Source organism: Paenibacillus polysaccharolyticus (assembly GCF_023714295.1).
GTDB classification, from domain to species: domain Bacteria; phylum Bacillota; class Bacilli; order Paenibacillales; family Paenibacillaceae; genus Paenibacillus; species Paenibacillus polysaccharolyticus_A.
In genome coordinates, this window is the sequence record NZ_JAMAUN010000006.1 from 1 (window position 1) to 230,686 (window position 230,686).

Below are 230,686 nucleotides of genomic sequence, written 5' to 3' on the forward strand. Positions count from 1 at the left end.
TGAGTTCTATTACAACCGCAAGCGAATGCATGGTGCGCTAGGTTATCTTTCCCCTGCTCGTTTTGCGAAGAAGTTTACGGACAAATCCGTCGCGTAAGTGTCTACTTTCTTGACATAGGTCCACCAGGAATCTTATTTTAGTAAAAACACTCTATTTTCATCAAAAATGACCCTCTACTCCGAAAATAACGTCTCTCCTGATCGTTAGATTTAAAAAGATCCGAAAAACACCGAAATAGCGTCGCTGGTGATCGTTAGAACTTTGGAGCACGGTTAAAGACCTATTATTTCTAGTTTACTCCATCGTTCGTCCTTAACCCAAAACGTTCGTTCCCTAACCCAAAACTTATCTAATTCACGTATCCCGCGTGACCTTTGTCCATCAAATAATCCATTTCCGCATCCAAAATACTTTCGACAGTCAGCTCGTCAAGCTTCACATCTTTGCGGCTTAGAATGTAGTCAGACAGATCGTCGCCGTCAATATCGACGTCTTTACCTTTCGCATTCTCATGTGCCTTGTTGATGTAAGCTTGCTCATGCTTCAATACAAGTTCGATATTTGCTTTACTGGCCTTTGTTTTGTCCGCGATATATTGCATCATTTCCTGCTCATTAATTGCGTTGTTGTCTGCCACGTATGTTCATCTCCTTGGTTATCCTTCTTGCTGTCATTGTAGCATAGGTTATCCCATTACGGGCAGAACTTATGCCCGGCCTTTTGTGGCGGCCTTTATGACAATGTGCTCATTTTCGCCAGTTGCCACCTTAGCATCCGCACCTACGATAACCGCACATAAAATGTAGCCCCCTCGCCCACTACACTTTTGGCGTAAATCTCTCCCCTATGTTGCTCCACAATAGACTTTGCAATGGCCAGACCCAGACCATGTCCTCCGTGTTTGCGTGCTCGGGATGCATCCGTGCGATAGAAACGGTCAAAAATCCGATCCAGATGCTCTGGCGCAATCCCCTCCCCCGTATTGGATATGGTCAGCATGACATCATGGTTCTGTTTCTGGAGTGTAATGTTCACGGCTCCTTTGGGTCCGGAATATTTCACGGCGTTATCGAGCAAGATCAGAATAACCTGTTTGATCTGCTCCGGGTTTCCGTGAACCATCTGATCAGGATCGATGCTGTAATCCAGGGTAATATCTTTTTCAAAAATCACAGCTTCCATCGGTAAAATAATACTTTCCACCGCTTCACTCATATTAAACCTGGTATGGATGAGGGTGGAACGTGAGTCCTCCATCTGAGTCAGATACAACAGATCATTCGTTAGTCCAGACATTCGCTCGGTCTCCGATTTGATATAGTGAAGCCATTTGGCCTGGCTTTCAATGGTCTCCTCCTGATTCGCCAGCAAGACATCCGTGTTCGTATTGATGATTGCCAGAGGTGTTTTCAATTCATGGGAGGCGTCGGCGATAAACTGCTTCTGTTTCTCAAACGCTTCACGCACAGGCGCAATGGAGCGGTTGGCAAAATAACGGCTCAGGAAGTAGATGACGATCAACATAATCAGTCCAACCACGGTAAAAGTGTAGATCAGATTGGTCAGGATACCCTGTTGCGCAGTCACATCCATGAATACGATCATGTGCCCGTCCCCGCTTGGATCAACCACATAGGCCCAGTCCGTGCCGTCCAGTGCAAATTGTCCAGTCCACCGACTACTGTCACCTTGACCGGTTTTCTCCTGATCTACTTTTTGCAGAGCCTGTGTGTAAAACGAGTCCTCCATATCAAACCGCGAATGGGTATCGGTAATCTTCCACTGCTTATCGGTCTGAATCATAAAAGAAACCGACCGGGCAGGAGGTGCGCCGAAATCTCCACCCGGTCCTCGATACCCACCGAAGTTCCCACCGCTCATGCCATTACTGTTATTGCCCCCACCCCTACTCGGAGAAGAGGGTACAGTTGCCGATCCGGAATTCGTTCCCGTTCCTGTCCCTACTCCTGCTCCCCCGTTTTGCCCTTCACCTCGTGACTGCTGAGCACCCAAACCAAACGGGCTATGGTAGAAATCAGATACCTTATACAGCTCCATATTCGTCTCGCGTTGCACATTCTGGTACGTAATGGTGTAGATCGTTACAAAAGCCACCAGCATCATAATCGAGATCGACACCAGATTGACAATCAGGAACCGATTACGGAGTTTCTTGAACATTAGCTCATCACCTCAAGTACATACCCCACGCCCCGAATCGTATTAATGCGGACAGCCGAATTCAGGAAGGTTAGTTTTTTGCGTAAAAAAGAGATGTAAACCTCCACGTTGTTATATTCCACATCCGAGTCGAATCCCCATAACTTCTCAATGATCTGCTCTTTGGAGGTGATCGCCTGTTTGCGGGTAATCAGCAGCTCCAGCAGCTCGTTCTCCTTTAGATTTAATTTGATCTCTTTACCCTGTGCACTCAGCTTCAACTGAGTGGTATTCAGTTCGATATCACCAAACTTCACCCCATCCTCGGGGATCACTTCTCCTTTACGTCTTAAGGCCGCCCGAATCCGGGCAAGCAATTCTTCCGTGGCAAAAGGCTTCGCAATATAGTCATCGGCACCGTAATCGAGGCCAGATACTTTGTCCGATAGTTCTCCTTTGGCTGTGAGTAAAATAACCGGAGTATGGTTTCCTTCACTGCGGAGCGTTTTAAGCACCGTTATGCCGTCCATCTCCGGCATCATAATGTCCAGCAGTAACAGGTCGTAGATGCCGCTCTGTGCATAATCCAGTCCTGACCTGCCGTCGTGGACCATGTCCACGGAGTAATTATTTTTTTTCAAAATCTGAGATACGGCCTCTGCCAAATGAACCTCATCTTCCGCAATTAAAATTCTCATCCTCTATTCATCCTCTGCTCACGATGGTTTGTATGTTCTTATTCTATCAATTAAACCTTGAATCAACCTTAATAATTGGAACACCGACACGGTATAGATGAAGCAAAAGAAATGTTAACGCAATGTAAAACGATTTAAGATTCATTCAAGGTTGCTTCGCTAAGATACAGACATGACAGCAACACACCACACATCCAACATAATCAAAACATACACCAACTTATCCATACCCGAAAGGACTGAACCGTCGTGGCGATTGAAGTATTCAACCGATATGAGAGCAAGTACCTGCTGACCGATGAGCAATACCAGCATTTCTACAACGATCTGCTCCACTACATGGAACTGGACGCCTACAACAAAAAACATGAGTTTTACTCCATCAGTAATCTGTACTTCGATACACCGCAGGATTCACTGATTCGAGCGAGTTTGTCCAAACCGAAATACAAGGAAAAGCTGCGTTTGCGAGCTTATGGTGTACCTGAAGAGAATGCGAAAGTATATCTGGAGATCAAAAAGAAAGTGTTCGGCCTCGTCAACAAACGCAGAACAGCGCTGAAGCTGGATGAAGCTTACGATTTTGTCCGCTCGGGACAAGCGCCAGAGCTGGCCGACTACATGAACCCGCAGGTGCTGGAAGAGATCAAATATTTCCTCCGGCTCTACGATCTTGAACCTAAAGTGTATCTGGCCTACGAACGCAAGGCGTTGTTTGACAAGAACAGCCGCGACCTTCGCATTACGTTTGACACCAACATCCGCAGCCGTAGATATGATCTGAAGCTGGAACAAGGAGATTACGGCGAACCGCTCGTGAAAGACGGGCGCTGGCTGATGGAAGTCAAAGCCGAGAAAACCGTTCCGATGTGGCTATCCCAACTACTGTCGGAGCACGGCTTGTACCGGACCGGATTTTCCAAATACGGCAATGAATACAGACATCTGGTGAGAACCACCAATCTGAATTATCAGAACGAACGAGAGCTTATCCCGGGTACTGATTTCAATCCTAACGATGCGGCCCCGGCTACTCCACAAGAAGAATTAATTAGAGAAAGAGAGCGTGTACTCTATGCTTGATGCCCTTTTCAGTTCCGCCCTAGAAGATTCAACCTTGAGTTTCAGCAGTGCTGTTATCACGATTGGACTTGCCATTATTCTGGGACTTATCATCAGCCTTACCTATATGAAAACCAATCAGGCCACCTATTCACAGAGTTTTACGCTGACTATGGTTGTGCTTCCCGTGATCGTTGCCATTATCATTCTGCTGATCGGTAGCAATATCGCCCGGGCCTTCAGCTTGGCGGGAGCCTTCTCCATCATTCGTTTCCGCAGCGCTCCTGGTGATCCGAAAGACATTGCTTACGTTTTGTTCACGATGGCATCCGGTCTGGCTTGTGGTGTAGGGGCTTTTGGTTACGCTGTTCTGTTCACCGTTATCCTGTGTGTGCTGATGTTTGTACTGAACCGATTTAACTTTGGCGGGAAAAAGAGTCAACAGAAGACGCTCAAGGTTACCATTCCCGAGAATTTGAGTTATGAAGAGGCTCTGAACGAAGTATTCCATACTTTTAATATCCCATTTGATCTGAAAAAAATCAGAACGACCGAACTCGGTAGCCTGTACGAACTGGTCTATAACGTCACGATTCACGAAAGCGTGAATCAGAAGCAATTTCTCGATGCCATCCGTACCCGGAACGGCAATCTGGATATCTCGTTAACGATGAGTCCAACGACAGAATATTAAAATTTGGAAGAATAGTTCGCTCGCTTGTTCGATTACCCACCATTATGATTTGGAGAGGAACGATATATATGAAGAAAAATACTCAGAAACGTAAAAACATCATTACAGGCAGCAAACTGTGGTCCATCGCCATGATTACCAGCTTGCTCGCGGCATGCAGTACTCCGGCAACGACAAGCAACACAGCCAATGCAGCCGTCTCCACAACAGGAACAACCAAAATCGTATCCGTCAGCGAGTCTACGTCCGTGAAGTATGCCGATCTGGTCTCCCTGGATGCCGATGATACGAATGTCAGCTGGACTGAAGCGGATTCAACCATGATCAAGCTGAACAGTACGTCAGCAACAATTACAGGTTCGGGTGCAAAGGCAGCGAGCGGTTCAGTTACCATCTCGGAAGCAGGCACTTATGTGCTGAGCGGTGAGCTAACCGACGGCCAGATCGTGGTCAATGTTGCCGATAAAGGTGTGGTACATCTCGTGTTGAACGGCGCAACCATTCATGATAATGACAGTGCAGGAATCTACATTCAAAAGGCAGGCAAAGCGGTGATTACGCTTGAAAAAGGAACCAAAAACGCCGTTTCCGATGGTAAAACATACGTATATGCAGACAGCAGCACCGATGAGCCGGATGCGGCCATCTTTAGCAAAGCCGATCTTACGTTTAACGGTGCAGGTCAGTTGACCGTCACAGGCAACTATAATGAAGGGATTACAAGCAAAGATGATCTGAAAATCATCAGCGGCTCCATTAACGTCAAGGCAGCCGACGACGGCATCAAAGGCAAAGACATGGTTGCCATTCAGGCGGGTACCATTACTGTTGATGCAACAGGTGACGGCATTAAATCGACCAATGACACCGATACCAGCAAAGGGTTTGTCGCGATTGCAGACGGTACCTTTAACATTCAGAGCGGCAGCGACGGCATTCAGGCGGAAACCGCACTTGTCACCGATGGCGGTACGTATAACATCGTGACGGCTGGCGGCAGTGCGAATGCACCTGCCAAGGTCGAAGAAGGCCCCGGCGGAGGCATGGGCTTTGGCGGAGGGCGAGGCGGGTTTGGTGGTGATGGTGCTATGAATGGTGGCACGCCTCCAACCGATATGGGCACACCACCGGATGGTGAACCACCTGCCGATATGCCGGCGATGCCGGGTAGCAGCAGTTCAAACACAGGCACACAGACAGGCAATAACACCACAGCGAATGTCGGAACCAAAGCTACAACCAGCAGTAGCGGGACATCAGCCACTTCAACCAATTCTGCTGCACCTACTTCTTCCAGCGCTGCTGCAGCAAAAGCCGATTCCAATGCTGATGCAGACAACGCTACGACTACAACAGAGGAGGAATCAACAAGTGCTAAAGCACTTAAAGCTGGCGCAGACCTCACCGTGAATGGTGGAACATACACAATTGATTCAATGGATGATTCCCTTCACAGCAACAGCAATGTCACTGTAAATGACGGGACCTTCACCATTCAATCCGGAGATGACGGCATTCATGCGGACCAGGCACTGACGATTAACGGTGGAACGGTCAAAATCACCAAAAGTTATGAAGGACTTGAAGGTGCAATCATCACCTTGAATGACGGGGATGTTGATGTAACGGCTTCAGATGATGGTGTAAATGCAGCTGGTGACCTGGCAACGAGTGACCAAGCAGCTGGCACAACGGATAAAGCCGCAAGTGACGGTATTTCTGCTACAGATGCAAGCAAAGCAACCACGGGAACAACAGCTGCCACTTCGACAACCGGTACAAATGCCAAAGCAACAGATGCTAATCAGCAAAACCGCGGCCCTGGCGGCATGCCGGGCGAATCATCAGGCAATAACGAACTTCACATCAACGGTGGCTCCCTCACCGTAAATGCAGGCGGTGATGGGCTGGATGCCAATGGTTCCATTACAATGACGGGCGGAACGGTTATCGTGAATGGCCCAACGAATAACGGTAACGGGGCACTGGATTATGACGGCACATTTGTAATCAGTGGCGGATATCTGGTGGCTGCGGGAAGCTCTGGTATGGCGCAAGGCACTTCCGATGCGTCAACGCAAAATACAATTGTGATGACCTTCCCTGAGACACAAAAAGCTGGAACACTCGTTCATGTTCAGGACAGCAAAGGCAACAATATCCTGACGTTTGCACCAGCAAAAGACTACCAAAACGTAGTCGTTAGCTCACCGGATCTCGCAAAAGATGGATCATACGTCATTTTCTCTGGCGGAACATCGACAGGCAAAGCGGTGAACGGTCTCTACACTGGCGGTACCTATAGCGGTGGAACTCAAATCGTTGCTTTCCAATCCACAAGTAATGTGACCTGGGTAAACGAATCAGGCGTAACGACAGCACGCTCCGGCATGGGTGGTTTCGGTGGAGGTGGACAAGGCGGATTCGGCGGTGGGAGAAATCGTTCGCAATCCGGTACATCTACGGACACAACGGGTACGACAAGCACAACTGGAACTACAGGAACTACGGATTCGGCAAAGTAACTAAATTTAATAAGCTGATTGAATAGAGGGCAGTTGCCACTGCCTGACCCAAGTAAATTAAAAGTCATGCTCTGATTTCACAATCAAAGTGAAATTGGAGCATGACTTTGCTTGTTTTTCCCCAGAGGAAAATAAGTCATCTAACAGGAACCTGTCTGCCTAACGCAAATATCGATATATATTCTAAAGGTTTTCTAACGATCGCCACAGAGCTTATTTTGCAGTAAAACGTCCTTTTCGGATTCTAACGGTCACCACAGAGCTTATTTCCAGGAAACAGGCCAAAAAACGGCCAAAATATAGCTTTTCTACCGAAATAGCGTCACTGGGGATCGTTAAATTTTTAGAATGGTTAAATCCAGCCAAATAACGCCTCTGGTGATCGTTAGAAGTTAGCTGAGACGAAATCAAGGATAAGGAGGGAACCATTTTACAGCTATAGAAAATTCCAACCTTCCCTACTCTCAAAAAGCGTACACATACACCTTGGTTCGCAACGCATCGCGGCAGGTGATGGTACGTAGCGGCTCTTTGCCCGGCAGTGCAAAACAGACGCTAATGACCTTTGCACCCGTCGGCAGCTCGCGTTGGAACTTGTCCACGAGCCGAGTCATCGCACCCGGAAACAGATAACAGATCACACCATCGGCATGCGCATAGGAGCAGGTGTAAATGTTGCCACGAATGAACCGCAGACGTCCCTTGAACGAATGCTGTTGTCCTCCAGCGCGGCGGAGCCAGATACTCAGCCATATCAGCCATTGAGAAATCCACAGTGGGATGAGTGAGTTTTCAATGCCAGTCAACCTTTTGCCAGGACAATGCTTCACTACATCCATGCCAAGTGTTCCCCATCCCGAACCCACTTCCATAATATCTGCATAACCCGTTATACGATTGACCTCCTGTATCACTACCTGCCTGACCGGGCGGGATGTCGGCATGGGCGAGATTCCATTTTTCCAGCTTACGATTACGATCCATACAACGGCGACAAGCGTTAACACAGCGATGAGCCATGGAAATAATTGAATAATCATCATGAACTCATCATAACAAAGGGAAGCTTTGGAGGTCTATGACCGTGCACAAGCTTCCCTTTCCTATGTTTATATTCCTTTCAAAGGCATGATCATTATTACTTGGCAGTACTGTTTAGAGGATGGGATGCAATTATTCACCCGTTTCCCCGACATGAGATTTCATGTATACCCCTTTTTTGTACACCGATTTAATCGTAAAATGAATGCCCAGCTTGCGATTCGTGCGGTAAATCAACGAGTTAATCTCGTCGATGCCCACCGGATCACTCTCCAGCATTCCTCGTTCCGGCCACACCTGCGCAATAATTTGCTCCCTCGTAACAAAGTGGTCCAGCTCGCTGTACAGCAGCTTGAATAATTGGTATTCCTTCTTGGATAAAGGAATTTCATCCTCGTTTACCTGAACGGTCTGCAGATGATCCTGTAGACGCACACCCTCACCGAGCAAGTCCGATATACGATATTCTCTCGTCTCCCCGAGATCACCTTCCACCCGAAGGTGAATCAAACCGTTGACCAATGTCAGGCTGTCCCCTTCACCAAACGGATATTTCTCATATGGGACGAGGCGTTGCCCGTTCAATTCGGTTCCATTTTTGCTATCCAGATCCTCGATCCAGAGCTGTTCTTTCGTGTCATAATGAATGCGGCAATGCCGCTTCGATATCATCTGATTATAGATGGACAAGTCCAGTTCACTGACACCTGTGTAACGCCCCACCGTAATCGAGCGGCCCTGGCTCACATAGGCGAATGAACCATCGCTCTCCTGTCCCGGCGTACGAATGACGATTTTTGCCGTCTCTCGCATGTTATTCCCCACCTTTAATGTCACTCGATCTCTATCTTTTCAATGAATATAAGTTGAACTAGAAATATATACACAAACACTCCGATGACAGAACTACCTTCCTATCGCTGTTATCCCCAGATTTATTTGATTCCCTTTCTATAGGGAAAATCCGGTGATAAAGGCGACCGCTCCGCTTTTCCAGGTTTTTTCTGTCCTCTCCGTTAAAGTGTAAATGACTAGTTCAACTCATATAGTACTGATAAATTCATCAGATTTGTTCCATTGTTTGCGTGCCTGCCATTTCATATAGTGATATACAGGAACACCATAGACTTAAACAGGCTTAAACATTCTTTACTCATTCTATAACTATACCAGACGTTGTGCATTTTTTCTCATAACGCCCTGACGGACGCTTTAGCTTATTCAACAAGAGAGGTATTTCCCATGAAGAAAAAAACCATTTTGATATACGTACTGCTTGCCTTCGCTCTATCTATGACCGTAACCGTATTATCTCGCGTGAGCGGCGATGGCGGTGTATCACCAGAGGGGACATCGGCCTCCGAAATTTCGTGGCTTCGGATGAACAATCAACCTTAAATGTGGCAGCTACTCTATTATAAACGCGACTCCTGTGCAAAACGTTTCACGAATGTCATTTTAGCTGTGGCAGATGATAGTTCAAGCAGTAATATGTTAGTAGATTATTATGAATTTTTCAGTAAAAATCCCTTGAATAAAAAAGACCTTGAAAGGCAAAGCCGATCAAGGTCGAATTGAAATAAGGTCAGTGGATGTTCTTACTAATATGTTAACTTGTTATTATCTACTTGTATTAGCCGATTTTGGCTATACAAACGAAAGAACTAATCTTTAAAATTATAACCTCCTTTTCGCGGTAGCAAGTCTTCGAAATCGCAAGAAGCTATCGCTTCAAAATCATTATCCCATAACTTTGTCAGTAAATTAGATATTTCTAATATAAAACTATGATCATCTGCATCTTCTGTTGGTTCAATTTCAAGGTAGTACCTGTAATATAGAAAGCCACCATTCCCTTGATCTCTTTTTTCTTCGTCAAAATCACCGTTATTAAAAATAAATATTTCAGACTGCTCTGTCAAAATACTTGACCCACTAATGGTACTCATGAAAATGGTTGAGACCGTATTTAGTAACATCTCTTTATCAAGATCGCTATCCACAAAAATTTTGGTGAATAAATCAAACTCCTTTTCCAATGAAACCACCTCAGATCATTTGATTCGTATAAATGGAGGATTATCGAAAGGTCCACCTTTTTTAATAATTGAAATATCGACATCCATACCTAGCTCTTGTTGGAGTATTTCTCTAAACTTGCTCAGTTTTGCTTCTCCTGATTGAATTTTCCCTGTTTCAATAGCATGAAACATCGTTTTTTCCTTAGCAGACCCTGGATTAGGCGGTCTAACCTTACTAAAAGAACTTTGTATTAACTCATCAAATTGCTCTCCCGAAACTCTAATAGCTATATCGATATCTGAAGTAGGTTTTGCTGTTCCTTTAGCCCTGCTACCTTGAATAACTATATCATCACTTATATGTCCTACTTTTTCCCGGATCATCGATGATACTTTATCAAATTGTGCTTGCGTGAGTCCTTGCGGTACTTTGAGTCCTTGTCCTATCCCCTTACCATTTGCAGAACCAGCAGCCTTAGCTCCTGAGCTTCTTTGAACTGCGGTACGTTCGGCCTGGGTCAGTGAGGTGGAGTAGGCAGTTTTCTGGTTGCCAACCCTAGAACCTCCTCCTGGCATCATCACCACGCTGAAGAAAGCCATATCTAAGTTGGGATTTATCACCTCATCCCGATACATCCGTTCTGCTTCAGCCGCGGTCATATTTTTCTTACTGAAATTATACACGGCTTGCAAGCTATCTACATTGTTTCCGAGACCACCATGGTATGGTATTCCCGCACGCTTCAGAATATCTTTGGTCAGTTTCCCTTTGTTTTGATCAATCAGTTTGTTCAGCACCAGCGTCTTCTCAAGCGTAATCTCTTTGGCCCCTGCCGAAATAGCAAACTTGAATTGATTGGATGTTACGTTATACGAAAACCCTAAACTCGCTCCCGACTTTTTCGTTTCTTGACTGTTGTAGGAGATAACAGTCATATTGGTCATGCCGATCGTCGTAGTCGTTTTTGTCTGGTTCCCCGTTTCTTTTGCTGGCAAATACGGTCCTGAGTTACTCTTGGTAGTTATCCCGGCAATATTTGTGGCCTTGTTCCATTCACTTGCCGTTACATACCCTCTTTGCGATACCGCTTTATTAACAATGCTGTTTATCGTATTGATATTGAATTGAAGCGGTGTTACTACTGTTTCCTTCGACTTAGGATTATTACGGATAGCTTCGGCTGCTTTGCTAATAGCCGCCTTTTCATACTTATTTGTTGCATTGTAGTATGCAGAGGTCAACGCAATGATGCTACCTTTTGCCTGGACATTCAGCTTGCTGTCAGATTGCTTCCAATGTCCCGTCGGGTCTGAGTACATGATTGGATCGTTGTGTACATAGGTGTACAGGTTGAGCGAAAGTGGATCATTGTCCTGTCCTCTATACGTGTCCTCTGTCAGGAAGCGTGCAATCTTCGGATCATAATACCGTGCGTTAAGATAGTACAGTCCACTCTCTTCGTCATACTGGTATCCGCTATAACCAATCGGACTCTTAACCCCTCCAGTATTAGAGATGATATTACCAAATGGATCATAATCGTATGAAGCTTGAACTGTACCATTATTGTCGACCAGTGCGGTAACGTCTGCATGACCGTTGTACAGATAGGTGTAGCTTCCTGCTGTACCCACTGTCCGCATGATCAGATTCAATCCATATAAATTACGCGCTGTCTGTACTCCGTTTCCATCTGCTTCAAGTACCACTTTGTCATACTCGTAGAGGTATTGCATCACTCCCGTAGCTGTCGTTTTCTTCACGCGTAGCCCGTCACCGTTGTACTGGAATGTGGACAGTCCACCTCCAGAGGTTGTGGAGATCAGCTGATTCCAACCGTCGTACGTCATTTGTGCAGTGCCAGCCTGAATTTGCGCCGTTTTCGGATTATCCGCTGGCTGTCCATCGATGAACATGCCAAAGGACGGGGTCACTGGATTTTGTGGATCAACCTGCTTAATGATCTCCTTGGCAGAGTGAATCATATTGCCATTGTTATCATAAGAGTAACGTGTCGTTGCCTTTGTCCCCGAAACATCCACAACAGTCGTGGTGTTGAGACGATTTTGCTCGTTGTAGACGTAGGCAGTCAGTGTAACACTACCACCACTCGTCACCTTCTCACTGATACGGTTGCCGGAGGCATCGTATTCATAATCCGTTCGTTTGGAACTCGGCTCCGTTACACGACTCAAACGGTTCAAAGCGTCATAGACAAACGTAGTCATACCTTTGTCCACACCCTGAAGAAGCTCCGTCTTAGAGGTTTGGTTACCTGCTGCATCATAAGTATAGTTATACGTATCGAGCAGCTTCGCTCCCTGATAGTTGTTCAGTGTACGTAGCAGATTATTGCTGTAATAGCTGTAATCCACTTTGGTTCCATTTGGATAGGTCAGGCTCTTTCGATTACCATTTTCATCATAGGTATACGTCGTAGCCGCTCCGTTTTTCGACCCGATGACCTGATAAAGACGCCCTGTCTTATCATGGATTCGGCGGGTATAGTTTCCTTTCGGATCTGTCGTGTCTTCCGCAACAAAACCTGCTGTCAGCCCCGTTGTCTGATCCATCAGGAACGTAGAGCTTCCAAAGCCGGGAACCGACTTGGTCACAACCCTGTTCAACTCATCATACGTTCTGCTAGTCGTGCCGCTACCATCCGTCATCGTTAACGGATTGTTGTTGCTGTCATACGTATAGCGGATAACGTTGTCCTTAGCCGCAGTCTCCAGATCAGAGCCGGTGACTGTCTTGGACAACAGTCGATCATGAATATCATAAACATAGCGGGTTACATGACCGCTACGGTCCTGCTTGGCTGCCATCTGCCCACTTGGCGTATACGTGTAACTCTCTGTTTTACCTTCATTGTACTCATATTTGCCTGCTGTCCCGCTACGGCCACCAGGGTCCATTTTACGAATCAACAGATTGGCAACATTGTACTCGAAGGTGGTTGTCAGATCACGTGGATCCGTCTGACTCAGCTTATTGCCAGCCAAATCGTAAGTATACGAGGTCTTCTCGCCCAGTGCATTCGTGACTGAAATCAGACGCCCTAACATGTCATAGGTGTAGCGAGTCACTTGGTCATTGCCATCTGTCTTGCTGTCCATGTAGCCAAAGCTGTTATAAGACTGCAACACCATGTTCCCTTCCGGGTCTGTCGTACTCAGTAGCCGGTTGTTGCGATCGTAACCATATTCGGTCAGTCCCCAAAGCCCGTCGAAGGATCGAATCTGCTTATCGCTGGCATTGTACTCCACCTTCTCGGTAGATACTCCAGAAGCATCCACTGTCTCAACCAGGCGGTTCTTCGCATCATAGATGAACTGCGTCTTGTTTCCGAGCCAATCCGTCTCGCTTGTCTTGTTGCCATTCTTGTCGTAAATGAATGTTGTCTTTTGCAATCTGGCCTTTCCACCTGCGTCTGTCACTGTAATGATGGACTGGTTCAGGCGGTTCAGTTTATCATAGACCTTCTCGGTCGTTACACCATTGCCGTCCGTGACAAACCGCGGATTGCCATTGGCATCATAACTCGTCTTGGTTGTAATGGCATCACTACCATCTACAGCCTGCTCGGTATGACTCAGTACAAGTCCATCTTTATTATAGGTGTAGCTACCTACAGTACCCGTCGAATCAACACTTCTAATTAGATCGCCGCGTAAGTCGTATTGATTTATTACCTTGTTCTCGGCAATGGTATCATCGCCCGGAGAAACCGTTGATCTGGCTTTTCCAAAGGCATTGTACACGGTTCGAACCGTATTACCGTTTCCGTCCGTTACCGCAACAAGACGTCCAGCCAGGTCATAGGTATTCGTCTTAACCGTGACTTCCGGCTGAGTGTAGGATGGACTGACCGTTATGGCAATCTCACGACCGGCATCGTCATAGGTCGTTCCGTTGTACACCCCGTCAGCATCGATTTCCGCAATATTGCGACCGGCTCCATCGTAACTGTATTTTTTGGTGAACTTCAGATTTCGATCTTTAGACACCGCATCCAGTTCAGTAACAACCAGGTTCGCAGCGTTATACGTACGAATCAAACCGTATCCGGAAGCTGCCCTTCCTGTAATGTTTGTACCTGTTCCGGCTTTGTAGCCTTCTCCATCCAGTTCTTTAATTACATTACCGTTCTCATCGTAGACGTAAGCCCGGCTTACAGCCTCCGTCCACTGGCTTGTTCTTTTTTTATTCGACGGATCGAACTTTTGCTCGGTGAACTTCTCTGTGACTACCAAAACCCGATCCATTTTGTCATATGTGTACTCCGTGCGGCTCATCTGTGCCAGAGGCTTCGCAGGATCGTAAGCGTTTGGCGAAATAATGTAAATCTGCCGCCCAGCCAGGTCATAACCATTTAATGTTGTGTTACCTAACCCATCAATCGTTTTTACTAGACGATTACGCTCATCATACTCATACGTTGTCACTGTGCCTCGGGGGTCAGTTGTCGACAGCACATTTCCCGCCCAATCGTATGTTTTGGATGATTTCATTAGTACAGGCTTGCCCGTCTCGTCCACATTCTGTTCCTGTTCACTCAATTGACGATTCATCAAATCATAAGTATACACCGTCTGTTCCCCATCGGGTGTACGGAGGGACAACAGGTTGCCCTCGGCATCATACTCATAACTTGTCTCCAGAATGGTGCCCCTCACATCGTCGACTGGCTTGCCAACGAGATCCCTATTTTGAACATGCAGTTGTTTAGCCGTTACCTTGTTCAACTCGTTATATGCATATTCAGTGATGATTGCCTCGTCCTTACTAGTGTAGACATCCTCCCGAATCTGACGTCCATCGTCATCATATCGGTACAGCGTCTTGGCTCCCGAGCTGTCGGTTACGGACTTCACATTTCCATCCGCCTCATAGGTGTAGGAAGTCCACATGGTCCGATCGCCAAGCGGAATCCGATACAATCCGACCGCTTCCTTACTCGTAATTTCGGACAACTTCCGGCCATTGCGGTCGTACGTCAATCCCTGATACTTGAATTGATTACCTTCGAGAGGTAACCATGTACCCGTTAAACGGCTAAGCCCGTCATAGCGATAGTATACGGTGTTGCCTCTCGCATCCGTCTGGGAACTCACTGTTCCACTCAGGTTGTACTCCGTTGAACGTGTGTTGCCGTCTGGGAACTTGACTACCACTTCCCGGTTGGCATAATCATATGTCCAGTTTGTAACTGCACGCTCACTGTCATTCAGATACTCCGTCTCCGTCTTCTGCCATTGTCCTTTGGACAAAATTGTATAAGCGTATTCCTTTAACACCAACGGTGCAGAAGCAGGATCAGATTTGAAGGACTGTCTAATCAGGCGGTTCAAGATATCGTATTGGTACAAATTGATGCTCTGATTCGGTAGCGTCTCCGATACTTGGTTACCGTAAAAATCATAGGTATAGCGGGTTATGTTTCCAAGCGGATCGGTCTTTGTTTTCAGATTTCCGTTTGGCTCATATGTGTAGCGGTAGCCCACTGCATTGTTACGATAGTCAAAGCTTGGTGGTGAATCAGAAGTCCCGTCATCCGAAGTGCTGTACTGATTCGGAGAGACTTCCTGGATCTTGAAGCCTTGGGCATCGTACTTCGTAAAGGACGTCTGTCCCTGATCTTGGACCGTTTTCACCACTTGTCCATTCTTGTTGTACGTCACATCTGTGCGATAGCCTTCCGGCGTGATCGTCGCTGTCTGCCAGGAGATATTGTTATATTCCCATGAGGCAGTATTACCGTCCGGATCGGTCTTAGACTTGAGATTGCCCTGACCATCGTAGGTATAACTTGTGACGCCCCCTTCAGGGTCCTTCATCGTCTTCGGTTGGCCGTTAGCATAATACGTATAGGTTGTAATCGCAAAAGGCGCCGGGTCAGCTGTCACCGAATAGGCATCCGTTCCGTTAAGTGGCTCAACCTTTTTCAACAAGTTAGTCTTGGAGGTATCATAAATATAGTATGTTTTGTTCCCATTCTCGTCCGTCTCCGAGGTCAGGTTGTTCCTGTCATCGAACGTATTCGTGAATATACTGCCGTCGGGATTGGTCGTTACCGTCAGATTACCGCTAGCATCGCGAGCATATAGAGTCACATTCCCGTGTCGGTTAGTAATCTTTTTCTCTTCGCCGTATTTATTGTAATTGTTAGCATCGAGATAATATTCAACCGTCGCCGTTTTCCCTTCCGGGTCCTGGGATTTAATCACATAGAAGGCCGAGTCGTACCACTTCACCAACACTCGACCGGACGAATCCTTGATCGTCGTTCTACTGTTGCCCGTATCATAGGTAAAAGTCTGTGCATTACCATTGGTATCGGTATATTGAGTTGCCCGATCTAACGTTGCACTACCTGATGCATGGTTATAAACAACGGATTCCAGTACATTACCGGCGCCATCTTTCACTGAATTCAAGAAGCCGGAAGTATCGTACTCATATCGCGCTATCACATTTCCCATTGGATCGGTAACCGTCTGAAGACGGTTATTCGCATCATAACCGTATCCTACTTTTCTTCCAGCCGGGTCCGTAACCGATGTGATCAGGCTGCCCGTATACGTGATGCTGTATTTACGGCCCACAGAGTCGGTCAATCCATTCACTTTGCCACTTGTATCCACAGCAATCGTGATGGTGTTCTGATTCCGATCCTTCATCCAGATCAAGTATCCATTGCTATTGAAGCCGTAAGTATACTGATCTTTAGTCGTCAACACATGTGTGTTGTCTCCAAGCTTGACGAGTGTGCTCCTGGAGTCGTTCGCGGTATAGGTCCCGTCAGCATTCTTAACAAAAACCATCGACTTGCCATCTGGCATCTTGGCTATCTTGAGTTGGTTGTTCGCCGTATCGTCTTTCAGGCTCCCTTCGAATCCGAAGGTCCAGCCACGTCCCATCGTACTTGTGGAACGGGTATCCTTCGAGTTATAGGAACGAGTAATTCCTACACTGAATCCGGGAGATGCAACGCTCATATCCGTCACTTGTTTGCTATAGTTACCCGTGGCTACGTTAACCCCCTCTTCCCCATAATGGATTTCCTCCATCAGAGCAGGGGAGACGGTTACTGCTTGCGTTTCAATAACACTGTTGTTAGAAGGTACTTTCGTCCCTGGCTTAGGCGTAGTCACTGGGGAAGGTTCACTCTCGACTGTCCCCTCCAAAGCTCCTTGCGCATTAAGCAGACCACCGCTGCTGACCTTACCTTTAAGACCCTGTAGCGGCGTTACAGTGGATTGCATACGTGCAGCAAGTCCATTGGCATTGAGGTCGGGGAACCGACTTTGCAATAACGCAGCAACACCGGTTGCATACGGAGCGGCCATAGAAGTACCGCTCATGTATGCATAATCCCCACCTGGAGCTGTGCTGAGGATACCCTCACCTGGAGCAGCGAAGCCTACTTCAGAGCCATAATTAGAGAAGCTAGATAATGCCCCTTTATTGTCAACTGCAGCAACAGAGATGACATTGGGCAGGTCAAAGGCCGCAGGATATATCGGATTGGCCGACAGATCCTGACCTTTGTTGCCAGCACTGGCGAGGAAAAGCATGCCACTGTCAGCCATTGCTGAACGCAACGCTTCATTGTCATCGGCGCCACCAAAGCTCACATTCATGATTTTGACGCCCATTTGTTTGGCGTATTCGATGGCCTCTATAGCATCGCTTGTATAACCCGTGGTACCGCTGAAGATTTTTAGCGGCAAGATCTTCACGCGAGGAGCCACACCGATAATTCCGACGTTGTCCGCTTTAGCGGCAATGATGCCAGCGACATGCGTGCCGTGCTTGTCCTCTGTCGCACTGTCATAGACACTGTTGTCACCATGGCTGAAATCCCAGCCTTGAACATCGTCCACATACCCGTTCCCATCATCGTCAACGCCGTTACCGGCAATTTCTTTAGGATTAGTATAGATCTGTTCAGCCAAATCGGGATGTGACGTATCGATGCCGCTATCCAGCACACCCACTACTACAGATGGGTCACCTTGAGTTACACTCCAGGCACTAACTGCCTTGATGTCCACACCAGCTATCCCTTGGGAGAAGCCAACCGTCTGTCCGCTGTTCTTCAGTCCCCATTCGTCCTCAAACCGCTCATCAGTCGGAGTAGCAAGAATAGATAGCTTGTAATTGGGCTGCACGGATTCAACATTTGGATCACTCTGCAAGGTGGAGATTACGGCACTAAGTTTGTCGGTATCCCCAATCTCCAGAACCTCTGCGTTGTCATGGAGATGCTTCTTTCGTTTCAGCTTGCCTACCTTCCCCTTGGTCTTGGCTTGCTTATCAGTAATAACGTCAGTAGTCACTACATTTTTCTTATATTTTACAATCAGTTCGACCTTATCTCGGTCCCGAGCAGAAGATGCAGGTACATTGGATGATGCAGCGACGGCTACACCACTGCTGGACAACCCGTTTAGAATCAGCGCAACGCTCAGCCAGATCGCTAGCCATTTTGAATAATGCTTCATAAGTTCCTCCTAATAGTTCCACATGAACTTCCCTGATTATTGCTTGTCAAAAACGCTATACGTAATGGAGGAACCTCCGCCGGCTTTCGCGCTGAAGCGAATGCTGTTCAATACGCCTGTCCAGGACTCGGCCTTGTTGACCGCTTTATCACTAGTAAACGTAATGCTACCCGGTTTGAAGCTAACAACCGTAATATCTGTCCCTTCAATTCTTCCGGGACCTAATTCTGCCTTGCCCGTCAAGCGTGAAAGATCCTTGACTTCCATAACATTCGGATCATAAGCAACCGTCATGCTATAACGCGTAAAATCCGTTACGTCGCTGGCAGTCAGGCTAAGATCAAATGGCTTACCTTTGGTCATGCGTGCAGTCATCGTATTATTGACGATAAGAGGACTCCAATCTCCGTTGCCTGCAGCATTAATTGTACGAATCCGGTACCGATGCTCCATTCCTTTAGCCGCGCGTCGGTGAACAAAGCTGGCATCGGTCACGGGAGTCTGTACCTGCCCGTCTACCTCTACCTCGTAGTTCCATGCACTTGGCTCTTTGCTCCATGTGAGCGTCACCAGCGAGCCATTGGAACGAACGGCAATGTCGGCAGGTGCTTTGGAGATATCAGGCAAGGTGCGAATCGTGATCAACTCGCTCCAATCCCCTTCAACGGCGTCGGTCTTAGCCCGTACCCGGTAAGTGTGGTTACTATAAGGATCTAGCAACAGATCGGCATATCCGTTAACACCGAATGTACTAACGATGCCACCACCGGCCATCTCTACCTCATAGTCAAGAGAAGCACTCGAACTTGCAGTATTCCAAGACAAGGTAACTGCATCTTTCCCGGCTATAGCCTGAATGCCATCCGGCACAGCTGGTTTGACCGGAAGAGTAGTCACTGTAATCACCTTGGACCAATTGCTGTTCCCTCCCCCACCATTAGCCCGTACCTGCAAAGTATGCGCACTCTCCGCTGTAAGCCCACTCTTTGTAAAAGACAACTCGGTCACAGTAGAGGATTGCCCATCCACCATCACTTCATAATTCACTGCACCTGCTACTGCTTCCCAAGTCAGCGTCATAGCAGTATCTTGCAGACGATATTGGACATTGCCAGGTGAAGGCAATAGATAGGTAGTCTGTGTCATTGGCTCACTCCATGGACCAGTTCCCATCTCATTGACTGCCCGAACCCGATAGGTATGTGTGGTTTGGGGTGCCAGTCCACTAATGCCTGCTGTTGTGGTGTCTCCCGCATTGCTGATGACGCCATCAGCTTCTACCTCGAATCCGGTAGCATCATCCATCGGTTGCCACGATAAGGTCACGGAGTTGTTGGTGCTATCACCTGTAAGTCCAGCTGGAATACCTGGCACATTAGTTGAAGTCATGACCGTAGCACGCACAGACCAACCACTATTTCCCCCGCCGTTGATCGCTCGCAGCCGATACGTATGTTGACTTCCTGGCTGGAGATCCACAGCCTTATATTGTGTCTGCTTGCCAAGCGAAACGATCTGTCCGTCCCATTCCAACTCGTAGCCCACAGCCTCTGCGACATCCTCCCATTGCAACGTGACCGTCCTGGCGGTTGCCTCGCTAGTTATGCCTTTCGGTACTGCTGGAACAGGAAGCAGCGTCCGAATCGTCATTGGCTCACTCCATGAACTAAAGATACCGTTCTCCCCCGCAGCACGAACTCGGTATATATGTACACTGTTAGGGAGCAATCCATTTTGCTGATGAATCAAGCCGTTGACGGATTCTGTGGCTCCAGTTATTCCGTCAGCCTCCACCTCATAGCCAATCGCGCCATTTACAGCATCCCAGGTCAATGTCACACTGTTCGGGGCTGCACTCAATCGCAGTCCGGTCGGAACAGAGAGGCTCTTCTGCACTGGACCGATGCTGGCTCTATTGGAAAGTTCCGTTTCTACACCTTCGGTGTTACGTGCTTTAATTTGAAAAACATATCCCTTGCCACTGGTAAGACCCGAGACTCGTATTTTCTTCAAGCTTGGAAGCGTCATCCATATAGATTGAGCCGTTAATCGACCATCCGTGCCTAGTGTCTTGCCACCTGACAGCACCTGATATTGTGTCTCAGAAGGGTTATCATCGGTTACTACCAAAACAGCCGTTGTGGAAGTAGATGTTGTAGCACCCAGAGATGGCGTTGAGGCTTTTGTATACACATCTATAGGTTGTGCACTAGGTAACCCCGAATTGGTGCTGTCCTTAAAATCGGCGAATACTGTGTATTTCCGGTTCGGTTGCAGATTACGATAGGTATAGCTGGCCGGGCTAGGCAGCCAAGCCGTAATAAAGTTTCCCAAAGTAAATCGAAGCGTATCCGCCGTGTTGCTAGTCGTTCCATTCATCGTAATTGTCGTATTCGTAGAGTCGGCCTGAATATTGGTACGAGACTCCTGATTGAACACTTGAAACGATACCGTTGTTTTTACTGTTTGAGTGCTGTTATTAGCTGTAAAGGTTAATGTATGTGCACCGTTACTCAGGCCAGCCAGTTTCGCCGTCTCAAAGGAAATCAGGTTGTCCCCTGAGCTAAGTACCACCGATTTCCTTTCTCTCGCTGTGGTCTCACTGTCTATTGCGTATTCTACTAAAACAGGCGTTCCAGATGAGCCGGATAGATGGACTTTGGGTGTCATATATTCACTATTAGTCACAAAAATAGGCTTGCTGGACATACTAATCGATTCTGAGCCAAGTTGACTGTTAGTGTTTGAACCCCACGCTTTCACCGTTTCGTCGTCCATTAACGCTAGGACAGAATCTCCCTTTTCTGCAAGTTGCATTACTCCATTTAATCCTTGAACCAGGATCGGATTCTGCTCTGAGGTCATATTTCCGATGCCCAGTTGTCCAGCATTATTACTCCCCCACGCTTTCACGGTACCATCGTTCATTAAGGCCAACGTATAAAAACCACCCGCTACTAGTTGCTTCACTCCTCTTAAACCTTGTACAGAGACTGGACTCGCTTGCTGAGTCGTATATCCGATGCCCAGTTGTCCAGCATTATTACTCCCCCACGCTTTCACGGTACCGTCGTTCATTAAGGCCAGTGTATGATTGCTACCCACTACTAGTTGACTTACTCTTCTTAAGTCCGATACAGGTAATGGACTCTGCTGCTGAGTCGTACTTCCGATGCCCAGTTGTCCATAGACATTATTACCCCACGCTTTCACGGTACCATCGCTCATTAAGGCCAGCATATAACTACCGCCCGCTACTAATTGGCTCACTCCTCTTAAGCCTTGTACAGGTAATGGACTCGGCTGCTGCGCCGTATGTCCGATGCCCAGTTGTCCATAGTAATTATTCCCCCACGCTTTCACGGTACCATCGTTCATTATGGCAAACGTATGATTACTATCCGCTACTAATTGGCTCACTCCACTTAAGCCTTGTACAGGTACTGGACTCGACTGCTGCGTCGTATTTCCGATGCCCAGTTGTCCATAGTAATTATAGCCCCATGCTTTCACGGTACCATCATTCATTAAGGCCAGCGTATGATTACTACCCGCTACTATTTGCTTCACTCCACTTAAGCCTTGTACAGGTACTGGACTCGACTGCTGCGTTGTATTTCCGTTGCCCAGTTGTCCATAGTTATTAGAGCCCCACGCTTTCACGGTACCATCGTTCATTAAGGCCAGCATATGATAACTACCCGCTATTAATTGCTTCACTCCACTTAAGCCTTGTACAGGTACTGGACTCGGCTGCTGCGTCGTATTTCCGTTGCCCAGTTGTCCATAGTTATTAGAACCCCACGCTTTCACGGTACCATCGTTCATTAAGGCCAGCATATGACTACCGCCCGCTACTAATTGGCTCACTCCTCTTAAGTCCGGTATAGGTACTGGACTCGGCTGCTGCTTCGCACTTCCAATGCCCAGTTGTCCATCGACATTATTACCCCAGGCTTTCACGGTACCATCGTTCATTAAGGACAGCGTATGGCTACTACCCGCTACTAATTGGTTCACTCCTCTCAAGTCCGGTACAGGTACTGGACTCGGCTGCTGCGTCGTATTTCCGTTGCCCAGTTGTCCATAGTTATTAGAGCCCCACGCTTTCACGGTGCCATCGTTCATTAAGGCCAGCGTATGATTACTACCCGCTACTAATTGCTTCACTCCACTTAAGCCTTGTACAGAAACCGGACTCGGCTGCTGCGTCGTATTTCCGTTGCCCAGTTGTCCATAATCATTATTACCCCATGCTTTCACAGTTCCATCGTTCATTAAGACCAGCGTATGATTACTACCCGCTACTAATTGCTTCACTCCACTTAAGCCTTGTACAGAAACCGGACTCGGCTGCTGCGTCGTATTTCCGATGCCTAGTTGTCCATAGACATTATTACCCCATGCTTTTACGGTACCATCGTTCATTAAGGCCAGCGTATGGTTACTACCCGCTACTAATTGCCTCACTCCACTTAAGTCCTGTACAGGTACTGGACTCGGTTGCCGAGTCGTATTTCCGATGCCCAATTGTCCAGCATTATTATTACCCCACGCTTTCACGGTACCATCGTTCATTAAGGCCAGCATATGACTACCGCCCGCTACTAATTGGCTCACTCCGCTTAAGTCTGGTACAGGTACAGGACTCAGTTGCTGAGTCGCACTTCCGATGCCCAATTGTCCATAGTAATTATTACCCCACGCTTTCACGGTTCCGTCGTTCATTAAGGCCAGCGTATAACTACCGCCTGCTACTATTTGCTTCACGTCAGCTAAACTCGATACGAAAACAGGATTGGACTGCTGCGTCGTATTTCCGATTCCCAGTTGTCCATTTGAATTTCCTCCCCACGCCTTGACTATTCCATCACTTGTTATGATGAAGGAAGAGTTCGAAGTACTCCCTGAAAAGACAGCAGCCATTCCTTGCATCTCTGCAAGATTCGCAGTCATAGTCATTGGAGTATCAGCCCAGGCTACCGAGCCGTAAGAATTCATTCCAAGAAGCAAACATAATATCATTAAAATAGAGCTAACCTTCCGCATCACGCCACCCCGAATTTACCAAAATTTATAGTTTCCCATGTTATTACATACTCACGTTAGCAATCAAAATTCGGCTGCTCCCCATGTTCCTTCCATCACCCGCCCATATCAGAATAAATCCGAAAAAATAAACCTTACCAGGAACATGGCACCAATTGTTGTTATCCCCTACCCTTCGACATGAATAGGCACATAGTACCAAAAACATATAGTCGAATACTGTCGATTTTTGTAAGTGAATTATATTTATTAAATAAGGTTTCTAAAACATCCAAAACATTGAATTTCCTCCTATATCCCTTAGATATCCAAGCCCTTTTTAGGGAAATACTTGAAGTACTATTTGCTATGATTTCTATCCGTAAAAAAAAGAAATGGCACGGGACTTTGTTCCCATACCATTCCAGATTCCAATTTTAATTATAGAAGTTAAATAACCTACCATTTAGTAGAGCAAACAACCATACAATAGACTATTAATTTAGATCAAATCGTTACCATCAACCCTTTTCATCATCTGAATCATTAGATTCACCTGATGTACTTATATCGAATTCCTTCGAGTCTTTACTCCCCTCAACCTTCGCCTGAATCTCCTCCATCCGGCTGGATACCTTCTGATACAGATACGAAATACCCAGTAGCAACAGACCAAAGCTGAAATACGCGATGATTTTACTGCCCGCCGTCAACAGACTGACATCGTAGAACACCATCTTGCCTGTGGCGAACAGCGTCAAACCCAGACCGAGACGGCGGATCATGACATATTTTCGACGGAACCCGTACGCGATATAGAGAATAGCCAGCACCAGGTAGATCAAGCTGAACATCAGTCCTACGTCGCCCCACTGGAACTGAATGGTCAGGAACACGGTGATGACGCCGAGCAGGTAGATTCCCGCAATAACGGGATACCACTCGACACTTTTGAACTGACCACGAATACCCGCAATGAGCAGGTCTCGGCCCGCGAAGAATACACCCACGTTGAAAATAATAAGCACAATCAGTCCGACAATCTCGGCTACCGTATGTTGCTCTACACCTGGCTGCAATGCAGGCATTGTTAAGGTAACAGCCAGTGCAATACAGCATCCGATGCCATGCAAGAAGAGTGTATATCCCCGCAGGAATGGATCACGAAGCAGCTTCACTTTGCCCAGTCCATACGCCAATGCAATCGTCAGCGCAGCAAACATAAGCAGCTTGTAAAACATGTATAACAGGAAGGTTTCATCCACGGCTCTGACATACAGTTCGTTGGATTCGTAGAGTACGTATAACCATACGTTCACGAGGGTTACGTACCTGAATGCATCCAGGAAACCGCGCTCCCATGGAGCATAGTTGAATCGCCTTCCCATTCCTTCGGAGGCGTTTCCGCGCAGTGCCCAAGCATAATACAGCGTAATGAGCAGGGTACCTAGCGTAATACTGGAGTATTTTAACATGAAATACGATTGTTCCCCTACAAAGAATAAGGACAGTAGATCATACTGCACAAAGATTACAATACACAGTAGCACGATGCCCCAGCCCGCACGCTCCACTGCCTTGAATTTTCTGAAATGTCCAAACGTAACAAGCAAGACACCTTCAATCAGCCAGCCCATCGACAGCCATTTCGAACCAAACTGGAACGGAACAAACAGAATGGTAAAGGTGAGTGACGTAAGATAAAAAAGTAGAATGGTCTGCTTCTCCTGCGCCATATGTCGCTGAACCAACCTCGCAAGCCCGAGATAGACGAGTGCAAAAATAACTGCAAGCAAGCCCTGTGCATCATTCCAGCCCGCCGCATCAAGCAATACATATAAAACAAGACAACTCAGGCTCGTATTCATCGCTAATAAGGCAAAATCCCACCAAGTCAGCTTCACCCGATGTTTAAACGGATACGCAAGCGTAATACCCAGATACAGAGCAAACGTCACCACAGAATACAGCATACCTACCTGCTCACTTGGCGATAGCCACAGCAGAATGAGCATAGATGGCGCGTGGAACAGGAAGCTGATGTAATGCACCACCGGCCAGCGCTGCCAAAAGGAAATCAACACAATGATGCCATTCAACAATAACAGATAGATCATAGCGATATAGACCGCTGTGCCTTCCAGTCCAAACGTAAACAGGTACGAGAAGAAAGGCAGATACCCGCCTACCAGACCAAAGGAGCAGATCGTCTTCGACTGATATCGCAAGGACAGCAGGACGGACACCGACGACACCAGCACGGATAAACCCAGACCTGTATACAGCCCGATAATATGCAGCAGGAAATAACTGTAGAATATCGAACCAAACAGCACAGATATACCTCCGCCGAGCAGTCCCATTGCAAATGTTTTCTGTTTCCGGCGGAACAGCCACTCACCGCCCACAAGCATCAATATGCCAAGCAGGAAAAAGCCCGCGCCCTTCATCTCATCGCTAAACCACGTTGAATACGAGTACCGGAAGGCTGCGCCAACCCCCAGAATCAGGAGCAGGATCGCCACCTTGTTAATCCAGCTCAGCCCGATCCGCATCTCCATCCGGTTTTGCTTGATCCGCCGCTGGATCGTCTCTTCGCTCAGCTCCTCCTCCGCCATCTGCTCATAACCATGCTGCAGCTGCTCCCGCACAGCCTCGGCTCTCTCCCATACCGCCTGTTTGTGTGATTCGATACGTGCATTGACCTCGGTTGCCAGATAGGCAATCCGCTCCTTCATCTCAGCCGCATCCTCTTGCAGATGCTGGGAAGCCTGATTGAAGAGAGTATTCAGATTAGACTTGGTTCGGTGTTCCAAATCACTGATCTGGTCATTATGTACTGCTGTTTTCCCTTGAAAATATGTCTCCATCTTCTCCCGGGATACCCGGATCAGATTCAGCTTCTCGTCCAGCATCTGCTCGGACAGTGCCATGCGAAGACGCGCATTCTCCTCTTCCATCTGGCGTGCACGCAGTTCAAGCTGCTGCAGCTTAAGCTTCTGGGCTTCGGTCTGCTCCAGCAGCTGTTCATTACGTACAATGAGATCATCCGACTGGTATTCTTGCAGCAGCGCCTGATATTCCTTCGCCAGCTGTTTCTGCTGCGCCTGAACCTGCTCAAGCCGATCCTTAAATTCCTTCATGGACTTCCTCCATTGGTTGTCATAAGATGTTTCCCTAAATTTTACTATACTTATGTCAAAAATAGAGGTTTTCATGATAATTTTCCATCCGTTGCACTTCTGAGCTTGCGATATAAAAAAAACACCAGCACTCCAGATCTGCGATATTACAGATGCCAGAAGATGCTGATGCTTATTTATTGAAGCTGTATACGTTGAATAAAAGATTTTACACAACCCGCTTCGATGACAGACCAACCTTTCTCTACTATAGAAGGCAGTAAGAAAGTAATTTTCCTTCTAGCCGTCTTAGGGAGTCGGTTTAGGGATTGGTTTTTTCAAAAATACACCGTAGGATAAAGCCCCCAGCAGCAACAGCCCTGCGCCCAGCAAAAATACGTTATTAAAGCTGCCTGTCGTGTCCAAAATGTATCCGGTTACAACAGGAGCAAGCGCAGCACCCAGAAATCCGCCAAAGTTCTGTATCGCACCCAAGGAGGCTACTTGTTCACCCGGAGCAATGTCTGCAGCCAGTGTCCATATGACACCTGATGGCAGCTGCGAAGCAAAGTAACCTACAGACAATAAAACGATGCTTACCACCGTACTGTCGATAAACGGGATAGGCGCTACCGACGCTGCGGCCAGAATCGCTCCACCAACGATAGGAACCTTACGTGAGGTCACTACATTTACACCTTTTCGAATGAAAAAGTCCGAGATTAACCCGCCCAGCAGTACGCCGATTATGCCGGCTACGAACGGAATCGATGCAATCCAGCCCGTCTCCTTCAGCGTAAAGCCCTGCTCCTTCTCCAGATAGCTCGGCAGCCATGTCAGGTATACCCAGATCGTAAACATAATGCCGAAGTTTCCGATGATCATAAACCAGGTGCTTTTGTGTTTGAACAAAGAACCCCAGTTTGCTTTGGGAGCATCAGCGGCTTTTGCTTTTTCCGTACCTGTGCTCTGTTCAGCTGCAGCCTCCGGCCCTTTGATCAGCTGCTTTTCGGCAAATGTCGGATCACGATACACCTTAAGCCAGATCAGCATAATAATCAGACCAATGACGCCGACAAAAATAAACATCCCTCTCCACGTCATCGTCAACATTAGAACCGTCAAAAGCGGCGGTGCGATCGCATTCGCGATCTGTGATCCCGTGTTAATTATCGAGGTTGGCAGTCCACGCTCACTCTTGGCAAACCAGCGCTCGGTTACCTTCAGACCGGAGGTGAAGAAAGGAGATTCGGATACACCCAGCAGCATACGCATCGCGTATAACAGGGAGTATGTATTGGTGAACGCACTCAATATGGTTGCCGCAGACCACAGCCCAGAAGCCCAGGCAAACATCTTTTTGGGTCCAAACTTGTCCACGAGCCAGCCCGCTGGCAGATTAGCCAATGCATATGGCCATAAAAAGGCGGATAACAGCAATCCCATTTGCGTGGAAGACAGTCCGAATTCTGCTGCTATCGTTGTATTTGCAATGCTTAGATTAGATCTGTCCAGATAGTTTACAACGGCACCCAGGAGCAATAATAAAATGATGCCCCATCTCAAACCTACTTTTGGTGCCTGAGGTACCGAAGCAGGGGATGGCGATGTTTTTAACGTTGCCATGGAAGTCACTCTCCTTAACATTTATAAATACTAAATTACTCAAATTATATAAAATGAATAAATATGGAAGTGAAAGATTCGAACAAGCCCTGCTACTCCCGCGGTAAAGGGAAGGTTCCACTGAAGTATACGTTTTCATAACTGGGTAAAACCTCTTTATCCTGCTGTCCCAACAAACTCCAGACTCTCGTCCCCCTGCTTGCTCACAACGACCAGCTTGGCGCAGCCCCTGATCGCTGTGAACTTCGTTTACACGTGCACGGGTTATCTGATCTGCTTGGAGCCGATTAGCGCGCAGCAGCTACAGCTTGCAGAAAATCTTCCGCAGCCTTCGTTACTCGTCCGTAATCACCGGAATCCTTGGCCGCTTTGGTGATATAACTGCCGACACCAACGCCAACACAGCCAGCCGCAAGCCACTCATGCACATTTTGCGGTGTAACTCCACCCGTAGGCGCAATCGCAGCTTGAGGCAGAGGCGCAGACATCGCTTTAACATACTGGGGCCCTACCGCTTCTGCCGGGAACAGCTTTACGATATCCGCTCCTGCTTCAAGCGTCTCTACGATCTCCTTGGCAGTGAACGCCCCACTAACGGTTACCGCCTGGTAACGGTTAGCCACCTTGATCATATCCGGGTTGAGTTGAGGACTTACCAGCATCTCTGCTCCAGCCAGTATAGCAGCTCGCGCCGTCTCCCCATCGAGAATTGTACCTGCACCGATCAGAATACCTTGGGAAGCATATTTACGTGATAAAATCTTGATAACATCGAGTGCTCCCGGTACACTCATCGTAATTTCGAGTGCCCGGATTCCTCCTGCAATTGCTGCTTCTGCAACGGATAGTGCCTCTTCTTCACTTTCTGACCGAATAATGAGTACAATGCCGGTTTCGGCAATGGTATTCAAGTTCTCCAGCTTACGCCACATATCTGTATCCCCCTTAACTCATATGTCTATATACGTTAGACTACAGCTTTTACACCATCCACTCCGATGACAGAATAACCTGGAGAGTAGCGGTTATCCCCAGATTTTTACGATTCCCTTTCCAAAGGGGAAAATCCGGTGAACAGCGTATGCTTCCGATGTAGCTTTCTTGCAGAAAGCTTTCAGGCGACCGCTTCGCTTTTTCAGGTTTTTCCTGTCCTCTCCGTTCACGTGTAAATAAATAGTTCAACTTATATAGTTTCTATTAATCTGCACTTCCATAAGCCTACTCTTGTCTTTGCGGATACAAGCGATCACCGCTGTATCCCAGCTGACCGGAGAGCTTCCACGCGGCTTCTTTAACCAGCTTTACAATGCTGGCCTCACGTTCCGGGGTCATGCCGGAATACATGCTAGCCACACTGATTGCAGCCACAGGCTCGTCCCACTGATCGTAGACAGCAGACCCGATGCAGTACATCTCCAGATGATCCTCACGGTCATCAATCGAATAACCGCGCTCACGAATCTCCTGCATATCCTGCAAAATATCGGGAACCGTCACTTTAGAGTAGGATGTGCGCGAAGGAATCTCGCCGTCTCCCAAAATCTCCAGCACCTTGCTGGTCGGAAGAGCTGCAAGCAACGCCTTACCCAGCCCGGTAGTATGCATATAACGGCGGGAGCCCAGCTTGGCTGTTGGACGCATCACCGAATAACTCTCCGCTTTGTCCAGATATACGATCCGTCCCTTGTCCTCAATGCCAAGAAAGGCCGTGCTGCCTGTCTGGCGATTCAATTCCTGAAGCAAAGGCCGGGCCATATGGGGAACACCCATATTGGACAAATAAGCCATACCTGTCTCAAACACCGCAATTCCCAGGCGATATGTCTTGAGACGTGCATCGTCCATTTCAATAAAACCTTTGTGCAGCAAGGTCTGAACGAGTTCAAAACCGCTGCTCTTAGGCATATTCATTTGTTTGCATATTTCATTCAGTGTTAACGGAGCACCACTCTTGGCAAATAAAACGAGTAAATCTGCTACACGCTCCGCAGATTTATTCATGCGAATATTGTCCATGTTATCTCCTTCAAATTCTTCGACGTCGAAGTTCGCATATGTGAACTTATTTCACATCACCGAACGATGCCCTCATTATAGATCAGCCATTCCGAAAATATCAACCGCTTTCCTAAAATTTTTTTTCTGATTTCTTTTTCCCAAAAAGGGATTGTTTTTCTGAGAGAAACCGTTTACTCTAGAAGCAAATGTTCACCAACACGAATCTGGTTCGTATATGCGAACTATTTAGAGAGTAAAATTCATTTACGATCGATTATGATCCTGATATTCTGTAGGGGGAATTGCGCATGAAACCTGTACTGATTTTCCTAATCGGCTCCGCTGGCTCGGGTAAATCAACCATTGGCAAGAAGCTGGCTACCGAGCATCACTTTTGTTACTTGGATAAAGATGTTTTGTGTAACACGTTTACGGGCAAACTTCTGGAAACGCAAGGATATTCACCTCATGATCGTGACGGCAACACCTATTACCGCGATATCGTGATGGATCTGGAGTACGAAACGTTACTCAACGTGGCCAACGACAATCTGCAACTGGGCAGATCGGTTATTCTGGACGCGCCTTTTGTTGGTTATTTTCATAAAAGCGATTACATTGACGGGTTGGTTTCCAAATACGGATGGGAACAGGTCACTCCTGTTGTGCTTCGGGTCGATGTAAAGATGGACGTGCTTGAACAGCGCTTGCGAAATCGAGGGTTGGAGAGGGATAGATGGAAGCTGGAGCACTGGAATTCTTTTGTTCAAGGATTGAAATCCAACGTCTGTACGTGGGACAATATACAGCTGATCTCTGTAGATAACAGTTCAGAGGAGCTGGATCTGGAACAGCTGACTTCACAGCTGCCTTTAGCTGTAACCTCTCTTGGTTCTTAGCGTCTTAATCTAAGCAAAAAAATATAGACCTGGCACCGGGTTTAATACCCATAACCATACCTGTACGGTAAAAAAAGAAAAGTACACAGAGAGCAAGCGCCCTGCTGTGTACTTTGGTGTTTTTTATCTTATCATCAGCAAGGCGCGAAGCCCCACTGCTCCACACCGCTGCCAATCTAGCTTTTATCTGCTGCATCGCTTTTCTTTGCTGTGCCACTTTCATCCGTCGATTCCGGCTCAATCAATTGCGTTGTATTCGGATCTAACCAGCTCTTAATCATACCGCGCACATAAGTCAGATCTTCATCAGACAGATCATAATACCACGTACCGCTGCGCATCTTCCCATCGCCTTTCAGCATGTAATTGCTGATAGTTGGAATGCTGTCCTTCATATATAGAGACTCGGCAAAATTCACAATAAAGTCCGATTTCATATTTGTTGTAAAATTCGATCCGGCAATCTTGATGATGTCCGGGATTTTGGTCAGATTTTTGACCTCCATCGCACGATTCATGAAGCTACTTAGGAAAATCCGGTGACGCATCGTACGGTTGAAATCGGAATCTTCCCGATAACGCACATATCCCAGCGCCTCTTCGCCGTTATAGATCGGTTTGTTAGCTTGCACGAACAGCTTCTCATGCGCTTTACTTTTGTTCTCAATGTCTTTCTTAATTGGCAACTCCACGCCGCCCACCGCATCAACAATATCCTTCAAACCGTGAAAGTTAATCGCAGCATAGAAATCCACTTTGTTTTCCAGCAGCTTCTCCACCGTATCCATCGCCATTTTGGCTTCGCCGTGGGCATAAGCCGAGTTGATCTTGGACTTCACATCACGACCCACAATTTCGGTATAGGAGTCACGCGGAATGGATAACAATAACACTTTATTATCCTCTGGACGCACGACAGAATAGATGATCGTGTCCGAACGGCTTGGCTCATTATCCCGCTGGTCAATGCCCAGCAACAACAATGAAAAAGGATCGGTATGTTGAACAACAGGCGCATCCTTATCCCCTGCGGCTTTATACGAATCATCCAAAGCTTCCTTCACCGTACCTGAGGCGAACAGGTTAAATGCCAGCACAACGAGCTGTTTCTGATAGATGAATCCGATGCCTCCGAGCACAATCAATAAGCTCAGTATGATGATAAGGGGCTTCTTCCATTTTTTCTTCGGTTTCTTCGGCTTCCGTCTAGTTAAATGTGCAGCACTGTTTTCCATCATATCTCCTTTAGTTGCGGTTTCTTCATTCATTTAACTATATTAATAACACGTTTTCAATAGATTACGTTATAATCGGCTATACAAATACTGGACACCAAAGGAGCGATGAGAGATGGAGTATCGACGTTTAGGCAACAGCGGTCTGCGCGTATCTGCACTCGGTCTGGGCACAAATGCATTTGGCAAAAGAGCCGATCAAGCCGCTTCAACCCGTATTCTTCATGCAGCACTGGACCGTGGCATCAACTTTATCGACACCGCCAACATCTATGCTGGCACAGAATCAGAACGAATTATCGGACAGGCACTGGCCGGTCGGCGGGAAAACGCTGTGCTTGCAACCAAAGCCGGTTTGCCCCGGCATGATGGTCCCCATGGGCGCGGTTCCTCGCGCTACCATCTACAGCAAGAGCTGGAACATAGCCTGCGGCGTCTGCAGACGGATTATGTTGATCTGTACCAGATCCATACCTTTGACCCGCATACCCCGCTGGATGAAACCCTGCGCACGCTCGACGACATGATTACGTCCGGCAAAGTGCGCTACATCGGCGCCTCCAATTACGCCGCCTGGGAGCTAATGAAAGCCCTCGGCATTAGCGAGATGCGCGGATATGCGCGGTATATCTCCACGCAAACCAGTTACTCGCTCGCCGATCGAACACCTGAGAACGAACTCGTTCCGCTGTGTCTCGATCAAGGTGTAGGCATTATCCCGTATTTCCCTCTGGCTGGCGGTATCCTGACGGGAAAATACAATGGACAAGCCAGTATTCCGTCTGGCTCCAGAGCAGATACCGACCCGTCGTTCAACCGCTTCTTGCTGGAACACAATATTCGGCTAAGCGAGCAGGTAAGTGCCAAGGCAGAGGCCGCCGGTTGCTCTCCAAGTACACTATCCCTCGCCTGGCTATTAACTCGTCCGGCCGTATCCACCGTAATTGTAGGAGCCACGCAGACGGAGCAGCTGGAGCACAATCTGGCCAGCCTCGATCTCAAGCTTTCGGGTGAATTGCTGACTGAACTGGATCAGCTGAGCGAGGATTTCCGTTATGGCCAGCCATTCGCATCCTACAGACTGGATTAGATTTTAATGACAAATAAACCTTCCAACCTTACATGGTTAGGGAGGTTTATCCATTTTTCGTCATTTTTCGCGCAAGATATATCATGAATCCACTTCATGCAAACGAAAGCATGATAAGTAAAAGTAGTATTTCGTATTATTGTTCTGCTCTGTGCCTGATGAATTCTTGCATGATTTCCATATAACCCTCTTTACGATCCGCGAGAAGTTCGAAGAAGTTTTTATCCGATTCCTCCACGAGATTCATGCCTTCAATCGCCAGCCTTGTGCCTTCCGGTGTTGTCGTAATGATATTCGCCCGTGTATCCGTCTGATGACGCTCACGCTTAACGTAACCTCTTTTTTCGAGGGCTCGTAACACTTGGGAGGTAACATTAACGTCTACATTGGCAAAATGAGCAATCTGTACCTGGGTAACTCCCTTGCCTTCCAAGTCACGCTCATTAAGCCATAAACAAGTATGCAATAAAATAAATTGGGGCTGTGTCAGATCAAGGGGCTCTAATACCCTGCGCACTTCCTTCTGCCACATCGTTGTTACCTGCCATAACAGATATCCGGGACTATCTTGCGGATTCGTGTATCGTGAGCTTTTCATTGTTCTACCTCCGTGATGTACGATCTTGTGCAACAGAGATGTATGTATATATCATACATGGTATAACGAATCTGTTATAATAACGCTTCGAAATACACTTCCGTTGCATCTCTATTCATTCATCTATGAAATAATATAACGATTTATCGTGTAGGAATAAACTGTTTTATCCATTGACCAAATCCCTGCGGATTTCGACTCTGAATCAAGATGGTGCCCTCTCCTCGAAAACGGCAAACCAACCCTTCCCCACTCGTCACACTGGACAACCAGCCTTGGGATGCTTTTTCGATGCGATAATCAACGTAATGAGGCCAAGCCACCAAGTGAGCATTATCGACAATAATCTCTTCGCCAGCAGCCAATTGTATAGGATGTATCGCACCATATGAGGACAGAAACACAGTGCCTCGTCCACTGATTTCAATTATAAAGAAGCCTTCTCCGGAAAAAAGACCTTTTTTCAGATTCTGCATTTTGGTATTCACCTGAATGCCTTCTGTTCCTGCCAGAAATCCGTCTTTCTGTACATAGAGAGAGTACGAGCCATCCAGTTCTACAGCCTCCACACTGCCCAGAGTTGATGGAGATAACAAAATCTCCGCGCTTCCCCCGGCGGCCGTCAATTCCTGAAAGAAAAATTTCTCTCCACTCAGCATACGGCCAAATCCGGCGAGCATACCGCCTTCTGCTGATCCTTTGAGTTCAACGGTAGGCGACATGGACACCATGGCTCCACTTTCAGCCTTGAAACGCTCTCCACGCTGTAAATCTACCTTAAGCATAGCAAATGCGCCGTCGTATAGAATTTCGTATTTCACGGTTTCATCAGCTCCCTGTCATTGTCGGTAGTAAAGTCATTGAGTCCATTATCCTCCAGCACGGCTGCTTTGTCGCCATATTCCTTGATGATATGCTGGTCACCCCAATTACATAGTGCGGTCAGAATGGGCTCTAAACTCCGGCCGTATTCACTCAATTCATACTCTACCTTGGGTGGCACCTGATTGTACACGATTCTTTTTACAATACCGTCATTCTCCAGCTCCCGTAGTTGCTGCGTTAACATCTTTTGGGTGATTGCGGGCATGATACGCTTCAGATCACTGGTTCGTTTCTTTCCATGTGTCAGGTGACAGAGAATAACACATTTCCATTTGCCGCCAATAACCTCCAGCGTTGCTTCGACCGAGATATTATATTTTTTGCGCTCCATCGTTGTCTTCCTCCCTGATGCATCTATGATTTGCTTCCGTTCATGCTAATGTACAGGCACCAAAAAGTACGTAGGGTACTAAAAAGTACGTACTGTTCATGTCATACCGAATAATTCATAATAGCATTTGCCGGTAAGCAAATCTACATTCTAGGAGTTGAACAGGACATGCATCATGAGACAAAACACAGCACTTGGGCGCTACTGGCATTAGCAATCAGCGCTTTCGCAATCGGTACGACGGAGTTTATCAGTGTAGGACTCTTGCCACTGATCGCAAATGATCTTCATATTAGTGTATCTTCAGCAGGGCTGACCGTTACCATATATGCTCTGGGTGTGATGTTCGGTGCACCGATTCTAACATCACTTACATCGGCTATATCACGCAAAACGTTGCTGCTCGCGATCATGTTGGTTTTTATTGCCGGTAACACCCTGGCATCATTATCCACCGGGATTACTGTACTTCTTATCGCACGGGTGATATCTGCTCTCGCACATGGCTTGTTCATGTCGATTGGCTCCACCATAGCAGCTGATCTGGTACCAGAAGGCCGCAGAGCAAGTGCTATTGCCACGATGTTCTCGGGACTGACCATTGCAACGGTAACCGGTGTGCCTATCGGTACATTCGTAGGCCAAAATCTTGGCTGGCGGGCAGCCTTTATCCTGATTGCAGCTGTTGGCATCCTTGCCCTGATCGCTAACCTCTTGCTTGTGCCCTCAACGTTACAACGTGGTACACGTACACCCTTTCGGGATCAGGTGAGACTCGTAACACGCGGTCGTCTGATGCTTGCTTTTATCATCACGGCTGTAGGCTATGGAGGCACATTTGTCGTGTTCACATACTTGTCTCCGCTATTGCATGACATCAGCGGTTATTCGGATCAAACGATCGCTATCATTCTGCTGTTGTACGGTGTGGCCATTGCCATTGGTAATATGATTGGCGGTAAAGCAGCCAACCGCAAGCCATTGAAGTCACTTCTTGTCATGTTCATTGTACAAACGATCATCCTTGGCATCCTGTATTTCACCGTTCCATTCAAATGGGCTGCACTGGTGACCATTATGGGCATGGGCTTGCTTGCTTTCATGAATGTACCTGGCCTTCAAGTCGTTGTGGTTACACTCGCAGAAAAGTTTGCACCGCAAGCTAAAGATGTCGCGTCAGCTTTTAATATTGCTGCGTTTAACGGGGGGATTGCTATAGGTGCCTATCTGGGCGGAGTCGTGAATGACTCCATCGGTTTGATCCATACCACATGGGTCGGTGCATTAATGGTGCTCATTGCGGCAATCCTGACAATATGGGCGCAACATCTTGAACAGCAGGTTACGACAAACTCAGACAGGTTGGAACCAAACCCTGTTAAGGTCTGATCTAGAAGAAAAGCACCTTTCTCGTTATAGATCAGAGACCGCTCGAATCCGTATCCAGCCTCATATTATATATCGACAGACTATATACGTTACTATATAGGTTGGGCGTTATTTGATCTAGTATGATTTAATTTTGTATCATGAATTGTTGGCAATATCACTTTAAATGGAAATATAAACAGATTTCAAGGAGGATTTCTCATGACAATAGCAAAAAATCTACAATCGACTACAACATTGCATAACGGTGTTCACATGCCTTGGTTTGGCCTAGGCGTATTCAAGGTCGAAGAGGGATCAGAACTGATTGAGGCGGTGAAAAGTGCAATCAAACACGGTTACCGCAGTATCGACACAGCAGCGATCTACGGCAATGAAGCAGGAGTTGGACAGGCCATCGCTGAGGCATTGCAAGAAAACGGGTTAAAGCGCGAAGACCTCTTTATTACCTCTAAGGTATGGAATGCTGATCTTGGATATACGGAAACACTTGCCGCATTTGATACCACGATGAACAAGCTGGGACTGGAAGTTCTCGATCTATACCTGATTCACTGGCCCAAAGCCGGCAAATACAAGGGTGCTTGGAAAGCCATGGAGGAATTGTACGCAGCAGGCCGAATCCGTGCAATTGGCGTAAGTAATTTTCAAATTCATCACCTGCAAGATCTGATGCAGGATGCACAAGTGAAACCGATGGTCAACCAAGTGGAGTACCACCCGCGTCTAACGCAGGAGGATTTAAAATCATTTTGTAAGCAGCATGGCATTCAGCTTGAAGCCTGGTCACCGTTAATGCAAGGCGAATTGCTGGACAACGCGGTACTCACGGAGATTGCTACATCCAAGAACAAGTCTGTCGCTCAAGTCATCCTACGCTGGGATCTGCAAAATGGCGTCGTGACCATCCCGAAATCCACGAAAGAGCATCGGATTATCGAAAATGCTGACATATTCGACTTTGAGCTGTCCACTAAGGAGATGGAACGGATCAACTCGTTGAACGAGAATGTGCGCGTAGGTCCGGACCCGGATAACTTTGATTTTTAAAACTTAAAAACTACATCTCTAAACCGTCAAGCAAAGTCGATTGTTCATCCATCGGCTTTGTTTTTTGTTTCATCCTCTTCGTTAAACTGGTTAATCAGTTTATCCAGGATCACGGACTGCCTGATTACCTCAGGGTGTAGAAATCCGTTATGTTCCTTCGCCAGTTCATGCAGCCGTCTTCTAGCCCGCTCTATTCTCAACTGTATAAGCATGCTTCTTTTCATCAAATTCAGCCCCTCTGAACTATTTTAGAATTTGATGTCAGATAATAGAATATTACTTTAAAGGCACAAAAAATATTTAGAAATAAAAAAAGCGTTTCCTCAAATTAGAGAAACGCTTCCCTTATTCTAATGAACCTACATTATACAGTCCCAACGATCTCTCAAGTAGGTTTTAAGTACCCCACCCGTGCCCCATTGTATTTACAATAATAGGGATAGACTCAATAATAGCAAAACTACATAGCACCAAGCAGTATAACATTTTTTTTAGCATTGAGTTGATACACCTCTCTTGATAGTTTTTTAAATATTTCCTTTGCTGCAGCATCTGCGAAATCTCTATACTGCTCAAAAAGGGACATACAAGTAATTATATTCTTTCCACTATTTATTATAATTGATAACTTCAAAGCTTCTAATGTAAGATTTACCGCAGAAGTAAAATCTTTGTTTTCGTTGAATCGATATATGGCTAGATCAGTTAAGAAATGCACATAGCTCTCTTTCAAAATTACAGATTGATATTCACCAAACTCCGTTTTCTCCGATTGATAGGGTATATATGCTGAAAAACGATTCAAAATCCTGTCGATATTGAAATGATACAAGTTCGCCGCCTTAGTAATGTGCAGTACAGCAATGAATATTTCATCTTCGTGTAATGCTATATAATCCGTGTACTCTTGTAGAACATCCACTTCTCCAGACATCAATCGATACATGAGTGTGTTGGCATCAGCCCACTCTGTAAATTGTCCAATTATCCGTGCGGCTTCTTCGTCTTTCTCTTGTATCCAACTCTCACCGTGTGCATATAAAGCCACAAATTCTAAAGCTCTCTTATAGTCTCCACATTCCTCACTAGCCGTGGCTCGAGCCAGATAGGCATATAAAATATAATAATATATAGGTCGCCCTGTCAGTCTTTTTACCTCCGATGGCCGCACTGAGCGGCATTGTAAATCATATTGTATCGTTGCGATCCGGTGCATTTCTTTAGCTAATGTATCCACTTTCCCCCACTTATGAACCATTCCAAAAACATGCATTAGCTGCTTTAACGCTTCAAGCTGATTGGTTTCATCGAGACGATTAACATATGTCTCAAATTGGGTAGCTACTCGGACATTTTCCTCAATGTCTTCTCCTAGTTCAATTAAAAACAAACGGTACTGACACATTGCAAGACGTTCAGAATGCTGGTACTTTTCTGCCTCACACACACCTCTATATAAAATTGCCGCAGCCAAATGTTTGTTATTCTCGAATAATTCTTCAGCTATATCAAATAATATTGGAACATAAGAAAGATCTTCTAGAATACGAATCGTGACTTGCCGGATACAATCTACCCGATTAAAATCTGCACACCGAAATATAAATGGTCGAATACGTCTGATGGAAACTAGAAACGAAAAACATTCCTCTATGTAATCATTAAAAAAATAATCTTCTGGTAATCCCATTCCATATGTAATTGCTGTAAGTTGATTCATAGATATAGGTCTATTTCCTTGTAATATGCGGCTGAGCGTCCCTGAATTTATACCTGATGTCAAAGCAAAGTGAGAGTGTTTAATATGATTATCCTCTATGTGTTGCATCAGTTTCTCGCGAATTGAATTTGTCCACCCCATCATACTCACCTCCACAAAATACAAAAAATAGGTTAAAAAACCATATATATCTATACTAATTAAGAATCAACCATTGGTCAACAACAAATGTATCATCTAACAACTTCTTTTCAAAAGGGAGCTGCCTCAGTCCATTGTCCATTGAAACGCCTGGCGAGGTTCTTGGAGTGAACAAGCACCAAAGAGACTGTGTATAAATTCCTGATCGAATTTAGACACAGTCTCTGCTTTTTTTCAAACCACAGACAGATAGAAGGATCGTACATCCTTCTATTTAGTTGAATGGCTTCCAGCCATCCTCCCCTGACAGAACGAGGGACAACGCATACTCGGCTGCTTCTTCCTCCGTCAGTATGTGAGACCAGGGCACGCGCACATCTGCATGTCCGGCTCCTGGCCCGGCACTTTTATATTCGGCGTAATTAACCGTGGTTTCCGCTTCGACCTTGTTCCAGTTATGCCAGCCTTCCCGTTTCACATGTGCACCCAGCCAGCAGTTCAGGAAACAGACTTTGGAATGATTACGCCACGGCCTGCCCAGATACACCGATTGCGGAGGGGCATTACTGGTCAGATCACATTCGACAAACACATATCCGTAACGAACATCCTCTGGTGTAGAAGCCGCTGTAATCCAGCCATTCACATGTCCTTCTGCAACCTCCGCTTCCGTCAAGCGACTCTTCGTGAAGATCTCACAACCCTTGAACACAACCGTAGCCGAGCCAAAAATAAAGTCGATATCCCCTTCGATATAACAATCCTCGAAGTACTGTCTTAACTTCCTGCGCTCGGCACCGTCACGAGGCCCACCGAAATAACTGCGGTCCAGCGGTTGCTCAGGCAATGGTCCAGTAAAGATCGTATCCTGATGACCGATAAAACGGCATCCGCGGAACACAGCACGATCCCCATCCACATAGACTGCTAGCGCCTGTCCTACCTCGCTACCTGGCCCAGCCGAGTTCACGAAAGAGATGCCTTCCGCCTTGAAATCATCAGCCCCGATAAACGCTGTGTACGAATGGAATGTATGATACTGTGAACCGTCGGGAAATCGCTTGAGTGCATGGTCATCATAGGTGATAATCGTCTGCTCGGCGCCCTCACCAATCAGATGGATGCCCGGCTTATCCATGTGCAGCTTCTCAACATACACGCCTGCCTTCACTCGGATCGGAAGGCCTTGAGTACCATGATCTGGATGAGCATCCACTGCCGCCTGAATGGTTGTATAATCTCCTGATCCGTCAGAAGCAACCGTAATACAGGGAGTAGATGACTCCAACACGAGATCCGCTGCCGAGCGTTGCTCCGTCATGGCAAACGCTCCATTTCCAGTGCGGCCAGCAACAACGGAGCAACTCCCATAAAGGAATCGCTTACAATAGCCTCGCTAACATAGTAACTGTACGAGCCATCACGATCCAGACTCAATCCCGCTCCGTGGCAGATGCCGTTCAACCGAACGCCTTCAGTGGTCTCCTCCATTAACTTGGACGTAAGCCCTTGCCACCCTTTTTCCGCCGCAGTTCTGAAGTGAGGTTCCAGATAACGCAAACGTACACCTTTCGCAATTGCATATACAAACATGCTTGAGCCTGAAGCTTCCAGGTAGTTTCCTTTGCGGAATCCTTGATCCAGCACCTGGAACCATAGTCCGCTCTCCTGCTCTTGTACTCGTACCAAGGCGTTACACATCCGCTCAAAGATACCAATAATCGTACCCCGTTTAGGATGATTCAGCGGGAAATGTTCGACACTATCCACGATGGCCATGGCATACCAGCCCATAGCTCGGCTCCAGAAGTGCGGGGAACATCCAGTCAGGGAATCTGCCCAGATCTGCTCCTTCGATTCATCCCAGCCATGGTATAACAATCCGGTACGTGGATCACGTGTCTGGCGCTCGACCAGCAGAATCTGATGAGCTACTTCGTCAAATAACTCTGGCCGCTGAAACGTCTTCGCATATTGGGAGAGAAAAGGAGAAGACATGTACAGTCCATCCAGCCACATCTGGAACGGATAGATTTTTTTGTGCCAGAAGCCACCCTCGGATGTACGAGGCTGCCCTGCGAGCTGCGCTGCGAGCAGATGAGCAGCTTCTGCGTAGCGCCCATCCTCGGCATCATCAAGTAATGCAAACAGGTTCTTCCCTTGATTAATCTGATCCAGATTATATTCTTCCAGGGAGTAGGTTCCGATAGATCCATCTGGCTGTACATACAGATCCATATGTCTTTTCATAAAATCGATATATTCCTGCTTGCCGTATTCTTCTCCTGTTCGTGCCATAGCCATTAACGTCATGCCTTCCACGTATGCCCATCGTCCTGAAGGGAATGCATGGAAACCATCCTCGTTACATTGCTGCATAATCGTTGCTGCAATTCGCTCAGACCAGGATAACTGCGTCTGTACCTGCATCGCGTTACCTCCTAGTAGTTTGTATTGGTTCGAATACAATAACGTGCATCGAATCTGTTACTAGCCACTGCTCTCATTCTACTCATTCGTTCTAAGCTATAATTTGAACTAAAGATGTTTACACGCTTACTCCAATGACAGAACAACCTTCCAATCGATGTTATCACCAGATTTTTTTCGATTCCCTTTTATTAAAGGGAAAATCCGGTGATAAGCGTAGGCTTTCGATGTAGCTTTCTTGCAGAAAGCTTTTAGGCGAACGCTTCACTTTTTCAGGTTTTTTCTGTCCTCTTCGTTGGTGTGTAAAATAATAACCCAACATGGGATAGTTCTTCATTCAATTATACATTCACTTACTACTTTTAGAGCTGAACTAGCTTTCTATAAAAGCCGGCATTACTGCCGGCACGTTGCTGTTGAATTACGCAGATTCAGCTTCGGCTGGATGACAACCGGTACATCCACCCGCTCGTCACGAATCAGGGATACGATGAGCTCTGCCGCCTGAGCGGCCAGTTCATCCAGTGGTGGACCAATGGTGGTCAATGCCACTTCGGCATACTGCATATCCGGCAGATCGTCGTAACCGATAATCGAGATATCACGCGGCACGCTGTAGCCGGCTTCGAGCAACGCCCGAAGTGCTCCCCGTGTCACAAGGTTGTTCAAGCCGATAAATGCCGTGGGAGACTCCGCTCCAAACGTATAGTTCCGGATCGCGAAATACCCGTCCTCCCACGAAGAATGCGCAGGCAACACATCTTCCTCATTAAAAGCCAGCCCTGTGCGTTGCAAGGCTTCCCGATAACCTTCCAGCTTCACATGCTGCGAGTTACCGATGAATCCAATTCGGCTGTGACCGAGTGACTTCAGATGCTCCACGGCCTTGTACAGCCCCTCCTTACGATCAATCTTGATGTAAGGAGAATTCGGGGCTTCATCTGTACCGAGTACAAAACACGGCATGTTCAGGGTCGCAAACTTTTTCCAAAATGCATCCCGATTGTCCAGCGCATAGTCCCACAAAATACAACCATCGACACGCAGCTGGCTGAACACGTCCACCCCGTCATCGGCCACAACCAGAATCATCTGATATCCTCGCTTCTTCAGTTCGGTATGCAGGCTACCCGAAATGTTGGAGAACAATGGATTGCTCAGTTCGTCCAGCACAAAACCGATGATATTGCTTCTGCCGGTGGAAAGCTGCCGGGCCAGCATATTTTTCCGGTATTGGTGTTTCTCCGCTACCGCGAGCACCTTCTGCTTGGTCGCCGGTTTGATCCGGGGATCATCATTCAGCGCTTTCGATACCGTGCTGTAGCTCACCCCCGCCAGTTTGGCAATATCTTTAATGGTAATCAAATTGAATCAACACCTCTCATATGCCTGAAACCTGTTTCTTATTTCTGTGCAGCTTTATAGCGATCGTATTGTGCTTGTCTGCCTGCGATCACCTGTTCAACATTCATGCTTTTGAGTGTCTCGATGTACTTGTCGAACTGATCGAGGCTTGCATCACCACTAATAAACTTGAAGTTCATCTCTTCTACATATGTGGTAATGTCAGGCATGGACATGCTCTCTACGCTCGCTTCATCCGGTAAAGCATACACAAACGGGAACGGCTCACGCACATATTTCTCTAATTCTTTGTCCAGCTTCGCATGCCAAGGTGCAACGATAGAATCCGCTGAATCCGTGGACTGGATGTTTGGCAGGTTGACTGGGCCAATTCCGAGCTTTTGGATATATTCATTGTCTTTACCTTTATCCGTGAATTTCTTCACGCCATTCTCTTCTGTATACGTATCATCCTTGATGCCCCAAGTGTAATATGTCTGTGCTTCATCACTGACCGCATAATCCAGGAAGCGGAAAGCCAGTTCCGGATTTTTGCTATCTTTACTGATGCCGAAGATACCACTAACCGGTGTACGTCCGATGTAGAACTGATCTCCATGTGGCCCTTTTAATGGTAGAATACCTTTGATGATCGGCTCTTCGGGCTTGTAATCCTTGAAGAGCGGGCTGTAAACCATCGACATATACCAGCTGAAATTAAACGTCGCTCCCGTTACGTCTTGCGAGATCCGTGAAGTAACCTGGTCGCTTGTGGTACTGGCGTAGTCCACCCCGAGCAGACCTTCTTTGTACAGACCATTCAAGTAAGTCAGGTATTCCTTGTAAGCAGGCTCATAATAGCTGAAGTGCACTTTGCCTTGATCGTCTGCATAGAAATTGTTCGATAGATCAAGTCCAAAGGCTGGACCGAAGGCCATAGGGATAAACTTCGATTCCATGGACAATGGAATCTCATCGGCTTTGCCGTTGCCGTTCGGGTCTTCTGTTTTAAATTTGCGCAGCATCGCTGTGAACTCATCAAGCGTAGTTGGCTCAGATAATCCCAGCTTTTTGAGCCAACGCTCATTCACCATGAACACAGGCATGTAGTTACGCGTCAGCGTTTGTTGTGGAACATAATACATTTTACCATCTGGCGTGGTTAAACTGGCTTTCACGGATGGCGACTTTTCATATATTTTTTTGAGATTAACGCCATACTTCTCTACCAGGTCATTAATCGGGATGAACAGACCGCTGTTAATGTACTTCATTAATTGATCCTGATCCGGCAGGTACACGATATCCGGGAGCCCTGTGCCGGCAGCCAGCCTTGGATTAACCGCATCCGCATAGTTTTGAGGAGGGATCAGATCCCAATCTACTTTCACACCCGCATTGCTCTCAATTTTCTTAACGATGGCTGCGGTGGACAGATCCACGTTGGTTGTCCATGCGTTCGTTGCCAGGACTGACAGCTTCGCATCCGGTTGATCCGTTACCGGCCCAGCACCGGTATAATTGAAGGCTTTTTCTGTACTCTCAGGTGTTTTCCCCGCATCGGTCCCTGCACCCGTTCCCCCGCTACAACCCGCCAAACTGATCGCAAGTATCGCCGCAATTACACTTTTTCTTCCTGCCCCTTTGACTTTCATCCATCATTCCTCCTTGGTATGAACCCTTTTGAACTCCCTTGAATGACTTGCTTGAATGACTTGCTTGAATGGCTGTGGTGCTTGGTAATGCACTCTATCCTTTCACGGCTCCGAGGGTAATGCCCTTAACGAAGTACCGTTGGATAAACGGGTAGATCATCACGATCGGCAGAATGCTGACCACGATAGATACATAACGAACCTGCAGCGATGAAACCGCCAGTGCACCGGATGTCATCGTACCGCCCATCTTCTGCATAACTTCTGGCGAAGCCATGATCAGCACCCTTCGCAGGAACATCTGGAGCGGTTGCATATCCTGTTTGCCTAGATACAGTAAGGCTGAGAAAAAATTGTTCCAGTGGAATACGGCGTAGTACAGCGTCAGCACGGCTAGTGTAGGCTTGATAATTGGAACGGCCAGACGATACAACATCGTCATCTCATTCGCTCCATCAATGCTTGCGCTTTCAAAAATTTCATTCGGAATGCCTTCAAAGGCCGAGCGGCAGATCATTACGTTAAACGTAATCACCAGTACAGGTAGCACCATGACCCAGCGAGTATTATACAGACCAAGCGATGTGATCAGCATGTAGACCGGAATGAGTCCACCTGAGAAATACATGGTGAAAGCGATAAAAAAGTTCAGCTTGCGCCGTAGAAAAAACTGCTGTCTCGACAAAGGAAATGCAGCCAGGCAAGTTGCTACAATGTTCAGCAACGTGCCCACAACGGTATACCAGACCGTGTTATAGAAGGAAACCCATAGTTCCTTGTACTGCAGTACCATCTTATATCCTGAGAGAGTGAACCCCACAGGCCAGAGCACCACTTTTTGTTTATCGATGGCATCAACCGAGCTGAAGGAAATGCTGACCACGTACAGGAATGGATATAAGGTGACTACAACCGCCAGAATGGTCAGCAGGTAGACGAAGACATAGAATAATCGGTCACTTCTCGATTTTTGCATACAGGCTCTCCTTTGGATCAGTGTTTGTCTTACCAGAGTGACATTTTGGTCAGGCGGCGAGTCAGGGTATTAGCTGCAAAAACAAGGATAAAGGTGATAATGGAGTTGAATAGTCCAATAGCTGTGGCGAAGCCATAGTTCTGACCCTCAATCCCCATACGGTACACATAAGTGGACAGTACATCTGCCGTTTCATATGTGGCTCCGTTATAGAGCAGGTATACTTTCTCGAAACCTACGCTCATAATACCGCCGAGCGACAGTAGTAGCAGAATAACAATGGTTGGTTTGATGCTTGGCAGGGTAAGATGCCATAACTCCTGGAACTTGTTCACGCCATCAATTTTGCCGGAGTCATACATCTCGGGGTCAATGCCCATAATGGCTGCGATGTAGATGATGGAGCTGAAACCAAAGCTCTGCCAGATGTCTGAACTTGTGAAGATGGTACGGAACCAGCTGGCATCCATCATGAAGTTTATTTTTTCCATACCGAGTCTTGCGATTAGAGTGTTGATGATACCGTCTGTTGGTGATAGGAAGTTGATAATAATGCCGGCCACCACAACGGTGGAGATAAAGTGAGGAAGATAAGTTACGGTTTGCGCGAAGCGTTTAAAGGTTCGATTCTTAATCTCTACGATGCAGACTGCAAATAGAATGGGGATGGAGAAACCGAACAAGAGTGGCAGAAAGGCCAGTAAAAAGGTATTTCGCAATAGCCGCCAGAAGTATATCGAGTTGACGAACTGCTCAAACCAGCGCAGCCCCACCCATTCGCCACTGAACATGCCTTGACCCGGTATAAAGTTGCGAAAGGCAAGCAATACACCCGGCATGGGCAGATACATGAAGATGAGATAATACAAAAAGATTGGTGAGAACATCAGCAACAAATACTTATCCCGCCGGATCAGACTGAACAGCGTGGACATGCGTTTTTTCAACGTAAACACTCCCCTTCGTTCCAAAATTACAACGTTTGAATTTTTTGATAAAAAAAATCTGTTCCCCTGTAATACATCTGATATTAGGCTAACTCCAATTTTGTAACGACCTATACTATACCGCATAATCACAAGAAAAATTGCATTTATTCAGTCTCGTTCATGCCTCAACTATGCCTTTTCAAATCTTACATCCCCCATAATTACAACGTTGTAATTTTAATTTAAATGTATACGCTTTCATAAACTTTTTCTCATCTTAGCAGAGTCTTGAATGTTTAGCAACAACAAAATCAGGAATACCCTTTAATTTTTATAACGCCATGCCCCGAGGAGCAAACGTGAATATTGCATGGTACCCGCATTGGAAAAAGAAAAAAGGGCAGAAATAGCGTTGCTATTCCGCCCCAACATGTATTACAACGACGTATCATAACTGATTGCGAAATTGCATCGGTGTTACACCCTTAACGCGCTGAAACGCTCTGTAGAACTGACTGACGTGTGAGAATCCCAATGCAAAGCTTATTTCCGTCACTGATTCGGTTGTATTGCGCAGACAACGAACGGCTTCCTCCACACGTAAATTCAGTAGATACTGGTACGGCGTTGAACCTGTCAGCATTTTGAACGAGCGCATAAAATGATACCTGCTCTGATGTGCTACCGCTGCCATGGAGTCAATGTCCATCGGGTTTGTGAAGTCACTGTGAATATACTCTAATACACGCTGCATATGAGGATCTATGCCCAAATTACTCCCGTTAACTCCAAGGAAATGTGGACGATTATTGCCAGAAAGCAATAGCCCCTCTGGGCTCCCGGACCATATGGAACCAGCTTCTCTTGCTGCTCTATGCGAATGCTCGGGTCCAGACAATATGCGTTCAAGATACTGCTCTACAGACAGCTCGGTTTCCTGAATGAGCAACGGGTCCGATTCATCCTCCAGCCCAGTCACATGCCATCCTCGGAACAGTCTGCTGATCTCTGCAGGATCAAAAGCTTGGGTGATCTGTAATTCAGAATGAACTGATCTTGAACCGCGGTCTACTAATCCTCTTGGTAGATTACGAAACTTGATGACAATGACGGCTGCGTCCGAACCGATCTCAAAAAAGTGCTCCGTTCGGGGATGGGCGATAATTCCGAATCCAGCCTGTAATGTATACGTCTGTTGTTCCTGCACCAGCAAGCATTGACCTCTAATGGGCAGGGTTACCTGATACCAGTCATCATGCATATGAGGTTCATTGGCGAACCCGCCAGAAGCTTTCCATAACTCCAAACCATTGAATGTCATATTTAATTCCATCGTTTCTCACCTGCTGACATTATAGCAAATCGTGCTTAGATTCCAAGCACTTTTCACAAAGACAAGCTCTCTAGCTATCTTTTATTATGAATAAAAATATTCGAGGTGATCTATGATGGCTCAAGCCGCTCTAAACAAAATTCAACTAAACCACGCAGCGAACTGGGCCCTTGCAGGGGTGAGTTTCGCCCATCTGCTGAATGATGCCATGCAAACGGTTGTTACGTCAGCCTTCCCGCTGTTCCAACAGGCCATGCATCTCAGCTTTGCACAGATGGGCTGGATTGCCTTTGCACTAAACATTACTGCTTCGGTGCTGCAACCACTGATCGGATATATATCCGATCGCAAACCCATGCCTATTCTGCTGCCCGGCGGCATGATATTTTCCCTGTTCGGGATTCTGGGCTTTGCCTTTTCGTCATCGTTATGGATGCTACTCGTATCCGCGTCGCTGATTGGTATCGGCTCATCCATTCTTCATCCCGAATCCTCACGTGTTGCCCATCTGGCAGCCGGTCGAGGCCGTGGCATGGCACAGTCCATCTTTCAGGTTGGCGGGAATACCGGACAAGCTATTGCCCCCCTACTGGTTGCTTTTGTACTGCTTCCGCATGGTCAGTTACAATTTCTGTGGCTAATGGCCTTTGCACTTATCGGCATCCTTATCCAAGCTTCCGTCAGCCGTTGGTATAAGCACAAGCTAAACGCCGAACGTACCCGACTTACGCAACCCAAACATATTACACCACTTGAAGCTGAATCAACGTTTCAGCCCGTGAGTCGAAAACGAATCGTTATATCCATGAGCGTTCTCATCCTGCTGCTATTCTCCAAGTTTGTTTATATTGCGGCTATGACAGGATACTACGCCTTCTATTACACGGATGTGCATCGTCTTCCACTCTCCAAGGCGCAAGTCTGCTTGTTTATCCTTCAATTTGCAGGCATGATTGGAACCCTACTTGGCGGGCCACTCGCAGATCGTTACGGGCGAAAACCGATGATCTGGTTTTCCATTGCTGGTACCGCTCCGTTCTCACTACTGCTTCCTTATGCAGGCCCTGTCCTGTCTATGGTGCTATGCGGTATCATCGGATTAATCCTGATGTCGGGCTTCAGTGTTATTATTGTCTACGCTCAGGAATTGCTGCCGCGTCACATTGGTACAGTATCTGGACTGTTCTTCGGCCTGTCATTTGGTATGGCTGGACTGGGTTCGGTTGTCATCGGTTCTCTGATCGATGTGACCAGCATTTCATTCGTCATCCGGCTGTGCTCCTTTTTGCCCCTGATCGGCGTGTGTGCTGTATTCTTGCGCAATGATCGATCCGCTAAAGCTTAGCAAGCTATTGATAATTCCATAACAGTTCCAATACAATAAGTTGAGAAGCGGAAGCGCGATATTGAACAGAGAGGAGGAATCGTTAGATGATCATTGATGTACAGCATGTGACTTGGAAAAGAGGAGATCTCACTCTGCTGCACGATGTCAGCTGGCGTGTAAACAGAGGCGAACACTGGGCGCTGCTTGGCCTGAACGGCTCTGGCAAAACAACGCTCCTCAATATGATTACCGGCTACCTGTGGCCTACGGAAGGCAACATCTCGGTACTCGGTCATGAATATGGCAGTGTAGACCTGAGGGAGCTTCGGAAGTCGATCGGTTGGGTGAGCTCCTCCTTGCAAGAGAAACTATACGCTTCTGACCGCACGCAATATGTCGTGATTAGTGGGAAACACGCTACGATCGGTCTGTATGACAAACTGGCAGACGAAGATTTGAATCAGGCAATGCACTGGATGCAAACACTGGGTTGCCAGCATCTGTGGGATCGTGAGTATCGCACTTGCTCGCAGGGGGAGAAGCAGAAATTGCTCATTGCCCGTGCCCTGATGGCGAATCCACAGCTGCTCATTTTGGATGAGCCTTGTAATGGGCTTGATCTATTTTCCAGAGAGCGTCTACTGGATAGCATCAGTGAACTGACAGCACGTTCAGACTCACCTTCGCTGATCTATGTAACGCATCATACCGAGGAAATTTTGCCCGTCTTCAGGCACAGCCTTTTGCTCCGTCGGGGTGAAGTTTTTGGGTGTGGATTAACCGCTGATCTCATGACACAGGACGTATTAAGTGATTTCTTTGAAGCCCCAGTAGAAGTAGATCAGCATGGCGAACGAGTTTATGTACGGGCAGCAGCATCTAAAGGTTAGAATTATCTGTATCCAAAAGGAACAGAGTGAGGCGGAATAAACAGTAAAACCCAAAGACTTATCCACATGTGGATAGTTTTTGGGTTTTCTACTCCTATATATTGTGTTATCCACGGTTTTCTGTGTAAAACTTTCTTCAATCTGAGTATAACTTCGATTCTATGTTTGCCTCTTCCTTAGCCTACTTCCGTGCGGAGAGAAACAAAAAAAGCGGAATACGCCGTCTGCGCTGATACGTCTCTTCATCGACGAATTCTGCACGCTTAGGTGCTGATTCACGCAATTGCTCCACTCGGAATCCAGCTTCTTGCAGGGCCATGTAATACGATTCAATGGTACGGTGCATTTTTTGGACGGAACCCCCAAGCCACTGCTGCTCCCGATACCCCTCGACGAAGTATTGATCTACGATCCAATTGGTTCGTGTTCCGGAGGGTTGCAGCGTTGAAGTAATCACCGGGTGCTCTACCGAGAAAACAAAGGTTCCATCTTTTTTAAGTGCCCCATACACTTTACGAAAGAGGCTTTCAACATCCTCGATGTAGTGGATCGCCAGTCTTGAAATGGCAAGGTCATATGAATGTACAGGATACGTCCACTCTTCGAGATAAGATTGCTCGATCCGGGCATTCAATCCCTGAACGGACTTGCGGGCAGCCCGAACCATATTCGTTGAACCTTCAATACCTGTATAAGACAAGCCATTATACCTCTCGCCAAGTAGTTCTACCGCAAATTTTGCGTCTCCACAGCCGAGATCAAGAATATGTTTACCCGTAACATCCCCGACCAACTCCAGCATAACCGGTCTCTCCAACGTATCATTGGCGTTATCCCGGCCTTGCCGACGTTCCATATACGTCTCAAATACCTCATTATTATCGTAAAAATCAGAACCTCTTTCACTCATATCTGCACTGACCCCCATTCTATGAGTTATACACTAGTGTGGTTCACCCTGCTGCGGGCTATAATCTGTAAAAGTATACCGGATTAAAGCATCTCTCACCATAAAAAAAGCTGCTTGCCGGAGCCCACTCCGCAAACAGCCTTCTACTTTGGTTTGAGGTGTTTAATTCCTAGCCAAATCGCTCAGTTTTGTACCACTTGCTCTCGCGTTTACGAATCTTGTCCATCAGCAGATTGTAGAAGGCCCGGATCGAAATCAGAATAAAGAGCTGAGCATATGTGAAATAGGATACACATGCGTAGATGAAATTCCGGGTGTTGCTCTGCCCGATATCCGCTGCCAGTGCCAGATTGATCTGTAGAACATAGATAAAATACATCAGTGCCCAACCAATGACCAGGTAGACGTATGCGTCCCCGGCAAACTGGAATGGAGAACTGACCTCCGGTTTGAATATTGCGATAACCTGATAAACAAGGTTCACCACAAAGATAATGTCCGACACAATAATAGCCAACATAAACCAGAAGTAACTGACCGCATAGTAGAGAACAAGCAATTTATTGCGCCAGCTGGAACGATTGAACAGATTATGAATGTTATCCAGGACCACCTGGTAGTTCCCCTTGGCCCAGCGTTCACGCTGTTTCATGTATACACCAAGCTGCTCTGGCTCCTGCTGATATGCTTCCGCTTGCGGCGCTAGGGCAACCAACTGGCCCCGGTTCATAATTTCAAACGACAACGCCGTATCTTCCGTAATGGCGGTCACATCCCAGCCGCCGATTTCCCGGATCAGGCTTGTCTTAATAATATAATTCGTGCCCGGAATGGTCCCCAGCTTGAACAGCTCCCAAAGCCCGGTGTGGTAGACACGCTGAGACGTTATAATTTCGAGATTAATACATTTGGAGAGGAAGTTCTGCCCACGGTTACGCGCTTTGTTTCGGCCAAATACAACCCCGTACTGTTCAGGATTCTCCAGTGATTTTTGTGCGAGAAACATCAGTGAATTTCGTTCTGGAGCAGCGTCTGCGTCAAATATACAGATCCAATCGCCGGTGGCCAGTTCCAGTCCGTCGTTCAGCGCACCGGATTTCCCCCCCGTACCTTTGCGTTCAAGTACCGTGACGTTACGGTGCACATAACTGGTCTGTCCAAGGAACGATTTTAACCGATCGGCTGTGTCATCTGTGCAATTATCTGCAATGACAATCACCTGCACCTTATCCTCAGGATAGTTCAGTCGCAAAATATGCTCCACTGTTGACACGATGACCAGACCTTCGTTATGAGCAGGTACCATAACCGTGACGTTCGGATAATGATCCATTTTTTCCGGAATCTGAATGCCCTTCTTCTCCTGCTTGTGGATAAAACGAATAGCCCCGGCCATAATGACGATCGATTCGAACACAGCGATCCAAATACTGAATATCGACAAGATCAGAATGAAATCAGCCATCCGTTTTCCTCCGATCATACCTTCGAATTACCCTAGAGCGAAATCGGAGCGTGGCGATCGTTAATCCGATGGTAAACACCACAAAAATACAACTGACGGCAATACAGATCGGGATAAACCAGGACATATAATCCATAAGCCTCGCTCCTTTCGGTTAAATATATTCCCCGATTAAATCCGTCTCCGTGTTTCGTTCCAACGCGGCAAGGACAGCGTCCAGATTGTCATACTTGCTGAATTGTTCCTTCTGAAAAACCAGTGCGCCTGATTTGATAATGGTCTGGAGCTGGTTCCCCTTTTTATCGAGCACATCCATATCCATAATATTTTTTTTAATCCTGCGGGTTAACATCGGTAAGTAATCCACATTGACCATCGGACACAAAATGACAAATCGTCCGCGGTCCACAAAAAATTTGTGATCCTCGTATCGAATTTGCTTCTGAATCGACTGTGAGATCTCAAGCAGGAATTGGGAATACCGAACTGAACCAAGTGACTCCTGCACAAGCGGCAGAAATTCAATCTTAAACATGGCGATGCTGAATCCATAGCAGTCTGAATAACGTCTGGCAAGGTTGCTCTGTTTAACCAATGTATCTCCAAGCGCTTCCTTATTGCCCAGCGTTGTATCCAGATCGATCTCTGGATTGTGATCCTTCATCTGCTCCAGACGTTCAATCACCCGTGCACTACGCACAAGTCTTCTTTTGATATAAGCAGCAATTGCCGTGTTCGCCGGAATAAGTAGCCACCAGGAGAACACGAGCGCATTGGGTTCTGCAAAAGTCACGAGCCACACAAAATAAGTGACCAAGTATATAAATATCAGTACGACGGATACACCAACAGGAAGCAAAAGCCCCGCGGCTAGAACCCCTAGTGACGCTACGCTAAATACAACATCCAGCTTGGTGTAGCTTTGATTCATGTACAAGTGGAGATATACAAAGAACTGCTGTACGATGGCGAGACTAATCAAGATGGCGTAACCCCAGGCCAGACGCTGGGTAGGTGCGTTATTTCTCATAGTCCTCCTTCTCTGCATCGAATTTCAGAACGACTCGGTGCCAACACCTCTTTTTTTATAACCTAAACTTCAACAAAAATCGACAATTAAAGACAATAATATAGTAACATATAATCTTGGATTATATAAATAAAAATTTACTTTTTAAGAAAATTATATAAATAAGTTTCACCAAGCAACGGAAACAAGTTATCAAACAGGTGGGTGTTTCCATCAAATACGTAACCGCCCGGATATCGTGTGTCTTGCCCTCGCAGTGTGATCATATGTTGATACAACTGCTTTGCCCAATTTGGATCACCTGAGCGAACAGCAAGCAGGATGGATAAACCATATACCGATGCCGATTCATAATCTACGGCTGGTTTCTGTGTTTTACGATCATACTGTCCAGGGAGCTTGCCCCGAGTGCCGAACTCTTTTTTTAGAAAAGCAATCAGCTTGTCGGGTTTGTGCCCCATCTCCATCACATGATTGGCAACGATGAGCTGATCAATCAGATTGACTTTCTCATCGTAGATGTAAGCCTTGGACTTTACATTCATGCTCTTCGGATAGAATAATCCATCGTCAGGCATTTTATGCAGTATATCCTCGTACCTGCTGTAAACGTCAGGACCCAGCATCTGATGGTCTCTCATCGCTTCCAAGGCGAGCAAATCCACATAGACCAGACTTAAGGTGTCCGTGGAATGTCCACTTTTGAAATCATAAAAATCAACCAGGTACCCCTGTTGCTCGGTTCGCTGCGTTAATGTTCGGGAAAGGGCCGATGCGGTCGCCAGTTTGTCTGCTCTGCCTTGATTCCACCTGTCTGCCGCTTGCAACAGAGCCCCCATAATCCGCAGATCGTCACCCAACGCGTTGGTTGCCACATGGGATTTCCCTTGAGGATCAAGCTTCCAGGCGATATATACGTCGGGCCTGATCACATAGTATGTCTGGAGCTGCTTGTAGGCCTGCTCGAACATAACTTCGTTATCACTTGCCAATGCATACTGCATCCACAATCCAAGTGACTCCGATAATGCCTCTCGGCCAGCAACGATGTCTGCTCTCTCCGACGCCGCTTCCTGCAAATAGGTTGCAAGTGTGCCATTCGGATTCGTCATATGTTCCTTAACAAAGGCGACTGTAGGGGACACCTTCTCCATCACAAACCGCTCCCTCCATAGCACTACAATCGCTACAGTTACAACAATCGCAAGTAATATGTACCATGAACGCTTTTTTCGGAAAATAAACTTCACACCATTCCTCCTGACGGGAATATATGACGGAGCAACTGAGCCACTTCTTACATTTTTGGAAGTAGGCCTTATCCACAGTGTGCGCTTAATCATGGATATCCATGTATGAGCGGCGTCCGCCCTTTTTAACAAATTTCCAATCGACCTCGATGTTATGTCTCATCTTCCGCAGCAACTGGATTGCTGTCTCAATCTCTTCCTGTGTCAGACCATCCAACGTTACCTGATCCGAATGCACGCCTTCTTTGCGAATAAACTGCCACGCTTCAAGCCCAGCCTCGGTTGGATAAAGCACCTTATTCTTCTTATTACCCAATGCCGGCTGTTTGACAATAAAACCGTCCGATTCCAGTTTGCTAATCGCTCTTGCTGCCGTTGTACGATCCACCTTGATCAGTTCAGCCAGCTGATTCGGAATAATACCGGGGTTCTCGCAAATACGGTACAAATACAAATACTGCCCTCGGGACAAGTTCAGATGCTGAAATTCCACATTACTGATGGAATCCAGACAGCGGGCGATCATGCCAATCTCGCGCAACACTTCCCTCGGCTCGGTCGGTTCTTGCGATTTCTGTGATTCGTCGTTCGGCTGATTCAGTTCTTTGGCTACGTTAGGTTCTTTCGGTTCAGTCACAGAGCTCACACCCCTATAAAATTGTTGCATTCGCAACATAATTAATGATATAACTACACTAGTTCAGTGTATCACTTTCAATTCCATTCCGATATCACATTACAGACAAGCAGAGGAGAACGATCCATGAATATAACTATTGTTGAAGCAAACACAATGGAACTACTCGAGGCCTGCTTAGCCATTCGTATGGCCATTTTCGTGGAAGAGCAAGGCGTACCTGCCTCCGATGAATTCGATGCATTTGATGCGCTAGGTACCGAAGCACGCCATATCCTGCTCTATGTGGATGGTGTACCTGCCGCCTCCTCCAGACTACGCATCGTAGAGCAAGTGGCCAAGCTGGAACGCATCTGCGTGATGCTGGATTACCGCAAGCATGGTCTGGGCCGTGTATTAATTAACAAGCTGGAGGAGATGGCCAGAAAGGACGGATTAGAGAAAGCCAAGTTGCACGCACAGGTTCAAGCCTCCGGCTTCTATGAACGTCTTGGCTATGCTCCGGCTTCCGATGTTTTCATGGAGGATGGCATTCCCCATCTGCTGATGACAAAAAAGCTGAACTAAGAGACATCATCTCTCCGTTCGAAATTAGCTTGCAACTCAAAGAAAACGCCTCTATCTTCACTTCGTCAGTGAGTACATAGAGGCGTTTGTTGTGTTTTTTATCCCATAGCCAGACGGCCGGCATCTGATTTTGCAGCTGTTTTTACATCTGCTTTAGCTTCCGCATTTTTCATCTGCTTGCTACGTAGCTGTCCGCAAGCCGCATCAATGTCTGTACCATGCTCCATACGTACCGTAGAGTTGATGTTGTTCTTCTTCAGCGTATCATAGAATCCCAGAATACTCTCCTCCGTACTGCGCTGGTACTGGCTATGCTCATCCACCGGATTGTACGGAATCAGATTCACGCTGACCATGCTCTTACGACTGGACAGCAGTTCTGCGAGTTCAGCCGCATGTTCGCGCTGATCATTCACATCCCGAAGCAAGATGTATTCAAACATGATGCGTTTGTTTGTTTTCTCCAAATAATAATCCACCGCATCCATCAATTGTTCAATCGGGAATGCCCGGTTGATCTTCATGATGTGTGTACGCAGCTCGTTATTCGGTGCATGCAGTGAGATCGCAAGGTTGACCTGCAGACTGCTATCTGCAAACTCCTTGATTTTATCCGGCAATCCGCTTGTAGACACCGTGATGCGCTTTGCTGCGAGAGCTAAACCTTTGCGATCCTTGATCACTTCGATGAAGTTGCTCATATGTTCAAAGTTATCAAATGGTTCGCCAATGCCCATGACCACAACGTTCGTAACGCGCTCGCCTTGACCCGCTGCATCCAGATGCCGCTGTACATGCATGATCTGCTCTACAATCTCTCCAGCGGAGAGGTCACGGCTTTTCTTGATTAGGCCACTGGCGCAGAAGCTGCATCCGATATTACATCCGACCTGTGTCGTGACACAGACAGTCAAGCCATATTTTTGCCGCATGAGCACTGTTTCGATCAGATTTCCGTCCTGCAAACGGAGCAGGAATTTCACCGTACCGTCTGCCGACTCCTGCTTCACATGTTCACTTAGTGAACTCATCGTGAAATGTTCCGTGAGCACATCCAAACATTCTTGACGCACATCGGACATGCCGTTAAAATCATGAACCCGCTCCTGGTATAACCACTCCCAGATGCGGGACGCGCGGGATTTCTTCTGCCCATGCTCGGGCAGCCAAGTACGTAATTGCTCTAATGTTAATCCATATATGGATGATTTAATCATGGTATAAACCTCTTTTCGCAAAAAGCATATGGTTCATCGGTCGTCTTACCCAAAAAACCTCTACTCTGTATTGTCCCAAAATTAACAAGGGAACACAAGGGCTTTTGCATTTCTTCCAAGAGGTTTTATGCTTGGTAAATCTGCGCAGACGGCCTAGAAGTGAATAATGCCAGACGTATGCAACAGAACGAGCAGGACCAGAATAGGTGCAACATAACGAAGCATGAAGAGCCAGATGCGGAACCAGCCGGAGCTCAGACCAGCTGCTTCAGCAGCCGTTTTCCAAAAGTATCCCGCAAAGATCGTAACCAACAATCCACCTACAGGTAACAGAATGTTGGATGCCATAAAGTCCATCCAGTCGAACACACTCTTCGATCCGATCTTCCACTCCGGGAACAGTCCGAGTGACAACACGGAAGGTAGACCTACGATGAATACAGCGAGAGCGATGCTCCATACGGCACGATTACGGCTCCACGCAAAACGCTCCATGAAATATTTAACGGGAACCTCCAGCAGTGATACTGACGATGTTAACGCTGCGATTGCCAGAATAATAAAGAATAATCCAGCAAACAGAAAACCCAGCGGCATTGCAGAAAACGCTGCAGGTAGTGCGATGAAAATCAGGGAAGGTCCCTGGTCGGGCGCAATGTTAAACGAGAAGGTTGTCGGGAAGATGATCAGACCGGCAATAAAAGCATAAAGCAAGTCTCCCGCACCGACGGCAACCGTTGCTGCACCGAGGGATTGGCTTTTATCTACATACGAACCATAGGTGATGAGAATACCCATACCAAGCGAAAGCGAGAAGAAGGCATGTCCAAGCGCAACCAGTGCCGACTCCGTTGTGAGCTGGGAGAAATCCGGATTCAGGAAAAAGGAGACCCCGGCACCTGATCCTGGCAGTGTAACTGCACGGATCATTAGAATGATTAGCAGGACCAGCATAGCTGGAATCAGAATTTTGTTAAACTTCTCAATTCCGTTCGATACACCCTTTGCTACAATCCAGCCTGTAATCAGAACGGCAACCAACTGCCATACAATCGGCATATAACCGCCTACAAAACTGTTAAATTGTCCGGCATAATCCGAATTGTTAAACAACGTGCCGCTGAACGAAGTTACGGCATATTGCAATGTCCAGCCTGCGATGATGACGTAGAAGGACAGAATGATAAACGGTGTTAATACTTGCAACAGGCCAGCCGCCAGCCAGCCTTTGTGCCCTCCTGCTTTAATGAAAGCCGTCGCTGCGCTACCCCGTCCACTGCGTCCAATAGCCAGCTCGGCAAGCAGCACAGGCAGACCGATCAGCAAAAGACAGACAATAAAAAGCAGGAAAAAAGCCGCTCCCCCATTTTCGCCCGTGATATAAGGAAATTTCCACATGTTACCGAGACCGACGGAACTACCGATGGCCGCCAAAATAAAACCGGCACGCGAGAAACGTTCCCCTTTGCCAGCGTTGTTTGGGTCTAAATCAGACTTACTCAAATTCATTGTATCTACTCCATCACTTTAAAGTTTTCCCGTAATTATATACTAGTCCGCGTGTCAGGTCATGCAAAAATCAGTATTTGTCGAAAATTCACCAAATTGGAGATGATTTCAGGATGAATTCAGTATGGGAAAATAACCTGGAACTTAACCATTTGACCATTTGAATATCAACAAATTAACCCTGAGTTTAAGCTGGGAAACACAAAAAAGAGATGTTCCAGACAGCTCTTCGCATAGCCACTGAAACATCTCCTCTTTTTAATCGGTGATCTATACATCGCAGTGTATTGTCCCGCACATGTGTATCGTTTTCGCTTGATGCTGTCTAGATTTTGATCTCTAGCAACTCATATTTGATTACACCCATCGGAGCATTTACATGAATCACACTGCCCACTTCTTTGCCCATCAGCTCTTTGCCAAGTGGACTCTCATACGAAATTTTATTGTTCGATACATCGGCTTCTGCTGGACCAACGAGCTGATATTCGATCTTCTCAGCAAATTCAAGATCGTTCAACAGTACTGTTGAACCAATGCTTACTTGACTGGAGTCTATATTGTCTGAACTGATTACTCTGGCTTTGGTCAACATTTTCTCCAGAATCAGAATGCGGGTCTCCATAAATGCCTGATCATCTTTGGCTGAATGATACTCACTGTTCTCCTTCAGGTCCCCGTAACTGATCGCAAGCTTCAAACGTTCTGCCAGTTCCTTGCGTTTCACCGTTTTCAGTTCCTTCAGTTCTTCCTCCAGCTTTTCCAAGCCTTCCTGTGTCAAAATCACTTCATCATTAGCCATATTTTCCATCTCCTAATCCTGCTATCTATCTCTATTCTAACCTATATCCACTCCTAACGGTTAACATACCCCGGAAAAACAAACCAAACTCCCATTTGTCGAAATAAAACCGCACTTGAAATAGGATATCCACACCCTTAAATCGCTGTATTTCCGATCACCTGAACTGTACCGGTACAATTAGTGTAAACACGTGTGTGAATTTCAGACGTTCACTTATACAATGAATTCAGGGCCGCACTTTTCACGTCTTTTTACTTGCAGCCCATGATATGAATTGAGGTGATCGAGATGAATGTTACTTTGACTCCATCTGAAATAAACGCTTATCTGAACCGGATAGGTATCGATTCGATCAAGAAACCCACTTTAGAATTCCTTGCCGAACTGCAACAGGCACATATCCACCATCTATCTTGGCAAACGATCGATATTTTTGCAGGAAGACCTGCTGGAATCGATCTGCAACAATCCGTGCAACTTATCCTGCAAGGACGCAGCGGTTACTGTTTCCATTTGAATGGTGCATTCAGTGTTTTACTTCACTCCCTTGGATATCAAGTTCATTGGCACCGCGCGGGCGTTCAGCCGCATGGAGAACAGCCCCGTGTGAACTCGTTCCATCTCGGTCTGTCCGTCTCTTTGCCAGATGTGGACCCAAACGTGGAACGTTGGATTGTAGATGTCGGTCTGGGAGGTATGCCCTTTGAACCGCTCCCTCTTCGTTACGGAACCTATGGACCGGCACCGTTTACTTATACATTAATGCCCTCTGCCGTTGTTCCCGATGGATGGCGGCTTGAATACGAGCCTAACGGACCAAGTAAGGGAGTCGATTATGATCCCGAGGAGCTTACCCGCCTGGAAGAGTTTATTCCCAAGCATGAATTCTACAGCCAATCCGTGGAATCGCCCTGGCATAACACATTTTTGCTCCGTCAGAGAGATACAGGCCACAGCTACGAGCTCAGGGGATGCATGCTTCGCACGCATGGAATCGAAGGCATTAGCAAGACGGAAATTCAAACCTACAATGAGTGGAAAGACGTACTAACCAAGCTTTTCTATGAGCCGTTGGTGAATTATACGAAACAAGAATGCCGGGAGATGTGGGATCGAATACAGATTGCGCATGAAGAATGGAAAAAAAAACAACTAGCCTGATCCATTGGGGAAAAACGCGAGATAAGGATAAATATAGAGGAAAGCCTGTCATCCATGCCGAATACAACGTTTAGGTGATAAATGATGATAACTATACAAGTACTGCTAGTACCCTCTGTGATACCCGAAGTATACTGGGATCTTTTTCTGTCATCCGTCTCTGAGGAGCGGCGGGCACAAGCTTCTCGTTTTATACATCAAGCGGATGCCTACCGGTCAGTGCTAGGTGAAGTGCTGACTCGTGTAACTTTAAGCGAAATAACTGGAATAGAGGCAGAAAAGCTTTCCTTTTCCCGCAACATCTATGGTAAACCTTGCCTCGCTCAACACTCTGACAGGCCATTTAATGTCTCCCATTCCGGGGACTGGGTTGCTCTAATCTCCGGAGGGACAGATGAACTCGGTGTAGATGTGGAAAAAATAAGTCCGATCGACCTGCGGATCGCAGAGCGTTTCTTCTCTCCACAAGAGAATACGTATCTGGCAGCGCAGCCTATCGATCAACAGTTAAATACCTTTTATAGCCTGTGGACGCTAAAGGAGAGTTACATTAAAGCTATAGGCACAGGTCTGTCGCTACCGCTGGATTCTTTTGCTATTCTCCCAAGCCAGTGTGTACAAGGGCAACAGGTTGGCGATCTCAGTTGGCGTTGCATGCAAGCTGGGCACGCAGAGTTAACAGGAATGCTGCAGCAAAAAGGGGAGCAACTGAGCAGCGATGCAGAAGGTAATCAAAACATACGCATCATGCCCCATCGTTTCTACACCCAACCTCTAGATGCAAAACATATGCTGGCTGCCTGCACCGCCGATGGTGAACTGCCAATGAGAACGGAAGTTGTGACGTTGGATCAGATGTATACCAAGCTAGTGAAAAACGCTAACGCTGGGAGATGATGTGTTTATGTGTATGTCAGACCGGTTGGCAGAGGAGGTTGAAGCAAAAAACAGGGCCTCCCCCAAGAAACTTTGCAGTAACGTAACTGACGTGCGGGCGGTGTCTTCTTAGTCATTACTCGTCCTTCTGCTTCAACTTGAACCGTTAAGCCCCCATAGAACGTGACCCTTTAGTCGTCCCAAAGAACCGAGAACACATAAAGAAAAGGACAGCGATAAAAATGAGAACGAAAACTAGAAATTCAATCTTGTAGCCAAAGCGATAAAAAAACGTGCCTGCCATGGGCCCAATTGTCATCCAGACATAGCGGAAAAAGTTGTAAACTCCCGTTGCACTTGCCCGATGATTTGGCATTTCATCGGCCAATATCGTGATCTGGACGGGGAGCGATAATCCAAGAGTCAAACCAAATATGGCTAAACTTATCGCCAGTGTGGAAATCGACAGTGACGCTGTTACTACGAACAACAGTATGGACATCATATTAAGTGCCGCTAACAACAACAGCAACTTTTTAGCTTTGAAATACTCCTGCAGACGTCCGCCAATCATGCTTCCGATGACGATACAGACCGATATAGGCATAAACAGCCACCCGATGCCGCTTGGCGTCAGGTCATATCCCTCGATCAAAATATTCGGAAGCAGCACAAGTAACGTATAGAAGACTGCATACTGTACAGAACCTAGTACAACAATCGCCAGTCCGATGCGGTGAGTTAGTACCGCGGTCATCTGCTGAAGCCGAAATTGTCCCCCATTAACACGGAGCGTCCATGTCTCTGGCAAACCCAAAAACAAAATGAGCCAAAACGATAAACTCACAGCAAACAGAAGCCAAAATAAATGATCCACGCCGTAATGTTGTCCTACAATACCACCCACGACTGGCCCCAGACCAGGCCCGAGTGCTACCAACATTTGATAGATCCCCATAGATCGTCCCCGTTTCTGCCCTTCAAACAAATCTCCGATGATGGTAATGGCTGCTACCGAACCAACGGCAACTCCCATAGCCTGCAGCGCCCGAAATATAATTAATTGTGTGACCGTATCAGATAGCGCTACACCAATCGTGGCACATACATAGAACATAAATCCGATCAATAACATTTTACGCCTTCCATATCGATCCAGTAACGGACCGTAAACGAGCTGCATACAAGCAAAAAATATCGGATAAATGGAGATTGATAAGTTAACAGCGTCTTGAGAGGCTTGAAGCTTCTTTGCCAATTCCGGTAACAACGGCGAGTAGAGGGTTTGAGTGAATGGACCAAAAAACGCTGCCAGAGAAACCAAATAAACCAATAACGTTCTGCGCATCTTTCCACCTCCATAATCTCTATTTACAACGCTAATCATACAAAATATACTTACAAAAGATAAGTACACACTTTTTAGTGCAAAACTTACCGGAAGGGAAGTGTCGTTAGAGAATGTCTGCTATTCAATATGAATTCAATGGCAAGCAGTACCAGTGTCCAATCGAGCTTTCAGTCTCTCTCTTCTCTGGAAAATGGAAAACAACTATTATATGCAAATTAATGGATGGCACAAAGCGATACGGGGAATTGAAGAAGCTCATCGACGGGATTAACCACAAGATGCTTGCTGAACAACTTCGTGAGCTTGAACAGGCAGGAATTGTTAACCGCAAGGTCTATCCTGTCGTGCCGCCCAAAGTAGAATATGCTTTAACGGAACTGGGTGAACAATTAACGCCAGCCATCCGTCTTTTACAGCAGTGGGGCAGTCAGTTCGCAACAGAGCTCCCTCAGGAGTCCCCTGTTCAAATCTCCGTTCCTTTATCGGCGGATAGCTAGACCATCCCTAGTCTCCCCCGCAAGCGTACATCCAAAAAGGCAGCCTTGTGCATGATGAACATGCGGGGCTGCCTTTTTCAGCTTACTTTCTACTTTGTAAGTATTGAACTAAAAAGTGCGTACTTACTTTTATAAAGTCGATTGACTATGATGTAAGGGTAAACACACCTTCCGCAGAATGGAGAGAAAAATATGAAAACGTTGATTATTGTCGCTCATCCCGATCTGGCCTCATCACGGATTAATCAGGCTTGGGTACAAGAATTACAGCAGCATGATCATATTACCGTGCACGACTTATACCGCCAGTACCCCAAAGGAACGATCAATGAAAGCCATGAACAGTTGCTACTGGAGCAGCATGAACGCATCATCTTCCAATTCCCGTTGTATTGGTATAGTAGCCCGCCACTTCTGAAGTGGTGGTTCGACACCGTGCTTCAAGCCGGATTTGCCTATGGGCCTGACGGGGGCAAGCTGCAAGGAAAACAGATAGGCGCAGCCGTTTCGACTTTTGGTACAGCTGAATCTTATCAGTCAGCCGGAACCAACCGCTTCACGATTGAAGAGCTATTAAGGCCTCTGGAGGCACTGGCACGTTATGTTGGAGCAGACTACCTACCTCCATATTCACTTCATGATGTATCTCATGTAACCGATGAGCAGTTGGAGCATAGCCAATCACAGTATCTCCTATATGTAAACGCTCCTGCGGAGCAAACCAAAGTTCAACAATTGGGCTCTTGATGTCCTCTTCGGTCCAGCTTTCTCCACGGTAGGTAATAACCGCCCGCAAGCCGAACAACTCAAAGAGGGCTGCTCAGGTCTATTGTATTGACCTGACGCAGCCCTTTAAGTTACCAACACAACACAATCAAACCAGATACAATCTTATAGCTCGGCTCACTGCTGAGCAGTGCTTCTAGTCCCGGCTCCGCAGTTTGCTGAGCAGACGAAGGATTTCAATGTACAACCATACCAACGTGACCATCAATCCGAAAGCACCGTACCACTCCATATATTTTGGTGCCCCATGCTCCGCACCACCTTCAATAAAATCGAAATCCAGCACCAGATTAAGCGCAGCAACAATGACAATCACAACCGAGATGCCAATACCAATCAGACTATTTTCATGCAGATATGGAACCGTGATACCGAACAGACCGAGTATAAAGCTAAGCAAATACATGATCATGATGCCACCCGTTGCAGCCACCACGCCTAGCTTAAAGTTCTCTGTTGCTTTGATTAACCGCGTTTTATAAGCCATTAACAGTGCAACAAACAACGCCATAGTCAGCAAGGCCGCTTGCAACGTAATTCCGTTGTACAAAGACTCATAACTTGCCGAAAGTGCACCCAAGAACATCCCCTCTGCTACCGCATAGATCGGTACAAGATAAGGAGATACCACCGGTTTAAACGAAATAATGAGCGCCAAAATGAAACCCACAATTAATCCACCGTAGGCAAGCGGCATCACTTCTTGTCCCTTAAAAAACATCATCCAGGTTGCAAATGCACTGCCCAGTAAGATGATCAACGTGATGAACGCTTTGTTCACCGTTCCATTAATCGTCATGTAATTCTGGTATCGATCCTCTCCATATCCTCTGTTCTCAAATGTGCTGTCCTTCAGTGTGGGGTTACCGCTACGACCGATCAACACAATCACCTCTTCTTATGTATTGGGTACATCTGTAGAACCTATGCCTAGTGCCACTTCCTTGAAAAGTGAACTTTTCAGCTTCTATACTTGCTACGTAGAACTATATTTATAAAGGGAATGGGGATGCAATCCATCGATCACATCCCGTCCACCTTTCACAAAAAACCAGGACATATGTCCTGTATGAATTTGAAGCTTACTTACTCCTGCAACTTAAATCATTTTCCTACTTATTTATACAGCACCTTGTCTACATTATACTTCGCCCGCATCGTGTTGATGATATAAGTCTCGTAAATTTCACGATCCATCGGATCTTCTACCAAGCAAACTTCAATCTTCGTGACTTCCTCACGGTGATTCTTCATTGGGGATACCGTATCTTCAAAATGCTTTTTGATTCGCGGTCTTAATTTTCGTGCTTTCCCGACAAATAACAACTCGTCAGCAGCATTATAAAACATGAAAATCCCACCTTGTTCCCGTGTAATCAGGTGGAAATCAGTGAATCCGTAAATATGGCTTAACTGCGGATTTTCCTGTTTAGTAATGGTCACATCTGGTGTTGGAACGGTAATCTGAATCATCCATTTCACTTCCTCTATATTCTATAGAAATACATCCTAACACATATCATAATCCGACACCATTTCGAGTTATAAGAAGTACAATTCACGGAATTTTCGCTTTTGCGACAAATATTTCAAAAAAAAGGTTAACTTCCCTGATTCAAAGTGGTACTATAGGGGTATGAGGAAGAATTTGGGCACTAAGACATATGTCTTTGTATCCACGCTCGTCTTATAGGGCCTAACATGTTTTATCTTTTTCATACTGAATTCGGTAACGTGTACACGAGAAGAGGACAGTTAGTAAGAACCGTAGCTTTGTAGTAGATTGTAGATTCACCGTCTATACGAAAACCAATTGCAGCAAGCAATGAATGGCAATAATTAGCCTTTAAAGACTTCTTTTTATTACAGCAACAAGTTTATCATCTAGAATTAGAATGATATAGATCGCATAAAGCATAGATGGTAGATTCACGTAGAATTATACAAACAAGTATTTCTAGAGACTAGTCAGAACATGTAGATGTAGCCAGTACAGGATAGTATCGAACTCTTAGAATTGAACAGGCTTCACCCCCAGCCCGGCAGATGAGCCAGGGCTTTTTCACGTTGTGCGTACAACTCAGGCCACCTTAGCTACGAAACAGAGGTATCGTGGTTCTTTCTGCTGGGTTTATAATATGGCAAGATACCAATAGAGGGAGTGATGGGATGTATTCCGATCTGCAATTGACAGAGGACCGCCCTGTATATATACAAGTCAAAGATTATTTGAAGCGGCTAATGTTAAAAGGCGGTTTGCAACCCAATCAGAAGCTACCTTCCACCCGTGAGCTGAGCTCGCTGATGAAGGTAAGCCGTAGCACCATTCTGCTCGCCTACGCAGAGCTTGAAGAGGAAGGGTTGATCTATGCGCTCAAAGGTAAGGGTAATTACGTCAGCACACTTATTGAAACGCAGCACACCCATGCATTACATTGGCAACTAGACTGGACGGCAGAGGTAAGCGATTATGCGATTCAGGCTGAGCAATATGATCTGATGAAACATGGCTCAGGAGCCGAGCGCGGTGAAATCTCGTTTACCAGTATTGCGCCGGATGAGAAATTATTTGATCTTCAAAACGTGAAACGGGCCTTCCTGGATCGCATGTCACTTGAAGGTGAAGTTCTGCTCAATTACGGCTACGCGCAAGGATACAAACCGCTTATGAATTATTTGCTGCACTATATGGAAAACAAAGGGGTCGACCTTAAGGGTAAGGATATTTTGATTACGAACGGGTTTACGGAGGGATTTGACCTGGTGCTTGGGGCTTTGCGCAAGAAGAGCGGCAAAGCGCTCTGTGAGAATCCTACACATCACACGGCGATCAAAAACCTGAAATTACACCAATTTCAGCTAATTGGTATCCATATGGAACCGGATGGCCTTGATCTGAAGCAGCTAGAGCAAGAACTATCTGGAAGTGCATATGATCTGGCATATCTTGTGCCCTCGTATCACAATCCGACCGGAATCGTGACTTCACCCGCAAAACGGACTGAAATTATACGTTTAATGAACGACTATCAGGTTCCAATCATTGAGGATGGGTTCAACGAAGAGCTTCGCTATTCCGGCTCTCATGTCTCACCCTTGATCGCCAGCATGGGTAAGGGTAATGGTCTTATCTATCTCGGCAGCTTCTCAAAAGTTTTGTTCCCCGGGCTACGTGTGGGATGGATTATCGCGGATGCCGCATTGATCGATTATCTGGAAAGCATGAAGCGGGCTCGCAGTATCCATACGTCTACTCTGGATCAGTCCCTGTTATATCAATATTTGAGCAACGGTAATTTTGAAAAATACTTGAAACGGGCTCGTACAGAGTACAAGCGAAAATACGAACTCGCCGTGCAATGTCTAAAACGCCATCTGCCGATGTGTCAAATATCCGGAGCAGGCGGCCTGCATCTGTTCGTGCAGTTTCCACCGGAGGTGCGAACAAGAGAGTTGCTGACCGCCTGTAAGGCAAAAGGGGTAACCTTTACTCCTGGAGACACCTTTTATCTGGAACCCGGTCAAGGGCTTCACACCATGCGGCTTGGATTCTCCAGAGTCAGTGACGAGAACATCCGCAAAGGCATCCGTATCATCGGGGAGACGGTTGCAAGCATGATGAATTGATTTAATAACATTAAGGAGGATATTCACATGAGAGTCGGCGTTATTATGGGCGGTACATCTTCAGAACGGAATATATCTCTGCTCACCGGGCAGGAGATGATTGCGAATTTGAACAAAAACAAATACGAGGTCGTACCGATTGAGCTGAATTCCAAACGGGATTTGATCGACAAATCGGACGGAATCGATGTCGCCTTGCTTGCCCTGCACGGAAAATACGGGGAAGACGGTACGGTCCAAGGCACGCTTGAATCACTTGGCATTCCCTACACGGGTTGCGGCGTGCTTGCAAGCAGTGTATGCATGGATAAGGACATGTCCAAACAGCTCATGCGGCAAGCCGGAGTACTTACAGGAGATTGGCTCCAAGTTAACAGCATGCAAGACTTGTCCTCTGTGGCTGTCCAGCACTTGACGTATCCAGTCGTCGTCAAACCCAACTCAGGCGGCTCCAGCATTGGCACACAGATCGCCCATGAGCTATCAGCCCTGCCTGCGGCGGTAGAAGCTGCTCTTGCCTGGGATGACAATGTAATGATCGAGCAATACATCGAGGGCGAAGAGATTACCTGCGCTATTGTAGATGGCAAAATGCTACCCGTGATCTCTATTCGTGCCAATGCTGCTTTTTTTGATTATGCAGCTAAATATGATGATAACGGTGCGGATGAGCAGGTCGTGCAGCTTCCTTCAGAACTGCATCAGCGTGTAGAAGCCGCAGCGTTAACCTGTTACAACGTTCTCAAATGCAGTGTCTACGCCAGGGTTGATATGCTGATTCGGGAAGGTGTGCCTTATGTGCTGGAGGTTAACACCTTACCGGGGCTTACCCGGAACAGTCTGCTGCCCAAAAGCGCAGCCGCTGCCGGGATTTCTTTTGCCAAGTTGCTCGACACCATCATTGATCTGTCTCTCAAAGAACGTTCCGGGGAGTTGTCGCGTGTATGAGTCTAGATGTAAATATTCGGCATAGCACCAATCAGGATGTACAGGACATGGTTATTCTCATGGATCAACTGGGATACCCCACAACCTACGCCGAGATGCAGGAAAGATACGCTCATATCGCTGCTGATGCCAATTTTACAACGTTGGTAGCCGAAGTACGCGGACGTGTAGTGGGACTGATTGGCATGCAGACATCCTATTCATATGAAAAGAACGGCAGACATTGCCGCATCATGGCACTGGTTGTTCATGAGCATTACCGCGGCTCCGGTATCGGCCGTCAGCTTCTACTCGCAGCTGAGCAGTGGGCAGCCGAGCAGCAGGTGGACTCTCTATCGCTAAACAGCGGCAATCGTGCAGATCGTGAAGCCGCGCATGCATTTTATCAGAGGATGGGTTATACGGCTGGCAGCACCGGATTCAGTAAAAATCCACAGCTGCTGCAACACAATTGAATGCAATGCGGACGGCCAGGCGCGATTACCGTAAATTTATCGCATATATATCTCAGGATGTCATTCGATGAAATCTAAACAACAAAGTATGCCCTGCCAAGCACTAATGTGGCTCGGAAGGGCTTATTGTGTTTTTACTTTCTTATCTGACTGATTAGTACTTGGCAGATTGCGCACCGTCAATCGGAATGATGGCTCCGTTGATAAAGGGGGATTCACCAGACAACAGGAATGCGACCAGGCGTCCGACTTCCTTGGGATCACCCAGACGTTTGGCAGGGTTGTCCTTTACAAACTCTTTAGACGCCGACTGCCAGTCATTCGGGTTAATCTGTTTGAATGAACCGATCACCATATCTGTCAAAATGGCTCCCGGAGCTACTGCATTGATGCTAATACCGTGCTCTGCATATTCAATCGCAGCATCCTTGGTCATGCCTGCAACGGCATGTTTACTTGCCCCATAAGCGATCTGATTAGGCACAGCGCGAATACCACCGACGGAGGAGGTGTTGACGATAAAGCCCTCGCCTTGCTTTTTCATCACAGGCAGCACATGTTTCAAGCCATAAAATACGCCTTTTAGATTAATGTCGATTACCTTGTTGAACATTTCAGTTTCATAGTTTTCGATCAAGTTCTGCTTGCCCTCAATGCCCGCGTTGTTGAAAAAAGCATCGATGCGTCCGAACTTGTCCACGGTGTCCCGAACATATTTCTTAACCGCTTCTTCATCGGCCACGTCTCCCTCGATTAATAGGAACTCAGCTCCGTTCACTTCTTCCGAAATTAACCGCTTGGTTTCCTCCAGTGCCTTCATGTTAACATCCACCAGGGATAGCTTGGCTCCCTCCCGCGCAACTTCTACTGCAGCCGCTCTTCCAAGCCCGGAGCCACCACCTGTAATTAAGACAACTTTGTTTGCGAACCGTTCTGTCATGGTATAGACCTCCTAATGATTTTTAGATCATCCATACTTCAGTACCCGTTTCAGATTGCGAATTAACGTTGATTCATCAACTCATATGCCTCTACCAATTTCGCAACGGGAACTCCATTGATCTTCATTCCCTTCACCTGGCATGCCTCAAGCTCAACACCTGACAGATCACAATCGACAAAATGACTGCCCCTCAGGTCACAATGCTTCCACTGCATTGGTACACGGTCGGCACCAAGATGTGTATCCTGAAACTGAACTCCGTCCAGCGCACAAAATTCAAACTTGGTATTTGTTAAACGTAAATCTGCCAACAGCATTTCCGGCATATTCAGGTTCGTTAATTTGCTTCGCTCAGATCACAATCAGTGATACGGCTGTTCCTCATTGTACTGGAGCTGTACCACATCGAATCCAAATTGGCTTGAACATGTTCACGTTCTTTCTCTCGATTATGCTGCCTGCCCTCGGCATCGATCTTCTTCTCATAACCGTACTCTGCATCGGAGGCATATATACGAACATAACCGAGCTTTTCGTAAAAATGATGATTACTCGTCTGCCGACCAGAAGTCTCCAGCCTCCAGCGCAGGATATGCGGGAACACGGTCTCAATCTGTCTGATCGCTTGTGAGCCTACACCGCACCCCTGGCAGACAGGGTCGATATAGATTTTGTCCAACCTTGCGATTCCATATCCAAGCACATTTATGCTCACGCCACCAATGGCACAGCCATCTGCTTCCACCACATAATAGTCCCACTCGCGAATCACATATTCATGGAGACGAACAGCGTTATATCCCGGAGGACAAAGATTGCTATCCAATTTCTTCTCTCCGTTAGCCCAGACGTGCATGGCATGATCAAAAGCACGTGTACAGATTGCCGTCAGCACAACGGCATCTTCGTGTTCTGCTCGGCGCAGGTTTATCGATAATGATTTGGATATAATCTGGCTAGAAGCTTCCCCATCGGAATTCGTGCTGTGAAGTTCAAAATAATCATAGACCTCCCCGTCAGACAGGCGTCTCCGATTCACATACTGGAAGCATGTATGCTCCAGCACTCTACGAGAAGCTTGGTTGTTCGTCTTCACGATGCCTACAATCCCGTTTAACGATGTATGTTCGAATAGATACGCTATCAACGCCCCAACCGCTTCTGTGATATAACCTTTGTTGCGGTGATCACGTGAGATGGCGTAAGCTATCTCACGATCAGACGGATCAAGCATATCGTTGGGAAACACACCACACCAACCGATCAATTCCCGACTCTCCTGATGAATTACCGCAAGCATAACCCGCACATCTTGCGGATCAAACTGCTCATAATTACCCACAACGAACTGTAAAAACTCACTTAGTTGCTCTTCTGTCATCTGCCAATCGGGTAACAGGTCCGTAATTTCAGGCTGTTGAGTTAAGGCAGCCAGAGTGGCCTGGTCTTGCAAGTTAAAGGGACGTAACATCACTGAATTAGCAACAATCGAAAATCCATGATTCATATAAAACACCTCTTAGGGATTATTTTGCGATGACACGACAAAAAGGAGCACCTCCAATAGAGGTACTCCCGTATCGTTTCATCCTTTCAGATCAAACGCCGAAGCTCCTCGTAATGGGTCAAAAAGGACAGACGTATCCCGTGTTGGTCTAACGGAATTTTTGCGCCTTGTTCTTTTCTACAACATTACGAGAAATCTGGCATTCTCTGAAATCCCCTTCCAGTTCACACATCATTTTCAGCTAAACAAATTATATTATGGACGGTCAATAAAAATCCAGCCAGTATCTTGCTCTTTGTCCACTGTGGCTCCAAGCGATTCGGCCATGAAGCGCAGCGGCACGTAAGTCTTGCCGTTTTTGCCCACAAAGGCGGATTCCACCATCGTAACTTCTTGCCCCGCTACGGTTGCTTTCGGAGAATCTACCGTCAGTACGATCTCGTTACCAGTGATGTCGTCAATGACAACGATCTGTTTCGAACCTTTCGTCCATTTCACTTCAGCATCCAATTGCTCGGACAGATACCGAACCGGTACAAAGGTTGTATTTTTGACGGTAATTGCACCAAACTCTTCGTCTTCCGGGTAGAGGAAGATGCTTTTGGTTGTAATCTTCATCTCATTTTTCAGGAGTTGATAAACGAAAGAATTTGGATCAAAATTACGGAGCACCTGACCCGGTGTAACTTCCCCTTCGGCCAGCTCCATCACACCACGGGAAGCATCTACTTCATCCACAGTAACTGCACCGCCGATATTCCATAGCTCACTGTCTGCAGTGACAGTTACGGCACGCACTGGCAAGTCTTCTGATGCAGGTACGGCCACCTTCAACAGCATCTTTTGTTTACGAATATCCAGCTTGCTGTCGATGAAGAAGTCCATGTTCAATTTGGTTTCCGGACCAAATACTGTTTTCAGCTCCGGTGTATCTTCCAGTAGGTTGTTTAGTTCCTGATCATAGTTTACCAAAATACTGTCCAGACCTTCTTTGATCATGTCATATATGGATGTGACTGCTTCTTCCTTCGATTTTGGTACGATAGTTGTCATTTCGTCCTCTTCCACACCTTCCGTACCTTCCAAGCCCATATAGCTTTCGAAGACAGGGTACAGTACATCATACAGGTCTCCAATCAACTGCTTGAGACCTTGCTCATCCTTGGAAATACTCGCCAGGAACGGCTTAACCATAGCAAGTAACTCTTCACCGTTAATCTCCATATGCAGCTTGTTCAGAGACAATGTTTCACCATTTACGGCTTCCTGAACAGAAGTAACGGATATGTTTTTCGTATTGGACAGATGTTTCATGACAAATGTTAATACCTTTGGAGAAAGCTCCTGCATCTGTTTCTCCAGCTCTTTTGTATCTATAGGAAGAAGCATCGTCTCTGCTCCCCCAAGTGTACCCAGAGATATGTAAACCGGTTTCTGCGCACCATCGACATCGATGGTCATGCCCGACTTGTCCATAGATAGATGGAAAGGTAGTTTCGTTCCTTCGATGCTCACCGATCCTTTGACCGATGCCGTATTCTTGTCCTTCATCTTGGCATGTTCAATGTTCAGTGAAATAGAGTTAATCCGCTTGATCATTTCGAGGTCTTCATCGGTTGCGAATTGTTTATCCGGTTCTATGTTAATATGCATGGATTGTTTAGTCTCACCGGATTTTACATTGGTGTTATTGATCGTGGCTTGGCCAACATCAACTCCGCCCACGGCCTGACAACCTGTAAGAATAACTAGTAACAGGACAAGCGGTACTGCCATCCATTGGGATAACTTACGACTCATTATTGGGATCTCCCCCTTAGCAAAATATGGTTCATTCCATATTATGAGGGCACTTGGAAACAATGTAAACGGATACGGTTAAAAATAGGCCAAATAGGCCGGAACACGTCCGGCCTATTGGTTCTTCTATCACTCATATGTCATAACATGCGCGTGAAAACATGCTGTTTCATGTAATATTTTCAGACTATTCCTGTTCCTGATCTTCCGCAGACTCTTCATCTTTCACTTCATCTGCCGGTGTTGCAGGGGTCTCGAATTGATCCGGTTCATCGTCTTGAATCGCTTTGTTCTCTTCGTTCTGATTTTGTGTCATAATCGCTCTCCCTCTCTTCAGCGGAATATCATCAAGGCACTGCCTTGTTTGTATCAATAACCGGATAGCACATGTATCAAACATGATGCGTTGATTTTTGCGACAACTAGCCTTTTAGAACACATAAAAGATAATCCCATTGCCGTTCTCTACGGTGACTTGAAACAAAGCCTGAATCATATCAATGGTCTGTATGATCTCCTGGAAAATTTCTTCGCTGTCCCAGCCTTCCATTACGGGATATACCCCTTCAGCAAGCATCTTGTCCAAGCTGAAACGCGTCCTCACATCCTCAGGAGTAAGCTGCTCCAAGGCCATATACGCTTCAAGAACCTGCTTGTTATTAATTAAAAACAGGTCCATATCCGAATAGTTCCCAAGATACTGCTGACTAGCAAGCGGCACAACGTATCCTAGCGGGGGTTCTCCATCCACCAGGGTACCATTCAACGTAAACTGCAACATCTGCCACGTTATATCGATATCCAGATCGACCTGACAGTCATGCACACTAATCTCTCCAGACCGAATGGAATTCACCATTTCATCCGTTACGACCACAAATCTGCCCGACATACCCATCGCGTTATCCCTCCTGACATTTCCTTCTATTGTTCCCCATTAACCGTGCATGTTACATCAGAATCGGGGTAAAAAGGAAAAAGGGCACAATTACGTCACCTTATGATTCTGAGATGGAGCATAAACGAACCTTTATCCTAGGAGGATACCCAGATGAAAAAATTTGACTACGGCCTTAATTACGAGGAACTCGATCTGCGGAAGCAGCCTGAATTATATACCGTTGGCCGGGGCGAGCAAGGGGTGCTTATGGTGGAGCCCTACAAAAGTGAGATTCTGCCGCACTGGCGGTTCAAAACACCTGAGATTGCGACAGAGTCATCAGCGAAGATCTATGAACTATTTTTGGAGTATAAGAAGAAGGGCGATTTCATTGGCATGGATATGGCTCGCAAGTTTTTGCAGATGGGTTATACGCGCGCGAGACGATATACGAATCATAAAGGCGGTCGAAAATATTCGAAGAAGGATGGCTCGATCTTACCTTACCAGAACGACCCAGTGAAGGCGGAAGCAGCAGCCATTTTCAAAGCGCAATGGGAGGTAGCGAAGAAAGATCCCGACTACGTGAAAATGATGAAGGAGCATCGGGAAAAGTACGAGTCAAAGGAAGACTAGGCAGCGCATCCTTAAAATCATTGAACAGCATTAACGAATGCGCTTAGCTTCCAGCCACTATCAAGTGTATATCAGTCCCTGTAATTCAGGCTTGTCGTTTTTCAGCTTTGCCACCTTTGTAACGTGGTCTTAACATGCTTCCTACAATTCGTAACATGGACTTGCGTGGCATGAGGCGGGAGAACTGTGCTGTCCAGTAATTCCGGGCCCCTGGTACAGCATAAGGCTTGCCTTTTTCCAGTGCCCTCATAGCCACTGCCACGACATGCTCAGGTGTATCTCGTTTGCCCACGGAGGCTTCATTAGCGCCAACTACCTGAAAGAACGACGTCTCGGTTGAACCCGGGCATAGCGCCAAAAATTGAACACCACGCTTCTTGTTTTCTTCATATAACGCCTCTGTAAAAGAAAGTACAAACGCCTTTGTCGCCCCGTATACCGCCATATATGGATCAGGTTGAAAGGCCGCCGTCGAAGACACATTAATAACCGTGCCATTTTCCTTCCGCAACATGCCTGGCAAGAAAAGATGCGTCATGTTTGTCAAAGCCAATACGTTCAACATGATCTCATCCTGTTGCCGGGAACCTTGCAGTTGTTCAAATAACCCATGAGTAGCGAATCCAGCATTATTGATCAACATATCGATCTCTATTCCACGATTCTGGCATTCCTCATATACCTTCTGTGGCGCGTCTAGTTCGGAGAGATCCGAAACAATCACTTCAGCACTTACCTTATATGTACGTTTTATACGTTCTGCCAACTGTTCCAGTTTGGACTCTGTTCTTGCCACCAGCACAACATGGATACCCTTGGAAGCCATTTCGAGTGCAAAAACTTCACCTATTCCTGAGGAAGCCCCTGTAATAAGTGCCCACTGACGTTGTTGTTTTATCACTTCTCATCCGTCCTCTACACTGATTTTGAACACGTGTTTCTTATAGGTAACACTGTTTCTTTACAGAATCATCGTAACCATTATTCAGGCTCCTGTCAAATTCGATCTGTTAAATTTGACTTCAGGATGTTGTTCTCACTTTCAAACCTCCGATTAAATTGACGTGATCTGGCGTAAAACAGTAGAATGACCATAAGAAAGGAAACGTCATCTTTTCTGTTGAACAACAATACGGTTATGAGGATGAAATCAATGAAGGATATACATTCAGGTTCCGCTGAATCTACACATACGGTAACAACCTTACAGGAAGCCAGGCTCCAACACTCGGATAATCTGCGGCAAAATGTTGTCCATGCTGCTGCTGCTTTATTACAGGAACATGGACCCGAAGCCGTCACGGTACGCCGCGTAGCTGAACGCATGGAATGCTCTACCAAGATCATATATAACCTTTTTGGGAAGAAAGAAGGGTTAGCCAAACATCTATATTTAGAGGGATGCTCTGTTATGGCCCAGCGTTTCGAAGCTATACCCCGGCAGGAATCATTCAAACAATATTTTCGTGATCTGGCCTACGTCTACTGGGACTTCGGCATTTCTCAATCCAGCTTCTATCAGCTGATGTTTGGAGGTTCATTTTCCGAATTCAAACCGGACGGAGAGACGTTGCAGGGAACAGCGACCGCACTAAAGCAAGTGTCTTCGTTAGTCGAGGTAGCGATTGAACAAGGAATGATTCAGGTACAAGATCCCCTGCTTGCGGTGCGCATGATCTGGGCTCCCTTACACGGTGTGATTCATCTGTACCTGGGTGGACATATTGAAAATGAAGAAGCTGCCAAAACCCTATATGATCATACGTTATCCATGGTTATAGACTCTCTTGTGAACAAATCTGCGAATGGATAAACACAGGATGTGCGTATGTAGAAACGGTTAAAATTAAACGTAAAAGGAGCCTATCCGTTGGCGTTATACGCCTAGGACATGCTCCCTTTCTTTTGCTACTCTATTTCGGTGTACATGAATAGATCAATTGAGATCAACTACAGCCGGCTTAGCGCGCCTCTTGATTCTCTGCTTCCCAGCGTGCAATTTCCTCACGAACTTTCGGCGCTACTTCTTTGCCCAGTAGTTCGATCGCGTGCATAACCTCATCATGCGGCTGTGTACCCAGTGGTGTATGCAACATGAAACGGGTGATGCCAACCTCTTTGCGCAGATAGATGATTTTCTCAGCGACAGTGTCCACATCTCCTACGTACAGCGCACCTTCTAGACTACGTGCCGCATCAAATGTTTCACGCCCGTAATGTCCCCATCCACGTTCACGTCCCAGCTGGTTCATTACTGCTTGTGCAGGGAGGAAAAACTTCTCTACTGCATCATCGGTTGTATCGGCAACAAAGCCGTGAGAGTGGGAAGCAACGGTTAACTTGGAAGCGTCGTGTCCAGCATGTGCGGCTGCTTTTTTGTACAGCTCCACCAGAGGTGCGAATTGTTTTGGACGACCACCGATAATGGCAAGCACCAGCGGCAATCCGAGCAGACCTGCACGGACAACCGATTCCTGATTACCGCCGCTGCCAATCCAGACCGGAAGCTTCTCCTGCACTGGACGCGGATAGATGCCTAGGTTGTTGAAGGAAGGGCGATGCTTGCCGGACCAGGTTACTTTTTCCGACTCCGTCAGTTTCAAAAGCAAATCCAATTTCTCGTCAAACAATTCATCATAGTCGCTCAGATCATAACCGAACAACGGGAATGACTCAATAAATGAGCCACGTCCAGCCATAATCTCTGCACGTCCATTCGAAATGCCGTCCAACGTTGCAAAGTCTTGAAACACACGTACTGGATCATCCGACGACAACACCGTTACCGCACTGGTCAAACGAATATTTTTCGTCTGCGAAGCTGCTGCTGCCAGAATGACCGCCGGAGACGATGCTGCATAGTCCGAACGATGATGCTCCCCTACGCCATATACATCCAGACCCACTTGATCTGCCAAAACAATCTCTTCCACCACATCACGAATACGCTGTGCGTGGCTAATCACTTCTCCTGTATTTACATCTGGATTTGTTTCTACAAATGTACTGATTCCGATTTCCATAGTATGTTCCTCCTTGTGTATGAAGCGATCCGTCGCCCATCTAACCTATTGTAAGTAGGTCACCTTTTGTTATTTACCTTTATATTGGACTATTTTGAGCAAAAACACAAGTACCCCCTGTTTCCAGAGGGTATTTTTTCTTCTACAACTTCCTTCCGATATACAACAGATGGGACGAGATTCCCAGAATGGAAGGGTCTTTGGCCGCCTCAATCAAGTATTGAAGCAGTTTCTGCTCTTCACCGCGTTCCCTCCAATATTGCTGCTGCTCATCCGTGATCATTGCTTTAAGGCTGGAGGAACCAATCAGCTGGACAGTCTCGAAGTCGTGCTGTTCCATGAACGGCACAACATCCTGCACATGAAAATAGTATGCTCCCGTAAAGCGGCCCTGATCCTGATGATCAAATGTGCCTCTTTCTACAAAAGACCGGATCGCATCCATCCTATCATTGGGCCTCCAATGATTCGGCGATTGCAGTGAGTTGATACTCATCCGCATCCGGGTCTGTACCGCCACAAATACAACGCCTCCCCGCTTTGTTACCCGATAAAGTTCACGCACTGCCGCCTTCCGCGCTTCTTCCTGTTGCAGATGATAGAGCGGCCCCAGCATAAGCGCCGCATCATAGGTTTCAACGGCAATCCCGTTCAGATGAGTCGCATCCAATACATGAAATCCCTCAAACTGCTGTGTCAGCCCAAACGCCTCGGCCTTTTCTCGTGCTTGTTCTACGGATGAAGGTGTAAGATCCGATAACGTAACCTGGTATCCCCGTTTGGCGAGTTCCATCGCATATTTCCCCGGCCCTGCACCGTTATCCAGAATCAGACCGCTTGGCGGAAGATGTTCGCGAATATAATGCATGTTAATGATGAATTCAATGGGTTCACGCTCCAGCCTGCCCCACTCATCAAAATCGGAATAATATTGAATAATGCGCTCTCGATCTCTATCCATCTCTTGTGCACCTGCCCTTTTCTCTGGAATTAAGCTTGACAGAACATCAAAAAGACCTGCCGCCTCAGCTAAGAGGCGACAGGTCTGACCTTCGCGGTACCACTCTTTTTGTTCATAGACAGGATTATACCAACCTATCCCTCCATAACATCTCATGACCTGATGACGTAGGTTACCCGTCAGAATCTACGTGGAACGCATTCGATCCTGCCGCTCACAGGTGAGTTGGGGACAGGCTGGACTGTCTCTCACCGAATTGACAGTTCTCTGAACCACGCCATATACCTTAATACTCCTGATCATTGCGTTTGTTATTTTAATTTTACCAAGTATAGTTCTCCTAAATATTTACTGTCAACTCTAAATTGGGATTTACCCTAATGCTTCTCTGCTTCTCTTCACAGCCAAAAAAGAACGTTCACTTCCACAGCAATGCAGAAATGAACGTTCTTCATGAATGAAGACAAGTATATTTAAACTCACGTACAGTGCCGCCACTGAACGCCGGTCTAGATTTTTTTCACAAATTCGGACTTCAACTTCATCGCGCCCAAGCTATCGATCTTGCAATCAATATCGTGATCTCCATCGATCAGACGGATGTTCTTCACTTTGGTTCCTTGTTTCACGACGAGTGAGCTGCCTTTCACCTTGAGGTCTTTAATGACCGTAACGGTATCCCCATCATTCAGTACATTTCCATTGGCATCACGCACAACTTTGGACTCCTCGGCATCCCCTTGATCTGCTTCCAAAGACCATTCATGTGCACATTCCGGGCAAACGAGCAAAATTCCGTCCTCGTACGTATATTCCGAATTACATTTCGGACAATTAGGCAAAGTAGACATATGTATTATACTCTCCATTCTAAAATTGGCTTACATGCAAGTATACGGGATTTGGGCCGTTTGTTCCATACGATGGATCACTGCAACACGGTTTAACTTATATGGAAGGTTCCACCTACACCGGATTTAAACCAAATTTAAACTTGATTCTACCCTTGCTTTAAGGAAATCCGCTTAATATATAACTATCCAAACCGTGTAACGAAATCATTTTATAAACCTAACGGACATTGTCCTCTGCTTATATTTCCATGCCAAAGGAGTTTCTGCTTATGTCATCCTATGTTTTCCCCATTCAGACCGCGTTTATCATCTTTGTTATCGCCTCCATGTTCCTGCTGGTACCTTGGTTAATCTATGGTTATCGCAAAGACGGCTTTTTTAGCTGGTCCCGGTTTGCCGTCAGCTTTTCTTTTATTTTCTTCCTCATGGCTGCTTACTGCCTTGTGATTCTGCCGCTTCCCGCGACTCGAAATAACTGTGCTGGCCACGCAGCGAATGCGGTTTATTACAACCTTCAACCCTTTATGTTTGTGAAAGACATTATGAGGGAAACACCCATCATCTGGTCTCAACCCTCTACGTGGATCAACATGATTAAGGGCCGAGCTTTCCTGCAAGTGCTGTTCAATGTATTACTGCTCATGCCACTGGGGGTATACATCCGGTATTTCTGGCAAAAGAGATCATTCTGGAAACACGCCTTGGTGGCTGGTTTCGGGCTTTCCTTATTTTTCGAAGTCACCCAACTCACCGGGTTATACGGATATTTCAGTTGTCCTTACCGACTGTTCGATGTGGATGATCTGATGTTGAACACCTCCGGTGCAGTGATTGGATTTTTCGCAGCCCCGCTAGTGTTGGCCTTGTTCCCGTCACGTGAGAGTATTCAGGCTAAGCGTGAGCAAATCGTGGAGCAAAACCGCGTCTATCCTGTGCCACAGCTGCTCGCACTACTCATTGATGGTATTGTGGTGGTGATTATCGCCAATCTCATGTCAATCTTCACCTTAACCAATGATATCCAGGATGTAATAAACACGTCCACGGCGATGGTTATTGTTCTGTTCTTTATCCCATGGGTTCGCAACGGAGTTACACCGGGCTCTGCCGTTCTCCGGTTCCGATATGTCGATCGTCAAACGGGTACTCCGACGCTTTCAACGCTATTGAAACGATTTATTGCCATCTATGCTCCGTGGCTTCTGGTAACGATGATTCAACTGGTAAGTAAATATGCATACCCTAACTATCAGGAAGATGTCATTCAGCCTTATCTCGTTTGGATCTCCCTTGGTGTCAGCATGGTGTACTTCCTCGTGTATATCATTCTGTTCATCCATGTGTTGCTTGTAATTTTCTCGGGTGGAAAACGTTCCTTCTACTTCGACGAAGTCTCTCGTACGCGAGCCTCGCGTAAATAATAAATAAATGTTCTCTCTCTAACTGAGACGATTACCTAGCCAAAAAGGCGGCATCTCATGGTTAATCCATGAGGCCGCCTTTGTATTTTTCAGATACCGAATCTGATATCGAAATTTGTTACTGAAATCTGTAAAATTGTTGAACTCTCTGCATAACATCAGACTTGTGAAATCAAGGGTGCCTTACTTAACCCCAAGCAGTTCGCGTTTAGAAGCCTCTGGATCATGAACAACTTCAATCTCATGGTTGAAAATGAGGGTCGCCCGTTCCTCACGATATTCAGGCCATTCGATTCCCGCTGTCTCCGGTTTACCATTCTTCGCAAAAGAAATCCAGGCATCCTGTACCTTGAGAGCAAGCGCTTTAGCCGCTTCATCCGGCACAGCCTTCATGAATTTCAGTGCATCCAGCGTGTTAAACACAAAGAACATCTCAATGCTGTGGATCGCTCTTTTCAGAAGGGGATGCTCTGGCATTACCCAGTCAAAACGGTACATCCACACCGGGGCATGCTTCTGCTGTGCAGATGCATACTGTAGTGCTGATCGCCAGAAGAACATATCGGTCATGACTTGAGCTTGTCCATCCGCTGTCTTCGGATAACTATCCGCGATAGCAGCGCGATTCTCCAGATCCGGCGTCATGAAGTCGACACCCTGCACCATATCAATTTCGTTCGAGAATGGTACATCCGGCTGAATAAATAACGATCCCTCATGCAGTGTTGTGCCGATAAGTACAGATACATCCTGTGCGAAGCCCTCACGAACAGCCTGAAGCGGTATTTGAGGCAAAGTCTCACCATCGAGCACAGGTTGGAACAACAAGGCCATGCCTGCTCCGCTCTGCTGCTTCACCGTTTCTGCTGCCGCCATAATCTGCTCTACCGGAATGCTGTTCAGCTTAGCCAGGTTGTCTCGATCTATACCAAGCACCTTCAACATGCCCTCACGCAAAGCCGAAGCTTGCTCAGACGGCATGAGCTGCGAAGCACCACTCTCCATGATGGCACGTTGGAACAGCCCTTTGGCTGCTGGCATCGCCATTAATGCGGCAATACTCATACTACCTGCCGATTCGCCGAACACCGTAACCTGATCCGGATCACCGCCGAAGGCAGTAATGTTATCTTTCACCCATTGCAGCGCAGCTACCTGATCCAGCAGGCCTGCATTGGATACGTAGGAATCACCCAGCGGAGCCATATGCAGGAATCCTAGCGGCCCAAGACGATAGTTAATCGTCACCACGATGACGTCGCCGCGAACAGCCAGCTGTGTGCCATCATATACAGGCAGACTGCCTGATCCGGTTACGAACGATCCCCCGTGAATCCAGACCATAACGGGAAGGGGCTGACTGCTTTCTTTTTCGGGTGCCCAGATGTTCAGATACAGACTGTCTTCCGACTCTGGCGGCTTCTGCCCGCCCATCCACTCTGAATCATGACGCGGTTGTATATTCTCAGGCCCGAATTCGGTCGCCTGTCTGATTCCTTCCCATGACTCGGGCTGTACCGGAGCTCGGTAACGCAGCTCTCCCACTGGCGGCTTCGCATACGGAATACCCTTCCATACACTTGCACCGTGTAAAAGCTCGCCTTGAACCGTACCATATTTCGTTTGAACCTGAAGTTCTCGCATTCCGCTTCTACATCCTCTCCGTGATTAAATACATTCATTGGTAAACATGATTAGAGCTTAATCAGGCTAAACATGTGTATATATTTGAGTATAAATCTTCGACATACCTATTTACAACTTTGCCCAGATGAATACATTGGGTCATACCCTCTTTTGAGTTGGATTAAAAAATTCGATCTAAAAATTCTCCGAATGTATATCCCGTACTATAAAATTTTTCAGCAAGAGCAACTATGCTTTTGAGTAGAAAATTAGACGTATTAAAAATAATAATGCCTAGTACAGATATAATCACAGGCAACATCCATTTTCCATATAAACTCCAGTTCGTGTGCCTCAAGGTATGCCATCCCTTTACCAAAATAATAAATTCATTTACCAAAACGATTATCCAATTTCCCAACGGGATACATTTATAATACGACCTATATTCCAAAAAATACAATATTTAATAGTAATGAGATTGCAGTAAACATGGAAAAAAACAGAGTCATGCTTATACACCACTCTGCTTATATCGCTATTATTCAACTCACCGCTACCGGATATCGCACCGTATACTCAGCACCTTCAACCCATTTCCCGGCAGCGAAGTCCCGCCCCTTCACAATCACCCGATCCTTGTAAATCTCTACATGCAGCCCTTCGCTACCCTCCAGGTGCTCATCTTCATCCGTCCATAGATAGGCGACAGAAGAAGCGTTGAACATGGTTGGCAGCTGGCCTGCACCATCATACATCGTATGCGGTGCTTGCAGTTGCCAATGCGTATGCCCGGAGAACAGAATCGCTTGTGGGTACTTGGCCAGCACGGCCTTCAGTTCTGCATCCTGATTCACGCCATACCAGCCTTGTGCCTGAAGCGATCCCGCAACGGTGTCCATCAGGGGTTGGTGGATAAAGAGAAAGATCGGACGATCCAGTGCAGCCTGTTCAGCCAGCTTCTCATCCAGCCACTCCAGTTGTTTAGACGACATCTCACAGTCCTTCGGATGCGGTTGTTCCGTGCCAAGGAAGATATAATGATATCCATCAATCCAGTGATCGTGATAACTTCCCTTCATGCCTGTCGCCGCTTCAAAATCAATCAAACGCCGATGCCATAAATCTGCTACAGTTATTGTTTCAGCGTTGGTTCTAGCAGAAATTTCTGCCTGAACTTCTCCACGTACACTTCCTTCTGTATTTCCACCCTCACTGCCATCTACACTGCCTTCTGAACTCCCCACTTCTCCTCCATGTCCGGCCTGCCCAGACAACATAAACTGGTTGCCAGCCAGCTTCTGTATCAGCGCCGCTGACTCCTCCGCTGTCTGCTTCACCGGATGCTCTAACTCCGCATCTTGCTCCAGCAGTTTAGCAACATGCCCTTCGGTCATCTCAAGTAATACCAATGGCGGCTTCTGCCAGATGACTGCACCAATATCATGATTACCTACTGTGAAACGAATCTCCGGCAACTTCTCCGCATATTGCTCCCAGATTCGCTGCCATTCCCGATACTCGCTCGGCAACCCGCGGTCGGTTACATCACCCACATGCATAATGCCACTGCTTCTATCGCTAAACGAAGCTATATCTGCCAGCGCCTGCTCCAGATGCCGGTTATGAATATGATCTGCCTCGTCCCGTACATGTGTATCCGTGATCACCTGGAAGGTAGCCAGTGGCTGCTCAGTAGTACTCATTACGAATCACTCCATTTCAGTCCAATAATGCCTATCAAAATAAAACCGATCCATACCATCGATGTCAGTCGTAGCCGTTCACCAAAGAAATAATGCCCCACCACGCCAATCATCGTGATCCCCACGCCTGACCAGATCGCATAGGCCACAGCCAGCGGCATATACTTGACGGCATAATTCAGAAAGGTGAAGCTTGCGGCGTAACAAACAAACATCATCACGGAAGGCCACAATCTGGAGAAACCATCCGACACTTTAAGTAATATCGTGGCACTCAGTTCCAGACCAATGGCAAGTGCCAGCAACAACCAGCCCAGATAAGTCTGACTACTCGTCATCGGCCTAACCCACCAGAGAGCAATTCATGGAACGTCTGGATTGTGCGATCCGCCAGTTGTATTTTCCCAGACTCACCAATGCCAATCTTGTAGCCTGCTCCTGCAGCTCTCGCCATCTCCATATCTCCGTCCGTGTCCCCAATCACCATGACTTGCTGCGCCTGTACACTGAGTCGCTCACAGGCAAGCAGCAACATATCGGGAAACGGTTTTCCGCGGTCTACCAGATCCGTTCCAATGATGACATCGAAGTATGCGTCCAGCCCCATCCATTGCAGATGTTTGACTGCACTTGCCGTTTCATCGGCTGTGACTACGCCCATTTTCACCCCCTGACTCCGTGACTGCTCCAAAAACTCTCTCACACCGGGTAGCGGATGCGCTGGACGATGTACCTCCATCGCTTCCTCGGCCTGTGCGAGGCATGCTCTTACGATCATTTTGGCTTCTGCCCAGCTGAGTCCTGCACGATATCCATGCCACGTCAGCACGGCATATACTTCATCCATCGTACCCATGGCGAGCGGGCCCCGGACATCATAACCGTTCATCCGTCCCTGTTCATCGTGAAACGTGCCCCAAATCTTTGGAAGATCGGCTTCATCCATCTCTAGACCACGCATAACCAGTTGTTCTCTGAAATCATTCAACACACAATCCGTCCAGAACCCCCACATGCCTGTAAAATCAAGCAACGTCCCATCCTTATCAAACAGAATGGCTTCAACCTGCACCTGTGTTCTATCGTCTACTTTATTCTCTTGCATGGACTAAACTCCTTGTCTGTGATCGTAATGAATGGAAAGGGCGGTACGTGGTGTACCGCCCTTTTTGCTTAGGCACTAAAGCTTATACATGAGAGGGGATGCAAACTTCATGTAATACAATGAATTATTTTGCAATGCGATCCAGTTCTTTCTGTGCTTTCTCTTTGGCTTCCTTCAGCGCCTGCTCTGCAGGAACATTGTTGATCTGTACTTTATCCGCTGCTTCTTTCAGGGCATCGTTAATTTTGCCGCCCGTTGGATCACGGAATGGAGCTGAAGCATGTGCTGCCTGTTGCAATGGTACCGTAATCTGTGGATGCTCTTCACTAAACTTCTTGAAGTCTGGATCTTGCTGTGCAGATTGGCGTACCGCAATGTAACCTGTGTTCATCGACCATGAAGCGGTGTTCTCGGTTTTGGAAAAATACGTCAGCCATTTATACGCTGCCTGTTGTTGCTCCGGACTAGCCGCTGCCGGAATACCTGCAAGGATTGCACTCGCTACAGGTTTACCTTCGCCAATGCCTTCCCAGCCTGGCTGTTGCATGGCCGCTACGATTTTAAAGTCCAGATCGCCTTGGTCACCACTTGAACCGGTGTATCCAGCCGCTTTATTTTTCATCACATCGTCAATGGTTTTGTACCAATACTCCCAACCTTGACCGCCATACTGGATGCCCATGATTTTGTCTTCGTTGATCCATTTGCGGAACAGTTCCCATGTCTCAATCCATTCGGGGGAGTCGATCATCACGGTTTTACCGTCATCACTGAGAATCTTGCCTCCCTTGCCCATAACCGCATCGATCATGTTGTCTCTACCCCACATCGGCTCCCAGCCATAGAAAGTGGTTTTACCATTCTCCTTCTTGGTCATCTTCGCGGCAGCCTCGGCAAATTTCTCCCATGTCGTCAGGCTTGCCGGGTCAATTCCGTTCTCTTTGAAGGTATCCATACGGTAGTACATAATTTGCGTCGTGCCATACATCGGTAAAAAGAACTGCTTCCCATCTACATTCCCTTGTTCCAAGAACGTTTGAATGAAATCATCTTTTTTGAATTCCGGATCAGCCGCGATCATCTCATCCATAGGTGCATAGTAACCTTTGCGCGCCCAGTCAATATTGGCACTCAGAACGGCAGCAGGTACTTTCTTGGACGCAATGGCCGCTTGAAGCTTCTGCTCAGTCTCGGTGTAGTCCGCTTGTACAATGCCCTTCACAACCACTTCGTTCTGCGAGGCGTTGAAGGCATCGATTTTCTTTTTCATATTGTCGCCCAGATTACCGCCCAGCCCATACCAGAACTCAATCTCTACCGGTGCTTTGGCTTGTGTGTCCGTGCCGCCGCTAGCAGCAGCCGTTGAATTTGATTCTGCCGGGGCTTGTGTCCCGCATGCAGTTATTAATGCGAAGCTTGCCGCGAGTACCAGCGACATTCCGCCTTTCCAGCTCAGCTTCATTTTCTTCTTCAAAGTCATGTCTGACTTGTTCCAATTCATTGTTGTTCCTCCCGTTTTTAGGTGACTTTTTTAGGCGAAAATGTGAAGCATATCAATTCTTGTTTACGCCAGCCGTCATGTTCACACTCTGCATGATCGTTTTCTGGGTGAACACGAAAAGAATAAGTAAAGGTGCGATGGTAAAAGCACTTGCAGCCATAATCTGCGGCCAAGCCAGTCCATAGGCACCGCCTTCCACGAAGAAACTTCGCAGCCCGGCAGATACCAGCTGTAGGTCAGGGTTTTTGGTGATAAGCATTGGCCAGAAATAGTTGTTGTACTGTTCGATGAATGTAATCAGCACCATCACGGCGAAGCTGGAGCGAACGAGCGGTGCAATAATCGTCCAGAGAATGCGGAAGTGTGATGCTCCATCCAGCTGTCCAGCTTCCACGAGTTCATGAGACACCTGCATAAAGGCCTGACGAATCAGGAAAATGGAGAACACACTGACACAGTTGGATACGATCAGACCTGTGTAGGAATCCAGCAGATTCAGCTCGCTTAACACCAGATAACCCGGCAGATACACTGCCGTGCTGGGAATCATGTACCCTACCAGAATGATGCCGGTTAACGTGCCCTTAAGGCGGAATTTCATATGAGTCAAGGCGTATGCCATCATGCTGGAGTTCACAATCTGGAGCAGACAGATCGCTATGGCGACCCCGGTGCTGTTCAGCATGTACCGTGCAAACGGCGCGGCGTTCCAGGCATCCACGTAGTTCTGCCACAGAAATGTCTCTGGCCAGAAGGTTGGCGGGAACTGCCAGATTTCATCATTTGTTTTGAATCCGCTGATTACCATCCAATAGAACGGAAAAGCAGTGGCAAGTGCAATAATAGCAAGCACCAGATAGCGAAGGATCGCACTGATTTTCACCTTTTTACGGGACAACTTCTGCATCTCCCTGGGTTTCATTTGGCTCGTTTTACTTTTGGGCATGGTCATTGTCATTAGTAGTGCACCAGGCGTCTGCCTAGCAGGAAAGACACTCCCGATAACAGCACGCAGATCAGAATAATAACTACAGCGATCGATGAAGCTTCTCCGACGTTAAACGATTCAAAAGCAGACTGATAGTACATATACAGCAAGGTTCGAGTTGATCCAGCAGGTCCACCTTGAGTCATGACGTTAATCTGGTCGTAAGCCTGTAGCGATTGAATAGTCAGAATGATCGAAAGGAAAAAGGTCGTTGGTGAGATCAGCGGCAACGTAATGCTTCTGAACTTGTCCCAAGCTCCCGCCCCGTCAATCGAGGCTGCTTCAAGCAGATCGGACGGCAGATTCCGTAGAGCTACCAGATAGAACACCATTGCCCAACCAATGGACTTCCACAAGGTTACAATTAATACAGCAACAAGTGCCCAATCCATATCGCGGAGCCATCCGATCGGTGATACTCCCACCCAACCCAGCATCAGATTGGCTAGTCCCACTTGCGGTTCAAAAATCCATGACCAAGCGATGGATACGGCAACCGTTGGTGTCACCCATGGTGAGAAGAGTAATGTGCGAAAAATACCGGATGATTTCATTTTGCTATTCATCAGCATCGCTAGTGCAAGTCCTCCCACAATCGTAGGGATCACACTCCCGAGTCCGAACAACAGCGTAACTTTCAAAGATCGATAGAATTCAGAGTTCGTTAGCAGGTACGTGTAGTTATCCAACCCAACGAACAGCTTGTCCGGGCTCATGAAGTCCCAGTCCGTAAAACTGAGATATACGATGTATCCCAGAGGTCCCAGCCAGAAAATCAACAGCGGGATTAAAGCAGGCAACGTGAATAGAACCGCCTCCGACTCCCTCCAACATTTCAAACGCAATTCTCCCACTCCTTATTGTCCAAATTTTCTTTAACAATTGGCAATTTATAGATATATATTGGCTTGTTTAATCTTCTGTACAAAAATGATTGTACATTCGAATTGAAAAATCTATTTCGGGGTTGTGTTAAAATTCGAAGGAGTCATGTAAAATATGAATATGTTCGTGGAAACGTTTATTCTATTGCCGAGGTGACATTGTGGGAAAAGAAATTGCCGGGAACCCGAATCATTTATCGTTACCTGATCGGTCTGCACTGAGGGAGAGAGTCATCGAGGCGATTGCCAATACGATGGATCTCTATGGGGTTAATCATACGTTTGGTAAATTGTATGGTGTGATGTATTTCGAAGACCGTCCGATGACGCTGGAAGAGATGAAGACCTCTATGAATATGAGCAAAAGCAACATGAGTTATGCCGTTCGTTCGTTAACCGAGTCTCAAATGATCTATAAGCTGGACGAGAAAAAGGAGCGGCAGGATCAATATGTGGCGGAGACTGACTTCTTTCGCACGTTTCAAAACTTTTTCGGATTAAAGCTGCAGCGGGAAGTGGATGTGATGCTGGAAGGCATCCGCGAGGTCATCCCTGACCTGACAACCATCATCTTATCGGAACGCACGACTGCACAAGAACGGGAAGAGGCATTACGAGATTTGCACAAACTCCAGCATGCAGAGCAATACTATGTCTGGCTTCAAGGATTCGTGGATCGGCTGCGAGAGGGTAAGCTGTATGAACAAAAATCAGAAATACCGGAACAGCAGGACTAGCCCTTCTGAGCATAGACTTAAAGATGGCGGATCTTAGCAGAATAAAATTAGCTGCAAATATGAGATTGAGATCAATCCATTATGAATAAACATATACAACAAAGAGCTGTACCCAGCCGATGAATGGCTTTGGGGACAGCTCTTTTGAAACCTACATATGTCTGAGTATAAAAGATAAACTTGGCCTTGATTCAAAATACAAATATTTGGAATCCGTTGTTTGAATGTAACATGCACCATTCCACTTATCATCTACAGGAAAAAGGATCGATGTGAATTCCACTTTTTCTGCAGAGTCATTGCCATTGTTCATCTGTATTGTAATTGGTTCATTATAGACATATTCTATGGCGCCACTCTTTTTTATATCATTGACCTCATCTTCTGATAACGGAGCATTGCCACCTGAAATCATATCTCCTTTTTCAAATACGATTAAAGAGAGAAGCTGATCAAAAAGTTGCGGATTTTCTTTTTTATTAATTGATTTCTGTTCTTCAGCGCGATAAAGATTCATCTGATCTGGCTCCCACGTCTCCCGTTCACTGATCGAATCGAGATACCATCCTAGTGTGAAGCCTAAAGCAACCGCGATGAGCAACATAATATAAACAGATTTATTAAGCTGCATCCCTTCACCTCTCATGCTTGTTTACGTTAGGTACGTTAAGCCAAAAACCGGGAATATCATTCCCGGCTTAATTATTATATTTTTTTCAAGTTACAAGTATACCATATTTATTTTGATGCCCTGTAAGCAAGGGTGAAATCTTTAGATATTGGTGTTGTCTTATTAGTCTGAGAGTTGAATACGTCAAATTTTAGTTGTAGATTGCCGGTGGTATTTTTTGAAGACCCGTTTCCTTCGTAATTAAGTACAACCTGATAAGTGAAATAATGTCCATTATCAGTTCGTCCGCTGTGATCTGTAGATTCCTCTAACTTAAATTTACTAGCCAGTTTTTCACCCGCAGCAGAGACTGGGCTTCCTGATAAGCTAACACCTTGACTGCCAAGTGTAACCTCTCCTGATGTAGATGTTGCAGTGTTTATATACCCTATTACATCATTGATTGTACTCCCATACGGAACAGCACTTAATGTTTTCTTAATAAGACTAGTAGCGATTTTATCACCAACTTTTTTCAACCCTCCATTAAAAGCTGAATTATCGTAAATTCTTCCTTGCTGGAACGTCCTAATCATAGTTGAATAATCACCTGACCCAAAGGCAATCTTTAAATTTTTATATTCGAACACATTGTTTCCATAGTATGTGTAATTTCCAACCTTAGTGTGCTCTGCAATCTTAAATTGAGCAATCCATGTGGAGTCGGATGAGGTGACATTTACATGTTTGTAGCTAAGATATGGTAAAGACCAACATTGTGTATAATCTGTCCCCACATAAAATGAAGTATAATATGTTGTAGGATTAGTCCATGTAGAGAATGAATTCAATGCCATCGGTGCAAAATCCAAATCTGTTTTCCCAGAAGCCTCTGCTATTGAGGTTTCAGTTGTTGTGATTTCCTTAACCATTTCAGGCTCTGCTAGCCCTTTGAACCAAAACATTTCTTTTTTATTGTCTTCTTTCTCGGCAAAAGAGCCCACTTCTAAACCCCTCAATGCTTCGGGTAAATCCGTCTCAAAAAGAATAATATTTTTATCGCCATCAAGTAAGTATAGTTTTAAATGAGGCTTTTCCTGTAAATCACGGTTAATTAAAAGGTTATCATTCTTGTTATCATTAAAAATCTCAAACAATAAAACCGAATATCTACCTGTTTCATCTGTCAAATCTCCCACAATACTATTAATACCATTTTGAACTTTATAACTAGCATGCAACAATCCAAACAATTGAACTTGTTCTTCACCAACAGTCACATCAATTGAAACATTTCCTCCACTTAAGATAAAATTATCGAGTTTCAAATCATAATTCTTTAGTAATTTTTGGCTCTCGAGTGATTTCCTTTTTTCCACCTGACCAACCATAGATTCATTAAAGGCATCAACTGATAGGGAAATTCCTTGGCCCCTAGTAACTACATCTAAAACTTGTGATGTATTATTTTCAGCAAATACACTTGTTTGCAGAAGTGATCCCGTTAGAACAACAACTGCCAGTATTAAGATCTTTAGCTTTCTCATACGTCACCTCAATTTTAAATTTTTAGACTCCCAACCATAAACTCGATGTTTACGAGCAGGCTTACAGCTAATTAAACATTCATTCCGATAGATTACCCCCTCTTATGTTTAACTATATAAAAATTGTTTATATTTGTAAATAATACTAAATGCTCATATTTATTTAAATATAAAGCATCATTTTATATATATTTGATTTTAAGTGAACCAGAAAATAATAAAGACTTCACCACCTATTTTCAAGGTTATTAAACCTGAAAAATACGGTGGTGAAGCCCTTTAATCACTATATAGTGTAATTGAAAAAAAAGTCTTTTTTATTACTTCTGTGCCGCAGCTTCAATATCTGCATATGCCCAGTGAGTTGCAGTCACGTCGCTAAAGGATGGCGTGGCCACTCCCGTCAGCGGTGTACGTTTGAACAGGACGTTCAGCACTTTTACCGCTTCTGCACGGGTCAGCTTGCTGTCTGGTTTGAATGTGCCATCATTGTAACCCGTCATCAGACCAGTGGACTGCACATAGGCAATCGCATCGGCTGCCCACAGATCCGCGGCTACATCCGTAAAGGAAGTGGCTTCCGGTGCTGTTTTTGTGGTATCCGTTGTTGTTACAGTGTTCGTTTGTTGCTTCTGCAACCAACGGTACGCGATTGTTGCCATCTGTGCACGCGTAATCGAACCTTCTGGTGCAAACGCTGTGTCACTGAGACCGTTCATGATACCTGCAGCCTGTGCTTTTTGAATCTCACTCGTTGCCCAATGTGTTGCGGCTACATCGGCAAAGGTTGTACCTGCCGCCGTAGCTGTTGCTGTTTCACCCGGCAGATTACGAGCTAGCATTGCAGCCATCTGTGCACGTGTAACGAACGCATCTGGACGGAAATCGGCACCGAAACCTTGGATGTATGGCTGATTTGTCTTTTGAGAGGCTTTCAGCCCATCTACGACAACCAGTGTAAACGTACTGAACTTGGTTACCGTAAACTCAATGCCTTCGCTGTTATTAGCCAGTTTCACGAGTTTGCCTCGCAACAGTTCTTTCGTACCATCACTGTGTTCAATGTACACAGCCAGGTTATCCAGAATCTGCTGACGAGCTGCCGCATCGGTTGGCAGGCTGTTGCCCAGTGGCAAAGTCAGCGTCACTTCACGGCTCTGCATATTCGTTTCGATCTCAACTGGACGAGCCAGTACACGAACATTCGTATTTGGAGCAACTTGCTGAATTACTTGCTCTTTCTTCGCCCGCTCTTCCAAGTCTTTGCGCTCGGATTCCTTTTTGAGTGGAACCACGCGGAGGTACAAGTCTTGATCGAATCCGGCAATGGACTTCGTTGGAATGGAGATTACAGCATTTTCGGTCGAAATTTCCAGTTTCATCGAACCGTCACTTAGATCTTTGACAGCTGTTTTTGGGACTTCGACCCGTGTCTCGGACACGGCATCTTTCGTATCTGGAATCACAATGCGTGCCGTATTGCTACCCAATTGTTTTGCTTTTTCAACCGATTCCTTGGCAATCGCATCTGTCATTTTGACCAAATCTTTAACCGTACCGTTGGTTTCGGTTGTACGTGTGATTGGGGTTTTGGTCAAGTTTGTGCCGTCAATACCGTTCACATCCACCACGATCTGCTCTTGCTTGGTCGTTGGTGCAGGTGTGGACGTCACTGGTGCAGATGATCCACCGCCACCGTTACCACCTGCGTTGTTGCCCGGGTTAGGTGTGGAACCATTCCCATTACCGCTGTCACCGTTGGCTGTGAAGACAATCTTTACAGCGCGTCCTGGCAACTCATCACTAAACGCTTTATGACGAACCCATACTGTTTTGTTACCGCTAAAATCCAACTTCTGAATGGAAGCCAGATCAATCCAATTCAGTTTGCCATCGAATGAAATTTCCATCGTATCATTCAGACCTGTTATTTCGTTTTTAACGTCGTTCCCTTTTACATTAGGGGCAGTAAAGAAACGATTAATTACATATTGTAAATTCCCAATATCCTCATAGCTGTCTTGTTCATCAAGTACCCATTGTGCCAATTCCTTTTGATCTTCCACGCTAAGCTCTGCTCTTTTGGACAGGTCGAGGGCACCCGTACGATTAAAATTATATTTGTCGAAGAAAGCCTCACCCTCCATTTGAGCTTCCATAGCACTTTGGAGCCACTGACTCATTGGATCAATTTTGGTGGCCTTTTCAATAGATTGATACGGAGCAGTCAAAAGCCCTAACACTACCATTGGTTCCACGATATCTCCTTGGTAGAGTCCTTCCAACTTTTCATAGGCCATCGAATACAGATATTTATAAGCAAAAACATTTTTGTCTACTTTATTAGTGAGTTTCAAATATTTTTGACCAATGCTTCCATACTCTTCTGCTTCTTGGTCGTTAAAGTACTCTGATATATCTACCATCTTTTGTGCAAGTAGATCCAGTTTATTGCTCAAAGCAGTAAGCTCCGTTTGTTCCCAAACAGATTGTGCCAACATGCCAAGTTCAATCATGAGTTGAACCTGATTTTTATTCTCGTAATCTTCACTGACGTATTGGATCAAGAATCCTGCAATGAAATCTTTAACCTGAGGATTTAAATTTTCGTAGCCGTCAGGAAATTTAATTTCTAAAGCCGGATCTTCCATAGCATCACGCATGGCTGTTTTATTTCCACTTTTCCTCGCGGCGTTCAAGACAGACAATACATTCGTGTTATTATCACTGGAGAAAAATTTGTCAAATGCGGTCTGGATTTGAACAAAGGATTCGTACCCCCCATCTGGCCGCTCCGCAATCATGTGATCTGCGAGTGCATTTGACTTTTGTATATCTTTCTTGATTCCATCTATTTTCTCTACATCTATCGGAAAGCTCATTTTAGGATGTTCTAGGTTTTTGTTGTAGTCCGCAATCTCCGATTGAATTTGTCTCAATTGGAACATCGAACCCAACATTTCATTAGTGGTCAGCGCCTTGTTAATTAAGGGGGTGAACCTTGCTTCATCATCGAGAGAAGTTAATAATTTGAATACAGACGACGGACCCTTTTTAAGTTGTAGCTCAAGCATAGCCGCTGTGATACGTTTTTCAATGCCTGAGAATTCAGAATATTTACCAACAAACTGATAAAACATACTGTCAGGGGCAGGTTGATCCAGATAGTTAACTTGTTGCATTTGCTTCGTATATAGTTCATCAAGTGAATTCATTTCATCCGGTCCACCAATGTCATGAATGAATTCAACCGCCTTTAAAGCTAGCTGCACGAGGTATTCAACTTGCGCTTTATTGGCGTACCCTTCACTGGTTGGTGGATCTAAATTAAGCATATAAACTGCGATATCATTCTGATCCTCTGAGGATAATTGCTTGAAATCAGGCGTAGCTATGAAGTTTTTATCGCTCAGTAGTTCAACAGCATCAGCTATAAAGTTGTTTGCGTTGCCTTTTGCTTCTTTTATTAATTCGTTGTACTTTCTCAGCCCTGGTTCAAAAAACGCATTAAATGCTTTTTGCACGTCGGATACTGTTTCGTAGCCATCCTGCTTGTGATCAAGCATCCATTGAGCAAGTAACTCTCTTTGGGATACATCATTTCCCACAACCATAGAGAACATCTTACTCATATCAACCGGGTAAATATGAAAATTAAGACTGGGATTTGCACTGGCAAAGCTGGAGCTCATTAAGTGATCACCAAACATCCCTTGAAGTGCCACATCCATATCCGTAACATTGTCTGCAGCGTTGATAGAATGGTAATCATTTAGCGTTTTGATCAAAGCTTGAAGTTGACCATTGTAGTTAATTGGATTTTTATATTCTCCTAAAACTGGCTCGAACATGATGAGATTAGTGAATATAAGCCTATCTACATTGCTTAATGTACTGTACTTTGCACTTGCTTCAACCATGGAACTTGCTTGATACACCGGAATAGTAACATCCGCAATACTGTAAAAAGCATATGTCTCATTCAGGAGATTCTGTACAGTTGTTGGATCTAATGTTTTAGGTAACTTGACCAAGTTCTGCATTAACATAAAAACATAATCAATTTGGCGTTGATTGCTATACTCTTGCCCGCTTGGCAAAAGTAAAATCATACCGCGAGCAAGTTCTTTTTTCTGTTCTGCATCGAGCGGATCATACAGTGTAGTTTGATCAGTAATATCTATTAAACTGCCGTCCTGAAGCATATCTTGGACTTTATTGATCGCATCATCAATGCCTTCATTCTGATTTCGAACCTGATTCAGTTTTTCATATCCTGTCAATGGATCAGCACTTGCAACTCCTCCTGCACTAACAACCTGTAGCAATAAAACTGTAGCTAATAGGCAACTTACCAACCTTTTAAAATACATTTCCCTGCTCCTCCTCATCCCATTTTCAATTGAAATTGCAGATACCCTGAGACGTAAGACCTATTTTAGAACACAACAATAAACAGATTCTAAACAAGAAATGATAATAAAAGGAAAAAAAACCACTCCATAGTTGAAAATAGAGTGGATTTCTTCATATTTTTCGTCAAAATTCATCATTTCAAAAAAAATTTAAGCGAAACTTCTTGTTAACGGTCCAGATTTACCTGATATTCACGCAGTCTCCCTTCATAAACCAGCTTCAGTTGCTCACTTTGGCAAAAATCATCCGGGGTTACGAGCATTTCGATACCTCGTTTAACCCAATCATCTCACTGGTTTCACGCATGGTGCTTGCATCTTTCTCGCTCAAGGAGTTTATGTAGCAAATAGATAATTAAGCTCTTTTCCTAGCTCTAAGCTCTATAGATTTCCATTATACTTAATGTGTTGCTTTTGAGGTTGAATAAAATATTGATTAAAATAAATTACTAATACTTATACATAAAACTTAAAAATTTAATTAAATGTAAATATATTGATATAAATGACATAATGTGATAACATTTAGATGTAAAATAAATCCAATTTTTTAAAGGTGCGTGTGCTATGAAAAATAAAATTCAGTAGTGCATCTCTAATTTACTTTCGTCTCTTGGTGGTTTTAGTTTCTAAGTAATTTTAGTTTAATGAGAATATTTTTAAGTTTTTTGTGAAAAAAAACACTTATATATCATTACTAACTTCTTTGATACCAATATGTTTAGAGGAGATGTTTGCGTTGAAGAATATTAAAAAAGTATCTATATCTAGTTTGGCTACTTTATTGATGATTCTAACACCTACACAAGCAATTTTCGCTGAAGAAGTTTTGACAAATAATACTGTTCAGTCACAAGAAACGCAGCTCTTAAGCAATGTCACTTTACAAGGAACAGAATGGGCACAAGTTGGACAAGAAACCAAACCTATTTACATGAATGGGGAGATAAAAATTGTGTTTAATGGTTCATTTGGACAATCTTGCTATGCTTACGCCGCTGATCAATATAATAATAAAACTTCCTTAGGACGAATAGATTATGATGGTTACTTAAAAGTTAAATTGTACGGTTACTACAAAATTGGATTAGACTTTATCAACCCTTCAAGTGGTGGAGCTTCTTTTTACGTTATTTATTAATAACTTCAGAAACCAAAAAGACTTCAGGTGAAAACTGGTGTCGGTACAATACCGACACCAGTTTTTTTAGTGTTTTATTTTACCTTGGAAATTTTCATCCTACCCTACTCTCAGTGTACTCATCGTAAAAATACAACTTCTAAGCAAACGATGATGAACATCAAAAAAAGCAGCCCTCTGGCTGCTTTTCCCGTTTTATATTTATCCGTCCAATGATCTATGTTTCTCCGTCTCCTGGTCGTTCTTTGTTTACTTCAACTGAATCTCCTTCTCGGACATCAGCATGTTACCCTCATCATTGGTAAAAACAAATGTGGCTTTTCCGCGTTCACCCTTCATCTCGTCCGAATAGATAAAGCCTGAAAACTGTCCATTGCCGCTAAAATAAAAGCCGTCCTCTCCGTTCCCGCCATGCTCTATCGCTTCCTGCATCGTATTCACAATCGTTACCGTGTTGGATGTCCAGCGCATTTCCGTTAGGCTGTAACCTTTGGGCACTTGTTTGATCGCAAAATCAAAGCTGTTGCCTTCACTCGGTTTATCCGATTGATCAATGACAATATCAATATCCTCTGACATTGCCGCTGCGTTAGACTGCGTCTGCATCTTGCCCTCTTCACCTTTTGCGCTATTCTGATCGTTTTTGTTTTTGGCCTCTGCATTAGGTATAGATCCCTGTCCAGCATCCTCGATCGGTTGCTTGGATTGCGGGTAAGCGTGCTCCTGTACAGACTCTTTATTATTTTTAGCACCACAGGCACTAACAACAATGACCATGCATAACACGGCTGTATACAGTGCAGATCTCTTGATCACCTGTTTCATACGCCATCTTCTCCCTTCGTTCTTCTTGCATCCTTCACACACAGATTAGAACATGAACCTTATTCATCACTACACCATATCGTCCCTCATGAAGCTCCATAATATGTAAATGACTTAAAAATACAGACTGCACCTGTTCTTTCGTAGTGATGAGTGTATGAATTTTCATGCAAAAAGAAGGGAATCAGACGTGTTATTGATACTTATGATTAATGTTGGAATTGCGGCAACTCCAGCACCTGTCCTGTCTGAATGGTACCGTGCGACAATTGGTTTGTATCTTTGAGCGCTTCGACATAAATCCGAGTATCCATCTGATCCGGTTTGTTCGCAAGAGAGATACTCCATAGTGTATCCCCCGAAGATACAACAACTTTTTCATTCAGCAGTACAGGCTGATCACCTGCGGACACCTTGAATACTACACTGCAGCCAGCAATTAATACGCTAATCGTAATGAGCAACTTAATTATCGCCGGGCGTGTGATCTGATCTCGTAGAAAGAGACTTGAATTATGTTTTTCATACGAAAATTGCGGCTTGGTTCTTAGAACCTGCTCAGGTTCATGAATGCTTTTGTACGTGGAATATTTCATTTCCATCTGACCCCCGATTGTTATCTTCCTTTTTCGTCAATCTTCAACTTACTTGCCTATATAAGTTCACTTAACAACACATTTTTTATCTCTCTGTAAAACTAAATAGGCATATAATACTACCTTTTAATCAAATACATAGGTCTATGTTATCACTTGATTCTAAACAAATTCTGAACAATGTTCGGTCTGAATAAACAAAAGATTCAATTCGAGAATAGATGCCTGATTTTCGGCGATGGGACGTGTGATTCTCTCCTATAATAAGGGAAAGATTGTGATTCTACTGGAGTAAGGACGTGCGGCTTATGATCTCTGCAGATCTAAAGGAACAGTATTACCAGGCACTGATAGCCAAGGATTCAGAATATGAAGGTTTATTCTATGTCGGTGTTAAAACAACGGGGGTATTCTGTCGTCCCACCTGCCCGGCTCGGAAACCTAAATTTGAGAACTGCGAATTTTATGAAACCGCTCAGCAAGCCCTGCTTGCGTCCTTTCGACCATGCCAGCGATGCCGGCCTTTATCTCACCCCAATCATGTTTCGGATGTGGTTCGCATGCTGGTGGAGGCGGTTGAGAAAGAACCGGAAAAACGCTGGAAAGGGCAAGATTTCAAGGCACTATCCATTGATGAATCTACTGCTCGCCGTCAGTTCAAAAAAAGATTCGGGATGACCTTTGTCGAATATGCTCGCGCGCGGCGAATGGGACTAGCACTGAAACATATTCGTTCAGGGCGCACCGTCATCGATAGCCAACTCTCGACCGGATATGAATCCAGCAGTGGATTCCGGGATGCCTTTTCAAGAATTATGGGAGCTGCACCTACACATATAGATGACGAACGAGTAATGAAGGCTGCCTGGATCGATACAAGGCTTGGTCCCATGATGGCTATAGCGGATGAGCAAGCTTTGTATTTACTCGAATTTATTGATCGCAGAGGGCTGGAACGCGAGGTAGAACGTCTGCGCAAGCGCACCCAATCTGCCATTGTACCTGGCACAACAGCACCTATACAATCCATTGAACGAGAATTAAATGAATATTTCGACGGCAAAAGGACGGCGTTCAACACGGCGTTGTTCTGTTTAGGAACACCATTCCAAAAACAGGTATGGGATGCACTGTTAGCCATTCCTGCTGGGGAAACGAGGTCTTATCAGGAGATTGCGAACGTCGTTGGAAAACCGTCTGCATGCCGGGCCGTAGCCCAAGCGAACGGTGCAAATCAGCTAGCTATTGTTATCCCTTGTCACCGTGTGATTAATGCAAGTGGTGAATTGGGCGGTTATGGCGGTGGACTGACACGGAAAAATTGGCTGCTACAGCATGAGAGACAGATGTCATTACAGTAGGAATTTACATTAGCAGCACCTATTTCTATAAAGGAAGTGAGTCAAGATGAAAAACAACCATTGTATACAGAAGGAAAAAGCTGAACAGTTTCATCGATATCATGTGAAGGGACAACCACTCGTACTGGTGAACGTGTGGGATGCCGGGAGTGCACAGACCATTCAATCTGCAGGTGCCAAAGCGATCGCTACGGGAAGCTGGTCTGTTGCTGCTGCTCATGGGGAGCAGGATGGTGAAGTTCTTCCGTTCCAGTTGGTGCTTGCTAATCTCGCACGTATAACAAAGAGCGCAGATCTGCCTGTAACCATCGATATAGAGGGAGGGTATGGCAGGTCTGTGTCAGAAGTAAAGCAAAATGTGTTGCAAATTATTGAACATGGGGCGGTGGGCATTAATATCGAGGATCAGTTGCCCTATGGCGAAGGCCTGTACAATCTTTCAGAACAGTGTCTGAGATTATCCGCTACTCGCCAAGCCGCAAGTGAGGCAGACATTCCCCTTTTTATCAATGCACGCACCGATTTATTTCTGCAAAAGGCTCCTGAAAAACATAATGAAGCGTTAGTTCGCGAAGCACTTGTACGGTCCGAAGCTTACGCGGAAGCGGGGGCGAGTGGTCTGTTCGTTCCAGGTTTACAGGATCATCAATGGATTCAGGAACTCTGTGAACGTTCACCAATTCCCATCAACGTAATGGTTACCTCCAGCGAACCTTCACCCAGGCAACTAGCCGCATTAGGAGTAGCACGAATAAGTTACGGGCCTTATCCTTATCTGCAAGTTCTGGAAAACCTAAAAGCACTTGGGCAACGTATTTTAACAGGAGCATAAGGATTATACTGATGAGGTGTGTTCATGCCACCGTCTCTCATGGACAGAGGGTAGGATGTTTCCGACCTTCACCTGTGGTATAATCCCACTACCTAACAGTAACAGGAGGCACATATGCTTAACGTTGAACAAAAGCTTGAAATTTTGGAATCGTACCCTCAGCTGCAGCGCAAAAATGTTTCTCTGGGTCGTGTGAATTTCCACTACGAGGACAGTGCCTACGAGAAAAAGATTGTAGCACTCCATATTCACCCGAACGGGAATGGTTATATCTATGCGGGGTTATTGCCGAACTACGAGACGGATGCCAAAGGGTTCGTCAATGTTCGTAATTACTCTGAAGCGGATCTGCGCACTTTGCTGGATGCAACGCTCAAAGCGATGTCACATAATCCAGACGCAGTTGAAGTGACTGAGAAGGCACCGTCCCCTAAACCATCTGCTCCGGTCACCCTGTCATCAGGCGGTGGAATCTGGATCAATGAAGAGGGACACACACTTACTTTAAAATATGACAATGACATGTGGTGTGTATATGCTGGTTCGGAGCTGGAGATGGCTTTTGAATCACGTGGCGAAGCTGGCGAGTATCTTGAAGAGGAAGGATTTAAACCGCAAGCTCAAGCTTAGCTTAAAGCACCCACCGCCAGAGAATACAAAAAACACGAGGTGAGCATACGCTCTCTCTCGTGTTCTTTTTGTTACCTTGCCGAATTCCTCACCTAACTCTCATATCCCTAAGAAGAATATGTTCACCCTGTAAGTATTTGACTGACCTTTCGTTAATCTTTGCTACCTTTTCGACCAAGCGGGGCATGCTTCATCATGGGATACGTGGATAGAAGCAACGCTCCGCCAACCAAGCCCAGTACGGTAAAGAGCATCATTCTGTTTAATTCTGCAATCCAAATCATCAATTGCCCCATGTTAGCAAATGCAATCAGCAGTGACGCGACCAGACCAAAGCCAAACAACAGAATCAAGAAATTACGGAGGCCCAGCCGAATCCAGCAAACCGTCAAGAAAACAGATAGACCAAGTACCAAAAAACCAAACATCAAGTCAATCCACAGGTATGGGAACACGACATAACTCGAAGAATAGAGCATTCCCGGTTGGTACAACGTGACCTGCAGCCATCCCCCGACATTCAACAAATGAACACCCCAATAAATCAAATGCAGAATGACCATCGTACCCACAACCATAAAGGCCCCCATCATATAGAATGATTTCATGAATTGAATCCGCGTACTGCCCATACCAATGGCTACCGGGTATAGCGTGATCAGACCCGCAATGGCAAATGTACAAATCCCTCCGTACATCGGCCCGAATAACTGTGAGGCATAACTGACATGAAACAGAAAACCAATGGCGACATAGACTGCCGTCAACCCAAGTGCAATGGATGTAAAGATGATCAGATATAAACGCATGTCGTCTAAAATCAGCCGATTCGTTCCTTTTACTGCATTCATGCTCTCACCGCCTCCTGCTTCCGCGTTACATTTATCAGATAATCCTGGAGCGTTGCTTTTTCAATGGAAAGCCCGTAATGTTGAGCCTTGGCTACCCATTCTTTCGAATACACATCGTCAATCATTACTTTGCTGGTTGTGCCCATTCGAGCAGAATCAATAATATTAGTACCTGTAGAGGCCATCTCCACATCTTGAATTAACCCTGTTAGAAGAACCCCGCGTTCGCGTACTTCCTCCATCGGGTGATGATATAACACTTTCCCTTGATGTACTACAATCAGGGTTTCGCATAAAGGCTGTACCTCTTCGATATGATGCGTTGATATCAGAATCAGACGAGGGTTATCTTCATACGTTTCCAATACTGCTTCATAGAAAAGTTTTCGTTTCTCGGCATCGAGTCCATTCGTAGGCTCATCCATAATCGTTACACTTGCGTTACTACACAGCCCCAGTATAATTTGAGCAGCTGTCTTCATGCCCTTCGAAAATTTACTCATTTTCTGTTTGGAAGGCAGTTCGAATACATCGATAAGCCGCTTGGCAAGCTGTTGATCCCATTGTGAATGGAAATGTGATCCGATGCTGACCAGATCTTTTATTGTCCAATTTTTACCAAGCGGATGATTCTCCTGGATATAACATAGATGTCCTTGAGCAGACAGATTGTTGTACGGGGTCTGACCCATAATCTGAATGGTGCCACTGTCAGGGCTATTGTGTCCGGCTAGCAAACTCATCAGCGTAGTTTTACCGGCACCGTTTCTACCCCAAATCGCACCAATTACAGGTTCACTCTCGTGCAGGGTGACATTGTTCAAAATAGAGAGTTTATTCTTTTGATAGCTGTAACATACCTGCTCCATATGGATCATAGTTCACTCTCCTTATCCTTCTTACCACGAATCAGATCAATAATCATGTCCTCGTCCATCCGAATACGTCTGGCTTCTTCAAGTAAAGGTTTGATGTATTCTTCGTAAAAATGCTGCTTTCGTTCAACAAGCAAGGCTTCTCTGGCTCCCTTAGCAACAAACATTCCCACACCTCGCTGTTTGTATATGATGCCTTTGTCCACCAATTCCTGCAGCCCCTTTCGCGCCGTAGCCGGATTGATATTGTAAAAGCGTGACAGTTCATTCGTCGAGGGAGCCTGTTCCTCTACTCTCAATCTGCCCTCCACAATATCATCCATGATCATCATGGCGATCTGATGAAAAATAGGCTGGGATTCATCCAAAGTCGATTTCATCTGTTTCCAACTTTCATACATAATGATTCGTTACATATCTTATCTGTGGATTATTGTTTTCTCTTAGTTAGTCGGTTGGTTACTCATGTAACTAACTATAGTATACAAAACCATCTTTGTAAATAGGCTACGATTAGTTCACCAGCTTCTCCATACGTATTCGGTTATATTGGTTCAGGAGAGCGTCAAGGATTACGGATTGTCTGATCACTTCAGGATGAAGAAGACTACCATATTGCAGGTGTATCTGATGCAGCTGTTGTCTCGCGTCTTCGATCTGTGATTTTAATTCCATACGATCCATAGTCCTCCCTCCTTTTGTCATATTTTAGCGTATTATGCCAATCGATAGTTTTCTGGGGATATGACAGTGTTCTTTCTTATGTGCTTATACAGCATTTATGGCATACAAAAAGAACGCTTCTGAAGGAAATCAGAAGCGTTCTTTAGCTCAGGCTTATGTCCCTGAACCTTATATCGTATGCTTATCAAGTTCCAAATCCATGGTCATTAGGTCTCATAATTTCGGGGTTCGGATTCTTCGTGTCTGGGACAGGTTGCGCAGCAGGAGCTGTGATGGAAACCACGATACTACATGTAGCTATCAGCAAAGCCAACTTTCTCTTCATTAAGTTTCTGCACCTCACTAATGATCATTTTGTATTCCTGTTTCGCCGTCTCCGATGCGAATTCCCTGTATTGCTCAAACAGTCCGACTCCTCTAAGCATACCTCGTCCACTGCTAATTTCAATAGCAAATTTTAAACTATTTAGAACACATCTTATACCTGAGTGGTACTCGTCTTTCCTTAGATAATATGCACCCAAGTCCAATAAAAGTCGTAAATATCGATCATCCGTAACCTGACTGCTAACTTTGCCAATTCGGTTACTCTGCTCCTGATATATGAAATACGACCGGTATTCCTGTAAGACATGATCGATATTCTGGTTATAATGCAGAGCTGCCTTGACGATATCACAAAGTGCTGGGAAAATTTCGTTCTCTTTGGTTGAGATATAATCCAAATACTCAGGTAACACTTCAAATTGCCCAGCCATCAGCTTATAGATATACTGATTAGCTTCCGCCCATTCATGAAATTGATTCATGACCACTCTTTCTTCTTCATCGGGTTCTTTTACCCAGCTGTGATTAGCATATAAAGCTACATACTCAAGTGCTCTATGGTAATCCTTCTGATGATAGTAGGCGCTTCCTGAAGCAAGATAGGAATACAGTATATAAAAGACAATGGGTCTCTTGGTCTCCTCCTGTTTCCTTCTACCATTAAGCTCATAATGAACTGTAGCTTTTATTTTTAATTTCTCGGACAGTTCCTGTACTTTGTTCCATCTATGCAAAGCTCCGAATGCGTTAATCAATTCATTTAACGCATCCAGTTGATAGCGTTCATCCAGCCGATCCACATAATATTCAAATTGGGCCGCGATAATAACATTCCGCTGCTGATCATTCGTCAGCCCCAGCTTAAACAGACGATACTGACAGAGCGCAAGCCGCTCGGAATGTTGCATCTTCTCACTTTCAGCGATTGTTTCGTATAAGAGAGTTGCCGGTTTCCATTTACCAGCATGGTAGAACTCCTCTGCCACCTCAAATAACATCGGGATATACGAAAGATTATCCATCATCAGACGAACAACATCTTCGATACAGTCCAGCTTATCCAGTTCAGCACATCGATGCAGAAAAGGGCCTAACCTCCGCCAATCCGGGGTTGCGTGCACAAAGCACTCATCAATATACAACTCATAGAAGTGGCCCTCTGCAAGCTTCATGGCTGCCGTAATACGGTCCAGTTGCTGCATCGAGATGGGTCGATTCTTATTTAAAATGTTGCTGAGTGTTCCAGAATTAATTCCGGACATCTCTGAAAATAAACTGATCGACATCTGCTCACGCTTCAAATAATTTGCTAAATGATCGCGTATCGTGGTTGTTGTCGGCTTCAAGGGAACACCACCCTCCAAAATAAAAACACCAAAAGCAAGATTACAGGTATATGCAAAAGTAATTATATGTAATATATACGTTCTTTTCAATAAAATAATTTCAACTAATTTGTATTAATTACATTTTAACCCTTTTAGGATGAGAAAATATGTATCTATATTTTATATCGAAATGGTCTGTTCTTCCAAGACCTAACTGCACAAAAAAACACGAGCCAGGCAGGCTCGTGTCATTTGTCCGAAAATTAGCACACATTCGGCGTATTTCACGGTTATTCCATACTAAATCTAATGTGACTTATGGCAGGACATTCCCTGCAGCGCGATAGATTTCATACCACTCTGGACGAGTGAGGTGAACCTCACCTGCTTTCACGCAATCTTGCAGACGTTCAATATTCATTGTGCCTGTCACAGGTTGCATTTTAGCAGGGTGACGAAGCAACCACGCAATCGCAATGGTCGTGTTGCTCACATCATACTTCGCAGCGATCTCATCGATCTTCGCATTTAACTCCGGGAATTTCTCATTGCCAAGGAATACACCCTCGAAGAATCCGTACTGGAATGGAGACCACGGCTGAATGGTGATATCATGCAGACGGCAGTAATCCAGAATGCTGCCATCTCGGTTCACCGCAGCATCATTCTCCATATTCACGTTGATACCGCTATCGATCATTGTCGTATTGGTAATACTCATCTGTAGCTGGTTGGCTACAAGCGGTTGTTTGACATATTTTTTGAGCAATGCGATCTGGTTCGGGTTCTGGTTGGATACGCCGAAGTGGCGTACTTTTCCCTCACGCTCCAACTGATCGAACGCTTCAGCCACTTCCTCCGGTTCAACAAGGGCATCCGGGCGGTGCAAGAGCAATACGTCCAAATATTCCGTTCTCAGACGTTGCAGAATGCCATCCACCGAATTCAGGATATGCTCTTTGGAGAAATCAAACATTCCCTTGCGAATGCCGCATTTGGATTGAAGAATCAAATTTTCACGAACTTGGGGATTCATCTGCACAGCATCAGCGAAAATCTCCTCACACGTCCCTGTGCCGTAAATATCAGCGTGATCGAAGAAATTCGCGCCTACTTCCATAGCAGAACGTACAAAATGCTCCGCGTCCTTACTGTCTAATGAATTGATTCGCATACAACCTACAGCAACTACAGGCACATCGAGTGCACTGCTGCCCAGTTTAATGGTTCTCAAGATGTTTCCCCTCCATATTCAAAAGTAGTGTGTGTGCATGAGACCCTGATACATATCCATATATGTAATGTCCATGCCTGTCTTCCGTCTATGATTGTGACATATATCTGCAATCGGTTTCAATAGACTTTCCCCACATTTATATGGAGAAATGATTTGTTATAAGTAATACTGCCCAGCTTTGGGCAGAAATCATTAATCTTTTTCCGGAACGATCACCTTCATATAACCAGGCAACACACGAATATCAATCGGTAAAGCAGGGCCTTCCTCCCCATCCACATTGGTACGAATGGTTTCGTCTGAGCGAACATGCACTTCTTTGGCTGTAAAATAGTCCACGTCCTTATGATTTTTGAGATTGCCGAAAAACAGCGAAGTGCCTAAGGTCAAGCTATTGAATACACTGATATTTCGAATCACAAAGCAGTGGATCATGCCGTCGTCTACCTCTGCATCCGGTGACAGTTTTTCGAACCCTCCAACCGAGTTGGTAAGTGCCGCCACAAAAAGCGGTGACTCTCCCTCCCAGAATTGCCCGTCGTATTCGATCTTCAAAACGTTTGCTGGTGTATTTACTAGATCCTTCAATCCTTCTTTCAAATAAGCGAATGACCCCAGCTTCGACTTTTCCTCTGGCGAAACAGAGAACAACGCTTCCGCCAAGGAGCCGGCAGCCAGCACATTAGCAAAGAGTCGTCCATTCACCATACCCAGGTCTACCAACCGGGTCTGTTCGGAACGTAACTGCTCGATTGCTTCCTCTGGATCGAGGGAGATATGTAACGCCCGTGCAAAATCATTCACTGTTCCCAGCGGAACGATGCCTAGAAGGGGACGATGTTCCTGATCCAGCATACCGTTGATCGTCTCATGTAATGTGCCATCTCCCCCAATGGAAATGACCAGATCACATCCGTCCTTACAGGCATGCAGACCGTAATGAGCGGCATCGCCTTCCCCGGCTGTTTCGTTAACTACAACTGCGTATGTTTTGGATTCCAGAATAGCCTGAACTTGGGATACATATTGCTCTGCTTTTTCCTTGCCTGACGACGGATTGCTAATGATCATTGCTTTCCTCATCGATACATCTCCCTCTCCACATATAACCTCTGTACATTCTTACCCTTTTCATCAAGGGGTTGAATACAGCGTGATGCAAATATGTTGAGCCTCATGCAGATATTTATAATTTGCACAAAATTATACTGAAAAAGTGCAGGGCATGACCCTTATCATATAGAATAAAGTATAGTTAGATAAACGTTATAAAATAACGGTTCCTATATCCCCAAGACGGGTTAATAATAAGAGATGTTATGATTTGGAGGGAAGGCATGTAATGAAGAGAATCACACTTTTAATGTTGATATGTATTCTAAGTATAGGTACGGCGGGGCAAGCGAGGGCATACGTGCTCGATGATTCAGAACATTCCCTCATTAAAGATCCCGCGCTTGAAGAAGGACTGAAGCTGATTCTAAACATTCCCGTAGGCGAACCCCTGACGTCTAAGGAACTGAAGCAGCTTCGTGTGGTAGATCTGAGCAACGCAGGCATTCAAAGTCTTTCCGGGTTGGAATATGCCGTGAATTTGACCCATCTGCGTCTGTACGGTAATGAAATTACGGATCTCACACCACTGGAAAACCTGACAGGGCTTCGCGAGATTGACGTTCGTAACAATTACATTACATCCATCCAGCCTCTTGCTGCATTACAGCAACTGGGACGTCTATATATCAGTAACAATTCGATATCCTCCATTGACGTTGTGCGGGAATTTCCCAGATTACATACACTGCATGCCAGCGGCAATCAGATTCTAAGCCTTGACCCTCTAACAGAGCTGCGTTCGGTGAAATGGCTTGAAATCTCAAATAATGATATAACCGATCTCACTCCACTTGTGGAACAGACTAAATTAACGCAATTGAATGTAGCGAACAATCATATTTCATCACTGGATGCCCTCGCAGAGCTACCAGATACAGTGCGTGAACTTAATGTGGCAGGTAACCATATATCACATCTGGCACCCCTGGGCCACATGACTAAATTGCGGAAACTGGATATCTCGGGTAACCAGATCCAGCAACTTAGTGACATCGCAACATTAACAAACTTAACGGAGCTGAATGCGGAGTCCAATCAGATCTATAATCTGGAGCCGCTACGCAAGTTAACCAAACTAAACGTCTTGAAGCTATCGGGCAACCGGATATGGGATCTGACACCAATCTCGGAATTATCCTTCACACCGGATAACTCAGATGTACAAAGCGTAGACAACATCTCTGCTTCCACTTCTATGTCCTTAAACACACCAAATGTTATGACAGAGGCAACTGATGCCGGGCTTACTGTACATAACAATTATCTGGATGTGACAAGTGGTAGCCACACGATGCAGCTACTCAACCAGATGAATGTCAGAGAGCAGAAACGTACGCCACAGGGGCGTTTTCAACGCCTGATCGAAGGATCTGCCACGGCATATGTGGGCGACCGTGCATACGAACTGGGTGCGGCGCCTTTCATTGATGAAGGCCGGACGTACGTACCTCTGCGTTTTGTATCCGAGCAGTTAAATGCTCGTGTGAACTGGAACAGCGGTACACGTGAAGCAGTGATTACAGAAGCGAACCAAACGATTCGCTGGAGCGTAGGCAACAAACAGGTCACTATTAACGATGAACCCATCATGAACGATGCTCCACTGTTGATGAAGGATGGCATTGCCTATGTTCCGATTCGATTTATTTCAGAGCAGCTCCATACAACCGTTGGATATATCGCCAAGAGTAAAACGATTCTGATCTTCGAAAACAAATAACTCTATCCCCGCTAAATTCTTAGCGGGGATTTTCCACTTTTCAGAGGAATAGGGTATATCGTGCTACCTATATAGTGATCCTTAATTACGGGCATTATAAGTGTTATAGGTGCAGTAGCTCACTTCCTACCACTCGATCATTGTTCATTTCCAAACGAACCACCTTGGATTAGGGTAAATATTGCACGGATTAGCACATCTGCTTTTGCAGTGGAAGTTGGTATACTAAACGTAATCAAAAGGATTACTCACCAGCCTACGAGGAGGATCATCATATGACATTTACGTTTAACGGATATTCCACTACACCCGCAAATCCATGGAACGAGTTATCTGCATCACCTACCAATGAAAGCGCTAACTTAAAACTAACCGGTGAACAGCATCAGCTTGTCGAAGGTTTCGGTGGCTGCTTCAATGAACTTGGTTATTTGGCTTTGGCCCATTTAAGTGACGAGCAGCGACACGAAGTCATGCATTCCCTGTTCCACCCGGAAGGGGAGCATCGGTTCACGATCTGTCGCCTGCCGATTGGCGCGAGTGATTATGCAGAGCAGTGGTATAGCCACAACGAAGTAGACGGAGATGTGGCCATGGACCATTTTTCCATCGAACGAGATTTTAAATATTTGATCCCTTATATCAAGGAAGCTTTGAGTTATAACCCGGATTTGCAGTTATTCGCATCACCATGGAGTCCGCCAACCTGGATGAAGTTCCCCAAAGCGTACAACTACGGAACACTGCGCTGGGAAAAGGACATTCTCGAAGCCTACGCTTTATATTTTGTGAAGTTTGTTAAATCCTACCGTGAAGCGGGCATTACAATTCATCAAGTTCATGTGCAGAACGAAGTGATCGCAGATCAGAAGTTCCCCTCCTGCATGTGGACAGGTGAGCAGCTACGCGAATTTATCGCGGATTATCTAGGGCCTGCTTTTGAGAAGCACGGTCTGGATACGGAAATCTGGCTCGGTACGATTAACGCACCTGATCCGTGGGAAGAACTGATGAAAAAGAAAACGACCGGATTCGATGAATACGCTGGACTGGTGCTCAGTGACCCCAAAGCCTACTCCTATATTAAAGGGGTTGGATACCAATGGGCTGGCAAACATGCCATTCAACGTACCGTAGCAAGTTACCCGGAGCTTCGTTACATGCAGACCGAAAATGAATGCGGGGATGGTCATAACTCGTGGAACTACGCCAAGCACGTGTATAACCTCTATCAGCACTATTTCAGTAATGGCGTCAACGCCTATATCTATTGGAATATGGTGCTTGAGCCCAAAGGACGCAGCACATGGGGCTGGGAGCAAAACTCGATGATCACCGTTGATCCTGCAAGTAAGGACGTCACTCGTAATCCAGAGTATTACGTCATGAAACATTTTGCTCATCATATCGTTAACGGCGCTCGCCGGCTTGGCCTCTCTGGCGCATGGAGCGGCAAAGCCGTTGCTTTCCGCAACCCGGATAACAGCCTGGTAATCGTTGTTAACAATCCGTTCCCGGATCGCCGTGACCTTCACTTGACGTTCACCGAAGGACAGACGATTCATGTGCAGTTAGAAGCTGATTCCTTTAACAGCATGGTGATTACAGCGAATTAAAACAGTAATTCAGAACAGCGAGAAACGGAAGTAAAATGCTGATATACGTTAAAAGAGCCTGTCCCATATCATAGCGGGACAGGCTCTTTTATGAGGGGATAATGCAGGTTAACTGATTTTTAACAGATAGAGTGATTCCATTCTGCTTGTACTTGTACTAAAGTTTATACAACTGGACAAACACCAACTCTAAGATCTGTACCTGGGCTTAAGGATTGTTCGCCAGGTAGGTTTTCAGCCACTGCATTGCAGGACGCTCTGTGCCGTTGCTTCTTACCAGGTGGGAACCACTAGTCCAAGTTTGGTTTTCGTTGTAACCCCACAGCGTAACACCTTTAACAGCCGGGTGCTTCCAGAGCACAGGGAACTTCTGTTGGTAACGTTGCAACTGGGTATTGTCATCCCCAGTCATGTCTAGCTCGGATACATACACTGGAAGGCCTGTTGCTTGCAGTTTGTTCAGAACAGTGTTCATCGTGTTCACAGATACGTTGTCCATATTGAAGTAGTGCGCTTGAATACCGATGCCATCAACGAGGCCTCTGTTTTTCAAAAGGTTGATGATTTGGATATATCGATCTGCCTTCGCAGGATCACCGATAATGCCGTATTCATTGATCAGCAACTTGGAATTCGGGAAGGCTTGTCTTGCTTGTTGGAATGACCAGATGACCCAATCCCAGCCCGTCTGTCCATCTCCGCCAATCGCATTGTGGAAGGCTGGCTTCGCATGCAACGGCTCATTGACTACGTCAACAAACTCCGCTTGGGAATAACGCTGCCCTGCCGCTCTGATCCATTGGATCACTTCGTTTCTCTGATCATTAGCAGAGAGGCCATTCATCCAGTTAGGTGCCTGATTTCCCCAAACAAGGGTGTGGAATTTGAAAGGCATTTTATTGTTTTTCGCATAGTTGTAGGCCATATCTGCCTGGCCCCAGTTCATCACATTACGCGTACCTTCTACCGCACCCCACTTCGTGGAGTTCTCCGGCGTCACCTGATTCCAGTACGGACTGAAATTGTTTGGTACCTGGTTAGCTATAATATTCCCCAGGAATTTACTGCCTTTAGCCAATCCGGCACTGACACTGCCCACCGCGACTGACGCGGCCAGCACACCTGCCAGAGCAAGCGTACCTACCGTCTTAAACCATTTGGACTTCAACATAATATTCCTCCTTGGTTTGGTTTATTTTATAAAGCGCTTACAAGGACATCATAATGGATAATTTTGGTTTTATACACATATAAAACATACTATTTACTTTGAAAAGTATACTTTATATTGCTTTATCTTTTTTCCCTGCTTTATTCAACTGTATCGAACATATATGTTACATCAGCGTTTACATTACCTTGATGTTTCTCTAGTATGGATTGATAGATATCATTACACACATCAGAACACAAGGGAGATTACACATGCGTACACATGGTTTAAAACGTTTCGCTAGTTGGTCATTGTCCATTCTATTAGGCACTTCCGTGCTACTCGCTCCGCTCGCTTCGGAAGACGCTCACGCAGCTGAAGCAGATCCTGAGACTAAGATTACTTTACTTGGCACATCTGATATTCATGGTCGCTTTATGCCATGGGACTACGCACTGGATGGCCCCAACCCTGCCGGAAGCATGACACAGCTCTATACGATGGTAAAAAAAGTTCGTGCTGAGAATCCCAACACTATCCTGCTCGATGCAGGAGATATGATTCAGGACAATTCTGCCGAATTGTTCAATGATCAACCCCAGTCACCGATGATGGTGGCCATGAACGAGATGAACTATGATGCCTGGGTTATGGGGAATCATGAATTCAACTTTGGCCTGGATGTGCTGGAGAAAATCTCTTCTCAGTTCAAAGGCCAGGCGCTTGTCGGTAACATTTTCAAAGAAAACGGCGACCGTTACATGCCTGCCTATACCATTATCGAGAAGGACGGTATCAGAGTAGGCGTAATTGGTATGAACACCCCGATGATTACCGAATTTGAAAAGGGAACCCATCACCTGGATGGTGTCATTGTCAAAGACCCTGTAGAAGAGACTCGCAAAGCCATTGCCGAACTGAAAGGCAAAGTGGATGTCATGGTTGGCCTCATGCATATGGGATTGGATAACGAGAACGGTAAACCGGGAACCGGTGTCACGGACATCGCCAATGCCAACCCGGAGCTAACTGCTATTTTTGCCGGACATATGCATCAGCTGATTGAATCACAGACGGTGAACGGCGTGCTGATCTCCGAGCCCAACAAATACGGTACACACATGTCACGAATTGACCTGACGTTTGCTAAAGAGAACGGTAAGGTTGTGCTGAAGAGTAAAGAAGCGAAGGCACTCGCTGTCAAAAAGGCAGACGGCACCTATGAGGTGTCTGACCCCTCCTTGGAAAAAACACTGCACCCGTTCCACGAGTTCGCCCGTGCCGATGCCAACATTGAGGTAGCGGAGTTGAAAGGAACCAATCTGGTTCCGGCGGATGAGATCAAAGGCATCCCTGCCGTGCAGATTCAGGAAACGCCGCTGTCTGATTTTTTCACCGAAGTGATGCTCCATTATAGTGATGCTGACGTTGTCGCGCATCAGATCGATAATGACAAAGCCAAGCTGGACGTTGGCCCGATCAAGAAAAAAGATATTGCGTTTAACTATCAGTACACGTTTGGTGAAGTGACGGTATATGAAGTGACCGGACGTGATCTGAAGGATTACATGGAATGGTCCGCAGGATATTTTAACTCTACCCGTCCCGGGGATGTAACCATCAGTTTTGATCCGAAGCGACGTGCTTCCAAGTACAGCACCGATGATTTCTTCGGCGGTGTGACCTATGAAATCGATCTGACCAAGCCATATGGCAGCCGCATTACCCATTTGAAGTACAGTAACGGAAAAACGGTTCAGGCAGATGATACACTCAAGCTCGGCATGAATGCTTATCGGATGGAGGCCCTGGTTGCCAAAGGTGGGGCGCTCGAAGGACGTACGTTCAAGCAACTCTGGTCCTCCAAGGATGCTTCCGCCTTTGGTGAGATTCAAGGCACAATCCGTAATCTGTCTATCGCATATCTGCAAGACGTGATGAAAGGTGTCTACGAGCCGAAAATTCAGCAACATTGGAAAATCACTGGCGTAGACCTGACTGCACCGGAGCGTGCAGATGTCGTGGAACTGATTAATGCTGGTATTATGAATGTGCCGACAACAGAAGATGGCAAGTACACCAATATTGCCTCCATTAACATTTTGGATGCAGTAACTGCAGATGAGATGGAATCTTTATCTTCCACAGCAGGGGTAGATGCAAGCCAATTTAAAGGCGTAAAAACGAAAGGTGCTTTCTACCAGAAGTTGAACAAGGCTCGCAAAGCTGCAGATAGCCAAGGAAACGGCGGGAACTCCCCATCTCCTGCACCTGCACCGGAGAAACCAGTAACTTCAGCGAAGCCAAAACCAACTCCGGTTCCTACACCTGGATCGCCGAAACCAGGCAAACCATCTGTGCCTTCAGACAATGGCAAGCCAAGTGTCGCAGTTTCACGCAAACAAGCCAAGGTTACGGCTGCTCATCTGAATGTACGTGCAGGGGCATCCTCCAAATCAAAAGTGATTACTTCCGTACCGCAAGGTACGATACTTGAGGTAGTTAATACAGGTCATGCCTATGGCTGGGTCAAAGTGAAGCTGAATGGACAAATGGCATACGTTTACGGCAAATATGTGAGTATCCTAAAATAACACTATATGTATCAAGGCGGTACACCCATGTAACGATGGAGGTATCGTCTTTTTCTTAATATGGGTCCACTATCGGGGAAGCTCCCTTTAGGACGATACAAATCGTTTCACGTGGAACGTTGCACATATAAAAGGAGCATCGTAGAGTTTCCTCATTCCCTGATTTGAGGGACTCATTTCATCTAACGATCTCCAGAAACGCTATTTAGTCCATTTTATGCGTTTTTATTTTCTAACGATCTCAGGAGACCTTATTTGGGCAAAATAAAGTGAGATCGGACGCTTTTAACGTGTTTTCACCAGAATAAGCTCCATGGTGATCGTTACAATTCCAACACGCTCTATATCGTTCAAATAAGCTCATCTGAGATCGTTAGATAGTACGGTGCGGGAAAAGACCATAACTACCTTCACCGATATACGATATATAGGGACGAACTGCTATTCAGAAGGTCAGTCTCTTTATTTGCCACGCGCTTTTCGTGCACATAGAGTATAATAGGCAGGTATATGATGCATGTACGGTGCAATGCTGGTAAGTAAGAGTCAGATCATTCACTTCAATCCTTACTGAGAACAAAATAACGTGAGCAGACTGCATTTCAAAACTAAACGCAAAAGGGGTAAACGATGAGTAAGCAGTATTTTAAGGATTATGGCCTGGGGGAAGAGATCGTCAAAGCACTGGACAGCCTGGGTTACGAGAATCCCACCGAAGTTCAGACCCGTGTTATCCCCGTGGCACTGGAAAATCAAGACCTTGTTGTGAAATCACAGACAGGCAGCGGCAAAACAGCCGCATACGGCATACCGCTCTGTGAGCTGGTGGACTGGAACGAAAATAAACCACAGGCCTTGATTCTGACCCCCACACGGGAGCTGGCTCTGCAGGTCAACGAAGATATTACCAACATCGGGCGCTTTAAACGCATTAAAGCTACCGCACTGTATGGACAGTCCCCTTTTCACATTCAAAAAGCCGAGCTGAAACAACGAACCCATGTGGCTGTCGGCACGCCAGGCCGGGTTCTGGATCATATTGAACGGGGCACGCTACCGCTGGATCGCATCGCATATCTGGTCATTGATGAAGCAGATGAGATGCTGAACATGGGCTTTATTGAGACGGTACAAGCGATTATTCAGGCATTGCCGCAGGAACGGACAACGATGCTGTTCTCCGCAACGTTCCCGGAAGATGTGGCGAAGCTGTCCCGCCAATATATGAACACCCCTGTAGAAATCGAAATTAGAGCTAGCGGACTGACTACAGCAACGATTGAACATGCCGTGATTCGCACGTCGGAAGTGAACAAAACTGCGTTGCTTCAGGACTTGTTTATTACGGAAAACCCGGATAGCTGTATCGTTTTTTGCCGCACACAGGAGAATGTGGATAAGCTGTTCCGCGCGTTGGCTGATCTGGACTATCCGGCTGATCGTATCCACGGCGGCATGGAGCAGGATGAGCGAATCGAAGTCATGAATGCATTCAGACGTGGACAATTCCGTTATCTGATTGCTACCGACGTTGCGGCGCGTGGAATTGATATCACAAACATCACCCACGTCATCAATTACGATATCCCGCTTGAAAAAGAAAGCTATGTTCACCGTACAGGCCGCACGGGTCGTGCAGGAAAAACAGGAAGAGCCTTCACTTTGGTCACGCCAAAGGATGGCAGACGTCTTGCGGAGATCGAATCTTATATTGGATTTGAGATTCCTGTGGTCAAAGCACCTTCTGAGGATGAGGTAGATCGCTGCCGGGAAGCATTCGAGAAACGTCTCAAGATCGCCCCTGAACGCAAAAAGGACAAGCGTGAGCTGTTGAACCAGCAGATTATGAAGCTGAACTTCAACGGAGGGAAGAAAAAGAAACTTCGTGCAGTTGATTTTGTAGGAACCATTGCGAAGATCGAAGGCGTAAGCGCAGACGATATCGGAATTATCACGATTCTGGACAACGTGACGGATGTCGAAATTCTGAATGGCAAAGGCCCGCTCGTGCTGGAAGTTATGCAGCATACCACGATCAAGCGTATGCAGCTCAAAGTGCGCAAGGGCCATAAAAATTAAAACGATCAAACGATAAAACAACGAGCAACGAAGGTAGAGACCAATCCATTCGTTCGCTTTTGAACCCAAATCAGAACCAGGGACATTGACGTTTTGAAGTCTGTCCCTGGTTTTTTATCTGAATACACAACTGAGATTCCATTCTCTAGGATGGCTTTAGATATCAACTCACTTTCAGATCCCACACCGTCATTTTCATATCTACTTTTTCTTCTTGCGCACCGTTCCATCGTGGATAGAATAACGAAACAGCTTATCTTCTGCGCTTCCTTCATCATCCGTAACTTGAAATGTCCCTGTATCCGCTGTTTTGTACACCCCTCCTGTCACAAAACTGAATACAGCCTGATCATCCTTGCCCCAATATCTGTTTAACATGACAAAAGATTCCCCATCGATGCCTTTTACGGTACGTTTGCCGTTCGCATTATAGAGCCCATTCCGGTCCTTGGCCCAGCTCTGGGGATCAGCTTCGAGCAGATGAGTAAAGCTGGCACGGTCTATTTTTTTATTGGCTATGCTCCAGAGATATACCCGATTCGCATCTACAGCCCAACTACCGGATGGTGTAAGCACTCCAAACGTTGCCGCATCCGCTCCCTTGATCCGTTGAAGTACATCATCAGGATGACCGAAAGGCTGACTCGTACGCGCATACTGCGCATGATATACGTCGTTCTGATCTCTGGATAAACCCAGATGCTCCGTACCGCCTAACAATTCAAATGTGGATACATCCGCTCCCTCCATACGATACCCGTTATAATAAACATGCTGCTTGTCCCGGCCAAATCGCCCCCCAAGTGACTCGAAGCTGTCCGGATCTGCTCCGCGGATAGTACGCCACTGAAAATAAACCCGATCCCGATCACGCGCAAGCTGTTCGTCTAGCGGTTCAAATGAACTTCGATCCGCGCCGCGAACCAGATTGAAGGTTTCTTTGGCATCTCGCCTGTACCCACCGCCGGACTCTGTCCGATAAAATACGGAGGTAGCCGTGGCATACCAACTCCACGCAAGTTGCACCGCGTCATCTGCATGATGAGCGTAGTCAGTCTGCCACCAGCCAGGTGTATCTGGATAATGCTCCCGCAACCAATCGACCATCTCATGTTTATATTCATTGGCATAACGAAGGCCACTCGACAAGTGAAACAGATGATCCTTATCTGTACAGTAATCATGCCGCGCAATGGCTGAACTTGTATCAATTTCATCGAACACATGAAAATGCTGGCTGTCTTTGACGTATAGTCGATGTTTATCCTTTGCAAAATAAGGCGTCCCTGGCAACAGTTCAAAGCTGCCTGGATCGGAGGGAGAAACGGGCTTGTCCTCCAGATAGACATGCTGCGAATCAGAGCTGTAATCCTCGTGTACGACGCGGAATGCTTCCGTATCCCGACTGAACAAACTGGCCTTGTTCGTACGAGCATTGAACCACCATATGCCCTGATGATCTTTTAGATAGGCAAATGTCAGCCAGCCTTTGGAGTAGGTCGCCAAGACTTCAAAACCGTCAGCAATGATACCGCCTTTGACCAGTACCATCTCTCCGTCCTCTTTCTGCAAGACCACTAGCGTATTTGCATTGATTACAAAGCGATCCATAACCAGTCCTCCTCCAACACTAGACTACATCGTCAGAAGTTATAAGTGTGAGCCACCACTGGCATCCACACATTGTCCTGTCATCCAGCGACTATCCGCCGAGGCAAGAAAGGCAGCGATATCAGCCACATCCTCGGGTTCTCCCCAGCGATTCATTACAGACAGTCCGGCAGCATACGCCTGTCCCTGTGGGTTCGCAAGTGTTCCTGCATTCATTTCGGTATTAATGATTCCTGGTTGTATGGCGTTAACCCTGATCTGACGGCTTCCCAGTTCTTTGGCTAGCAGCTTCGTGAACGTATCCACAGCCCCTTTGGTCATACTGTAAGCAAACACCCCTGGAGAAGCCACGCGTGTAACAAAAGAGGAAATATTGATGATACACCCTCCATCCCGAAGCCGGGAGACAGCCTGCTGCGTCACAAATAGCGGTGCTTTTACATTAATTCTCATGACATCCTCAAAGGATTCTTCCGTCGTTTCCTCCAGGCTAAGGATCTGGCCTATGCCAGCGTTATTGACCAAAATATCCAACTTTCCTTCTTGTCCGTGCTTCTGAACAGCATTATCGACCTTCGCAAACAGTGCATGAATGCCATCTAGCGTGCTTAAATCAGCTCCGATGGCCTGCCCCTGTCCACCATGGTCTATGATGTTCCGAACCACACTCTCCGCTTCCGCCTGCCTTGTTGCAAAATGCACAAGAACGTATGCGCCTTCCTGAGCCAGACGAATCGCAATGCTCCGGCCAATGCCTCTACTCGCACCTGTTACTAAGGCAACTAGTCCTTCCAGTCTTCTGCATGTCTCGTTCATAACGTCATCCCCTTCAATGAATAATCTGACCTTCGCAAAGGCTCAGGACAGTTATATCACGAGAAGACAATCACAATCTTGCTCTTATATTCGGGCGGTACCTCAATCACTTGTACAGTCCCAAACGGTGATGAAGATGCTCTCGAATCTCTGTTTGATTTCGTACTTTAACGATCAGCGCAGGTGTGTACTGCTGTTGTATGATTTCAAAAGAAAACTCCGGACTGGACGATGAGGGAACCGTCTGAAAAAACTGATAGAAATATAGGCCATTCGGTTCGTCTGAGCCTCTATACTTATACGGTGCCTGATAAATCAGGTAAGGCATTTGGGCCAGATCAGGCTTAGGAGAATCTCTCTTTTTATCGTGATTCGACAGCAGATTTATCCATCGCGGGTCCTCGCCCATATCCTCAATTAAGTTATAACGAGATGCCTTTATTTTCACATTCTCCAATATGAGTTCAGTCACGTCGGCTGTATTCTCTCTCGCAAAACCGTATACGTACCCCGCCTGACTCGGCTCCTCGCTATGATCGGTGCGGCTCAAACAGGCAAAGTACAACGCGCGTAGCGGAGACGCTGTAAGTTCCAGCAAGTTCGTAGGCAGACCTTCATGGTGACACCAGGCTAACACATGCTCGCGCTCCCACTCTCCCGCTTGATCTGCCATATCTCGGACATAATCATTTACTGCATCCACATAATATTCCGGGTTATCTCGAAGCAATCGCGCTATTCCTGATCGAAGTAAGGACGAGGATTGAGTGGAATACACCTTGTTTTCTCCACGATAATAATACCTATCCAGACCTTTCGGTAACTCTTCGATCATCGCCATATAATCTTCTACCGAATTCACCTCATAGTGTACGACATTACTCATAACACCCAGCACCTCCAGTGCCCATATATGTTTTATCCTTGATTTCCCTACAAACATACTACCATTTACATACGACTTCATCTGATCTTTGGCTTCATATCACAGTCAATGAAAAGGAATTCATGCTCTTGCCGCTTATTCACCAACAGATGATGCTATGTTCAGCAATCTCTGAATTGTTCACTTGCTAAATATTGTAAATCAACTACAATAGATTTGAAAGCGCTTTAATTATTCTCTAATCTATATGGAGGTGTACGTAATGGGGAAACGCAAGACGGTCTGGCTTCTGGTTTTCACACTCGCATTAACGATGTTTGGTCTACATCCTGAACGAAGCAACGCGGCAAGTGTAGCAATTACCAATGGTACCGATTGGCTTGATACGGCTGGCAATCCCATTCACGCCAACAGCGGTAACATCCTGCAGGTAGGCTCAACGTATTATCTGTATGGTGAACACGCGGTGGGCGGTAAGTTTGACAGCGTAAACGTCTACACCTCAACGGATTTGAAAAATTGGACCTTCAGCAATGCCATCTTGACCAAAGACTCCGCGACGGAACTCGCCTCCAGCAAGATTGAACGTCCCAAAGTGATCTATAATGCCTCCACCAAGCAGTATGTACTCTGGGCTCATTATGAGAACGGTACAGATTATAATCTCGGCCGCGTTGCGGTAGCCACAAGCAGTACACCCAACGGCAAATTTACGTATGAAGGCAGCTTCCGCCCGCTTGATTATGAATCTCGTGACATGACTGTTTTTGTGGACACGGACGGCACAGGTTATCTCGTAACGGCCTCCCGCAAAAATGGCGGTGCGAATGATACGATGGCTATTTTTAAAATGAATGCAAGTTATACAGGGATACAGTCGTTCGAAGGATGGTTGTTCGAGAATGCATACCGCGAGGCCCCGGCTGTTGTGAAAAAAGGAAACCGCTACTACCTCTTCACCTCCCAAGCGGCCGGCTGGTATCCGAATCAGGGTGCATACGCTACAGCTACTTCAATGACCGGGCCATGGTCTGCACTAACGCCTTATGGCAACCCGTCTGCCTTCGGCTCCCAGATCCATGATATTGCCACGATTCAGGGCAGCAGCACCACTTCGTATATCTATATGGCGGATCGCTGGAATCCGATGAATCTGGGCGAGCACAAACATATCTGGTTGCCCCTCACGCTGAATGACGGCAATGGAACGGCATCGCTGGAATGGTATACCACATGGAATATTGATGCGGCAACAGGTCAGATCACGTTACCTGCTCTCGTCAATCATGCCCAAGGCAAGACAGCCTCCGCCAGCTCGACGGCCTCTGGCTCGTCCCCTTCCCTTGTCAATGACGGTAACTATCAGACCTCATGGGTGGCTTCCTCCAACAGTTGGCCTGCGTGGTGGCAGGTCGATTTTGGAGCACCAAAGACCATTACGGAGATTAACACTTCGTGGTTTATGTATAAAGGTTCCGAGGGATATTACAAATACAAAATCGAAATTAGCAACGATGGTGTAAACTACTCCACGCTGGATCGCACCAACAATCTGACATATGGTTTCACCACGGATGCTGTGCATTTCACGGCACGCTATGTGCGAATCAATATGGTCAACGCCGTATTGTGGAACAATCCGGGCAACTGGTATACCCCAACACTGCATGAAGTCAAAATGCTGGGCCCATCCATGCCTGAAGCTACAGGCTACAGCCAGTTCGCTTCACACAATGTACCGGATCGCATGATCCGTCACGCCAACTATGTTGCTCGCATTGATGCGAATGTCACCCCGGCTTTGGATGCCCAGTTCCGCGTTGTACCGGGTCTTGCCAGCACTACAGGTGTTTCGCTGGAGGCAATCAACTACCCTGGTTATTTCCTGAAACGTAATGCGAGTAATAAAATTGTACTTGAAGCCTTTGCCAACACCACTGCTTACAAAGGAGATGCCACCTTCCTGATCAGCCCCGGCTGGGCTGACAGCACCAAAGTATCTCTTCGATCGTATAGCCAGCCCGGATATTACATCCGGCATTATGATTATGTGCTACAGCTCGATACGGTGAATGCCTCCAGCAATGCTACAGTGAAGGGGGATGCCACGTTTGCACGGATGAATTTCTAGTGCGAGAAAGCAGTGCTTCAACTTCTCTCTACGTATCCCTGTTGCCTTCTAGGGAATTCGGTATTCAGTTCTAGTGTCACACCATCTGGCTCCCCCTTATCCATTCGATGCTAGGGGAGCCTTTTGAATTTCAGAGACTACAACACTTCTTCCTAACATTAAGCAATAACCGAATTAGAGAATTGAAAAACGAGCTTAGGCCCATCCTCACAGCCTGTTTCCGCTTCGTTCTCTTCATACACCCCTTGAGTATAATTAGATACCGTCTTGCGCCAGAAATGCTGACTCACTTTGTTTTTCTCCGCTGCATTGGTGAATAGTACCCATTTGCCACGAAACCTCTCAAAGATTGCTGTTGCCGCCTGCTCTGCAAGTCCAAATCCGCGGAATGGCTGCAGCAGGAAAAAATCATGCATGAAATAGTCGACGTCCTGGCGGCAGTAAGGCGGCGTGGCGACAAAGGCAAAGCCGGCAGGCATACCCGATACCGTCATAAGAAAAGGATAGAGACGCTCCGGGTCTCCCCACCATACGTTTTGCACATCGTATTGATCCTGCAGTGTCCTGTACTCTGAGCCGGCTTCAAATATGCCATGTTCGTTTGGCCTGTGTCCTTCTTGTAATCCGTAATGACCGGACAGGTCGTGCAGATATAATGGGTACATATTTTTGATCATATAAGCCTGCTCCCGATTCGTCAGTTCAACTTGAATGTTCAATAGATTCACCCTTTCCGCTTAACTTTATAGCACCACATTGCTGTGCATGAGTCATATGCTCTTGATTTCATTGTAAGGCGGGATTCTGTAGACGAATATGGAACATTCTTTTGTTAATCAATGTCGACATACCAAAAAGCCACATCCAATCGCTCGAATGTGACTTCAATAGGAATCTTTTGTTCAGTTTGTTCATCTGTTTTTACGGTTTTTCCTGCAGTACACGATTTTTTTGATGCTGTCGATGGATAAGCAAAACCGCGCTGCCAGCTGCTCGATTGTCTCGCCCTGCGTATAACGGTTACACATCTCGCGGTTGCGTTCCTGTATCCACTCGCGGCTGCCCGAACGCTCCCCCCACTTGATACGTGCTTCCTTGGGCTTGGGAATGTAGATCAACCCACCGGGGAATCTGCGCTGAATTTCCTTGATCAAAGCCTCTGGAAGGATGGCATCGGCATTTGTATATTTCACATTACTCCACTCCTTAAATGATTTCTTTAAGGCAGCAGAGTCGTGCGAGAAACTTTAAACATTATGCGTTCAAATCAATGATGGCGGTAAAATAAATCCTGCTCTATGCAAACAACCGCCGTTGTTCCTCGCATGGACTCTGCACAGAGCAAGTGGTTAAACCTGTTATGAATCGAATCATGGTAGCCCCCCTTTCAAAACTATATGTTCTAGTCGGAGTTCCGATCTCCTCTATTCCTGCCTGTACTGTACCACACTTTGCTCAAGCATGCTGCGGACCTGCTCCTGCAATGCTGGCGGAGATATCACCTTCACCTCGGGTCCATAGGAAAGCAGTCTGCGTGCTGTAAAAGAAAACTCCGCACGCGGCACAAGCCCGCACCATTCCTGATCGACCAACGCTCTGAACAACACATCCGATGCAGCCATTCTGGCCCCGAATGCTGTGAAGCGCAGCACGACTTCTTCGCCCGCTCTATTCTCTGTTTGCTTCAGCCACGCCTTTAATGCAGGCACCGAATCATCCGTCTGATCCAGCACGGTAAGCTCACTTATTCGGTCAACACGGTATAACAGTACTCGATCTTTATTCCGTGCAGGCATGTACCAGTATCCTTGCTCATAATAAATGCCGAAGGGATACACGCTCACCCTCTTCCATCTACTGCGAGCATCATACCTAAACGTAATGGCCCTCTTCTCCGAAGCGGCTGTTAGTAGCTCTGATGTCAATGCATTCACATGGTCACCGGGATGCTGAATGAACGCAATGTGATCCCTCATGCCTGTGATCCGTTCCTGTACATCCGAAGGCAGTGTGGAGAAATACTGCTCCGCCAGATGCCCACGGATCGAACCATACGGAAAATCAGGAACCTGTTCCAAATATTCAAGCATCATGAACAGACCCAGTGCTTCTTGCTGCGTCAGTTGCATTGGAGGTAGAATCCGATTAGGCAACACCCGATATCCGCCATTAACACCCACCTCGGTATATAAGGGGAAGCCCATCGTCTGTAATGCATCCAGATCACGCTGAATGGTACGAACCGATACGTCAAATCGTTCTGCCAGCTCACGAGCTGTAAACTTATGTCTGGAATCCATAAGGCGCATCATTGCCAGCCTGCGTTGATTCAATATATCCCCACCTTAACTACGTCACTTTTTGTCATAGAAAGATTGTAACATATGAGAGCCGTTCCACGAACGCAAAGACACTATAACACCTTGAGAGATTTTGCCTTGCAGGCAGGCTCTCCGCACATAGATGTAGAATTGTAAAGCATCTACCATTAAATGTCGGGAGTTGAAACCATCGATGACCAGTAAAGAAATTTTCCCTACAGATGTACGTGAAGTTCTGGATTACATTGAACACGGCGATGTATTGAAGGGATCATATCATTCCATCACCCATGGAGGTGCAATGAACGGAACAGCGTCCGAGACACAAGACCCGTATACGAACCTGGAGGAAGCCCTGCAATTTTACCAGGATGAGGACGTTGAGCCCCCTTATCATTTTCTATTAGACATTACCGCAGATGCCTTAGGGGATATTCCGCCTGCTTCTGGTGATCAGGAGAGGTCCCTTGACCGCGCGTTCATTCTGTATGAAGAAGAACAAGACTTCTATGGCATGATGAAGAAAAAATTAGAGGGACAGTCCCCGGAACTGGGCCTGAAGCCTGATCAACTTAACCATCTTGCTGATATCGTCAGCAGTGATCTACTTCAGATTGCGAGAGCCCGATTGTTATGCAAGGAGCCACATCCGTATTTTGAAGCGATGTTGAATGTCTATAAAAATCAGGGGCTGCCTGTCGGCTGGATCGGAAGTGAATTTGCCAGTGAAGGGCACTTCGTCATATACAGTCATCCATAATATACGCAAGTTACTACGGCTAACCCATGAGCACAGAGGCTACGTTTCCCCAGGGTTCCAAAAAAACTGAAATCCACATAAAAATAACATTGAATTATTTTCCATTACAGGTTATGGTAAAGACAGCTTAGCGATAAGCAAGTTCCTTACACGAAGGGAGAGGTTTTAAATGGCTGCTACTTATATGGATATGGTGGTTCAGTATTAAAACCGAATAGCTGGCATATCTGAAAAAAGCGGGACGACTCCCGTATTCTTTGTTATGCCATCCAAAGTAACCTTTCGTGAATATTGCTGTTTGCAGATACGATGAAGGTCGTATCTTTTTTGCGTCCTGATGCCGCAGAACAGTAGCTTCGTAAGAGGCTGCTTGTTTGCGGCATTTTTGCGTCCAAAAACAACATTTAAAGGAGCTAACCTTATACCCATGATGAATTTAAAATCCTACGGATATATCGAAACAGAAGAGGTCCCCGATGGATTATTACCTGGAAGAATTACAGAACTTCGGCGGGAGCAATTCACGGTCATGACAGAGCGCGGTGAAGTCACCGCAGTATTGAAAGGTTCATTTTATTATCAGGCGGATATGCCAACTGACTTTCCTTGTGTGGGGGATTTTGTCCTGCTGCGCTACAACGATATCGGTGATTCCCTGATTGTTAAAGTGCTGCCCCGAAGGTCCAAATTCTCACGTGCAGACTATGCAGGCCATGCTGCAGGCTATGCAAAAACGATATTGGAGCAGGTTGTCGCGACCAATTTCGATGTTGTATTTATCCTGACTTCGTTGAACCAAGATTTCAATGTGAATCGCATTCTGCGTTACCTGACACAAGCCAGACAAAGCGGCGGTGAACCGGTCATCATTTTGACTAAGGCAGACCTCGTTACAGAAGATCATGCCATGCTCACGGAAGTTAAACAAAGGATCTCCGATGTACCTGTTCACGTGATCAGCAGTCATACTCGCTTGGGGCTGAACGAACTGGACACTTATCTAGCACCAGGTCAAACCGTTGTATTTCTCGGCATGTCTGGCGTGGGTAAATCCTCTCTGCTCAATGCATTAATTGAAAATGACGTCATGAGAGTGCAGGCGATACGGGAGGACGACAGCCGTGGACGCCATACCACAACACATCGTCAACTCTTTATGTTGCCTTCGGGCGCAATGGTTATTGATACGCCTGGCATGCGTGAGCTTGGGCTTTTCGATGCTGATGAAGGTATTCATGCAAGCTTTGCCGATGTCGAAGCATTATTCGCTCAGTGCCGCTTTACTGATTGCCGCCATCAGACCGAGCCTGGATGTGCAGTTCTCTCAGCACTCGCGGACGGTTCATTACAGCAAGAACGGTGGGAGAATTATATTTCCCAGCAGTCAGAGAACAAGTATGTACAACACAAAACGAACTACCTCATCGAAAAAAGAGCAAAAAACAAAATTTACAGGATTCAGAGTAAACAAACCAACAAAAGCGGAGGTCGGAAGAAATGAATAAGACGAAGATGACGAAAATAAAGATGCAAACGTTAACTCATGTTTTAAACCAATATTTTAAGAAGAACATTATTGTAGCGGACTATCATACAACCACTCTACATGGCGGAACTGTGGGTAACGTCAATCTGGTAACAGGAACAGCCGAAACCGAAGATGGCCAAAAGTTTCCTTACCAACTTGTACTGAAGGTTCAGAAACAATGGGAACGTTATAATGATCCCGGTTCCTGGCGCCGGGAATATGATCTGTACATGTCTGACCTCGAAACAACATTCTCGGAAACCTTTCGCTGGCCCACATGTTATTACGCGGAGATGAATGCCGAGGAAAATGAATTTCAGCTGTGGCTGGAATATATCGATGGTGTGTCCGGTCTGGATCTGTCTAGTGAAATGGTTGAACAGGCTGCACTGGAATTAGGGCGTTATCAAGGTAAACTATACGCAGAACAGCCCGCAGTGCTGAAGAGTCTGAACAACCTGAGCCATGCCGATCTCATGAAAAATACGTATCTGCACTATCGCTCATGGCCTGTCGTTTATGATTACATCCGTTCTGAAGACTGCGAGTTCCCACCCCATATCCGGCAAATGTTGATCGATATGGATGAACACTCGGACGAAATATTTGCTCGTATCGAACGGCTGCCGCTTGTGTTGAACCATCGGGATTTCTGGGTGACCAATCTGATCTATGCCGATGGGAAAATCGCGCTCATCGATTGGGATACATCAGGATGGGGATACTTTGGAGAGGATATTGCCAGCCTGGTTGCCGATGAGTGTGAAATTGAGCATATGGTGGAGTATTATCAGCGCTGTGTTCCTGCGTATTATAAGGGCTTTGCGGATTATGCGAAGGCTCCCCCACTCGCTGACCACTGTGTACACGAGATGATTCTGTTCGTGTTCGGATACAGATGGGTAGAGTATTATGTACATGCCGAGTCCGATGCGGATAAGGAAGAAAACCTGCGTATACTCCAGAAAATCTATGAAATGAAACATAGCCCGCTACAGGCATAAACGGTGCGGTAGTTCATTGCTTATCCAGGCTTTCGAGATCCCTCCTTGGCTGTACTTTAAGTAAATAAGCATTTAAACTACGTCAATTATTGGCATAGTTTTAATGTATCTTATAGGTATTACAAAAAGGGAGCGATGAATTATGAATAATTCAAATTCAAAAGCGATTCTTTACATTGCCATGAGCCTGGATGGATATATTGCCCGATTGGATGGCACGTTCGATTGGTTGCTTGATGTGGGTGGTGATGGCGGCGATAACGGCTATGCCACATTCTATGAAACGATTGGCAGTGTGGTTATGGGACGTTCCTCGTACGAGGCCGTGCTTACCATGCCGGGAGACTTCCCTTACGCAGATCGTCCGACTTATGTGCTTTCTCGCTCAGAACAACCACCTGCACCGCATGTACAATTCACAACCGAGAGCGTAAAAACACTCATTCCCCAGCTGAAACAGTCTTTCGATGGAGATGTTTGGATTTTAGGCGGAGGCCAGCTTGTTCAATCGGTGATGGAGCAGCAGTTATTGGATGAGATTGAGGTGGCTATCATCCCTAAAGTGCTGGGTGAAGGTATTCCCTTATTTCCAAAAGGCACCGTGCCCACCCTGCTTAAAATGATCCGTACTCAGACGCTTGGGCAGATCATTTCCATCCGTTATGAGGTGCAATGCCATCTTGCAACAGAGGGTTCATTAGAATTAAACGACCAGACTCGATAAAAACACTCGAAGAAGACCGCACAGCGTCCTGCTGCGCGGTCTTTCGTTACCCTTGGGTATATAACAACCATTGGGAGAATCTATATAAGTTGGAGAGTTTATTTACACAAAAACGGAGAGGACAGAAAAAACCTGAAAAAGCGAAGCTATAAGCTTTCTGTAAGAAAGCTGCATCGGAAGCATAGGCTACGCCTTTATCACCGGATTTCCCATTGGAAAAGGAAAATTTAAAAATCTGGGGATAACAGCGATTGGAAGGTTATTCTGCCATCGGAGTGTTCCATGTAAAAAATGTAGTTCAATTTGTATATTATAGAATTCGCCCGATGTACTCTGCTAAAACATCAGCCGCCCGGCGATGTGATCGATCGCCAGGGTGTGTTCTTGCACCCATCGTTTCCTCGGTCGTAATCGGAAGCTGAAGGATTGAAACAGCATGATCTCTTGTTTGCTTGTGATATGCATCCACTGCACGGTAGATCGCGGGCAGTAAAGAAGCTCCAAGCATGCCATAAGCCCATATGATATGCGCGTGCGGGTTATTTTTTCGCAGCTTAATCAGGAACTGCTCCACCGCCTTCTCGAATTTGGCCAAGTCCTCCTCATGATACGTCCCATCTTCGTTTAGGCGTTGCTTGTATACTTGTCCAGTGATTGGATCTGTCCAAGCTGGAGATCGGAATGCGCCATCATCGTTGCTACCCAGATTGACTACAATAATATCAGGCTGCCAGGAGTTGAAATCATGTGGCTCCAACGCGCCGAGTCTTTCATTCTGCTCCCCCTTCAGCAGACCGCAGACCTGTTCATAAAACTCCGGGATATTGCCATTCGGATTGTTGTCCCAACTGCTCAGCACGCCCCATCCGCTCTGAGAGATGACACGATACTCTGCATCCAATACCTCAGCGGTCATGAACGTATAATTGTGTAGCGCACTGAACCACATCGGTATCCAATCCTCTTCTGTCTTCGCCCCAATCGCTCCTTCGCCTGAGGTGATGCTATCTCCGATGAACTCGATCTTAAAAGGTTTCTCTTCTATAGGTAGGAACGTGCCATCTGCCTTCACCGCATGAAACTGAAGACTATGGCCCGGGTCAACACTCATCGCCTGTACATCCTTGATGATACGTACATTTTTGACCGCATGAGGATTCATGCCACGAAATACACAGATCCAGGCTCTGCCCCTGATTAACATCTGACGGCTTACCGGAACACCATTGATAACAATGCTGATCCAGGGCTCAAGTAGATCGTAGGACGACTCGATCTCTACCCAAAATTCCGTCCCCCGTACGTTAAATTCGACTGCACTGCCTGTCCAAAACAAAGGGATTGGTGACTGCCCCGCCGTGGTTCTACCATGTATTTTTATATGCTGTAAATCCGAAGTGGAAACGATCTCCAATTCCTCATTGGTGCGACTATTCATATAGAGCCTCCTGTTATAATTACTTTGAAAACTAACATTTCATTAATGAAGTTCTAACGAGAATCTTATTCGCGTTGATCTCCGAGTGCTGTTCTAAGTTCTAAGTGTCACACTCTTTCGCCCATCGGCACCTAAACTACCTGGAATGGAGCGTGTCCTGTCTCTGCATAACGGAGCTGCGTCGGTTTACGCAGACGCAGACTGCAGATCAGTCTAAACACGGCCCGTTTTTGCTCCACCTCCACCAGCGTAACATCAATCCATAGGGGAACCAGCGGGGCATGCCAGCATAAGAGATCTACCGCCTCATCCACATTAAATAGCCGATGCTCTACATTCTGCGGAGCCAGCACAACCAGCCTCATCATCTCGTCTGCACCGTTCAGGGATTTATCCAGTTCGGGAGCAGGCTCTACGAGCAAGCGAATCTCTTCATACTCCAGTTGGTCCCGCTCCCTAATCTCATCGATTGCCTGAAGCAGATGCGCTCGGAAGATCACTTTATCCATCTGAGTTATTCGCTCCATAAACCAACACCTCCCGCTCGTGCATAACTGCTTATGCTACCATTCAAGTTGTTTTACTACTATATGTATTACGCACTTCAACAAAAATCCCCTGCAAGTAAACCTGTTCAAGTTCATCATATCAGATGTGCTTGCGTCACGGTTTACCCACAAGGGATACGTTCATTTATTTTGAAAATGGAGGGGCTGCAATATCCATATATTTCTATGGATCTGCTTGTTACAGCACCTTGCCAAGGAACGCCTTGGTTCGCTCATGCCGCGTATTCTGAAAAAGTTCCTCCGGCGTGCCTTCTTCGACAATATAACCGCCGTCCATGAAGATCACTCGATCCGCAACCTCACGCGCAAAGCCCATCTCGTGTGTCACCACAATCATTGTGATTCCTTCATGCGCAAGGTTTTTCATAACTTGCAACACTTCCCCGACCATCTCGGGGTCAAGAGCCGAGGTTGGTTCATCAAACAACATCACACTCGGATTCATAGCGAGCGCGCGTGCAATCGCTACACGTTGCTGCTGTCCACCAGACAGCTGCTCGGGATAGGCATCTTTTTTCTGAGACAGCCCTACCTTACCAAGCAGTTCCATCGCTCTTTTCTCGTTTTCGGCTTTGCTCAACTTCTTGATATGCTTGGGGGCCAGCATGATATTCTCCAGCACGGTCAGATGTGGAAACAGATTGAACTGCTGAAATACCATGCCGACATTGGTACGCAGCTCATCGATGTTGGTCTTGGGTGAAGTGACTTCCACTTCGCCAATAATTACTTTGCCTGACGTGACTTCCTCCAAAAGGTTGAGGCAGCGCAGGAAGGTACTTTTGCCAGACCCCGAAGGGCCGATTACACATACCACTTCCTGCTCCCGAATCGTGGTGGAGATATCTTTCAGCACCTCGTTCGCGCCAAACTGTTTCCTCAAGTTCTCTACCGTAATCATCGGATTGCATACCTCCTTTCAATAAATCGGGAAGCCCGGGATAAGAGCACGATAATGATCAGATAAAATATGCCGACAACACCCCAGATTTCGAATGCCCGGAAGTTGGATGAAATAATAATTTCCCCGGTCTGTGTCAACTCCGCAATACCTATGGCTGATAACAGTGACGTGTCCTTGATCGTAATGATGGACTGGTTCACAAAAGTAGGAATCATGCGCCGTGTTGCTTGCGGCAGCACCACGAGCCACATCGTTTTGAAACGGCTTAAGCCTAGGGATCTTGCGGCCTCATGCTGCCCTTTGCCAATGGACTCGATGCCTGCACGGAAGATTTCCGAGATGTATGCCCCAGCATTCAAGCTAACCGCAATAATTCCTGCGGTCATGGCCGGAATACGCATATCCAGGAACACTGGCAGACCAAAATAGATAAAATATACCTGCACCAGAAGCGGTGTGCCACGGATGATATCCACATAAAGTGAAGCCACAAGCCGCAACAACCGATTCAGGGAGGTGCTCATCAGACCGGAGACTAGACCGATCACCATCGCAAAGATGAGCGAGATCACAACAATTTTCAACGTAACGACCGTTCCCTCTAACAGAAGAGGCAGTGCGTCCAGTATGACTTGCCAGGAGGAATCCATCCGTACCACCGTTCCTTTCTACTTCGCTACTGTTCCTAGATATTTCTCAACAATCTTGTCGTATTCGCCGTTTGCCTGCAATTTTTTCAAGCCATCATTAATCTTCTTCTGTAGTTCAGTATCACCCTTGGCTATAGCAATCCCGTAGAAGTCACCGTTCAAGCGGTCACCAACGATCTTAAGCTTGGAATTGGGGTCAATGGCAATTTTGTAAGAAACAACCGGGAAGTCTTCGAGTGTCGCATCCGCGTTTTTATTCGCTACTTCCTGATACATGGATGGACTATCATCAAAATATTTCACGGTTGCACCATAGGTTTTTGCATATTCATCAGCGAGATTAGCACCTGACGTTCCCTTTTTAATCGCAATCGTTTTGCCTTTCAAATCCTGCGGACTCTTAATATCATTGTTAGCTTCATTTACGATTAAGGACAGTCCAGCTTGATAATACGGTTCTGAGAAATCTACAACTTTTTTACGCTCATCCGTAATACTGATGCCTGCAATTGCGCCATCCAACTGATTGGCTGTAATGGCTGGAATGATACCTTTGAAATCCATCGGCTTGATCTCTACCTCAAAGCCTTCTTCTGCCGCAATCGCATTCATCAGGTCAATGTCGATCCCAACGTATTTTCCATCCTTTTGAAACTCAAACGGAGGGTAGGTTGCATCTGTACCAAACGTATATTTTGCCGCTCCCGATCCATTTGCAGACTGGGCATTGCTGTCTTCTCCTGATTTTGCTGCGCCGCAGGCACTGAGTGCCAGAGCAAGAACTGAAGCCATAACGATGGATGCTACCTTTTTCATGGAAAAACCCCTTTTCCTGATTAGAATGGAATCGACTGAATCGATCATTTGCATTTATGTACGTATTGTATTTCTGCACCTACGCAAACTTATGCTATCCTACACATTTTATTAACAAAGAATGATAAATAAATTAACACAATGATCTTTTTGACTACTTTTTTGTATAAAAAGCTAGATAAAATATATAAAAACCTTTAATCATGTAACTTTATATAACAAAAAAGGACTCTCGAAAACAATTCTCGAGAGTCCTAAATTACACATGCATGTGCTGCGATATTCGTTTCATTCACTTGCTGTTTTAGTTATTTATTTTTTCTACCGTCTCCATGCAAAACACTTGCAAGAATTTCTTAATATTGACCTTGCTCTTGTTGTCGCTTACCTGCTCCTCTTCCATCGCCCTCATCTTCATACGCACGTCCTGAAAATCAAAATAAAGCGGCGCATAATGCTCAAATTTATGATTGCTGTAATCCGTAAGTCCGATGGACGCCAGATTCGTTAGTGCCGTCAGAACGGTTCTGCGGATGCGTTGCTCCATCGCCTTGCACTCCTTCTCCACTTCCTTAGGCGTTAGCTTGTACTTCTGAGCCACAGCTTCATAGGATTCCTTCAGAGGTGGCAACTCGGAGGCCTGCTTCTGCTCAATAGCGTACTCCATCAACGCTACAATATCTTTGCTCCCACTCTCACCGATGATGCCCAGATCCATTAATATACTTCGTGCCGAATCTCGCACCGTTCGGGTCTGAGCAAGAGCCGGGGCCTCTACCAGATTGAGCCGAGCCATGGACTGTTTAACCTCCTGCACATAACGCTCATACTTCCACTGCTCATTCACTTTGTTGAGCACATGCTCCACTTCGACCCGGTTAATCGGTTTGTGAATGAAAAACTCAATTCCCTTCTGATAAGCCGCTTCCACCATCTCTTTGTTGACCACCTGTGAGATCATAATCAATTTCCCGCTATAGCCGCTCTGCTTCAGGTTCGCCACGGTTTCAATCCCATCTTGATCTGGCATTAGCAGGTCAATCAATACGACATCGGGTCTGAGATCCAGAATCATACGCTGTCCTTCCAGACCACCTTCGGCCATGCCCGCCAGCTCTAAGGTTCCACTATTCTCAATAATATCCTGTAGCATGCTGCGACTCACCACATCATCATCCACGATCAGGATCGAAAGTGTCATGGGCATCGGCCTCCTTCATTAGATTGACCCTAGGGATCATGACTGTGAACACAGTACCTCGTCCGGATGGAGCAGCTGCTACCTGAATCTGTCCTTCCAGGGACTGAACGATATCACGTACATGGGACAGACCAATACCTGTAGCAGCAATGCCAACTTCATTAAATTTGGTCGTATAACCGGGTTCAAAAATAACCCCGCGCTTCGCGTCAGGTATACCCTTCCCCGAATCCGTAACCACAAAATGCACATCCGTATCCTGTTCAAATACCCGCACTTGAATCATGCCCTCGTGCTCAATCGCCTCAACCGCATTAGCCAGCAAGTTATTCAAGACCGTAAGCAGCGGAATATAGTACGGTGACTCGCCTTCGAACTGCTGGTCGATTTCGATCCTTACCTGTTTGTGTAACATCTCACTGTATTTTCGATTGGCCTTACCTGCAAAATGCACTACTTCCGACAGACTCATATTGACTGTCTTTTCGTTATCATAAAGCTTCAATAATCCGGCCAAAATGCGCTGCGAATCCTTCTTCACTTCATGAATCTGTTGAGCAATGCCCAAGGTTCGCTGGCTGTATTCGTTCATGTCCCGCTCTCGCAGATCGCGGTATAGCTCATAACTGTTAGCCGTAATACCTTCAATGGTATTCATCGCTTTTTTCAGGTAAAAAACCTCACCGTACAATCCCGAATTCACACTTAACATCTGTTCCATCCGCTTTTCCTGTTCTGCGTGCAAGAGCCTGATCTGTCTGACTGCAAAACTGTTGTACAGCCCAATGACAAAGTAACTTCGCAGACCGCCCACAATCAGCAGATACAGCCATTCGCGCATATAAAAAATATTCGTCCCACTCAGCACTCCTCGCACGAATAACTCCACCAGGTTGGAGGAAAAATCAATACCAGTGATAATACCGCTGAGCAGTAGCGGAGGAATCTCATGAAAACGGCGCTTGATTTTACTCAGCCCATAGGCAAAGACCACATAATACAAACCTGCTCCCAGGTTATCCCGCAAGCTTTCGAGCATGGATAAGGTGTGTATATGATGAATCAGGTCAGCCGATTGGAACGCTATGCTCGCTAGCCCCGTCAGAATCCCTGTTTTTATATAAGATAAATGGGGCATAATCATCAGCAAAAATAAAAGAATGCTGACCCCGAGGCCGATCCGGAAATAATCTTCCCGAAAGGGATTAATTTTGAACTGTGCACCAACGGACGTAGCCAAGGCAACGGCGATCATCTGCACATTCTCGTTCTTGACCCAATTGCGCATCCCTTTTCCACCTACTATCCCAACGTTCATAAGCCCTTGCCACTGGGGCTCGCGCTTCTGATGTTAAATATACTAACATACGAAAGAAACATTAGGAATAATTAAAATTTGGGGAATATATGATCTTCGATCCCAGGTAACCTAAAAAGGACCAAGTGTTTACCCTGTTTTAATTTCTCGCAATTTAATTGTATAATATATAAAGTAGCAAGTCAGAGATCTATTCTTCAGAGAGGAAGATTACACATGTCAGATGTTAATCAAAGTTTTGGACAAGCCCTGGTGAAATCCCTGGTTGGAGAGCGCGGACATATTCGTATCGCCAAAGCACTACCGGATATTGATGTGGAGCTTGCAGGACGTACACACGAGGCCATGCCTTATACCATCTACCAATTGGTCAAACATATGCACTACTGGCAGAATTTCATGCTGGAGCATGTGGAAGGACGCAAGCCGCAGATGCCAGCGAGCGTAAGCGAAAGCTGGCCAGTGGAGACAGGCCCACAGGATGAAGCAACGTGGAAAGAGGATATTCAAGCATTCCTGAGCGGTATTGATCAAGCGGTATCCATCGCAGAAACGGCCCAGTTGAATGACCCACTGCTCTATTTCCCAGGAGAGACAAAGGGTGGATTGTTACGTAATATCGCTTCACACAATTCGTATCATCTGGGCGAAATTGTGTTGCTCCGCCGTTTCTATGGCGCATGGCCGCCACCTGGTGGCGGATTCCCGGCATAATTGTGTAACACAGATCAATGCTCTATCTATCCTGTATTACAGACGAGAAGCCACAAGGGTCCAGCCCCTGCGGCTTCTCGTCGATGTGAATTAAACTTCCGGTCGCATTAATCCTTGAATAAACGTCTCAAAGTTCGGTGCGAGGGGAGTGATTTTACGCTGTTCTTTATCTACGTACACGACCTCTGGCTCGCCATCATTGCCAAAGGAGCGGTAGTCCAGCATAACAACCCCTGCTTCAGAAGGTGATTTGGCAATGACCACACCAATCTCCGGATAACCATCACGTTCAATCACGGCCCAACTCCCCTCTGCACCACATAGCGCATGGCGTTTCTCGCGGCCGATGCCTAAGATCCCTTCAATCTCGACATACCCGGTTTCTCCAGACGCTTCGTTCGTCACCGGGAAAAAGCGGTTATACGGAATGCCGCCGTTATGTTCTTTCATCATCTCAATATAAGAGACAGGCAAGCGGAATACCAACTGCTCCTCCACCGATTCGATCAAGCCATCGCTTGGTGGATCGGACACATATTGCTCCAGAGCCAGCTCACTGTCATTCCAGAACTCACCCGATACCGGGACGGGTGGATCAACATGCATTACAGGTATAGATGAGATTACCGCAGGTGACTCTTCGGCAGCTGTCTTTTCCAACGCGTGATCTTCATACTCTTCACCCGTAACGTCCTCATCGCTTTCTTCGTGTTCATCTTCTTCATCTCGGTTTCGAATCCATTCCAGAAACTCCAGTGTATCTTCGTCGCCCGGCTCCAGCTCGTCGGATCGTTCAAAAGCTTGTTCTGCCTTGTCGTATTGTTCCAGATAATAATAAGCAAGTCCAATCCGATACTGCCAGAGCGGGTCATTTGCTCCCTCTTCGGCCACGGTCAGGAATTGCTCCACAGCTTCTTCATAACGCTCCAGATTGTTTAAAGCCCGGCCCAAGTGATTCACTAGCTCATAGTCTCTCTCTTCCGCAGGAATCTCCTGCACTGCTTCTACAATTTTCTCGTACTCGTCTTGCTCATGCCAAGTTTCCAGTTGTTCCAATAACTCTTCGTTCATCATCGTGCCTCCGTTCCTTCTTCTCATCATTATGTATTGAAAATTATACCACTATACGGAACCGCTTCTCCAGCAAAGAGGGAATCTGTCCGAGTAAGAAGCACATTTTAACATGAAAATCATAAAAAAAGCAGCCCGACCTCATGTTATCCATTCAGTCAGGCTACTCAAGCTATTGCTTCCTTCGTTAATTCAGCAGTTCCACACAATCGTACACCCAACCAGCACTTAACCAATTGCCAAGGTCGCTGGAGCCGCTGATTGGTGTAATGGTGATTGTATTAGCACCGTTAACAAAATGTGATGCAGGAATATTCCAGCTAAAGGTAGTATTGTTGCCCCGGTACGTGCCGATGGTGAAACTGCGTGAATTAGGCTGAGCGGAAGGAGCTGGATTACTTAATGTGCGTCCATTAATAGTTACACTTGGTCGCCCATTAATGTATGCAGCTGTAATACCGATATTCAGCACATGTGAGGAGGATGCCTGCGCTGCATTTAAGTTAAAATTCACCGTTGTAGGCGAGTTCTGGCCCCGGAATTGAATAGCCGGAAAACGATTCGTTGCACTGCCCGGAGTATACGTTACCGGCCCCCAGCTTGGGTTGCGACTGTCCGAAGGATGACGAATCGGAATCGTCTGTCCGTTCAGGAATTCCCGTGGTGTCCCGTCCCAGTTCCCAATCCGCCAGATGCTGGAGGCTTTGCTCGGATCATTGTTGATGGTGCGGGTATTCACAGTTGTCGTTTGTCCCGCGTTCACGTTCACATTTTCCGTGTATACGGCAAGCTCACCTTTATACACCGTCATGGTATATGTTCCCGGAATCATACCGTACTTGGTAGCAGACCCGCCAGATGATGTATTTGCCCAATACTGGGCGTTGCTGTTCGCAAATCCAATCGTGTAGGCGTAACCTGCCTCCATGCCAGAAAGTCCATTTAACACCACATTACCTCGGCTGCTCACCCATCCTTGCAGATTCAGTCCCGACATCCAGCTAAAATCAGGTGCCGCAGGTGTCCCTCCAGTTGTAAAAATAAGTGCATATGGCCCATGCAAGCCGAGACGCCAGTTCTCCGTCTGGGCATGTCCCGAGTTCATATAATTATAGACTTCCGTTTCAGAGCCGCTTTGGAACTGAATATCACGGAAGAAAGGCCCGCCCGAGCTTTTCTCTCGGTTGCCGTACGCCATGAATACACCAACTCCGTTGCCCGTTACCCCTCGAACAGACAGGTCCTTCGCCTGATCATTACCATAATATTTAGAAGCTGACTGTCCATTCGCGAATCCGAATACATCCTGACTCTCAATTGCCCCGGTATTCCCCCGGTTGTTCGAGTTCACAGGCACTCCAGTCAACACATTCCCATTGCCGCGGAAAATATAACGCAGTTCACCAATAGAAGGCTGTGCCGTAATATGGGTTGCCATATAGATGATGTTCTCGCCGCCACGCGAAGCATAATAATGCGTTAATGTACTGGTAGAAACGGTGATTAATACCGTTGAACCCGAAGGGGATCTATTCCACGTCACATTCGCGGATGACCCTAAACCTGAACCAATGTGTGATCCTCTATTGCTATTCAGCTCCGTTCCGTTCATCTTGGCCGAAATGATATCGCCATTGGTTTTGTTGACCACATACACAAGCCCGGACCCGGTATTTACCTCGATTCGGGAGCCATTGTCCGTCACCTGAATGGTGGCTGCATGACTTTTTGAAGCAGGAAAAGCAAAAACGGAAGCAACCATGGCGATGAACAGCAGCATACTCGTCCATTTTTTTACCAAACGTTGAGTCATGTGAATATCCCTCCTGATTATAATCACATTGTGAAGCGCTTACATTTTGATGTATGCTCAACCTCTACGGTGGATTTTGATGTGTGCCTCATAGTTGCAATACTTCGTTGCGTATTAACCTCCTTTCCCAAAACACCTTGCGATGAAAATATTCTTACAATTTCATTATTATAATACCATTATATTACATATTCGTACAATGGTAAGCTCTCGCCCTTATCTTGTTTAAATATCAAAAATCCAGCCACTCCCGATCTGTTCGGCAGCCTTCTTGCTAATACGCACTGAAGGTTTTTGCAACTGTAACCCAGCTCGTTCAGGTACCGAAAACCGCAGCAGTTTTGTTCTGTTTTTAATCTCACTAAGTAATCATCCATATTTTACTACAAACTCAGATGACATAGATGTCTACAGCATCATTTACAACAAAAAAACCAAAACGGCTCGTATATACGAACCGCCTCGGTAATCTTGATCTATCAAATAAAGCGAGATGAGCTATATAAGATTCTAATCACAGACCTGCAATCAATGACTTGATTGTACTGTCACTTTCCAGCGCACGGATGATGATTGTTACCGCTTCAGCACGAGTAGATTTGCCATTAGGCGCGAACTCGGAAGCCGTCAATCCATTAACCAACTTCGCAGAGGACGCCTGTTCAATGGCTGCAGCTGCCCAGTTATCAGGTTTCACATCGCTAAAGCTGATTTTCGTACCTGTTGCAAGTGTGTTCAGATCCAGTACACGAGCCATGATAGTAACCATCTCGGCACGAGTGATCGTTGCGTTTGGCTTGAAGGAGCCATCCGCATATCCGCCGATTACACCTTTTTCTGCCAATGTGCCAATGTATCCAGCTGCCCAGCTTGTGTTTGTATCTTTGAAGCTGTTGGCTGCTTTATTCTCGCCAAGGCCAAGTGCACGGGCAATCATCGCCGTGAATTCAGCACGCGTTACAGAGGCATTTGGCTTGAATGTGCCGTTCTCATATCCGTTGATGACACGCAGTTTCAATGCAGCATTAATATTTTGGTTAGCCCAGTGTGTAGAGATATCACTCATCGCCAGTTGTTCATTTTTCGTTGCTTCAATCGCTGCATTAACATTGTTCAATACGTCAGCTTGGCTGACAACATCCGATTTGAACGGATTAGTGGTTCCGCCACCCGGATTTGTAGTATCCTTAACAGCAAGAGCAACACGGTCATTTTGATACACAACCTCCGTTGTATATTGGCTTGGCAGACCTTTCACTTCTACCGATGCAAATTTACCATTCAGTTTGTTTGCATCAAATTTGATCAAAGTGAAGTTGCCTTGTGCAGGTACATAATTGTTGTCAAAGTTCACTTCCAGCTTACCGTTCGCATTCACTATACCTTTGACATCCAATACATCACTCGCAGTACTCACATTCAGCTCCAGCGTTCCGCTTGAGGCTTGTGTGAAGTCACCTTTAATGTTCCATTTACCCTCAACTTTCTCTGCAACCGTACCGCCATTATTCATGACAGAGCCAGCACCAAACGCATTAGCTGAATTACCTTCCAATGTACCTGCCTTAACCTCAGTACCTCCAGAATAGGTGTTGTTGCCTTGCAGATGAAGAACACCACTACCTTCTTTAGTTAGCTTGCCTGTACCAGAGATGTCATTGCGCCATGCGTCTTTTGCATTAAATCCACCTTTAGCCGCATCCATAACCACGGTTACATCGGTGTTAAATGCGCCATATCCATCTGCTGCCGCGAAGAGGTTAAGACGTCCCCAACCTTCCGGATCATCCAGTACCGGATAGCCTGATGCAATACCTGTAGTCGCCAGTACCGCGCGACGTTGTTGATCGTTCAGGTAAGGCTGTCTTGTTTCAAGGAGTACTTCCGCACCTTTAGGCACCTGTACTGCCTCCGTTGTGGAGCCGATTTGCGGGAATCCATACGTCATGCGCTCTGTGAATTCGGATTTGTTGCGAGCATAGTTGGTAAAGCGGTCCTTACTTATGCCCGTCTCTTTCAAAAGAATTTCATGGGCTTGAGCATATGCCTGCTCTTTCAACTCTTTATTATCCGGATCATTCAGTGCAGATGCTGCAAATGCCGTTGCCAGCACACGGCCGCCCATCACATCCAGAGGGGAGTGCATACCGGCTACAATTCGGTCATCACCCATTTCAGAAGCACGAGTCATAAGCTCCTGGTAACGTTCAGGCACAGCGTAAGCAAGAGCAATAGCTGCAAGGTAGGACGCATTCGTGTGACCGCTCGGGAAACCACCATCCGTTTCCGGTTTGCTGCTCTGCACGGCAACCAGCGAAGGCACGATCAGTTGTTCACCCTGCCAGCGGAACGGACGTTTATATTGGTAGAACATTTTCGCCTGTTGTGTTGAAGCGTAATCACCGCGAACTTTGCCGATCAGATCCACCATTTTTCCCAACTCGGAGTTGGAATCCCCTGCTTTGTTGGAATCGTTTTTATCCGAATACTTGGTTGTCGCCGCATCTGCCGGAATACTTGTAATGGAAGTAAACGTGCCCGACTTTTCCCGATATACACCGGCCAGTTTTCCCAGACCCTCAACCGCGCCATAGGATTGATTCGTACGGTCTGTATAATACGCAGCATCCTCGTCCGCTTTGGAACGTGTTTTAGCACGTTGTGCCACATAATCAATGTTGTAGTCCAATACGGCGCTATTTAGCTTCGTACCATTATCCCATGCACTTCCTGGTGTCCACAGGTCGAGGAACTTGGATAACGTGCCGATCGCCGGATTGCTGGATACCGTCATATTATCCGGTTTGTTATTTTTGTACGTGTCTACGAAGTAACCCCATGCCGGTTGTTTCGGTAAAGCCACGGTATCATTATTCTGTGCTGCAAGTGCAGCGCCTGGTGCAATAGAACTTGTCAGAACGACCAAACCTAGAGCAGCAGTGAACAATCTTTTCTTGTTTTTGTTTGTAGCAACTTTTGTTTTCAAATCATGTCGACTCCCATCGTTTAATAGTTGGTCTCGGTTCGGTCTCAATGTAGCATTGCAGCCGTAAAACCGGCAATAAAACAATTTCGTCATTGTATCAATTTCGACGCAATATCATAAATCCTCAACATTTTACATGAAGTTAATATAAATCGTGAACCTTGCAGAATGTGAGTAGTGTATAATTTGGGCCGGGAGGAATGTTTGATGAAAAAGTGGAGCTCTGCATGGGCGGGACTAGCCCTTTCTTATGGTTCAATCGTCATCGTTATTGTGCTGCTGATCTGCTCATTTTTCTATATCTATTTCTCACGCAGTTACAATGAAGAATTAAGAAATAAGAATCAGCTGATTCTTGAAAATACAGCACGTACTATTGAAGGAACCGTACTCAAGCGGGTGCAGCAGATGTATGTTGACCTGTCTCTTGATAAATCGGCCAACATTCGTCTCTTTGCCGATCAGGAAGATCGAAACGGATTAAATCAGGTGGTAGATCTGCAAGAACTGCTCAAAGCCAAGGTAGCCGCTAATACTGATATTGTTCAAGGCATTCATCTCTATTATCCTGCACGTAATATTATGCTCTCCTCGCTCTATGGACTACGCTATAACGCGGATCAGAGCGAAGGGTCTGTGTATTATGCGGACTGGCTTCAGGAGATGCGCACCAGTAAACATAACAGTCTGTGGACGCCAGCACGTCATATTCCAAAGGACATTTTCTCCAGTCAGACAAGCGAGAACACCAATGGTTTGTTTACGTACGCACATAGCTATCCTTTTCGCTCAACAGGAGAAACCAGTGATGTCATTATCGCCATAGATGTCAAAGAAGAAGCCGTGAATACCATCATTGAGAATATGATGCCTTCCCAGTATCAACATACCGTGATCGTCAATGCTGCCGGGAATGCAGTGAGTCGAATGCAAGAGCAAAGCTCCGGACAGTCTGATATGTACACCGTAAGTCTGAAGAAGACTCTTGAGCTGGGCCATGCCAAAGGTAGCTTTGACGAGAAGATTGGAGATTCACCTTATGTAATTTCCTATCAAACGCTACCATCCACCCAGTGGATGATCTACAGTGCTACGCCATCCAGCTATTATTATGAACAGTCCATCATGATCCAGAAGCTTATTCTTGGGATCTGTCTAATTGCCCTGTTGATCGGGCTGATCTTATCTGCCGTACTTGTGCGTGCGAATTATAGTCCGATTAAACGACTGGTAGGCCGCATTAAGGATCTTTCAGGAACTGCATCTCATCAGGCTACCAATGAATTTCGCCTGATCGACAATGCTTTCCTTCATCTCAAAGAACAAGTGAATCATCTCGAAGAGACTGTACATGCGAACAGTGCGGCTGTAAGGCACAAAGCCGTGCTCAACCTTTTGCAAGGTAACCCGGAACACAGGCCGTGGAAAGAGGAACGTTCCGCTCTCGGTATCGCCAGAAAATATAAAGAATACTGCTGTATGCTGATGAACACCGGTGCAGCACTTGCCGAAAGTGGCTCATCCAAACAGCCAGAAATCATTGCCAAACTGATGCATGGGCTGGAATGCTTGTCCCTGCAAGATAGCCGTCTTATCGCAGAAGAACTGCCGGATAAGCGACTTGTCGTTATTCTATGTACGGATGTAGCTTCAGAAGCATTATTGGACAAGTTCGCCGAGCTGCTGCTTGCAGAGACACGTCAGCAGCTACAACCGGACATCCAGCTGTCTACAGGCTGTTGGGTCAAGGATCTCCGTGATATTCATCAAAGCTTCAGCGAAGCGCAAACTTTGATGAAATACGCTTATCTTTTGCCAGAGCTACACATTCTGAAAGACCATTCCCTGCTTCAGCGTGAGCACAGCCTGGACGAGATTCCGCAGACTCTGCTAGCCAAGTTCAGAGACAAGCTTCAGGGTAGGCAGCTTGATGAGGCTGTAGGCACTATTGAACAAGTGGTTGAGCATATGCGGGAAGGACAGTTCCCTGCGGATTATTGCCATTTTATCCTGTCAAATATGGTGTTCATCTACTCGGATGCTGCCAAAAACGTGCGTTATAAGCACCCATTGCAGTTTGGACACCCTGATCTGTATCACGAATACACAAGTCTGCATGATATTTTGGCATACCGCGACTGGCTGAAAGCGTCGATCACTACATTTATAGAAGAAACGGAGAATCGTAACAGTGATCGGGCTGTCTCCACCATTGAACTCGCGAAGCAATATATCGAAGCCAACCTTTCCGACGATCTCTCACTTGAGACGGTTGGAGCCAAAGTGTTCCTCAGTCCCAAGTATCTGAGCAAGCTCTTTAAGGAAGAAATGGGTGTCACCTACACTGACTATGTCACATCAAGGCGGATGGAGCAGGCCAAAGTGTTGATTGAAAACAACAACATGACCATTGACCGGGTCGCAAGCTCGGTTGGTTACGGCACAACCGCCTATTTCATTAAACGTTTCAAAGAAATGTACGGCTGTACACCAGGCAATTATGTACGCAATCTCTCTTCGGCAGCGATATCCGAGGCCAGGTCATAAAGATAAGGGATAAGGAGGATGGATCGGATGAAGATGAAGGAACAGATGGCAGGAGCGAAAATTCCTTATCGCTATCGGATATTTCTGACTACGGCACTACTGACGTTGATGGGCGTTATTGTTGGCGGCTGTAATCTGCTGAACGGACCCAATGCCATGGTCGAATCAGAGTCCGGCGGCACGTCCTCCCCTCTTTCGGGCAAAGCCAAATATCATATCTCGTGGACGTTGCATCAAAATCTGCCCGTTCCGCAAGATGCCGAAATATTGAAACAACTGGAAGAAAAATTCGATGTCGATCTGGATATCTGGAATATGGAAAACAATAAATATGAGTCGCTTCTCGATATGAAGCTAGCCCAAGGCAACATTCCCGACCTATTTCGTATCCGTCAGCCGCAAGATCTGTTGAAATACCAGCAGCAAGGGGTGCTAGCCGAGATCCCGGTAGAGACGCTGAAGCAATATGCACCGAATCTCATGCGTATTATCCATGAGCAAGCCCCGGCCTATGAACATGCAGGAGTCATAGACGGGAAATATTACGGCATCCCTGCCATTAATCCAACGAATATCTATCGTACACCGGTGGTATATCGCCAGGATTGGCTCCACAAACTGGGCTTGTCCGTTCCGCAGACACTGGCGGAATTCGAGAAGGTTATCTATGCATTTACCTTTGACGATCCCGACGGCAATGGCATCCAGGACACGTATGGTTTATCCAACGAAGGCATGAATGTGGTATTCGGAGCCTTCGGTCAGATTGTTTTTGCAGACCAGCTGTATTTCGGCACGAAGGACGGGAAGAAAGTTATTGGTGCGTTGCAGCCCGAAATGAAGGAGGCACTGACCTACCTGCGGAAGTGGTACAAGGATGGTGTGATTGATCCAGAGTTTGTCACAGGCGAGAATAAAGGTGGGTACAAACATCTGTCTCATACGTTTATTAACGGTAAAATCGGGATGACCTCGATGGGGAACTACTACCACTGGATTCAGGATGGCAATTATGAGGATTGGCGCGTTGAACGTGACGGGAGAGTGGTGAAGAGTCCAGTCCAAGCAACGTTTAATGTAAAAGAATTAACGGCCAAGTTCCCCGAAGCTCGGGTCACACTAGGCAGTCCCTTCATGGGACCTCACGGACAACGTGGCTCCAAAGGAAATGACATGTTAATGAGCTTCACCGCCATCGGAGCAGATGCGGTCAAGGAGCCCGGCAAACTGGAGATGATCCTTCGTATTTTGGATGAGGTGAGTGCAAACCCTGATTCAGATAAAGCAGCAAGTATGGTCTACGGCGTGCAAAATAAACATTGGGTCTGGACACCTATCGAGCCACGAAACATCGTTATTATGCCGCCGTATGACACTATGTTCGGTTATCAGAATACGATTGGTGCCAATATCGGCATGACAGTTCCGCTGAAAGAGACGGGAGAACGGGAACAATGGGCTTCAACGCTACACCTTGATCAGAACGGCATTTATAACGCGCTAGAGGTCGCTACACCCGCTCTGGCGAAATATAGCGATTCGTTGATCCGGTTGAAGAACAAAGCCTATATCTCGTTTATTACAGGTGAGCGACCACTCCGTGAATTCGATGAGTTTGTACAGGAGTTCATGTCTGCAGGTGGTGCAGAAGTGGTGAAAGAAGCGAATGCGTGGAAGAAGTAGGGGAATGAGGATTGGAGGAAGTTTCTCGCAGGCGTGCCGGGGCAGATTGTGAAGGGAAAGTGACGCAGCTGGATTGAAAGGTGAAAAAATCCATTTCAGCGAGGTTTAAGACACGACCTAGGCAACACGCTCAACTCTAACGATCACCAGTGACCTTATTAGGCTGATTTTCACACATTTAGAAATCTAACGATCTCCAGCGACGCTATTTCGGTCAAAATGCATTAAAGACGAGGATTTTCCACTGAAAAAACGCAAATAGCGTCATCTGTGATCGTTAGCCGCTGTCCAAAGCTTCGGGGACTGGATCTTAGCTAATTTATGCATCTCTAGACCAGCTGAGGGAGAAGAAACAATAGACTACACAACATCACCGTCAGAATTGCAAAACAAACTCCAGCCCACATAACATATTCTTTGGGTGCCTGAGGATTAATCACTTTACACATAAAGTAAATAAAGAAATAGCTAACCAACGCAACTAACACCAGAATGACAGGGGTAATGGTCATATTTCATGCCCCTCCTTCTTGGCTACCGTCAAAAAAGCTCAATCTTCTCCACGCTTGATCGGACTGCTTTTATCCGCTTGAAACTTAATGACCACCTCGTCATACTGCTGTTTCTGCGCTTCGCTTAGACTCGCAACATATCGCTGTCTCGCCTGTTCAAATTGCGCATCTGTCCCATAGCGATAGTAAAAATAAGGGCTGAATATCTTGTCTTTTAACTTTGCATCGTTCTTATATTCCTCGTTCTCTTTATGTTTTCCCTGTTCGTTTCCTTCAATTTCTTCATTCCTTACATTGGCTGCTATAACACCCCGAGGATCAGATATAAGCTGCTCAATCAGCGGAATCTCGTGTTGTGTAATGTACTCCATCATCGATAGGAGGCTGTCCCTAAATGCCTCTTTCCCCAATAATTCATACCACTTTATCTCCGAATGCTCATAGTAACTTTCCGACAGTCCTGTGTAGGACTTATGCTTGATATGCGTAACTTTACAGTGCAGCATAACTTCTATACTCGTTCCTGCTGTATTATGTCTATTGGCCTGCAAATAGAAGGATATCAACAATTCCTTCGTTTTCATCTCGAGGGCTTTGCGGGATTTAACAACCTTGAAGCCAGTGAGTGGCAACAAGCTCTGCAATGATTTTAATGTGAACTCGATCAACTCAGTGGAAGATGACTGCTCGTTATATGCATACTGGCCGAGAATGGCATCCAGGCTCGTATTGTGACTTGAGTTATTATTCATGTAGATTAGATCACCCCTTATAGTCACGCCAAGGTTACTATAAAATGGAACTCATCGTCAAATGAAGTCATGTTAACATGACTCTCCCATTGATATGTTCCTGCATAGCTTCTGAACCAGCCTAAAAAAGAGCAGCCTAATGACTGCTCCTTCTTCACCAGTTGTGCTAATTGTGCTCGCACATACATACTCATGGACTTCCAACACAACACAGTACCTCACATTACCCAATCCACTCCAAATCATGCCGTCCTTGTACGGATCAGGCCAGATACTCCGCCATAATCTGCTCGATATCATACGGTGTCACACCTTCATCGACCGCATAGATCGTATCGGCCTGCTCCTTTGTATCCACCAATTCACCTCTCGCTGTGGCATGCAGCATGAACAAGTCATACAACTGAGGTTTGCGTAATGAGGTCATTGCTTTACCCATCAGCACGATGCCTCCCCGATTGCCTTCCACATTGTTGTAATAGTCCGGGTACCTTGTCAGCGCTAGATCCGTCCAGATGATCGTACGGTCGACCAGATCCAGAATGACGGGAATGGCAATCTGCGTATCAGCCGTAATATCGATCTTGTTCTCCACCGTGGATGGTTCATAGATTTCGCCCGAGCCGGGTTTCTTGCGCATCATCCAGCCTGCAAAACATTCCGGCAAGTTGCAGTACGGATGGCTGGTGAAGGAGTGAAGTGTGGTCACCACATACCTTCCGCCATAATTCACAATCGAAGGGATATGCAGATCAATAAACTCACTCGCCCCATAAGGTGCAGTCACAATATCCCCGCTATGGACAGCCTTATATTTCACAGACTTCAGATTCGTATATGAGATATGTTCAACATAGTTCCAGTCCTTGTCATACATGATCGCAGACAGGTCAATATCCACACGCCCTGTAGGCGTACCATCGACCTCGCCTTCTTTCCACCAGCTGAAGAAACGAATCGTATCGCCCTCCCCCATCGGAATACGGCTTCCTCTCACAATCGTTCGTAAGGCTTTGCTCGCGGAACGCTGTGAAAAAGGCACCAGATAATGCTGCAGCCGCTCATCGACATACGTCTTCCCGAGCGAAGGGAATTCAGCGAATCGTGCGATTAGAGCCTGCTCGCATAATTGCACCACTTCCTGACAGACCGCTACATTCAGCTCTGGCAGCTCATTTGGGATGCCAACCGCCTTGGCCACATTGCCTTTCGGAAAAAACACCCGCATTTTTGACGCCTCATTCCGCTGTGCGAAATGCTGTCTCACCTGCAATAACACCGGCGTGGACACTCGAGCGGCCACCTCTCCAAAAGCAAGCAGCACATATTCTTCATTGTCTGTAATGCGCAGCATATGATCTAGCTTCCGTGCAAATTCACCCGGGCGCTGAGACAACAGGTCGATCAAGCTCCAGATATTCCGATACTGGAACGCGAGCTCCACGCTGCCGTTAAATGTTGAGAACGGCTTGTTATTTCGCAGGATATCAAAGGCTTCCTGGCTCCGCGGATACCGTAGCTTGTATTCGGATGGGTGCAAAATCTCCCCCAGCCGAATCCAGCAATCCTTGTAGCGCAGCATATCCTCCGTGATGGAGCCGCATTGCTCCAGCAAGCTGAGGAGCAGGCGGCGCTCACGGCGTTTGAATTTACGAAAAGGCGTGGCGGTTGCCAGACTGACATCCCCTTCCGACCAAGAAACTGCCAGTCGGAGCACATCGCTTGCCGTTTTAAAATAAGACCCGATACGTTCCATGCTTGCCAGTTCATATTTCAATAACACCGCAACGACAAATCCTACATTCTCCTTAAACGGAATCTCCTCAGGCAGCATGGTCTCAACATCACTCGGATCGGCATGTTTCAGCGCGTGTTTGATATCTTTCTTGTCGGTATCCGAGATGGAGCCCTTCGCTTCGATTAACTGACGGATTAGCTTCTGGAACGCTTGCTTGCTCCCCAGATCAATGATTCTCAGCTTCGTTTGCTCCAGGGAAGGAGACCGCGCACCAGCAGTCATAGCCGAAGGCTCACAATCGTCGAGCGTAAGATGTGTCACGTAATGAAGCACGGCATTTAAATAAAGCTCCGCTTCGTCTGCTTCCATCACCTGCTCCGGAAATCCCGCATACATCGGTTTGTACTTCACATGGGCACCGACCATCACTTTCAGGTCTTGGACAAGCTCCCCAATCAATGCTGCAAATTGTTCTTCGGACAGCGTCCGTAGTGCCTGCATCAGCTCATTGGAGAAGGTAAACCCAAGTGACTCTATATTTTTGAGTACAGTCGCCAGAAGATTTTTGGGCAGTCGATGCCCCCTCTGTTGGTCAGGCTCGATCATCAATTTGCCGGCTCTGCGCACATAGATACTGTTCATTTTTATATTGCTGTAATTTACATCTTTATTGTTCATGATCAAAGAGTCCAGGAAAGCCATATCCCTAATTAACATTTGGTGGTTAGCTTGAGAAGGAAGGAATATGATAGCCTGGACGCCTCCTCTCTGATTTGAAATCTTCAGGAGAGCGGCGACCCTAGTAATCTCCAATGATGTAGAAGGAAGGACCGCCATAGCCTGAAGGCTAAGAGTTCGAAGTTCCGAAGTTCGTCCCCCGAACCTTTGGTGAACTCATCATCTCAGATTTTGGCATCCATGAGCAGGGCGAAAGTATTACGACATGAATTTATACAGAGGGAGTGCTCGAACAGGTGTCGAATAGGATGCAAAGAATAGAAACCAGAGAGTACAATGAAGAGCGAGGCAGAAGTACAGGAATCCAAACGTATTTATGAAACGAGGTTATCCGAAAATGAGACTCCACACTTTATATAATGATTATATTCGTCTTCAATTCCACCTCCCCCCGGAACCCACACAAGGGGATATGATAATGGCATTTGGTCAATATGAGGATGAAAGTACGGCTTTATTTTTCACTGATCACCCGGATGAAAGCTTCTCAGGCTGGATGGCCGAATTATGCCCGAAAGACCCCTACTATGGATCGAAGCCGGACTGGAAGCCCTTATTAGCTCAAACCTTTGAACAACTGAATGTATATGATGAGATGATTCTGTACTACCTGCTGTTCACGATCAATAGCACCCTGTCCATCAATTCACACAACACTTACAGCGAGATGAATGATCTGATGAAAAAATATAGCTTTCTCCAACTGTCCCATCTGCATGAAATAACTTGTTTAGACGATGAGCAGAAAGAGAAGCTGCGCGACTTTTTCTTCTTTTTCTACCTCTACGCTCATCCGGTCAATGAAGAAACTTTACACGCCTGCTCATTTCATACACAGCATTTAATCCATACAAGAACGAGCATTCCACTCGAGGATTACTTTGCTACTTATTATGATTTCTACACCACACATCGAGATAATTACGTGGAACAAATTGTGATCTCAGCAGAGGAGATTCAAGCCTGCAAAACGTTAACGCTGGAGCTATTACATGCCGTTGAGGGCCGTTCTCCCAAGTTACTCCTCCCTTCTGTAAAAGGATTGGAGCCCGTCATTCAACTCATTAACGACGTCGATGGAATGCTCAAGCTATACAAGGATGATCCTGTGGCATTTTGCCAGATCATTAGAGATTTGCTCACTGATGTCATGAGGGATGTGGCGTTTGAAACAAATGCTGGTGCTAATACGAATACCGACAACACCGCCAATGCCAATACGGAAACAATTCGCGTTGTTGCCGAAGGTACTTCCGATAATTCTAGATCATACCGAGAGTACTGTCTTACTGTTCTGCTTCAAAATTACGCTTCATATATCCTGTTCTTTGATTTTAACGACATTCGAGTATTCATAAACGCTTTTCAAGATACCCCCAAGGAGTGCCGTTTCATTATCAGCAAAATGTTCACAGATACCATCTTTCTACAGAAGATGATACGCCAGCAAAAGATCGATCTGAACAAGTATCCCGAGGTGACCCAATTCTTTAATGAAGAAGCGAAACAGGGGTACTTGTAATACCCATCGATACAACGGGAAGGAATGGGATAGGATGAATAGCCCATGCTCTTGGCATAGAAAACAGCCTCATTCATGAGGCTGTCAGAAGGTATACCCTATTTATATTTTTCATACGCCACATATCCCAGGTAAGCAAATGCTCACATATTCCTGGTTTTCCATTCCTGATACCATGACTCCACTTCAGGTCCAGGGTTAACTCCTGCCTCTTGTTGTAGTGCTGCTGCCAACTGATGATATTGAGCAAACACAGGGTCTTTATTCCCTAACCGATCATACAGCTTCATCAAAGAAAGGCTGACCTCCTCCATCATCGGGTCAAATTGCTGCATCTGGTGGTACAACATCAGGGCTTCATTGGGGTGTCCCGATTCAATGTAGTATTGCGCCAGCTTCAGCGCATGATTCTGCCAGAGCGCATGCAATCGCTGACGTTCCAGCTCCGCCCATGCGTAATCATCCTCACCGAAATACTTGCCTTCATATTGATCCGAAACATATCGATATTCAGCTAGTGTAGATAGCGATAATGAAGGCAATCGGTTAAGACGGCTCTCCCACTCTTCCGCATCAATCCGGAGTTCGCCAGTTTCCAATATATAACCGAATTGTTGATAGCGTACCGAAATCCGGCCCTCACCTATGAATTCGTTCAGCATTCCACGTAACCGATGTATGCCACTGTGCAGGTTTGTTATACCTCTCCTCTCATCGAGCTCCGGCCATAACAGCTCAAGCAGGGTGTCACGTTTGATCGGTTTATTGCGATGATGGAGCAAATACGCGAATAGTTCTCTGATTTTGGTCGTTCTAAACTTCAGGTGTTTGGGCGCTTCATTCGGATGCAACTGCACCTGAAGCATGCCCAAGCAGTGAATTAACATTCCTCGCTCTGCTGTGTCTTCGATCACTTCCACTTGTGCTGGTACAGCTCTGCGCTGGTACATCTTCATCGTTTTATCCAAACGATTCCGTGTGACGGGTTTCATAATATAATCCAGCACTTCAAGCCCATAAGCCGTCAGTGCATGTTCGTTATAAGCTGTTGTGAAAATAACTTCTGTTCTGGGAGAAACCTCATGAATTCGTTCAGTTGCTTCGATTCCATTCATCCCCGGCATCTCAATATCCATGAAAACGAGGTCAGGCATTTGTTGCTTAATTTGCTCTATCGCTTCTTCTGCCTTCAAAAAAGTACCGATGACCTCGCAATCCTCTCTCTCGACTAACAATTTATTTAACCTGCTCAGAGCGAGATTTTCATCATCTACCAAAATCACTCTCATATGCACAGCCCTCCGACTCACTTGATGGTCCATTAATCTATAATTTTACCATAAACTTTGGATTGCGAACGCTATCAATTTGGTAATACGTCTAAAATTCGAAATAAAAAAAGGACGCTCATTGAACATGACGGTGCAGGAGTTAGACGAAACTTGTCGAAATTAAAATCTGCCATGAAACCAATAACGAATATAAAAATACCTAGATATGTCGTGTTGTCCCTTGTCTTTTTAACCATTTTACTTAGCTTTCGCTGGATATGGTCCGCCTCTTTTGTTATACCGGATCATCCAGAACCCGTTCGAGGCGTGTTGGATCTTCGCGGTTGGGATTTTGCTGACACTTCCCCGATCTCTCTGGATGGAGAATGGGGGTTCACACCCCATGCATTGATTTCTGGCGGAGAAGATAAACATACGAATTCAGATATGGGGTCGGACAAGCCTTCCACCTGGGTCCAAGTGCCGAGTGATTGGCGCAAAGCGTTACAACCACCTTCTGCTTCGTCATTCGGATATGGAACGTACCAGCTTCGTATACTGCTCGACCCTTCGGTGAAGGAAATATCCCTCTGGGCTCAGAAAATTCAAACCTCATCCATCATCGAGATCAACGGAACCGTTGTTGCCCAATTTGGGCGACCTGCTAGCGATGCCCAGAGCTATCAACCAGAAAGGACTGCATTTGTAAGTTCGTATGCACTCGACAAGACAAGTGAACTTACTCTACTTGTGCAGACAGCCAATTTTGACGACCCATTCAGTGGAGGCATTACGCGTTCTCTATACTTGGGTTCTCCTGAAGCCATCGGAAGTGAACGGGGTCTATCCATTGACTTGCAGAAAATTACGTTTGCCATACTGCTCCTCCACAGCCTGTATGCTTTTGTCATGTTTCTGTTTATCCGGAAGCAACGGGCGCTGCTCACGTTCTCGTTGTTAATACTGGCCACAGCCTTAACGGTTGTATCTGACCATGACGGCCTATTATTAAACTGGCTTCCACTGAACTTCACATGGATGGTTAAAGCCAAGGCGATTTCATATGCTTCATTTGCGCTTTTCCTTCTTATGCTGGCCAGAAGCTTTGCGAATCCGAATCATGGGCGAAAGCTCTTTCTTGCATATGCCGGCGTTGTAGGAGGATATCTATTATTTTTGCTCATTGCTCCCGTAACGCTTGTGTACCGAGCACTTCATACTCAAATCCCTGATTTCCTGTATTTGTTCGCCATTGGTTGGTCTGTGTTCCTGTTCTTCAAAATGGCTGCAGCCAAACAAAGCGACGCGAGCTTTTTGCTCTTTGCAGCAATGAGCAGTATGTCCAGTGTGCTGTGGGGAATTGTGAACTCACACAATGAAATCACCAATGTGTATTATCCGATCGATGTCATTGCAGCCATAATTGGCTTTGCGGCCTACTGGTTCAGGAAATATTTCCGCAATGCCACTGAAATTGAGAAACTGTATGAACAACTCAAAGTGGAGGACCAGCAAAAAGATCAATTTCTGGTGAACACAGCGCATGAACTGCGGACTCCATTGCACGGGATTATTAACATTGCCGAAAGTATTGCCGTACGTGAACAACGCGAACAGCGTCAATCCGGGGGACAACATACGGAAGACATGAAGCTGTTAGTGAACATCGGAAGACAGATGTCGCAATTGATTGATGACCTCCTGGATGTCATTCGTCTGCGAGAAAAACGCATCATATTGCAGAAAAAACCGTTATCCCTCGCCTCCGTCATATCCGGCGTCATTGGCATGTTCCGTTTTATGGCGGAAGGCAAGCGAGTCCAGATCATCGTAGATACTCCCGATGGATTACCACTGGTTCAGGCGGATGAGAGACGACTTGTTCAGATCTTGTACAATCTGCTGCATAACGCGCTCAAATTCACGGATGAGGGTACCATTACCGTATCGGTCAGGGCAGATAAAGATAGCGTCATTATGCAAGTTTCGGATACGGGCACGGGAATTAGCGAGGAGTTACAAGAACGAATATTTGAAGCTTACGAGCAAGGTACTGCTCAAGCACGTTTGAGTGGTGGGATTGGGCTCGGGTTAAGTATCAGCAAACAGCTCACAGAACTTCATGGTGGTGAACTTACCGTGCAGTCCGTGCTGGGACAAGGATCTACTTTTCAAGTTTCGTTGCCACGAGGAGATACACCTGCCTTAACCGAACAGACCGATCAGACGGAGCATTCGCGATGGGGTGTCCAGCATCTGAGTGAGGTCGCTGTGAGCCTAGATGAAGAGCAACATCCTGTGAACCCCGTCATACCTGGGAAAACTACTGCTCGCATTCTCGCTGTCGATGATGATCCGGTCAACTTACGTGTACTCATCTCGATGCTGTCGAATGAACCCTATGATATACAACCTGCCACTTCAGCGTTAGAAGCCCTGGAATTACTAAATACGCAGTCATGGGATTTATTAATTGCCGATGTGATGATGCCTCATATGTCCGGTTATGAACTGACAGAGAGCGTGCGTAAACGTTATTCCGTATCGGAGCTTCCTATTCTGTTGTTAACGGCCCGAAACGAACCTGCCGATATTTATGCCGGATTCATGGCGGGTGCTACTGATTATGTGACCAAGCCTGTTGACGCTGTAGAGTTGAGACATCGCATTGGTTCATTGATTGTGTTGAAACAATCGATTGATGAGAGATTGCGGATGGAAGCTGCTTATTTGCAGGCACAGATCCAGCCTCACTTCCTGTTTAACACACTCAATTCCATTATGATGCTCAGTGAGATCGATACAGATCGAATGCAGCGATTGGGAGATGCTTTTATCGAATATTTGCAGACCAGCTTCCACTTTGTGAATTCGGAGAAAATGGTGGAGATCACCCACGAGATTGACCTTTCGAAGGCCTATCTCTACATTGAGAAGGAACGATTCGCGGAACGATTAAACGTAGTCTGGGACATTCCAGAAGATATCGATGTGATTCTTCCTCCGCTCACCATCCAGCCGCTGATTGAAAATGCCGTTCGCCATGGTGTCCTCAGTCAAGTGGACGGCGGGACGGTATGGATTCGCATCGTTACCCAAACCGCCGGCACGCTGATCGAGATCGAGGATAACGGCTCAGGCATGCAGCCGGAACAGATTGAACGAGCGCTCGCATGGCCTAAACCGAATCCGCTAAAGCCTGGAGGCATCGGGTTGACCAATACCCATCGGCGCTTGAATCAGCTCTATGGACAAGGGTTAAAGATCGTCAGCTCCCCTGGGCAAGGGACGAAGGTTTCCTTTTTTATCCCTGACCAGACCGATATGGATTCGTTATAAGTTCATTTTCGCCAAAACTAAACCACAAAAAGCTGAGCCTGGACTTGATCCGGGCTCAGCTTTTTTGATTCATTTCCTGGCTTCATGAAGCACTTTATTCATTACACGTGCAATGCTTGCTTCTCATCCGACAATCCCAGCGATTTCGCCGTAGACAGATTCACCTCGCGTAATAGATCGAGATTCTCTGCAAGCGAGATGCCGTAAGACGGGATCATCTCTTTGATCTTTGGTTCCCATGCCTTGATATTCTGCGGGAAACAACGTTCCAGAATCTCCAGCATGACTTGAACCGCCGTCGAAGCACCCGGCGATGCGCCTAGTAATGCCGCAATGGAGCCATCTGCCGCAGTTACAACTTCGGTTCCAAATTGCAGTGTGCCTTTACCGCCCTGAACGGTGTCCTTGATCACCTGCACACGCTGACCTGCCAGCACCATATCCCAGTCCTCACTCTTCGCACTCGGCACGAAATCACGCAGTTCCTTCATGCGCTGTTCCTTCGTTAACATGAGTTGTTGAATAAGGTATTTGGTGAGTGAGAGTTCCTTCACACCTGCCGCAAGCATTGTTAAGAGGTTATGCAACTTCACCGAAGCAATGAGGTCTGCATTCGATCCGGTCTTCAAGAACTTCGGTGAGAAACCAGCGAATGGCCCAAACAGCAGTGACTTCTGGTTGTCGATGTAACGTGTATCCAGATGCGGTACGGACATCGGTGGAGCACCTACGGAAGCTTTGCCATATACTTTGGCATGATGCTGTTCCACGACTTCCGGATTTTTGCAGACCATGAAGATCCCGCTTACCGGGAAGCCACCGATATGTTTACCTTCCGGAATACCGGACTTCTGGAGCAGGTGCAGACTTCCGCCGCCCGCGCCGATGAAGACAAATTTCGCCCGATGACGTTCAACAGCTCCACTCGTCAGATTTTTCACGGTCAATTCCCATGACTTATCACTTTTGCGTTTAATGCTCTTCACGCTATGTTTATAGTGGACTTCCACCTTTTGTTCCTGTAGATGTTTCAGTAGCATACGCGTTAAAGCACCAAAGTTAACGTCCGTACCGGAGTCAATCTTGGTCGCCGCTACCGGCTCGCTACTTGTGCGGTCTTTCATCATTAGCGGCATCCACTTCGCCAGCTCTTCCCGGTTGTCCGAGAAATCCATGCCTGCGAACAGCGGATGGTTTGACAAGGTGTCGTACCGTCTTTTCAGAAACTGCACATTACTCTCGCCATGCACGTAACTGAGGTGAGGAATCGGCATAATGAAGTCCCTCGGATTCCGAATCAGACGACTGTTCACCAGATAGGACCAAAATTGCTTGGAAACCTGGAATTGCTCGTTCACCTTAATGGCTTTGCTAATATCTACGGTTTTGTCTGGTCGTTCAACAGTATAGTTAAGTTCGCACAGCGCAGCATGCCCGGTTCCGGCATTATTCCACTCATTCGAGCTTTCTTCTCCTGCCGTGGCAAGCTTCTCAAAAACCTTAATATTCCAGTCTGGTGCCAATTCTTTAAGCAAAGTTCCCAAAGTTGCACTCATAATTCCGGCACCGATCAAGATTACATCTGTACTCGTTTGTCCCTGGCTCATGTCTACCGTCCTTATATCCTATATTTGCCAAAAGGATGTAAGCGTTATCGATTTGGCATTGGCTGCAAGCCCACTCTTCGAGGGTTCACGCCTTGTCTGAATGAATATAACCTTGAACTAGTGTATCAATAATATTGAGCAATTTAAATATGCAATTTCAAGATATTTGCTATTCCCTCAGTATACGCTAGTTTGCCGCGGTTCGTTAGCCCGGTTATAGGCCTGAAAGATTTATTTGTTCAAAGCAAAGAAGGAATTTTTCATTCGCCTGGTAAAAGGCCTGTTTTTAAAACATATGATTCGCTGTGAAAAAGAGTGCACAAAGAGCCGCATGCATCATAACCTTCGCATAACGGCTCTTATTATAGAAAGAAGTTAGTCCACACGCTCATACGCGCGGAGTCCTTAGAATATCGAGATCAGTTCCTTCGTATACGGATGGCGTTCTTCGGCGAACAACGCATCCGCGCCAAATTGGTCTACGATCTGTCCGGATTGCATCACGATAATTCGCTGGCTCATCCGGTGCACCGCTGCCAAATCATGTGAGATGAACACGTAGGACAAGCCCAGTGATGTCCTTAAATCAGTGAGCAGTTGAAGGACAGCTCCTTGTGAAATGACATCCAGACTGGCAGTGGGTTCATCCAGCACAACCACATCCGGCTCAATGCCGATGGCTCGCGCAATCGTCACGCGCTGCCGCTGACCACCACTCAGCTCATGGGGGTAGCGATTTGCCAGTTCACTCGGCAGTTCTACCGCCTCTAGCAGCTGTTGGATGTAAGCTTCTTTCGATGTATAGGTGAAGTGTGTGAGCTTCGCATCCCGACCTAGTTGCTCATAGGGATCGATCAAGGATGCTCCGATGGTGAGCTTCGGATTTAGTGCAGCCGAAGGATTCTGGAAAACAATCTGAATCTTGCGACGGTGCGGGCGCAAACGGCGTCCATCCAGCCGGGCAATATCCTGCCCGCCAAGCTGGATCGAGCCATGATCTGCGTCCTCAATGCGCAGCAGACAGCGGGCCAGTGTGCTTTTGCCACAGCCGCTCTCTCCGACAAGACCCAGGCATTCGCCGCGATTAAGGGTGAACGAGATATTGTTTATGGCGGGATGTTCCGCACCAGCATAGGTGCGGGTGAGTTGTTCCACGTGTAACACGACTTGGCTGGCTTGGCTTCTCACTCCGCTCCCACCTCCTTCAAACCAGACTTCAATTCATTACTCAATACAGGCGCTGCTTCAATTAATTGGCGTGTATATTCATGCTGGGGATGATCCAGAATCCGGTGTTTGCCGCCTGATTCCACAATCTTCCCTTCTTTCATGACAGACAAGCGGTTCGCATATCGGCGCACATGCCGCCAATCATGCGTAATGAACAGGATTGCACAGCCCGTCTCGGCTTGCTTGTGCGCGAGTAGTTCCATTACTCGATGCGCGGACATGCTATCCAGCGCTGTCGTTGCTTCATCGGCAATGAGCAGACGTGGGGAGAGCATGAGCGATGTAGCAATGGATGCGCGCTGCAACTGACCCCCGCTCAGCTGAAACGGATAGCGGCGAAGCAACTCGGGACTGAGTCCAACGGATTCCAGCGCTTCTGCGGCACGCTTTTTACGGATCGTAGCAGACTTCTCACCGTGCACCTTCTGATATTCATCAAAGTGTCCGCCAATGCTGCGAAAAGGGGTAAATGCTCCCTGATAGTCCTGAAAAATATACGAGATATCGCGTCCACGCAATGCGCGCATCTCCTTCGGTTTCCGTTCGAGAAGGTTATTGCCTTCGAACAGGACACGTCCAGATGCGCGCAGGTTGGTCGGCAGCAGCTGTCCGATCGCCTGCGAGAGCAGGCTCTTGCCACTGCCGCTCTGTCCCACGAGCGCCATGAATTCCCCTTCGCGGACGGCAAGGGACACCTGATCCACAATCGTTCGCTCTTGGCTGAAGATGCTCAGCTCCTGGGTAGAGAGAATCATGACTGCACCTCCTTTTTCACATCGAACCGGTCTCTCAGGTAGTCGCCCAGCATATTCGCCAGTAGTACAACCAATACAATAGCGAGTCCTGGAAAGACCATTAGTTCAGGTCTGGACTGGAAATAAGGACGGGAGTCATTCAGCATCGCTCCCCATTCAGGTGTTGGTGGCTGTGCGCCTAGTCCAATGTAGGATAAGGATGAGATCAGCAGGATGATTTTGCCGAGATCCAGACTCGCCAGTACCAGCACATGACCTGCAATATGCGGTAGCAGATGTTTGGTCATGATTCGTGCATCGGACAGACCGTTCGTTCGGGCTACACGGATGTAATCCTTTTGCGACTCGGATAGGACAGTGCTTCGAACCAGACGCGCGTAACTCACCCATTTCACGATAACAATCGCCAGCACCAGATTGCCGATGCCTGCACCAAGCAGACCGCTCAGTACAATCGCCACGATGGTGTCCGGAAAAGCCAGAAACGCATCTGCAATACGCATGAACAGCTTGTCGATCCAGCCGCGTTTGTACCCTGCGATCAGGCCAAACGGAATGCCGATTAGCAACGCCGCACCGAGTGCAAGCAGGCTGTAACCGAGCGTCTGACCGCCGCCGAGAAGCAGACGTGTCAGTACATCACGGCCCAAGTGGTCGGTGCCAAGCGGATGAAGCGCACTGATCCCTTGCAACCTGCTGCGCAGGTCGGTGAGGGTATGATCATGTTTCAGATATAGAAAGGCATACAGGGAGGCCGCGATAGCGAGCAGTGCAAACAGCATGCCGATGATGGCCTGCCAGTTGTGCTTTTTTGTTTTGGTTGACTGCATGCGCAGGGGCATCGTTTTCATCGGTGGGCCTCCCTTTCCTTCAATTTCATCTCTGGATTTAAATAACGGTAAGACAGATCTACCGCCGTATTCACCAGGAACACGACAACCGCCATGATCAGGATGTATCCCTGAATCAATGGATAATCGCGCTGGCGAATGGCATCAACCACCAGCTTACCGATCCCCGGATAAGCAAATAACACTTCAATTACCACAACACCGCCAATCAGACTGCCCAGACTAACTCCAAATACGGTGATCACCGGAGGCAGACTGTGCCTGAAAGCATGTAGGAAGAAAATACGCCCCTCCGAAAGCCCTCTGGCCCGGGCAGATCGCACAAACTCCTGGCTCAGAGAGTCCAGTAGGCTAGAACGTAAAAGACGTACATAAACGCTGGAGATAGCAAGTCCCAGCGTCAGTGATGGCAGAATAAGTGAAGTAAATCCGTCCCGTCCCATCGTCGGCAAACTGCCGAATCGCACGCCGAACAGGTCAATCAGGATGAGTCCCAGCCAGAAACTCGGAACCGCTGCGCCCAGAATCGACAGAATGCGGCTACCTTGGTCAATCCAGCTACCCCGATAGAGTGCTGACAAAGAGCCGAGCGGAATGGCCACGATGACCATGACCAGCAGTGACCCGATTGTCAGCTCGGCTGTTGCCGGAAGTGCGCGCATCAGTGTCTGCATCACCGGCTGGCCTGTTGAATAGGACACACCAAAGTCCATCCGTACAAAATCCAGTAGCCATCGGCCAAACTGCACGGGAAGCGAGTCATTGAAGCCCATTTCCTCGCGCAGTGCTTCAACTTGCTCCTTGCTCACCGATAATTCCTCAACATTCAGGATAGTCAGCACCGGATCGCCGGGAGCAAGCCGGATGAACAGGAAGCTTACAAACATAATGAAGAGCAGGAATACAAATACCTCCAGAAACTTGCGAAGCAAAATACGAAACATTACATCACGTCCAGCTTGTTTGTGATCATGTAATATTCACTGCGCGTGGTGACCCAGTTTTTCACCTTTTTGCCGTTGTAGGCCACAATCGTTGCAGGATGCAGTACAAAGGAGTTCAGCACGTTATCATGTACGTAATTCGCTGCTTTCTCTGCCAGCTCCGCGCGTTTCTGCGGTTCTACGGTAAGGTTCAGTTCGTCGATGATCTTGGTCAGTGCCGGGTCTTCCGATCCGCTAAAGTTCAGCGCGCCCTTCGGATGGTATGTCGCATTCAGATAATAACCCGCATCCCCGCGTGGAGCGGTCAGATTACTGTATGTAGCGATGTCCCAGTCCCGGTTGGAAGCCATGTATTCTTCCGGTGCATCAATCTGACGAATCTGTACATCAATTCCGATCTTTTTCGCATCCGACTGGAATACTTGTGCAATGAGCGGCAGATCAGCGCGTGACGAATAGGTGAGTAATGTCAGCTTGAGTGGTTTGCCGTCTTTGGTCATTACGCCGTTTTGCTGGGTGTAGCCAGCTTCGCCAAGATATTTTACGGCCACATCTGAACCGGTCTCCGTTGTTGCATGTGTGTATTTAGGCGCAAAAGGCAGCGATGGCAGGAACGGGCCAATGGCAGGTTCGCCGTATCCAAGCAGGATTGTATCGACAATGCCTTTACGGTCGATTAGCGCATCCAGTGCTCGGCGGACATTCACATCCTTGATGCTCTCCCGCTGCATATTCATCGTTAACTGGTGCACGCGGAACGTAGATGTGGACTCAACTTTCAACCCGTCGATGGCTTTGAGGGATTCCAGACTTTCCACTTCCGGGCGGTAGACAACGTCTACTTGACCGGACTTCAGTGCAAGTGAACGGGCGTTAGCATCTTCATTAAACGAAAATGTCACCGAATCCAGCGGCGAAGCCCCGTCCCAATATCCGTCATATCGGCTCAGCTCCAGCTTGCTGCCTGCCGTGAAGGAAGTCAGCTTGAACGGGCCTGTTCCGACAGGCTTGTTCACAATATCCGGCTCACTGACATCAATAATCGCCGTGTTCGGGTTCACCAGCTCCGAAGCAAACTCCGGGAACGGCTGGGTCGTTGTGATCTCCAGTTTGTTCCCCTCGGCTTTGATCGTATCCACCTTCAATGTATTTTGGATGGCTACGTTCTCCTTCAACGCCCGCTCCAGAGATGCTTTTACCGCTTCCCCTGTCATCGGTTTGCCGTTCTGGAACGTCACATTGTCGCGCAACGTAATCGTCCAATGCTGACCATCTTTACTCTCCCAGCTCTCCGCAAGCCACGGTGCAACGGTCAGATTGTCCTCATCCAGACGTAGCAGCGTTTCCGTAATGCCCGCACGCAGCGGCACATAACTTGAATCCACATGCGGATCAAGCGAACTGGTGGAGAAGTTATATAGAAAGTGAACGTTCTTATTCCCTTGGGTATTGGTATCGCCTTGCGCCGCCGGGCTAGATGTGGATGCTCCGCAAGCGGTAAGTAATACTGCCGCACTCAGGGCCAAGGAGATTAGCGCCAGCAAAGGCTTCTTTTTCGTAAACAAGGTCATGCCCCTCTCTCATTCTTATTCATGTGGTCGTTAATCGTAATCATTATCATCTGAACAATGAGTATTATCTTATCGTAATGATTACGTTTTGACAAGATATTTTTGGTTCGTTGCACGTAAAAAAATCCGTCTCTCCAATGAGAGCGGATTTGGGATGTTTTTTTGTACATGAGATGCGTATTGGCTTTCCTTAATGACTTTCCTATTGCTTAAAGCCATTTTTTTATTTTCCCTCTTAAATTTAGCTAATTTTCGACAATTTTATACAAATTCTCTTGTAATAAATTGATTCTTTTGGGTCTTGTTCCTTTTTAAAGTATTTAATAACATATAGTTACTATTTCGGATTTCTTATTACAGATATATCACCTTCATTTTTATCTGATTTATGAGTATAAGTAACAACATAATTTTTACCTTCTTCTATGACATTCCACAGATTTTCATCATCTAAATATAACTTGAAATTCTCAGAGTCTTCACTCTCCATATTTTTAACTTCAATCCAGTAAGTTGAATTAGAAGAAGACTTAGAAATGACAGAAACCAAAGCATCAGTTGTTGTTTTTGAAACACTACATGAACTTAATATTACAATTAAAATTATAAAAATAATTAAATTTAACTTTTTATACATTTATATCTCTCCTTAAATAATATCTTACTACTTAGAGGAGGTGAAGAAAAGGGATTTAAATCGTTTATAAAAAATACTATTTTAGGAGGTACCTTCACTATGAGAAAGCTAGCTTTTTCTTTTCTAACTTTACTATTAACTTTTTCCATATTATCAATTGATGTATACGCCTCAGATGTAAAATATTCAGAACAAGAACTTAATGAAATCCTTATCGATTCAGGTATGCCAGAATACGAGGTCAATACTTATGATTTCGATTTAAAGGAGACTATTGTTAAAAATTCTGGTGAGAATTTAGAGTATGTCACTTCTTCAACTCAATCATTCATCCGTAATGAAGAGACCGGGGGAACTAATAAACACCTCAAATATAATAACTCCACTAGCTGCGATTCCGAGAAGTGATCTTATTTTTAGAATTACCGTTTTTAACGGTGCTACATCTTCACAGAAGCAGATATATGGGAACTTCGAATGGTTAACTACTGGTAAAGGACCATCTCAGGGTCCATCAGGTATAAAAGATGATCGATTTTCAATTGCAATTCCTGCTGGATGGGAAATTCAGTCTGGGAGCTATGGTGCCGATATGTACAAAAGCTTTTTCAATATTAGTAATGCCACTTGGTTGGGATGGGTGAACGATGGTACAAACGGTTTTGCTAATGGTGGAAAACCAGCCTCAGATGGGTATAGCCTATATGGTGCATCTTGGGAATTGACTCCTGCCAATATCAATTACAGGTATAAAGGGACCACTTGGTTTACTATGAGAAAAGTCAACTCCTCGGCCGTGAACAGAGCAATTGTCTCATATATGGAAGCAAAGTCTAATCCTCTTGGTCAATTTGGTGTGTCTCTAGCATGGAAAGCTCTTGAGGTTACCTACACACCTACAAGTGGTAGTGTAAACACAGCAAATCAAGATATAACTTGGAAATAGAAACTACTAATCATAATAACAGGTTAACTTTCCTGCCCTAATAGAGTAATAGCTCTATCAAGTAGACAATAAAAAAGAGGGATTTTAATTACACGGCGACTTTCTCCCGGAACTCAATCGGAGAAGGCCGCCGTTTTTTTGAGAAACGTTCTTCATTGTTTTACGGTTCTTCCTGCGCTTTAAGATTTACACTTTCCTCTGGACTATGAAATGCTTCTTCGTCAAACGGCAGTGGTAATTCTCAAGATCGACTTAAGTCTTTGAAACACCTAGAAAAACATACAGTTTTGACAGGCAATCATATACTTCATTGTTTATTTTTCTCCTGGAAGAAACATAATTTGCCTTGAGAGGTTATTCTGGATATGCTCCAACTGTTGTCTCGCCTAATCCACTTGATTCGATACGTGATGTAATTGCTCAAGGGTCACTTTGATTATACTCATACGCTTTCTCCGCTCATTCGAAATAGGATTATCCTATGTTAGCAGAAGTATGAGATACAAAACCATCCAGCTAACATCCTAAATTTACCTATAACCCAACATCCTACATACCACTCATCGGTGCTATAGTCCTAAATTCATATACCCATATTTCCAAGCACATCCTACCATTTTCAGTAAACCTCAAACAATACTTCCTCATTTACTGTCTAATTAATCAACTAACACCGTACAATAGTTTATTAATCTCCAATAAAAAGAATAGCCCTTGCACAGGCAGAGGCTACATTCGATTTCCATTCAACAGACTTCAGAACATATCATATTGACGTTTATTGTTGTGACCATGCTCTCAGTCCCGCGTCACTTAAATCTATCGGAGCCTGCTTAGACATATATTCGGCATTTGCCAAAGGGAAGACATATCTACCTGTTCTAATCTCACCATGCCGCATGCTAACCCTTCCGCCTCGTTCAATCAGAAGTATGAGGGGATCGTACAGATCATGAAACTTTATTGCTTCTTCAATTCCAGACTCAACTAAGCTCAGCCATTCTAGATACGCTACACAAGTTCCTTTCATAAAACTGTTCGTTAACTCGCCTAACCGAGGGCATTGATCCATTACATCTAAAGTGGAATGATGTCCAAGTGCGCGAGCAGCATTGAAGAATGGATAGGATGTTTCTAAATGGTATGTCGTAATCAGTAATGCTGCTCTTCGGATATACTCCTGCACCAATGCCATATTTGAGGGATCATCTACTCGTGCAGAAACATTCCAGTTTATACGCTCTATTCTCTCTATCCCTATCACGAGCAAATTCATGAATACCCCCACCTCTTCTTCCTTAACTGACTATCCGTTCCTGTTATTATCCCACCAAATCTCCATGCTCTTAGAATATGTACAAAATAACTTCTTCACTGTCAAAAGCATTCGGTAAAATCCGCTGTAAATGCTCTACTCTACCTTTCATATACTCCAGATTGGCTCCGTCCAACCGCTGGATAGCCCATTCTCTCAAACGTTCCAATTCATCCAGTGCATCCTCAAGCTGATGGAAGGCAATCTGGGAGCTATCCTGTATAATCGAGATGCCCAGTTCATGAATAGCTCTCTCCCAGTGCTCATCATAAAAGTCCTGAGTGGAGATATTCTCACTAAGCGTTAGTTCCGATTCCCGGTCATCTAGTTCTCCGCTGTATCTATACAGCCCCACCGACATCATTATCCCTCCAGCCCATTACGATCTATGAGATCCAAGGAATTATCGCTAATATCTTGTACAGGGATCGCCAGATTTCTCCAATACATTAGTGGATATGCTGCATCACCTACTTCCAGTTCACCCTTTCGTATATTAAAAGTCCCGTCTCGTTCGAAGAATTTCAACATTGGCTCGTGCAGATCAGCATTTTGAATCGCATCATCTACTCCTAGATCGATTAATTCGCACACTTCCAGATAGCTATAACAAACGGCCTTCATATAGACATTATGAAGTGTATCCAACTGGGGACAAGCACGGTACACATCAGCATCTATCTCTCTTCCAATCATCTTGGCAAAGCTAAATAGGGGATAACCATCTGGGAATAGGCTCAGCTTGTCTAGGAATACATTCACACGTCTTAGATACTCACTGATTAATATGTGATGTGAGTTTTGGGGAGAAAAGCTATCCATTTGAAACGAAATCGCAGACAAACGCTCGATCCCTTTAGCTAATGTAGCCCCCATATTGTTACCCCTCTCCTCGTGATCCTTTTCAGAGTAATCCCGCCATGTCCTTCTCAATAAAGTTGCCTTCCAGCACATCAAAAGGCCAGTCATAAATGTCAGGATTCTCTCGGCAATGTGAGTCCATAATGAGCTGACCGTTAGACCTCAAAAAAATCACTCCAGATGAACTATCTGTCAGTGCTACATCTTTATCCAGTTGTGCAATTAGTTTATTCACCGCTTGAAAGATAACCCGTAGTGCTTGTTCTGGCGAATATGAGAAAATCGTAACAGAGACGCAATAGTTAATATTTAGACTTAACTCTTCCCTTGTAAAACTCACTAATTCATCATCATCTTGCACAATACAAGAAAAGTTGGAATTCATTAATGTGCAGTAATCATCCTTGCATGACATGCGAGTTTCTGGCGAAACTGACTGTATAGCACTCATTAATAATGTCGCTAGGTGTTTCGTATCTTGTTTATTGAAAACATACAATGCTAGTTCCATAAGAAGACCCTTCCCGATCATTATTCTTCTAAGTTGTTTAAGTCGAGCGGTTCCATATCTATAAACTTATCGTACCAATGATTTAATGGAATATGCGCACACCCTACCACGTTTAATTCTCCTGGCTTGAGTACAACCAGTCCTTCTCTTTCAAAGATTTTGATGAATGGTTCATATATAAGTAAGTAATCAACATAACCATGATCCTGATCAGCCAGCTTCGCTAACTGCAAGTAGTATTCAAAAACTTTATAGACATACACGTTACTACCATGTGTTCCCATGGCTTCCACGTTGCAATAATTTGAGATTTCAATCTCCTGTTCATCCCCAAGTATATTGGCAACATTAGCTATGAAAGGAGGCAAAGTTCTAGTAGACATATCTCTAAAGAAGAGTGCTAATCTTCTTAAAAACTCGCGCGCTAAATCAGCTTCTATTTCGGAAGAGCTCGTTCCTACGCTTTCCCAATGGATCGCATTAATCCTTGTTATTGCCGCTTGTAGATTCACTCCAACCACCTCTTGTTCATTTCCGTTCTTAGGAGCAAATACTCAACATTCATCCTCTAATTTCGGCACAAAAGGTGAAAGAAATGGATCTTCTTTCTCTGCGATCTCGCCTCGTATTAACGTGTACACCTTGAATTGATTAGATGATGCTGGATCATCACTATCTCTTACGTAAAGAATGCCGTAGGAACCCGGGGCTAACTCACCTGTTTTTCTGAAAACTTCAATCGGATTATAATCGGTCTCAGGTTTGTGGTTATCAAGGCCAGCAATCCAAAGCTGATAGTCACCGTTAACAGCCCTCAGATCTAGTACACCTGAAGGCCAATTCAACTTCGCAATGTACTTCTGCAACTCCTGAATAGCTTCATCATATCGATCCTCATCTTCTTCAAACGAGGCACTTTCCCTAATTGTAGCCCATCCATGGTATTCGTACATGTTTCCATCCCCTCGGGGTTTGTCTTATGTAAAAATACTGACCTTATGATCTGACAGCCCAGATAGTAATTTCTTCTCAAAATTTTGCTATAAACCGTTGCACTAAGTCAGCGTACTCTTCTTGTTCCTCTTGATGAGGCCATTCGAATTGTGGAAGACTAGCATGAATATGCCGGAGTAATATTTTCAACTGTTCCATATCCTGAAATTCACCCAGTTCGATACCATACAAGAGCTCTAGCAAATGACCTTCATACATCTCCCCAGCAAGAGGATCCTCGGACAAAATTTCCATCGCCTTTTCTATACCCAGTTCCAAAAACACACGCTGACCCAGCATTCGGCTTACATCTTCTAAGTTTAGATCATCTACTTTTTTGTTAAGCAACCTACCATACCACTGCTCCAAAGCCACAGGATTACTGTTGCCAATCTGGCTATCATAATCTATACAGTAAATGTCCATAATCCGTTTACTCAGGTGCACCCCTCCGAATCTGGTCAGATTATTAAGCCTCTAAGAAAATCCTCCAGTACCCTTCGTTCCGCAATGCCTGCCCCAGACAGTGCAGCAGCCACACGCTCTAGTAACAGAGGCTCATGCATTAATCTTTGTTTATGCTCAGGGGATGTATAGCTCCGTAGTGTATCTATACATATTACAAATAACTCTCTATCCTCAATAGTCATTAGAGACAGCAACAATTCAAATTCATGCATCTCTCGAGTACTGTCCAAGCAGTATGCAAGCTTTTTCTGCCAGTTGAGGGGTTTGCTCCATGCTTCTCTAGATAAAATATGCCAATCATCTGGATTAAAACCTTCAAGAATTTCTGTGGCTATAACACAGCCGTCATCGTACCAGGAATCAACTGTTGTCTCGGCGGATAAAAGATGATCAAGTTGTTTGTACATACTTCTGATTACCCCATCCAATTATGATGTCATTCACTTTTAGCTCTTGGTAAAACGTCTGGGCATCCATCTAAATTTATTCATTTTGAGAGGGGAAGACTGCTATAAACGGTGGATGTCCTGTTTCTTGATTTTGCAATAAACTGGGCTTGCGGAATCTCAAGCTTGTCTGCAATTCTATGATAAGTGCTTCATCCCCTGGATCTCGAAGCGAAACTTTTACCCACATGGGGCACAGCGGAAGTCTGCAACCTAACATTTTAATAACCGAATCGACATCAAAAAAACGACCTTCTAAATTATCGGAGTTCAGCATTCCACGGTGAATGTATTCATCTGTAGAGTTCAGCGTCTTCCCCCTCTCTTCTACAGGAGTAATGATAAACGTGCTGTGATTCCCCAGTTCCACCTTATGATAAGTAGACAACTCATCTAGTGTCTTAAGTAAATATCCTCTGAAGGAATCGAAATTCATATATTTTATCAAATGGATCACTCCAAATTAAAAAGATACACAGGTGATGGATTTCTTCCGATTCTACATGCTTTCTTCAGCCTTCATGCGGAGCCAATCCCTTGCTTCCTGCCCTTTGAGAATTAGAGGTTTATCGGCTGAACCAATATGAATGCTGTGAAAATTGGCCTCTTCTATTCCTTTGATGTTTCTTAACGTTACTCCATCAAACAAAACCCCTTCAAACCTTGCCTCACTCAAGTCTACATCTGTTAATGAGGCATGGCTAAAATCAGTTAAAGAGAGGTTGCAGGCTGAGAAATTACAGTTTTTAATTGTTGCATTATCAAATCGTGTTTCCCATAGATCGCCTCTTGAAAATCGAACTTTATCCACGTTGGAGTTGGAGAATTCTGCATATGACAAGTCTGATTTGTAAAAATCACAATGAGTAAAGTTGCTATTTTTATATAATGACGAACTTAAAACAGAGGCATGAAAATCTATATTGTTAAGACTCAGACCCTCAAACGTACAACTAGCTATAAATGACTGTTCTAAACAAATATCAGAGATATCAAATCTACGAAAATCAACATCTTGCAATCGAAGTTGCTCACCTTCCTGACCGCTAGTATCAACCCATTTTGTATGAAGTTCGAATCTGATATACATATCGTTTCTCATCCGTCCCTCGTCCTCTAATCCATGTAAGAAACAGCTGTGTTAATAACATTAGTCAATTTTAATTCGGGGTATTTTTTGTTAATATCCTTGAGCGTGTTAATATATTCAACACTTTGAAGATGATAAGCTATCTCTTCGAATACCTCACTGACCCAAAGAGCTTCCTCTTTACTACACTTTTTTAGAAAATCGATGGTATCTTTTTCATTTTGGCTTAAGACATGAATTAGTTCCTCTCTATACTTCTCAATAACGGGATCATTCATATGAAGAACCGCTCTTTTTCGTATGATCTCCCTAACTTCTTGGTGCATGTAGATAGACCTGCCCTTCCATTTTAAGTTGAGGGCTCCTGCTCTAAATCAGACAACTTCGCATTCATTCTTGCAACATTCTCACTTTTCAGTAGTTTAGCGTTGAGTTCAGAGATGAAATCCAGAAACAGATGTGTATTACGTATGATTTCCTCTACGAAGGACTCCAAATTTATAGAAACCCCACTCCATGTTGAGTACTTGAATTCCTCAAGCGGTTCAGTAATAAATAAGTCCATAACTACTTCACGATCCGTATCTTCCACTAAGCTAACTAGCAGTTCTTCTCCAAGTGCTTTAAACTCCAACCATAGATTAGCACTATCAGGAATTCGATAAGCAACGTATGGATTCACTCTCAACATCTGAGCCACCGTCAATAAGTCAACAAACCATCTGATGAGTCTCTCATTACCGAATGGGCAATCATCAAAAAACATACCATACGTACTTCCGTTGAAATCCAATTCCATCATTCCATCTATATCTTGTTTGGCCTGATCAAACTGCTCTGCGGACATTTGCTCCAACGAGTCCAAATCATCTATGGCTTTAAATGAAATCGTGAACATATTTTGAGCACACTCCGGTCCCACTCAATCGTATTCAATATACACTTTGCATCCGTTTGTTATAGCCTTTTCAAGAAAAGCCGTTATCTGATGCGCTACTCCTGGAATGTCAGGAACGATGTTTTTTACTTGTTCTAGTTGCTCACCACTGGCTTTATTAAGATCAAAAGACTCGAATAAACGAATAGCCGCACCAATGTTTTGTATTTCCCAAGGACTCCCATCGTACCACCCTTCATGAGCACAGTATTCATGTAATATATATTCATCAGAAGGGGCGTACTGAGTCATAAGATCAAGTAGCGTCTCAAAATATCCAATCCACATTTTAAGAATATGCTTTTCAATAGGACTCTCAAAGAAAAATGAAATTTCCGGTTGTCCCTCATATCCAATATAATAGGTGTCATTAATTCTTTCGTTCATAATATTACTCCTTCCAATGTCCTTGATCTAAGATTCTGACTTGCTCAGGTGTCGGATTACCTGCTTTCCTTGCAGCTATGGCATCATACCATTTGTAACCCTCAACCCACTCGTCTGCTCCAATCTTATAGAAAGATTGAGGTTTATTTCCACCATTACCCGGAATTGTCCTTTGGATTACCCACGTATTCCCTTGATCAACAGGTGCACCCGATGTTCTTGTATGCCATCTCACCTCATATTTATATGTTCCATCATTCCATTTGTAAGTTATCTGTTCGTATCCATCATTCATGGATTTGGCCTTCATTGTTGCACCGTCAGGGATGTCAATGGGAGCAATCTTAGCATATTGTTTTGATATTGCTAGTTGTTCATTTTCATCCATATCAGAGAATTTTTTATTAGGCATACTAGCATTGTTTTTACTTTCATCTAATCTTTTATTCGCTCTCGCCTTATGATCCTCTAAATTCTTCTTCATCTTCACTACCGCCGGATGAGAGGCAGGCAAGCGAAACGGCCCTTTGCGCCCCGGCATACTTCCGCGAACCATCTGAAAAGCCATTAAAACCTGACTGAACTTCAGAGAAGTCACCATCATTTGTGCATATCGATCGTTCACTGGTTCGCCTGTGAAAGGATGAATTCGATTTTCAAAGGCTTTAATCTGCAAAGCAAAAATATCTTCCCCAGGTTCCTCAGTCCCTACGGCTTGCATCCGATTAAAGTCCAAATGTCCCTGATCCTTTTGATACGCCTGCAAGGCCGCCTGATCAGTAACACCATCCTCATTCACAGGCATCTGTACCAGTTTCCCAAACACGTTGACTTGCGCCATCCGGTAGCCTTTATCCTCCGAACCCGCATCACTTCCCGAGCTCCTCATCATGGCTACCGCACCCACGGCACCAATAACACTACCTAGACTGCCCTTCTCCGAATCTGCCTGCTCAAACCTCGTAGCAATATCCTTTAACTCTTTTGAAGTATACAACATGCTCTCCAGTGCTTTCTGTAATACGGTACGTGATCTTGCAAAATCACCATAAAAACGCTCCTGCGTCACACCCAGCCATACGGCCTGAAGAAACATGATCTGCCTTGAAAGGTTATCCTGGATATGCTCCAACTGTTGTCTCGCCTGATCCACCTGATTCGATACGTGATGTAATTGTTCAGGGGTCACTTTGATTGTACTCATACGCTTTCTCCGCTCATTTGAAATAGGATTATCCTATGTTAGCAGAAGTATCATATGTAAAACTATCCGGCTAACATCCTGAATTTACCTATAACCCGACATGTGACACACCACTCATCGGTGCTATAGTCCTATATGCATATACCCACATCCAAGCACATCCTACCATTTTCAGTAAACCCAATAACGCTCCCTACTTTATCCGCGCCAAAAACACCCGATACTGCTCAATCTGCTCCTCCGTCGCCATTTCTCGCAACGACTCCAATACCGCTATACACTTGATAATATGCCTCTCCATCCCCAGTCTGTCCGCTACACACATCGCCTTCAAAATAAAGTCCACCGCCTCCTGTGGCCTTCCTATCCACTGTTCATATAAAGCCCTTTGATAACAATAATGGTACATATCATCGTTGTTTAATGAATCCATTCCCACTCCTGACCCATCAACCTTCTCCTCAATCATCTGTATGATAAAATCAATCCGCCACCCATGCCGCACCGCGGCCTCTGTGACCACCTTCAACCCTGACAAACGTTCCTCCGGATACTCCAGCAAAAGGTTCACGTACCCTTCCAGAAGCTCAACCTGCCCCGCTTCAATCTCTAGTGCATAACGATGGATTTCGGCTTTCCGTTTGAACTCCTGCACAACTTGTAGCTCTGCCTCATCCAATCCTTCCATACACCCCAATGTTGCATACTGCCGGATACACTCTCTCGCCTGATCGATCTGCCCCAGCTTCTGATAAGCCATACCTCGCATCATATGGCTCAATCCCATGTAATAAACCAATGGACGTTCCGTATGAATATGAAGTTTAGACCCACCTTCCTGTTGACACTCCATCCGTTCTTCATATATACACTTCGCGCACTGGTACAACACGTCCGCCGTCTCCAGCACCTTGCTCCAATTTTCAAAAGCCACAGCCATATCCAGCATCTCAACGATAATGTCCGGTTTGAGGGATTTCAGGATCGATGATCGCAAAAAAGGAAGCCTCCTTATAATATGAATATTAGAGATAATGAAACAAAGCTATCTATGCTTTACAGTGTAGCCTTTCATTTATTCACTTTCAGAAACTCCAAAGAAGTAGTACAATAAATCAAATATAGTACTTAATCGCAGTTTTTTCAATAGATTTTACCGCCTTTAAGTCTCTGCTAAATACATCGATACTCTCCTAACCTGTAGGAGAGGTGGTTATTATGACAAAATTACGCAATTCGGTTGGAGAACGGATTAGGGAAATACGGAAAGCGAAGGGTTTAACACAGCAGCAACTTGCCGAGCTTTCAGGTTTAGACGATGCTTACATTGGATCTGTAGAGCGTGGAGAGAGGAACTTTTCAATTGATACACTAGAGAAAATTCTTAAAGGTCTGGATACTTCGGCACATGACTTATTATATGATCCAATTTCAACTACTCATACGAGTGATTTTGTTCAATCAAAACGTGAAGCAGTTGATGAATATGGTATTATACTTAGTCAACTCAATATTCAGCAGCATACCGCATTGAGAAAGATACTAAATGAGATAAAAGATGCTTTTCTATAAATGAAATAGGACACCTAGTAAGGTGCCCATTTAAGTTAATTAAACCTTGATTAATCGTTTCTGAATTTTGTTCCAATGGCGCTTTATTTGCTTATAAATCAGGCTATTGACATTATTATTCTTCTCAAACTCAGAATGAGCTCTTTTAGCATAAGAAATAAAATTACCGTAACCTTTATAATTTCTCCCTAAATGAGTATATAAAGAGTAAAGTTTCTTTCTACCTACTTTTTTCCCTCTTTTTATACTCTCTTTATTTATTATTTCAACTTTCCGATATGCTCTATGGTAGTATTTATATAAACTTTTCTCTCTCAGAGTTACATTAATCCCATCGAAAGCAAAACCGAGGTAATCTAAAAACCCACTTTCTGTCCCATCCAATTTTCGATAAATTGTATTATTATAATAATACATACACGAAGTTTTATTCACACCCATTTCAATCTTATTGTCTTCTACAACTTTTTTTATATAGTTCTCATGTTCTTCATTTTTATCAGTGGAATTTTCATCAATTGGAATGACAATAATTATATCATCGCTGTACCTTCTATATATCCCTTCTCTTGTTGATGCATACTCCTTCAATCTTTTATCAATGTCATACGCATAAACATTAGCTAAAATTGCACTTATAGCAGTCCCTTGCGGTATTCCTTTTTTTGTTTTATTCTTATATATTTTCACTCTTTTTCTAAATCCCCTGAACTCTTGTGGTGTATAATATCGCTCTTTTGATCCTTTTCTTCGATCCGCTTTATCTAGATCTCTTTCTATATCATGCTTCTCGACCCAACTATACCGCGTGACGTGTTTATAAACATTCCACCAATCAGTGGACAGTTCCTCCCCTCTTCCAATCACACTAATCAAACGCTCTTTAAGTAAAGCATGATCCAAATTATCAAAGTAACTTGAAAAATCAGACACAAATATAAAAGCCTTTTTTTGATTAGTTATAAATTGTATTACTTCGGCTGCGAAGTGTATATTATTTTTTCCATTTTTATTATTTCTATAGGCTAAAGAAACTTCACTAAAACCTTCCTTTTCACAATAATTATTATATATATTGTTCAACAGTTCTCCATAATACTTAAATATGTATCCATCCATGTGTGCAGCATAAAATATCTCTCTGTTTTTGGGTCTTAAGTTAAGTTTGCTTTTGTGATATTTCCTTGTTACTAATGTGTAGTGTATGAACGGATAAAAACTATGAGAGGCAATATAAGAGGGATTCCTGAGGTTACTATTCACAGTCTTTGATACTGATATCGGCTTGTCAAAATGCGGAAACGGTTTCGTTACAAATTTTAAATTTTTCATTTTTTGAGTGAGCTTTAAGGGCCATTTCACTGCAGCTGTTAGACCCTTAAAGCTTTAACCCTTTCCCAAGGCTGCGTTTCATTAAACACTTATACTATAATTAAGATAATAGCAATGTGGACTGGAGATGATTCGGATATGATAACTGTAGTTATTGCAATCCTATCAATTATGTGGCAAGTATACAGATTTGACTCTGAATATCTTGACAACAACTCATCCACTTCCCTAAAGCTCTAATGCTGAAGGCTATTTTATTTTATTTCATTTAAAATGTATTTTCAACCATTTTACGTGAAGAAATCTAAATATTATCAACTAACACTTGGCTGTTAAGCTTGGTAGCTAACTCAATAGGAGTGTACAGATCAACATCTGATGAAGGAGTTGATAGTGTTACTATCAGAGTATATCTAACCTCTCTATCCCAACTATTCAACCAAGGTCTTTTACTCCACCATCCGCTAATCGGATAAATCCCAATCATATTGCTGGTCGCCAACTCCGAAGCAGTTGTTTCCCATATATCACTATGAATGGAACCTTTATTTCGAGTATTTGGCCCTAATGTCCAATCTATATTACTTGATTGAGCATTCCCATCTTCCTCTTCTCTAGCTGCTTCGTTTATGCGTTTTATAAATTGTGATTCTGTAGCTGATCCATTCATATCAAACCTTAGCCCATAAGATGCATAAGCATACCTACTCTTCCATCCTACTTCACCAGGGCTAGGCTCAATAAAATAAGATAAAGTTATTTTTAACTTTACATCTAATTCTCCCAGAGAAAGGAGAACCTCTTTAGGCCATGGAAGCTTGTGTAAATGCATTTCATTTAAAGCAATTGAAGATTTATGCTTCTTAAAGGGCTTTAGTTTAGATTGCAATACCATACTTACATTGTTCTTTAAACAAAACAATGCTTGGTCAAGATCTGGGACCCCATAGCCACACATTCTAGCCAAATCATGATAATGTTTCTTTGCATCTCCAAGTAAAAATTGTCTCTTCAACTCATCTGTCCATTTAGCAGAGTGAACTAATAATCCTCTTACAGTCTCCGGCCAAGCTTGTGGATATTTAGACAGTATTTGTGCAGCCATCCACGATGCTTTAGCTGTCGCTGCACTTGTAGCGTTAAACATAGTAAACTGTTCACTTTGGAGTCTATGAGATGTTGTCAATAGACTATGGTTGTTATCTGTCCAAGCACCAAATGAGTCTACTACTAAGTTCCCACCTTCTAACACAATCTCTGGTTTAATAGGCCATTTATTCTTATCCCAACTAAAGGAGGTCGTACTGTTGGGTGATAATCCACCTTTAGGAGCTAAAGGTACATAATTCTCATAAGGTTCATGTAAGTCAGTGTATGCACCAACAGTCAATGAATTCCACGATTGCCCCGGATTCTGTACTACGCTAGTATAGTTACTATCAGGGTAGTCTTCCTTTTTATTTATCTCGTTATTCCCTGCAGAGACTATAAACATTTTATGTATTTCATCAAGGTTACCAAATGTTAATTCGTCTAATGAGGCAGACCATGATGATGGTCTACCATCATCCGTCTGATAGTGTGGAGCTGTCACAGCCATACAAATTATTCTCTGTCTTTCGGGATAATTAATTATTGCGTTACTTATTATTTGTTTAGTAATGTCCCCATATAACTCAGGTGGGTTATGACCATTATCAGGAATAATTTTTAAAGATTCAATTCTATGAGATATTTCTATATCGTCTGAACTTGACAAAGCCTCTTTTAGATCTCCATACGCAACTACACCACTCATCATTGTACCATGTCCTGCTATGTCTGATACTGACCATTTCGTGTTATATGTGTAACAATCATCATCACTTAATAATGGACTAAGTAGCATATGTCCGTTATTTACTCCCGTATCAATAATACTTACACATATATTAGTATCGTCGCTTACATTTAAGCGCTCAATAAGATCAGATGACCATTCAACCTGATCTTTGTTTTCTAAATCCACAAAAAAGGAAACTGCTTCTGACGCTCTTCTCATCTCAGCAATGTTACCGTTACCCTTTATCAAATCATGTAAATTCTTCCTATTTGCTCTAACCATAAGTACCCTGCGCTCGGGAAAGTTGATGTAATTATCCTTTATTTCTAATCTAAGAATATCTCTAGCTAAAAGTAGAAATTCCTCATAAATTTCTTCACTATTACTACTGAGCCAAACTTCACACCATACGCTCTCATCTTGAGGTATCCATTTCTTTTCACTTACTCCCCAGAATGACTCTAAGAACGCCTCGTTTATGTTTTCTATCCCATCAATTAATGCCGCGTTTTTTGGCTTTCCAGCGCTAGTATCTTCAGTCATATATTTTTGTAGTTTGTTCAGAAATATATTCCGTTTATCTTTTGGAATAAAAACTGTTGCTAATCTTTCGACTTTTTCTCCCACCTTTTGTTCCCTTATATTTAATAATCTAATACCGTCTTTTCTACTTTCGAGACTTTCAAATTTTATGTCATAGCCTGGTAAATTTTTAAATTCAGCATATACTCCATCTTTTGAGAAAGTAGCAACTGAACTTACTGATTCATTAGTATTAACCCATAAGCTTTCAAATTGTTTTTGTAATTTTCTACTATGTGTAAGTCTATTTCTTTGAGGAAATTTCGAGCCCCCTTGCCCTTTTCCTTTGTAATTGTGTGCTTCTGCTGTGTTAAGAAAGAAATGCGAGAAAAATTGATCAGCCATATCTCTTTCCTCCTATTTATCTAATTTTCTCTTTTATCATCTTCTTAAGTTGCTCGATATCTACTATCTTTCTATCTGACATGATGGCTTCTTTAATAGCATCATCACAAGCCTTTGTTAAATCTGCATGACTTAAAGATTTACTAAGCGTTAAAATGCTATCCATATCTGCATCGTTAGGTGTAAATTGTCCAAGCCTATTGAGGATCAGATCTGGTATTTGGTTTTCATTAGGAAGCGTGTAATTTAATACATCATCAAATCTTCTAAATAATGCGGGGTCTAGAAGCTGGCGGTTATTAGTTGCTGCAATAATTAAGCTTTCCGAGCTATCTTGTTCTATAAATTGTAAAAATAGATTTAAAATCCGTCTAACTTCTCCGACATCATTATCTTTACTTCTATCTGTTCCTATCGCATCAAATTCATCAAATAAATAAACAGCTTGATTTTCTCTGATAGCATCAAACACTATCCTTAGTTTAGAACCTGTCTCTCCCATATACTTGGTCATTAACTTGTCCATTTTTATAGTACATAACGGAAGTCCTAACTCACAAGCAACTATAGAGGCAGTAAGTGTTTTACCCGTTCCTGGCTGACCCTCTAATAGTATTTTCCTTCTATTATTCAAGCCAAATTTCTTTAATTTATCTCTTTTTCTATACTCGTTTAGTACACGATTAATTCTTTCTTTCAACTCATTTGTAACAATAAGCTCACTTAATTTTCCGTAACTAATTGTTATATCAATTAACTCACTGACATCTTTATTAAATTGAATCAAATTTTTATCGTTATCTGACTTAGAATTTAAGATATTCCTGATTTCTCTTGCAAATGAAGTATGGCCTAATTTTGCCTCATGGGCAGCTAATTGAAGAACTATAGTTCTGAATCTATCATCATTCTTTGAGACATGTGCTTCAATTAACATCTTGATCTGATTTGCTGTTGCCAAAATTTCCAACCCCCTTTTCTTGAAATTTTCGTCTATATAAAGTCAATTGATACTCATCTACAATTATAGGATGTAAAATTCATTAGTGCTATATCTAGGATCATTTATTACTATATAGTCAATATAGTTTATGATTTTTAAATTTTCACATTACATGAAGTATTATCTCAAGCTCCTGTCCTAATAGTATCTGTAAATATTCCCCTGTTCCCTCACACCACATCCCGCACCAACACCCCATACTCCACCCGGTTCCGGCCCTTTTGCTTCGCCTGATACAGCGCCTTGTCCACTGCATCAAATAGCTGAATTAAATAGCGCTCGCCATCTTCCGGCACGTCTTCATCCTCATACGTAAAATCATCTATCGATAGAATCCCGACGCTAATGGTAATTGCTATTTCTCCCATCCCATAATTCAATGCAATCCGGTTGGATTCCACGGTCTGTCTTACACGCTCCGCCATATCAATCGCTAGATCATGCTCGGTATGCGGCAGGTAGATCATGAATTCCTCTCCGCCATAGCGGGTCAGAATATCAGTACTTCGCACCGATTGCCGGAGTGCCTCCGCTGTGCGCACCAATACTTCATCCCCAACAACATGACCATAGTGGTCATTAATGGCTTTGAAGTGGTCAATATCGAGCAACATGAGGGAGAAAGGCATTTTATATTGAAGGTTCGTGAGTACTTCATGATTCAGATGTTGCGTCAGGTAACGGCGATTATAGCACTGCGTCAGACTGTCCGTCAGCACCAGCTCTTCCAGCTTGCGGTTGGCATCGGACAACTCCTGCCGGATCAGATCCAGTGCCTCATTGCGCTCTTGTAGCGTCTTGTACTGCTGGTTCATCGTTTTCGCATAGAAGCGCTCCTGCGAGACATCTTGGAACGTCAGCAGATGCCCTAGCGGTGCAAGAGCGGAGTCTACAATCGGAGAAGATTGCAGAATATAGTGGCAGAGCTGGCCGTCTTTCTCTACGATCACTTCGATCTGGCAAAGCTCCATTTTTTTCAAACGATACTTGTTCAGGAACTTCCGACTATTCCCCTCCACAGACACCCCGGCGAGAAATGCCTCCATGTCCCAGACATCCCCTACATGTTGTTCTATGAAAAAACGAGAGGCCTTGTTCACCTCCACAATCACTTCGTTCTCATCCAGCACCAGAATGCCATACGGGATCGTATTAATGACGTCCTCATGGGCGATGGAGACCAGATTGAACACGTTATACCTTTTAATCACATACACGAAGAACAGGTCGGACAGGAAAATACCCAGCGAGGTTAGACCCGGAATAATTGGCAACCAGCGGCTCAGTAGCACATTGAGGACCGCATCCAGCGTCGCGAACATGGCCAGCACAAAAATACCCCAAAGGGTGATTTTGACCTGCTTTTGAATCATCGCGGGAGTCTTGGACGAGAATACGGCCCGAAACATAATGACGAGGGAAGTCACGAAATAGCTCACCAAAATGAACATGACCACCCAGAACCATGGGCCATAGGCACGCTCGATATAACCGCCCTCCAGGGGGATTACAAAATCATGCCAAGGGTTCGCCACGACCCCAATTGCTCCGATCACAGCGGGCACAAACAGCAGCACCAGCCGCCTTTGGCTTAATCGTTCCGCATAACCGGTAATAAATAACGTCAGCAGCAGCCACCCGCTCCCTAGCAGGGATACCGCCACAAAAGACAGCAAAACATAGAACAACTGCAGGCCCGGATCATCGGTGAGCGTACTCGCAAATTGACAGAACGGCCACATCATCATCAAACCGTGAAACAAAAAATATACCTTATGTAAATTGGTAATTCTAACGGTAGCAAACACATACACGCCCACACCAAACAATAGCACGAATAACGAAAGATCATACCACACTAATGGGTTCACAAATCTTCTCCTTCTTGGAAGTGACACTGTTCCATAGTTATCAGGGAAATTCTGATAAGTTGATATACTTTTGAATTTTAGTACTATTCTACTTCTGTCATTTTGTTATTTATGATATTTCTAAAAGCACTTATATGGGATGTGTACTTCAGATTTTGCACTTCTTCAAAACTCCTATTACGCACTGGTTAAATTACCCATATCGTACCACACCCCTGATACGCTGAGTAGCCCATTCACTGGAAGTCAGCCCAACCTCTGATTGAAATCGCATTCATTTTTTGCACTTTTGTGAACGTTTTATTTGAAGACTCCACGTCAAAAAAAACGCCCAGCTTGCAACTGAGCGTTATCCAGCCCGTAACGGAATACGTAATCTATTTTATTGAAAAAAAAAAGCTTCACTACTGGTAACTCTCCTACGTCCGTGCTATTTCTATTTTTCTTTTCAATCTATTCATGACTAGCTCATGATCCATCAAAGGTTCTTTAGCAGAAATCTGTTTCTCCGCAACGATTAAACGAAGTTGAAGCTCGTGTCTTGCCTCAGTTAATCCGTTATTTCCATGAAATTCGTTAGAAAACTGTTTGCTTCCCATAAAAATCAGACTCCCTTTTCGTACCTGATATCAACGCTTCAAGTCCACTTACTTCACATCTGCCAACGGCTCATTGTCCGAGAACAAATCCGGGTTTTCCTTCAACATCTCCGTAAGCACCTCGGTTGTTCTCTCAGCATCACAGACACTTGCAACGGCATCTCCAAAACTCCCTTTGTGCATCGCGCCTGCTTGAACCAGTACCTCATCCACCTTCCAGAAGTGCTCTGACCAGGATAAGCCGCAATGTCTGCGTGAAGGCACGGAAATTTTAGTTCCATCTGGCAAAACAGTATACAGCATCTCATGTTCATTCGTCATTCTGCCCGGAATGTCCACCCACTCCTCGATTCCATGAATAAACGTGTTCCGCTTCAAGTCCACCCCCACCAGCAGGATTGTTGCTTTGCGATCAAGTAGCTTGCCCCATGCAGAACCTCGTGCACATGGCGTATCGAAGAGATGATCGTCCTGTATAAATGCCTGTGCGTCCTTCCCTAATGCAGCTACAGAGTGTGTAGGATGCCAGGAACGGACAACGTTAGGACGTTTACGGAACAACTCCGGCAGAATGCCCACACAACAGGAAGACGTTTCCACGTGGAACAATGGATTACTTTTGTTAATGGTAGACCACGTATGCGTAGGCAAAACGAGCAACCCATCCTTCATATACTCACTCAGCGCATCCAGTACGGTATCTGCTCCGCCTTCCACCTCTCCCATACTCTTCATCGAAGAATGCATCAACAAGGTGCCGTGACGATCTATGCCTAATTCCTCTAGCTGCGCGATAAGACTGTCGTATGTATGTGTCATCTTGGAATAACCTCCTTAGGAATCGATGTGATGTATCGAAAAATAAAACAAAGAGCCGAGATAGGTTCTCGGCCTCTGTAATTACACTTTTATACGGCAAGCAGATGCTCGCTTTAACGTTGAATACGCTTATGAATTTGATCTCTGATACTCTGATCATACTTCAGGCATAATCGGATTACAACTGAGATTCATCCTTTGGAATTGGAATCAAGGCGTGGATTAAAGACCTTAGTGATGATTCTAAAACGATATATACACTTTATAATCTCATAATTCCATGTTTGTCAGTATGACTATTTAATAATCACGTACTCCAGGTTCACCAGCTTCGCATACGTGACGATCTGATCTGTCGTCAGGTTCAGGGATACCACCGTATGGTGTCCGCCACCGTTCTCAATCCAAGCTTTAACGCCGTCCTGGAAGTTCGGTTTTACCGTCCACAACACACGAGCGACTGGCAGATTTGGCGCAGGAACCGTTGGTTCGAAGGCAGAAACTTCGTTGATCAGCAATTTATAGTGCGTACCGAAGTCTGCCATGGATACCACGACCCCTTCGCCAGCTTTGCCGTCAAATACGAGACGAGCCGGGTCTTCACGATCGCCAATTCCAAGTGGAGATACGATGATTCTTGGTTTTGTGCTAGCAAGTGTCGGGTCAACTTCAAGCATGTGAGATTGCAGAATGGCTTCTTGACCAGATGCCATTTCATACGTGTAATCTTCCATGAAGCCCGTGTTTTCGTTGTGAGCCATAATTTTGAGCAAACGATCCAGTGCGGCTGTTTTCCAATCCCCTTCACCCGCAAATCCGTAGCCTTGAGCCATCAGGCGTTGTACGGCCAGACCCGGAAGCTGCTTCATGCCGTGCAGGTCTTCGAAGTTCGTTGTGAAGGCTGTGTAACCGCCGTTATCCAGGAACTTTTTGATCGCAATTTCATAGCTTGCTTGCACACGTACACTAGCTTCCCATGCTTCTTTGCTGTTCTTGCCATAATCGAATTCATACAGGTCCGCATATTGTGTGATCAACTCATCGATCTCTTGCTCGGTTACAGCGTTTACGTACTCGACGAGGTCACCAATGCCGTAGTAGTCTACTGTCCAGCCAAACTGGATTTGAGCTTCGACTTTATCCCCTTCTGTTACCCCTACGTTACGCATGTTATCGCCGAAACGGGCAACTTTGATGTTAAAGCTCTCGTTGTATGCCACCGCTACGTCCATCCAGTCTGCAACCTGCTGTTGCACTTCCGGACGCTCCCAGTAACCCACAACAATTTTATTTTGTTTTCTCAGACGGGCATTAATGAAGCCATATTCACGGTCACCGTGTGCTGCTTGGTTCAGGTTCATGAAGTCCATGTCGATGGTTGCCCATGGAATGCTCTCGTTATATTGCGTTGCGAGGTGAAGTAATGGCTTTTGCAGCAATTTCGTACCGCGAATCCACATTTTTGCTGGAGAGAAAGTATGCATCCAAGTGATGACACCCGCTACTTCGTCGCGGTAGTTCACTTCTTTCATGATGCTGGTGATTTTGTCTGCGGTTACAGCCAGATCTTGCAATACGAGTGGATAAGGGAGTACGCCGCTAGCGTTAAGGGCATCTGTAATTTTCTGTGCGTTTGCTTTAACTTCACCGAGTGCTTCTTCACCGTACAAATGTTGTGAACCGACAACGAACCAAAACTCTTTTGCTGCTGTTGCTGACATGGAATCATCCTCATTTCATTAATTTATAGTTGGATAAATTGGGTTACACCGGGTCACTGCGATTGCAGTACCATCTTTCGATCGCTGGTTATCCTCGGATTTCTTTCCATTCCCCTCTTAAGGGGGAAATCCGATGATAAACGCGAGCGCTTCGCTTCTTCAGATTGGTTCTGCACTCTCCGTTAATGGTGTAAAAAGGTTATTCAACTTCGGGTTGGGCAGTGTAGTTACACCAGGACACTGCGCAGACAGAATAATCTTCCGATCACTGTTATCCCCAGATTTCTTTGAACCCCTCATATATAAGGGGAAATCCGGTGATAAAGGTGAACGCTTCGCTTCTACAGCTTTCTTCTGTCTGCTCCGTTAATGGTGTAAAAAAGTTCTATTCAACTGCGGGTCGGGCAGTGTAGTTACACCGGTCACTCCGATTGCAGTACCACCTTCCGATCGCTGGTTATCCTCGGATTTCTTTTCTTTCCCTTCTCAAGGGGGAAATCCGATGATAAATGCCAAGCATATCCTTCCGAAGTAGCTTTCGTGCCGAAAGCTTTTAGCTTCGCTTCTTCAGATTGGTTCTGCACTCTCCGTTAATGGTGTAAAAAAGTTCTATTCAACTGCGGGTTGGGCAGGGTAGTTACACCGGGTCACTCCGATTGCAGCGTCCCAACCTCTACAGTTCCAGATTATTTCTGGCCGTAGTATGCGTCTTTGCCATGTTTGCGTAGGTAGTGCTTATCCAAAATACCTTGCGGCAGTTCTTTGGCAAAGTTGTTCAGCTGGCGGGCGTATAGGTTCATTTTGCACACTTCCTCCAGCACAACGCTGTTCACAACAGCCGACTTGGCGTCTTTGCCCCATGTAAATGGTGCGTGACCATGCAGGAGCACTGCCGGAATCGCCATCACATCCAATCCGCGTTGTTCGAACGTTTCAATGATTACACGGCCTGTCTCCGCTTCGTATCCGCGATCAATCTCATCCTGGTTCAGGAAACGTGCACATGGCACAGCTCCGTAGAACGTATCCGCGTGAGTCGTTCCCATGACAGGCACATCCAGACCAGCTTGCGCCCAGATCGTTGCCCATGTGGAGTGCGTATGCACGATGCCACCAATTTCCTTGTAGTGTTTGTATAGAACCGCATGCGTAGCGGTGTCCGAGGAAGGTCTCATCTCCCCTTCCACCACGTTACCGTCGAGATCAACGACAACCATGTCGCTGGCTTTCATTTTTTCATAATCAACTCCGCTTGGTTTAATGACGAACAGACCGCTTTCCCGATCAATCGCGCTCACATTGCCCCAAGTGAACTTCACCAGTCCGTGCTTCGGAAGCTCCAGATTGGCCTCGAATACCTCTTGTTTCAGTTGCTCTAACATGTTTAGTTTCCTCCGTTCTCTACCAGATGCTCTACAGCGGCGTGCTCAATGGCAAGTCCTCTCCGATAGCGTTCAATAAATGCTTCAAATCCCTTCACATCGGCAGCTTCCGGAGCCACTTCGACCCCTTCGACATCCTTGAACACTTTTTGCTCCAGGAAAACATCCAGCGTTTCTTGCTCGCCTTTGTCCTTCAGGTACGAAGCCAGCAAAGCCATACCCCACGCGCCGCCTTCACCAGCGGTAGACATTACCGATACCGGAACGTTCATAGCCGCCGCGACGATTCGCTGACCAACTACAGGTGTCTTAAACAGACCACCATGTGCCAAAATGCTGTCGATCGCCACCTGTTCCTTCTCGGTCAGGATGTCCATACCCAGCTTAAGCGCGCCAAAGGCGCTGAACAGATGGGTGCGCATAAAATTCGCCAGGTTAAACTTGCTTTCTGGAGAGCGCACGAACAATGGGCGTCCATGCTCCAGTCCTGTAATATTTTCACCGGAGTAGTACCCGTAGCTAAGCAATCCGCCCCCATCCGGGTCGGCTTCAAGCGCCTTGTTAAACAACACGCTGAACAGCTTGCCTGAATCGGCCTCGATGCCCATCGCCTGAGCGAACTCGCGGAACAATCCGACCCATGCGTTCAGATCACTGGAGCAGTTGTTAGCATGTACCATGCCGACCGGACTGCCATCTGGCGTAGTCACCATATCAATCTCGGGATACACGCTGGACAATTCCTTCTCCAGAACGATCATCGCAAAGACTGACGTGCCCACGGAAATGTTCCCTGTCCGTTTGCGCACACTGTTTGTCGCGACCATACCTGTTCCCGCATCACCTTCTGGTGCACAGAGCGGAATCCCCGATGCCAGTTCTCCTGACGGATCAAGCAGCTTCGCTCCAGCTTCCGTCAATGCACCTGCATGTTCACCTGCGAGGTACACTTTAGGTAGCAAATCCTCAACCTTCCACGGATAACCTTTGCCAGCAATATGCTCATTAAACTGATTGATCATTGCCGGATGGTAATTATGCGTTGTCTCGTCAATCGGGAACATACCCGATGCATCGCCGATCCCAATCGCCTTATTGCCAGTCAACAACCAGTGGATGTAACCCGCCAGTGTGGTCAGGTAATCAATCTGAGGCACATGTTGCTCTCCGTTCAAAATAGCCTGATACAGATGGGCAATGCTCCAGCGTTCAGGGATGTTGAATTGCAACAGTTCTGTCAGCTCGCGTGCAGCCGCACCTGTCGTTGAGTTACGCCACGTACGGAACGGTACGAGCATTTCCCCCGCCTGATCCAGCGCGATATATCCGTGCATCATGGCAGAGAAGCCGATTGAACCTACAGTCGTCAGCGGTACACCATACTTCTGCTCTACATCCTGCTTCAACTCACGGTACGCCGTCTGCAAACCCGTGATGATATCCTCCTGATCGTACGTCCAATAGCCGTCTTTCAGCAGGTTCTCCCATTCATAACTGCCAGAGGCAATCGTCTCAAAATGCTCATCAATCAATACCGCTTTAATGCGCGTTGATCCAAGCTCAATCCCAAGTGAGGTTGCTCCCTTGGCAATAGCTTCTTTCACATCCACATGACTCGTCACTTCCACATATCCCCTCTCTGCTCGCCATCTACGTCCGTGGAATGGCATGTATTCCAACTGCACCCTCGTAAGGTGCAATCCACCACCTACGTTCGTGGCTATAATCTATTTCAGCATTCCAAGAATGCGCTTTCCTGTACTGACAGCCTTAGTATATTTTTTGTACGTACATTTGTCAATGAGATAACGAAGTTATACTCACAAAGGACTATTTTTGTAAAATATTCAATTGCATCAACGCATTTTAATTTATTTCCCCTATAGAAATGTAAGGTTTAATTCGACAAAATCGTAGCCAGTTGTACGCAACATTTAATAAAATGTACGGTTTCTCTTGCAAGTAAAGTGAATCATGCTAGAATATGTACGTACAACTTGAGCCATATTGATATAATATAGACGTTACAACGAAAGAAGTGGACGAATTGAAACCTAAATACCAAGTGATTATTGATGATATAAAGAGCCATATCCTATCCGGGACTTACAGCATCGGCGTGCAGATTCCTACTGAATTGGCCTTGCAGGAGAGTTATAACGTGAGCCGTCAGACCGTTCGTAAGGCCATCTTGGAGTTGTCTAACGAAGGATTTTTACGTAGCGAAAAGGGTTCGGGCACCTATGTCAGCAATCAGTACCGATCCCGAGCAGGCGGCAACACTTCCAAGAAGACGATCGGGGTCATTACCACCTATATCTCGGACTATATTTTCCCTTCCATTATTCGCGGTATCGAGCGTCGTCTGAACGAGGACAACTACTCGCTACTGCTCGCCAGTACGAATAATGATGTGGCACAGGAGAAAAAAGCACTTGAGATGATGCTATCTTACGGCGTGGATGGTCTGATTGTTGAACCGACGAAAAGCAATCTGTACAACCCGAATATTGCGTACTATCTGTCCTTTAAAGAGCAGGATGTGCCGTTTGCGATGATCAATGCCTTTTATGAGGAGTTAGAGGTCCCCTTTTTCTGTCTGGATGATGTACAGTCCAGTTATCTCGCCACGAAGGAGTTAATCTCCAAAGGCCACACCCAGATCGGGATTATTGCCAAGATGGATGATTTGCAAGGAAAATACCGGATGAAAGGATATATCAAGGCACTAGGGGAAGCAAAACTGAGGTTCCATCCCGAACATGTGCTCTCGTTTGATACCGCATCGAAAGCGGATCTATCCGCAAACGTGACAGCATATCTGCAAGAAAATCGGGAAGCACTCACCGCGATTGTTTGTTACAACGATGAAGTTGGGCTGGAAGTGGTGCATGCTTGCCGCCAGCTCGGTATTTCGATTCCGGATGAGCTGTCCATTATTGGTCAGGACAATTCATATATTGCCAAAAATGCCAACATAAGACTCACCACGCTCACGCATCCCCAAGAGCAGATGGGTCGTGATGCTGCCGATTGGGTTATCCGCAAGTTGCAGGGAAAGAAAGACCTTCCCGATCAAACCTACTATCAGCCTGAGCTGGTGGAAGGCGAGACGGTGAAGGAGATGGAGATTGAATAAACATCCTCATGCTCGCATTCCTATTTTTCTCACATTCTAGCCCATATGCTTACTCTATTCCGTAAGCACAGAAAACGCTGTGAGCCAGTAACTATGGATACAGTAGTGATATAATAATAGCTGGGGCACGGAGTAACATATACTGTTCGGATAGCGTAGAGTTCCGTACGATTTACGTTTATTTACGTTATCATCAGCAATACAATTTTGGATAAAAAGAGCTCAGGAGGTGATCTCGTCATGGTTGAACTAAACGGCCTATCACAACCAGCACATCTGTCACCTGTGGACTTGAACAGCATGCGTGCCAAAACGTTGGGAGATTATCTGAAATCGCGACGCGCACGGCTTCAACCGGAGCAAGCAGGACTCGCCAAGACTCATGGTCAACGCCGGACACCTGGGTTACGCCGAGAAGAGGTTGCCATACTGGCAGGGGTTAGCGCAACCTATTATACGTTTCTGGAACAGGGTCGAGAGGTAGCCGTCTCCCGAGAAGTTATCGAGAGTATCGGTCGGGCACTCCAGTTGTCTCCCGACGAGCACACTCATCTGCTCGGCCTATGGAATGGTAATGAACCTGAGATGGCACCGCCAATTACCTCGGAGATCACTCAGCCTTGGCGGGATATTGTGAATCAGATGGCGTTTCCTGCGTTTATCACAAATGATCGTGCCGAGCTGCTTGCCTGGAACACAGCTGTCGACAAATACGTATTGGATTACACTTCACGTGCTCCAGAACAACGGAACATGATGTCTAGCTTATTTACAGATCCGGAAATGCGCGCTCGACTTATCAATTGGGAGGAGATGGCGGCACACTCCGTTGCCATATTCCGTACCTCTTATGATAAATATACACTTGATCCGTGGTTTCCCAAGTTTGTAGATGATCTTTCCAAAGAAAGTTCTGAATTTGCATCGTTATGGGAGCTGCACCACGTAGAGGCAAAGAGGGTTACGCGCGTTTACTACCAACTGCCCGACCAAGAACAAGCTATCGCATATGACATTAATTCGTTATCATTCACGCTGGATCACCCGGATCTGCATCTGTGCATCTATTCTCCATTCAAAGAACAGGAATCTTAAACAGCGCTTGCCCCTCTTCTTTCACGAATCGTATGATCTACACTTCATTTACCACCGTAGTCCTATACAAGACAACCAGAATAATGCCATCCTGGTACTGCCGTTACTAGCATAAGCATGCTGTGGTTGGGGTAGTAACTGCGAATTAGAATGGAATCATGCCTTAAGCATAACGATGAAGGTACTATACTCTTTAATTTGCGGAAAAGAGGGATGATCGGATGGAGTTTAATAATAATGGAGTGGTAAAAAGAAAGTTAGGTTCACTTGGACTTGAGGTATCCAAGGACTGTTCGGAGGTAACGAGCAGCTGGTTGGTCGAGCTCTGAAAGGCCGTCGTGATCAAGCCATTCTGGCGACCAAATTCGGCATTGTATCTCCAAACATGAAGGTACTCGGACACCCGGCGTATGTCAAAAAATCAATCGATTCCAGCCTGCTTCAACTGGGCACCGATTACATCGACCTGTACTATCAGCATCGTGTTGATCCGGACATCCCTATTGAAGAGACCGTTGGCGCTATGGCTCAACTTGTGCAGGAAGGTAAAGTCCGCTTCCTTGGTCTCTCGGAAGCAACGGCGGATCAGATCCGGCGGGCACATGCCATTCACCCCATCACGGCGGTCGAAACAGAATACTCGCTCTGGAGCCGCGAAGTGGAGGATGAGGTGCTACCTGTGCTGGATGAACTGGGTATCGGTTTTGTACCCTATAGTCCCTTGGGACGCGGATTCCTGACTGGACAGATTCGGACGTTTGATGATCTGCCCGCGGATGATTACCGCCGCTTCTTCCCTCGTTTCCAAGGAGATAATTTCAATAAAAATCTGGAGGTCGTTCGGCTGATTGAGCAGCTTGCCGCACGAAAAGGCTGTACTACACCTCAACTGGCTCTAGCCTGACTGCTGGCGCAGGGGGAGCAAATCGTACCTATACCCGGTACGAAACGTCTAGAGCGGTTGCAGGAGAACCTTGGTGCATTGCAGGTCACGATCACACCGGAAGAATTGGCCGAGATCGAACACATCTCGCCCAAAGGGTTCGCAGCAGGTGAGCGCTATCCTTCGTTTTCCTGAGGTCAGAGTTGAATAAAGAATAAGAACAGGAAAAAGGCTGCCGTTCGGCAGCCTTTCTTAACTCACTTTTTAAATCTACTTATACTCATAATCTTCTTTTTTTTATTCCTATCTACCACTCTCCGTGCCCTTTAGCTACGGTCTGTTGCCGGAAACGTCAGAATCACCGTCGTACCCACTCCCTTCTCACTCACATACTTGATCGTTCCATTAACCTTCTCCACGATGTTGAAGCAGATCATTAGCCCAAGTCCCGTACCATTCGTTTTCAGCGAGTAAAACGGGGTACCCAAAGCTTTAACCTCCTCCTCCGTCATCCCACACCCCTGATCCACAATTTTGATCTCCACCTTCTGCTTCACAAGTCTTGCTGTTACATGAACCATGGCTCCCGTATCCGAGGCTTCCAGAGCGTTCTTGATCAGATTAATGATCACCTGCTTAAACTCAACGGCATTCATGAAGATCGTGCAGCCCTCTTCAATCTCGATATCGATATGTTTATTGGACAACATGGCATAGGAGCCCAATAGACTAGCTACCCCCTCAAGAACCTCTTGCACATCTACTTTCTCATCAACCAATATCTCTCGGTTCGGTTTGGCAATGGATAAAAATTGGGAGGTCACCTGTTCCACCGTATTCAACTCATCGATCATCAGCGCGAACTTGGATCGATCGGCAGCATCGAAGGCTGGATTTTGTTGATACAACTGCAGGAATCCCCGAACCACCGTTACCGGATTACGAATTTCGTGCGCAACCGCTGCCGTTAGATGTGCAACCATTTTGAGACGTTCGGATTGTTGTACCTGTTCGAAATATAGTTCCTGCTTTCGGATCCGATCGAAGGTTAAATAGAAAATGAGAAATAGAAGTAGCTGACTCGCAATGATATTAATCAGATTGCCAGCCAAATCTATATGTATATATTGGTACACATTATCTTGATTATGGATATACGTCGTCACTATCACAAGCATCACGGTATTCAAGCTGAGCGAAATATAAAACAACTTGAAATCATAGAACAAGATCGCGAGTGCGGGAAGCAAACAGATCATAATGTAAGTTGTCCACGTCTGAGGATAGATCAATGCTAGCGTGTAGAAATAGACAAACCCGAGCAATATAATACTCAATCGGAATGCAAACGTTTCATATCGGGGGTAAATGAGTAGACATACAGGTATCGTCACAACACATAACAAATGAATGACATAGCCGATGGTCATACCCTGAAGCTCTGCGGTAGATACGGCTAATCCGGCTGCCATTAGAAGGATCATTAAAAACATCGATATGTAATAGGTCTTCCGGTTCATCGGACTATGTAATTCCTTCATATATTCACCACCTTGTTCGTGAATTTCATATATATAGTATTGTATCTTATTTCCTGTATTACCTTCCATGGATGAGAAATAATTTATTTTGGGCCGCACCAAAATAAGCTGCATGGACATATAGCCCATACAGCTTATTTCGATTCGTGCAACTGTATATTTACAGCACATTCTATTTAAAAATGTACTCGTAATTAAAGAATAACCCCGATTACGCAAGTATTTACCTATTAAGGTTTAATTACTGAGAGCAGTGACTCATTACCGTCCGAAATGACCGTTACTTCCGGTGCAAACTCGGCGTCTGAGACATGCAGAGTTTCTCCAATCTTCATTGCACTGATATCGAACTCGACCACGGTTGGCAGATGGCGGGGCAGCGCCTCCACTTCAATAGCAGCTAACTGAATCTGCATAACTCCACCGTACTTCGCATCCTCTGGGGTTCCGTTGAACTTGACCGGGATTTTGGTACGTAGCACTTCATTGTTCTGCACCTGCTGAAAATCGACGTGAATCAAATCTCGTGTAACCGGATCACGCTGCAGATCTTCCAGCAATACGGTAAGTGAAGGTTTTTCTTCGAATTGCAGTTGGATGAATCCGGACGCACCTTGGTTCAACCATTTTTGAAAGGGTACCGACGGGATATGAATCATTTCATTTTCTGTGTTTTTGCCAAAAACAATACCCGGCAGGCGACCAGATTGGCGCAAATTCTGTAATCTGGACGGCCTTAATTTGATACGGGTTTCCGCTTGTATAAGAGTAGTCATGCTATGTTCGCTCCTCTATATTCTATGATTTTCTGTACTCGTTCACTTTCCATCATCCAACATTCCCCTACGGGGGCTAAAGAGAGAAACATAGCATCACCACCTCCACACGGCCTCATTTTATAACCATTAAATGTAAACTCCCATAATATACAGCAAGGCACTCTACTTGGAAAAGTAGAATGCCCTTGGGATGCTTCCAGCCTATCATAGAAACCCATGTTTGTCGATGAACCGACCAACTGTACCATGATATTCATCACTTAACAAATACATACATTCGGTATATTATAGAATTGTAGCAAAAAATTATAAGAAGAGAGGAGTTTACACTTTGAAAAAGACACTCTCCATGCTTATCGTCATGAATTTAGTTCTTACCCTTGCCTTTAGTTTCAGCGCTTCCGCTAACAATGATACTGAGGGAAAGGGACTGCCGGATGCACGCATTACGGAACAGGTCATACAGCCAGACACTGAGATCATCACTGAGCTGACCGAGGCTCCCACCGAGTTGGATTCTACTCCATTGAAGGAACACCAGCTCAAGGAAACGGTTAACCTGAATGAAACTTCTGCTACTTCCAAAACACATAAGCAACAAAGTCTACTGGCTACTCCGCAATCGGAGGATACAGATAACACAACAGCCGCAGCTGAGACCACTACATATACTGGCTACATCCAGGAGCAAGGCACCTCCAGCTATTTATACCCGATCTACGTACAACCTGGGCACATTCTGCAAGTACAGATGGATAACCCTGCGTCTGCGCAGCTTGATTACGATCTATATCTCTATGAATTCGATATGTCCACCGGAGAAGTGAATCCGAATCCTATTGATTACTCCATCTACGGGACATATTTGAACAATTACGGGAACGGGTCCAGAACCTTATCTGAAAATGTAGGCACGAAAAATATCACTTCCGGCGCCAAAGCCTACTTAATTGAAGCCTACGGCAAGGTTGGTGCCAGTATCAATGAGCCGTTTATCCTGGCGGTCTCCACAAGCTCGACATATGATGCCTTCGAGACAGACGAGAACGCGCTACGTGCCTATCCGCTTACTGTTGCTGTTGGCGGCTCTACACTCGCTACTCGTTCATTAAATTCGGAGATTGATCAGGATTGGTACAAAATCACCGTTCCTGAGAGCAGAAACTATGATGCGATGCGTATCACGCTGGACCAGGCTTCAACGGCGAATGGTTACAAAGCTGAATTGTACGGGGCTTTAAGTAACAATCGAATGGCCTTGATGCCGACCACGAACGGTAACGTATCGTTAGGTACAGGTACTTATTATTTGAAGGTTTATACCACCAACACTTATTCGGACACCAACTATTCACTGCATTTGCAGCCTGTATTACGTGCAGACAAAATTGTCATTACGGGTTACAACTCAAACGGCGGCCCTAATGATTACCCTTCTTACGCCTATGGACGCTACTACCGTATCACGGGATCAAGTTTCACGGTGACAGGGGTAGCGGCTACATCCGATAACTATGCCGTTGCTAATGCGGAGGTTGAAGTCATTTGGGCAAATGATGCCTGGTCCGAAAGCAGCAACAACCGTTATCGCAGTGCCAAAGTCATGACCAACAGCAGCGGGCAGTTCACGGCAACGTTGTCCCTGCCTCCTTCCGCCGGTAGCCTCAGTCAGTACTTGCCAGGAGCCATAAGCTTCACCCATTATTATGATCTTTGTGCTGTGGTGGCTAGAGTGACGAGTCGTCCAAGTGTGAATACGACTGATATTGTGTATCACTTCGCCTACAGTATTTATGGCGGTTGATTGAATCAAGAAGAGCAACGAGCGGTGAAAGATAGCCGTCCGTTGCTCTTTTTGTCCATTTTTATTAAAAATATGGAATATTGTTCCGATAATAAGATGAGAAAGGATTGATATGGAAATTAAAGCATTTATTCTCGACGAATAGGGGTGTTTACGAATGAAGGTTTCAAGCACAACGCCGTTTGACCTCAATGCCTACACTCATTCACAACAACGCACAGGACAAGCGAATCCATCAAATCAACCAACGATGATTACGGGGAAGTTCGATTTGTCTCATGACATAGATACCGTGGAGATCAGTAACGCTTCCAGACAGCTTGTCTCCTCGGATGTCGTGAACCATTCAGCCGTTTACTTCGGCACCGTTCAGATCAACGAGTCACTGGAACGCCTGCTCAAGGGCCATTCTTCTGAGGTTAAAGAAACGGTCTATGGCATTATTCAATCTAACCTGATTACGGATGTAACAGATAAGGACGATCGATCCGCTTTACTCGAACTGGGTCTAACTCAAGCACAATACATAGCGGACAACTACATAAAAGGCGATCAGGCCACCGAGTTCATGAATACGTTCCGTCAGATTGCAGCAATCTCCACAACCAGAACGATCAACCCTGAAACGAAGCAAGTTCAGTATGATACACCACCACAACGGCCGGTTGGTGCACCAGAGGATTACGTGGATCTCAATTACATGATGCGTAAATTCCAGCCTCAGACCTATGATAAGTTGCAGGACGCCATCGTAAACAACAAAGACTGGAGCAGCATTCTACAGAACTTTGCGAAACAGGCCTCCACGAATCAGGCATGGATCAAAGAATACCGTGAGGATGCGGCCCGTTCTGCTGATAACCTGCCCATCCCGAACCGATTTGAAAATGCTGACACGACCAACCTAAGCTCATTTGTCCATGCGGTGAAAGAGATCATTACCCGGACCGATTCGCCAAACAACAAGCTGCTAATCGATAATATCGAAGCTTTTATGCGAAAGCTTCAACCCGAGGGTAAGGCTACCTAACTAGTCGTTCCGCTCACTGCATATTAAAAAGCTCCACGCCCCGGTTTCATGGGAGTGGAGCTTTTGTTTAATTCGTTCTTGTTGCTACTGCAACGTCAGCACAACTTTATCGCCGGATCGGGTGATCTTATAAATCCCTTTTTGCATGTCGATGCCGTAGTGCTTTTTCAGTAGCATTTTCGCATTCAGATCTGTCTCAATCACCACAAGATAGTCGTAGCCGCTTAGCAGATTGTCCATGTTATCCTCGTAGAACAGCACGATACCGTCCACATTGGGAGCATATAAGAAGTATCTACCCACGTATTGCATGTAATAACTGGTCACCTGTTGATCTCGGTCAGAGCCGTAAAACAGATACTTGTTACGATCTTCCTTGCCGCCCGTGTACCAGCGGTCCCCCGTCACGCTTTGAACCTCGTAGGGAAGAGTTTGATCATACGTTCTGGTGATCGAGATCATACCGTTATATTCGGACAAGAGCGTCGTTGCGGCGAGTGCCATACAGGCGATGATTCCTTGCTGATATTGCCTCTTGGTCTGCACCGTCTTGAATGCTTGATAATCAGGAACCTCACCAATGCGGTAATGGAACGTACGTTCAATGTCAACAGCTGCACAGAGTACCAGTCCACCGGCAAAGAGTACAACGATACTTGAAGCGTAACGCTCGAACCCAGCCAGCCGGATAGCTTCATCCACAGGCATGGAGAACAGGTATAGCGCCAGAATTCCGGCATAATACAGAACAACGACCACGTTCAGGGCAATCAGCGCTTTCCAGAGATTCCACTTCTTCTTGAGCACCACATAGGCCACAATCGAAGCGGCGATTGCTGCAATTTCAAAAATAACAATCCCCAGCACGGGCCTGGAAGTAATATCCACACTTGATTTCAGGAAGAGCACGAGAATTTCCCACTTTTGCTCTGCTGTTTTACCCGACTTTAAAGCCGCAGCAGCTCCCTCGAACTTGTTATTCACACCTTGGAATACCGTTGCCATACGCCAGCTCCAACTGAAATACGGCAGCAATGCCCCTGCTATCGTACCGACCACAGCGAGTCCAATCTCCCAGTTCGCACGCTGTTTATTCGTAAGCCAGATGTATACGAGAAAGATCAGACCCACGGCAGCAAAAATGATGCCTGTGCTTTTGATTACCGTCAGCAGACCTGCCAGCGGCAGAATAAGGATGCAAGCTCGCTTAAGATCATGACGATACTGATATATGGCTGCGACCATCGCGAGTGCATAAATCGGAAGCAGGAAGTCTACCAACAGGTTGGTAATGCGAATCGTCAGGTTGAAGAAGGACAAGGTCGATAAACCTAACCCAAGAAACGCATATAATAGGAACCTTTTTTTCTCTGACACGATGCCAAACATGGCGTAGAAACATGAAAAGATCAGCAGCCCCTGCGCCAGTAACATAATCGGCTGGGCATGTCCCATAAATCGGCAGATGTAATAGATAAACGACGACGTACCGAGCGGGTAATTTTTAAACTCAATCAGGTCCGAATTCGGTGTTGGAAACGCATTGGTGCTGAGCATCTCCTTCACCACAATCGCCCAATGTGAGAAATTATCGTAGTGAGTCAGCTCCGTGTGGAACAGAATGAGCAGAAATATGCAAACCCCGCCGAGAAAACTTAATTGAAATAACGAAAATGATAATGACCATGTGCCCCGTTTACTTTGGTACAAAGCCTGTATCACTCTGCCTCTAAACAGCAGTAAGCCTATGACCAGCACAACAATGCTGCCCGGGAAGAGCTGCCCTGCTAACCCGGCAAAATAAACGATACAGGCGATAGCCGAGAACACAAATATCGGAATAAACTCCCACCGGATGGACATCACTTTACGGACAAACTGCATATAACCGACCATCGATATTATGAGTAAAATGCCCATCACAAGTTGAAGCAAAAACAGCATGTCTATCTCTCCTAACCCTCTTTGGTGAACCGCTCAGCTTGTGGACGAATCAAATCACTTAGTAACTGATCAATCAAACCACGCCCCAAGATCTCATCGATATTCTCTACGGAGAGAAGCACTTCACGTTTGTTTGCCGTTGTTTTTCCCGTATGTTTCAAGACCACTTCAATATTGCTTTCAGTGTAAAAAGTAACCTCTGCACCTTCTGCTATCTTCCCTTGCAGATTGGTGGCAGAGAAGAAACGATAATTAAAGCTGAGCAGTGTGCAGCTCGCATGATTCGTAAACGTTACGGGAAGATGAAGGGAAAGCCTTGGCATCTTCCGCTGATCCGATTTGGGCTGCACAATCCGTTTTTTCACATTACGCAGCATGTCGTCATATGCAGTGTCCCATAGGTTCATCTGCTCCGGTAGCGAGTGCTTACGGTCATAGATGAGCTGCATGTAATGCCGGTTATCCGTCTCACTGAGCGGTTTAACCGTTGCGGAATAGCGCCAGCCTTCGCCATCTGCTTTTACATATACGATTACTGCATCAAGATTAGCCTCGTATCGGCTCGATTGGACAACCAGAGAGATGGTCTTCTGCTCTGGTAGATAAATCGGGTACGGTACATAAAATGCAATGCCATTTTCCGAAAGATCCACTGTCTTGGCCTCGTAACGCAGCGTGTTGTCCGGATAACGGATGATCACGTCCTCTTGTGCCCGTATCCGTTCATTCTCCCGGTATGCTCGCCGCCCGATCATAAAGAAGAGCGCATAGAACAAAGCAATCATATTGTGAACGAGCCAGAAGATGATAATACTGCTGAAAAACAAAGCGATGCCGTACTTGCCGTTCACGTACCTGATAATCGCAGCGATGGACAGAATCAGCAGGAAAATATGCGGCAGTGCATATTTCATTGATGCGATCCACTCGCGTCCGGTGGAACGATTTTTATTCGTCACCTTGAACTTACGCTCACGGATACCTATCGTCTCCAGAATGACCGGCCAGATCAGATATGGCATGAAGATCGTATCAATGACCTGACTCCAGCGCTGATTCCGTATATTACTGGACAGGTAACGCATCGACAGACTGTAAAAGAAATACGATGGCAACCAGAAGATTAGAATCTGCCAAAAGGTCGTATTTACGATCTGGAAATCAAATAAAGCAAACAGAATGGGGGACAAAATAAAAATCAGCCGATTGAAAAAAGACCACCAGTATAAAAAACTGCTCACATAAGTCACTCTAGTCCAGAAAGGTAACTTTCTGGAGATCGGTGCACGCGTATTTTGCAAACTCTGAATGATGCCTCTCGCCCATCGTATCCGCTGTTTAATCATGCTCGGGATCGTGGTCGTTGTCTGTCCTGCAGCCTGTACCTCCTGCGTGGCATACGTAATATATCCTTCCTGCTGTAAACGGATGCTCGTCTCAAAATCCTCCGTGATGGTGTTCAGTGGAAACCCACCGATATCCACCATCCCTTGCCGGGCAATCACTGTATTACTGCCGGTATACGCAACCGCATTGGACGCATTGCGCAGAATGTTAACCTCGCGCGAGAAAAAATCCTGCTCGTTCGGAATACCCTGCTCCGCATATAGGTTGAATTGGAACAGATCCGGGTTGTAAAAGCTTTGCGGGGTCTGCACCAGCCCCAGCTTAAAGGTTGGATCGATCTCCTCTTCACGGCGAAGGCGCCATTCTCCGTTTTCTTCGATAAACGTGGAGAGCATGAAGTAGGGTACGGTTTTCATCAGAAACGTATGCTGCGGAATCATATCAGCATCAAAGGTTGCAATGAGTGGAGACGATGTCTTGCTCAGGGCATTGTTCAGATTGCCGGATTTGGCATCCTTGTTGCCAGGGAATCCCAGATAACCAATGCCGAACTGCTTCGCCAACTCTTCTACCGCAGGTCTGGCCCCATCATCGCACAGGTAGATATGTACCTTCGATTTATCCGGGTAATCCATAAACGTACAGGCATTCACCGTTTTATACAAAAGGTCAACGGGTTCGTTATGTGTGGCGATAAATACATCGACGTGCGGGTAATATTCATCCGGGATCACCGGAAAATCGAGCTGCGCCCGTTTCTTTTGCATCTTTTGAAAAAATAACTCAAAGGTCGTCCCTACAGTAACCATCTCCGCCATAATGAGCAACATGCCAAAGATGACATTCAGCACCCCTTCTCCCCATGGCAGCGTAAAGAACATACGCCAGATCAGATAGATGGTCATGAGGATCATCGTGATGATGAAAAAAACGTTTTGCCTTTTCTCGTTTTGCACTACTGCCGCTTCCTCCTTGCTGCAAATACCCACCTCCGCTGCAATTGGAAACTTAGCAGGAACAGGATGGCATCACAGACGAATTTCGCTGACTTCTCATCCACGAGGAATAGGGTATGGAATAAATACACGCCTGTACTCGACAACAATATAACCAAGCCACATAGCGTTAAGTAACGCCACAAACTGCCTCTGCTGTCTTCCTTCCGAAACACAAAATATCGATTCAAAACATAATTCACGACAATTGAAATGACTCGGGCAATCACGGTCGCGAGCAAAATTCTTAAATAATGCTGATCCCCCATCAGGGGACGCAAAAAATCGATCAAAAACCAGGCAATCCCCAAATCAACGACAGAGCTGGCAACCGACGAGGATATAAAACGAAAGAAATTCGAGAACAGCACCCCCATCACCCGGGCACTATCCTGAATGGCTTTGAAATGTGTACCCGCATTGCCATTCTCATAGATGACCTGAATGGGTACCGTATGAATGGCAATACCTGACTGAATACAGGAGATCAGCATCTGTAGTTCATATTCAAAACGCTTGCCGCGTACATCCAACATAAATGACAATAACTCTGTACCGAAGGCACGAAGTCCCGTCTGGGTATCCGACAGTTTTTTTCCATATAACAGCGCAAAAATAAATGACGTCATCCGATTACCAAACAAAGATTTAGGTGGAATATCGCCCTCACTGAAATCCCGCACGCCGAGCAGTAAGTCATTCGGACGACGTTTGGCTTCCTGAGCAATCCGATACACATCCTCTGCAGCGTGTTGCCCATCTGAATCCGCAGTAACTACGTAGTGAGCCTGTCCGTAATGCTGTGTTATGTAACGAAATCCGGTCTTTAGCGCCTCACCTTTCCCCTGATTCTGTGCGTGTCGCAACAAGATGCATCCATTATCTTCTAATTCTTCGAAAATGTGCTGGTATTTCTCGCCAGAACCATCATCTACAATGACCAAATTCGTAAAACCGTAGTCTCGCAACTGACGTACATAGGATAAAAGTCTATCATCTGGTTCCAGCGAAGGAATGAGGATGATCGTTTTGTCCTTTTCTTTTGCTATAATCATCCGAAATGAGCCCCAATTCGACATATTTTCATGAAAATTTGGCGTATATTAGCGTTAATATCTTCCTTGAATATAGGAGAGTATACCATCGAAAAGGTAGGTCGTAAACGAGAAATTTTGTAATCTAATGGTAAAAAAGTTTTAGATTTTCATGCACATATGTTAGTCGGAACAGACTATATCACTCTGACATATTAATCACTCCGATCCTTATAAATAATAAAGAACCGTCCGTCTATTAAACGGGCGGTTCAGATTATGTCATATGACTTAGTCAACAGCGTGGTGAAATGAAAGAATACTATTAGATATGAAGTACAGCAGAACCTCCCTATAAAAATGCCGCCGGGATCTCAAATGCTATTGAATACTTTTGTTCATACTGTCACTTTATGATTGTTATTCACATTTTTGTTCTGATACCGGACAGCCCACTTATATACGAAGGTTAGAAGAAATCCGGTCAGGCCACAGATTGCCGCAATAACAAAGGCTCTCTGATAACTGCCATCTGTACTATACACATTCCTCATAATGGACGGTCCGAAATAGCCGGCCAGTGCGAATCCAATAAACATAATCCCATAATTCACACTGTTGTTTTTGGCTCCAAACTGATCTGCCGTGAAGCCTGGGAATACCCCCATTAAAGAACCAAAACTTAAACCAATCATTGAAATTCCCATATAAAAAGTACCTACGCCGTTCTCTCCTGAAAAATAAAGCATTATCAGGCCAGCCACAGATAAGAGAGACGTAATGGCAAGTGTATTGATTCGGCCAATTTTGTCTGAGATATATCCGGCCAGAATCCGGCCACCTGTGTTAAACAGTGCCAAGATCGATACAACTGTTGTTGCCGCAGCAGCCGATAAACCAACCATTTTCTGCGCTATAGGCGAAGCTTGAGAGGTGCACATCAGTCCGGCAAAAGCTCCGCTAATTAACAGCAAGATCATCACGTAGAAGATCGGGCTTGCAAGCATGCCTTTCCAATTCTTATCTTCTCGTGGAGAACGACCAAGTTGGACAGCGCTCGGTGTCCATCCTGACGGAGTAAAATCAGCCGGGCATTTCTCGATAAAGAACGAAGCTACGCAAATAATAAGTAGAAAGGCAATCCCTATAATCATGAATGCAGAGGTTACCCCCGAGCTGCTAATTAACACATTGGCAACCGGAGGAATGATCACGGAACTTAACCCATAAGCAGCCGTCGTTACACCCCCAACCAAGCCGCGTTTGTCCGGGAAAAATTTAATGGAGTTGCTAATCGTACACCCGTAAACCATTCCTGTTCCCAACCCAAGCACAATCCCATAAGCAAACACCAAAAAACCTACAGATGTGGCAAAGCTGGATAAAATCATGCCTCCCCCAAATAAGATCCCTCCAACCAGAATGACCTTTTTGGGTCCGAACCTGTCATTAATCCATCCGCCCGATATCATCGTAATGGGTCCGACTGAATTGCAGATCGTAAACGCAATAGCCAAATCCCCGGGTGTCAATGTACGTCCTGTGAGACCACTTAGATAAGCTGCCATTGGAGCAGCAAATACACTCCATGCATAAATGGATCCAATACATAGGTTGATAAAACAGCTTGCAATCAGAATAATCCATCTCTTTTTTGTCAGTTCCACTGAGATCTTTTCCCCTCATGTTTGTATTGTGAAATATTTCACTAATATATGCGATAAAGTGTAGCACAGCTTTTTATATTCATCTATGACAACACGTATAGCTTTATCAGGGATTTTTTGTAGTTACCTAACAGGGTAGAGGTTCTCATATTTAGACGAATGGTAGCTTATGCCAGAACCAGGTTTGAACTAAAATAAGATAAGAGTCGTTGATCCTGATTTAATCCTGATTAAAGGCTGTGATATCAATGTTATTTCAACGGGACAAATGGTTTCAGTATCGGGCCTTTCGCAGTGTCCCTTTGCTCGCCAGACGATTGCCAGAAACACAGTTGCTTGAGAAAGAAACCTTAGACCATATGCTTCTGCAACATTCAAGTGTCGTGCTGAAACCCTGCGACGGACGTTATGGGAGAGATATTGTGTTCATCCGGCGGCTGAAAACAGGTACCTATCAAATCCAAATTGAGAATAATATCATTACCCTGCAAAACAAGAGTGATTTACAGGATTGGTTTGATCAACTCCACAAGGATCGTGAGTATATCATCCAGCAGCGTCTGTATTTAGCTCGTATTCGGCAAAGACCGTTCGATCTTCGTATCATGGTTCAACGTCAAAAAGCAACTTCATCTGCCTGGAAGGTAACCGGTTCCTACGCCAAAATTGCGTCACGAGGATATCTGGTGACTAATGTGACCAACCGTACCATTCCTGTTATCAAAGCATTGCAACTAGCACGTGTAGGTGGACGAAAACTGCTCCTTCATGTGGAGCGCACTGCTCTGTTAGCTGCCAAGAGCCTCGAAGTTCACTACCCTGACCTAAGACAAATCGGTTTCGATATCGGCATCGACAAGAAAGGCCAAATCTGGATCATTGAAGGTAATTACCGACCCGACCTTCGTCCGTTCCGGCGCTTGAAAGACTCATCGATGTATCGCCGAATCTTGTGGTATCAGAAGCATTAATTTCAAGTTTTACGATGCAAAGAAGCCACTCTCCCTTAACCTGGAGAGTCGCTTTAACTTTTCGATAGAGACTAGGATCCTTTATAATATGAATAGCAAAATCACAACTCACACAGGAGAATACATATGAAAATTGTTAAGAGTCACCAAATCCCTGCTACAAAGCAGAATGATTTTTTTGTTGAACATTGGGGAAGTCCGAAGATGGCCATCTCAACAGGTGTCTATCATATTGATAAGCTGAATGGGTACGCTGTACTGAATGAAGTTGGAGACATTAGAGGTTATATTACATACGTTATGCATGAAGATCGTTGCGAAGTGATTTCTCTAGATAGCCTAGACGAAAATCAAGGAATTGGATCAGCCCTTTTGGCGAAAGTTGAGGAAACTGCAAAGCGAGCCAAACGGAATCAGATTCAGCTGATCACCACAAATGACAACCTACATGCCCTCCTTTTCTATCAAAAAAAAGGATATCAGATTATTCGGATCATCCCAGATGCAGTTGCAAAGGCAAGAGTTTTGAAACCAAGCATTCCTCTAATTTCTGAACAAGGTATCCCCATTCGAGATGAACTGCTTCTGCAAAAGATTATGGTTCCTAATAGCTGATCCGTTTAGTGATGCAGATGACCCAAACGCCAAAAAAAGCGACTCCCCGTTAATCTGGAGAGTCGCCTTTTAACATACTTTTCCTCTTTTTTATAACATTGACATCATCATTAACATTTCCGACGACGTCTAGCCGAACTTACTACACGCGTTACCCGGAATTGGTTCGGGCCCACCTGGATAATCGCGAACTGGCTGTATGATGTTCCTGATGACGTGTACGGTTCTGCCTCAATATTTCCACTCGGTGTGATCACAGTAGCAGTAATTCGAGTCACCAGGCAAACACCACGCCCCGAAGACTGCCAAGTCCCTTCACGTTGTACACTGTAACGGTCATTGCTACAGAAGATAGACGCATACTCGACCGTTCCATACGCATTAAACGAAGTAGAGTTATAAATCTGAACTGGATCATACCCACCTGTAGGTCTACGATTTCCCATTCTCAAAACCTCCTTATTGTTGATAGTTTATTAGATGCAATAGAGCGATTTTGGTGAGGGATAGACGTGGACAAGGCTGAAAAAGTGTATTTGCCTTACAAAAAAAACCACCCGCCATGTTAGCGAGTGGTTTGCAACTGCTGTAGCAATGATGAATTAAGAAGCTTTCGCCGCTGCTGCTTTCTGAATTAATGCTTTGGCATCATTTATCGAAAGGCCTTGCTTAGGTTCCAGCATTTTTTTGTCTATTGCAATGAAAATACCTTTATCAATCAGTTTCGCTAGTGGTTTCACCGCGTAAGCTGATACCGACTTTCCATCTTCGAAGCCGGCAATGATCGTTGCCGCTTTCGCTTCGGATGCCGGACTGTTCACCAATTTGGACAAAATGGTTGCTGCCTCTTCCCGGGTGATATCACGCTCAGGATAGAAATTACCACCGTAGCCTTGGATAAATCCGGCTTTCATAGCTTCTGCAATGGCATCGGCATATGTTGCATTCGCAGCAACATCCTTAAATGCAGGCGCTGTAGATACTGCGTCAAGCTTCAGCATATCCACGAGTGCAGTTACGAATTCAGCACGAGAAATAGGTTCATTGTTCACCGGTGCTGGAATTTCTGTTGGCTCTGTAGCAACACCAATATTTGTGATACGGGCTTCTTTTTTAGCTTGAATATCGCCACCCTTGAATGTATCTGTGATGTATTTGTAGAACACATCCAGATCAATTGGGCCAGCCAAGGAGGATTTTGCATCCAGCAGCACTTTGTAGTTGTCTCCACCTGCAGCCATGAAATTGTTCACGACAGCCGTGTATGATTTTTTAGGATCAACTGCTGTACCATCTTCCAGCGTAAGAGCTGTCACACGTTCAGCAACCGGCTTGCTAAAGTCGGCTGTGTATTTCAAACCGGCAATTTGCAACGTTTTTGTATTTGGTGTTCCATCTGCATTGGTACCCCATTGCTGTTGCAGCAACGTTTTCACCTGCTCACCTGTCAGCTCCAGCTTCACGAGTGTATTACCGAAAGGTTGGATTTTAGCCAGATCTGCAAAGGTTACATCCCCTTTTGGCAGGTCTGCACGAATACCACCTGGATTCATGAAAGCAAAGTCTGCCATGCTTGCTTTATCGCCAAAGTCTGCTTGACGCATCGCATCTGCGATCAGGTTGCCCAGTGGAGCTTCGTTATTGTAAGCATCCGTACGCAAAACGGTACCATCTGTTGTACCTACTGGCTTGGTCAGCTCAGGGTGTTTATCCAAAGACTTTTTAATGATAGCAAGTGTTTCAGGATCTTCTTTAACACCCTCTTGGAACGTGGTTGTTACAGTCGCCGATTTCTCGGTTACATCTCCCGTAACAGGGTCAATCATCAGCTTGATATCTTCAAACGCCGTACCATAAGAGTACGCTTGCACGATCAGTTTGCCATTCACGACACCGTTCGCCAGAGCGTGATTGTCACCCGCAACGATGACATCAACAGGAGAGTCTGCAGGCAAAGCTTTTGCCAAGTCAGCCGCTTCTCCAGTCGTTACCCCTTCTTTGGTCGATGCTGGGTCATGCGCCAGAATGATGATCGTTTCAACGCCTTGGTCTTGCAATTCTTTTGCGTATTTATTAACAGCTTCAACTTCTTCTTCAGCGCTCAAGAAACGTACACCTGCTGTACCTGCTGGAGATACTTTGTTCGGCGTTGATTTCGTCACGAGTCCGATGAATCCGATTTTTACGCCGCCTACTTCTTTGATCACATACGGTTTAATCAGGGGTTTACCTGTAGAGTTTTCAATCACATTTGCATTCACATAATCAAATTTGGCACCGACATGAGTTACTTTACCTTCTTTTGGATCAAGTCCGCCAAAAATTTGAGCCTTCAATGCAGCAATCCCTTGGTCAAATTCATGGTTACCCAGAGAACCTACATCAAATCCCATCATATTCATCCATTCCATCGTAGGCTCATCACGATCAAGGGATGAGACGGGAGCGGATGCACCAACCGAATCTCCATTATGGAACAGCAAGGAATGCTCGTACTTAGCTTGAGCTTCTTTGAGATAGGTTGCTAGAATTGGAGCAGAACCTGCCTTTTTATCACCTACTATAGATGTTGTATCCAGTTGGCCATGGAAGTCATTAATTCCGATCAAATGTACTTCTACATCTTTGCCTGCGGCAGAAACGGAACCCGCTGCGCCGAATAGCTGAGTAAGTAATAATGTAGCAGCGGCTACACGAATGGTGCTTTTCCCCAACACTTTTTTCCAAGACATGAGTAAACAAAACCCCTCTCCAATTTCATATCCTGAGATATTTTACCACAGTTCAATTCATAAAAGTGGTTAAATCTATTAAATCTATGTAAAAAAATATGAAAATGATAGAAATCCTTATATTGAAAATGTTTCATTTTATATTTTTTACTTGCTATAGTGGAATAAAATGTTATATATTTTCTTTGTAATTACTTTCCATCTCTGTTACATGAACAACCCTCTTTCACCACCTTCCTGCAACTCCTGAAAAGCACATTTAAGCTCAATACCAGATAAACCTATATCCTAGTATTTCATTTTCCTTTAAAGGAGGTGAACCTGAGAGCTCTGTACATATGGCTGTCCCATGAATGACCACTGGGAGATGTGTTGATTGCTCTTTCACCACTTCTGACCGAACGCTATGTTGCATTACGGCAATACCCGTAAGCGTTTGTTGTACTGCGCAATTTGCATCAACCATTCTAAGGAATATAGGAGAGTGTCCAATGAAAAAGCTATTTTTCCCAAAATCGTTCCGCATTTTTATCGCGTGTTTGCTGATCCTGGCCTTTGCTGTACCCACAACAGCCTCTGCAGGCTACCTTGGAGATAAATTGTTGATCGGTCAGAGTATGCAAAAAGGGGACTATCTTACCTCCCAAGACGGCAGGTTTTCAGCCATCTGGCAGGATGACGGGAATTTCGTAATCTACCAGAACGGCTCTTCTCTATGGAGCAGTGGCACAAGTAAAAGCGGAGCACTTTCGTTTAAATTCGAACAACAATATGGGAAGCCTGTCATCTATAAATATGGAACGAAGTGGCAAACAGTTTATCAATATGCTTATCGTTGGGGAACCAACCCGGCCACAGGGAAGTATGAATACTATTATGGCCCGGGCTGGGATACCGTACTGGTAACAGATACAACCAAGCTGGTAGATGCCTGGTTTGCGAATACTGCAGCATGGATTCCTGGTCACCACGGAAGCACGCTGCCAACGGATACAACAGGGGATACATTCATCATGCAAAACGACGGTAACCTGGTGCTCTACAACACTACCTTGACCAACGCATATTATCCGAATAGCTGGATTCCTGTCTGGGCTTCCAATACAGGCGGCCGTTAATAAGATTGATACCCGTGGCTCCAGGGCCGTGATCATCATTACGATGTTATGTAAAAAAAGCCGAAGAAGGGACTCACCCTACCTCGGCTTCTTTTCGTTTTTTTATACAATGAAGCATTCTCCCAAAGGATACACTTCATCTGCTTGACCACGATATTGGAGCGAAGTTTACCACAGATCTTCCGGGATGTATTTCAACATCGTTTCGGAACCATCTTCATTGATTTTATACGTATGCGTTCTTGTTGCTTCCTCAAGATGCCCGAATGACCATCTGCCCATACGGTTATCTGGGTAAGAAGCTTGTACCCCGGTCAAGGGACCTCTATACAACATCCCATTGATCATTTTGACAGCTTCCTCTCGGGTAAGCCTACTGTTGGGTTGGAAGGAGCCATTTTTATATCCTGATAGGAATCCAAAACGGTATACCTCGTCGATGGACTGCTCCGCCCAGCTTCCACTGATATCGGTAAATGAGCTGATTCTCAATATATTGTTCATCTTCAGCTCTCTTGCAACTCCCAGATAACGAGCAATGGCTGTTGCCAGTTCTGCCCGTGTGATCGGTTGATCTGGCTTGAACGTGTTATCTGCATAACCTTTAAATATCTCTTTGTTTACAACTGCTTCGATATAATCGGCTCCCCAGTAACTTGCAGCAACATCGCTAAATAACTGTACGTGACGAACCTCATCTTGCAATTGCAGTGTCCGGGCAAAGATAGCAGCTATCTCTGCACGCGTAATAAGTCGTCCAGGTTTAACGTTGCCATCTGGATATCCCATAATGTAACGGGCATGCTGATGTTCATAGCGGTTAGAATACAGCATCACCTTGATCAAGGACGCATCATCTTGTGTATTGGTGAGCGTAAGCTTGTGATCTGTTCCTATGTTAGCCGTTATGTTGCCAAAATCTTCGCCTTCGTTCATATCGTTAACCTTGAGTTTGAACGTCAGCTTACCTTGCGTTCCTCCCGTCAGTTTACCAACATTCCACTTGAGTTCTTGGCCTGTCAAAGCACCGCCGTTCGCATCAACCAAACTTAGCCCTGAAGGGATCTTAGCTTTGACGTACACACCATCGGCATCAACCGTGGTTTTATTGGCATAAATCACGGTGAAGGTAAGGGTATCTCCTTCCCCACCCTTCATTTTGTCGACTAGAATCGCTATAGCGAGATCGATAGACCCCGAAGGCGTCGTAGTTGTTGGAACAGTTGATGGTGGAGTTGAATTCGTCGGTGAGTTTGATGCACCCGTACTCGTTCCTGATCCTGATCCTCCAGATGTTGTCAGGGGTGTCATGCTAAAGTTATACAGCACAATATCCGTACCCACATGAATCAGCGGTTGGCTTGGATCAACAACCCTGCTATCGAAATCCTTATATCCTGCCTTCTTCGCAGTTAAATAATAGTCCGTATGCGGAAATACCATAAAGGCATATTGCCCTGTCGCATCACTTGTCTGCGGGTTGGCATTATCCGCTGGTGGGAAGTTATTCACCGGCGGCAAGTTAACAACCGTTCCGTTACTGTAATGAAGTGTAACAACAGCACCGGTTATCGGTTGACCTGTCACGGAATCCGTAATTGTACCGTATGGGTCAATGAGTACTTCACTGATGCTGATCTGTCCGTCTGCATTAATCTCGGTGTTCACGTGCCCCACAACGATAGGTTGTGTCCCGCCTCCTGGAAGCGGAATGTTATAGACAACTTTTGCCGTATAGTTGCCCTTGAGCACGCTGTCGATATTAAATGTTCCGTTCTGGTTAACTTGACCTGTATGATCGCCATTGCCATCATTGATCAACACGTTGTAGCCACCGCCCACAGTGCCATCGAGCATTGCGGATGCCCCTTGTGTCTTGCCAACCAGGACAACACCTGATACCGTTTTATTCGCATCAAAGGAATGGCCATCCACGCTTCCGTTTACAGGTACGCTCTGATTAAATATGACCGATTTCTTCTGGCCGCTGACTTCAACTAGCTTTGTAATCGATACATCGTAGGTTACATTCCCCTGGGGTATAGCAATGGTGTATGCTCCGTCAGCTCCTGTAACGGCAACAGCATGGAAATCAGCAATGCCGTCTCCGTCAAAATCTTTACTCACTTTGATCGAGGAACCGGCTAGTGGTTGTCCTGCTTGGTCTGTAACAACACCTGTAATAACGCCGGGGGTAATCGTAATATAGATTGTGTCACTAACCTGAATACCCTTTTGGCTATCATCAACGGTTGCCGTCAGAGGTATGGATACCGATCCCGTACCCCCAAGAACCGCTGCGGTAAAGGTTGTCTTTGCAACGCCTTCTGCATCCGTCAGAACCGTTATCGTATTCGTGTTTCCAGTAAAATGGCCGTACGTTGTATTCGGTACTTCAAATACAACTTCAACGCCTGCCTGAGGACGCCCCTCTTTATCAGTTATCACCGTCTTAAATACGGAGGTAGAAATGCCATTACCAAGAATGGATGAGGGGTTCGCTGTTAATGTGATGTCGTGATCTACAAGTTCAAAATCCTCAGTGATATGTCCATTCGGACTAACGTTTGCTGTGGATACTGAAACTTCTCTATGTGCTGGGCTATATCCATCACGTACAACTTCCAGGACATAGTTATTCATAATGACGTCCTCAAAAGTGTACTTCCCGTTTACGTCTGTTGTCGTTCGTCCTGTCTCTTTGCCTGCAAGGTCACGCAGGATCACGATAGCACCGGATACCGGCTTCTGTGTCTCCTTAACTGTAATTGTTCCATCAATGCTCGGGTTAATAAAGGTGATTGTTACCGTAGCCTCGTTGGACTTCCCTGCTGCATCAGAGGCGCGATATTTGAACGTCACACTGCCAGAGACTTCTCTTGCTGCCGCAAATGTGAATGATCCGTCCAAGTTTACATTCAGTGTTCCCTTGTTGGACTCGCTGAGTGAACTGACATCCACAGCAGTGAGGTTACCATTGTCTACATAGGTAATATCATTCAATAGAATACCCTTCTCCACTGAAACGGTCAGGGTAGCTCCTGCGACAACCTTGTAGCTGTCATTCTCAGCTGTAGGCAATTGGCTGAATTTTGCATAATAGTCTCCAGCTGAAGAAACCGTCAAGGAATAAGCTTTACCGGTACTTACAGGCGTACCTGTGCCTTCCTCGTTGTCATACCATCCTACGAAGGCATAGCCTGAGGCTGGAATTGCTGTAATCATTGCCGATTCGCCAATTCGGTAGACACCGTCACCATCTGTTGTACCACCAACATCACCAATAACATGAGTCGTGATCGGCACTTTGATGGTAATCGTAACGGTAGCTGAGCTCGAGTAGACAGTCCCGTCATAGGCCTCGTAAGTAAACGTTACATTACCAGATGCATTTGCCTCCGCAACAAAGGTAAATGATCCATCCGGGTTCACATTCAGTGTGCCTTTGCTTGTGTCACTAATCGAGCTGACGTGGTCCACTGTGAGTGGATGATTCTCATCATCGGTATCGTTAGAGAGTAAGCCACCCTCAACCGGAACGTTCAGTGTGCCTCCGCTCCTAACGTTGTAGCTGTCGTTACTTGCGGTTGGCTTATGCGCAGGTGGTGTAATGTTAATTGTTACCGTTGCTACGTTAGACCGGCTAGATCCGTTGTCGGCTTGGTAAGTAAACGTTACGCTACCCGATGCTTCTGCTTCCGCCGCGAAGGTGAATGATCCTTCGGGGTCCACACTCAGTGTGCCTTTAGTTGAATCACTAATCGAACTGATACTTACAGCAGTAAGTACACGCCCCTCGCTATCCGTATCATTGAGCAAAATGCCCTCTTCTGCTGGTATCGTAAGTGTCGTTCCTCTTACAACGCTGTACGTATCATCCGAAGCGAACGGCAACAATGTGTATTTTGCATAATAATGTTGGTCGTTCTGAACCGTGAACGTGTAGACTGCATCCGTACTTACAGGAGTCCCTGTACCTGCCTGATTGTCATACCACCCTGCAAATGTAAAGCCGTCAACCGGAACGGCTGTAATGGTCGCAGATTCACCAACGTTATAGGTGCCACCTCCTGTGACCGTGCCACCAACATCTCTGATAACATGGGTATTGATCTCAGCTGTGGTCACGTTGGTTACATCCGTGGATACCGTATTCGATACCAGGTTAATTCCCGTAATTACAGCAGTATCGCTATCTAATGTCTGCGGCGTGCCCGGTGCAGTTTTCGTAAAAGTAAGCACCCTGTTATCATTGGCCTGAACATCAATCCCTGTCTGGTTTTGCCCATCGCTAGTGACGCTGAGGCCTGTGATAGCCGAATTTGTATAGTTATACAGGGTCACTTTATAATCTATAGACCCGTTAATCGGAACGGTTGCCGGCCCTGTCTTCATAATCCCCATCTGCAAATCAAGCTTCCCGTTGTTTCCAAGTCTCATGATGGCCTTGCCATTATTCAGCGATTCCTCGGTTACATACGTTGCGCCGATTCCACCCGTTTTGGAAACGGTCTGTTTACTTGTTAAAGCCTGATAATAGGGACTGTCCGCAGGTGGATGGAAGTACGCTGCCGTCTTGGCTCCATCACTCGCATTGCCCGCATTGATGTAACGTGATGTGTCACCCACCTGATTAGGTGATACCTGAAATGTCGGTTTTACTTTATAACTGATTTTAAAAGAACCGCCTGCTGGCACACTATAGTCTCCAGGTTGCGGACTTGTCCGGTTCTTGAAGCGGTAAATATGCGATTGCATATCATCTGCGTCAATATACCATGTAAGACTGCTAACGCCTGCGACGGTTTTAATGACCGCCTTACTTCCATACCCCGCGAATGCGTACGCTGTACCACCGTTTATATTCGTACTTGTGTCTACTGTCGCAACAGCATCCCCGATTTTTAACGTGGACAGATCCACAGCAAAATCATTGCTGATATCGTCTGCAACAACGATAGCACTGGCGATATCCGCCGTTTCCGCACCGTTCCCCAGATCCGTGGTTTCCGGTATGTTAAGAAGCGGAAGTATCGTTGTGGTAGCCTCAACATCATTGGTTAAACCAGAGAAAGCCGACTTTACAATGTCATACGTTGGGGCAAATGTATAATAATTGCTGTATACAAAGGATTCTGCATAGTTAAACCCAATAGGTCCCTGAACCGCATAAGTTTTCAACATATCATAGGTGTTTTTGGCTGTACCATAGTTATAATTACTATCTTCTTTGTTCGTATCGACTCTTTTCGGGTCGAGTCCTGCCCATGCATAAACGGGTTGATTACCGTTATAGGGACCATTAATAGCCGTTGTAGAGCCAAGTCCCACAGTATATACCTTGGACTGGGTGGATTCTCCTCCATTGTATTCGGTATATTTATGATCCATAAGATTTTTCATATATGCGCCAGTAAGAATGGTCAACGCCGCAATCTCTGGATGTCCTGTACTTGCCAGACCAGTTCCGGCTGTTTCCGGAACATACTTGCTTCCGTCTGTACCATTCTGATTATAGTTCGAGACTGTGGTAGCATCAGATACCGCATTAACAAAATCCGTTTCAAAGGATTTACCCTTCGGTGAATTGTACCATGCTTTCTTGGCATGAATTGCGGCTCCATCAGATAGCAGGAATAGATAAGGCTGGCGTTTAGGGCCTTCTCCTTTCGTTCCTATATTACTCATCGTTTTTGAGACCCCGTACATAATACCATCCTGCGTTGGTGTTCCACCTCCCAGTGAAACCGCAGATTTTGATCCAACAGCGCTGCCGTCCTTAGTTAGATTACTGTTCAATGTGATGGTCTGATTTGTTGCATATTTCAGATAATCTTCTGTTTCATGACCTGAGTTGAATTGATAATGACCCAGTTCCATAAACGTGCCAAGGTGGTTGGAGGAAGCAGATCCACCGAACCAATATACTGCAACGCGGTTATTCGGATTTGCATTCATCACCGTGCGAATGGCTTCATTTGCCGCCTTTGCCATAGCTTCTACTCGGTAATATAGACCCGGCCCACCTGAGGTGTCTGCTATTTCTTTACCGCTTAGGTTCCCCATAGATGAACTCATATCCAAAATAAAAGTCACATCTGCCGCAGATCCGTTCGCATTGCCGTTCCCGCCAACGCCTGGATTCGTCGAGTTGGATGTCATATATTCCTGTGCTAAGGCAGATAACTGAATGTTGAATGTACCATCATTCTCTGCCGTAACACTCTTGTCTGTCCAGATCCGTCCATCTGAGGCAGCTGCCCCGAAACCAGCAGGTGCTGTATCTGTGACCGGATCGGCCGTTAACTTCACCCGATATTGCTTGTAGTTTGCCTCTGCTGTGGTTGGAGCGTTATCTGCATAGGCTACTGAACCTAATAATGCAGATAGACCGCTCCCTCCTAGCATTAAACATACCGTTAGCACAATAGAAATGATTTTTTTGATGCTTTGGGTCATATCCTTTTTGCCTCCATATAAAATTAAAATGTAACTGGTTCCTTTGCTGTAGATAAATGTGAATCCCCTCTCATATATGCAACCCAGTTAACTTGATATAGGGAATTCTTATACTCAACTTACAATTCAGTGCTCTCACAAAGGGACTCTACTAATGATATGACCTACTTTCTATATCAAAATGATTAGCGAGGATTAGTATAACCTTTGTCTCTAAACAAATACTGAACAAGCATTTATTGAGATTATTTCGTTGCTACTTCACTCGTTTTATATGTTTACCGCTTCAAAGGAATGGTTATGGTTTCAGTAACATTGGGGATTCGATTTTAACAAACACAATGAGATGCACCTTCAATTCAGATGATGAACACAATTAAGGATGTGATGATTTGACAGGAGTTGTAGGCGTACTAATGTTAATCATAGGTCTAATTATGGCCATATCACCTTACTCCTTTTGGTATTTCAGGTTAGGATGGAGACTTAAAGATGCCAAGCCTAGCGATTTAGCTTTACGTGCTGAGCGGTGCTTAGGAGTAATTTTCGTCATTGTTGGTTCCATACTCATTGTCTCAAGCTGCTCATCTAGTCATGGGACAGACCACGACTGGGCGGACCACTTCAAAGAAAAGCTCTCTGCAGGGCAATTACAAGAAATCAACATCGGCCTATTTAATCCAGTAACATTAACGGATGAAGAGACAAAAACAGTTACTGGCATGATACAACATGCAGAGCTGAGACCTATGGATTTCGAGGAAAGTTCTGGAGCGAGCAACATAGGGGAAATGATTTTTAAAGATGGTACTCGATTGGAATTAATCATTTTTGGATCATCTGGTGGTATTGAATTGCAATCCGATTCTATCGATGCACATTATGAAATCGTAAGTGAGGAATTAAAAAGTTGGTTTCGTTCAAATTATACTAATCAATAACAAGAGCCCCATCCTGCCGGGGCTCTTTCTTCTTGTCTAAGAGATTAGATTGGCTGTCAACAAATACATATATCACTTCAGATAACTCGCGTTAGACCCTTCTTTTATAAAACCCAACTTTTGTATCATATAAATTTTTTTTATATATCTGGAGTCCGTGTTTATCTGGTTCTAATCTGACTCCTGCGTTAATTCTAGTCCGCCTTGCCCGATTCTCCAGTATAGTCTTCAGTTAAATATACTAAATTTGTTGTTATACGAACTACTTTTGGTATAGGTAAAAATAACTACTATTTATTTCGAAAAAAGATACTTGATTTACAAATCATATTCATTTTGGTATCTTTAAACCTCGACAAATTACAATCCAATATTTAGGAGGTTTTATCTTGAAAAAGTTAATGTCTTTGTTCCTTGCGACTACATTATTCACTTTTTCTCTAGGTACTAGTGTTTCTGCATCTGACGAAGTATCTAAAGATCGTATCCAAATTCCAAGTAATACCGTATATAGTTTGGATGCTAAGGGTGAGAAATTAGGCAAATCAGCCAATTTTGATTCCAGTAGTGTAGATATCAAATCTATGGAGAGTAACGGTGCAGATTCTGTTTCCTTATCCGGTAACGTGAAGACTAGCACTGGAGAAAAAGAATTCCAACTTACAGGTGGGTTAAAGAAGGCTGGTTATACGGACAGTCTGATTGTAGGAGAATTAAAGGATAACAAGGACAATTTTGAAGTTGTCTACTTCGGAATTGATCGCAAACCCAACAGCAATCTAGCTTTATTGCGAGATAAATTCAAGAATGATGATACTGTTGTTAAACTGTATTTGCTCGAAAAGAATACAAGAACCTTTACGTTTCTAGAAACGGATCAGTTAAATGATAAACTTCATACAGATCAGATGTTTAACAATTCGGGTGCTTTTGAAGATGCAGAACATACAGACATGTTTTGGTACGGGAAAGTATTTGAACCCGTTCGAGAAGAAACCAACGATGGATTAACAACATTTGCTGCGTCTCTGGCAAGTGGTAAGTCGGACAAAACATATACTGCAGTATACAATGCGGGTGTTGCTACAATAACAGAAAAAATGACGGTAAGAGCCTATGTTGAGGGTCCCTCATCTCTTAGTGGAGGTTCTGGGGACTTTACCACAAAACTTTATCCCCTGTCCGTAAGTACGACATCTAACGTAGGAACCGTTAACTCCAAAACCTCAGGCTGGAGAATGGGAGTTCATCAAGATACAACCCTTGAAGCTTATACAGCTCCTGGGGATGTAATACGGTCTATTATGTGGGATTCATCTTATAGTACACTTGGAAAATTAAAACTGAATGTAGCTTGGGGACTGTCGGTTCCTAATACAGGTTTGTCTTTTGGAGTAGGGTATACGAATTCACAGAACATCGCAGCCGGAACATTAAAGGTATATGACAATAGTGGTAGCAGTAAGGTCAGAAGATCAAAATTAACGATTCCGAAAAGTCAAAGACTGGAGCTTCCAAGCCACTCCTTTGATTCTGTCATTAAAGTTGGTCACTACAGTACACCAAAACAGAAAACATTAAACCTCAAATTCACTTATTATATCTCAAACATTCAGGATAATTACAACGCAGCTACAGGACCACAAACGCATAATCTATCTTTCTCTTACAACTCGAAATAATTCATCAAATCAAAACCACCCGCTATGCGGGTGGTTTTTTTCGTGCGTTTCACGTACTCAACGGGCTAAAGCCATAACAAAAAGCCTTAGGGAGGCCCTAAGGCTTCATCGTTTTATTTAAGTAATCCGAGTTTATTTTTATGATGGGATAAACTAAATATCTCATCGTCATCTTTTGCATTAGTTACGCACCTCGTCGCGAAGCTTCAAAAACACCTGATAGCTGCGTTCAGCACAGGAAGAGATCGACACCGGATCGAATCCAACCAGATCGGCGTACAGCGTGTCGTTTAGTGGAGCTGTCCAGGATTCGGGCAACTGTGCTGCCCCAAGGCGCGCACCCATGATCGACCCAACCGTAGCTCCATTACAATCGGTGTCGAGCCCACCATAAACAGACGTGACAACTGCCTTCTCAAAATCATTGCCAGCATACACCAGAGATGCTGCTACCAGTGCAGCATTGTTATTGGTATGCACCGCATCATAATGACTGAACGTATCCCAAATCCTGCTGACCAAATCCCGCTCGTTCCGAGCAGAGAGTCCAATCTCCATGCCTTGAAGCACATCTGCGGCCAGTCTGCTTGTCTTCGGAATCTCGCTGAGTCCAATTTCTACAATACGCTCGCTATTATTTTCCACGAACGCCGCTGCGATCATCGCTGCATTCAACATCTCACCATAAATACCATTCTTGACATGAGAAAAGGAGGCATCTCTCCAGCCAAGTTCGGCTGCCAGTTCAGGTCGTCCGGCTACACCATATGCCAATCCGTCAGCGCGGATTGCAGCTCCGATCCACTCGCGATATGGATTGAGATGCATACGTACACGTTCCTGGCGTAGTGCCCAATCCGCAGGTTTATCCGATTTCAGATGCGAGGTCTCCTGGGCGAAATTCATGTATGCTTGTGTCTCCGCTGTACATACCTGGCTGTAGGTCAAACGATGATGCCACAGCTTTCCGACGTCCCAGGAATCCCAGTCCAGCCCCTTTTCCTCCAACAACAGCAAGCCCAGAATGGTGTAACGAATATCGTCATCGCTCTCCATAAAACGAATTTTCTCCCGGACACTTAAGGGTCCCAAATCTGTCAAACTCAAGCCATACTCCTGCTCCGCACGGGAATGTTCCGGAGCATAACCTCGAATGGGCCAGGCATCCGCACCTTTGAACCAAAGCTCGACATTCTCCCATCCTGGGCGCCCATCCTTACCATAGAGATAATCCGGGTGCTCCAGCGGTTTCCCTAGCGCACATCCAACACTTCGCCCGAGCCAAGCCCCGTAAAATTTATCCCGCCATACTTGCTCACTCCAGTCGCCTTGAAGTTCACGAGGCCCCTCTGGACGCAAGGCTCGAATATCTTCAAGACCCGAAGGTTCTATATAAGGAAAATCAGCGGATACCTGAATTTCCATCAATTCTTGGTAGAGTTGAAGCAGCTTGTTCTCATCATTAGCGGCCTCGTCCCATTTTTGCGTATACCCCTGGGTATTACAGCCTTCCTCACCACGTTGAAGCAGTTCAAGCCGCACCGTCTCTCGCAGGTCAGTCCAGCCTGCCATATTAAGAATCTCCTTGTGGAGATTGCTGTACACGAGCGTCAAGAATAGCAAGTGCATCATAGACGAGACGAATGAAGGCATCACGGTCAACATCCAGTAGCACGTTCACGTTAGGCTCACGATCTGTCTTCGTGCGTAAGTCGCCAACGGTCATTCCGCGTGTGTACGTTCCCTGTGTTTCAATCGTCACATCCAGCATTTTGCTTTGGAACAACTCAGGCTGCAGCAGCCATGCAATGGCACAAGGGTCATGCAGTGCATTTCCATGGTAACCCATCTTTTTGCCGTAAATCGAGTAGAAGTCCAGCAATTCCCCCACCATAACTGATACAGGACCTCTTGTTTTCAGAGCTGCAATCTCCTCATCAAAAATAGCTGCTTTGTCCGTCACATCCAGTCCGCTCATCGTAATCGGAATTCCCGATTCAAATACAATCTGCGCTGCCTCCGGGTCAACGTAGATGTTAAACTCAGCTGTACGTGTCACGTTCCCATAGGCAATGCCTCCACCCATCATCGAAATGCCTGCAATACGTGATTTGAGTTCAGGATACGCACGAATCAGGGTAGCAATATTGGTTAACGGACCAATGGGCACAAGCGTGATTGGCTCATCCGAAGACAGCAACAGATCGCGGATAAACTCTACAGCACCTACCTCGATTGCACGAAAACGACTTGGCGGAAGTACAGGACCATCCATTCCCGATTCGCCGTGAGCTTCTTCTCCGGTTACCAGGGCACCCAGCAACGGTCCTTTTGCACCTTTCGCTACCGGAATATCGGCCCCGACAAAACCGAGAATGTTGAGCGCATTATTTGTAATCTTCTCTAAGGTCTGGTTACCACCCACTGTGGTGATCCCCTTAATCTCCAGCTGCTCTGGGTGGGCAAGCGCCAGCAAAATGGCAATTGCGTCGTCGTGTCCTGGGTCACAGTCAATAATAATAGGTTTCGTCATCGTTATCTCCTCAGTTCGTTTTTTGTGCGAGCTTACGTCTCTTCTTGCGTGTCTCAGCAATCGCATAAACAATTAGTCCGACCACGGTAGCCACATAAGGCAATGTGCCGATTAGCTCAGCTGGTATCTTAAGCACCTGCAATGCATTAGCCAGTGCCTCCGCTCCGCCGAATAACAGTGAGGTCAGGGCTGTACCTACGGTTGTACTGCGTCCCATGGACTCCGCTGCGATGGCAATCCAACCCCGACCGGCAATCATATCTCTGGTGAACAGAGACAGATATCCCATCGACATGTAAGCCCCGCCCAAACTGGCGAAGAATCCACTCAATAGCAAAGCCATATATTGAATTTTTACGACACTGACACCTACCGACTGCGCCGCATGCGGATTCTCACCGACGGAACGAATCTGCAGACCTAGTGGCGTACGTTTCAATAAATAATAGACAGCAATAACAGCCAGAATGGAAGCATAAGTCAAAATATGGTGACCTGACAGAATCGGGCCGAGCACCGGAATTTGTTGCAACAGTGGAATGTCTATACTAGGTAACACCTTGCTTGGCAAGGACGTAGATGAACCTTTGTCTCCACTAAGCAAGTACAGTAAAAATACCGTTCCTCCTGAAGCAAACATATTTATGGCAACGCCGCCGAGAATAATATGCGTTTTAAATTTAAGTGTGAAAAATGCAAGCATTCCGGCAATTGCCGTACCCGAGAGGACGGCACCGAGCAACCCGATCCAGGCGCTGGCCGTGTAGGAACTGACCACAACTCCAGCCAGCGCAGATACCAGCATGATGCCCTCCATACCGATGTTGATAATCCCTGCTCGATTGGAGATCAACGCACCTAAAGCCGCGAACAAGATCGGTGTTGTAACCCGTAATACGGAGAAGGCAAAATCCGTCGTTAAAATGACGTTCAGCAGGCTATTCATGTAACTTGGCCTCCTTCAGCAGCATCCGATTCTTCCAGAATTTCAGGAACTGCTCCGCAGAGATCAGCAAAATAATGACCGCTTGAATAATGGAGATCATCTCGGAAGGCACATCTGACAAACGAGCCATCAGATCCGCACCGATACGGATATAGGCCAGAAAGAGCGCAGCACCAATGACGGAAAGAGGATTGTTCTTGGCAAGCATGGCTACAAGTGCACCATCTAGTCCATATCCCGGCAATGCCGTCCATTGAAAGCGATTATACATACCCAGCACCTCGACCGACCCGCCCATACCGGCGATGAAACCTGCGATTAGATGAACCAGAATGATGACTTTTGCTGTTTTCATACCGGAGTATCCGGCAAATTCGCGATTGGCTCCCGTCATGCGCAGCTCATATCCCCACTTCGTGCGATACATGAAATAATGAGCAAGAACAATCAACACCAGCACAATAATCAGCCCTGTATGCAGCCGTGTGCCTGGCAATATTTTATCCAGCTGTGCCGTCTCTGCAAATTTATAAGATACATTCGAGAATGCTTTGGCATCACGCAGGTGATAGTTCAACAGATACAGGCCGATTCCAAAAAAGATGCTATTAAACATGAGTGATGTCACCAGTTCATTCGCGTTCCATTTGGCCTTGAGATAACCCGGAATTGCCGAGAGCAGTGCACCTACGATAGAACCTGCCCCAATTGCCACAATCGGGTGCAATATGCCGTTCATGCTTAAATGTATTGCCAGAATGGCTGCAACGATGCCTGAGATATAAAAGATACCCTCAGCACCCAGATTGAACATATTCGTTTTAAACAGGAGTGATACCGAAAGCCCTGTGAACATGAGCGGAATTGCCATTTCCACAACGTTGCCCATACGGCTTAAGGTGGACAGCGGCTCAAACAGAAAGATACGAATAGTCTCTACAGGCTGGCTGCTTACAAGAGAGATAATAATAAATGCAATAGCTAAAGAGATCAGAATGACTGCGGCCGTGCGGTATACTTCAAAATATTTTAAACGGATCATGGGGAAGCCTCCTCCTCATACTGCTCCTGTTGCTCCTGCTGCTCACGAATCCCAAGCATGTAGAGACCCAGCTCCTCTTCGCTTACGGTTGACGGCGAATCCAGCCGTGCGGCAATTTTTCCGTCATATAACACAAGCAGTGTGTCACTCATTTCCAGGATTTCATTCAGATCAGCCGATACAAGCACAATTGCAGAACCTGCATCCCGCAGCTCTAACAACTTCTGATGGATAAACTGTGCCGCTCCAATATCCACCCCGCGCGTAGGCTGCTCCGCAATGAGCAGATCCGGCTCAGTCGAGCATTCACGGGCAACGACTACCTTCTGCATATTCCCCCCAGACAACATACCGATTGGCTGTGACGGGCCGGAGCACCGGACCTTGAATTCCTCCACCAGAGAACTTGCCAGCTTTTGAATGGATGACATGCTAAGAAGCGGCCCTCTATTCAGCGATTTCGAACGATAACGGGTGGAAATCAGATTGTCTGCAATACTTGCCTCACCAGCTGAACCCTGACGCATTCGGTCTTCCGGAATATAGGAGACACCGAGCCTGCGAATCTCACGGATATCTAATGAACGAATATCCTTTCCCTTCATCTCGACCTTACCGCCTGCATAGCGGTTTCCCAAACTTCCGGTTAGTCCTTCAACGAGCTGACTTTGTCCATTGCCTTCCACGCCGGCGATCCCGACAATTTCTCCTGCGCGAACATGAAAGCTGATATCCGACAACAGTGCCTTGCCTTCCGGATCAACTGCCCCTAAATTCTGTACAGACAGTACAGGCTCGCCATAATTCTTCTGCGTTTTGTCATACTTGAGCACAACATCCCGTCCAACCATCAGCCGTGATATTTCTTGTTCTGTAACATCTGCAATGTTAAACACACCCTCAGAACGTCCGCCGCGCAAAATGGTAATTCTATCGCAGATCGCTTTCACTTCTTTCAACTTGTGCGAGATAAACACAATGGTATGTCCCTTCTCTTTTAGCAGTTTCAACTCTCGGAACAACTCTTCTGTCTCCTGCGGGGTTAATACGGCTGTAGGCTCATCCAGAATGAGTATTTCTGCGCCGCGTAACAGAGCTTTCAAAATCTCTACCTTTTGCTTCATCCCTACGCTCAAATCCTCAACCTTGGCCCGGGGATTCACGGATAGGTTATACTTGCGAGCGGTTTCCTCCGTCATGCGGACAGCTTCTGCATAATGAATACCTACGCCGCGTCTCGGCTCCATGCCGAGCACCATATTCTCAGCGACGGTGAAGGAAGGAACGAGCATGAAATGTTGATGCACCATACCAATTCCGAGCGCAATGGCATCTTGCGGGTTACCTAGCTTGATCTGTTTTCCCTTTAACAGAATCTCACCCTCGCTCGGCTCTTCCATACCAAACATCATCTTCATCAGTGTAGATTTGCCCGCCCCGTTCTCCCCAGCTATGGCATGGATTTCTCCCTCCTGCAAGGAGAACTGAACATTCTTGTTAGCGACCACCCCATTGGGGTAAACCTTTGAAATATTTCGCATTTCCAACAGTACGCCGGACATGTATGTTTCTCCCCTCTACTAGCAGTTTGCACAAAAAATGTACAGCCGAAAATGCATCAATGATCATGACTACATCTCCAGCTGTACAACATTAAACTCGATTATTTCTCGCCGATAATCCATCTAGAAAAACGAAAGGTTACGGTTTCACGCTATTACGGATCGCTTCGATCTCTGACGTCTCCATGCCCATCGCATTAGATACGGTAATCTCTTTGTTTTCGAGCTTCTTCTTGATCTCTTCTACCTTCGCTTGCAGATCCGCTGGGATTACACTTGTATAGATGTCGTTCTCTGCAATGCCGACCCCGTTCTCTACGAAGCCCATCACCTGGCGTTTTCCTGTCTCCAGCTTGCCTTCTTTTGCTTGCGTCACGGCTTCCAGAATCGCTGTGTCGATCTTTTTGATCGCAGAGGTAATGATTAGATTGGCTTTGGAAGGGTCTGTCTCTTTTAGCAATGCAGCCTGGTCCGAGTCTACGCCGATGGCGTACTTGGACTTTTCCTTCGCCGCATCGAAAATACCCAGCCCTGTTCCACCTGCAACGTTGAAAATCACGTCAACTCCCGAGTTATATTGAATAAGCGAAAGTTCTTTTCCTTTGGCTGGATTAACGAAATCTCCTGCATAGGATACAGCGACCTTAATATCCGGGTCTACGTATTTAGCTCCCTCAATGTAACCCACGAGAAAAGCATTGATCCCCGGAATATCCATACCGCCCAGGAAGCCGATCAGGTTATCCTTGTTGGCATTTGGCATGTCCGACTTGGTTGCGAGCGCCGCAACCGCTCCTGCCAGGAAGGATACTTCATTAGTAGAATAGGACATATTATAAACATTAGCCGGGGCGTCCTCGATATCCGTATCATAGTTGATAAACGTTTTGTCAGCATGCTGCTCCGCAGCCGCATTAAACATCTCTGTAATTTCAGAGCCACCAGAAATGACGATGTCCCAGTCCTCAGCAGAGATATCGTTAAAAGTTGGTTCCCACTTCGTTTTGTCTGTACCCATTTCAATGACCTTGGTTTTAGCGCCCAATTCGGACTTAACTAGCTCCAGACCATGATTAGCAGCGTCGAAGAAGGATTTGTCTCCCAGTGTGCCTGGAATCAGCAATACCACTTTCAGTTGATCGGCCTGCTCTCTGCCATTGTCCGTTCCTGCTGAACCCGTTTCACCAGTTGTACCCTTCGTGCCTCCACATGCGGACAGAAGCAACAACAACGCTACCATACAAATTACCAACGCATTCTTCTTCATGTTCTTTACTCACACCCCTGTTTGTTGTTAAAATCATGGATAATTCGTTGTGTTAGCAGCCCAACTTTACAAATCAGGCAATTCTCAACCTAAATCTAAATTGTAATGCGTTTTCTTTACTGCTATAACCGAACGTATTAACTATTAATTTCGTTTAACATTCGTTTATGAGTATGATCATAACAAAATCAAACCATTATATTTATATGATTTCGGTCGCTTTTTTGTACGATTCGGCTAATTGTCGAAATTAGGGGGAAACATTAATGGATCAAGTTCTATATGTTGTCAGAGCCGAACATGCCCGGTTCACACATATCATCCCTCATCACCATGAATGTTATGAGCTGGTTTACTATTTTAAAGGGAACGGGACATCCATGATCGGAGAGCATAACTACCAATTTCAAGCTGGGACCTATGCACTTATTCCGCCATATCAACAGCATGATGAGGATCATCGGGGGGACGCTGAGGTACTTTTTGTTGGATTTCAGACGAATCTATCTGAAGTTTCTGAGCTGCAAGGTATGCATCAGGATGACCGTGAGCGAAGCATTCATAACTACATGCTGCAGTTGAACACGGAATATACACGGCGGGGTGAAGGCGCTCAGGACTACCTGAACGACCGTCTACACCATATGTTACTGCACTTGCTCCATCGTGGAGGCAACACCATGTACCCTCTGTTCTCCGGAGATCGACTCCAACATGTGCTTGCGTATATAAATGAACATTTCACACAACGTCTCTCCATCGAGATGTTAGCAAACATGTCCGGATATAGCTATGATCGCTTCCGGCATCTGTTCAAAGAGAAATACGGAGCCTCCCCTTCTCGATATATGCTAATCAAACGCCTGGATTACGCAAAGCATCTGCTTGCCAGCACACAGATGTCCGTTTCGGATGTCTCTGCCGAGGCTGGGTTCGTGAATGATGCTCAATTTTGCAACATGTTCAAAAGAGAAACTGGCATAACCCCGCGTTCCTATCGCAAAAACTTGCAGATCAAGAACATCTAGCTAGCGTAAACTAAAAAACCGAATGCTCCGTCAAGGCAGCATTCGGTTTTTTATCAAGATCAAACTTTATCGACAAAGATAACTACACTGCCGAAATGTTTCATGAATCTTTTGTGCCCAGGCCCTTCTCTGAGGGACGGCCTTCTATACACGTACATAACCGAAGCGATTCTGTTATCTTTGGACAACGGGAATCCATATCTCACTCCTGAAGTTGGGAGATGACACATCTTTGCCTTCATTCCACAAGATCTCCGGTCCTCTCGCCACCTCATAACTGGAAGAAGGAAACCATTCGGAATAGATTCTCCCCCACACCTGTTGTAATGTTTCCGGGAACGTTCCAACCGCTGCGAACACAGCCCACGTCATTGCGGGAACCTCTAACTTTGAAAATCTTTCTGGAAACTCCTTGGATGTTGTAGCTGCACCTATATAATGATCAAGCTCGCCTTTTTCCTCCATTCGCCCTTCCGAGAAATTTACAGAAGCTGAAATCAACCCCTGTGGTTCAACATTGGAAAGCTGCTTCAATTCGCCAATGTCCTCACGGGTTAAGCTATGCCACATCGAAGCAATTTCCGGATTCACTCCGTCAAATTGAATGGGTACCCTTTTCATTATGCCTACAATATGGAACGATTCCTTTTCAACGATACGATAATTCATTGCATGTCCCCCCTGAACAGTTAATTGGAAGGCCATTCGTGGATAAGCTACTAAAGACGACGCATGAGACCTGACCGATGAAGGCGTTATCCCGTGCAATGCCTGAAATGCCCTGGAAAATGCATCTGCCGATTGATAACCATACTTCACAGCCACATCTACAATTCTTAAACCACCAGCCTGAAGTTCGAATGCTGCGAGAGTCAGACGTCTCCTTCGGATGTACTCCGACAATGGAATATCTGCAAGAAAGGAAAACATTCTTGAAAAATGATAGTCAGAACACCGGGCTAGTCGCGCTGCTTCCTTCATATCGATGTCTTCCTCTAGATGGTCTTCAATATATTGCAAGGCTCTATTTAGATTTACCAGCGAATCCATTCAAACGACCTCCTTTCAGGTATAGACTATCAAGAGTGGGATGCTCACATCCGACATTTCATGCACGGATTTGTGGGGTTACATCAAAGATGGAATTTACTCCTTTCACCCCTCATACGGACATATTCGGTATACCTCACGGTGATCACTCTTTCTCTCATAACTTCTGATTTTCATCTATTGTACTTAAAAAGTTCGTCTATCACGCTTAAGAAAACTGACAAAATCCGGCTACAGGGTGTTCTATTTCAGTACCGATTTTGGCGAAAATATATAGCGAACCAAAACCGAATGGATAATCCCCATTCTCTCGAATCAATGTATCGGGATAACCATCCTCATCGACTTGGAAAAAGAATGACAGTGACTCTTTCTTGAGTTCTGCAAAATAATAGTCCTCATCCTGAATCAATCTCGGATTACCGCCTACCTTAATCAAAAAGGGCTGCTCCATGGATTCTTCGTCCTGGCTTCGTTCTCCGTGTGAGATGGAGTGTCTTATCAGACCCTTGTGAGTAAAGCATTCCTGGGTGCTTTCCGTTGAAACTGGATGTTCAAACACCTTGATTGAGCAATGAGGATAGATGTTATTTTCCAGATAACTATCACGATTTTCAGGAATAAAGATCGAAATCATGCTTTCTGGTTTGAAGGGGTGGTTAAGGCTCAGATAAAATGCATACTTATGATTACCTTCATGGATGCGTTCTGCTTGGTCGTCGAAAAAAACGGGTGCATTACCGCCGATCCAGCCTGCTCTATGTGCATCGATTAAGAACGGTTTGGCATAATAAACTATAGATTCTACTCTAGTCGTCAACATATTCGCTTGATTCTCTATCGTCACTCTAAAACTCCCTCTCTAGAAATCTAATAATCATTGTTCTATTCGCATGTAACACTCATCTCCATTATAAAGAAGACTCCTCTCTAATCCACCTACGTTTAATCTCATTCCTGGAACTTCATTAAAAGTTAGGGGATAACACAAAAAAACGTGTCCTCTAAAGAGAACACGCGAGATGAAACCCATTCATTTCGTGTTGTGGCATCGACCTTAACGCTTTACAGCCACTACCGCTAGCCGGCCATTTTCAGTCGAATACTCACATGTGGACAGGACAACGAGCTTATCACCGTACTGAGCTGTTACACCTGTGTCATAAAGAGCGAGTTTTTTGATATTTTGAACATATGAATCGAACTCGGTGGATGTCTGTACATCCCCAATTTGATAGTACTTAAACACGTCATCTGATTTACGATACACTTTGGATAGAATCACAGCGAAGATCTCGTACTCTTCCTTCTCGTAAAGCGTGCTAAACTCAAATGTAGCGTGTTCTTTATAAAAGCTTTCACTCTTGTACTTCATTAGATCTTTAAACATCCAGCCACTCTTCATATGATGTCCGTGAATCAGCAAAATATCTGAACCCCTGATCTGGCTATGCCTGTCCAAAAAAGGAAGGCCACCTTGGGTTTCCTTCTTATCGAAATCATGATCCAGATAATAATCCGCATCCTGTGGATTTTGCATGACAGGATACTCAATTCGAGTGCCGTTAATCTTCAGCCAGCCCACAATGTCCGAGTTCCGCTCGTAAAGGGCTTGAAATTCAGGAAGCATAACTCGCTTTTTCTTCTTATTGAACAAAAAAGAGGGGATTGTATCCCCTCCGTTTTTATTCGACCCTTCCTCCCACATGCTCGCCAACTCATCTATTTTCTGTTGCTCAGCATAATCTCGCAGCAGCGTTCTCGAAATACCGATGAGAGAGAATACTAACACAAGGGAGGAAATGGCGATAAGAATTTTTTTGGTTTTGCTCATGTTCTTACCGCCTTTCCGGTCATTAAATATGCTTTTTCTTCTTGTTACCGAGCAAACAGAAAACAATCGTGATCAAAGACATTAGTGCCAAAATCATATAGAACATTGGCGATATGCTGTTGTCCCCTGTTTTCGGAGCATCGTCCAACTCGTTGCTAACGTGATCCGTAACCTGGTCACCATTGCTCGCTCCACCGTTGCCATTGTTGGTTCCGGTGTTGCCCGTGTTTGTTCCTGGCTTGCCGTTATTGGTTCCACTGTTGCCGTTGTTCGTTCCCGGAGTACCGTTATCGGTTCCATTGTTGCCGTTATTCATTCCCGGAGTACCGTTATCGGTTCCATTGTTGCCGTTGTTCGTTTCAGGGGTACCGTTGTTGGTTCCTGGAATACCATTATCGGTCTCACCGTTCCCATTGTTCGTTCCTGGAGTACCATTATTGATTCCCGGGATACCAGGGTCGGTTCCACTATTGCCGGTGTTCGTTCCTGGAGTACCGTTGCCCGTTCCGCTGTTGCCGCCGGAGCTACCACCTGAACGGATTGGCTTCATTGGTACGTCGTATTTGACAATGTCA

Annotated in this window: 188 protein-coding genes and 1 pseudogene (1 of these 189 cut by a window edge); 54 read left to right on the forward strand and 135 right to left on the reverse strand. The window is 45.7% G+C overall.

The features are described 5' to 3' along the window. Positions 1-350: 350 nt before the first annotated feature. The 3 genes from M3629_RS15660 to M3629_RS15670 all read right to left on the reverse strand — a co-directional run bounded on the left by M3629_RS15660 (position 351) and on the right by M3629_RS15670 (position 2,859). Positions 351-605, reverse strand: a complete 255-nt coding sequence (locus M3629_RS15660) for a hypothetical protein (protein ID WP_285888877.1) — start codon at positions 603-605, stop codon at positions 351-353. A 176-nt stretch (positions 606-781) separates the two neighbouring features. Further along, the gene (locus M3629_RS15665) at positions 782-2,182 is read right to left on the reverse strand and encodes a sensor histidine kinase (protein WP_251508147.1); all 1,401 of its coding nucleotides are present in this window, start codon (positions 2,180-2,182) and stop codon (positions 782-784) included. Further along, the gene (locus M3629_RS15670) at positions 2,182-2,859 is read right to left on the reverse strand and encodes a response regulator transcription factor (protein WP_154889987.1); all 678 of its coding nucleotides are present in this window, start codon (positions 2,857-2,859) and stop codon (positions 2,182-2,184) included. Before M3629_RS15670 ends, M3629_RS15665 begins: the two co-directional genes overlap by 1 nt. Before the next feature lie 249 nt (positions 2,860-3,108). On the opposite strand from M3629_RS15670, the gene M3629_RS15675 reads away from it, so the two are divergent. The 3 genes from M3629_RS15675 to M3629_RS15685 all read left to right on the forward strand — a co-directional run bounded on the left by M3629_RS15675 (position 3,109) and on the right by M3629_RS15685 (position 7,140). Continuing rightward, a complete protein-coding gene (locus M3629_RS15675; RefSeq protein WP_251508149.1) occupies positions 3,109-3,942 on the forward strand; it encodes a polyphosphate polymerase domain-containing protein in 834 nt (277 codons plus the stop codon). Then, positions 3,935-4,615 (forward strand): DUF4956 domain-containing protein, encoded by a 681-nt coding sequence (locus M3629_RS15680; RefSeq protein WP_251508150.1) that lies wholly within the window; start codon positions 3,935-3,937, stop codon positions 4,613-4,615. Before M3629_RS15675 ends, M3629_RS15680 begins: the two co-directional genes overlap by 8 nt. Before the next feature lie 68 nt (positions 4,616-4,683). Further along, positions 4,684-7,140, forward strand: a complete 2,457-nt coding sequence (locus M3629_RS15685) for a carbohydrate-binding domain-containing protein (RefSeq protein ID WP_251508153.1) — start codon at positions 4,684-4,686, stop codon at positions 7,138-7,140. Positions 7,141-7,604: 464 nt separating this feature from the next. On the opposite strand, the gene M3629_RS15690 is transcribed toward M3629_RS15685, so the two are convergent. After that, the gene (locus M3629_RS15690; RefSeq protein ID WP_251508155.1) at positions 7,605-8,183 is read right to left on the reverse strand and encodes a class I SAM-dependent methyltransferase; all 579 of its coding nucleotides are present in this window, start codon (positions 8,181-8,183) and stop codon (positions 7,605-7,607) included. A 130-nt stretch (positions 8,184-8,313) separates the two neighbouring features. Further along, on the reverse strand, positions 8,314-8,994 hold the full coding sequence (locus M3629_RS15695; RefSeq protein ID WP_251508157.1) for an FHA domain-containing protein: 681 nt from the start codon (positions 8,992-8,994) through the stop codon (positions 8,314-8,316). Between the two features lie 429 nt (positions 8,995-9,423). Between M3629_RS15695 and M3629_RS15700 the strand changes: the two genes are divergently transcribed. After that, positions 9,424-9,579, forward strand: coding sequence for a hypothetical protein (locus tag M3629_RS15700; RefSeq protein WP_186331894.1), 156 nt, complete (start codon positions 9,424-9,426; stop codon positions 9,577-9,579). A gap of 266 nt (positions 9,580-9,845) precedes the next feature. On the opposite strand, the gene M3629_RS15705 is transcribed toward M3629_RS15700, so the two are convergent. The 7 genes from M3629_RS15705 to M3629_RS15735 all read right to left on the reverse strand — a co-directional run bounded on the left by M3629_RS15705 (position 9,846) and on the right by M3629_RS15735 (position 30,505). Beyond that, complete coding sequence (locus M3629_RS15705; RefSeq protein ID WP_251508159.1) at positions 9,846-10,220, reverse strand: 1,4-dihydroxy-6-naphthoate synthase; 375 nt, start codon at positions 10,218-10,220, stop codon at positions 9,846-9,848. 15 nt (positions 10,221-10,235) lie between these two features. Further along, the gene (locus M3629_RS15710) at positions 10,236-18,713 is read right to left on the reverse strand and encodes a S8 family serine peptidase (RefSeq protein WP_251508160.1); all 8,478 of its coding nucleotides are present in this window, start codon (positions 18,711-18,713) and stop codon (positions 10,236-10,238) included. Between the two features lie 36 nt (positions 18,714-18,749). Continuing rightward, positions 18,750-23,675: a fibronectin type III domain-containing protein gene (locus M3629_RS15715; RefSeq protein WP_251508162.1), complete on the reverse strand. Its 4,926-nt coding sequence runs from the start codon at positions 23,673-23,675 to the stop codon at positions 18,750-18,752. A gap of 587 nt (positions 23,676-24,262) precedes the next feature. Then, positions 24,263-26,884 (reverse strand): DUF2339 domain-containing protein, encoded by a 2,622-nt coding sequence (locus M3629_RS15720; protein WP_251508164.1) that lies wholly within the window; start codon positions 26,882-26,884, stop codon positions 24,263-24,265. A 288-nt stretch (positions 26,885-27,172) separates the two neighbouring features. Beyond that, positions 27,173-28,489: an MFS transporter gene (locus tag M3629_RS15725; protein ID WP_251508167.1), complete on the reverse strand. Its 1,317-nt coding sequence runs from the start codon at positions 28,487-28,489 to the stop codon at positions 27,173-27,175. A gap of 287 nt (positions 28,490-28,776) precedes the next feature. Next, positions 28,777-29,421 carry a bifunctional 2-keto-4-hydroxyglutarate aldolase/2-keto-3-deoxy-6-phosphogluconate aldolase gene (locus M3629_RS15730; protein WP_251508169.1) on the reverse strand — a complete coding sequence of 215 codons (645 nt, stop codon included), beginning with the start codon at positions 29,419-29,421 and terminating at the stop codon, positions 28,777-28,779. A 286-nt stretch (positions 29,422-29,707) separates the two neighbouring features. Beyond that, complete coding sequence (locus M3629_RS15735; protein WP_251508171.1) at positions 29,708-30,505, reverse strand: IclR family transcriptional regulator; 798 nt, start codon at positions 30,503-30,505, stop codon at positions 29,708-29,710. Between the two features lie 290 nt (positions 30,506-30,795). Here M3629_RS15735 and M3629_RS15740 point away from each other — a divergent pair, with 290 nt between their 5' ends. Continuing rightward, on the forward strand, positions 30,796-31,386 hold the full coding sequence (locus M3629_RS15740; RefSeq protein WP_251508174.1) for an AAA family ATPase: 591 nt from the start codon (positions 30,796-30,798) through the stop codon (positions 31,384-31,386). A 176-nt stretch (positions 31,387-31,562) separates the two neighbouring features. Here the strand turns inward: M3629_RS15740 and M3629_RS15745 are convergent, their stop codons facing one another. Continuing rightward, the gene (locus M3629_RS15745) at positions 31,563-32,624 is read right to left on the reverse strand and encodes an LCP family protein (RefSeq protein WP_353056752.1); all 1,062 of its coding nucleotides are present in this window, start codon (positions 32,622-32,624) and stop codon (positions 31,563-31,565) included. Positions 32,625-32,736: 112 nt separating this feature from the next. Here M3629_RS15745 and M3629_RS15750 point away from each other — a divergent pair, with 112 nt between their 5' ends. Continuing rightward, complete coding sequence (locus tag M3629_RS15750; RefSeq protein ID WP_090921474.1) at positions 32,737-33,711, forward strand: aldo/keto reductase; 975 nt, start codon at positions 32,737-32,739, stop codon at positions 33,709-33,711. A gap of 136 nt (positions 33,712-33,847) precedes the next feature. On the opposite strand, the gene M3629_RS15755 is transcribed toward M3629_RS15750, so the two are convergent. The 3 genes from M3629_RS15755 to M3629_RS15765 all read right to left on the reverse strand — a co-directional run bounded on the left by M3629_RS15755 (position 33,848) and on the right by M3629_RS15765 (position 35,525). Continuing rightward, positions 33,848-34,309 (reverse strand): MarR family winged helix-turn-helix transcriptional regulator, encoded by a 462-nt coding sequence (locus tag M3629_RS15755; protein ID WP_090921472.1) that lies wholly within the window; start codon positions 34,307-34,309, stop codon positions 33,848-33,850. A 143-nt stretch (positions 34,310-34,452) separates the two neighbouring features. Continuing rightward, positions 34,453-35,130, reverse strand: a complete 678-nt coding sequence (locus M3629_RS15760; protein ID WP_090921470.1) for a TIGR00266 family protein — start codon at positions 35,128-35,130, stop codon at positions 34,453-34,455. After that, positions 35,127-35,525 (reverse strand): winged helix-turn-helix transcriptional regulator, encoded by a 399-nt coding sequence (locus M3629_RS15765; protein WP_090921468.1) that lies wholly within the window; start codon positions 35,523-35,525, stop codon positions 35,127-35,129. Before M3629_RS15765 ends, M3629_RS15760 begins: the two co-directional genes overlap by 4 nt. Before the next feature lie 168 nt (positions 35,526-35,693). Between M3629_RS15765 and M3629_RS15770 the strand changes: the two genes are divergently transcribed. Together M3629_RS15770 and M3629_RS15775 are read left to right on the forward strand one after the other, a co-directional pair. Continuing rightward, a complete protein-coding gene (locus M3629_RS15770; protein ID WP_251508176.1) occupies positions 35,694-36,914 on the forward strand; it encodes an MFS transporter in 1,221 nt (406 codons plus the stop codon). A 207-nt stretch (positions 36,915-37,121) separates the two neighbouring features. Continuing rightward, positions 37,122-37,964 carry an aldo/keto reductase gene (locus M3629_RS15775; protein ID WP_221790061.1) on the forward strand — a complete coding sequence of 281 codons (843 nt, stop codon included), beginning with the start codon at positions 37,122-37,124 and terminating at the stop codon, positions 37,962-37,964. A gap of 44 nt (positions 37,965-38,008) precedes the next feature. Here M3629_RS15775 and M3629_RS15780 read toward each other — a convergent pair whose 3' ends face one another. From M3629_RS15780 to M3629_RS15820, 9 genes are all read right to left on the reverse strand, one after another. After that, complete coding sequence (locus tag M3629_RS15780; protein WP_154889962.1) at positions 38,009-38,188, reverse strand: aspartyl-phosphate phosphatase Spo0E family protein; 180 nt, start codon at positions 38,186-38,188, stop codon at positions 38,009-38,011. A 236-nt stretch (positions 38,189-38,424) separates the two neighbouring features. Next, positions 38,425-39,828 carry a transcriptional regulator gene (locus M3629_RS15785; RefSeq protein WP_251508177.1) on the reverse strand — a complete coding sequence of 468 codons (1,404 nt, stop codon included), beginning with the start codon at positions 39,826-39,828 and terminating at the stop codon, positions 38,425-38,427. 271 nt (positions 39,829-40,099) lie between these two features. After that, on the reverse strand, positions 40,100-41,146 hold the full coding sequence (locus M3629_RS15790; protein ID WP_251508179.1) for a pectinesterase family protein: 1,047 nt from the start codon (positions 41,144-41,146) through the stop codon (positions 40,100-40,102). Further along, positions 41,143-42,255 (reverse strand): glycoside hydrolase family 88/105 protein, encoded by a 1,113-nt coding sequence (locus tag M3629_RS15795; RefSeq protein WP_154984308.1) that lies wholly within the window; start codon positions 42,253-42,255, stop codon positions 41,143-41,145. The genes M3629_RS15790 and M3629_RS15795 overlap by 4 nt, the downstream gene beginning before the upstream one ends. 396 nt (positions 42,256-42,651) lie before the next feature. Next, positions 42,652-43,620 (reverse strand): LacI family DNA-binding transcriptional regulator, encoded by a 969-nt coding sequence (locus M3629_RS15800; protein ID WP_251508181.1) that lies wholly within the window; start codon positions 43,618-43,620, stop codon positions 42,652-42,654. Positions 43,621-43,658: 38 nt separating this feature from the next. Continuing rightward, positions 43,659-45,254 (reverse strand): extracellular solute-binding protein, encoded by a 1,596-nt coding sequence (locus M3629_RS15805; RefSeq protein WP_251508183.1) that lies wholly within the window; start codon positions 45,252-45,254, stop codon positions 43,659-43,661. A 94-nt stretch (positions 45,255-45,348) separates the two neighbouring features. Further along, positions 45,349-46,230, reverse strand: coding sequence for a carbohydrate ABC transporter permease (locus M3629_RS15810; protein WP_090921438.1), 882 nt, complete (start codon positions 46,228-46,230; stop codon positions 45,349-45,351). Positions 46,231-46,259: 29 nt separating this feature from the next. Continuing rightward, positions 46,260-47,177, reverse strand: coding sequence for an ABC transporter permease (locus M3629_RS15815; RefSeq protein WP_418792713.1), 918 nt, complete (start codon positions 47,175-47,177; stop codon positions 46,260-46,262). Positions 47,178-47,607: 430 nt separating this feature from the next. Continuing rightward, a complete protein-coding gene (locus M3629_RS15820) occupies positions 47,608-48,492 on the reverse strand; it encodes a helix-turn-helix domain-containing protein (RefSeq protein WP_251508184.1) in 885 nt (294 codons plus the stop codon). Positions 48,493-48,607: 115 nt separating this feature from the next. On the opposite strand from M3629_RS15820, the gene M3629_RS15825 reads away from it, so the two are divergent. Both M3629_RS15825 and M3629_RS15830 read left to right on the forward strand, forming a co-directional pair. Then, entirely contained in the window at positions 48,608-49,837 is a 1,230-nt protein-coding gene (locus M3629_RS15825) for an MFS transporter (RefSeq protein WP_251508589.1), read from the forward strand. Between the two features lie 86 nt (positions 49,838-49,923). Beyond that, the gene (locus tag M3629_RS15830; RefSeq protein ID WP_251508185.1) at positions 49,924-50,709 is read left to right on the forward strand and encodes an ABC transporter ATP-binding protein; all 786 of its coding nucleotides are present in this window, start codon (positions 49,924-49,926) and stop codon (positions 50,707-50,709) included. Positions 50,710-50,890: 181 nt separating this feature from the next. On the opposite strand, the gene M3629_RS15835 is transcribed toward M3629_RS15830, so the two are convergent. The 5 genes from M3629_RS15835 to M3629_RS15855 form a co-directional block, all read right to left on the reverse strand. Then, complete coding sequence (locus M3629_RS15835; RefSeq protein WP_251508187.1) at positions 50,891-51,619, reverse strand: class I SAM-dependent methyltransferase; 729 nt, start codon at positions 51,617-51,619, stop codon at positions 50,891-50,893. Positions 51,620-51,788: 169 nt separating this feature from the next. Further along, a complete protein-coding gene (locus M3629_RS15840; protein WP_251508189.1) occupies positions 51,789-53,084 on the reverse strand; it encodes a glycosyltransferase family 2 protein in 1,296 nt (431 codons plus the stop codon). A gap of 154 nt (positions 53,085-53,238) precedes the next feature. Further along, positions 53,239-54,114: a diguanylate cyclase domain-containing protein gene (locus tag M3629_RS15845; protein ID WP_251508190.1), complete on the reverse strand. Its 876-nt coding sequence runs from the start codon at positions 54,112-54,114 to the stop codon at positions 53,239-53,241. A gap of 137 nt (positions 54,115-54,251) precedes the next feature. Continuing rightward, positions 54,252-55,364 carry a glycosyl hydrolase family 8 gene (locus M3629_RS15850; RefSeq protein ID WP_251508192.1) on the reverse strand — a complete coding sequence of 371 codons (1,113 nt, stop codon included), beginning with the start codon at positions 55,362-55,364 and terminating at the stop codon, positions 54,252-54,254. An 85-nt stretch (positions 55,365-55,449) separates the two neighbouring features. Then, positions 55,450-55,890, reverse strand: a complete 441-nt coding sequence (locus M3629_RS15855; protein WP_154959613.1) for a MarR family winged helix-turn-helix transcriptional regulator — start codon at positions 55,888-55,890, stop codon at positions 55,450-55,452. Positions 55,891-56,127: 237 nt separating this feature from the next. Between M3629_RS15855 and M3629_RS15860 the strand changes: the two genes are divergently transcribed. Next, on the forward strand, positions 56,128-56,568 hold the full coding sequence (locus M3629_RS15860; protein ID WP_251508194.1) for a GNAT family N-acetyltransferase: 441 nt from the start codon (positions 56,128-56,130) through the stop codon (positions 56,566-56,568). A gap of 98 nt (positions 56,569-56,666) precedes the next feature. Here the strand turns inward: M3629_RS15860 and rlmN are convergent, their stop codons facing one another. The 3 genes from rlmN to greA form a co-directional block, all read right to left on the reverse strand. After that, positions 56,667-57,785 (reverse strand): 23S rRNA (adenine(2503)-C(2))-methyltransferase RlmN, encoded by a 1,119-nt coding sequence (gene rlmN / locus M3629_RS15865; RefSeq protein WP_251508196.1) that lies wholly within the window; start codon positions 57,783-57,785, stop codon positions 56,667-56,669. A gap of 153 nt (positions 57,786-57,938) precedes the next feature. After that, positions 57,939-59,294, reverse strand: coding sequence for a sodium-dependent transporter (locus M3629_RS15870; RefSeq protein ID WP_251508198.1), 1,356 nt, complete (start codon positions 59,292-59,294; stop codon positions 57,939-57,941). Between the two features lie 325 nt (positions 59,295-59,619). After that, on the reverse strand, positions 59,620-60,096 hold the full coding sequence (greA, locus tag M3629_RS15875) for a transcription elongation factor GreA (RefSeq protein WP_251508200.1): 477 nt from the start codon (positions 60,094-60,096) through the stop codon (positions 59,620-59,622). A gap of 291 nt (positions 60,097-60,387) precedes the next feature. On the opposite strand from greA, the gene M3629_RS15880 reads away from it, so the two are divergent. Both M3629_RS15880 and M3629_RS15885 read left to right on the forward strand, forming a co-directional pair. Beyond that, positions 60,388-61,260 carry an arylamine N-acetyltransferase family protein gene (locus M3629_RS15880; protein ID WP_251508202.1) on the forward strand — a complete coding sequence of 291 codons (873 nt, stop codon included), beginning with the start codon at positions 60,388-60,390 and terminating at the stop codon, positions 61,258-61,260. 81 nt (positions 61,261-61,341) lie between these two features. Then, a complete protein-coding gene (locus M3629_RS15885) occupies positions 61,342-62,157 on the forward strand; it encodes a 4'-phosphopantetheinyl transferase family protein (protein WP_285888870.1) in 816 nt (271 codons plus the stop codon). 145 nt (positions 62,158-62,302) lie between these two features. Here the strand turns inward: M3629_RS15885 and M3629_RS15890 are convergent, their stop codons facing one another. Continuing rightward, complete coding sequence (locus M3629_RS15890; protein WP_251508204.1) at positions 62,303-63,484, reverse strand: MFS transporter; 1,182 nt, start codon at positions 63,482-63,484, stop codon at positions 62,303-62,305. A 113-nt stretch (positions 63,485-63,597) separates the two neighbouring features. On the opposite strand from M3629_RS15890, the gene M3629_RS15895 reads away from it, so the two are divergent. Then, positions 63,598-63,984: a winged helix-turn-helix transcriptional regulator gene (locus tag M3629_RS15895; protein ID WP_251508206.1), complete on the forward strand. Its 387-nt coding sequence runs from the start codon at positions 63,598-63,600 to the stop codon at positions 63,982-63,984. 192 nt (positions 63,985-64,176) lie between these two features. Next, positions 64,177-64,731 carry an NAD(P)H-dependent oxidoreductase gene (locus tag M3629_RS15900; RefSeq protein ID WP_251508207.1) on the forward strand — a complete coding sequence of 185 codons (555 nt, stop codon included), beginning with the start codon at positions 64,177-64,179 and terminating at the stop codon, positions 64,729-64,731. A 175-nt stretch (positions 64,732-64,906) separates the two neighbouring features. On the opposite strand, the gene M3629_RS15905 is transcribed toward M3629_RS15900, so the two are convergent. Both M3629_RS15905 and M3629_RS15910 read right to left on the reverse strand, forming a co-directional pair. Next, positions 64,907-65,653, reverse strand: a complete 747-nt coding sequence (locus tag M3629_RS15905) for a Bax inhibitor-1/YccA family protein (RefSeq protein ID WP_251508608.1) — start codon at positions 65,651-65,653, stop codon at positions 64,907-64,909. A gap of 233 nt (positions 65,654-65,886) precedes the next feature. Beyond that, positions 65,887-66,243 carry a nucleotide excision repair endonuclease gene (locus M3629_RS15910; protein ID WP_251508209.1) on the reverse strand — a complete coding sequence of 119 codons (357 nt, stop codon included), beginning with the start codon at positions 66,241-66,243 and terminating at the stop codon, positions 65,887-65,889. Positions 66,244-66,939: 696 nt separating this feature from the next. On the opposite strand from M3629_RS15910, the gene M3629_RS15915 reads away from it, so the two are divergent. From M3629_RS15915 to M3629_RS15925, 3 genes are read left to right on the forward strand one after another with little or no spacing between them, the layout of a single operon-like run. Beyond that, positions 66,940-68,397 (forward strand): PLP-dependent aminotransferase family protein, encoded by a 1,458-nt coding sequence (locus M3629_RS15915; protein WP_251508211.1) that lies wholly within the window; start codon positions 66,940-66,942, stop codon positions 68,395-68,397. Between the two features lie 27 nt (positions 68,398-68,424). Then, positions 68,425-69,345: a D-alanine--D-alanine ligase gene (locus tag M3629_RS15920; protein ID WP_251508213.1), complete on the forward strand. Its 921-nt coding sequence runs from the start codon at positions 68,425-68,427 to the stop codon at positions 69,343-69,345. Continuing rightward, positions 69,342-69,800, forward strand: coding sequence for a GNAT family N-acetyltransferase (locus M3629_RS15925; protein ID WP_251508215.1), 459 nt, complete (start codon positions 69,342-69,344; stop codon positions 69,798-69,800). Before M3629_RS15920 ends, M3629_RS15925 begins: the two co-directional genes overlap by 4 nt. Positions 69,801-69,954: 154 nt before the next feature. Here M3629_RS15925 and M3629_RS15930 read toward each other — a convergent pair whose 3' ends face one another. From M3629_RS15930 to M3629_RS15950, 6 genes are all read right to left on the reverse strand, one after another. Continuing rightward, positions 69,955-70,740, reverse strand: a complete 786-nt coding sequence (locus M3629_RS15930) for a glucose 1-dehydrogenase (RefSeq protein WP_251508217.1) — start codon at positions 70,738-70,740, stop codon at positions 69,955-69,957. Between the two features lie 62 nt (positions 70,741-70,802). Next, positions 70,803-71,054 (reverse strand): pentapeptide repeat-containing protein, encoded by a 252-nt coding sequence (locus M3629_RS15935; RefSeq protein WP_251508219.1) that lies wholly within the window; start codon positions 71,052-71,054, stop codon positions 70,803-70,805. Between the two features lie 26 nt (positions 71,055-71,080). Continuing rightward, positions 71,081-72,250: a GNAT family N-acetyltransferase gene (locus tag M3629_RS15940; protein WP_251508222.1), complete on the reverse strand. Its 1,170-nt coding sequence runs from the start codon at positions 72,248-72,250 to the stop codon at positions 71,081-71,083. Between the two features lie 255 nt (positions 72,251-72,505). Beyond that, positions 72,506-74,050: a copper amine oxidase N-terminal domain-containing protein gene (locus M3629_RS15945; RefSeq protein WP_251508224.1), complete on the reverse strand. Its 1,545-nt coding sequence runs from the start codon at positions 74,048-74,050 to the stop codon at positions 72,506-72,508. Positions 74,051-74,237: 187 nt separating this feature from the next. Further along, the gene (locus tag M3629_RS28420) at positions 74,238-74,366 is read right to left on the reverse strand and encodes a hypothetical protein (protein WP_285888871.1); all 129 of its coding nucleotides are present in this window, start codon (positions 74,364-74,366) and stop codon (positions 74,238-74,240) included. 114 nt (positions 74,367-74,480) lie between these two features. After that, complete coding sequence (locus tag M3629_RS15950) at positions 74,481-74,948, reverse strand: DUF1877 family protein (protein WP_251508226.1); 468 nt, start codon at positions 74,946-74,948, stop codon at positions 74,481-74,483. A 153-nt stretch (positions 74,949-75,101) separates the two neighbouring features. Between M3629_RS15950 and M3629_RS15955 the strand changes: the two genes are divergently transcribed. After that, on the forward strand, positions 75,102-75,566 hold the full coding sequence (locus M3629_RS15955; RefSeq protein WP_251508228.1) for a DUF4385 domain-containing protein: 465 nt from the start codon (positions 75,102-75,104) through the stop codon (positions 75,564-75,566). Positions 75,567-75,651: 85 nt separating this feature from the next. Here the strand turns inward: M3629_RS15955 and M3629_RS15960 are convergent, their stop codons facing one another. Beyond that, positions 75,652-76,467 carry an SDR family NAD(P)-dependent oxidoreductase gene (locus tag M3629_RS15960; protein WP_251508230.1) on the reverse strand — a complete coding sequence of 272 codons (816 nt, stop codon included), beginning with the start codon at positions 76,465-76,467 and terminating at the stop codon, positions 75,652-75,654. A 252-nt stretch (positions 76,468-76,719) separates the two neighbouring features. Between M3629_RS15960 and M3629_RS15965 the strand changes: the two genes are divergently transcribed. Then, a complete protein-coding gene (locus M3629_RS15965) occupies positions 76,720-77,379 on the forward strand; it encodes a TetR/AcrR family transcriptional regulator (RefSeq protein WP_251508232.1) in 660 nt (219 codons plus the stop codon). Between the two features lie 148 nt (positions 77,380-77,527). Here the strand turns inward: M3629_RS15965 and M3629_RS15970 are convergent, their stop codons facing one another. The 3 genes from M3629_RS15970 to M3629_RS15980 form a co-directional block, all read right to left on the reverse strand. Beyond that, on the reverse strand, positions 77,528-78,589 hold the full coding sequence (locus M3629_RS15970) for an LLM class flavin-dependent oxidoreductase (protein WP_251508234.1): 1,062 nt from the start codon (positions 78,587-78,589) through the stop codon (positions 77,528-77,530). A 142-nt stretch (positions 78,590-78,731) separates the two neighbouring features. Continuing rightward, positions 78,732-79,550, reverse strand: a complete 819-nt coding sequence (locus M3629_RS15975) for a class I SAM-dependent methyltransferase (RefSeq protein ID WP_251508235.1) — start codon at positions 79,548-79,550, stop codon at positions 78,732-78,734. A gap of 509 nt (positions 79,551-80,059) precedes the next feature. Further along, positions 80,060-80,401, reverse strand: coding sequence for a zinc ribbon domain-containing protein YjdM (locus M3629_RS15980; protein WP_251508237.1), 342 nt, complete (start codon positions 80,399-80,401; stop codon positions 80,060-80,062). 272 nt (positions 80,402-80,673) lie between these two features. Here M3629_RS15980 and M3629_RS15985 point away from each other — a divergent pair, with 272 nt between their 5' ends. Then, positions 80,674-81,825 carry a VanZ family protein gene (locus M3629_RS15985; protein ID WP_251508239.1) on the forward strand — a complete coding sequence of 384 codons (1,152 nt, stop codon included), beginning with the start codon at positions 80,674-80,676 and terminating at the stop codon, positions 81,823-81,825. Between the two features lie 183 nt (positions 81,826-82,008). On the opposite strand, the gene M3629_RS15990 is transcribed toward M3629_RS15985, so the two are convergent. The 7 genes from M3629_RS15990 to M3629_RS16020 all read right to left on the reverse strand — a co-directional run bounded on the left by M3629_RS15990 (position 82,009) and on the right by M3629_RS16020 (position 89,596). Continuing rightward, positions 82,009-83,469 carry a carboxylesterase/lipase family protein gene (locus tag M3629_RS15990; protein WP_251508241.1) on the reverse strand — a complete coding sequence of 487 codons (1,461 nt, stop codon included), beginning with the start codon at positions 83,467-83,469 and terminating at the stop codon, positions 82,009-82,011. A 527-nt stretch (positions 83,470-83,996) separates the two neighbouring features. After that, entirely contained in the window at positions 83,997-85,157 is a 1,161-nt protein-coding gene (locus tag M3629_RS15995; protein WP_251508243.1) for a metallophosphoesterase family protein, read from the reverse strand. Next, positions 85,157-85,495, reverse strand: a complete 339-nt coding sequence (locus M3629_RS16000; protein ID WP_251508245.1) for a DMT family transporter — start codon at positions 85,493-85,495, stop codon at positions 85,157-85,159. Before M3629_RS16000 ends, M3629_RS15995 begins: the two co-directional genes overlap by 1 nt. After that, the gene (locus tag M3629_RS16005; protein ID WP_251508247.1) at positions 85,492-86,262 is read right to left on the reverse strand and encodes an HAD family hydrolase; all 771 of its coding nucleotides are present in this window, start codon (positions 86,260-86,262) and stop codon (positions 85,492-85,494) included. Before M3629_RS16005 ends, M3629_RS16000 begins: the two co-directional genes overlap by 4 nt. Before the next feature lie 124 nt (positions 86,263-86,386). Further along, positions 86,387-87,763 (reverse strand): ABC transporter substrate-binding protein, encoded by a 1,377-nt coding sequence (locus M3629_RS16010; RefSeq protein WP_251508248.1) that lies wholly within the window; start codon positions 87,761-87,763, stop codon positions 86,387-86,389. A gap of 52 nt (positions 87,764-87,815) precedes the next feature. Continuing rightward, positions 87,816-88,670 carry a carbohydrate ABC transporter permease gene (locus tag M3629_RS16015; protein ID WP_251508628.1) on the reverse strand — a complete coding sequence of 285 codons (855 nt, stop codon included), beginning with the start codon at positions 88,668-88,670 and terminating at the stop codon, positions 87,816-87,818. Positions 88,671-88,720: 50 nt separating this feature from the next. Beyond that, positions 88,721-89,596, reverse strand: coding sequence for a carbohydrate ABC transporter permease (locus tag M3629_RS16020; protein WP_154889888.1), 876 nt, complete (start codon positions 89,594-89,596; stop codon positions 88,721-88,723). 200 nt (positions 89,597-89,796) lie between these two features. Here M3629_RS16020 and M3629_RS16025 point away from each other — a divergent pair, with 200 nt between their 5' ends. After that, positions 89,797-90,372 carry a GbsR/MarR family transcriptional regulator gene (locus tag M3629_RS16025; RefSeq protein WP_251508249.1) on the forward strand — a complete coding sequence of 192 codons (576 nt, stop codon included), beginning with the start codon at positions 89,797-89,799 and terminating at the stop codon, positions 90,370-90,372. Between the two features lie 151 nt (positions 90,373-90,523). On the opposite strand, the gene M3629_RS16030 is transcribed toward M3629_RS16025, so the two are convergent. The 3 genes from M3629_RS16030 to M3629_RS16040 form a co-directional block, all read right to left on the reverse strand. Then, positions 90,524-91,003, reverse strand: coding sequence for a hypothetical protein (locus M3629_RS16030; RefSeq protein WP_251508250.1), 480 nt, complete (start codon positions 91,001-91,003; stop codon positions 90,524-90,526). Positions 91,004-91,110: 107 nt separating this feature from the next. Further along, positions 91,111-92,529: a hypothetical protein gene (locus M3629_RS16035; RefSeq protein ID WP_251508252.1), complete on the reverse strand. Its 1,419-nt coding sequence runs from the start codon at positions 92,527-92,529 to the stop codon at positions 91,111-91,113. 320 nt (positions 92,530-92,849) lie between these two features. Next, positions 92,850-96,902 carry an S-layer homology domain-containing protein gene (locus tag M3629_RS16040; RefSeq protein WP_251508254.1) on the reverse strand — a complete coding sequence of 1,351 codons (4,053 nt, stop codon included), beginning with the start codon at positions 96,900-96,902 and terminating at the stop codon, positions 92,850-92,852. A 781-nt stretch (positions 96,903-97,683) separates the two neighbouring features. On the opposite strand from M3629_RS16040, the gene M3629_RS16045 reads away from it, so the two are divergent. After that, on the forward strand, positions 97,684-98,085 hold the full coding sequence (locus M3629_RS16045) for a hypothetical protein (RefSeq protein ID WP_251508256.1): 402 nt from the start codon (positions 97,684-97,686) through the stop codon (positions 98,083-98,085). Positions 98,086-98,334: 249 nt separating this feature from the next. On the opposite strand, the gene M3629_RS16050 is transcribed toward M3629_RS16045, so the two are convergent. Beyond that, positions 98,335-98,910: a hypothetical protein gene (locus tag M3629_RS16050; protein WP_251508258.1), complete on the reverse strand. Its 576-nt coding sequence runs from the start codon at positions 98,908-98,910 to the stop codon at positions 98,335-98,337. Positions 98,911-99,119: 209 nt separating this feature from the next. Beyond that, on the reverse strand, positions 99,120-99,506 hold the full coding sequence (locus tag M3629_RS16055) for a LysM peptidoglycan-binding domain-containing protein (RefSeq protein WP_251508259.1): 387 nt from the start codon (positions 99,504-99,506) through the stop codon (positions 99,120-99,122). Positions 99,507-99,814: 308 nt separating this feature from the next. Between M3629_RS16055 and M3629_RS16060 the strand changes: the two genes are divergently transcribed. From M3629_RS16060 to M3629_RS16070, 3 genes are all read left to right on the forward strand, one after another. Then, entirely contained in the window at positions 99,815-100,867 is a 1,053-nt protein-coding gene (locus M3629_RS16060; protein WP_251508261.1) for a bifunctional transcriptional activator/DNA repair enzyme AdaA, read from the forward strand. 46 nt (positions 100,868-100,913) lie between these two features. Further along, entirely contained in the window at positions 100,914-101,699 is a 786-nt protein-coding gene (locus M3629_RS16065) for an isocitrate lyase/PEP mutase family protein (RefSeq protein ID WP_251508263.1), read from the forward strand. Between the two features lie 114 nt (positions 101,700-101,813). Then, the gene (locus M3629_RS16070) at positions 101,814-102,329 is read left to right on the forward strand and encodes a hypothetical protein (protein ID WP_251508265.1); all 516 of its coding nucleotides are present in this window, start codon (positions 101,814-101,816) and stop codon (positions 102,327-102,329) included. Positions 102,330-102,481: 152 nt separating this feature from the next. Here M3629_RS16070 and M3629_RS16075 read toward each other — a convergent pair whose 3' ends face one another. From M3629_RS16075 to M3629_RS16105, 7 genes are all read right to left on the reverse strand, one after another. Then, the gene (locus M3629_RS16075) at positions 102,482-103,180 is read right to left on the reverse strand and encodes a hypothetical protein (protein ID WP_251508266.1); all 699 of its coding nucleotides are present in this window, start codon (positions 103,178-103,180) and stop codon (positions 102,482-102,484) included. After that, complete coding sequence (locus M3629_RS16080) at positions 103,177-104,058, reverse strand: ATP-binding cassette domain-containing protein (RefSeq protein WP_251508268.1); 882 nt, start codon at positions 104,056-104,058, stop codon at positions 103,177-103,179. Before M3629_RS16080 ends, M3629_RS16075 begins: the two co-directional genes overlap by 4 nt. Continuing rightward, the gene (locus M3629_RS16085; RefSeq protein ID WP_251508270.1) at positions 104,055-104,435 is read right to left on the reverse strand and encodes a GntR family transcriptional regulator; all 381 of its coding nucleotides are present in this window, start codon (positions 104,433-104,435) and stop codon (positions 104,055-104,057) included. Before M3629_RS16085 ends, M3629_RS16080 begins: the two co-directional genes overlap by 4 nt. Before the next feature lie 133 nt (positions 104,436-104,568). Next, the gene (locus M3629_RS16090; RefSeq protein WP_251508271.1) at positions 104,569-104,739 is read right to left on the reverse strand and encodes an aspartyl-phosphate phosphatase Spo0E family protein; all 171 of its coding nucleotides are present in this window, start codon (positions 104,737-104,739) and stop codon (positions 104,569-104,571) included. Between the two features lie 287 nt (positions 104,740-105,026). Then, positions 105,027-106,412, reverse strand: a complete 1,386-nt coding sequence (locus tag M3629_RS16095; protein WP_353056753.1) for a helix-turn-helix domain-containing protein — start codon at positions 106,410-106,412, stop codon at positions 105,027-105,029. 298 nt (positions 106,413-106,710) lie between these two features. Beyond that, a complete protein-coding gene (locus tag M3629_RS16100; protein WP_251508273.1) occupies positions 106,711-107,628 on the reverse strand; it encodes an aldo/keto reductase in 918 nt (305 codons plus the stop codon). Positions 107,629-107,823: 195 nt separating this feature from the next. Further along, a complete protein-coding gene (locus M3629_RS16105; protein WP_251508275.1) occupies positions 107,824-108,714 on the reverse strand; it encodes a diacylglycerol/lipid kinase family protein in 891 nt (296 codons plus the stop codon). Between the two features lie 259 nt (positions 108,715-108,973). On the opposite strand from M3629_RS16105, the gene M3629_RS16110 reads away from it, so the two are divergent. Together M3629_RS16110 and M3629_RS16115 are read left to right on the forward strand one after the other, a co-directional pair. Further along, on the forward strand, positions 108,974-110,467 hold the full coding sequence (locus M3629_RS16110; protein ID WP_251508276.1) for a leucine-rich repeat domain-containing protein: 1,494 nt from the start codon (positions 108,974-108,976) through the stop codon (positions 110,465-110,467). Positions 110,468-110,742: 275 nt separating this feature from the next. Beyond that, on the forward strand, positions 110,743-112,083 hold the full coding sequence (locus M3629_RS16115; protein ID WP_251508278.1) for a glycoside hydrolase family 30 protein: 1,341 nt from the start codon (positions 110,743-110,745) through the stop codon (positions 112,081-112,083). A 208-nt stretch (positions 112,084-112,291) separates the two neighbouring features. Here M3629_RS16115 and M3629_RS16120 read toward each other — a convergent pair whose 3' ends face one another. Beyond that, the gene (locus M3629_RS16120; RefSeq protein WP_251508280.1) at positions 112,292-113,254 is read right to left on the reverse strand and encodes an endo-1,4-beta-xylanase; all 963 of its coding nucleotides are present in this window, start codon (positions 113,252-113,254) and stop codon (positions 112,292-112,294) included. A 254-nt stretch (positions 113,255-113,508) separates the two neighbouring features. On the opposite strand from M3629_RS16120, the gene M3629_RS16125 reads away from it, so the two are divergent. Both M3629_RS16125 and M3629_RS16130 read left to right on the forward strand, forming a co-directional pair. Continuing rightward, positions 113,509-115,830: a 5'-nucleotidase C-terminal domain-containing protein gene (locus M3629_RS16125; protein ID WP_251508282.1), complete on the forward strand. Its 2,322-nt coding sequence runs from the start codon at positions 113,509-113,511 to the stop codon at positions 115,828-115,830. A gap of 630 nt (positions 115,831-116,460) precedes the next feature. Then, positions 116,461-117,909, forward strand: coding sequence for a DEAD/DEAH box helicase (locus M3629_RS16130; protein WP_251508284.1), 1,449 nt, complete (start codon positions 116,461-116,463; stop codon positions 117,907-117,909). Between the two features lie 201 nt (positions 117,910-118,110). On the opposite strand, the gene M3629_RS16135 is transcribed toward M3629_RS16130, so the two are convergent. The 3 genes from M3629_RS16135 to M3629_RS16145 all read right to left on the reverse strand — a co-directional run bounded on the left by M3629_RS16135 (position 118,111) and on the right by M3629_RS16145 (position 121,222). Next, on the reverse strand, positions 118,111-119,520 hold the full coding sequence (locus M3629_RS16135; protein ID WP_251508285.1) for a DKNYY domain-containing protein: 1,410 nt from the start codon (positions 119,518-119,520) through the stop codon (positions 118,111-118,113). Between the two features lie 39 nt (positions 119,521-119,559). Continuing rightward, the gene (locus M3629_RS16140; protein ID WP_251508287.1) at positions 119,560-120,336 is read right to left on the reverse strand and encodes an SDR family NAD(P)-dependent oxidoreductase; all 777 of its coding nucleotides are present in this window, start codon (positions 120,334-120,336) and stop codon (positions 119,560-119,562) included. A gap of 106 nt (positions 120,337-120,442) precedes the next feature. Continuing rightward, a complete protein-coding gene (locus M3629_RS16145; RefSeq protein ID WP_251508289.1) occupies positions 120,443-121,222 on the reverse strand; it encodes an FRG domain-containing protein in 780 nt (259 codons plus the stop codon). 313 nt (positions 121,223-121,535) lie between these two features. Here M3629_RS16145 and M3629_RS16150 point away from each other — a divergent pair, with 313 nt between their 5' ends. Further along, positions 121,536-123,353 (forward strand): AbfB domain-containing protein, encoded by a 1,818-nt coding sequence (locus M3629_RS16150; RefSeq protein WP_435368238.1) that lies wholly within the window; start codon positions 121,536-121,538, stop codon positions 123,351-123,353. A gap of 158 nt (positions 123,354-123,511) precedes the next feature. Here the strand turns inward: M3629_RS16150 and M3629_RS16160 are convergent, their stop codons facing one another. From M3629_RS16160 to M3629_RS16170, 3 genes are all read right to left on the reverse strand, one after another. After that, positions 123,512-124,072, reverse strand: coding sequence for a GNAT family N-acetyltransferase (locus M3629_RS16160; RefSeq protein WP_251508291.1), 561 nt, complete (start codon positions 124,070-124,072; stop codon positions 123,512-123,514). 192 nt (positions 124,073-124,264) lie between these two features. Next, entirely contained in the window at positions 124,265-124,546 is a 282-nt protein-coding gene (locus tag M3629_RS16165; RefSeq protein WP_251508293.1) for a CD3324 family protein, read from the reverse strand. Positions 124,547-124,777: 231 nt separating this feature from the next. Next, positions 124,778-125,686, reverse strand: coding sequence for a helix-turn-helix transcriptional regulator (locus M3629_RS16170; protein ID WP_251508295.1), 909 nt, complete (start codon positions 125,684-125,686; stop codon positions 124,778-124,780). A 181-nt stretch (positions 125,687-125,867) separates the two neighbouring features. Here M3629_RS16170 and M3629_RS16175 point away from each other — a divergent pair, with 181 nt between their 5' ends. The 4 genes from M3629_RS16175 (at position 125,868) to M3629_RS16190 (ending at position 129,690) form a co-directional block, all read left to right on the forward strand. After that, on the forward strand, positions 125,868-126,434 hold the full coding sequence (locus M3629_RS16175; RefSeq protein ID WP_251508297.1) for a hypothetical protein: 567 nt from the start codon (positions 125,868-125,870) through the stop codon (positions 126,432-126,434). 427 nt (positions 126,435-126,861) lie between these two features. Then, positions 126,862-127,935 (forward strand): ribosome small subunit-dependent GTPase A, encoded by a 1,074-nt coding sequence (gene rsgA / locus M3629_RS16180; RefSeq protein ID WP_251508298.1) that lies wholly within the window; start codon positions 126,862-126,864, stop codon positions 127,933-127,935. Next, positions 127,932-128,966: an aminoglycoside phosphotransferase family protein gene (locus tag M3629_RS16185; protein ID WP_251508300.1), complete on the forward strand. Its 1,035-nt coding sequence runs from the start codon at positions 127,932-127,934 to the stop codon at positions 128,964-128,966. Before rsgA ends, M3629_RS16185 begins: the two co-directional genes overlap by 4 nt. A gap of 142 nt (positions 128,967-129,108) precedes the next feature. Further along, positions 129,109-129,690: a dihydrofolate reductase family protein gene (locus tag M3629_RS16190; RefSeq protein WP_251508302.1), complete on the forward strand. Its 582-nt coding sequence runs from the start codon at positions 129,109-129,111 to the stop codon at positions 129,688-129,690. Between the two features lie 310 nt (positions 129,691-130,000). Here M3629_RS16190 and M3629_RS16195 read toward each other — a convergent pair whose 3' ends face one another. The 7 genes from M3629_RS16195 to M3629_RS16225 form a co-directional block, all read right to left on the reverse strand. Beyond that, complete coding sequence (locus tag M3629_RS16195; RefSeq protein ID WP_251508304.1) at positions 130,001-131,128, reverse strand: SGNH/GDSL hydrolase family protein; 1,128 nt, start codon at positions 131,126-131,128, stop codon at positions 130,001-130,003. Between the two features lie 131 nt (positions 131,129-131,259). Beyond that, positions 131,260-131,655: a hypothetical protein gene (locus M3629_RS16200; protein ID WP_251508306.1), complete on the reverse strand. Its 396-nt coding sequence runs from the start codon at positions 131,653-131,655 to the stop codon at positions 131,260-131,262. A gap of 220 nt (positions 131,656-131,875) precedes the next feature. Further along, positions 131,876-132,598, reverse strand: a complete 723-nt coding sequence (locus M3629_RS16205; protein WP_251508307.1) for an amino acid ABC transporter ATP-binding protein — start codon at positions 132,596-132,598, stop codon at positions 131,876-131,878. After that, positions 132,595-133,251 (reverse strand): amino acid ABC transporter permease, encoded by a 657-nt coding sequence (locus M3629_RS16210; RefSeq protein ID WP_251508309.1) that lies wholly within the window; start codon positions 133,249-133,251, stop codon positions 132,595-132,597. The genes M3629_RS16205 and M3629_RS16210 overlap by 4 nt, the downstream gene beginning before the upstream one ends. Positions 133,252-133,269: 18 nt before the next feature. Beyond that, positions 133,270-134,067 (reverse strand): transporter substrate-binding domain-containing protein, encoded by a 798-nt coding sequence (locus M3629_RS16215; protein WP_251508312.1) that lies wholly within the window; start codon positions 134,065-134,067, stop codon positions 133,270-133,272. A 304-nt stretch (positions 134,068-134,371) separates the two neighbouring features. Continuing rightward, positions 134,372-135,268, reverse strand: a complete 897-nt coding sequence (locus M3629_RS16220; RefSeq protein ID WP_251508314.1) for a response regulator — start codon at positions 135,266-135,268, stop codon at positions 134,372-134,374. Then, a complete protein-coding gene (locus M3629_RS16225; protein WP_251508316.1) occupies positions 135,240-136,556 on the reverse strand; it encodes a sensor histidine kinase in 1,317 nt (438 codons plus the stop codon). The genes M3629_RS16220 and M3629_RS16225 overlap by 29 nt, the downstream gene beginning before the upstream one ends. Before the next feature lie 246 nt (positions 136,557-136,802). Here M3629_RS16225 and M3629_RS16230 point away from each other — a divergent pair, with 246 nt between their 5' ends. Then, the gene (locus tag M3629_RS16230) at positions 136,803-137,300 is read left to right on the forward strand and encodes a DinB family protein (protein ID WP_251508318.1); all 498 of its coding nucleotides are present in this window, start codon (positions 136,803-136,805) and stop codon (positions 137,298-137,300) included. Positions 137,301-137,390: 90 nt separating this feature from the next. Here the strand turns inward: M3629_RS16230 and M3629_RS16235 are convergent, their stop codons facing one another. From M3629_RS16235 to M3629_RS16245, 3 genes are all read right to left on the reverse strand, one after another. Next, a complete protein-coding gene (locus M3629_RS16235; protein WP_251508635.1) occupies positions 137,391-138,371 on the reverse strand; it encodes an SMI1/KNR4 family protein in 981 nt (326 codons plus the stop codon). 187 nt (positions 138,372-138,558) lie between these two features. Then, positions 138,559-140,184: a rhamnogalacturonan lyase B N-terminal domain-containing protein gene (locus M3629_RS16240; RefSeq protein ID WP_251508320.1), complete on the reverse strand. Its 1,626-nt coding sequence runs from the start codon at positions 140,182-140,184 to the stop codon at positions 138,559-138,561. Positions 140,185-140,698: 514 nt separating this feature from the next. Then, the gene (locus tag M3629_RS16245; RefSeq protein ID WP_251508322.1) at positions 140,699-143,170 is read right to left on the reverse strand and encodes an S-layer homology domain-containing protein; all 2,472 of its coding nucleotides are present in this window, start codon (positions 143,168-143,170) and stop codon (positions 140,699-140,701) included. Positions 143,171-143,377: 207 nt separating this feature from the next. Between M3629_RS16245 and M3629_RS16250 the strand changes: the two genes are divergently transcribed. Together M3629_RS16250 and M3629_RS16255 are read left to right on the forward strand one after the other, a co-directional pair. Continuing rightward, the gene (locus tag M3629_RS16250; protein WP_251508324.1) at positions 143,378-145,717 is read left to right on the forward strand and encodes an AraC family transcriptional regulator; all 2,340 of its coding nucleotides are present in this window, start codon (positions 143,378-143,380) and stop codon (positions 145,715-145,717) included. Between the two features lie 27 nt (positions 145,718-145,744). Further along, entirely contained in the window at positions 145,745-147,400 is a 1,656-nt protein-coding gene (locus M3629_RS16255) for an extracellular solute-binding protein (RefSeq protein ID WP_353056754.1), read from the forward strand. Between the two features lie 550 nt (positions 147,401-147,950). Here the strand turns inward: M3629_RS16255 and M3629_RS16260 are convergent. Together M3629_RS16260 and M3629_RS16265 are read right to left on the reverse strand one after the other, a co-directional pair. After that, positions 147,951-148,664: a hypothetical protein gene (locus M3629_RS16260; protein WP_251508326.1), complete on the reverse strand. Its 714-nt coding sequence runs from the start codon at positions 148,662-148,664 to the stop codon at positions 147,951-147,953. A 262-nt stretch (positions 148,665-148,926) separates the two neighbouring features. Next, positions 148,927-151,080, reverse strand: a complete 2,154-nt coding sequence (locus M3629_RS16265) for a TerD family protein (protein WP_251508328.1) — start codon at positions 151,078-151,080, stop codon at positions 148,927-148,929. Between the two features lie 478 nt (positions 151,081-151,558). Here M3629_RS16265 and M3629_RS16270 point away from each other — a divergent pair, with 478 nt between their 5' ends. Beyond that, on the forward strand, positions 151,559-152,662 hold the full coding sequence (locus M3629_RS16270; protein WP_251508329.1) for a hypothetical protein: 1,104 nt from the start codon (positions 151,559-151,561) through the stop codon (positions 152,660-152,662). Between the two features lie 143 nt (positions 152,663-152,805). On the opposite strand, the gene M3629_RS16275 is transcribed toward M3629_RS16270, so the two are convergent. Continuing rightward, a complete protein-coding gene (locus M3629_RS16275) occupies positions 152,806-153,951 on the reverse strand; it encodes a response regulator (protein ID WP_251508332.1) in 1,146 nt (381 codons plus the stop codon). A gap of 153 nt (positions 153,952-154,104) precedes the next feature. Here M3629_RS16275 and M3629_RS16280 point away from each other — a divergent pair, with 153 nt between their 5' ends. Next, positions 154,105-157,272, forward strand: coding sequence for a hybrid sensor histidine kinase/response regulator (locus M3629_RS16280; RefSeq protein WP_251508334.1), 3,168 nt, complete (start codon positions 154,105-154,107; stop codon positions 157,270-157,272). A gap of 101 nt (positions 157,273-157,373) precedes the next feature. On the opposite strand, the gene M3629_RS16285 is transcribed toward M3629_RS16280, so the two are convergent. From M3629_RS16285 to M3629_RS16315, 7 genes are all read right to left on the reverse strand, one after another. Then, positions 157,374-158,879, reverse strand: coding sequence for a malate:quinone oxidoreductase (locus tag M3629_RS16285; protein ID WP_090923461.1), 1,506 nt, complete (start codon positions 158,877-158,879; stop codon positions 157,374-157,376). 405 nt (positions 158,880-159,284) lie between these two features. After that, positions 159,285-160,067, reverse strand: coding sequence for an ABC transporter ATP-binding protein (locus tag M3629_RS16290; protein ID WP_251508336.1), 783 nt, complete (start codon positions 160,065-160,067; stop codon positions 159,285-159,287). Beyond that, positions 160,064-160,864 (reverse strand): ABC transporter ATP-binding protein, encoded by an 801-nt coding sequence (locus M3629_RS16295; RefSeq protein WP_251508338.1) that lies wholly within the window; start codon positions 160,862-160,864, stop codon positions 160,064-160,066. The genes M3629_RS16290 and M3629_RS16295 overlap by 4 nt, the downstream gene beginning before the upstream one ends. After that, positions 160,861-161,715, reverse strand: a complete 855-nt coding sequence (gene nikC / locus M3629_RS16300) for a nickel transporter permease (protein ID WP_251508340.1) — start codon at positions 161,713-161,715, stop codon at positions 160,861-160,863. The genes M3629_RS16295 and nikC overlap by 4 nt, the downstream gene beginning before the upstream one ends. Then, the gene (nikB, locus tag M3629_RS16305) at positions 161,712-162,659 is read right to left on the reverse strand and encodes a nickel ABC transporter permease (protein WP_251508342.1); all 948 of its coding nucleotides are present in this window, start codon (positions 162,657-162,659) and stop codon (positions 161,712-161,714) included. The genes nikC and nikB overlap by 4 nt, the downstream gene beginning before the upstream one ends. Next, entirely contained in the window at positions 162,659-164,230 is a 1,572-nt protein-coding gene (gene nikA / locus M3629_RS16310; protein WP_251508344.1) for a nickel ABC transporter substrate-binding protein, read from the reverse strand. The genes nikB and nikA overlap by 1 nt, the downstream gene beginning before the upstream one ends. 337 nt (positions 164,231-164,567) lie before the next feature. Continuing rightward, on the reverse strand, positions 164,568-164,867 hold the full coding sequence (locus tag M3629_RS16315; RefSeq protein WP_251508345.1) for a hypothetical protein: 300 nt from the start codon (positions 164,865-164,867) through the stop codon (positions 164,568-164,570). Between the two features lie 304 nt (positions 164,868-165,171). On the opposite strand from M3629_RS16315, the gene M3629_RS16320 reads away from it, so the two are divergent. Continuing rightward, the gene (locus M3629_RS16320) at positions 165,172-165,813 is read left to right on the forward strand and encodes a hypothetical protein (RefSeq protein WP_251508347.1); all 642 of its coding nucleotides are present in this window, start codon (positions 165,172-165,174) and stop codon (positions 165,811-165,813) included. A 778-nt stretch (positions 165,814-166,591) separates the two neighbouring features. On the opposite strand, the gene M3629_RS16325 is transcribed toward M3629_RS16320, so the two are convergent. The 15 genes from M3629_RS16325 to M3629_RS16395 form a co-directional block, all read right to left on the reverse strand. Further along, the gene (locus M3629_RS16325) at positions 166,592-167,089 is read right to left on the reverse strand and encodes a hypothetical protein (RefSeq protein ID WP_251508349.1); all 498 of its coding nucleotides are present in this window, start codon (positions 167,087-167,089) and stop codon (positions 166,592-166,594) included. Positions 167,090-167,159: 70 nt separating this feature from the next. Next, positions 167,160-167,492, reverse strand: coding sequence for a hypothetical protein (locus M3629_RS16330; RefSeq protein ID WP_251508351.1), 333 nt, complete (start codon positions 167,490-167,492; stop codon positions 167,160-167,162). Beyond that, the gene (locus M3629_RS16335) at positions 167,492-168,004 is read right to left on the reverse strand and encodes a hypothetical protein (RefSeq protein WP_251508353.1); all 513 of its coding nucleotides are present in this window, start codon (positions 168,002-168,004) and stop codon (positions 167,492-167,494) included. The genes M3629_RS16330 and M3629_RS16335 overlap by 1 nt, the downstream gene beginning before the upstream one ends. Positions 168,005-168,032: 28 nt before the next feature. Continuing rightward, the gene (locus M3629_RS16340) at positions 168,033-168,500 is read right to left on the reverse strand and encodes a hypothetical protein (protein WP_251508355.1); all 468 of its coding nucleotides are present in this window, start codon (positions 168,498-168,500) and stop codon (positions 168,033-168,035) included. Between the two features lie 20 nt (positions 168,501-168,520). Further along, positions 168,521-169,012 carry a hypothetical protein gene (locus M3629_RS16345; RefSeq protein ID WP_251508356.1) on the reverse strand — a complete coding sequence of 164 codons (492 nt, stop codon included), beginning with the start codon at positions 169,010-169,012 and terminating at the stop codon, positions 168,521-168,523. A 42-nt stretch (positions 169,013-169,054) separates the two neighbouring features. Continuing rightward, the gene (locus M3629_RS16350; protein WP_251508358.1) at positions 169,055-169,453 is read right to left on the reverse strand and encodes an Imm7 family immunity protein; all 399 of its coding nucleotides are present in this window, start codon (positions 169,451-169,453) and stop codon (positions 169,055-169,057) included. A gap of 76 nt (positions 169,454-169,529) precedes the next feature. Then, a complete protein-coding gene (locus M3629_RS16355; RefSeq protein WP_251508360.1) occupies positions 169,530-169,940 on the reverse strand; it encodes a contact-dependent growth inhibition system immunity protein in 411 nt (136 codons plus the stop codon). A 14-nt stretch (positions 169,941-169,954) separates the two neighbouring features. After that, the gene (locus M3629_RS16360) at positions 169,955-170,368 is read right to left on the reverse strand and encodes a hypothetical protein (protein ID WP_251508363.1); all 414 of its coding nucleotides are present in this window, start codon (positions 170,366-170,368) and stop codon (positions 169,955-169,957) included. 76 nt (positions 170,369-170,444) lie between these two features. Further along, positions 170,445-170,855 (reverse strand): hypothetical protein, encoded by a 411-nt coding sequence (locus tag M3629_RS16365; protein ID WP_251508365.1) that lies wholly within the window; start codon positions 170,853-170,855, stop codon positions 170,445-170,447. A gap of 51 nt (positions 170,856-170,906) precedes the next feature. Beyond that, the gene (locus M3629_RS16370) at positions 170,907-171,509 is read right to left on the reverse strand and encodes a pentapeptide repeat-containing protein (RefSeq protein WP_251508367.1); all 603 of its coding nucleotides are present in this window, start codon (positions 171,507-171,509) and stop codon (positions 170,907-170,909) included. Positions 171,510-171,523: 14 nt separating this feature from the next. After that, a complete protein-coding gene (locus M3629_RS16375; RefSeq protein ID WP_251508391.1) occupies positions 171,524-171,823 on the reverse strand; it encodes a hypothetical protein in 300 nt (99 codons plus the stop codon). Positions 171,824-171,846: 23 nt separating this feature from the next. Further along, positions 171,847-172,395: a hypothetical protein gene (locus M3629_RS16380; RefSeq protein ID WP_251508412.1), complete on the reverse strand. Its 549-nt coding sequence runs from the start codon at positions 172,393-172,395 to the stop codon at positions 171,847-171,849. 24 nt (positions 172,396-172,419) lie between these two features. Further along, complete coding sequence (locus tag M3629_RS16385) at positions 172,420-172,821, reverse strand: hypothetical protein (protein WP_251508414.1); 402 nt, start codon at positions 172,819-172,821, stop codon at positions 172,420-172,422. 4 nt (positions 172,822-172,825) lie between these two features. Next, positions 172,826-174,025: a WXG100 family type VII secretion target gene (locus M3629_RS16390; RefSeq protein WP_251508415.1), complete on the reverse strand. Its 1,200-nt coding sequence runs from the start codon at positions 174,023-174,025 to the stop codon at positions 172,826-172,828. Positions 174,026-174,218: 193 nt separating this feature from the next. After that, positions 174,219-175,022, reverse strand: coding sequence for a DNA-binding protein (locus M3629_RS16395; protein WP_251508418.1), 804 nt, complete (start codon positions 175,020-175,022; stop codon positions 174,219-174,221). 221 nt (positions 175,023-175,243) lie between these two features. Between M3629_RS16395 and M3629_RS16400 the strand changes: the two genes are divergently transcribed. Continuing rightward, the gene (locus M3629_RS16400) at positions 175,244-175,597 is read left to right on the forward strand and encodes a helix-turn-helix domain-containing protein (protein WP_251508420.1); all 354 of its coding nucleotides are present in this window, start codon (positions 175,244-175,246) and stop codon (positions 175,595-175,597) included. A gap of 39 nt (positions 175,598-175,636) precedes the next feature. Here M3629_RS16400 and M3629_RS16405 read toward each other — a convergent pair whose 3' ends face one another. The 7 genes from M3629_RS16405 to araA form a co-directional block, all read right to left on the reverse strand. After that, positions 175,637-176,680, reverse strand: coding sequence for a reverse transcriptase domain-containing protein (locus M3629_RS16405; protein WP_251508422.1), 1,044 nt, complete (start codon positions 176,678-176,680; stop codon positions 175,637-175,639). A gap of 553 nt (positions 176,681-177,233) precedes the next feature. After that, positions 177,234-179,678 (reverse strand): S8 family peptidase, encoded by a 2,445-nt coding sequence (locus M3629_RS16410; protein WP_251508424.1) that lies wholly within the window; start codon positions 179,676-179,678, stop codon positions 177,234-177,236. Positions 179,679-179,694: 16 nt separating this feature from the next. Further along, the gene (locus M3629_RS16415; protein ID WP_251508425.1) at positions 179,695-180,639 is read right to left on the reverse strand and encodes an AAA family ATPase; all 945 of its coding nucleotides are present in this window, start codon (positions 180,637-180,639) and stop codon (positions 179,695-179,697) included. Positions 180,640-180,851: 212 nt separating this feature from the next. Further along, positions 180,852-182,552 (reverse strand): histidine kinase N-terminal 7TM domain-containing diguanylate cyclase, encoded by a 1,701-nt coding sequence (locus M3629_RS16420; RefSeq protein ID WP_251508427.1) that lies wholly within the window; start codon positions 182,550-182,552, stop codon positions 180,852-180,854. A 419-nt stretch (positions 182,553-182,971) separates the two neighbouring features. After that, positions 182,972-183,151 carry a hypothetical protein gene (locus M3629_RS16425; protein ID WP_251508429.1) on the reverse strand — a complete coding sequence of 60 codons (180 nt, stop codon included), beginning with the start codon at positions 183,149-183,151 and terminating at the stop codon, positions 182,972-182,974. A 48-nt stretch (positions 183,152-183,199) separates the two neighbouring features. After that, entirely contained in the window at positions 183,200-183,970 is a 771-nt protein-coding gene (locus tag M3629_RS16430) for an AAC(3) family N-acetyltransferase (RefSeq protein WP_251508431.1), read from the reverse strand. A 296-nt stretch (positions 183,971-184,266) separates the two neighbouring features. After that, entirely contained in the window at positions 184,267-185,691 is a 1,425-nt protein-coding gene (gene araA, locus M3629_RS16435; RefSeq protein ID WP_251508433.1) for an L-arabinose isomerase, read from the reverse strand. A 133-nt stretch (positions 185,692-185,824) separates the two neighbouring features. Here araA and M3629_RS16440 point away from each other — a divergent pair, with 133 nt between their 5' ends. Then, a complete protein-coding gene (locus tag M3629_RS16440) occupies positions 185,825-186,061 on the forward strand; it encodes a hypothetical protein (RefSeq protein WP_251508435.1) in 237 nt (78 codons plus the stop codon). A gap of 316 nt (positions 186,062-186,377) precedes the next feature. Here the strand turns inward: M3629_RS16440 and M3629_RS16445 are convergent, their stop codons facing one another. Beyond that, positions 186,378-187,073, reverse strand: coding sequence for an L-ribulose-5-phosphate 4-epimerase (locus M3629_RS16445; protein WP_090923505.1), 696 nt, complete (start codon positions 187,071-187,073; stop codon positions 186,378-186,380). Positions 187,074-187,075: 2 nt separating this feature from the next. Then, on the reverse strand, positions 187,076-188,743 hold the full coding sequence (locus tag M3629_RS16450; RefSeq protein ID WP_251508640.1) for a xylulokinase: 1,668 nt from the start codon (positions 188,741-188,743) through the stop codon (positions 187,076-187,078). 377 nt (positions 188,744-189,120) lie between these two features. Here M3629_RS16450 and M3629_RS16455 point away from each other — a divergent pair, with 377 nt between their 5' ends. The 3 genes and pseudogenes from M3629_RS16455 to M3629_RS16465 all read left to right on the forward strand — a co-directional run. Then, positions 189,121-190,212, forward strand: a complete 1,092-nt coding sequence (locus tag M3629_RS16455) for a GntR family transcriptional regulator (RefSeq protein WP_145335119.1) — start codon at positions 189,121-189,123, stop codon at positions 190,210-190,212. A gap of 240 nt (positions 190,213-190,452) precedes the next feature. Then, positions 190,453-191,307 (forward strand): helix-turn-helix transcriptional regulator, encoded by an 855-nt coding sequence (locus tag M3629_RS16460; protein WP_251508437.1) that lies wholly within the window; start codon positions 190,453-190,455, stop codon positions 191,305-191,307. Between the two features lie 295 nt (positions 191,308-191,602). After that, positions 191,603-192,385 (forward strand): annotated as a pseudogene (locus tag M3629_RS16465) (aldo/keto reductase); the annotation flags it as partial. A gap of 131 nt (positions 192,386-192,516) precedes the next feature. Here the strand turns inward: M3629_RS16465 and M3629_RS16470 are convergent. Next, complete coding sequence (locus M3629_RS16470) at positions 192,517-193,731, reverse strand: sensor histidine kinase (protein WP_251508439.1); 1,215 nt, start codon at positions 193,729-193,731, stop codon at positions 192,517-192,519. Positions 193,732-193,961: 230 nt separating this feature from the next. Beyond that, a complete protein-coding gene (locus tag M3629_RS16475; protein WP_251508441.1) occupies positions 193,962-194,507 on the reverse strand; it encodes a 50S ribosomal protein L25 in 546 nt (181 codons plus the stop codon). 334 nt (positions 194,508-194,841) lie between these two features. Here M3629_RS16475 and M3629_RS16480 point away from each other — a divergent pair, with 334 nt between their 5' ends. Next, the gene (locus M3629_RS16480; RefSeq protein WP_251508443.1) at positions 194,842-196,314 is read left to right on the forward strand and encodes a hypothetical protein; all 1,473 of its coding nucleotides are present in this window, start codon (positions 194,842-194,844) and stop codon (positions 196,312-196,314) included. A gap of 157 nt (positions 196,315-196,471) precedes the next feature. Continuing rightward, on the forward strand, positions 196,472-197,344 hold the full coding sequence (locus tag M3629_RS16485; RefSeq protein ID WP_251508445.1) for a hypothetical protein: 873 nt from the start codon (positions 196,472-196,474) through the stop codon (positions 197,342-197,344). 84 nt (positions 197,345-197,428) lie between these two features. Here the strand turns inward: M3629_RS16485 and M3629_RS16490 are convergent, their stop codons facing one another. From M3629_RS16490 to M3629_RS16505, 4 genes are all read right to left on the reverse strand, one after another. Further along, positions 197,429-199,288 carry a hypothetical protein gene (locus M3629_RS16490; protein WP_251508447.1) on the reverse strand — a complete coding sequence of 620 codons (1,860 nt, stop codon included), beginning with the start codon at positions 199,286-199,288 and terminating at the stop codon, positions 197,429-197,431. A gap of 11 nt (positions 199,289-199,299) precedes the next feature. Then, on the reverse strand, positions 199,300-201,591 hold the full coding sequence (locus M3629_RS16495) for a glycosyltransferase family 2 protein (RefSeq protein WP_251508448.1): 2,292 nt from the start codon (positions 201,589-201,591) through the stop codon (positions 199,300-199,302). After that, positions 201,591-202,685 carry a bifunctional glycosyltransferase family 2/GtrA family protein gene (locus tag M3629_RS16500; protein WP_251508450.1) on the reverse strand — a complete coding sequence of 365 codons (1,095 nt, stop codon included), beginning with the start codon at positions 202,683-202,685 and terminating at the stop codon, positions 201,591-201,593. The genes M3629_RS16495 and M3629_RS16500 overlap by 1 nt, the downstream gene beginning before the upstream one ends. 377 nt (positions 202,686-203,062) lie before the next feature. After that, positions 203,063-204,331 carry an L-lactate MFS transporter gene (locus M3629_RS16505; protein ID WP_251508453.1) on the reverse strand — a complete coding sequence of 423 codons (1,269 nt, stop codon included), beginning with the start codon at positions 204,329-204,331 and terminating at the stop codon, positions 203,063-203,065. Positions 204,332-204,579: 248 nt separating this feature from the next. Here M3629_RS16505 and M3629_RS16510 point away from each other — a divergent pair, with 248 nt between their 5' ends. Together M3629_RS16510 and M3629_RS16515 are read left to right on the forward strand one after the other, a co-directional pair. Beyond that, positions 204,580-205,302 carry a YheC/YheD family protein gene (locus M3629_RS16510; protein WP_251508454.1) on the forward strand — a complete coding sequence of 241 codons (723 nt, stop codon included), beginning with the start codon at positions 204,580-204,582 and terminating at the stop codon, positions 205,300-205,302. 126 nt (positions 205,303-205,428) lie between these two features. Then, positions 205,429-205,917 carry a GNAT family N-acetyltransferase gene (locus M3629_RS16515; RefSeq protein ID WP_251508456.1) on the forward strand — a complete coding sequence of 163 codons (489 nt, stop codon included), beginning with the start codon at positions 205,429-205,431 and terminating at the stop codon, positions 205,915-205,917. A gap of 110 nt (positions 205,918-206,027) precedes the next feature. On the opposite strand, the gene M3629_RS16520 is transcribed toward M3629_RS16515, so the two are convergent. After that, a complete protein-coding gene (locus M3629_RS16520) occupies positions 206,028-206,363 on the reverse strand; it encodes a hypothetical protein (RefSeq protein WP_090923530.1) in 336 nt (111 codons plus the stop codon). Positions 206,364-206,519: 156 nt separating this feature from the next. Next, positions 206,520-208,649, reverse strand: a complete 2,130-nt coding sequence (locus M3629_RS16525; protein ID WP_251508458.1) for a 5'-nucleotidase C-terminal domain-containing protein — start codon at positions 208,647-208,649, stop codon at positions 206,520-206,522. 491 nt (positions 208,650-209,140) lie between these two features. On the opposite strand from M3629_RS16525, the gene M3629_RS16530 reads away from it, so the two are divergent. Then, positions 209,141-209,767: a hypothetical protein gene (locus M3629_RS16530; RefSeq protein ID WP_251508460.1), complete on the forward strand. Its 627-nt coding sequence runs from the start codon at positions 209,141-209,143 to the stop codon at positions 209,765-209,767. 168 nt (positions 209,768-209,935) lie between these two features. Here M3629_RS16530 and M3629_RS16535 read toward each other — a convergent pair whose 3' ends face one another. Next, complete coding sequence (locus M3629_RS16535) at positions 209,936-216,226, reverse strand: Ig-like domain-containing protein (protein WP_251508462.1); 6,291 nt, start codon at positions 216,224-216,226, stop codon at positions 209,936-209,938. 392 nt (positions 216,227-216,618) lie between these two features. Here M3629_RS16535 and M3629_RS16540 point away from each other — a divergent pair, with 392 nt between their 5' ends. After that, positions 216,619-217,167, forward strand: a complete 549-nt coding sequence (locus M3629_RS16540) for a DUF6199 family natural product biosynthesis protein (RefSeq protein WP_251508464.1) — start codon at positions 216,619-216,621, stop codon at positions 217,165-217,167. Between the two features lie 389 nt (positions 217,168-217,556). Then, a complete protein-coding gene (locus tag M3629_RS16545; protein WP_251508466.1) occupies positions 217,557-218,849 on the forward strand; it encodes a hypothetical protein in 1,293 nt (430 codons plus the stop codon). A gap of 180 nt (positions 218,850-219,029) precedes the next feature. Here the strand turns inward: M3629_RS16545 and M3629_RS16550 are convergent, their stop codons facing one another. The 6 genes from M3629_RS16550 to M3629_RS16575 all read right to left on the reverse strand — a co-directional run bounded on the left by M3629_RS16550 (position 219,030) and on the right by M3629_RS16575 (position 226,199). Continuing rightward, positions 219,030-220,421, reverse strand: coding sequence for an ADP-ribosylglycohydrolase family protein (locus M3629_RS16550; protein ID WP_251508468.1), 1,392 nt, complete (start codon positions 220,419-220,421; stop codon positions 219,030-219,032). A 1-nt stretch (position 220,422) separates the two neighbouring features. Continuing rightward, positions 220,423-221,382 carry a nucleoside hydrolase gene (locus M3629_RS16555; protein ID WP_251508470.1) on the reverse strand — a complete coding sequence of 320 codons (960 nt, stop codon included), beginning with the start codon at positions 221,380-221,382 and terminating at the stop codon, positions 220,423-220,425. A 10-nt stretch (positions 221,383-221,392) separates the two neighbouring features. Beyond that, complete coding sequence (locus M3629_RS16560) at positions 221,393-222,328, reverse strand: ABC transporter permease (protein WP_251508472.1); 936 nt, start codon at positions 222,326-222,328, stop codon at positions 221,393-221,395. Then, positions 222,321-223,370, reverse strand: coding sequence for an ABC transporter permease (locus M3629_RS16565; protein WP_251508474.1), 1,050 nt, complete (start codon positions 223,368-223,370; stop codon positions 222,321-222,323). Before M3629_RS16565 ends, M3629_RS16560 begins: the two co-directional genes overlap by 8 nt. Further along, a complete protein-coding gene (locus tag M3629_RS16570) occupies positions 223,367-224,932 on the reverse strand; it encodes an ABC transporter ATP-binding protein (protein ID WP_251508476.1) in 1,566 nt (521 codons plus the stop codon). The genes M3629_RS16565 and M3629_RS16570 overlap by 4 nt, the downstream gene beginning before the upstream one ends. A gap of 139 nt (positions 224,933-225,071) precedes the next feature. Continuing rightward, entirely contained in the window at positions 225,072-226,199 is a 1,128-nt protein-coding gene (locus tag M3629_RS16575; protein WP_251508479.1) for a BMP family ABC transporter substrate-binding protein, read from the reverse strand. A 266-nt stretch (positions 226,200-226,465) separates the two neighbouring features. On the opposite strand from M3629_RS16575, the gene M3629_RS16580 reads away from it, so the two are divergent. Then, the gene (locus M3629_RS16580; RefSeq protein ID WP_251508481.1) at positions 226,466-227,227 is read left to right on the forward strand and encodes an AraC family transcriptional regulator; all 762 of its coding nucleotides are present in this window, start codon (positions 226,466-226,468) and stop codon (positions 227,225-227,227) included. Between the two features lie 174 nt (positions 227,228-227,401). On the opposite strand, the gene M3629_RS16585 is transcribed toward M3629_RS16580, so the two are convergent. The 4 genes from M3629_RS16585 to M3629_RS16600 all read right to left on the reverse strand — a co-directional run. Beyond that, on the reverse strand, positions 227,402-228,277 hold the full coding sequence (locus M3629_RS16585; RefSeq protein ID WP_251508483.1) for an AraC family transcriptional regulator: 876 nt from the start codon (positions 228,275-228,277) through the stop codon (positions 227,402-227,404). A 208-nt stretch (positions 228,278-228,485) separates the two neighbouring features. Then, the gene (locus tag M3629_RS16590) at positions 228,486-229,124 is read right to left on the reverse strand and encodes a hypothetical protein (RefSeq protein WP_251508485.1); all 639 of its coding nucleotides are present in this window, start codon (positions 229,122-229,124) and stop codon (positions 228,486-228,488) included. A 210-nt stretch (positions 229,125-229,334) separates the two neighbouring features. Then, a complete protein-coding gene (gene srtB, locus M3629_RS16595; protein ID WP_251508487.1) occupies positions 229,335-230,111 on the reverse strand; it encodes a class B sortase in 777 nt (258 codons plus the stop codon). 22 nt (positions 230,112-230,133) lie between these two features. Further along, positions 230,134-230,686 carry the end of a DUF7601 domain-containing protein gene (locus tag M3629_RS16600; protein WP_251508489.1) on the reverse strand. 5,516 nt of this gene lie beyond the right edge of the window, so 553 of the gene's 6,069 nt are visible here — the last part of the coding sequence; its start codon lies beyond the right edge, outside the window — the gene reads right to left on this strand; it ends in the stop codon at positions 230,134-230,136.

Excerpts from the sequence above, each read along its gene's own strand:
- M3629_RS15660 (WP_285888877.1), bottom strand. The coding sequence starts at position 605 with ATGATGCAATATATCGCGGACAAAACAAAGGCCAGTAAAGCAAATATC.
- M3629_RS15665 (WP_251508147.1), bottom strand. The coding sequence starts at position 2,182 with ATGTTCAAGAAACTCCGTAATCGGTTCCTGATTGTCAATCTGGTGTCG.
- M3629_RS15670 (WP_154889987.1), bottom strand. The coding sequence starts at position 2,859 with ATGAGAATTTTAATTGCGGAAGATGAGGTTCATTTGGCAGAGGCCGTA.
- M3629_RS15680 (WP_251508150.1), top strand. The coding sequence starts at position 3,935 with ATGCTTGATGCCCTTTTCAGTTCCGCCCTAGAAGATTCAACCTTGAGT.
- M3629_RS15685 (WP_251508153.1), top strand. The coding sequence starts at position 4,684 with ATGAAGAAAAATACTCAGAAACGTAAAAACATCATTACAGGCAGCAAA.
- M3629_RS15690 (WP_251508155.1), bottom strand. The coding sequence starts at position 8,183 with ATGATGATTATTCAATTATTTCCATGGCTCATCGCTGTGTTAACGCTT.
- M3629_RS15695 (WP_251508157.1), bottom strand. The coding sequence starts at position 8,994 with ATGCGAGAGACGGCAAAAATCGTCATTCGTACGCCGGGACAGGAGAGC.
- M3629_RS15700 (WP_186331894.1), top strand. The coding sequence starts at position 9,424 with ATGAAGAAAAAAACCATTTTGATATACGTACTGCTTGCCTTCGCTCTA.
- M3629_RS15710 (WP_251508160.1), bottom strand. The coding sequence starts at position 18,713 with ATGAAGCATTATTCAAAATGGCTAGCGATCTGGCTGAGCGTTGCGCTG.
- M3629_RS15715 (WP_251508162.1), bottom strand. The coding sequence starts at position 23,675 with ATGACTATGACTGCGAATCTTGCAGAGATGCAAGGAATGGCTGCTGTC.
- M3629_RS15720 (WP_251508164.1), bottom strand. The coding sequence starts at position 26,884 with ATGAAGGAATTTAAGGATCGGCTTGAGCAGGTTCAGGCGCAGCAGAAA.
- M3629_RS15725 (WP_251508167.1), bottom strand. The coding sequence starts at position 28,489 with ATGGCAACGTTAAAAACATCGCCATCCCCTGCTTCGGTACCTCAGGCA.
- M3629_RS15730 (WP_251508169.1), bottom strand. The coding sequence starts at position 29,421 with ATGTGGCGTAAGCTGGAGAACTTGAATACCATTGCCGAAACCGGCATT.
- M3629_RS15735 (WP_251508171.1), bottom strand. The coding sequence starts at position 30,505 with ATGGACAATATTCGCATGAATAAATCTGCGGAGCGTGTAGCAGATTTA.
- M3629_RS15740 (WP_251508174.1), top strand. The coding sequence starts at position 30,796 with ATGAAACCTGTACTGATTTTCCTAATCGGCTCCGCTGGCTCGGGTAAA.
- M3629_RS15745 (WP_353056752.1), bottom strand. The coding sequence starts at position 32,624 with ATGATGGAAAACAGTGCTGCACATTTAACTAGACGGAAGCCGAAGAAA.
- M3629_RS15750 (WP_090921474.1), top strand. The coding sequence starts at position 32,737 with ATGGAGTATCGACGTTTAGGCAACAGCGGTCTGCGCGTATCTGCACTC.
- M3629_RS15755 (WP_090921472.1), bottom strand. The coding sequence starts at position 34,309 with ATGAAAAGCTCACGATACACGAATCCGCAAGATAGTCCCGGATATCTG.
- M3629_RS15765 (WP_090921468.1), bottom strand. The coding sequence starts at position 35,525 with ATGGAGCGCAAAAAATATAATATCTCGGTCGAAGCAACGCTGGAGGTT.
- M3629_RS15770 (WP_251508176.1), top strand. The coding sequence starts at position 35,694 with ATGCATCATGAGACAAAACACAGCACTTGGGCGCTACTGGCATTAGCA.
- M3629_RS15780 (WP_154889962.1), bottom strand. The coding sequence starts at position 38,188 with ATGAAAAGAAGCATGCTTATACAGTTGAGAATAGAGCGGGCTAGAAGA.
- M3629_RS15785 (WP_251508177.1), bottom strand. The coding sequence starts at position 39,828 with ATGATGGGGTGGACAAATTCAATTCGCGAGAAACTGATGCAACACATA.
- M3629_RS15790 (WP_251508179.1), bottom strand. The coding sequence starts at position 41,146 with ATGACGGAGCAACGCTCGGCAGCGGATCTCGTGTTGGAGTCATCTACT.
- M3629_RS15795 (WP_154984308.1), bottom strand. The coding sequence starts at position 42,255 with ATGCAGGTACAGACGCAGTTATCCTGGTCTGAGCGAATTGCAGCAACG.
- M3629_RS15805 (WP_251508183.1), bottom strand. The coding sequence starts at position 45,254 with ATGAAAGTCAAAGGGGCAGGAAGAAAAAGTGTAATTGCGGCGATACTT.
- M3629_RS15810 (WP_090921438.1), bottom strand. The coding sequence starts at position 46,230 with ATGCAAAAATCGAGAAGTGACCGATTATTCTATGTCTTCGTCTACCTG.
- M3629_RS15820 (WP_251508184.1), bottom strand. The coding sequence starts at position 48,492 with ATGGAATTAAATATGACATTCAATGGTTTGGAGTTATGGAAAGCTTCT.
- M3629_RS15825 (WP_251508589.1), top strand. The coding sequence starts at position 48,608 with ATGGCTCAAGCCGCTCTAAACAAAATTCAACTAAACCACGCAGCGAAC.
- M3629_RS15830 (WP_251508185.1), top strand. The coding sequence starts at position 49,924 with ATGATCATTGATGTACAGCATGTGACTTGGAAAAGAGGAGATCTCACT.
- M3629_RS15835 (WP_251508187.1), bottom strand. The coding sequence starts at position 51,619 with ATGAGTGAAAGAGGTTCTGATTTTTACGATAATAATGAGGTATTTGAG.
- M3629_RS15840 (WP_251508189.1), bottom strand. The coding sequence starts at position 53,084 with ATGGCTGATTTCATTCTGATCTTGTCGATATTCAGTATTTGGATCGCT.
- M3629_RS15845 (WP_251508190.1), bottom strand. The coding sequence starts at position 54,114 with ATGAGAAATAACGCACCTACCCAGCGTCTGGCCTGGGGTTACGCCATC.
- M3629_RS15855 (WP_154959613.1), bottom strand. The coding sequence starts at position 55,890 with ATGATCGCCCGCTGTCTGGATTCCATCAGTAATGTGGAATTTCAGCAT.
- M3629_RS15860 (WP_251508194.1), top strand. The coding sequence starts at position 56,128 with ATGAATATAACTATTGTTGAAGCAAACACAATGGAACTACTCGAGGCC.
- rlmN (WP_251508196.1), bottom strand. The coding sequence starts at position 57,785 with ATGATTAAATCATCCATATATGGATTAACATTAGAGCAATTACGTACT.
- M3629_RS15870 (WP_251508198.1), bottom strand. The coding sequence starts at position 59,294 with ATGAATTTGAGTAAGTCTGATTTAGACCCAAACAACGCTGGCAAAGGG.
- greA (WP_251508200.1), bottom strand. The coding sequence starts at position 60,096 with ATGGCTAATGATGAAGTGATTTTGACACAGGAAGGCTTGGAAAAGCTG.
- M3629_RS15880 (WP_251508202.1), top strand. The coding sequence starts at position 60,388 with ATGAATGTTACTTTGACTCCATCTGAAATAAACGCTTATCTGAACCGG.
- M3629_RS15885 (WP_285888870.1), top strand. The coding sequence starts at position 61,342 with ATGATGATAACTATACAAGTACTGCTAGTACCCTCTGTGATACCCGAA.
- M3629_RS15890 (WP_251508204.1), bottom strand. The coding sequence starts at position 63,484 with ATGCGCAGAACGTTATTGGTTTATTTGGTTTCTCTGGCAGCGTTTTTT.
- M3629_RS15895 (WP_251508206.1), top strand. The coding sequence starts at position 63,598 with ATGTCTGCTATTCAATATGAATTCAATGGCAAGCAGTACCAGTGTCCA.
- M3629_RS15900 (WP_251508207.1), top strand. The coding sequence starts at position 64,177 with ATGAAAACGTTGATTATTGTCGCTCATCCCGATCTGGCCTCATCACGG.
- M3629_RS15910 (WP_251508209.1), bottom strand. The coding sequence starts at position 66,243 with ATGATTCAGATTACCGTTCCAACACCAGATGTGACCATTACTAAACAG.
- M3629_RS15915 (WP_251508211.1), top strand. The coding sequence starts at position 66,940 with ATGTATTCCGATCTGCAATTGACAGAGGACCGCCCTGTATATATACAA.
- M3629_RS15920 (WP_251508213.1), top strand. The coding sequence starts at position 68,425 with ATGAGAGTCGGCGTTATTATGGGCGGTACATCTTCAGAACGGAATATA.
- M3629_RS15925 (WP_251508215.1), top strand. The coding sequence starts at position 69,342 with ATGAGTCTAGATGTAAATATTCGGCATAGCACCAATCAGGATGTACAG.
- M3629_RS15930 (WP_251508217.1), bottom strand. The coding sequence starts at position 70,740 with ATGACAGAACGGTTCGCAAACAAAGTTGTCTTAATTACAGGTGGTGGC.
- M3629_RS15940 (WP_251508222.1), bottom strand. The coding sequence starts at position 72,250 with ATGAATCATGGATTTTCGATTGTTGCTAATTCAGTGATGTTACGTCCC.
- M3629_RS15945 (WP_251508224.1), bottom strand. The coding sequence starts at position 74,050 with ATGAGTCGTAAGTTATCCCAATGGATGGCAGTACCGCTTGTCCTGTTA.
- M3629_RS28420 (WP_285888871.1), bottom strand. The coding sequence starts at position 74,366 with ATGACACAAAATCAGAACGAAGAGAACAAAGCGATTCAAGACGATGAA.
- M3629_RS15950 (WP_251508226.1), bottom strand. The coding sequence starts at position 74,948 with ATGGGTATGTCGGGCAGATTTGTGGTCGTAACGGATGAAATGGTGAAT.
- M3629_RS15955 (WP_251508228.1), top strand. The coding sequence starts at position 75,102 with ATGAAAAAATTTGACTACGGCCTTAATTACGAGGAACTCGATCTGCGG.
- M3629_RS15965 (WP_251508232.1), top strand. The coding sequence starts at position 76,720 with ATGAAGGATATACATTCAGGTTCCGCTGAATCTACACATACGGTAACA.
- M3629_RS15970 (WP_251508234.1), bottom strand. The coding sequence starts at position 78,589 with ATGGAAATCGGAATCAGTACATTTGTAGAAACAAATCCAGATGTAAAT.
- M3629_RS15975 (WP_251508235.1), bottom strand. The coding sequence starts at position 79,550 with ATGGATAGAGATCGAGAGCGCATTATTCAATATTATTCCGATTTTGAT.
- M3629_RS15980 (WP_251508237.1), bottom strand. The coding sequence starts at position 80,401 with ATGTCTACTTTGCCTAATTGTCCGAAATGTAATTCGGAATATACGTAC.
- M3629_RS15985 (WP_251508239.1), top strand. The coding sequence starts at position 80,674 with ATGTCATCCTATGTTTTCCCCATTCAGACCGCGTTTATCATCTTTGTT.
- M3629_RS15990 (WP_251508241.1), bottom strand. The coding sequence starts at position 83,469 with ATGCGAGAACTTCAGGTTCAAACGAAATATGGTACGGTTCAAGGCGAG.
- M3629_RS15995 (WP_251508243.1), bottom strand. The coding sequence starts at position 85,157 with ATGAGTACTACTGAGCAGCCACTGGCTACCTTCCAGGTGATCACGGAT.
- M3629_RS16000 (WP_251508245.1), bottom strand. The coding sequence starts at position 85,495 with ATGACGAGTAGTCAGACTTATCTGGGCTGGTTGTTGCTGGCACTTGCC.
- M3629_RS16005 (WP_251508247.1), bottom strand. The coding sequence starts at position 86,262 with ATGCAAGAGAATAAAGTAGACGATAGAACACAGGTGCAGGTTGAAGCC.
- M3629_RS16010 (WP_251508248.1), bottom strand. The coding sequence starts at position 87,763 with ATGAATTGGAACAAGTCAGACATGACTTTGAAGAAGAAAATGAAGCTG.
- M3629_RS16015 (WP_251508628.1), bottom strand. The coding sequence starts at position 88,670 with ATGCAGAAGTTGTCCCGTAAAAAGGTGAAAATCAGTGCGATCCTTCGC.
- M3629_RS16030 (WP_251508250.1), bottom strand. The coding sequence starts at position 91,003 with ATGCAGCTTAATAAATCTGTTTATATTATGTTGCTCATCGCGGTTGCT.
- M3629_RS16035 (WP_251508252.1), bottom strand. The coding sequence starts at position 92,529 with ATGAGAAAGCTAAAGATCTTAATACTGGCAGTTGTTGTTCTAACGGGA.
- M3629_RS16040 (WP_251508254.1), bottom strand. The coding sequence starts at position 96,902 with ATGTATTTTAAAAGGTTGGTAAGTTGCCTATTAGCTACAGTTTTATTG.
- M3629_RS16050 (WP_251508258.1), bottom strand. The coding sequence starts at position 98,910 with ATGAAACAGGTGATCAAGAGATCTGCACTGTATACAGCCGTGTTATGC.
- M3629_RS16055 (WP_251508259.1), bottom strand. The coding sequence starts at position 99,506 with ATGAAATATTCCACGTACAAAAGCATTCATGAACCTGAGCAGGTTCTA.
- M3629_RS16060 (WP_251508261.1), top strand. The coding sequence starts at position 99,815 with ATGATCTCTGCAGATCTAAAGGAACAGTATTACCAGGCACTGATAGCC.
- M3629_RS16065 (WP_251508263.1), top strand. The coding sequence starts at position 100,914 with ATGAAAAACAACCATTGTATACAGAAGGAAAAAGCTGAACAGTTTCAT.
- M3629_RS16070 (WP_251508265.1), top strand. The coding sequence starts at position 101,814 with ATGCTTAACGTTGAACAAAAGCTTGAAATTTTGGAATCGTACCCTCAG.
- M3629_RS16075 (WP_251508266.1), bottom strand. The coding sequence starts at position 103,180 with ATGAATGCAGTAAAAGGAACGAATCGGCTGATTTTAGACGACATGCGT.
- M3629_RS16080 (WP_251508268.1), bottom strand. The coding sequence starts at position 104,058 with ATGATCCATATGGAGCAGGTATGTTACAGCTATCAAAAGAATAAACTC.
- M3629_RS16085 (WP_251508270.1), bottom strand. The coding sequence starts at position 104,435 with ATGAAATCGACTTTGGATGAATCCCAGCCTATTTTTCATCAGATCGCC.
- M3629_RS16090 (WP_251508271.1), bottom strand. The coding sequence starts at position 104,739 with ATGGATCGTATGGAATTAAAATCACAGATCGAAGACGCGAGACAACAG.
- M3629_RS16105 (WP_251508275.1), bottom strand. The coding sequence starts at position 108,714 with ATGAGGAAAGCAATGATCATTAGCAATCCGTCGTCAGGCAAGGAAAAA.
- M3629_RS16110 (WP_251508276.1), top strand. The coding sequence starts at position 108,974 with ATGAAGAGAATCACACTTTTAATGTTGATATGTATTCTAAGTATAGGT.
- M3629_RS16115 (WP_251508278.1), top strand. The coding sequence starts at position 110,743 with ATGACATTTACGTTTAACGGATATTCCACTACACCCGCAAATCCATGG.
- M3629_RS16120 (WP_251508280.1), bottom strand. The coding sequence starts at position 113,254 with ATGTTGAAGTCCAAATGGTTTAAGACGGTAGGTACGCTTGCTCTGGCA.
- M3629_RS16125 (WP_251508282.1), top strand. The coding sequence starts at position 113,509 with ATGCGTACACATGGTTTAAAACGTTTCGCTAGTTGGTCATTGTCCATT.
- M3629_RS16130 (WP_251508284.1), top strand. The coding sequence starts at position 116,461 with ATGAGTAAGCAGTATTTTAAGGATTATGGCCTGGGGGAAGAGATCGTC.
- M3629_RS16135 (WP_251508285.1), bottom strand. The coding sequence starts at position 119,520 with ATGGATCGCTTTGTAATCAATGCAAATACGCTAGTGGTCTTGCAGAAA.
- M3629_RS16140 (WP_251508287.1), bottom strand. The coding sequence starts at position 120,336 with ATGAACGAGACATGCAGAAGACTGGAAGGACTAGTTGCCTTAGTAACA.
- M3629_RS16145 (WP_251508289.1), bottom strand. The coding sequence starts at position 121,222 with ATGAGTAATGTCGTACACTATGAGGTGAATTCGGTAGAAGATTATATG.
- M3629_RS16150 (WP_435368238.1), top strand. The coding sequence starts at position 121,536 with ATGTTTGGTCTACATCCTGAACGAAGCAACGCGGCAAGTGTAGCAATT.
- M3629_RS16175 (WP_251508297.1), top strand. The coding sequence starts at position 125,868 with ATGACCAGTAAAGAAATTTTCCCTACAGATGTACGTGAAGTTCTGGAT.
- rsgA (WP_251508298.1), top strand. The coding sequence starts at position 126,862 with ATGATGAATTTAAAATCCTACGGATATATCGAAACAGAAGAGGTCCCC.
- M3629_RS16185 (WP_251508300.1), top strand. The coding sequence starts at position 127,932 with ATGAATAAGACGAAGATGACGAAAATAAAGATGCAAACGTTAACTCAT.
- M3629_RS16190 (WP_251508302.1), top strand. The coding sequence starts at position 129,109 with ATGAATAATTCAAATTCAAAAGCGATTCTTTACATTGCCATGAGCCTG.
- M3629_RS16195 (WP_251508304.1), bottom strand. The coding sequence starts at position 131,128 with ATGAATAGTCGCACCAATGAGGAATTGGAGATCGTTTCCACTTCGGAT.
- M3629_RS16200 (WP_251508306.1), bottom strand. The coding sequence starts at position 131,655 with ATGGAGCGAATAACTCAGATGGATAAAGTGATCTTCCGAGCGCATCTG.
- M3629_RS16205 (WP_251508307.1), bottom strand. The coding sequence starts at position 132,598 with ATGATTACGGTAGAGAACTTGAGGAAACAGTTTGGCGCGAACGAGGTG.
- M3629_RS16210 (WP_251508309.1), bottom strand. The coding sequence starts at position 133,251 with ATGGATTCCTCCTGGCAAGTCATACTGGACGCACTGCCTCTTCTGTTA.
- M3629_RS16215 (WP_251508312.1), bottom strand. The coding sequence starts at position 134,067 with ATGAAAAAGGTAGCATCCATCGTTATGGCTTCAGTTCTTGCTCTGGCA.
- M3629_RS16220 (WP_251508314.1), bottom strand. The coding sequence starts at position 135,268 with ATGACACTTTCGATCCTGATCGTGGATGATGATGTGGTGAGTCGCAGC.
- M3629_RS16225 (WP_251508316.1), bottom strand. The coding sequence starts at position 136,556 with ATGCGCAATTGGGTCAAGAACGAGAATGTGCAGATGATCGCCGTTGCC.
- M3629_RS16230 (WP_251508318.1), top strand. The coding sequence starts at position 136,803 with ATGTCAGATGTTAATCAAAGTTTTGGACAAGCCCTGGTGAAATCCCTG.
- M3629_RS16235 (WP_251508635.1), bottom strand. The coding sequence starts at position 138,371 with ATGAACGAAGAGTTATTGGAACAACTGGAAACTTGGCATGAGCAAGAC.
- M3629_RS16240 (WP_251508320.1), bottom strand. The coding sequence starts at position 140,184 with ATGACTCAACGTTTGGTAAAAAAATGGACGAGTATGCTGCTGTTCATC.
- M3629_RS16250 (WP_251508324.1), top strand. The coding sequence starts at position 143,378 with ATGAAAAAGTGGAGCTCTGCATGGGCGGGACTAGCCCTTTCTTATGGT.
- M3629_RS16255 (WP_353056754.1), top strand. The coding sequence starts at position 145,745 with ATGAAGATGAAGGAACAGATGGCAGGAGCGAAAATTCCTTATCGCTAT.
- M3629_RS16260 (WP_251508326.1), bottom strand. The coding sequence starts at position 148,664 with ATGAATAATAACTCAAGTCACAATACGAGCCTGGATGCCATTCTCGGC.
- M3629_RS16265 (WP_251508328.1), bottom strand. The coding sequence starts at position 151,080 with ATGAACAATAAAGATGTAAATTACAGCAATATAAAAATGAACAGTATC.
- M3629_RS16270 (WP_251508329.1), top strand. The coding sequence starts at position 151,559 with ATGGCATTTGGTCAATATGAGGATGAAAGTACGGCTTTATTTTTCACT.
- M3629_RS16275 (WP_251508332.1), bottom strand. The coding sequence starts at position 153,951 with ATGAGAGTGATTTTGGTAGATGATGAAAATCTCGCTCTGAGCAGGTTA.
- M3629_RS16285 (WP_090923461.1), bottom strand. The coding sequence starts at position 158,879 with ATGAGCCAGGGACAAACGAGTACAGATGTAATCTTGATCGGTGCCGGA.
- M3629_RS16295 (WP_251508338.1), bottom strand. The coding sequence starts at position 160,864 with ATGATTCTCTCTACCCAGGAGCTGAGCATCTTCAGCCAAGAGCGAACG.
- nikC (WP_251508340.1), bottom strand. The coding sequence starts at position 161,715 with ATGAAAACGATGCCCCTGCGCATGCAGTCAACCAAAACAAAAAAGCAC.
- nikB (WP_251508342.1), bottom strand. The coding sequence starts at position 162,659 with ATGTTTCGTATTTTGCTTCGCAAGTTTCTGGAGGTATTTGTATTCCTG.
- nikA (WP_251508344.1), bottom strand. The coding sequence starts at position 164,230 with ATGACCTTGTTTACGAAAAAGAAGCCTTTGCTGGCGCTAATCTCCTTG.
- M3629_RS16315 (WP_251508345.1), bottom strand. The coding sequence starts at position 164,867 with ATGTATAAAAAGTTAAATTTAATTATTTTTATAATTTTAATTGTAATA.
- M3629_RS16320 (WP_251508347.1), top strand. The coding sequence starts at position 165,172 with ATGTCACTTCTTCAACTCAATCATTCATCCGTAATGAAGAGACCGGGG.
- M3629_RS16325 (WP_251508349.1), bottom strand. The coding sequence starts at position 167,089 with ATGAATTTGCTCGTGATAGGGATAGAGAGAATAGAGCGTATAAACTGG.
- M3629_RS16330 (WP_251508351.1), bottom strand. The coding sequence starts at position 167,492 with ATGATGTCGGTGGGGCTGTATAGATACAGCGGAGAACTAGATGACCGG.
- M3629_RS16335 (WP_251508353.1), bottom strand. The coding sequence starts at position 168,004 with ATGGGGGCTACATTAGCTAAAGGGATCGAGCGTTTGTCTGCGATTTCG.
- M3629_RS16340 (WP_251508355.1), bottom strand. The coding sequence starts at position 168,500 with ATGGAACTAGCATTGTATGTTTTCAATAAACAAGATACGAAACACCTA.
- M3629_RS16350 (WP_251508358.1), bottom strand. The coding sequence starts at position 169,453 with ATGTACGAATACCATGGATGGGCTACAATTAGGGAAAGTGCCTCGTTT.
- M3629_RS16360 (WP_251508363.1), bottom strand. The coding sequence starts at position 170,368 with ATGTACAAACAACTTGATCATCTTTTATCCGCCGAGACAACAGTTGAT.
- M3629_RS16370 (WP_251508367.1), bottom strand. The coding sequence starts at position 171,509 with ATGAGAAACGATATGTATATCAGATTCGAACTTCATACAAAATGGGTT.
- M3629_RS16375 (WP_251508391.1), bottom strand. The coding sequence starts at position 171,823 with ATGCACCAAGAAGTTAGGGAGATCATACGAAAAAGAGCGGTTCTTCAT.
- M3629_RS16380 (WP_251508412.1), bottom strand. The coding sequence starts at position 172,395 with ATGTTCACGATTTCATTTAAAGCCATAGATGATTTGGACTCGTTGGAG.
- M3629_RS16385 (WP_251508414.1), bottom strand. The coding sequence starts at position 172,821 with ATGAACGAAAGAATTAATGACACCTATTATATTGGATATGAGGGACAA.
- M3629_RS16390 (WP_251508415.1), bottom strand. The coding sequence starts at position 174,025 with ATGAGTACAATCAAAGTGACCCCTGAACAATTACATCACGTATCGAAT.
- M3629_RS16400 (WP_251508420.1), top strand. The coding sequence starts at position 175,244 with ATGACAAAATTACGCAATTCGGTTGGAGAACGGATTAGGGAAATACGG.
- M3629_RS16410 (WP_251508424.1), bottom strand. The coding sequence starts at position 179,678 with ATGGCTGATCAATTTTTCTCGCATTTCTTTCTTAACACAGCAGAAGCA.
- M3629_RS16425 (WP_251508429.1), bottom strand. The coding sequence starts at position 183,151 with ATGGGAAGCAAACAGTTTTCTAACGAATTTCATGGAAATAACGGATTA.
- M3629_RS16430 (WP_251508431.1), bottom strand. The coding sequence starts at position 183,970 with ATGACACATACATACGACAGTCTTATCGCGCAGCTAGAGGAATTAGGC.
- araA (WP_251508433.1), bottom strand. The coding sequence starts at position 185,691 with ATGTCAGCAACAGCAGCAAAAGAGTTTTGGTTCGTTGTCGGTTCACAA.
- M3629_RS16440 (WP_251508435.1), top strand. The coding sequence starts at position 185,825 with ATGATAAACGCGAGCGCTTCGCTTCTTCAGATTGGTTCTGCACTCTCC.
- M3629_RS16445 (WP_090923505.1), bottom strand. The coding sequence starts at position 187,073 with ATGTTAGAGCAACTGAAACAAGAGGTATTCGAGGCCAATCTGGAGCTT.
- M3629_RS16450 (WP_251508640.1), bottom strand. The coding sequence starts at position 188,743 with ATGCCATTCCACGGACGTAGATGGCGAGCAGAGAGGGGATATGTGGAA.
- M3629_RS16460 (WP_251508437.1), top strand. The coding sequence starts at position 190,453 with ATGGTTGAACTAAACGGCCTATCACAACCAGCACATCTGTCACCTGTG.
- M3629_RS16470 (WP_251508439.1), bottom strand. The coding sequence starts at position 193,731 with ATGAAGGAATTACATAGTCCGATGAACCGGAAGACCTATTACATATCG.
- M3629_RS16475 (WP_251508441.1), bottom strand. The coding sequence starts at position 194,507 with ATGACTACTCTTATACAAGCGGAAACCCGTATCAAATTAAGGCCGTCC.
- M3629_RS16485 (WP_251508445.1), top strand. The coding sequence starts at position 196,472 with ATGAAGGTTTCAAGCACAACGCCGTTTGACCTCAATGCCTACACTCAT.
- M3629_RS16490 (WP_251508447.1), bottom strand. The coding sequence starts at position 199,288 with ATGCTGTTTTTGCTTCAACTTGTGATGGGCATTTTACTCATAATATCG.
- M3629_RS16500 (WP_251508450.1), bottom strand. The coding sequence starts at position 202,685 with ATGATTATAGCAAAAGAAAAGGACAAAACGATCATCCTCATTCCTTCG.
- M3629_RS16510 (WP_251508454.1), top strand. The coding sequence starts at position 204,580 with ATGTTATTTCAACGGGACAAATGGTTTCAGTATCGGGCCTTTCGCAGT.
- M3629_RS16515 (WP_251508456.1), top strand. The coding sequence starts at position 205,429 with ATGAAAATTGTTAAGAGTCACCAAATCCCTGCTACAAAGCAGAATGAT.
- M3629_RS16520 (WP_090923530.1), bottom strand. The coding sequence starts at position 206,363 with ATGGGAAATCGTAGACCTACAGGTGGGTATGATCCAGTTCAGATTTAT.
- M3629_RS16525 (WP_251508458.1), bottom strand. The coding sequence starts at position 208,649 with ATGTCTTGGAAAAAAGTGTTGGGGAAAAGCACCATTCGTGTAGCCGCT.
- M3629_RS16530 (WP_251508460.1), top strand. The coding sequence starts at position 209,141 with ATGAAAAAGCTATTTTTCCCAAAATCGTTCCGCATTTTTATCGCGTGT.
- M3629_RS16535 (WP_251508462.1), bottom strand. The coding sequence starts at position 216,226 with ATGACCCAAAGCATCAAAAAAATCATTTCTATTGTGCTAACGGTATGT.
- M3629_RS16550 (WP_251508468.1), bottom strand. The coding sequence starts at position 220,421 with ATGGCAGGCTGGACTGACCTGCGAGAGACGGTGCGGCTTGAACTGCTT.
- M3629_RS16555 (WP_251508470.1), bottom strand. The coding sequence starts at position 221,382 with ATGACGAAACCTATTATTATTGACTGTGACCCAGGACACGACGACGCA.
- M3629_RS16560 (WP_251508472.1), bottom strand. The coding sequence starts at position 222,328 with ATGAATAGCCTGCTGAACGTCATTTTAACGACGGATTTTGCCTTCTCC.
- M3629_RS16565 (WP_251508474.1), bottom strand. The coding sequence starts at position 223,370 with ATGATCCGTTTAAAATATTTTGAAGTATACCGCACGGCCGCAGTCATT.
- M3629_RS16570 (WP_251508476.1), bottom strand. The coding sequence starts at position 224,932 with ATGTCCGGCGTACTGTTGGAAATGCGAAATATTTCAAAGGTTTACCCC.
- M3629_RS16575 (WP_251508479.1), bottom strand. The coding sequence starts at position 226,199 with ATGAAGAAGAATGCGTTGGTAATTTGTATGGTAGCGTTGTTGTTGCTT.
- M3629_RS16580 (WP_251508481.1), top strand. The coding sequence starts at position 226,466 with ATGGATCAAGTTCTATATGTTGTCAGAGCCGAACATGCCCGGTTCACA.
- M3629_RS16585 (WP_251508483.1), bottom strand. The coding sequence starts at position 228,277 with ATGGATTCGCTGGTAAATCTAAATAGAGCCTTGCAATATATTGAAGAC.
- srtB (WP_251508487.1), bottom strand. The coding sequence starts at position 230,111 with ATGAGCAAAACCAAAAAAATTCTTATCGCCATTTCCTCCCTTGTGTTA.